Annotated in this window: 236 protein-coding genes, 5 tRNA genes and 3 rRNA genes (2 of these 244 only partly in view); 145 read left to right on the plus strand and 99 right to left on the minus strand. The window is 27.7% G+C overall.

From position 1 onward, the window contains the following. The 4 genes from D3Z07_RS00270 to D3Z07_RS00285 form a co-directional block, all read right to left on the minus strand. On the minus strand, positions 1-341 hold the 5' portion of the coding sequence (locus tag D3Z07_RS00270; RefSeq protein ID WP_122892761.1) for a hypothetical protein. Its footprint begins 166 nt before the window's first position; 341 of the gene's 507 nt are visible here — the first part of the coding sequence; its start codon is at positions 339-341; the stop codon falls past the left edge of the window. A 144-nt stretch (positions 342-485) separates the two neighbouring features. Continuing rightward, positions 486-1,766 (minus strand): TRAP transporter large permease, encoded by a 1,281-nt coding sequence (locus tag D3Z07_RS00275; protein WP_122892762.1) that lies wholly within the window; start codon positions 1,764-1,766, stop codon positions 486-488. Further along, positions 1,763-2,380, minus strand: coding sequence for a TRAP transporter small permease (locus D3Z07_RS00280; protein ID WP_122892763.1), 618 nt, complete (start codon positions 2,378-2,380; stop codon positions 1,763-1,765). Before D3Z07_RS00280 ends, D3Z07_RS00275 begins: the two co-directional genes overlap by 4 nt. 2 nt (positions 2,381-2,382) lie before the next feature. Next, complete coding sequence (locus tag D3Z07_RS00285; protein ID WP_076087597.1) at positions 2,383-3,378, minus strand: TRAP transporter substrate-binding protein; 996 nt, start codon at positions 3,376-3,378, stop codon at positions 2,383-2,385. Positions 3,379-3,739: 361 nt separating this feature from the next. Between D3Z07_RS00285 and gltB the strand changes: the two genes are divergently transcribed. From gltB to D3Z07_RS00410, 25 genes are read left to right on the plus strand one after another with little or no spacing between them, the layout of a single operon-like run. Next, positions 3,740-8,176, plus strand: coding sequence for a glutamate synthase large subunit (gene gltB / locus D3Z07_RS00290; RefSeq protein WP_122892764.1), 4,437 nt, complete (start codon positions 3,740-3,742; stop codon positions 8,174-8,176). Between the two features lie 3 nt (positions 8,177-8,179). Beyond that, on the plus strand, positions 8,180-9,556 hold the full coding sequence (locus D3Z07_RS00295) for a glutamate synthase subunit beta (RefSeq protein WP_122892765.1): 1,377 nt from the start codon (positions 8,180-8,182) through the stop codon (positions 9,554-9,556). Beyond that, positions 9,556-10,305 carry an inositol monophosphatase family protein gene (locus D3Z07_RS00300; RefSeq protein ID WP_122892766.1) on the plus strand — a complete coding sequence of 250 codons (750 nt, stop codon included), beginning with the start codon at positions 9,556-9,558 and terminating at the stop codon, positions 10,303-10,305. Before D3Z07_RS00295 ends, D3Z07_RS00300 begins: the two co-directional genes overlap by 1 nt. Positions 10,306-10,350: 45 nt before the next feature. Then, positions 10,351-10,605: a YfhL family 4Fe-4S dicluster ferredoxin gene (locus D3Z07_RS00305; RefSeq protein WP_076087589.1), complete on the plus strand. Its 255-nt coding sequence runs from the start codon at positions 10,351-10,353 to the stop codon at positions 10,603-10,605. Next, entirely contained in the window at positions 10,605-12,080 is a 1,476-nt protein-coding gene (locus D3Z07_RS00310; RefSeq protein ID WP_122892767.1) for a Ppx/GppA phosphatase family protein, read from the plus strand. The genes D3Z07_RS00305 and D3Z07_RS00310 overlap by 1 nt, the downstream gene beginning before the upstream one ends. Beyond that, positions 12,080-12,985 (plus strand): lipid A biosynthesis lauroyl acyltransferase, encoded by a 906-nt coding sequence (locus tag D3Z07_RS00315; protein ID WP_122892768.1) that lies wholly within the window; start codon positions 12,080-12,082, stop codon positions 12,983-12,985. Before D3Z07_RS00310 ends, D3Z07_RS00315 begins: the two co-directional genes overlap by 1 nt. Continuing rightward, a complete protein-coding gene (locus D3Z07_RS00320) occupies positions 12,963-13,838 on the plus strand; it encodes an ELM1/GtrOC1 family putative glycosyltransferase (protein WP_122892769.1) in 876 nt (291 codons plus the stop codon). Before D3Z07_RS00315 ends, D3Z07_RS00320 begins: the two co-directional genes overlap by 23 nt. Beyond that, positions 13,838-14,938, plus strand: coding sequence for a glycosyltransferase family 4 protein (locus tag D3Z07_RS00325; RefSeq protein ID WP_122892770.1), 1,101 nt, complete (start codon positions 13,838-13,840; stop codon positions 14,936-14,938). The genes D3Z07_RS00320 and D3Z07_RS00325 overlap by 1 nt, the downstream gene beginning before the upstream one ends. A gap of 1 nt (position 14,939) precedes the next feature. Beyond that, the gene (locus D3Z07_RS00330) at positions 14,940-15,938 is read left to right on the plus strand and encodes a glycosyltransferase family protein (protein WP_122892771.1); all 999 of its coding nucleotides are present in this window, start codon (positions 14,940-14,942) and stop codon (positions 15,936-15,938) included. Continuing rightward, positions 15,935-16,891 (plus strand): glycosyltransferase, encoded by a 957-nt coding sequence (locus tag D3Z07_RS00335; RefSeq protein WP_122892772.1) that lies wholly within the window; start codon positions 15,935-15,937, stop codon positions 16,889-16,891. Before D3Z07_RS00330 ends, D3Z07_RS00335 begins: the two co-directional genes overlap by 4 nt. A gap of 17 nt (positions 16,892-16,908) precedes the next feature. Beyond that, positions 16,909-18,105, plus strand: coding sequence for a nucleotide sugar dehydrogenase (locus tag D3Z07_RS00340; RefSeq protein ID WP_122892773.1), 1,197 nt, complete (start codon positions 16,909-16,911; stop codon positions 18,103-18,105). 42 nt (positions 18,106-18,147) lie between these two features. Further along, entirely contained in the window at positions 18,148-19,038 is an 891-nt protein-coding gene (rfbA, locus tag D3Z07_RS00345; protein ID WP_122892774.1) for a glucose-1-phosphate thymidylyltransferase RfbA, read from the plus strand. Next, a complete protein-coding gene (gene rfbC, locus D3Z07_RS00350; RefSeq protein ID WP_122892775.1) occupies positions 19,035-19,622 on the plus strand; it encodes a dTDP-4-dehydrorhamnose 3,5-epimerase in 588 nt (195 codons plus the stop codon). Before rfbA ends, rfbC begins: the two co-directional genes overlap by 4 nt. Positions 19,623-19,632: 10 nt before the next feature. Then, positions 19,633-21,102, plus strand: a complete 1,470-nt coding sequence (locus D3Z07_RS00355; RefSeq protein WP_122892776.1) for an MBOAT family O-acyltransferase — start codon at positions 19,633-19,635, stop codon at positions 21,100-21,102. Between the two features lie 7 nt (positions 21,103-21,109). After that, complete coding sequence (locus tag D3Z07_RS00360) at positions 21,110-22,198, plus strand: hypothetical protein (protein ID WP_122892777.1); 1,089 nt, start codon at positions 21,110-21,112, stop codon at positions 22,196-22,198. Further along, positions 22,199-23,062 carry a dTDP-4-dehydrorhamnose reductase gene (gene rfbD / locus D3Z07_RS00365; protein WP_122892778.1) on the plus strand — a complete coding sequence of 288 codons (864 nt, stop codon included), beginning with the start codon at positions 22,199-22,201 and terminating at the stop codon, positions 23,060-23,062. It begins immediately after the preceding gene. An 11-nt stretch (positions 23,063-23,073) separates the two neighbouring features. Beyond that, entirely contained in the window at positions 23,074-24,108 is a 1,035-nt protein-coding gene (gene rfbB / locus D3Z07_RS00370) for a dTDP-glucose 4,6-dehydratase (RefSeq protein ID WP_122894168.1), read from the plus strand. Next, positions 24,101-24,508 (plus strand): sugar 3,4-ketoisomerase, encoded by a 408-nt coding sequence (locus tag D3Z07_RS00375; protein ID WP_122892779.1) that lies wholly within the window; start codon positions 24,101-24,103, stop codon positions 24,506-24,508. The genes rfbB and D3Z07_RS00375 overlap by 8 nt, the downstream gene beginning before the upstream one ends. After that, positions 24,498-25,265, plus strand: coding sequence for an N-acetyltransferase (locus D3Z07_RS00380; RefSeq protein ID WP_206423289.1), 768 nt, complete (start codon positions 24,498-24,500; stop codon positions 25,263-25,265). Before D3Z07_RS00375 ends, D3Z07_RS00380 begins: the two co-directional genes overlap by 11 nt. After that, positions 25,249-25,662 carry a MaoC family dehydratase gene (locus D3Z07_RS00385; RefSeq protein ID WP_122892780.1) on the plus strand — a complete coding sequence of 138 codons (414 nt, stop codon included), beginning with the start codon at positions 25,249-25,251 and terminating at the stop codon, positions 25,660-25,662. Before D3Z07_RS00380 ends, D3Z07_RS00385 begins: the two co-directional genes overlap by 17 nt. A 13-nt stretch (positions 25,663-25,675) precedes the next feature. Continuing rightward, complete coding sequence (locus D3Z07_RS00390) at positions 25,676-26,776, plus strand: DegT/DnrJ/EryC1/StrS family aminotransferase (protein ID WP_122892781.1); 1,101 nt, start codon at positions 25,676-25,678, stop codon at positions 26,774-26,776. Next, a complete protein-coding gene (locus tag D3Z07_RS00395; RefSeq protein ID WP_122892782.1) occupies positions 26,769-27,602 on the plus strand; it encodes a glycosyltransferase in 834 nt (277 codons plus the stop codon). The genes D3Z07_RS00390 and D3Z07_RS00395 overlap by 8 nt, the downstream gene beginning before the upstream one ends. Beyond that, entirely contained in the window at positions 27,599-28,435 is an 837-nt protein-coding gene (locus tag D3Z07_RS00400) for a glycosyltransferase family 2 protein (RefSeq protein ID WP_122892783.1), read from the plus strand. Before D3Z07_RS00395 ends, D3Z07_RS00400 begins: the two co-directional genes overlap by 4 nt. Positions 28,436-28,464: 29 nt before the next feature. Next, positions 28,465-29,250 (plus strand): hypothetical protein, encoded by a 786-nt coding sequence (locus D3Z07_RS00405; protein WP_122892784.1) that lies wholly within the window; start codon positions 28,465-28,467, stop codon positions 29,248-29,250. Between the two features lie 30 nt (positions 29,251-29,280). Continuing rightward, on the plus strand, positions 29,281-30,180 hold the full coding sequence (locus tag D3Z07_RS00410) for a hypothetical protein (protein ID WP_122892785.1): 900 nt from the start codon (positions 29,281-29,283) through the stop codon (positions 30,178-30,180). A 12-nt stretch (positions 30,181-30,192) separates the two neighbouring features. Here D3Z07_RS00410 and gmhA read toward each other — a convergent pair whose 3' ends face one another. Genes gmhA through gmhB form a run of 4 tightly spaced genes read right to left on the minus strand, consistent with a single transcriptional unit; the run spans position 30,193 to position 33,727 of the window. Then, positions 30,193-30,759, minus strand: a complete 567-nt coding sequence (gene gmhA / locus D3Z07_RS00415) for a D-sedoheptulose 7-phosphate isomerase (protein ID WP_122892786.1) — start codon at positions 30,757-30,759, stop codon at positions 30,193-30,195. Continuing rightward, entirely contained in the window at positions 30,743-32,179 is a 1,437-nt protein-coding gene (gene rfaE1 / locus D3Z07_RS00420) for a D-glycero-beta-D-manno-heptose-7-phosphate kinase (RefSeq protein WP_122892787.1), read from the minus strand. Before rfaE1 ends, gmhA begins: the two co-directional genes overlap by 17 nt. Then, a complete protein-coding gene (gene rfaD, locus D3Z07_RS00425) occupies positions 32,179-33,186 on the minus strand; it encodes an ADP-glyceromanno-heptose 6-epimerase (protein ID WP_122892788.1) in 1,008 nt (335 codons plus the stop codon). The genes rfaE1 and rfaD overlap by 1 nt, the downstream gene beginning before the upstream one ends. 10 nt (positions 33,187-33,196) lie before the next feature. Next, the gene (gmhB, locus tag D3Z07_RS00430; protein ID WP_122892789.1) at positions 33,197-33,727 is read right to left on the minus strand and encodes a D-glycero-beta-D-manno-heptose 1,7-bisphosphate 7-phosphatase; all 531 of its coding nucleotides are present in this window, start codon (positions 33,725-33,727) and stop codon (positions 33,197-33,199) included. A 122-nt stretch (positions 33,728-33,849) separates the two neighbouring features. Here gmhB and D3Z07_RS00435 point away from each other — a divergent pair, with 122 nt between their 5' ends. The 12 genes from D3Z07_RS00435 (at position 33,850) to D3Z07_RS00490 (ending at position 43,406) form a co-directional block, all read left to right on the plus strand. Beyond that, positions 33,850-34,719: a glycosyltransferase gene (locus tag D3Z07_RS00435; protein WP_122892790.1), complete on the plus strand. Its 870-nt coding sequence runs from the start codon at positions 33,850-33,852 to the stop codon at positions 34,717-34,719. Positions 34,720-34,780: 61 nt separating this feature from the next. Further along, complete coding sequence (gene rpmB, locus D3Z07_RS00440) at positions 34,781-34,969, plus strand: 50S ribosomal protein L28 (protein WP_076087535.1); 189 nt, start codon at positions 34,781-34,783, stop codon at positions 34,967-34,969. 21 nt (positions 34,970-34,990) lie between these two features. Further along, the gene (locus tag D3Z07_RS00445; protein ID WP_076087533.1) at positions 34,991-36,112 is read left to right on the plus strand and encodes a potassium channel family protein; all 1,122 of its coding nucleotides are present in this window, start codon (positions 34,991-34,993) and stop codon (positions 36,110-36,112) included. A 1-nt stretch (position 36,113) separates the two neighbouring features. Next, positions 36,114-37,295 (plus strand): bifunctional glutamate N-acetyltransferase/amino-acid acetyltransferase ArgJ, encoded by a 1,182-nt coding sequence (gene argJ / locus D3Z07_RS00450; RefSeq protein WP_122894170.1) that lies wholly within the window; start codon positions 36,114-36,116, stop codon positions 37,293-37,295. Between the two features lie 64 nt (positions 37,296-37,359). Then, positions 37,360-37,575 (plus strand): YdcH family protein, encoded by a 216-nt coding sequence (locus D3Z07_RS00455; protein WP_076087529.1) that lies wholly within the window; start codon positions 37,360-37,362, stop codon positions 37,573-37,575. A gap of 139 nt (positions 37,576-37,714) precedes the next feature. Beyond that, on the plus strand, positions 37,715-40,330 hold the full coding sequence (gene gyrA / locus D3Z07_RS00460) for a DNA topoisomerase (ATP-hydrolyzing) subunit A (protein WP_122892791.1): 2,616 nt from the start codon (positions 37,715-37,717) through the stop codon (positions 40,328-40,330). A 4-nt stretch (positions 40,331-40,334) separates the two neighbouring features. Next, complete coding sequence (locus D3Z07_RS00465) at positions 40,335-41,372, plus strand: aspartate-semialdehyde dehydrogenase (RefSeq protein ID WP_076087524.1); 1,038 nt, start codon at positions 40,335-40,337, stop codon at positions 41,370-41,372. After that, positions 41,372-41,896: a YqhA family protein gene (locus D3Z07_RS00470; RefSeq protein ID WP_076087522.1), complete on the plus strand. Its 525-nt coding sequence runs from the start codon at positions 41,372-41,374 to the stop codon at positions 41,894-41,896. Before D3Z07_RS00465 ends, D3Z07_RS00470 begins: the two co-directional genes overlap by 1 nt. A 23-nt stretch (positions 41,897-41,919) precedes the next feature. Further along, a complete protein-coding gene (gene hemE / locus D3Z07_RS00475; RefSeq protein ID WP_076087520.1) occupies positions 41,920-42,957 on the plus strand; it encodes a uroporphyrinogen decarboxylase in 1,038 nt (345 codons plus the stop codon). A 150-nt stretch (positions 42,958-43,107) separates the two neighbouring features. After that, positions 43,108-43,182: transfer RNA gene (locus tag D3Z07_RS00480), tRNA-Asn, on the plus strand. A gap of 41 nt (positions 43,183-43,223) precedes the next feature. Beyond that, a tRNA-Asn gene (locus tag D3Z07_RS00485) sits at positions 43,224-43,298 on the plus strand. Positions 43,299-43,331: 33 nt separating this feature from the next. Continuing rightward, a tRNA-Asn gene (locus D3Z07_RS00490) sits at positions 43,332-43,406 on the plus strand. A 16-nt stretch (positions 43,407-43,422) separates the two neighbouring features. Here the strand turns inward: D3Z07_RS00490 and D3Z07_RS00495 are convergent. Then, complete coding sequence (locus D3Z07_RS00495) at positions 43,423-43,917, minus strand: hypothetical protein (protein ID WP_122892792.1); 495 nt, start codon at positions 43,915-43,917, stop codon at positions 43,423-43,425. 184 nt (positions 43,918-44,101) lie between these two features. Here D3Z07_RS00495 and D3Z07_RS00500 point away from each other — a divergent pair, with 184 nt between their 5' ends. Next, the gene (locus D3Z07_RS00500; RefSeq protein ID WP_228200595.1) at positions 44,102-44,773 is read left to right on the plus strand and encodes a glutamine amidotransferase; all 672 of its coding nucleotides are present in this window, start codon (positions 44,102-44,104) and stop codon (positions 44,771-44,773) included. A 12-nt stretch (positions 44,774-44,785) separates the two neighbouring features. Here D3Z07_RS00500 and pgm read toward each other — a convergent pair whose 3' ends face one another. From pgm to D3Z07_RS00530, 6 genes are all read right to left on the minus strand, one after another. Continuing rightward, positions 44,786-46,417: a phosphoglucomutase (alpha-D-glucose-1,6-bisphosphate-dependent) gene (gene pgm, locus D3Z07_RS00505; protein ID WP_122892794.1), complete on the minus strand. Its 1,632-nt coding sequence runs from the start codon at positions 46,415-46,417 to the stop codon at positions 44,786-44,788. A 70-nt stretch (positions 46,418-46,487) separates the two neighbouring features. Continuing rightward, positions 46,488-47,324: a UTP--glucose-1-phosphate uridylyltransferase GalU gene (gene galU, locus D3Z07_RS00510; protein WP_076087512.1), complete on the minus strand. Its 837-nt coding sequence runs from the start codon at positions 47,322-47,324 to the stop codon at positions 46,488-46,490. Between the two features lie 42 nt (positions 47,325-47,366). Continuing rightward, a complete protein-coding gene (locus tag D3Z07_RS00515; RefSeq protein WP_122892795.1) occupies positions 47,367-49,103 on the minus strand; it encodes a sugar phosphorylase in 1,737 nt (578 codons plus the stop codon). Then, positions 49,100-50,311, minus strand: a complete 1,212-nt coding sequence (locus D3Z07_RS00520) for a glycosyl transferase (RefSeq protein ID WP_122892796.1) — start codon at positions 50,309-50,311, stop codon at positions 49,100-49,102. Before D3Z07_RS00520 ends, D3Z07_RS00515 begins: the two co-directional genes overlap by 4 nt. A gap of 13 nt (positions 50,312-50,324) precedes the next feature. Beyond that, positions 50,325-51,611 carry a glycerate kinase type-2 family protein gene (locus tag D3Z07_RS00525; RefSeq protein ID WP_122892797.1) on the minus strand — a complete coding sequence of 429 codons (1,287 nt, stop codon included), beginning with the start codon at positions 51,609-51,611 and terminating at the stop codon, positions 50,325-50,327. Further along, entirely contained in the window at positions 51,602-52,384 is a 783-nt protein-coding gene (locus D3Z07_RS00530) for an HAD-IIB family hydrolase (RefSeq protein ID WP_076087504.1), read from the minus strand. Before D3Z07_RS00530 ends, D3Z07_RS00525 begins: the two co-directional genes overlap by 10 nt. Before the next feature lie 144 nt (positions 52,385-52,528). Between D3Z07_RS00530 and D3Z07_RS00535 the strand changes: the two genes are divergently transcribed. The 8 genes from D3Z07_RS00535 (at position 52,529) to D3Z07_RS00570 (ending at position 60,516) form a co-directional block, all read left to right on the plus strand. Continuing rightward, positions 52,529-53,023: a redoxin domain-containing protein gene (locus tag D3Z07_RS00535; protein ID WP_076087502.1), complete on the plus strand. Its 495-nt coding sequence runs from the start codon at positions 52,529-52,531 to the stop codon at positions 53,021-53,023. Positions 53,024-53,054: 31 nt separating this feature from the next. Further along, positions 53,055-53,396, plus strand: coding sequence for a cytochrome C (locus D3Z07_RS00540; RefSeq protein WP_172802479.1), 342 nt, complete (start codon positions 53,055-53,057; stop codon positions 53,394-53,396). A 400-nt stretch (positions 53,397-53,796) separates the two neighbouring features. Next, positions 53,797-55,313 (plus strand): 16S ribosomal RNA (locus tag D3Z07_RS00545). A 99-nt stretch (positions 55,314-55,412) separates the two neighbouring features. After that, positions 55,413-55,489: transfer RNA gene (locus D3Z07_RS00550), tRNA-Ile, on the plus strand. Positions 55,490-55,527: 38 nt separating this feature from the next. Beyond that, positions 55,528-55,603, plus strand: a tRNA-Ala gene (locus D3Z07_RS00555). A 339-nt stretch (positions 55,604-55,942) separates the two neighbouring features. Continuing rightward, a 23S ribosomal RNA gene (locus tag D3Z07_RS00560) occupies positions 55,943-58,858 on the plus strand. 158 nt (positions 58,859-59,016) lie between these two features. Then, positions 59,017-59,132 (plus strand): 5S ribosomal RNA (gene rrf / locus D3Z07_RS00565). Together the 16S, 23S and 5S rRNA genes with 2 tRNA genes alongside form the textbook arrangement of a ribosomal RNA operon. Positions 59,133-59,397: 265 nt before the next feature. Continuing rightward, positions 59,398-60,516, plus strand: coding sequence for an aminotransferase-like domain-containing protein (locus tag D3Z07_RS00570; RefSeq protein ID WP_122892798.1), 1,119 nt, complete (start codon positions 59,398-59,400; stop codon positions 60,514-60,516). A gap of 6 nt (positions 60,517-60,522) precedes the next feature. On the opposite strand, the gene D3Z07_RS00575 is transcribed toward D3Z07_RS00570, so the two are convergent. The 3 genes from D3Z07_RS00575 to D3Z07_RS00585 are packed head-to-tail and all read right to left on the minus strand — an operon-like array spanning position 60,523 to position 62,419. Beyond that, complete coding sequence (locus D3Z07_RS00575; protein WP_076087498.1) at positions 60,523-60,825, minus strand: metal-sulfur cluster assembly factor; 303 nt, start codon at positions 60,823-60,825, stop codon at positions 60,523-60,525. Then, positions 60,825-62,060, minus strand: coding sequence for a hypothetical protein (locus D3Z07_RS00580; protein WP_122892799.1), 1,236 nt, complete (start codon positions 62,058-62,060; stop codon positions 60,825-60,827). The genes D3Z07_RS00575 and D3Z07_RS00580 overlap by 1 nt, the downstream gene beginning before the upstream one ends. Before the next feature lie 14 nt (positions 62,061-62,074). Next, positions 62,075-62,419: a hypothetical protein gene (locus D3Z07_RS00585; RefSeq protein ID WP_076087494.1), complete on the minus strand. Its 345-nt coding sequence runs from the start codon at positions 62,417-62,419 to the stop codon at positions 62,075-62,077. A gap of 205 nt (positions 62,420-62,624) precedes the next feature. Between D3Z07_RS00585 and D3Z07_RS00590 the strand changes: the two genes are divergently transcribed. The 6 genes from D3Z07_RS00590 (at position 62,625) to D3Z07_RS00615 (ending at position 66,790) form a co-directional block, all read left to right on the plus strand. Beyond that, positions 62,625-63,917, plus strand: a complete 1,293-nt coding sequence (locus D3Z07_RS00590) for an NCS2 family permease (protein ID WP_076087492.1) — start codon at positions 62,625-62,627, stop codon at positions 63,915-63,917. 9 nt (positions 63,918-63,926) lie between these two features. Then, the gene (locus tag D3Z07_RS00595; RefSeq protein WP_076087490.1) at positions 63,927-64,373 is read left to right on the plus strand and encodes a phosphoribosyltransferase; all 447 of its coding nucleotides are present in this window, start codon (positions 63,927-63,929) and stop codon (positions 64,371-64,373) included. A gap of 125 nt (positions 64,374-64,498) precedes the next feature. Then, a complete protein-coding gene (locus D3Z07_RS00600; protein WP_076087488.1) occupies positions 64,499-64,780 on the plus strand; it encodes a hypothetical protein in 282 nt (93 codons plus the stop codon). Between the two features lie 57 nt (positions 64,781-64,837). Next, positions 64,838-65,224 carry a DUF423 domain-containing protein gene (locus tag D3Z07_RS00605; RefSeq protein ID WP_076087486.1) on the plus strand — a complete coding sequence of 129 codons (387 nt, stop codon included), beginning with the start codon at positions 64,838-64,840 and terminating at the stop codon, positions 65,222-65,224. A 4-nt stretch (positions 65,225-65,228) separates the two neighbouring features. Continuing rightward, positions 65,229-66,032: an ion transporter gene (locus D3Z07_RS00610; RefSeq protein WP_076087484.1), complete on the plus strand. Its 804-nt coding sequence runs from the start codon at positions 65,229-65,231 to the stop codon at positions 66,030-66,032. Continuing rightward, a complete protein-coding gene (locus D3Z07_RS00615) occupies positions 66,029-66,790 on the plus strand; it encodes a Rossmann-fold NAD(P)-binding domain-containing protein (protein ID WP_076087481.1) in 762 nt (253 codons plus the stop codon). The genes D3Z07_RS00610 and D3Z07_RS00615 overlap by 4 nt, the downstream gene beginning before the upstream one ends. Positions 66,791-66,808: 18 nt before the next feature. On the opposite strand, the gene upp is transcribed toward D3Z07_RS00615, so the two are convergent. Next, the gene (gene upp, locus D3Z07_RS00620; protein WP_076087479.1) at positions 66,809-67,429 is read right to left on the minus strand and encodes a uracil phosphoribosyltransferase; all 621 of its coding nucleotides are present in this window, start codon (positions 67,427-67,429) and stop codon (positions 66,809-66,811) included. A gap of 152 nt (positions 67,430-67,581) precedes the next feature. Here upp and D3Z07_RS00625 point away from each other — a divergent pair, with 152 nt between their 5' ends. From D3Z07_RS00625 to D3Z07_RS00655, 7 genes are all read left to right on the plus strand, one after another. After that, positions 67,582-68,820: a uracil-xanthine permease family protein gene (locus D3Z07_RS00625; protein ID WP_076087477.1), complete on the plus strand. Its 1,239-nt coding sequence runs from the start codon at positions 67,582-67,584 to the stop codon at positions 68,818-68,820. Positions 68,821-69,018: 198 nt separating this feature from the next. Further along, entirely contained in the window at positions 69,019-71,556 is a 2,538-nt protein-coding gene (locus tag D3Z07_RS00630; RefSeq protein ID WP_228200558.1) for a sensor histidine kinase, read from the plus strand. Next, on the plus strand, positions 71,549-72,052 hold the full coding sequence (locus D3Z07_RS00635) for a YajQ family cyclic di-GMP-binding protein (RefSeq protein ID WP_076087473.1): 504 nt from the start codon (positions 71,549-71,551) through the stop codon (positions 72,050-72,052). Before D3Z07_RS00630 ends, D3Z07_RS00635 begins: the two co-directional genes overlap by 8 nt. 103 nt (positions 72,053-72,155) lie before the next feature. Then, entirely contained in the window at positions 72,156-72,815 is a 660-nt protein-coding gene (locus D3Z07_RS00640) for a response regulator transcription factor (RefSeq protein ID WP_122892801.1), read from the plus strand. Further along, positions 72,808-74,010: a sensor histidine kinase gene (locus D3Z07_RS00645; protein ID WP_122892802.1), complete on the plus strand. Its 1,203-nt coding sequence runs from the start codon at positions 72,808-72,810 to the stop codon at positions 74,008-74,010. The genes D3Z07_RS00640 and D3Z07_RS00645 overlap by 8 nt, the downstream gene beginning before the upstream one ends. After that, the gene (locus D3Z07_RS00650) at positions 74,007-74,579 is read left to right on the plus strand and encodes an NUDIX domain-containing protein (protein ID WP_076087467.1); all 573 of its coding nucleotides are present in this window, start codon (positions 74,007-74,009) and stop codon (positions 74,577-74,579) included. The genes D3Z07_RS00645 and D3Z07_RS00650 overlap by 4 nt, the downstream gene beginning before the upstream one ends. Before the next feature lie 7 nt (positions 74,580-74,586). Then, positions 74,587-75,018, plus strand: a complete 432-nt coding sequence (locus tag D3Z07_RS00655; RefSeq protein ID WP_076087465.1) for a c-type cytochrome — start codon at positions 74,587-74,589, stop codon at positions 75,016-75,018. 2 nt (positions 75,019-75,020) lie between these two features. On the opposite strand, the gene D3Z07_RS00660 is transcribed toward D3Z07_RS00655, so the two are convergent. Then, on the minus strand, positions 75,021-76,037 hold the full coding sequence (locus D3Z07_RS00660) for a phospholipase A (protein WP_076087462.1): 1,017 nt from the start codon (positions 76,035-76,037) through the stop codon (positions 75,021-75,023). A gap of 114 nt (positions 76,038-76,151) precedes the next feature. On the opposite strand from D3Z07_RS00660, the gene rpe reads away from it, so the two are divergent. The 4 genes from rpe to D3Z07_RS00680 are packed head-to-tail and all read left to right on the plus strand — an operon-like array spanning position 76,152 to position 78,757. After that, positions 76,152-76,793 (plus strand): ribulose-phosphate 3-epimerase, encoded by a 642-nt coding sequence (rpe, locus tag D3Z07_RS00665; protein ID WP_122892803.1) that lies wholly within the window; start codon positions 76,152-76,154, stop codon positions 76,791-76,793. Between the two features lie 2 nt (positions 76,794-76,795). Beyond that, positions 76,796-77,386 carry a phosphoribosylanthranilate isomerase gene (locus D3Z07_RS00670; RefSeq protein WP_122892804.1) on the plus strand — a complete coding sequence of 197 codons (591 nt, stop codon included), beginning with the start codon at positions 76,796-76,798 and terminating at the stop codon, positions 77,384-77,386. Then, entirely contained in the window at positions 77,376-78,212 is an 837-nt protein-coding gene (locus tag D3Z07_RS00675) for a 3'-5' exonuclease (RefSeq protein WP_122892805.1), read from the plus strand. The genes D3Z07_RS00670 and D3Z07_RS00675 overlap by 11 nt, the downstream gene beginning before the upstream one ends. 2 nt (positions 78,213-78,214) lie before the next feature. After that, positions 78,215-78,757 (plus strand): HD domain-containing protein, encoded by a 543-nt coding sequence (locus D3Z07_RS00680; protein ID WP_122892806.1) that lies wholly within the window; start codon positions 78,215-78,217, stop codon positions 78,755-78,757. Between the two features lie 44 nt (positions 78,758-78,801). On the opposite strand, the gene D3Z07_RS00685 is transcribed toward D3Z07_RS00680, so the two are convergent. From D3Z07_RS00685 to D3Z07_RS00700, 4 genes are read right to left on the minus strand one after another with little or no spacing between them, the layout of a single operon-like run. After that, positions 78,802-79,365: a 2-oxoacid:acceptor oxidoreductase family protein gene (locus tag D3Z07_RS00685; protein WP_122892807.1), complete on the minus strand. Its 564-nt coding sequence runs from the start codon at positions 79,363-79,365 to the stop codon at positions 78,802-78,804. Between the two features lie 10 nt (positions 79,366-79,375). Continuing rightward, positions 79,376-80,209 carry a 2-oxoglutarate ferredoxin oxidoreductase subunit beta gene (locus D3Z07_RS00690; RefSeq protein WP_076087450.1) on the minus strand — a complete coding sequence of 278 codons (834 nt, stop codon included), beginning with the start codon at positions 80,207-80,209 and terminating at the stop codon, positions 79,376-79,378. 1 nt (position 80,210) lies between these two features. Then, entirely contained in the window at positions 80,211-81,341 is a 1,131-nt protein-coding gene (locus D3Z07_RS00695) for a 2-oxoglutarate synthase subunit alpha (RefSeq protein WP_076087448.1), read from the minus strand. Positions 81,342-81,350: 9 nt separating this feature from the next. Next, the gene (locus tag D3Z07_RS00700; RefSeq protein WP_076087446.1) at positions 81,351-81,668 is read right to left on the minus strand and encodes a 4Fe-4S dicluster domain-containing protein; all 318 of its coding nucleotides are present in this window, start codon (positions 81,666-81,668) and stop codon (positions 81,351-81,353) included. Between the two features lie 294 nt (positions 81,669-81,962). Here D3Z07_RS00700 and D3Z07_RS00705 point away from each other — a divergent pair, with 294 nt between their 5' ends. The 7 genes from D3Z07_RS00705 (at position 81,963) to D3Z07_RS00735 (ending at position 87,354) form a co-directional block, all read left to right on the plus strand. Then, positions 81,963-82,685, plus strand: a complete 723-nt coding sequence (locus D3Z07_RS00705; protein WP_122892808.1) for a tRNA1(Val) (adenine(37)-N6)-methyltransferase — start codon at positions 81,963-81,965, stop codon at positions 82,683-82,685. After that, entirely contained in the window at positions 82,669-83,052 is a 384-nt protein-coding gene (locus tag D3Z07_RS00710; protein WP_122894171.1) for a YkgJ family cysteine cluster protein, read from the plus strand. Before D3Z07_RS00705 ends, D3Z07_RS00710 begins: the two co-directional genes overlap by 17 nt. Further along, positions 83,028-84,347 carry a tetratricopeptide repeat protein gene (locus tag D3Z07_RS00715; protein WP_122892809.1) on the plus strand — a complete coding sequence of 440 codons (1,320 nt, stop codon included), beginning with the start codon at positions 83,028-83,030 and terminating at the stop codon, positions 84,345-84,347. Before D3Z07_RS00710 ends, D3Z07_RS00715 begins: the two co-directional genes overlap by 25 nt. After that, on the plus strand, positions 84,344-85,135 hold the full coding sequence (gene trpC / locus D3Z07_RS00720; protein WP_122892810.1) for an indole-3-glycerol phosphate synthase TrpC: 792 nt from the start codon (positions 84,344-84,346) through the stop codon (positions 85,133-85,135). The genes D3Z07_RS00715 and trpC overlap by 4 nt, the downstream gene beginning before the upstream one ends. A gap of 67 nt (positions 85,136-85,202) precedes the next feature. Continuing rightward, positions 85,203-86,444 (plus strand): DUF711 family protein, encoded by a 1,242-nt coding sequence (locus D3Z07_RS00725; protein ID WP_122892811.1) that lies wholly within the window; start codon positions 85,203-85,205, stop codon positions 86,442-86,444. Between the two features lie 72 nt (positions 86,445-86,516). Further along, positions 86,517-86,729, plus strand: coding sequence for a tautomerase family protein (locus tag D3Z07_RS00730; RefSeq protein WP_076087432.1), 213 nt, complete (start codon positions 86,517-86,519; stop codon positions 86,727-86,729). Positions 86,730-86,757: 28 nt separating this feature from the next. Continuing rightward, entirely contained in the window at positions 86,758-87,354 is a 597-nt protein-coding gene (locus tag D3Z07_RS00735) for a lactate utilization protein (protein WP_122892812.1), read from the plus strand. Positions 87,355-87,380: 26 nt separating this feature from the next. Here D3Z07_RS00735 and D3Z07_RS00740 read toward each other — a convergent pair whose 3' ends face one another. The 12 genes from D3Z07_RS00740 to D3Z07_RS00795 form a co-directional block, all read right to left on the minus strand. Then, positions 87,381-88,061 (minus strand): YggS family pyridoxal phosphate-dependent enzyme, encoded by a 681-nt coding sequence (locus D3Z07_RS00740; RefSeq protein ID WP_122892813.1) that lies wholly within the window; start codon positions 88,059-88,061, stop codon positions 87,381-87,383. Continuing rightward, the gene (locus D3Z07_RS00745) at positions 88,054-89,112 is read right to left on the minus strand and encodes a M50 family metallopeptidase (protein WP_076087426.1); all 1,059 of its coding nucleotides are present in this window, start codon (positions 89,110-89,112) and stop codon (positions 88,054-88,056) included. The genes D3Z07_RS00740 and D3Z07_RS00745 overlap by 8 nt, the downstream gene beginning before the upstream one ends. Before the next feature lie 9 nt (positions 89,113-89,121). Continuing rightward, positions 89,122-89,667 carry a CDP-diacylglycerol--glycerol-3-phosphate 3-phosphatidyltransferase gene (gene pgsA / locus D3Z07_RS00750; protein WP_122892814.1) on the minus strand — a complete coding sequence of 182 codons (546 nt, stop codon included), beginning with the start codon at positions 89,665-89,667 and terminating at the stop codon, positions 89,122-89,124. After that, on the minus strand, positions 89,667-90,446 hold the full coding sequence (locus tag D3Z07_RS00755; RefSeq protein ID WP_076087419.1) for an enoyl-ACP reductase: 780 nt from the start codon (positions 90,444-90,446) through the stop codon (positions 89,667-89,669). Before D3Z07_RS00755 ends, pgsA begins: the two co-directional genes overlap by 1 nt. Continuing rightward, the gene (dapA, locus tag D3Z07_RS00760; RefSeq protein WP_122892815.1) at positions 90,446-91,333 is read right to left on the minus strand and encodes a 4-hydroxy-tetrahydrodipicolinate synthase; all 888 of its coding nucleotides are present in this window, start codon (positions 91,331-91,333) and stop codon (positions 90,446-90,448) included. The genes D3Z07_RS00755 and dapA overlap by 1 nt, the downstream gene beginning before the upstream one ends. Before the next feature lie 60 nt (positions 91,334-91,393). Beyond that, positions 91,394-92,731: a M16 family metallopeptidase gene (locus tag D3Z07_RS00765; RefSeq protein ID WP_407641342.1), complete on the minus strand. Its 1,338-nt coding sequence runs from the start codon at positions 92,729-92,731 to the stop codon at positions 91,394-91,396. Positions 92,732-92,751: 20 nt separating this feature from the next. Further along, entirely contained in the window at positions 92,752-93,810 is a 1,059-nt protein-coding gene (locus D3Z07_RS00770; RefSeq protein WP_122892816.1) for a quinone-dependent dihydroorotate dehydrogenase, read from the minus strand. Positions 93,811-93,928: 118 nt separating this feature from the next. Next, entirely contained in the window at positions 93,929-95,638 is a 1,710-nt protein-coding gene (locus D3Z07_RS00775) for an ABC transporter ATP-binding protein (RefSeq protein ID WP_076087411.1), read from the minus strand. Positions 95,639-95,710: 72 nt separating this feature from the next. Continuing rightward, a complete protein-coding gene (murJ, locus tag D3Z07_RS00780) occupies positions 95,711-97,012 on the minus strand; it encodes a murein biosynthesis integral membrane protein MurJ (protein ID WP_076087409.1) in 1,302 nt (433 codons plus the stop codon). Further along, positions 97,012-98,598, minus strand: coding sequence for an endonuclease/exonuclease/phosphatase family protein (locus tag D3Z07_RS00785; RefSeq protein WP_122892817.1), 1,587 nt, complete (start codon positions 98,596-98,598; stop codon positions 97,012-97,014). Before D3Z07_RS00785 ends, murJ begins: the two co-directional genes overlap by 1 nt. Before the next feature lie 51 nt (positions 98,599-98,649). Continuing rightward, on the minus strand, positions 98,650-99,300 hold the full coding sequence (locus tag D3Z07_RS00790; RefSeq protein WP_076087405.1) for a ferritin family protein: 651 nt from the start codon (positions 99,298-99,300) through the stop codon (positions 98,650-98,652). A gap of 65 nt (positions 99,301-99,365) precedes the next feature. Beyond that, a complete protein-coding gene (locus D3Z07_RS00795) occupies positions 99,366-100,031 on the minus strand; it encodes a ferritin family protein (RefSeq protein WP_076087403.1) in 666 nt (221 codons plus the stop codon). 178 nt (positions 100,032-100,209) lie between these two features. On the opposite strand from D3Z07_RS00795, the gene D3Z07_RS00800 reads away from it, so the two are divergent. Then, the gene (locus tag D3Z07_RS00800; protein WP_076087400.1) at positions 100,210-100,614 is read left to right on the plus strand and encodes a Fur family transcriptional regulator; all 405 of its coding nucleotides are present in this window, start codon (positions 100,210-100,212) and stop codon (positions 100,612-100,614) included. A 23-nt stretch (positions 100,615-100,637) separates the two neighbouring features. Here the strand turns inward: D3Z07_RS00800 and D3Z07_RS00805 are convergent, their stop codons facing one another. After that, a complete protein-coding gene (locus D3Z07_RS00805; RefSeq protein WP_076087398.1) occupies positions 100,638-101,558 on the minus strand; it encodes a calcium/sodium antiporter in 921 nt (306 codons plus the stop codon). A 1-nt stretch (position 101,559) separates the two neighbouring features. Beyond that, positions 101,560-101,979, minus strand: a complete 420-nt coding sequence (ybeY, locus tag D3Z07_RS00810) for an rRNA maturation RNase YbeY (RefSeq protein ID WP_122892818.1) — start codon at positions 101,977-101,979, stop codon at positions 101,560-101,562. A 95-nt stretch (positions 101,980-102,074) separates the two neighbouring features. On the opposite strand from ybeY, the gene D3Z07_RS00815 reads away from it, so the two are divergent. Then, positions 102,075-102,479, plus strand: a complete 405-nt coding sequence (locus D3Z07_RS00815; RefSeq protein ID WP_122892819.1) for a thioesterase family protein — start codon at positions 102,075-102,077, stop codon at positions 102,477-102,479. A gap of 39 nt (positions 102,480-102,518) precedes the next feature. Here D3Z07_RS00815 and radA read toward each other — a convergent pair whose 3' ends face one another. Continuing rightward, on the minus strand, positions 102,519-103,868 hold the full coding sequence (gene radA / locus D3Z07_RS00820) for a DNA repair protein RadA (RefSeq protein WP_122892820.1): 1,350 nt from the start codon (positions 103,866-103,868) through the stop codon (positions 102,519-102,521). A 131-nt stretch (positions 103,869-103,999) separates the two neighbouring features. Between radA and D3Z07_RS00825 the strand changes: the two genes are divergently transcribed. Both D3Z07_RS00825 and D3Z07_RS00830 read left to right on the plus strand, forming a co-directional pair. Beyond that, complete coding sequence (locus tag D3Z07_RS00825) at positions 104,000-104,728, plus strand: DUF4395 domain-containing protein (RefSeq protein ID WP_122892821.1); 729 nt, start codon at positions 104,000-104,002, stop codon at positions 104,726-104,728. Next, positions 104,725-105,207 carry a ribonuclease HI gene (locus D3Z07_RS00830; RefSeq protein WP_122892822.1) on the plus strand — a complete coding sequence of 161 codons (483 nt, stop codon included), beginning with the start codon at positions 104,725-104,727 and terminating at the stop codon, positions 105,205-105,207. The genes D3Z07_RS00825 and D3Z07_RS00830 overlap by 4 nt, the downstream gene beginning before the upstream one ends. Positions 105,208-105,215: 8 nt before the next feature. Here D3Z07_RS00830 and D3Z07_RS00835 read toward each other — a convergent pair whose 3' ends face one another. Both D3Z07_RS00835 and D3Z07_RS00840 read right to left on the minus strand, forming a co-directional pair. After that, positions 105,216-105,836: a hypothetical protein gene (locus tag D3Z07_RS00835; RefSeq protein ID WP_122892823.1), complete on the minus strand. Its 621-nt coding sequence runs from the start codon at positions 105,834-105,836 to the stop codon at positions 105,216-105,218. Positions 105,837-105,911: 75 nt separating this feature from the next. Beyond that, positions 105,912-106,892 carry a lipid A deacylase LpxR family protein gene (locus tag D3Z07_RS00840; RefSeq protein WP_076087381.1) on the minus strand — a complete coding sequence of 327 codons (981 nt, stop codon included), beginning with the start codon at positions 106,890-106,892 and terminating at the stop codon, positions 105,912-105,914. 60 nt (positions 106,893-106,952) lie between these two features. On the opposite strand from D3Z07_RS00840, the gene D3Z07_RS00845 reads away from it, so the two are divergent. Next, positions 106,953-107,522, plus strand: coding sequence for a YqiA/YcfP family alpha/beta fold hydrolase (locus D3Z07_RS00845; RefSeq protein WP_122892824.1), 570 nt, complete (start codon positions 106,953-106,955; stop codon positions 107,520-107,522). A gap of 37 nt (positions 107,523-107,559) precedes the next feature. Here the strand turns inward: D3Z07_RS00845 and ftsY are convergent, their stop codons facing one another. Further along, a complete protein-coding gene (gene ftsY, locus D3Z07_RS00850; RefSeq protein WP_122892825.1) occupies positions 107,560-108,645 on the minus strand; it encodes a signal recognition particle-docking protein FtsY in 1,086 nt (361 codons plus the stop codon). 9 nt (positions 108,646-108,654) lie between these two features. Next, positions 108,655-109,215 carry a TlpA family protein disulfide reductase gene (locus D3Z07_RS00855; RefSeq protein WP_076087377.1) on the minus strand — a complete coding sequence of 187 codons (561 nt, stop codon included), beginning with the start codon at positions 109,213-109,215 and terminating at the stop codon, positions 108,655-108,657. 61 nt (positions 109,216-109,276) lie between these two features. Here D3Z07_RS00855 and D3Z07_RS00860 point away from each other — a divergent pair, with 61 nt between their 5' ends. The 5 genes from D3Z07_RS00860 to D3Z07_RS00880 are packed head-to-tail and all read left to right on the plus strand — an operon-like array spanning position 109,277 to position 113,496. Next, positions 109,277-109,816: a 5-formyltetrahydrofolate cyclo-ligase gene (locus D3Z07_RS00860; protein ID WP_076087375.1), complete on the plus strand. Its 540-nt coding sequence runs from the start codon at positions 109,277-109,279 to the stop codon at positions 109,814-109,816. Between the two features lie 10 nt (positions 109,817-109,826). Next, the gene (gene rny / locus D3Z07_RS00865) at positions 109,827-111,371 is read left to right on the plus strand and encodes a ribonuclease Y (protein ID WP_076087373.1); all 1,545 of its coding nucleotides are present in this window, start codon (positions 109,827-109,829) and stop codon (positions 111,369-111,371) included. 30 nt (positions 111,372-111,401) lie between these two features. Then, a complete protein-coding gene (rsmD, locus tag D3Z07_RS00870) occupies positions 111,402-111,992 on the plus strand; it encodes a 16S rRNA (guanine(966)-N(2))-methyltransferase RsmD (protein ID WP_076087371.1) in 591 nt (196 codons plus the stop codon). A 9-nt stretch (positions 111,993-112,001) separates the two neighbouring features. Beyond that, positions 112,002-112,802, plus strand: a complete 801-nt coding sequence (locus D3Z07_RS00875) for an ABC transporter permease (protein WP_076087369.1) — start codon at positions 112,002-112,004, stop codon at positions 112,800-112,802. A 55-nt stretch (positions 112,803-112,857) separates the two neighbouring features. Next, complete coding sequence (locus D3Z07_RS00880) at positions 112,858-113,496, plus strand: hypothetical protein (protein WP_122892826.1); 639 nt, start codon at positions 112,858-112,860, stop codon at positions 113,494-113,496. Positions 113,497-113,510: 14 nt separating this feature from the next. On the opposite strand, the gene D3Z07_RS00885 is transcribed toward D3Z07_RS00880, so the two are convergent. Continuing rightward, complete coding sequence (locus tag D3Z07_RS00885) at positions 113,511-114,332, minus strand: SDR family NAD(P)-dependent oxidoreductase (RefSeq protein WP_076087364.1); 822 nt, start codon at positions 114,330-114,332, stop codon at positions 113,511-113,513. A 58-nt stretch (positions 114,333-114,390) separates the two neighbouring features. Here D3Z07_RS00885 and D3Z07_RS00890 point away from each other — a divergent pair, with 58 nt between their 5' ends. After that, a complete protein-coding gene (locus D3Z07_RS00890; RefSeq protein ID WP_122892827.1) occupies positions 114,391-115,158 on the plus strand; it encodes a TIGR02757 family protein in 768 nt (255 codons plus the stop codon). A 9-nt stretch (positions 115,159-115,167) separates the two neighbouring features. On the opposite strand, the gene D3Z07_RS00895 is transcribed toward D3Z07_RS00890, so the two are convergent. From D3Z07_RS00895 to D3Z07_RS00905, 3 genes are read right to left on the minus strand one after another with little or no spacing between them, the layout of a single operon-like run. Further along, positions 115,168-116,295, minus strand: coding sequence for a GGDEF domain-containing protein (locus tag D3Z07_RS00895; RefSeq protein WP_122892828.1), 1,128 nt, complete (start codon positions 116,293-116,295; stop codon positions 115,168-115,170). A 15-nt stretch (positions 116,296-116,310) separates the two neighbouring features. Then, on the minus strand, positions 116,311-116,754 hold the full coding sequence (locus D3Z07_RS00900) for a GatB/YqeY domain-containing protein (protein ID WP_122892829.1): 444 nt from the start codon (positions 116,752-116,754) through the stop codon (positions 116,311-116,313). A gap of 51 nt (positions 116,755-116,805) precedes the next feature. Continuing rightward, a complete protein-coding gene (locus tag D3Z07_RS00905) occupies positions 116,806-118,761 on the minus strand; it encodes an ABC-F family ATP-binding cassette domain-containing protein (RefSeq protein WP_076087356.1) in 1,956 nt (651 codons plus the stop codon). 403 nt (positions 118,762-119,164) lie between these two features. On the opposite strand from D3Z07_RS00905, the gene D3Z07_RS00910 reads away from it, so the two are divergent. Genes D3Z07_RS00910 through D3Z07_RS00925 form a run of 4 tightly spaced genes read left to right on the plus strand, consistent with a single transcriptional unit; the run spans position 119,165 to position 126,492 of the window. Further along, entirely contained in the window at positions 119,165-121,831 is a 2,667-nt protein-coding gene (locus D3Z07_RS00910; RefSeq protein WP_122892830.1) for a class I SAM-dependent DNA methyltransferase, read from the plus strand. Continuing rightward, positions 121,821-123,392, plus strand: a complete 1,572-nt coding sequence (locus tag D3Z07_RS00915) for a hypothetical protein (RefSeq protein WP_122892831.1) — start codon at positions 121,821-121,823, stop codon at positions 123,390-123,392. Before D3Z07_RS00910 ends, D3Z07_RS00915 begins: the two co-directional genes overlap by 11 nt. Before the next feature lie 3 nt (positions 123,393-123,395). Further along, positions 123,396-125,318, plus strand: a complete 1,923-nt coding sequence (locus D3Z07_RS00920) for a DEAD/DEAH box helicase (RefSeq protein WP_122892832.1) — start codon at positions 123,396-123,398, stop codon at positions 125,316-125,318. Next, positions 125,305-126,492: a GIY-YIG nuclease family protein gene (locus D3Z07_RS00925; protein ID WP_122892833.1), complete on the plus strand. Its 1,188-nt coding sequence runs from the start codon at positions 125,305-125,307 to the stop codon at positions 126,490-126,492. Before D3Z07_RS00920 ends, D3Z07_RS00925 begins: the two co-directional genes overlap by 14 nt. Positions 126,493-126,508: 16 nt before the next feature. On the opposite strand, the gene D3Z07_RS00930 is transcribed toward D3Z07_RS00925, so the two are convergent. The 16 genes from D3Z07_RS00930 to D3Z07_RS01005 form a co-directional block, all read right to left on the minus strand. Further along, positions 126,509-126,805: a hypothetical protein gene (locus D3Z07_RS00930; protein WP_122892834.1), complete on the minus strand. Its 297-nt coding sequence runs from the start codon at positions 126,803-126,805 to the stop codon at positions 126,509-126,511. After that, complete coding sequence (locus D3Z07_RS00935; protein ID WP_122892835.1) at positions 126,805-126,984, minus strand: hypothetical protein; 180 nt, start codon at positions 126,982-126,984, stop codon at positions 126,805-126,807. Before D3Z07_RS00935 ends, D3Z07_RS00930 begins: the two co-directional genes overlap by 1 nt. Then, positions 126,981-127,421 (minus strand): hypothetical protein, encoded by a 441-nt coding sequence (locus tag D3Z07_RS00940; RefSeq protein WP_122892836.1) that lies wholly within the window; start codon positions 127,419-127,421, stop codon positions 126,981-126,983. The genes D3Z07_RS00935 and D3Z07_RS00940 overlap by 4 nt, the downstream gene beginning before the upstream one ends. A gap of 189 nt (positions 127,422-127,610) precedes the next feature. Then, on the minus strand, positions 127,611-129,080 hold the full coding sequence (locus D3Z07_RS00945) for a coiled-coil domain-containing protein (protein ID WP_122892837.1): 1,470 nt from the start codon (positions 129,078-129,080) through the stop codon (positions 127,611-127,613). A 51-nt stretch (positions 129,081-129,131) separates the two neighbouring features. Next, positions 129,132-129,752, minus strand: a complete 621-nt coding sequence (locus tag D3Z07_RS00950) for a hypothetical protein (RefSeq protein WP_122892838.1) — start codon at positions 129,750-129,752, stop codon at positions 129,132-129,134. A gap of 313 nt (positions 129,753-130,065) precedes the next feature. Then, positions 130,066-130,293 (minus strand): hypothetical protein, encoded by a 228-nt coding sequence (locus tag D3Z07_RS00955; RefSeq protein ID WP_122892839.1) that lies wholly within the window; start codon positions 130,291-130,293, stop codon positions 130,066-130,068. Further along, positions 130,286-130,570 carry a hypothetical protein gene (locus D3Z07_RS00960; protein ID WP_122892840.1) on the minus strand — a complete coding sequence of 95 codons (285 nt, stop codon included), beginning with the start codon at positions 130,568-130,570 and terminating at the stop codon, positions 130,286-130,288. Before D3Z07_RS00960 ends, D3Z07_RS00955 begins: the two co-directional genes overlap by 8 nt. Next, entirely contained in the window at positions 130,570-130,896 is a 327-nt protein-coding gene (locus D3Z07_RS00965; RefSeq protein ID WP_122892841.1) for a hypothetical protein, read from the minus strand. The genes D3Z07_RS00960 and D3Z07_RS00965 overlap by 1 nt, the downstream gene beginning before the upstream one ends. A gap of 467 nt (positions 130,897-131,363) precedes the next feature. After that, positions 131,364-133,514: a hypothetical protein gene (locus tag D3Z07_RS00970; protein WP_122892842.1), complete on the minus strand. Its 2,151-nt coding sequence runs from the start codon at positions 133,512-133,514 to the stop codon at positions 131,364-131,366. A gap of 268 nt (positions 133,515-133,782) precedes the next feature. After that, positions 133,783-136,068, minus strand: a complete 2,286-nt coding sequence (locus tag D3Z07_RS00975; protein ID WP_122892843.1) for a FecR family protein — start codon at positions 136,066-136,068, stop codon at positions 133,783-133,785. 12 nt (positions 136,069-136,080) lie between these two features. Next, positions 136,081-137,694 carry an SPOR domain-containing protein gene (locus tag D3Z07_RS00980; RefSeq protein ID WP_122892844.1) on the minus strand — a complete coding sequence of 538 codons (1,614 nt, stop codon included), beginning with the start codon at positions 137,692-137,694 and terminating at the stop codon, positions 136,081-136,083. 12 nt (positions 137,695-137,706) lie between these two features. Beyond that, complete coding sequence (locus tag D3Z07_RS00985; RefSeq protein WP_122892845.1) at positions 137,707-139,866, minus strand: CHASE2 domain-containing protein; 2,160 nt, start codon at positions 139,864-139,866, stop codon at positions 137,707-137,709. Between the two features lie 4 nt (positions 139,867-139,870). Continuing rightward, positions 139,871-142,204, minus strand: coding sequence for an HD domain-containing phosphohydrolase (locus tag D3Z07_RS00990; RefSeq protein ID WP_122892846.1), 2,334 nt, complete (start codon positions 142,202-142,204; stop codon positions 139,871-139,873). A gap of 70 nt (positions 142,205-142,274) precedes the next feature. Continuing rightward, positions 142,275-142,712 (minus strand): rhodanese-like domain-containing protein, encoded by a 438-nt coding sequence (locus D3Z07_RS00995; RefSeq protein ID WP_122892847.1) that lies wholly within the window; start codon positions 142,710-142,712, stop codon positions 142,275-142,277. 10 nt (positions 142,713-142,722) lie between these two features. Then, positions 142,723-143,607, minus strand: coding sequence for a cation diffusion facilitator family transporter (locus D3Z07_RS01000; RefSeq protein WP_206423290.1), 885 nt, complete (start codon positions 143,605-143,607; stop codon positions 142,723-142,725). 2 nt (positions 143,608-143,609) lie between these two features. Then, positions 143,610-144,779 (minus strand): pyridoxal phosphate-dependent aminotransferase, encoded by a 1,170-nt coding sequence (locus D3Z07_RS01005; protein ID WP_076087340.1) that lies wholly within the window; start codon positions 144,777-144,779, stop codon positions 143,610-143,612. Positions 144,780-144,862: 83 nt separating this feature from the next. On the opposite strand from D3Z07_RS01005, the gene D3Z07_RS01010 reads away from it, so the two are divergent. After that, a complete protein-coding gene (locus D3Z07_RS01010; RefSeq protein WP_076087338.1) occupies positions 144,863-145,453 on the plus strand; it encodes a M48 family metallopeptidase in 591 nt (196 codons plus the stop codon). Here the strand turns inward: D3Z07_RS01010 and D3Z07_RS01015 are convergent. Further along, positions 145,437-145,853: a DciA family protein gene (locus D3Z07_RS01015; protein ID WP_076087336.1), complete on the minus strand. Its 417-nt coding sequence runs from the start codon at positions 145,851-145,853 to the stop codon at positions 145,437-145,439. The two genes, D3Z07_RS01010 and D3Z07_RS01015, sit on opposite strands and share 17 nt — an antisense overlap. A 118-nt stretch (positions 145,854-145,971) precedes the next feature. On the opposite strand from D3Z07_RS01015, the gene nadB reads away from it, so the two are divergent. The 10 genes from nadB (at position 145,972) to D3Z07_RS01065 (ending at position 154,376) form a co-directional block, all read left to right on the plus strand. Next, positions 145,972-147,423: an L-aspartate oxidase gene (gene nadB / locus D3Z07_RS01020; protein WP_076087334.1), complete on the plus strand. Its 1,452-nt coding sequence runs from the start codon at positions 145,972-145,974 to the stop codon at positions 147,421-147,423. Continuing rightward, on the plus strand, positions 147,423-148,802 hold the full coding sequence (gene nhaD, locus D3Z07_RS01025; RefSeq protein WP_076087332.1) for a sodium:proton antiporter NhaD: 1,380 nt from the start codon (positions 147,423-147,425) through the stop codon (positions 148,800-148,802). The genes nadB and nhaD overlap by 1 nt, the downstream gene beginning before the upstream one ends. A 177-nt stretch (positions 148,803-148,979) precedes the next feature. Then, positions 148,980-150,515: a glutamine-hydrolyzing GMP synthase gene (gene guaA, locus D3Z07_RS01030; RefSeq protein WP_076087330.1), complete on the plus strand. Its 1,536-nt coding sequence runs from the start codon at positions 148,980-148,982 to the stop codon at positions 150,513-150,515. A 158-nt stretch (positions 150,516-150,673) separates the two neighbouring features. Then, positions 150,674-150,982: a DUF4282 domain-containing protein gene (locus tag D3Z07_RS14410; protein WP_076087328.1), complete on the plus strand. Its 309-nt coding sequence runs from the start codon at positions 150,674-150,676 to the stop codon at positions 150,980-150,982. A gap of 103 nt (positions 150,983-151,085) precedes the next feature. After that, positions 151,086-151,562, plus strand: a complete 477-nt coding sequence (locus D3Z07_RS01040) for a TlpA family protein disulfide reductase (protein WP_122892849.1) — start codon at positions 151,086-151,088, stop codon at positions 151,560-151,562. After that, positions 151,555-152,226 carry a cytochrome c biogenesis CcdA family protein gene (locus tag D3Z07_RS01045; RefSeq protein ID WP_122892850.1) on the plus strand — a complete coding sequence of 224 codons (672 nt, stop codon included), beginning with the start codon at positions 151,555-151,557 and terminating at the stop codon, positions 152,224-152,226. The genes D3Z07_RS01040 and D3Z07_RS01045 overlap by 8 nt, the downstream gene beginning before the upstream one ends. Positions 152,227-152,241: 15 nt before the next feature. Beyond that, positions 152,242-152,667 (plus strand): DoxX family membrane protein, encoded by a 426-nt coding sequence (locus tag D3Z07_RS01050; RefSeq protein ID WP_076087321.1) that lies wholly within the window; start codon positions 152,242-152,244, stop codon positions 152,665-152,667. A 101-nt stretch (positions 152,668-152,768) separates the two neighbouring features. After that, positions 152,769-153,347 (plus strand): pseudouridine synthase, encoded by a 579-nt coding sequence (locus D3Z07_RS01055; protein ID WP_122892851.1) that lies wholly within the window; start codon positions 152,769-152,771, stop codon positions 153,345-153,347. Beyond that, positions 153,347-153,514, plus strand: coding sequence for a rubredoxin (locus tag D3Z07_RS01060; RefSeq protein WP_122892852.1), 168 nt, complete (start codon positions 153,347-153,349; stop codon positions 153,512-153,514). Before D3Z07_RS01055 ends, D3Z07_RS01060 begins: the two co-directional genes overlap by 1 nt. A gap of 1 nt (position 153,515) precedes the next feature. After that, positions 153,516-154,376 carry a DMT family transporter gene (locus tag D3Z07_RS01065; RefSeq protein ID WP_228200559.1) on the plus strand — a complete coding sequence of 287 codons (861 nt, stop codon included), beginning with the start codon at positions 153,516-153,518 and terminating at the stop codon, positions 154,374-154,376. Positions 154,377-154,385: 9 nt separating this feature from the next. Here D3Z07_RS01065 and D3Z07_RS01070 read toward each other — a convergent pair whose 3' ends face one another. Beyond that, on the minus strand, positions 154,386-155,024 hold the full coding sequence (locus tag D3Z07_RS01070) for a CatB-related O-acetyltransferase (protein ID WP_122892853.1): 639 nt from the start codon (positions 155,022-155,024) through the stop codon (positions 154,386-154,388). 66 nt (positions 155,025-155,090) lie between these two features. Further along, positions 155,091-155,306, minus strand: coding sequence for a cold-shock protein (locus tag D3Z07_RS01075; protein WP_076087311.1), 216 nt, complete (start codon positions 155,304-155,306; stop codon positions 155,091-155,093). A 280-nt stretch (positions 155,307-155,586) separates the two neighbouring features. Between D3Z07_RS01075 and D3Z07_RS01080 the strand changes: the two genes are divergently transcribed. From D3Z07_RS01080 to D3Z07_RS01090, 4 genes are all read left to right on the plus strand, one after another. Then, complete coding sequence (locus tag D3Z07_RS01080) at positions 155,587-156,153, plus strand: pentapeptide repeat-containing protein (RefSeq protein ID WP_122892854.1); 567 nt, start codon at positions 155,587-155,589, stop codon at positions 156,151-156,153. 78 nt (positions 156,154-156,231) lie between these two features. Further along, positions 156,232-156,384, plus strand: a complete 153-nt coding sequence (locus tag D3Z07_RS13815) for a hypothetical protein (protein ID WP_164707179.1) — start codon at positions 156,232-156,234, stop codon at positions 156,382-156,384. A 298-nt stretch (positions 156,385-156,682) separates the two neighbouring features. Then, positions 156,683-157,741 (plus strand): PQQ-dependent sugar dehydrogenase, encoded by a 1,059-nt coding sequence (locus D3Z07_RS01085; protein ID WP_122892855.1) that lies wholly within the window; start codon positions 156,683-156,685, stop codon positions 157,739-157,741. Between the two features lie 38 nt (positions 157,742-157,779). Next, a complete protein-coding gene (locus D3Z07_RS01090; RefSeq protein ID WP_076087305.1) occupies positions 157,780-158,055 on the plus strand; it encodes a hypothetical protein in 276 nt (91 codons plus the stop codon). Here the strand turns inward: D3Z07_RS01090 and D3Z07_RS01095 are convergent. Further along, positions 158,052-158,435 (minus strand): hypothetical protein, encoded by a 384-nt coding sequence (locus tag D3Z07_RS01095; RefSeq protein ID WP_122892856.1) that lies wholly within the window; start codon positions 158,433-158,435, stop codon positions 158,052-158,054. The genes D3Z07_RS01090 and D3Z07_RS01095 overlap by 4 nt on opposite strands. A gap of 99 nt (positions 158,436-158,534) precedes the next feature. Here D3Z07_RS01095 and D3Z07_RS01100 point away from each other — a divergent pair, with 99 nt between their 5' ends. Next, positions 158,535-158,948 (plus strand): hypothetical protein, encoded by a 414-nt coding sequence (locus D3Z07_RS01100; protein ID WP_122892857.1) that lies wholly within the window; start codon positions 158,535-158,537, stop codon positions 158,946-158,948. 10 nt (positions 158,949-158,958) lie between these two features. Here the strand turns inward: D3Z07_RS01100 and D3Z07_RS01105 are convergent, their stop codons facing one another. After that, a complete protein-coding gene (locus D3Z07_RS01105) occupies positions 158,959-160,530 on the minus strand; it encodes a SagB family peptide dehydrogenase (RefSeq protein WP_122892858.1) in 1,572 nt (523 codons plus the stop codon). A gap of 65 nt (positions 160,531-160,595) precedes the next feature. Here D3Z07_RS01105 and D3Z07_RS01110 point away from each other — a divergent pair, with 65 nt between their 5' ends. From D3Z07_RS01110 to D3Z07_RS01130, 5 genes are read left to right on the plus strand one after another with little or no spacing between them, the layout of a single operon-like run. After that, positions 160,596-161,300: an alpha/beta fold hydrolase gene (locus D3Z07_RS01110; protein ID WP_122892859.1), complete on the plus strand. Its 705-nt coding sequence runs from the start codon at positions 160,596-160,598 to the stop codon at positions 161,298-161,300. Continuing rightward, positions 161,288-162,526 carry a glycosyltransferase gene (locus D3Z07_RS01115; protein ID WP_206423291.1) on the plus strand — a complete coding sequence of 413 codons (1,239 nt, stop codon included), beginning with the start codon at positions 161,288-161,290 and terminating at the stop codon, positions 162,524-162,526. The genes D3Z07_RS01110 and D3Z07_RS01115 overlap by 13 nt, the downstream gene beginning before the upstream one ends. Before the next feature lie 24 nt (positions 162,527-162,550). Continuing rightward, positions 162,551-162,745 carry a hypothetical protein gene (locus tag D3Z07_RS01120; RefSeq protein WP_076087295.1) on the plus strand — a complete coding sequence of 65 codons (195 nt, stop codon included), beginning with the start codon at positions 162,551-162,553 and terminating at the stop codon, positions 162,743-162,745. Further along, complete coding sequence (locus D3Z07_RS01125) at positions 162,732-163,076, plus strand: cupin domain-containing protein (protein WP_122892860.1); 345 nt, start codon at positions 162,732-162,734, stop codon at positions 163,074-163,076. The genes D3Z07_RS01120 and D3Z07_RS01125 overlap by 14 nt, the downstream gene beginning before the upstream one ends. 11 nt (positions 163,077-163,087) lie before the next feature. Beyond that, complete coding sequence (locus D3Z07_RS01130) at positions 163,088-163,585, plus strand: adenylyltransferase/cytidyltransferase family protein (RefSeq protein WP_083657220.1); 498 nt, start codon at positions 163,088-163,090, stop codon at positions 163,583-163,585. Here D3Z07_RS01130 and D3Z07_RS01135 read toward each other — a convergent pair. Continuing rightward, positions 163,572-163,922 carry a hypothetical protein gene (locus D3Z07_RS01135; RefSeq protein WP_228200560.1) on the minus strand — a complete coding sequence of 117 codons (351 nt, stop codon included), beginning with the start codon at positions 163,920-163,922 and terminating at the stop codon, positions 163,572-163,574. The genes D3Z07_RS01130 and D3Z07_RS01135 overlap by 14 nt on opposite strands. A gap of 194 nt (positions 163,923-164,116) precedes the next feature. Between D3Z07_RS01135 and D3Z07_RS01140 the strand changes: the two genes are divergently transcribed. Further along, positions 164,117-165,346, plus strand: a complete 1,230-nt coding sequence (locus D3Z07_RS01140; RefSeq protein WP_076087291.1) for a DEAD/DEAH box helicase — start codon at positions 164,117-164,119, stop codon at positions 165,344-165,346. A gap of 9 nt (positions 165,347-165,355) precedes the next feature. Here D3Z07_RS01140 and D3Z07_RS01145 read toward each other — a convergent pair whose 3' ends face one another. The 3 genes from D3Z07_RS01145 to hemP form a co-directional block, all read right to left on the minus strand. Then, positions 165,356-166,483 (minus strand): PepSY-associated TM helix domain-containing protein, encoded by a 1,128-nt coding sequence (locus tag D3Z07_RS01145; RefSeq protein WP_076087288.1) that lies wholly within the window; start codon positions 166,481-166,483, stop codon positions 165,356-165,358. A 20-nt stretch (positions 166,484-166,503) separates the two neighbouring features. Further along, positions 166,504-168,675 carry a TonB-dependent receptor domain-containing protein gene (locus D3Z07_RS01150; protein ID WP_122892861.1) on the minus strand — a complete coding sequence of 724 codons (2,172 nt, stop codon included), beginning with the start codon at positions 168,673-168,675 and terminating at the stop codon, positions 166,504-166,506. A gap of 92 nt (positions 168,676-168,767) precedes the next feature. Continuing rightward, complete coding sequence (gene hemP / locus D3Z07_RS01155; RefSeq protein WP_076087282.1) at positions 168,768-168,899, minus strand: hemin uptake protein HemP; 132 nt, start codon at positions 168,897-168,899, stop codon at positions 168,768-168,770. A 173-nt stretch (positions 168,900-169,072) separates the two neighbouring features. Between hemP and D3Z07_RS01160 the strand changes: the two genes are divergently transcribed. From D3Z07_RS01160 to D3Z07_RS01170, 3 genes are read left to right on the plus strand one after another with little or no spacing between them, the layout of a single operon-like run. Beyond that, on the plus strand, positions 169,073-169,831 hold the full coding sequence (locus tag D3Z07_RS01160; protein ID WP_122892862.1) for an energy transducer TonB: 759 nt from the start codon (positions 169,073-169,075) through the stop codon (positions 169,829-169,831). 5 nt (positions 169,832-169,836) lie between these two features. Beyond that, positions 169,837-170,346 carry a MotA/TolQ/ExbB proton channel family protein gene (locus D3Z07_RS01165; RefSeq protein WP_083657216.1) on the plus strand — a complete coding sequence of 170 codons (510 nt, stop codon included), beginning with the start codon at positions 169,837-169,839 and terminating at the stop codon, positions 170,344-170,346. Next, positions 170,343-170,732, plus strand: a complete 390-nt coding sequence (locus tag D3Z07_RS01170) for an ExbD/TolR family protein (protein ID WP_076087280.1) — start codon at positions 170,343-170,345, stop codon at positions 170,730-170,732. The genes D3Z07_RS01165 and D3Z07_RS01170 overlap by 4 nt, the downstream gene beginning before the upstream one ends. 8 nt (positions 170,733-170,740) lie before the next feature. On the opposite strand, the gene D3Z07_RS01175 is transcribed toward D3Z07_RS01170, so the two are convergent. Beyond that, on the minus strand, positions 170,741-171,025 hold the full coding sequence (locus D3Z07_RS01175) for a peptidylprolyl isomerase (protein ID WP_076087278.1): 285 nt from the start codon (positions 171,023-171,025) through the stop codon (positions 170,741-170,743). Positions 171,026-171,115: 90 nt separating this feature from the next. Between D3Z07_RS01175 and D3Z07_RS01180 the strand changes: the two genes are divergently transcribed. Then, entirely contained in the window at positions 171,116-171,403 is a 288-nt protein-coding gene (locus D3Z07_RS01180; RefSeq protein WP_076087276.1) for a hypothetical protein, read from the plus strand. Between the two features lie 20 nt (positions 171,404-171,423). Here the strand turns inward: D3Z07_RS01180 and D3Z07_RS01185 are convergent, their stop codons facing one another. After that, positions 171,424-172,587 (minus strand): multiheme c-type cytochrome, encoded by a 1,164-nt coding sequence (locus D3Z07_RS01185; RefSeq protein ID WP_076087274.1) that lies wholly within the window; start codon positions 172,585-172,587, stop codon positions 171,424-171,426. Between the two features lie 208 nt (positions 172,588-172,795). On the opposite strand from D3Z07_RS01185, the gene D3Z07_RS01190 reads away from it, so the two are divergent. Beyond that, complete coding sequence (locus D3Z07_RS01190; RefSeq protein ID WP_122892863.1) at positions 172,796-173,491, plus strand: DUF1826 domain-containing protein; 696 nt, start codon at positions 172,796-172,798, stop codon at positions 173,489-173,491. A 357-nt stretch (positions 173,492-173,848) separates the two neighbouring features. Here the strand turns inward: D3Z07_RS01190 and D3Z07_RS01195 are convergent, their stop codons facing one another. Beyond that, positions 173,849-174,829 (minus strand): Lcl C-terminal domain-containing protein, encoded by a 981-nt coding sequence (locus D3Z07_RS01195; protein ID WP_122892864.1) that lies wholly within the window; start codon positions 174,827-174,829, stop codon positions 173,849-173,851. Positions 174,830-175,105: 276 nt separating this feature from the next. On the opposite strand from D3Z07_RS01195, the gene D3Z07_RS01200 reads away from it, so the two are divergent. Next, positions 175,106-175,990 carry a hypothetical protein gene (locus D3Z07_RS01200; RefSeq protein WP_122892865.1) on the plus strand — a complete coding sequence of 295 codons (885 nt, stop codon included), beginning with the start codon at positions 175,106-175,108 and terminating at the stop codon, positions 175,988-175,990. A gap of 217 nt (positions 175,991-176,207) precedes the next feature. Then, on the plus strand, positions 176,208-180,476 hold the full coding sequence (locus D3Z07_RS01205; RefSeq protein WP_122892866.1) for a bacteriohemerythrin: 4,269 nt from the start codon (positions 176,208-176,210) through the stop codon (positions 180,474-180,476). A gap of 128 nt (positions 180,477-180,604) precedes the next feature. On the opposite strand, the gene D3Z07_RS01210 is transcribed toward D3Z07_RS01205, so the two are convergent. Then, positions 180,605-181,978: a dihydrolipoyl dehydrogenase family protein gene (locus tag D3Z07_RS01210; RefSeq protein ID WP_122892867.1), complete on the minus strand. Its 1,374-nt coding sequence runs from the start codon at positions 181,976-181,978 to the stop codon at positions 180,605-180,607. Positions 181,979-182,104: 126 nt separating this feature from the next. Between D3Z07_RS01210 and D3Z07_RS01215 the strand changes: the two genes are divergently transcribed. Together D3Z07_RS01215 and D3Z07_RS01220 are read left to right on the plus strand one after the other, a co-directional pair. Then, entirely contained in the window at positions 182,105-182,596 is a 492-nt protein-coding gene (locus tag D3Z07_RS01215) for a hypothetical protein (RefSeq protein WP_076087260.1), read from the plus strand. Between the two features lie 60 nt (positions 182,597-182,656). Continuing rightward, positions 182,657-184,216: an FMN-binding glutamate synthase family protein gene (locus D3Z07_RS01220; RefSeq protein WP_076087256.1), complete on the plus strand. Its 1,560-nt coding sequence runs from the start codon at positions 182,657-182,659 to the stop codon at positions 184,214-184,216. Here D3Z07_RS01220 and D3Z07_RS01225 read toward each other — a convergent pair. Beyond that, positions 184,206-185,087 carry an RluA family pseudouridine synthase gene (locus D3Z07_RS01225; protein WP_076087254.1) on the minus strand — a complete coding sequence of 294 codons (882 nt, stop codon included), beginning with the start codon at positions 185,085-185,087 and terminating at the stop codon, positions 184,206-184,208. The two genes, D3Z07_RS01220 and D3Z07_RS01225, sit on opposite strands and share 11 nt — an antisense overlap. A gap of 45 nt (positions 185,088-185,132) precedes the next feature. Here D3Z07_RS01225 and D3Z07_RS01230 point away from each other — a divergent pair, with 45 nt between their 5' ends. The 5 genes from D3Z07_RS01230 (at position 185,133) to D3Z07_RS01250 (ending at position 188,520) form a co-directional block, all read left to right on the plus strand. Continuing rightward, positions 185,133-185,621: a GreA/GreB family elongation factor gene (locus D3Z07_RS01230; RefSeq protein WP_122892868.1), complete on the plus strand. Its 489-nt coding sequence runs from the start codon at positions 185,133-185,135 to the stop codon at positions 185,619-185,621. Beyond that, positions 185,618-186,532 (plus strand): class I SAM-dependent methyltransferase, encoded by a 915-nt coding sequence (locus D3Z07_RS01235; RefSeq protein ID WP_122892869.1) that lies wholly within the window; start codon positions 185,618-185,620, stop codon positions 186,530-186,532. Before D3Z07_RS01230 ends, D3Z07_RS01235 begins: the two co-directional genes overlap by 4 nt. A gap of 2 nt (positions 186,533-186,534) precedes the next feature. Then, positions 186,535-186,762: a cysteine-rich CWC family protein gene (locus D3Z07_RS01240; RefSeq protein ID WP_076087248.1), complete on the plus strand. Its 228-nt coding sequence runs from the start codon at positions 186,535-186,537 to the stop codon at positions 186,760-186,762. A 50-nt stretch (positions 186,763-186,812) separates the two neighbouring features. Then, a complete protein-coding gene (locus D3Z07_RS01245; RefSeq protein ID WP_076087246.1) occupies positions 186,813-188,054 on the plus strand; it encodes an L-lactate MFS transporter in 1,242 nt (413 codons plus the stop codon). Between the two features lie 88 nt (positions 188,055-188,142). Further along, positions 188,143-188,520 (plus strand): group III truncated hemoglobin, encoded by a 378-nt coding sequence (locus tag D3Z07_RS01250; protein ID WP_122892870.1) that lies wholly within the window; start codon positions 188,143-188,145, stop codon positions 188,518-188,520. On the opposite strand, the gene D3Z07_RS01255 is transcribed toward D3Z07_RS01250, so the two are convergent. Both D3Z07_RS01255 and D3Z07_RS01260 read right to left on the minus strand, forming a co-directional pair. After that, entirely contained in the window at positions 188,509-189,177 is a 669-nt protein-coding gene (locus D3Z07_RS01255; RefSeq protein ID WP_076087242.1) for a VTT domain-containing protein, read from the minus strand. The two genes, D3Z07_RS01250 and D3Z07_RS01255, sit on opposite strands and share 12 nt — an antisense overlap. Then, positions 189,174-189,866 carry an SDR family NAD(P)-dependent oxidoreductase gene (locus tag D3Z07_RS01260; RefSeq protein WP_122892871.1) on the minus strand — a complete coding sequence of 231 codons (693 nt, stop codon included), beginning with the start codon at positions 189,864-189,866 and terminating at the stop codon, positions 189,174-189,176. The genes D3Z07_RS01255 and D3Z07_RS01260 overlap by 4 nt, the downstream gene beginning before the upstream one ends. 57 nt (positions 189,867-189,923) lie before the next feature. On the opposite strand from D3Z07_RS01260, the gene D3Z07_RS01265 reads away from it, so the two are divergent. Next, complete coding sequence (locus D3Z07_RS01265; protein WP_228200561.1) at positions 189,924-191,129, plus strand: hypothetical protein; 1,206 nt, start codon at positions 189,924-189,926, stop codon at positions 191,127-191,129. Between the two features lie 37 nt (positions 191,130-191,166). On the opposite strand, the gene D3Z07_RS01270 is transcribed toward D3Z07_RS01265, so the two are convergent. Continuing rightward, entirely contained in the window at positions 191,167-193,095 is a 1,929-nt protein-coding gene (locus D3Z07_RS01270; protein ID WP_122892872.1) for a L,D-transpeptidase family protein, read from the minus strand. 145 nt (positions 193,096-193,240) lie between these two features. Continuing rightward, positions 193,241-193,897, minus strand: coding sequence for a tRNA-uridine aminocarboxypropyltransferase (locus tag D3Z07_RS01275; RefSeq protein WP_076087236.1), 657 nt, complete (start codon positions 193,895-193,897; stop codon positions 193,241-193,243). 108 nt (positions 193,898-194,005) lie between these two features. On the opposite strand from D3Z07_RS01275, the gene D3Z07_RS01280 reads away from it, so the two are divergent. The 3 genes from D3Z07_RS01280 (at position 194,006) to D3Z07_RS01290 (ending at position 196,528) form a co-directional block, all read left to right on the plus strand. Next, the gene (locus tag D3Z07_RS01280; RefSeq protein WP_122892873.1) at positions 194,006-194,596 is read left to right on the plus strand and encodes a nicotinamide mononucleotide transporter; all 591 of its coding nucleotides are present in this window, start codon (positions 194,006-194,008) and stop codon (positions 194,594-194,596) included. A 135-nt stretch (positions 194,597-194,731) separates the two neighbouring features. Next, positions 194,732-195,367 carry a hydrogenase-4 component G gene (locus tag D3Z07_RS01285; RefSeq protein WP_122892874.1) on the plus strand — a complete coding sequence of 212 codons (636 nt, stop codon included), beginning with the start codon at positions 194,732-194,734 and terminating at the stop codon, positions 195,365-195,367. 54 nt (positions 195,368-195,421) lie between these two features. Beyond that, the gene (locus D3Z07_RS01290) at positions 195,422-196,528 is read left to right on the plus strand and encodes an AI-2E family transporter (protein WP_228144658.1); all 1,107 of its coding nucleotides are present in this window, start codon (positions 195,422-195,424) and stop codon (positions 196,526-196,528) included. A 6-nt stretch (positions 196,529-196,534) separates the two neighbouring features. Here D3Z07_RS01290 and D3Z07_RS01295 read toward each other — a convergent pair whose 3' ends face one another. After that, positions 196,535-196,882 (minus strand): hypothetical protein, encoded by a 348-nt coding sequence (locus D3Z07_RS01295; protein WP_076087230.1) that lies wholly within the window; start codon positions 196,880-196,882, stop codon positions 196,535-196,537. Between the two features lie 95 nt (positions 196,883-196,977). On the opposite strand from D3Z07_RS01295, the gene D3Z07_RS01300 reads away from it, so the two are divergent. Next, positions 196,978-197,457, plus strand: coding sequence for an ankyrin repeat domain-containing protein (locus D3Z07_RS01300; RefSeq protein ID WP_076087225.1), 480 nt, complete (start codon positions 196,978-196,980; stop codon positions 197,455-197,457). A 17-nt stretch (positions 197,458-197,474) separates the two neighbouring features. Here the strand turns inward: D3Z07_RS01300 and D3Z07_RS01305 are convergent, their stop codons facing one another. The 7 genes from D3Z07_RS01305 to D3Z07_RS01335 all read right to left on the minus strand — a co-directional run bounded on the left by D3Z07_RS01305 (position 197,475) and on the right by D3Z07_RS01335 (position 203,754). After that, positions 197,475-197,996, minus strand: coding sequence for a HugZ family pyridoxamine 5'-phosphate oxidase (locus D3Z07_RS01305; protein ID WP_228144657.1), 522 nt, complete (start codon positions 197,994-197,996; stop codon positions 197,475-197,477). Continuing rightward, positions 197,981-200,374, minus strand: coding sequence for a helicase HerA domain-containing protein (locus D3Z07_RS01310; protein WP_076087223.1), 2,394 nt, complete (start codon positions 200,372-200,374; stop codon positions 197,981-197,983). The genes D3Z07_RS01305 and D3Z07_RS01310 overlap by 16 nt, the downstream gene beginning before the upstream one ends. A 116-nt stretch (positions 200,375-200,490) precedes the next feature. Then, positions 200,491-200,814, minus strand: a complete 324-nt coding sequence (locus D3Z07_RS01315) for a YegP family protein (protein WP_076087221.1) — start codon at positions 200,812-200,814, stop codon at positions 200,491-200,493. 63 nt (positions 200,815-200,877) lie between these two features. Further along, positions 200,878-201,408: a DUF937 domain-containing protein gene (locus tag D3Z07_RS01320; RefSeq protein ID WP_076087219.1), complete on the minus strand. Its 531-nt coding sequence runs from the start codon at positions 201,406-201,408 to the stop codon at positions 200,878-200,880. 12 nt (positions 201,409-201,420) lie between these two features. After that, a complete protein-coding gene (locus D3Z07_RS01325) occupies positions 201,421-201,837 on the minus strand; it encodes a LysM peptidoglycan-binding domain-containing protein (protein ID WP_122892875.1) in 417 nt (138 codons plus the stop codon). 123 nt (positions 201,838-201,960) lie between these two features. Further along, complete coding sequence (locus D3Z07_RS01330) at positions 201,961-202,710, minus strand: carbonic anhydrase (protein ID WP_083657213.1); 750 nt, start codon at positions 202,708-202,710, stop codon at positions 201,961-201,963. Next, positions 202,711-203,754, minus strand: a complete 1,044-nt coding sequence (locus D3Z07_RS01335; RefSeq protein ID WP_076087215.1) for a CNNM domain-containing protein — start codon at positions 203,752-203,754, stop codon at positions 202,711-202,713. It lies immediately after the preceding gene. Positions 203,755-203,938: 184 nt separating this feature from the next. On the opposite strand from D3Z07_RS01335, the gene D3Z07_RS01340 reads away from it, so the two are divergent. Next, positions 203,939-204,283 (plus strand): hypothetical protein, encoded by a 345-nt coding sequence (locus D3Z07_RS01340; RefSeq protein WP_076087213.1) that lies wholly within the window; start codon positions 203,939-203,941, stop codon positions 204,281-204,283. A 3-nt stretch (positions 204,284-204,286) separates the two neighbouring features. On the opposite strand, the gene D3Z07_RS01345 is transcribed toward D3Z07_RS01340, so the two are convergent. The 3 genes from D3Z07_RS01345 to uvrA are packed head-to-tail and all read right to left on the minus strand — an operon-like array spanning position 204,287 to position 208,862. After that, positions 204,287-205,651, minus strand: a complete 1,365-nt coding sequence (locus tag D3Z07_RS01345) for a transporter substrate-binding domain-containing diguanylate cyclase (protein WP_076087211.1) — start codon at positions 205,649-205,651, stop codon at positions 204,287-204,289. Positions 205,652-205,704: 53 nt separating this feature from the next. Next, on the minus strand, positions 205,705-206,049 hold the full coding sequence (locus D3Z07_RS01350) for a DUF309 domain-containing protein (RefSeq protein ID WP_122892876.1): 345 nt from the start codon (positions 206,047-206,049) through the stop codon (positions 205,705-205,707). After that, positions 206,049-208,862, minus strand: coding sequence for an excinuclease ABC subunit UvrA (gene uvrA, locus D3Z07_RS01355; protein WP_076087207.1), 2,814 nt, complete (start codon positions 208,860-208,862; stop codon positions 206,049-206,051). Before uvrA ends, D3Z07_RS01350 begins: the two co-directional genes overlap by 1 nt. A gap of 176 nt (positions 208,863-209,038) precedes the next feature. Here uvrA and D3Z07_RS01360 point away from each other — a divergent pair, with 176 nt between their 5' ends. The 3 genes from D3Z07_RS01360 (at position 209,039) to D3Z07_RS01370 (ending at position 213,500) form a co-directional block, all read left to right on the plus strand. Further along, positions 209,039-210,466 carry a catalase gene (locus D3Z07_RS01360; RefSeq protein WP_122892877.1) on the plus strand — a complete coding sequence of 476 codons (1,428 nt, stop codon included), beginning with the start codon at positions 209,039-209,041 and terminating at the stop codon, positions 210,464-210,466. A gap of 11 nt (positions 210,467-210,477) precedes the next feature. Beyond that, positions 210,478-210,951 (plus strand): ankyrin repeat domain-containing protein, encoded by a 474-nt coding sequence (locus tag D3Z07_RS01365; RefSeq protein WP_076087203.1) that lies wholly within the window; start codon positions 210,478-210,480, stop codon positions 210,949-210,951. Between the two features lie 68 nt (positions 210,952-211,019). Beyond that, positions 211,020-213,500, plus strand: coding sequence for an aconitase family protein (locus D3Z07_RS01370; protein WP_122892878.1), 2,481 nt, complete (start codon positions 211,020-211,022; stop codon positions 213,498-213,500). Positions 213,501-213,620: 120 nt separating this feature from the next. On the opposite strand, the gene D3Z07_RS01375 is transcribed toward D3Z07_RS01370, so the two are convergent. From D3Z07_RS01375 to D3Z07_RS01405, 7 genes are read right to left on the minus strand one after another with little or no spacing between them, the layout of a single operon-like run. Further along, positions 213,621-214,352: a sulfite exporter TauE/SafE family protein gene (locus D3Z07_RS01375; protein WP_076087198.1), complete on the minus strand. Its 732-nt coding sequence runs from the start codon at positions 214,350-214,352 to the stop codon at positions 213,621-213,623. A 9-nt stretch (positions 214,353-214,361) separates the two neighbouring features. Continuing rightward, a complete protein-coding gene (gene cysE / locus D3Z07_RS01380; protein WP_122892879.1) occupies positions 214,362-215,138 on the minus strand; it encodes a serine O-acetyltransferase in 777 nt (258 codons plus the stop codon). After that, complete coding sequence (speA, locus tag D3Z07_RS01385; RefSeq protein WP_122892880.1) at positions 215,131-216,936, minus strand: biosynthetic arginine decarboxylase; 1,806 nt, start codon at positions 216,934-216,936, stop codon at positions 215,131-215,133. The genes cysE and speA overlap by 8 nt, the downstream gene beginning before the upstream one ends. Before the next feature lies 1 nt (position 216,937). Next, positions 216,938-218,173, minus strand: coding sequence for a histidine--tRNA ligase (gene hisS, locus D3Z07_RS01390; protein ID WP_076087195.1), 1,236 nt, complete (start codon positions 218,171-218,173; stop codon positions 216,938-216,940). Continuing rightward, entirely contained in the window at positions 218,166-218,732 is a 567-nt protein-coding gene (gene tmk, locus D3Z07_RS01395; protein ID WP_076087193.1) for a dTMP kinase, read from the minus strand. Before tmk ends, hisS begins: the two co-directional genes overlap by 8 nt. Continuing rightward, positions 218,723-219,214 (minus strand): pantetheine-phosphate adenylyltransferase, encoded by a 492-nt coding sequence (coaD, locus tag D3Z07_RS01400; protein ID WP_076087191.1) that lies wholly within the window; start codon positions 219,212-219,214, stop codon positions 218,723-218,725. Before coaD ends, tmk begins: the two co-directional genes overlap by 10 nt. A 2-nt stretch (positions 219,215-219,216) precedes the next feature. Beyond that, entirely contained in the window at positions 219,217-219,771 is a 555-nt protein-coding gene (locus D3Z07_RS01405; RefSeq protein WP_076087188.1) for a UbiX family flavin prenyltransferase, read from the minus strand. Positions 219,772-220,015: 244 nt separating this feature from the next. On the opposite strand from D3Z07_RS01405, the gene D3Z07_RS01410 reads away from it, so the two are divergent. From D3Z07_RS01410 to yihA, 15 genes are all read left to right on the plus strand, one after another. Then, positions 220,016-220,657, plus strand: coding sequence for a recombinase family protein (locus D3Z07_RS01410; protein ID WP_076087186.1), 642 nt, complete (start codon positions 220,016-220,018; stop codon positions 220,655-220,657). Positions 220,658-220,760: 103 nt separating this feature from the next. Beyond that, positions 220,761-221,426 (plus strand): response regulator transcription factor, encoded by a 666-nt coding sequence (locus D3Z07_RS01415; RefSeq protein ID WP_122892881.1) that lies wholly within the window; start codon positions 220,761-220,763, stop codon positions 221,424-221,426. After that, positions 221,423-222,622, plus strand: coding sequence for an ArsS family sensor histidine kinase (locus tag D3Z07_RS01420; RefSeq protein ID WP_122892882.1), 1,200 nt, complete (start codon positions 221,423-221,425; stop codon positions 222,620-222,622). Before D3Z07_RS01415 ends, D3Z07_RS01420 begins: the two co-directional genes overlap by 4 nt. 62 nt (positions 222,623-222,684) lie before the next feature. Continuing rightward, positions 222,685-223,131 carry a 50S ribosomal protein L9 gene (gene rplI, locus D3Z07_RS01425; RefSeq protein ID WP_122892883.1) on the plus strand — a complete coding sequence of 149 codons (447 nt, stop codon included), beginning with the start codon at positions 222,685-222,687 and terminating at the stop codon, positions 223,129-223,131. A 4-nt stretch (positions 223,132-223,135) separates the two neighbouring features. Then, entirely contained in the window at positions 223,136-223,672 is a 537-nt protein-coding gene (gene hslV / locus D3Z07_RS01430; RefSeq protein WP_076087178.1) for an ATP-dependent protease subunit HslV, read from the plus strand. Between the two features lie 6 nt (positions 223,673-223,678). Beyond that, positions 223,679-225,007, plus strand: coding sequence for an ATP-dependent protease ATPase subunit HslU (gene hslU, locus D3Z07_RS01435; RefSeq protein WP_122892884.1), 1,329 nt, complete (start codon positions 223,679-223,681; stop codon positions 225,005-225,007). Between the two features lie 60 nt (positions 225,008-225,067). After that, positions 225,068-225,373 carry a hypothetical protein gene (locus tag D3Z07_RS01440; protein ID WP_122892885.1) on the plus strand — a complete coding sequence of 102 codons (306 nt, stop codon included), beginning with the start codon at positions 225,068-225,070 and terminating at the stop codon, positions 225,371-225,373. 2 nt (positions 225,374-225,375) lie between these two features. After that, entirely contained in the window at positions 225,376-226,158 is a 783-nt protein-coding gene (locus D3Z07_RS01445) for a TatD family hydrolase (RefSeq protein WP_322898845.1), read from the plus strand. 37 nt (positions 226,159-226,195) lie between these two features. Further along, entirely contained in the window at positions 226,196-227,578 is a 1,383-nt protein-coding gene (locus tag D3Z07_RS01450; protein ID WP_122892887.1) for a lytic transglycosylase domain-containing protein, read from the plus strand. Further along, entirely contained in the window at positions 227,562-228,449 is an 888-nt protein-coding gene (locus tag D3Z07_RS01455) for a septal ring lytic transglycosylase RlpA family protein (protein WP_076087167.1), read from the plus strand. The genes D3Z07_RS01450 and D3Z07_RS01455 overlap by 17 nt, the downstream gene beginning before the upstream one ends. 8 nt (positions 228,450-228,457) lie before the next feature. After that, positions 228,458-229,030 (plus strand): imidazoleglycerol-phosphate dehydratase HisB, encoded by a 573-nt coding sequence (hisB, locus tag D3Z07_RS01460; protein WP_076087165.1) that lies wholly within the window; start codon positions 228,458-228,460, stop codon positions 229,028-229,030. After that, positions 229,027-229,524: a KdsC family phosphatase gene (locus D3Z07_RS01465; RefSeq protein ID WP_122892888.1), complete on the plus strand. Its 498-nt coding sequence runs from the start codon at positions 229,027-229,029 to the stop codon at positions 229,522-229,524. Before hisB ends, D3Z07_RS01465 begins: the two co-directional genes overlap by 4 nt. Next, positions 229,515-230,048, plus strand: coding sequence for an LPS export ABC transporter periplasmic protein LptC (locus tag D3Z07_RS01470; RefSeq protein WP_122892889.1), 534 nt, complete (start codon positions 229,515-229,517; stop codon positions 230,046-230,048). The genes D3Z07_RS01465 and D3Z07_RS01470 overlap by 10 nt, the downstream gene beginning before the upstream one ends. A 9-nt stretch (positions 230,049-230,057) precedes the next feature. Then, positions 230,058-230,543, plus strand: coding sequence for a lipopolysaccharide transport periplasmic protein LptA (gene lptA, locus D3Z07_RS01475; protein ID WP_076087159.1), 486 nt, complete (start codon positions 230,058-230,060; stop codon positions 230,541-230,543). A gap of 12 nt (positions 230,544-230,555) precedes the next feature. Then, positions 230,556-230,686 carry the start of a ribosome biogenesis GTP-binding protein YihA/YsxC gene (yihA, locus tag D3Z07_RS01480; protein ID WP_076087156.1) on the plus strand. It continues 472 nt past the right edge of the window, so 131 of the gene's 603 nt are visible here — the first part of the coding sequence; the start codon lies at positions 230,556-230,558; its stop codon lies off the right edge, out of view.

Genomic DNA, 230,686 nt, shown 5'->3' on the forward strand with positions numbered 1-230,686 from the left:
CCTACTGGTAGAGTAAATGTTTCACCTTGCATTGATGGAATTGTAAGTGATGAAGAATTAGTAGGAACTGCGTAAGATACTATTCCATGACCTCCATCTCTCATTCCTGAAAAAGTTTCATCACTAAATGTTAACATGATTTTATCTGTGTTTGCTGGAATGTTTTCTAAGTTAATACTTGGAGTACTTCCTGCTTTTGTATTAAAATTACTACAAACCTCTGTTTTTGGTACTGCAGTTTTTTTCCAAATATCATCTGCGAAAGTTGCACTTAAAGAAGCTGCATTTAAACTCATAAGTGAAAGTGTTGTCATTGTTAAAATTGTTGTAATTTTTTTCATTTTATATTCCTTTTATTTAAATATTTACATTTTAAGTTATGAAAGTAAATAAAAAGTAAACAAAATAAAATTAAAAACAAGGTAAAAAAAAAGGGTAAGAGTTAAAACTCTTACCCTTTTGATTAAAAATAATATACTTTAAAATCAACCATACATTAGATTTGGTAACCAAAGAGCAATTTCTGGTATATAAGTAACAAGTAATAATCCTGCTAAAATTGTCATCGTCCAAGGGAACGCTGCAACTATAACGTCTTTAATACTCATACCTGTTAATCCAGAAGTTACAAATAGATTAAGTCCAACAGGTGGAGATACCATTCCAAGTTCCATATTGATTGTAATTACAATACCAAAATGAATTGGATCAATTCCAAGTGCAACCGCAACTGGAAGTAATAATGGAACCATAATCATAATAATTGCAGATGGTTCCATAAATGAACCAGCTAAGATTAATAAAACGTTTACCATTAGTAAGAACATATATTTATCAACATTTGCTTCAATTAATGCTTCTGTAATTCCTTGAGGAATATTTTCAATTGTTAAGAAGTGTGCAAATAACATTGCATTTGCAATAATAAACATAATCATTGCTGTTGTTTTTGCTGAATCTAAAGCTGTATCAAAAAACTCTGACATTTTAATATCTTTGTATACAAATACAGAAATTACAAATGCCCAAACTGCTGCAACTGCTGCTGCTTCAGTTGGTGTAAAGATACCACCATAAATACCACCAATAACAATAACAATTGTCATAAGTCCCCAAGAAGCGTCTTTCATTTTTGCTAGTCTTACTTTAAATGGTGCTGGCTCAGTTCTTTTAAACCCAAGTCTTTTTGCACCAATGTAAGTAACTACCATCATCATAACACCTAGCATAATACCAGGAACAACACCTGCCATAAATAGTCTACCAATAGAAACTTCTGCTGTAACTCCATATACAATTAAAACAATTGAAGGTGGAATTAAAATACCTAAAGAACCAGCAGTTGCAATAGTTCCAACTGCATATTTCTTAGGATAACCAGCTTGAATAATTGCACCAAACATAATAGATCCAATTGCTACAACAGTTGCAGGAGATGAACCAGAAACAGCTGCAAAAATAATAGATGCAAAAATAGCAGAAATAGGAAGACCACCTGGTAAGTGACCTACAATTGACTTAGCAAATTCAATAATTCTAGTTGCTGCACTACCTTTTGAAAGTAAGTTACCAGCTAAAATAAACATAGGAATTGCCATTAATGAATAATGTTCAATTTTTTCAAACATCATTGCAGAAATCTCAATTGGCGAAATATCTGTAAATACCATCATTGTAGTAAAAGTAGCAACACCTAAACAAATTGCAATAGGTGTTCCTAAAAGAACAAGGAAGAAAAATATACCAAATAATAAACCTACACTCATAGCATTCCTCCTGTTTTCTTTTCAACATCTTTTACAATGTCATTTAAATGTTTTACATGTTCATTGTCATTATCTTTAGCACCAACACCCATTCCAGCTAATACTTGTTCAGCTTCACTTTCAGCTACAACTTCTTCATGTGGTGTTCTTAAAATTTGAACAATTTTTTCACCAACTCTGTATGCTGCAAAGAAAAATGCTACTGGAATAACAAGATATATAACCCACATAGGCATATCCCATAAATCAATCGATCTTTCGTCTATATCTGCTACTAGTAATAAATATTCATACCCATAATAAGAAACCGCAAGTAAGAAAATAATTGTAATTGTATGTGATAATAAAAGCATACCTTTAGCAATTTTAGAAGGCATTACATCTAAAAGAATTGTAACTGCAATATGTGCATCTTTTTTAAAACAATAAGCAGCACCAAAAAAAGCACTCCATAAGAATAAAAAGATTGTAAGTTCAGTTGCCCATACTAATGACGCATCAAAAGCATATCTTGCAACAACATTAGTAAAAGCAACAGCAACACCGGCTGTTATACCGAATGCTGCTATTGATTGATTTATAAAACCTATAGTTTTACTGATTAGATTAAACATGACTATTTAGTCGCTATTGTTTTCTCAATTAATTCTTTTCCGATTTTTCTGTCAGAATAGAACTCAGGGTAAATTTTACTAACTGCATTTCTCCAAGCTTCTTTTTGCTCAGCAGTTAATTCATTAATTTCTAATTTACCAGTTTTTTTAGCATATTCTTTAATTAATTCAAATTGTGAATCATTTAATTCAGCTGCATATTGTCTTTCTTTTTCAGTTGCTTCATTCATTGCTTGAGTTACATTTGCTTGTAATTCTGCTGGTAAGCTATTCCAGAATTTTTTAGACATTACTACTAAGTATCCTAAGTAACCGTGGTTAGAAACAGTTAAGTATTTTTGTACTTCATGGAATTTTTTAGTGTAAATGTTTGAAATTGGATTTTCAGCTGCATCAATTACACCTTGTTGTAAACCTGAGTATACTTCAGAGAAAGGCATCATTTGTGGGTTTGCACCAACTGCATGGAATTGTGCTTCTAATACTTTTGAAGACATAATTCTGAACTTTTGACCTTTTGCTTCTTCTGGCATAGTTAATGCATTTTTATTTGATGATAATTGTTTAAATGCATTATCCCAATAGTTTAATGCAACAATACCTTTTGCAGTTACTTTATCTTTTAAAGCTTGTCCTACTTCACCATCTTGAACATCATGTAAATGCTTTGCATCTCTAAAGATAAATGGTAAATCAAATAATGCTAATTGAGGTACAATCTTACCAAACTTAGAAAAAGATGGTGCTGCCATTTGTACAGAGTTTAATCTTAATGCTTTTAAAACTGCATTGTCTTTATATAACTGTGACGATGGGTAAACTTGAACGTCAATTTTTCCACCTGATAATTCTTCTAATCTTTTTTCAAAGAAATCTGCTGCTTTACCTTTTGGTGTGTTTGCACTTACAACGTGAGAGAATTTCAACGTGTAATCTGCTGCCATTGATGAACTTGCTACCACTGCTGCTGCGATAGTTCCTAATAGTAATTTTTTCATAATTATATCTCCTTAATTTTGATATGAAAAAATTATAGTCTAAACTTATGTATCAATTATGTATTTTTTATAAAATTCAAAAAGTTTTTTTTTGTTAAATAAATATAGTGAAAAGTACTTAATTTTTCATTTAAAGAAAAAATTAAGTTTAAATAAATCAGTATAATAATAAGTTGCATAATAATTATACATTAGTTTCACTTTTATGTTGAAAATACTGCTATAACTAAGGATACAGAAGAATTTAAAATTTCAGTGTAAAATTTCAAGTAAGGGATTTTAACCATATTTTAAACAAATTTAAAGTATATTATTGCACTTTACTATGGAATATATAAAGATTAATATATAAAGGAAAATGATGGGTTGTAATTTAGACTTACTAACTTCTTTTAAAGATAACTGTGGTTTTGGTCTTGTAGCTGATATGCAAAATAGACAAAGTCACAAAAATTTAGAAGATGCAATAACTTCACTAGAAAGAATGATGCACAGAGGTGCAGTAGCAGCGGATGGTAAAACTGGAGATGGTTCTGGTTTATTATTATCTATTCCTGACTATTTTATGAGAAAAGTAGCAACAGACGAAGGTGTTGATTTACCTGAAACTTATGGTATTGCTATGATTTTCGCAAAAGACTTATCTGATATAGATACATTTGAAGAGTTTTGTGAAAGCAATGACTTAAAAGTAGTATTAAGAAGAACAGTTCCTGTAGATACAGATGCCTTAGGAGCACAAGCACTAGCATCTTTACCAAATATAATTCAAGTATTTGTAGTACCTAATACTTTAATGTCATCAAAGAGATTTGATGCAATGCTTTACTTAACAAGAAAAGAGTGTGAGCATAAATTAATAGATAAAAAAGATTTTTATATTCCAACTTTTTCATCTAAAGTAATAGCTTATAAAGGTCTTATTATGCCAACGCATATTAAGCATTTTTATGTTGACTTAAGAGATGAAGATTTTAAAATCTCATTTTCATTATTTCACCAAAGATTTTCAACTAATACATTACCTCAATGGAAATTAGCACAACCATTTAGAGCAATTGCTCATAATGGTGAGATTAACTCTGTTGAAGCAAATAGATTTAATGTAGAAATCAAATCTGAACAATTAAAATCTGATATTTTTACAGATGCTGAAATTGCTAGAATATTACCAATTTTACAAGTAGGTTCATCTGATTCTGCATCATTAGATAATATGTTTGAATTTATGTTAGCAAATGGTGTTGACTTTTTTAAAGCAGCAAGATCACTTGTACCTGCACCTTGGCAAAATGCTCCTCATATGGATGCAGATTTAAGAGCATTTTATGAGTACACTGCAACTGCAATGGAAGCTTGGGATGGACCAGCCGCAGTCTCTTTAACTGATGGTAGACATATTGGTTGTTTAATTGACAGAAATGGATTAAGACCTTCTAAATATGTAATTACAAAAGATGATAAATTATATATTACTTCTGAGTATGGAACATTAAAATTAGATGAAGATAATATTTTAGAAAGAGGAAGACTTCAATCAGGTGAAATGATCGCACTTGACCTTAAGCATGGAAAAGTTTTAAAAGAAGATGATATTAATGATTACTTAAAATCATCTCAATACTACTCTAAATGGTTAAATGAAGATATGGATTATATTCAAGAATATATTGAAGATTCATTCTTAAATACAAGTGATTATGTATTTGAAGATTTAGAGAAAAAACAAAAGTATTTCAATATTACTTATGAAGCAATTGATCAAATGATTGAACCAATGGCTAATGATGGAAAAGAACCAGTTGGTTCTATGGGTGATGATACTCCATTAGCATGTTTCTCTGAAGTAAACAGAAACTTTACAGATTTCTTTAAACAAAAGTTTGCACAAGTTACAAATCCTCCAATTGATCCATACAGAGAAAAAGTTGTGATGTCTTTAGAGACTGGATTTGGACAAATTCATAATATCTTATCTGAGCAACCAGAATTTGCTAAAAGATTAAAAACTACAAGTCCAATTTTAATGAAAGAGAAATTCGATATTCTTTACTCATTTGGATTTAGTGAATCTCCTAGATATGATGCTTATTATAAAAATAGATCTTTCTCAACTACATTTAAAACAGATTTAAAAGCATCTTTAGTTGAATTATCTGAGAAAGTTGTAAAAGCTGTAAAAGAAGATAATGTTACTGTTATTATTCTTGATGATAGAGCAGTTGGAGAAAAAGCAAAATTAATTCCAATGGCAATGGCTGTTGGGTATATTAATCACCAATTATTAAAAGCTGAAGCTAGACATTCTGTGTCAATTGTTCCAGTAACTGGTGAAGTTTATGATCCACATATGGCTGCTGTTCTAATTGGATTTGGAGCAACTGCAATTTATCCATATATGATGTATGCTACAACTGTTGCATTATACAAAAGTAAAAAATTATCTAAGTATGAATTACAAAGATTATTAAAAAATACTCAAAAAGCAGTTAATGCTGGATTATTAAAAATCATGTCTAAAATGGGTATTTGTACTATTGCTTCATATAGAAACTCAGGTTTATTTGATGTTATTGGATTATCTGATGAAATCACTGAAGACTGTTTTGAAGGTGCATATACAGATTTAGCAGGACTTACATATGAAGATATTGAAAAAAGAATTGAAAAATCTCATATAAATGCTTACGTTGAAGAAAATGATATGTTCCCACTTGATTTAGGTGGTTTCTATAAATATTCTAATGGTGGTGAATACCATGATTATGGTCCAGCTACAACAAAAGCAATGCATAATAAAAATGCAAGTAAAAAAGAAGATATCTCTGATTTTGATAGTTTAAAAGAATTAGTTGAAACAAGAGATAAAAAATTTATTAGAGATTTCTTTGAGTTTAATTCAGATAAAGAAGCTATTGATGTAAGTGAAGTTGAATCGGAAGATGAAATCTTCAAAAGATTTGCATCTGCTGCTATGTCATGTGGTTCAATTTCTCCAGAAGCTCACGAAGCTGTTGCTCAAGCTATGAACACAATTGGTGGTTCTTCAAACTCAGGTGAGGGTGGAGAAGATCCAAAAAGATTTAATACTTTAAAGAATTCAAAAATTAAGCAAATTGCGTCAGGAAGATTTGGGGTAACACCTGGATATTTAAGATCAGCAGAAGAGTTACAAATTAAAGTTGCACAAGGTGCAAAACCTGGTGAAGGTGGACAATTACCTGGACATAAAGTTACTCCACTTATTGCAACATTAAGACATACAGTTGCTGGTGTTACTTTAATTTCACCACCACCACATCATGATATTTATTCTATTGAAGATTTAGCTCAATTAATTTTTGATTTAAAGCAAATCAATCCATTGGCTAAAATTACAGTTAAATTAGTATCTTCTATTGGTGTTGGAACAATTGCTGCTGGTGTTGCAAAAGCATATGCAGATAAAATTATTATCTCAGGTGGAGATGGTGGAACTGGTGCTGCACCATTAACATCACTTAAACATGCTGGTAATGCTTGGGAAATGGGACTTTCAGAAGCTCATAATGCATTAAAAGCAAACCACTTAAGAGAGTTTGTTCATGTTCAAACTGATGGTGGATTAAAAACAGGACTTGATGTTGTTAAAGCTGCAATGCTTGGTGCTGAGTCTTATGCCTTTGGTACAGCTGCACTTACACTTCTTGGTTGTAAAATTTTAAGAATCTGTCATACAAATAAATGTTCAGTTGGAGTTGCAACTCAAGATGAAACTTTAAGAGAACATTTTGAAGGTACAGTTGAAAGATTGATTTCTTACTTTACATTTATTGCTCAAGATGTTAGAAATATTTTAGCAACTTTAGGTTATTCAACAATTGAAGAAATTGTTGGACGTTCTGATTTATTAAAAGTAATTGATGATGATTTTGCTAAAAAGTTTGATTTCCAAAATATTTTAAGAAGAATTGATGGTATTGATACTTGTCAAAAAGAGACAAATGCTCCTTTTGATGATAATAAATATGAAAAAGAATTACTTAAAAAAGTTCATAGAACAATTGAAAACCCAAATTCACCTATTAAAGTTAATACAGAAATTACTAACTTAAATAGATCATTCGGTGCTTTAATTTCTGGTGAAATCGCAAGATATTATGGAGATACTGGTTTACCAGAAAATTCTATTAATATTAATCTAAAAGGAATTGCTGGTCAATCTTTTGGTGCATTTATTTCAAAAGGTATGACTTTACATCTTGATGGTGCTGCAAATGATTATGTTGGAAAAGGTATGAATGGTGGTAAAATCATTGTAAATCCTAAGCATCAAGGTCAAAACTTTGCAGGTGGTGGTAATACTTGTTTATATGGAGCTACTGGTGGTAAATTATACATTAGAGCTGCTGTAGGTGAAAGATTTGCTGTAAGAAACTCAGGATGTATTTCTGTTGTAGAAGGAACAGGTGATAATGCTTGTGAATATATGACAGGTGGTATTGTAGTTATTTTAGGAAATACTGGAATTAACTTTGGTGCTGGTATGACAGGTGGTATTTCATTTGTTTATGACCCTGAAAAAGCATTTGTTGATAAAATGAATCAAGAGTTAATTGAAGCAGTAAGAATTGATACGGATGATACTGAAAGAGAAAGACTTTATTTAAAAAGACTATTATTAGATTATTTACATGAGACTGAAAGTATTGAAGCTGATAGAATATTACAAAACTTTAGATCAGAAATTAGAAACTTCTGGATGGTTAAACCTAAAAATATGACAGTGTTACCACTGGATCCAGATGAGGGAGATTAGAATATGTTAAATTTTACAAAATTCGAAAGAATTAATCCTGAAAAAAGAGATGTTCTTCAAAGACTAAAAGATTACAATGAAGTATATCAAGTATTTGGAAAACAAAGAGCAAAAGAACAATCTGATAGATGTATGCAGTGTGGTGATCCATACTGTCATACAGGTTGTCCACTTGGAAACTATATTCCAGCATGGTTAAAACAAACTGCTACAAAAAATCCAGATTTAGCATTTGCTTTATCAAATGAAACATCTCCTTTTCCAGAGATTTTAGGAAGAATTTGTCCTCAAGATGTTCTTTGTGAAGGTGCTTGTTCTTTAAATACAGGTCATGGAGCTATTTCTATTGGTGCTGTTGAAACACACATTTCTGAAACAGCATTTGCTAAGGGTATGAAACCTAAATTCTCTTCAAAGAAAAAAGAACAAAAAGTTGCAGTAATTGGTTCTGGACCTGCTGGAATTTCTGCTGCTACTTTTCTTTTAAGAAAAGGTTACCATGTTGAAATGTTCGAACGAGCTGATAGAGCCGGTGGACTTATGATGTATGGAATTCCCGGATTTAAACTTGATAAAACTACTGTTGATAGAAGAGTAGGTTGGTTAGTTGAAGCTGGAATGAAATTACACTTAAACTGTGAAATTGGAAAAGATAAAACAGCAAAAGAATTAGAAGATGAATTCGATGCTATTTTCTTAGGACTTGGAGCAACAGCTGGAAGAAATGCCGGAATTGATGGTGAAAATTCTTCAAATGTTCATCCTGCAATGAACTTTTTAACTGGCGTTCAAAAAAGAAACCTTGGAAAGAAAAATGTTGATTATATCGATGTTAAAGATAAAAAAGTTGTAGTTATTGGTGGTGGAGATACTGCAATGGATTGTGTTAGAACATCAGTTAGAGAAGGTGCTTCTAGTGTTAAGTGTCTTTATCGTAGAGATGAAGCGAATATGCCTGGATCTAAAAAAGAAGTTGTTAATGCAAAAGAAGAGGGTGTTGAATTTGTATTTAATGTAAGCCCTAAATCTTTTAAAACTGATGGCAAATCAGCAATTGGTGTTGAATTACTTACAACTTCAATGAGTGAACCTGATGAATCAGGAAGACAAAAAGTTGTTATCAATGATGGAAGTGAGTATTTAGAAGAAGCTGATGTTATTATTATGGCATTAGGTTTCTCTCCTGAAGCTCCTGCATTCTTAAATGACTTAAATGTAGAAACTAATTCATGGGGAGGAGTTGTAACTAATAATAAATTTACAACTTCAAACTCAAAAGTATATGCAGGTGGAGATTGTCAAAGAGGTGCTCATTTAGCTGTAACAGCAGCTGCTGATGGTAGAGATGCCGCAAGAGTAATAATTCAAACTTTCGCATAATGAAAACTCAAATTACAGACCTTTATAAAAGTACTTTTATAAAGGCTGTGATATTAGCTAATAAAGAGCTACTAACATATATAAACAATGAACTCAAACTAGAAGACTTAAACTACTCAAAACAAATTGGATATGGTGGCGATAAAACGCTAAATATAGATTTAATTGCTGAAGAGATATTTATTAGATATCTTGAAGTATTTGGAAATATTTATTCAGAAGAGTGTGGATGTTTATCTGATGATAAAAACTTTGATATTATAATTGATCCTCTTGATGGAAGTGATAACTTTTCTTCTAATTTACCTTATTACGGAACTTCTATTGCTTTAGTTTCAAATGATAAAACTATAGCAGGATTTGTTTGTAATTTAGTAAATGGAATTTTAACTTATAAAGCATTTGATGAAGAAGTAAAATTCGAGTATTTATTAGATAATAGAGATAATTTATTAATTACTTCAAATAAAAAAATAGGTATTTTTGAAAGAGCATATGCTTATCCCAATATTTGTACAAAATTAAGACAAGAAAATATAAAATTTAGATCTCCAGGTGCCGTTGCTTTATCTTTGTGTGATGCAAAAAACTATGACTTTGTATTGTTTGTTGGTAATATTAGAGAGTTTGATATTTTAGCTTCATTATACATTTGTAATGATCTATTTTTATACAAAACTGATAAATTTGTACTTATCGCACAAAATATACAAAAATTCAATCAAATTAAAGAAATACTTAAAGAATAATTGGTTATAACTCCAAGATATATAATTTATTTAGGAAAGTGTTAAATGTCTTTAATTATTACAGATGAATGTATCGCATGTGATGCATGTAGAGAAGAGTGCCCAAACTATGCAATTGAAGAGGGTGATCCAATATACTTAATTGATTCTGACAGATGTACAGAGTGTGTAGGTCATTATGAAGAGCCTTCTTGTATAGAAGTATGTCCAGTTGATTGTATTATCATCGATCCAGATAACCAAGAAACAATGGAAGAATTAAAATTCAAATTTAAGCAACTACAAGAAGAAGAAGTTTAATGTCTAAAGTTACAACTATTATTGATATTGGGTCTAACTCAATGCGTATGGTTGTTCTACAAAAAAGTAGTAGATTTGCATTTAATCTAATAAATGAAACGAAAAGTAGGGTGAAAATTTCTGAAGGCTGTTATGAAAATAATGGAAATCTTCAAGAAATTCCTATGCAACGTGCTTACGAATCTATGAAATCTTTTTTAAATATATCCAAATCCCTTAAATCACGAAAAGTTATCTGTGTTGCTACATCAGCGCTAAGAGATGCACCAAATTCAAAAGTTTTTTTATCACGAATTAAAAAAGATTTTGGCTTAAGCATTAAAGTAATTGATGGAGAAAAAGAAGCATACTTTGGTGGAGTTGCTGCAATGAATCTTTTACATGATGATAGTTTTGTAACTGTTGATATAGGTGGAGGTTCTACTGAGTTTTGTTTTGTAAAAGATAAAAATATTGTAAAATCAATTTCATTAAATATAGGAACAGTTCGTATGAAAGAATTGTTTTTTAATAAAAATGACATTGATGGTGCAAGAGAATACATAATAGATAATTTAAAAAAGATTTTTGAACTTAATGTTGAAGTCCCTGATGTAATTGTTGGTATTGGAGGTAGTATTAGGTCTGTTTCTAAAATAATCATGCAAAGAAATGAATATCCTTTAGATATTTTACATGGCTATAAATATAAAGTTTCAAAAGAAGAAGATTTTTTAAATGAAATTATAAATGCAAAAGATACTGATGAATTAAAATCCTTAGGTGTTAAAAAAGATAGGTTTGATACGATAAAAGAAGGTACTTTTATTTTCAAAACTATTTTAGATGAATTAAATATCTCAAAAGTTATAACTTCAGGTGCTGGTGTACGTGAAGGTGTTTACTTAAACGATTTACTTAGAACTTCTAATTGTAAGTTTCCTTCAAATTTTAATGTTAGTGTTAGATCACTTCTTGATAGATTTCAAATAGATCCAAAACAAAGCGCATATATGGGAAATAATGCTTCAAAAATATTTTATGCACTAAAGCCAATGCATGAATTAGATGATAAATATAAAACATTTTTAGTAATTGCTTCAAAGCTTCACTCAATTGGTTCAACACTAAACTTTTATAAATCAAATGACAATGCTTTTGATTTTATTTTAAATGGACTTTCTTACGATTTTTTACATACAACAAGAGTTATAATTGCACATATGATTAAATTTTCTAAAAAGTCATTACCTTCAAAAAAAGATATAAGCGAATACCAAGAGTTATTACCTGATATTGAAGTTATGAGATGGTTGTCTTTTATGATTTCATTAAATATTGTATCAAATTTAGATATGTCTCGACCAAAGATAGATTATATTTTAAATGAAGAGACAAATACATTAAGTTTAAAACTTGATAATAAAACTTTTTTAATTAATTCAAATATTGAAAAATTAGAGTTACCAAAAGAGTTTAATCTAGAGGTATTATAATGAATAAACTTATTTATAATATATTCTTAGTTTTTGTATTTATTTTAAGAAAATTACCAAAGTTTATGAGACGAGGCTTTTTTAAATTACTTGCAAGTTTTGCTTACTTAGTTGCTTCTAAAACTAATAAGATTATCGAAGCAAATTTAAAACTTGTGTTCGATGATAAAATTTCAAAAAAAGAAATACAAGAAATACAAAAATATTCATATTTAAATATGCTATTATGGGTTCAATCTCTTATTGAAAACTTAGATGTTACTAATGATGAACTAAAAAATAGTGTTAGTATTGAAAATAAAAAAATAATAGATGAAGCTTTATTAAAAGGAAAACCTATTATTTTTATTTCTGCACATTTTGGAAATATGGAAATGTTAAGTACTTATATTAATAAAAACATTCTAACTATCCACCAAGTTGCAAGGCAATCAAATTTTGAAGAAATAGATGAATTTATTGTAAAAGCAAGAGAAAAATCTGGTTCTAAAATAATATTTAGAGATGGAGCAGTTAAAAAACTTGTAAAAGCATTAATAAAAAAAGAAGCGATATCATTAATAATTGATCAAAGTATAAATTCAAGAGAGGGTACCGAGGTTGAATTTTTAGGGGAAAAAGCATATCAAACTTCTACATCATCTATTCTTGCTAGAAAGTTTGAAGCAACAATTATACCTATTGCTATATTTAATCAAGATGATTATAAATATAAAATTAAAGTTTATGACCCTATATTACCTATTAGAACTAATAATGAAGAAAATGACATAAAAGTCTTATCTCAACTTCAAGCTAATGCAATATCTGATATAATACTTGAAGATAAAAAACAATGGTTTTGGCCTCATAAAAGGTTTAAAAGTCATTATAGAGAGATATATGAAAAGAATACTAATAATTAGTGACGGGAAACCAGGTCACTTAAATCAATCAATCGCCTTTTGTAAAATTAAAAATATAAGTTATGATATTTTAGAAGTTCATTTTAAATTAAAAGCATTTAAATTATTAACATATGCCTTAGATAAATTTGAGAGATATTCAGATGAGTTATTTAAAGAATATAAAAAATATAATTTTGACTTTTATGATGCAGTTGTAAGTACAGGTTCTGGAACTTATTACTTTAATAAATTTATTTCTAAAAAATATAATATTAAATCAATCGCACTTATGCTTCCAAAATCTTATAATTATAAAGATTTTGATTATATTATTGCGCAAGAACATGATGATGCTCCTAAACTTGAAAATATAATATCAATACCTTTTAACCTGTCTTTTGTAAAGTCAAAAAATATAATAAAACAATCAAGTGATGATAAATCAATTGGTATTATTATAGGTGGAGATAATAGTGTTTTTAAAATGGATGTTGAGAATATTAAAAATGTGTTAGATTTAATATTTAAAAACTATGATGGTTATTTAAAATATATAACTACATCAAGAAGAACGTCAAAAAATATAGAAGATTTATTAAATCAATATGAATTTGATTATAAATTAGTATATTCAGATACTCCAACAATAAACCCAATACCAGATTTTATTGAGAAATGTGAAGAATTATTTATAACAATTGATTCAACTTCAATGATTAGTGAAGCAAGAGCAAATTCTCATGCAGATATTTCAATTATAGAATTAAGATCTTCACATAAAGATACAAAGTTTCATAAATTAGCACAAATAGCTAATAATATTGATACTAAAATTGATTTTAATAAGTTATTAGAGAAAGTTGAAATTTAATGAGAGTAATACAACTTATTCCTAATCTTAATGAAGGTGGAGTTGAAAGAGGTGTTGTTGATTTAAATAAAGAATTTATAAAACAGGGTATAGATAATATTGTTATTAGTAATGGTGGTAGGTTAGTTAACAATATCTTATCTGATGGTGGTAAGCACATAAGTTTTGATATTGCTAGTAAAAATATATTTACAATTATTCCTCGTGTAATAAAATTTAAAAAAATATTAAAAGAGTTGAATCCTGATATTCTACATGTACGAAGTAGAGTTCCAGGATGGCTTGTTTTTTTTGCGAATAAAAGTTTAAATATTAAAGTTGTAAGTACAGTTCATGGTTTTAATTCTATTAGTTCTTATAGTAAAATAATGGTTAAAGCAGATAGAATTATTTGTGGTAGTCAATTTATGATTGAGCATATAAAAAAATATTACAATGCTAATGAAAATAAAATCACACTAATTTCTAGAGGTATGGATGAAGAATACTTTAATAGCTTAAACCTAGATAAAGTTTTTATTAATGAATTAATAAAAAAATATAATTTAGAAGACTCTATTATCTTATCTCAAATAGCAAGAATAACACATTGGAAAGATCAAGAAACTACAATAAAAGCAATAAGTTTACTTAAAGAGAAATATCCAAATATAAAACTATTATTAGTAGGAAGTTACAGTCAAGATAGAGAAAGTTACTACAATAGCTTAGTAAATATAATTAAAGAGCATCATTTAGAAAATAATATTGTTTTTCTAGGGTTTTGTGAAAAAATAAAAGAAATATTATCAATTACTAATATTAATATATCTTCCTCTAACAAACCAGAAACATTTGGAAGAGCAAATGTAGAAGGAATGTTTTTAGGTGTTCCTTTAGTTGCTACTAATATTGGTGCAACATCAGATTACATCATAGAAGAAAAAACTGGTTTCTTTTTTAACCCTAATGATGAAAAAGATCTAGCAAGTAAAATTAAAAAAACAATAAATTATACTTTTGATAAAGATTCTATTATAAACTTTGCAAAAGAAAACTTCACTTTAACTACGATGGTCAAAAAAAATCTTGAAGTTTATAAAAAAGTATTAGGAGATTGATTTGAGAATTATTCATTGTGCTCCTTTTAATATACTTACAAAAACAGGTGGTTCTTTATATTCCAATCCTATTAAGATATCTCAAGGTTTAACACAAAATAATCATTTTGTTCATAATTTTGATTACAGAGATACTTCTAGGTACCTATCTGTATTTAGAAATAAAAAAAATGGTCAAAAAAAGATGAATAACTTTTTTAAATCTTTAATAGATGATTTAAAACCAGATTTAATTATATTTGGTCATGCTGAACTAATTTTAAAAGATACTTTTGATTATATTAAAAATAAAAAAATCAATATGATTTATTGGTACAATGATGTTCCAATACAAAAATATTTTAAAGAAGTCGCACATTATTTTGATTTTATTTTAACTACTGCAGGTGGTGATTTTATTAAGGATTTAAAAGTCTATAATAAAAATACGTTTTTCCTTCCAAATTTAGTGGATAATAATATTGAAAAACATAATGCATTTAAAAAAGAAAACTTTTCCTATGATTTGTTATTCTCTGGTAGATTAGATAATGAACGGAAAACTTTAGTAGACTTCTTGAATTCAAATCTTAATAAGAATATTAAAACAAAGTTTATTGGTCAGAACAAAGAATCTGTTGTTATTGGAGAAGAATACTTTTCTTTAATAGCTGATTCTAAAATATGCATCAATCATAATAGAGACTTTACTTTAGGTTATGAATGGTACACATCTGATAGATTAATGCATATTTTAGGAAATGGTTCTTTCCCCTTAAGTACAGAAATCATTGGTGCAGAGAAGTTTTTTGAAGATAAATTAGAATGTTATACTTCTTATGATGAATTATCTTCTAAAATTGATTACTTTTTAGAAAATGAAAAAGAGAGAATAGATAAATCTATATGGCTTTCAAATAGAGTACATAATCTATTTAATTCTAAAAGAGTAGCTGAATATATTCTTGATTTGTTCAATCAAGATAATAAAAAATTAGTTAATTATGAGTGGTACAAATGATAAAATATCTCTTTCGACAAAATAAAGATTATTCAAGATTTAATATAATTAAAAAATTTACTAATAATTTAGATATAAAAAAGGATATTTATATATTATTACCTTTTTCAAAAAATCAATTTTTTAAGAATTTTTTAAAAAGAGATAAAATAATTAATGATTTTTTTATTTCAAATTACGATACATATGTTTATGATAGAAAAAAAATTACTAATAAAAATCCACGTGCATGGTGGAAGTATTTTCAAGATTGGTTTAACTTTAGATTTTCTAAATATTTGATGAGTGATACGATGTCTCACTTTAAATATTGGGAAATGTTATTTGGAAAATTTAAAGGTGAGCATCTAGTACTACCTGTACTTGCTGATACAGATATATACTTTCCTTCTGAAGAGAAGAAAGATAATGAAAAAACTAAAATACTTTTTTATGGTTCTTTTATCCCTTTACATGGAATTGATATAATTCTAAATGCCTTTAGTTTAATGGAAAAACAAAACGTTAACTTTGAAGCTGAGATTATTGGTAAAGGCCAAATATTTGATTCAATGCATGAATTATTTAAAAGATTAAATTTAAAAAATGTACGAATGGATGGAACATTTATTGAAGAAAAAGAATTAGCAAATATAATACGAAAAAATGATATAGTTTTAGGAATTTTTGGAGAAAGTAAGAAAGCAAAAAGTGTGATACCTAATAAGGTTTATCAATCAACTGCATGTAAAAAATGTACAGTAACAATGAATAGTGATGTGTTATTTGAATTTTATAATAAAAATGATTTAGTAGTATGTGATAACACTGCAGAATCATTATCTGAAACTTTAATTGATTTAATTGCTGAAAAAAATAAAATTATGGAAGTGTCAACAAATGGTTATGATAGATTTCAAAAGATATATACAAAAGCTGAAAAAGATTTAGAAGAATTTTTAAAAAAAGTATAATTTACCAAGGAAAAGTATTGAAAATAGCAATAGCAGGAACAGGATATGTAGGACTATCAAACGGTATCTTACTATCGCAACATAATGAAGTAGTAGCATTAGATATCATACCTTCTAAAGTAGAACTTCTAAATAAAAAAATATCTCCAATAGAAGATAAAGAAATATCAGAATATCTTCTAAAAGATGATTTAAACTTTAGAGCTACTTTAGATAAAAAAGAGGCATATGAAGATGCTGATTTTGTAATCATCTCTACACCTACAGATTATGATCCTGAAACAAACTATTTTAATACTAAATCTATAGAATATGTTATTACTGATGTTCTTGAAATAAATCCTAATACTACAATGGTAATAAAATCAACAGTACCTGTAGGATATACAAAATCTATAAATGAAAAGTTTAATACTACTAATATAATATTTTCACCAGAGTTTTTAAGAGAAGGAAAAGCACTACAAGATAATCTATATCCTTCAAGAATTATTGTAGGTGAACAATCACAAAGAGCTGAAACTTTTGCAAAGCTTTTAGCACAAGGAGCTAAAAAAGAAAATATAGATATTCTTTTTACAAACTCAACTGAAGCTGAAGCTGTAAAGCTTTTCTCAAATACATACCTTGCTATGAGAGTATCTTACTTTAATGAATTAGACTCTTATGCACAATCACATAATCTAGATGCTAGACAAATAATAGAAGGTGTAGGATTAGATCCAAGAATTGGAAGCCATTATAATAATCCTAGTTTTGGATATGGTGGATACTGTTTACCTAAAGATACAAAACAATTACTAGCAAACTATAAAGATGTACCATCAAATATGATAGAAGCTATTGTAAACTCTAATACAACTAGAAAAGACTTTATTGCAAAATCAATCATAGAAAAATTAAACCTTACTATGACAAAAGCAGAAACTACAAAAAAAGTAGGAATCTATAGATTAGTAATGAAATCAGGTTCTGATAACTTTAGATCTTCAGCTATTCAAGGTATCATGAAAAGAATCAAATCAAAAGGAATTGAAGTAATCATCTATGAACCAAACTTAGAAGATGATACTTTCTTTAACTCTAAAGTGATTAAAGATTTAGAAGAATTTAAATCAATGGCAGATGTAATAGTAGCAAATAGACTTAATGAAGACTTACTTGATGTTCAAGATAATGTTTATACTAGAGATTTATTTAATAGTGATAGTTAAAAGTTTAATTATGAAAAAAATAAAATTAAAAAAGGAGCGTAAATGAAAGGAATAATACTAGCTGGAGGAAGTGGAACAAGACTATACCCAATCACAAAAGGTGTAAGTAAACAGTTAGTTCCAATCTATGATAAACCAATGGTATATTATCCCCTTTCAATTTTAATGCTTGCAGGTATTCAAGAAGTATTAATTATTTCAACTCCACATGATCTGCCAAGATTTGAAGAACTTCTAGGTGATGGGTCTGATATTGGTATGAAATTTGAATATATAGTTCAACCAAGCCCAGATGGCTTAGCACAAGCTTTTACACTAGGTGAAAAATTCTTAGCTGGTGATGATGCTTGTTTAGTTTTAGGTGATAATATCTTCTATGGAGATGGAATGACTAACCTTTTAGCTAACTCTATTAAAAATGCAAAAGAAGAAAATAAAGCAACAGTATTTGGATATAGAGTAAATGACCCTGAGAGATATGGTGTTGCTGGATTTGATGATGAAGGTAATGTAACTTCTATCGAAGAAAAACCACTTGAACCAAAATCAAACTACGCAGTTGTAGGACTTTACTTCTATCCTTCTGATGTAGTAAAAAAAGCAAAACAAGTAAAACCTTCTGATCGTGGTGAATTAGAAATAACAACTTTAAATCAAGATTACCTAAAAGAAGAAAGATTAAAAGTTGAACTAATGGGAAGAGGATACGCTTGGCTTGATACTGGAACTCATGAATCTATGCTAGAAGCTTCTAACTTTATTCAAACTATTGAACATAGACAAGGTCTTAAAGTTGCTTGTTTAGAAGAAATAGCTTATGAAATGGGTTATATAACTAAAGAGAAACTTTTAGAATTAGCACAACCACTAAAAAAGAATAACTATGGTCAATACCTAATCAAAAGAGCAAAAGAAGGAAAAGTAGCTAGATGAATTTCATAAGAACAACAATACCTGATGTAGTTATTGTAGAACCAACTGTTCATGGAGATCATAGAGGTTACTTCGTAGAGACATTTCGTGCAGATAAATTAGAAGAGTTCTTGGGATTCCAAATAAACTTCTGCCAAGATAATGAATCAAAATCAAGTAAAGGGGTCTTGCGAGGACTTCACTATCAACTACCACCTCATGCACAAACAAAACTTGTAAGAGTTATCCAAGGATCTGTTCTAGATGTTGCAGTTGATATCAGACGTAACTCTCCTACATTTGGACAACACGTGAGCGTTGAATTATCAGCAGATAATAAAAAACAACTTCTAGTTCCAAGAGGCTTTGCTCATGGCTTTGTAGTACTTGAAGATGATACAGTATTTGCATATAAAGTAGATAATTATTATAGCCCACAATGTGATAGAGGAATAGCCTTTGATGATAAGGATTTAAATATCAACTGGCAATTAGAACATGGTGAGTTAAAACTATCAGAAAAAGATACAAAACAACCAAAGCTATTTTCTATTGAAGATGATAAAGAAATATTTGAATTTGGTATTAATTACTATGAAAGATAAAGTTTAATAAATGCTTTTTAATTCTTACGAATTTATATTCATATTCTTACCCATCACATTTTTTATATATTTTTATCTAAATAGTAAAAGATTAACAACAGCAAGTAAAGCATTTCTAGTGTTTTCTTCTTTGTTCTTTTACTCTTATTGGAATATAGCCTATTTACCTCTAATACTAGGAAGTATGCTATTTAATTATGCAATAGGAAATACATTAGCTAAAACTAAGAAAGAGAAAACTAGTAAAAAAACATTTTCAAATAAATCAATTCTAATATTTGGTATTGTTTGTAATGTATCATTACTTGGATATTTTAAATACGCAGATTTTTTTATTGAAAACTTTAATTTTGCACTTGGAACAAATGTTGATTTATTGAATCTATTATTGCCATTAGCAATATCTTTTTTTACCTTCCAACAAATAGCATATTTAGTAGATAGTTATAGAGGTGAGACAAAAGAGTATGATTTTTTAAATTATGCACTATTTGTAACTTTCTTTCCTCAACTAATAGCAGGACCAATCGTACATCATAAAGAGATGATGCCTCAATTTGCTAATAATAGAAATATGGTAAAGAATTATAAGAATATAGCTTTAGGTATATTTATATTCTCAATGGGTTTATTTAAAAAAGTAGTAATAGCAGATACTTTTGCAGTTTGGGCAAATGCAGGATTTGATACAGCAACAACATTGAATTTGTTTGAAGCTTGGGCTACTTCATTATCTTATACTTTTCAATTGTATTTTGATTTCTCAGGTTATACAGATATGGCAATAGGTATTGCATTATTATTTAATATAAAACTACCTATTAACTTTAACTCTCCATATAAAGCTTTATCTATACAAGACTTTTGGAGAAGATGGCATATTACATTATCAAGGTTTTTAAGAGATTATGTTTATATTCCTCTAGGTGGAAATAAAAGAGGAAGTTTTAGAACATATTCAAACTTAATGGCTACTTTTATAATAGGTGGATTTTGGCATGGAGCTGGTTGGACGTTTTTATTTTGGGGATTTCTTCATGGTTTAGCTTTATCTATTCATAGACTATGGCAAACACTCGGATTTAAAATGTGGTCATGGTTAGCTTGGTTAATTACTTTTAACTTTATTAATATCACTTGGGTATTTTTCAGAGCTAAAGAATGGGATGATGCTATTAAAGTTTTATCTGGAATGTTTGGTCTTTCAGGGATTGTTTTTTCAGAAAGGTTTGCAAATAAGCTACCTTTCTTAGCTAACTGTGGAGTAACATTTGATAAATGGTTATTTAATATCAATGGGAGTAATAGTTTTACTTGGATAACAATGAGTTTAGTATTTGTTCTTGTTCTAAAAAACACTATTGAATTACGAACTCATTTTAAAGCAAATATAAAATATTTCTTATTTATAATAATTATTCTTTTTTACACGTTATCAAACTTTAATAAATTCTCAGAATTTATATATTTTAATTTTTAGGATAAGAATGAATAAAAATAAAAAATTTACTTATTGGCTGATTATTTTATTATCTTGTTTTGTTTGTGTTCATTTGATATTGTGGCAATTTACTAAAAAAGTATATCCTAATAACCATGTTGTTGGTGATTTAGCTAGAATGTCATATAAGTTTGATTTAATAAATTTAAGAAATAATATTGATACACTTGAAAAAAAACATATCAATTTTAAAGAATATGAAAATGAAGAAGTTGATGTTATAACTATTGGAGATTCTTTTTCTAATGGAGCAGGAGGGGGAGAAAATAGATATTATCAAGATTATATTTCTAGTAAATTTGATTTTAAAGTTCTTAATATTCCTGATATATCAGATAAAAATAATTATATTGATAGTATATTATTATTGTTAAATAGTGACTTTTTTGATAAAGTAAAACCAAAATATATTATTCTTGAATGTGTTCAACGAAATGTTCATTTAAATATAGGTTTAGAAAAACTTAATTCTAACTATAGCTATGTTGGAAATATTTTTGGAAAAATAAAAAAAACTAAAGATATCTTTAATTCACATAATAAATATAAAGATAATATTAGTTTTATAAATAATTTAAATTATAATTTAGTAAAATATAATTTAAAGTTTTATTTGAATGGCTATGGTAGGTACAAAAATTATTACATTGAAAAACTTAATAAAAACATGTTTTCTTCTGAGGTTCAAGATGAACTAATGTTTTTTAGAGATGATATTGATTTTATTAAATATCAGAGTAAAAATGATATTATTAAATTAAATAGTCGTATGAATGAATTAGCACGTTTATTAAAAGAAAAAGGAATAGTATTATATTTCATGCCTGCTGTTGATAAATATAATTTATATAGAGATAATTTAGTTAATAAAGACAACTATCCTAAAAGTTTATTTTTTGAATATTTAAGAAATTTAGATAAGGATTATATTTTTATTGATACAAAAAAAATATTACTTGAAGAATTAAATAAATCTAATGTTCTTGATCTTTATCATTCTGATGATACACATTGGAATACAAAAGCTAGAAAACTTATTGTAGATAATTTAGATTTTAATAATGAAGGAAATTAATTGAATATACTAGTAACAGGCTCAAATGGCCAACTAGGATCTGAAATAAGAGAATTAGAGAAAGAGTACTCTTATAACTTCTTTTTTACAACAAGAGAAAACCTAGATATCACTTGTAAAGATAGTATTAAAAACTTCTGTGAATCAAACAGTATTAATTCAATAATAAACTGTGCAGCATATACAGCAGTTGATAAGGCTGAAACAGATGTTGAAAATGCAGACCTAACAAATAGAAAAGCAGTAAAAAAACTAGCTCTTGTTTCAAAAGAGTTAAATATAAAACTAATTCATATCTCAACTGATTATGTATTTGATGGTAAAAACTTCAAACCATACTGTGAAGAGTTTCAAACAAACCCAAATTCAGTTTATGGTAAAACAAAACTTGATGGTGAAAATGAAATGATTAATATTAATCCATTAAACTCTATTATCATTAGAACATCATGGGTTTATTCAACATTTGGAAATAACTTTGTTAAAACAATGCTAAGACTTGGGAAGCAAAAAGATGAATTAGGTGTAATATTTGATCAAGTAGGAACTCCTACAAATGCAGCTGATTTAGCAAAAGCTATTTTAGATATCTTGCCAAATATAAAAAATGATAAAGTAAGTATATATAACTACTCAAATGAAGGAGTACTATCTTGGTATGACTTCGCAAAAGAGATTATGAAAATGGCAAAGATTACTTGTCAAATTAATCCAATTGAAACATACCAATACCCAACACCAGCGAAGCGACCACATTTTTCGCTTTTAAATAAAAGTAAAATAAAAAATGAATTTAATATAACTATTCCATTTTGGAAAGATAGTTTAGATAAATGTTTGAGAACACTAGGAGAAAGATCATAATGACAAATAATATGAATAAAAATAAAAAAAGTATTTTATTAACAGGAACAGCAGGCTTTATAGGCTCAAACTTTGTGCCATACTTCCTAGATAAATACCCTGAATATAATCTAATAAACCTAGACCTTCTAACATACGCAGGTAACTTAGAAAACCTTAAAGAGTGTGAAGAAAATCCTAGATATAAATTTATAAAAGGTGATATTTGTAATAGAGACTTAGTTGAGTTTATATTTAATGAATATGATATACAAGGAGTAATTCACTTTGCAGCAGAATCACATGTAGATAACTCTATTAAAAATCCAGGTGTGTTTGTAAATACAAATGTAAATGGAACTTTTACTTTAATAGATGTAGCATATAAATACTGGATGGATAAACCATTTACTTATAAAGCAGATTACAAGAAAAGTAGATTTCATCATATTTCAACAGATGAAGTATATGGAACACTTTCCTGTGATCCAAAAGACTTGTTTACTGAAACTACTCCATATGCACCAAACTCTCCATACTCAGCTTCAAAAGCATCAAGTGATATGATAATAAGAGCATATAATGAAACATATGGAATGAATACAGTAATTACAAACTGTTCAAATAACTATGGACCAAAACAACATGATGAAAAACTAATACCTACAATTATTAGAAAAGCACTATCTAACCAAAAAATTCCAATTTATGGAGATGGTAAAAATATTAGAGATTGGTTGTATGTATTAGATCATTGTAAAGGTATAGATATAGTTTATCATACAGGAAAAACAGCAAATACCTATAATATTGGTGGAAGAAATGAAAGAACAAATCTTCAAATAGTAGATGCAATTTGTACTATTCTTGATACAAAAGTTCCATCAAAAACTCTAACTTCTTATAAAGAACTAATTACATTTGTAGAAGATAGAGCTGGACATGATAGAAGATATGCTATTGATGCTACAAAACTAGAAGATGAGCTTGGTTGGAAAGCTGATGAGAACTTTGATACTGGGATTGTGTTGACTGTTGATTGGTATTTAGGGAAGTATAATGGGTAAATATGAATTGAATGATTTACAAACATTAGGTGATGACAGAGGTTCTTTAATAGCTATTGAGGAAGGATATAATACGTCATTTGATATAAAAAGAGTTTACTATATCTTTGATACTAAAAAAGGTGTAGAAAGAGGCTTTCATGCTCATATAAATCTTAAGCAAATAGCAGTTGCAGTAAAGGGAAGTTGTACTTTTGTTCTAGATAATGGTGAGAAAACAGAAAAAATAGAACTTAATAATCCAAATCAAGGGTTATATATAGAAGGACTTATTTGGAGAGAAATGAAAAACTTCAGTGAAGATTGTGTTTTAATGGTATTAGCAAGCGAACATTATGATGAGTCTGATTATATTAGAAGTTATGATAAGTTTTTAGAGGAGCTTCAAAGTGCTAAATGAATACTTAATTCATCCAACAGCAATTATATCGGATAAAGCGAAAATTGGTAAAAATGTCAAAATAGGACAGTTTACTACTATTCATGAAAACGTCGAAATTGAAGAAAATACAGTTATAGAAGGTTATTGTGAAATAGGAGTTGAAAATCATTTATCTAAAGGGGAAAAACTTTATATTGGTAAAAATTCACATATACGTTCAAAAAGTATTTTTTATGAAGGTTCAAAATTTGGTGAAAAGTTAATAACTGGTCATCGAGTAACAGTAAGAGAAAAAACAATTGCTGGGAAAAATTTACAAATAGGTACTTTAACTGATATTCAAGGACATTGTAATATTGGAGATTATGTAAGAATACATAGTAATGTTCATATTGGACAACATTCAGAAATTGGCAATTATATTTGGATTTTCCCATATGTTGTTTTAACAAATGATCCTCATCCTCCAAGTGAAGTTATGCAAGGTGTTAAAGTAGAAGATTTTGCAGTAATATCTACTATGAGTGTTATTCTTCCTGGGATTAAAGTATCGACAGGATGTCTGATTGGGGCAAATTCAATGTTAAGTATAAAAACTGAACCTAATATGCTTTATAGCGGAAACCCTGCAAAAAAAGTTTGTTTAGCATCAAAAATTAGATTGAAAGATGGAACAAGACGACCAGCCTATCCATGGATAAGACATTTTCATAGAGGATATCCTCAAGAAGTTATTACTGAATGGGAGGCATTATCAGATGAAGGAATCTTATAGTGTAGAAGAGATTGAAATAGGTATGATTGCATCATACTCTCAGGTAATCACGGATGCAGATGTAAAAACTTTTGCAAAATTGTCTGGAGACCATAATCCTGTTCATATAGATGAAGTTTATGCCGAAAATTCAAGATATAAAAAAAGAATTGCTCATGGATTAATCAGTGCTAGTTTTTTTTCTGCATTATTTGGGACTAAACTTCCTGGTAAAGGGTGTGTATATGTGTCTCAGAATTTAAACTTTAAGAGACCTGTTTATCTTGGTGATACTGTAACCGCAATAGTAACAGTTACAAATGTTGATATTATAAAAAAAAGAGTTTTTTTTGATACAAAATGTTTAGTCAAAAATAAGGCTGTAATAACTGGGACAGCTGAACTCTATGTACCATAAAGGAAAAGAATAAATGATTCCATTCTTAGATTTAAAAAATATAAATGCTCAATACAGAGAAGAACTTATTGAAGCGTGTACTAAAGTTATAGATAGTGGTTGGTATGTTCAAGGAAATGAATGTAATGAATTTGAAAAAGAGTTTGCACAATATTGTGGTACAAAATATGCAATTGGTGTAGCAAATGGACTTGATGCATTAACTTTAATACTTAGAGCATATAAAAATTTAGAGCATATAAAAGATGGAGATGAAGTAATAGTACCTTCAAATACATATATAGCATCTATTCTTGCAATTTCACAAAATAATTTAATTCCCATACTAGTTGAACCAGATATTGATACATATTTAATCAACCCAGCTAAAATAAAAGAAAAAATTACTTCTAAGACAAAAGCAATTATGCCAGTTCATCTTTATGGACAAACTTGTGAAATGGATAAAATTAATGAAATTGCAAGAAAACATAATCTGAAAGTTATTGAAGACTCAGCTCAATCACATGGCGCATTCTATAAAAATAAAAGAGCAGGTAATTTAGGTCATGCTAGTGGATTTAGTTTTTATCCTGGCAAAAACCTTGGTGCATTAGGTGATGGTGGTGCTGTAACAACAAATGATGAAAGATTGGCTAATACTATAAGAGCACTAGGAAACTATGGAAGTCTTAGAAAATATGAAAATATTTATAAAGGTACTAATAGTAGATTAGATGAAATTCAAGCTGCTATGTTAAGAGTAAAGCTTAAATATCTAGATAAAGAGATTGAAAATAGAAGAGAAATAGCTAATTACTATTTAAAAAATATTAATAACAAAAATATAATTCTACCAACTGTTAGAAATGAAGATAACCAAGTATGGCATTTATTTGTAATTAGAACTAACAGAAGAGATAAATTACAAAAATATTTTTTAGATAATGATATACAAACTCTTATTCATTACCCTATAGCTCCACATAAACAAAATGCTTATAAAGAGTGGGAACTTGAGAGTTATGTAATTAGTGAAAAAATACATGATGAAGTTTTAAGTTTACCAATAAGTGGAAATCAAACATTAGAAAATACAAAAAAAATTGTAGAGGTATTAAATAGTTATGAGTAATTTACCATTAGTTAGTATCCTTATCCCACTTTATAATCATGAACAGTTTATTGAAAAATTATTAGATTCAATCATTGAAGATTCTTATGATAATAAGGAGATAATATTAATTAATGATGGATCAAAAGACAACAGTAATGAAGTTGTAAAAAAATGGATAGATAGAAATAAAAATATTAACATAAACTATCTTTCAAGAGAAAATAAAGGCTTACATAATACTCTTAATGAACTAATATCATTAAGTACTGGTAAATATATACTTAACATGGCGAGTGATGATTATTTGATTAATAACACTATTTCAAAAAGAGTAGAAGTTTTAGAAAGAAATCCAAACAAATTAATGTTAATTTCAGATTGTATCGCAATAGATGATACTAATACTACTATCAACAATAGTACAATTGAAGAGCTACATTATGGAAATAAAAGCAATTATTTTACTGATGAAAAATTAAAAAATGAAATTTTATATAAGTGGGCTATTGTAGGACCTTCTTATATGTTAAATAAAAAAATTTATGATTTATTAGGATATTATGATCCCGAAGTTATTTTAGAAGACTGGGATTACGCTGTACGAGCTGTATCAGAAAATTTAATTTTATTTTTTGATGAAAAAGTGGCTGCATATAGATTACATGACAACAATACTATAAAAAATGAGAATGCTGCAATGAAATTTTCAGAATCATGTATTAAAACAATTGATAAATATGGACATAAGTTTTCTTTAAAAGACAGATTAAGATTATGGAATAAATCAAGAAAGTTAAAAAGAAAAGTTAAAAAATTAAAACTAAAAATGGATAACAATAGATGAACTTAGTAACAGTAGGTGTAGCTTTATATAATCATGAAAACTACATAATAAAGTGTTTAGAATCAATTGTAAAACAAACTTATAAGAATATTGAACTAATAGTAATAGATGATGGTTCTCCAGATAATTCATTTGAAGTAGCCAAAGATTATTTAGAATCTCAAGATTATAATAAAAATTATAAAATATATACTCGACCTAATAAAGGTATGTGTAACACCTTAAATGAGATTGCGAAAGAATCTAAAGGTAAATATATTTCCTTTGTTGGATCTGATGATTATTGGATGTTAAATAAAATAGAAGAACAAGTTAAATATTTAGAAGAAAATCCTAAATATATGTTAGTTCATTCTAATTCTCAAGTTATTGATAATGATGATAATAAAAAGAATATCTTAGATTATTCAAAGAAAAAAAATACAGGATTTTTATTTGATTCAATTATTGAGGGGAAGGGTGGTATAAATACTCCTTCTCATTTATATAGAACAGAAGTTTATGAAAAGATTGGTTTTTATGATGCAAGTTTAAAGTTTGAAGATACTGACTTTTGGCTAAGGCTTACAAAGAACTTTGAAGTTGGTTACATAAATAAAATTCATACCTTTTACAGATGGCATGAAGATAATTTAAGTGGAAGTAAGAATGTACTTAAGTTTTATTATGAAGAAATAGTAAAGATTTATAATAAAAATATTGATGATGAATCAAAAAGAAAAAAAGCAGTTGCAAAAATATATAGAAAGTCTTTTCAAAGAGCATTAAGAAGTGGTCAATTTAAATACTTCTTTAAATATTCATACAAATATTTAAAAGAAAAGTTTAGCTAAAATACTAAATCAAATTTAAAAGGTAAAGAATGAGTGAATCAAAAAATATAGTTTGTATTAAGTGGGGTACTGTTTATAGTTCTGAAGATGTAAATAAATTATATAATATGGTTACTAAAAATACTAAATATAAAATTAATTTTTATTGTTTTACTGAAGATTCACGTGATTTAAATGAAAACATTATTGTAAAACCAGTGCCTGTGTTAAATACTATTGAAGATTATGGAATACGATATGGATATCGTAAAGAAGCTGGATTGTGTGATGATAACTTAGGTGACCTTAATGGACAAAGGGTACTATTCTTTGATTTAGATGTTCTTATTGTCGGTAATATAGATGGTTTCTTTGAATATCCAGAAAATGAAAAGTTCTATATTATTAATGATACTAATAGTAAGGGTAATAATGTAGGTCAAGCTACATGTTATTCTTGGGTTGTGGGAACATTAGGATTTATTAAAGAGTATTATGAACAAAACCCAAAAGAAGTATGTGATAAGTTTCATACAGCATGTCAAGAATATTTATCTGAAAAGGTTATTGAAAAATATGGAAAATTAAATTTCTGGCCTGATGATTGGTTCTGTTCATTTAGATTTGATTGTATTCCTAAATTTATTCCTTTTAGATACTTTATTACCCCAAGTCTTCCAAAAAATATGCCGAATCTAAGTGTTGTTAATTTCCATGGTTATCCAAAACCAGATGAAGCGATAAAAGGTATTTGGCGAGTTAAAAAAGGTCAAAGTTGGAAGAAGCTTTATAAAGTTTGTAAACCAACTCCTTGGATTGAAAAGTATTGGTATTAAAATAATGAGTTTTAATTAATGGAGAATATTATGAAGACATCATCTCAGAAGAGAATAACAATTGGTGTAGGTATTCTTAGTTGGAAATCACATAGAACTTTAGAAAAAAGTTTAGAAAGTTATGAAGAAATAGGTTTTAAAGAGTATTTTGATGAAGTGAAAATTATATTCCAAGAAATAACTCCTGAAGATAAAGAACTAGCACATAAGTATGGATATGATTATGTAGGAACAGATACTAACCTGGGTATTCAGCATGGACATAAATTAATCCATGACAATTTATCTACAGATTATGTATTAGTCTTAGAAAATGATAATCCAATTATTGTTGATAATGATACCTTTACGAAAAGATTATCTCAATCTATTGAGCATTTAGAAAATGGAAATATAGATGTTATGAGATTAAGACATCGATGGAATTTTGGAGAAGCTTTTAGTTTAGAAAAGTATATTAACTATTATGACGTTCAAAAAATACATGAAAAATATTCCTCAAATAAAATAAATTCTTCAATGTTTATTAGTTTAAAAAAATCTATAAAGCGTTTCTTTAGACCTGAAAAAGCACTTAGAATTGCAGGATATTCCATGTATTTTGAGAAAGAACCACAAAAAGTATTTCCTAAATATATAAAAAAAATTGATGATGAGATTTTTTCTGTAGATTCATATATTTTAACATGGACAAATCAAAGTGCATTACTTAAACGTAAATTTTATGGAGAATTACTTGATTATGCATATTCTCATCCTTCATCAAGAACAGCAAATAATTTCCAAGATCTAGAAAAACCATTAAATTGTAAATGGTGGAGAGAACAAAATTATAAAATAGGTGTTTGTGAAGGTATTTTTACACATAACAGATTTGATGATAGTTGGCGTAAAACACATCATGCATATAATAAAGGTATTACAAAATAGAAAAATTGATTTCTAGTCAATTTCTCCATCAACCGCTTCACAAATAATATGCCCAAATAGAATATGAAGCTCTTGTATTCTAGGTGTATTATTTGATGGTACAATCAAGTTTATATCACAATATTTATCAATTTCTCCACCATCATTTCCACTAAACCCAAGAGTTTTACATCCAACCTCTTTTGCGTATTTTAATGCATTAACTATATTTTCACTATTACCACTTGTGCTAATGCCAATTACTAAATCATTTTTATTTGCAAGAGCTTCAATTTGTCTTTTAAATACCATTTCATAACCAAAGTCATTTGATACAGCAGTTATAATACTTGTATCAGTCGTAAGTGCAATAGCAGGATAGCCTTTTCTAACAGTTTTATATTTACAAACTATTTCAGTTGCAATATGCTGTGCATCTGCAGCACTTCCACCATTTCCACAAATTAATACTTTATTCCCATTTTTTAATGTTTCAATTACTAAAGAAGAAGCCTCTTCTAATTTATCTTTTAGTTTATCAAATGTTAATTTAGCAATATCTATATGTGATAAGAACTCTTTTTCAATCATTTTCTGCATTATTCAAAATCCTTTGAATTATTTTGGTTGTACTTTTATTTTCTACAAATTCAACAAGTTTTACTTCTTTTGCTATATCTTCACCTACAACAGTTTTACCAATATAATCACCACCTTTTACTAATAAATCAGGCTGTATTAGTTTTATCAACTCATATGGTGTTTCTTCATTAAAAATAACTACAAAATCAACTGCATCTAGTGCGGCTAATAAATAGGCTCTATCTTCTTGATTATTTATAGGTCTATTTGAACCTTTTAATCTTCTAACAGAATCATCTGAATTTAGTCCTAAAATCAAAATATCACCATAACTTTTCGCCTCTTCTAAATACTTCACATGACCTGCATGTAATATATCAAAACAACCATTTGTAAAGACTATTTTTTTCTTTTGATTAATTAGTCTTTTAGATATAGCTTTTATTTCATCGATATTTTTTATATTTGAAATAGAATTTGATTTATGCAAACTTGATTCATATTCATAAATTTCATCCATGCTAGCAGTTGCACTTCCAATTTTACTTACAACTACACCTGCTGCTAAATTAGCAAACTCTACTGCTTTATCAATATCTAAACCATTCGCAATTGCAAAAGCAATTGATGCGATTACAGTATCTCCTGCACCTGTTACATCATATACTTCTTTTGCAACAGTTGGTTTAATTCTTAATTTATCATCATAAATTGCAATACCATTTTCACTAAGAGTTATTAATGCTAAGTCTAATTGATAATTTGTTTTTAATTCTTTTATTGCTTTTTCAAGAGTTGAATCATCTTTTATATCAATATTTGTAGCTTCAATAGCTTCTTTTTTATTTGGTGTTATTGCATAAGCATTTTTGTATTTATCATAATCATTTCCTTTTGGATCAACAAATACTTTTACTTTATTTTCATTTGAAATAGAAATTATCTCTTGAGTTAATTTTTTAGTTAAAACACCTTTTCCATAATCAGATAAAACAAGAACATCATACTTTGATATATTTTTTGTTAAAAACTCTAATATTTTTGATGCACTTTCATCAGATATATTTTGTGTACTTTCTTTGTCATATCTTAATACTTGTTGTTGTGAAGCTATTAATCTACTTTTTTTTGTAGTTTTTCTATTTTCTTCTTCTATTAGCATATTTGTTTGAATATCAATATTTTCAAGCATTTCTTTTAATTCACTTGCAATACTATCATTTCCAAGTACACTAATCACAGATACTTTTGCACCAAATGTTTTTAAATTATTTAAAACATTTCCTGCTCCACCTAAGGCTTGGTTTTCTTTTTGAATATTTATAACAGGCACTGGTGCTTCAGGAGATATTCGTTCACAACTTCCCCATAAATAATGGTCAATCATCAAATCACCAATTACTAAAATATTAGGCTTTTTATTTTTTAAATTAATCATTATTTTACTTCTTCTTTAAATAGTCTTTTTATTTCCGGAATATACTCTTTAATGCCTTCTTCCATTTCATATCTTGGTTTATAATCTAAGTATTTTTGTGTATCTTCAATATTAGCTTGTGTAAAAAATTGATAAGAACCAATAAATGGATTTTTAATATATTCTTTTCCATTATCAATATTTAGTTCACTTTGCAAAATATCTACAATATCTTCAAAACTTCTAGCTTTTCCTGTTCCCACATTATAAACCCCAGATCTCTTAGGACTACAAGCTTTTATATTTGATTGTATTACATCTTCAATATAAATGAAATCTCGTAATATTTTATTACTTCCCTCAAAAAGTTTAGGAGTAAGTCCTTTTAATATTTGATGTCCAAATTGAACTACCATTGAAGAAGTTTTGTTTTTAAAAAACTCTCTTGGACCATATACATTAAAATATTTTAATCCAACAATTGAAATATTTAAATCTTTTTTTAGATATTCATTTGTGATATTATCCATCATTACTTTTGAAAAACCATAGGCATTATTTGGTGACTCATATCCAACTTCAAAGCGATTACTATCACCATAAGTTGCAGCTGAACTTGCATAAACAACATTTGCATTATGCTTAATTGCAATTTTTAATAAATCTTCATAAGCATTTACATTTGTTTGTATCATTAAATCTTGCTCATTCACTGTTGTATCAGAAATAGCAGCTTGATGAAAAATATAATCAAAAGAATAATTTTCTTCTAAATCTTCTAATAGTTTTTTATCATTAATATCACCACTAATAACATGACCTTTAAATCCTAAAAGATTTTTAAAGTGACCAAAACTTTTTAGGTTACCATTTGAAAATATCTCATTATTCCTAAAAGAGTCTAAGATTATAATTTTTGCATCAGGGTAATAATTTTGAAAGTAAAAAGCAAGATTTGAACCAATAAATCCTGCTCCTCCAGTTATTAAAATTGTTTTGTTATTAAAGTTTATATCAGTGTATTTCACTAAGTGTATCCTAAGCTTTTATTATATTTTTTGTTTCAATTATATCTTCAATAATATTTTTTGTTTTGAGATCATCTATATTGTATGAATATTGGCTAGAAATTAAAATTGAGTTTTTAATTCCTGCATTAAAAGCCATATCAATATCTGATATTTTATCTCCAATCATCCATGAAGTATTTAAATCAATATCATACTTTTGACAAGCTTGAGTAATCATTCCATGTTTTGGTTTTCTGCAAAAACAATTATCATTTGGTGTATGAGGGCAGAAAAAAACATCAAGTATCTCAATTTTATTATTTTTAAACTCTTTTATCATCCATTCTGACAATTTATCAAAATCACTTTGACTGAAATATTTTCTTCCTATGCCAGATTGATTTGTAACAATTATAATTTTATATCCAAGTTTTTGGAAATAAATACAAGTATCAAATATATTATTTATAAACTCAAAATCTTCAATTTTATAAACGTAATGTTTATCAATATTTATTACACCATCTCTGTCAAGAAAAACTATTTTTTGTCTTGTCAATTTTATAATCCTCAGTTATTATAAATAAATATTATTATAACACAATGTATTCTTAATTTAATTAAGAGACTAGTAAGTGAAAATTATATATTGTTTAAAAAAGATTAGTATAAAGAGAAAATGTGACTAAAACTTCAATATATTATAAAAATAAAACAAACCTAATAAAAGAATTAGAAAAAGATGAAAGAATCTTTGTCTTAAAAAAACAAACATTATTAAAAAAACTTTCTTTTGCAAAAAAAGAATATGCAGATATCTATTTTCATTCAGGAACTTTAGATGAAGAAGCAATTTTGAATATTAAAAACTCAAAAAAAACTATTGTAAATTCAAAGCTACTTAAAAAAGAAATCCTTGAAAAAACAGATATCTCAAAAGAGAATATAAAAGTTATCTATCCCAGTATAAATATGAGCTATAAAAAGCCAAAACAAATCAAAGAAGAATTATGTAAAAAATATGATATAGATTCAACGCCAAAGATTATATACTTTACAGCAAATAATTTGAAAACTTCTGGTGTAAAAGAATTCTTTGATATCATTGTCACTTTACGTTCTATGAATAAACAAATTATAGTTTCTTCAGATAAAAATCAAATAAATGCACTAAAGTTTTTAATATCAAAGTACAATTTTGGTGATGAAGTTTTATTGTTAGAAGATTATGAAAAACCAAATAATTTATTTTTAGTAGCTGATATTTTTATTCTTCCAACATATAATAAAAGTTTTGCAACAAATATTTTAAAAGCAATGTATTGTAAATGTGCTGTTTTAAGTACTACAACAAACTATGCAAGTGAGTTGATTGATATTTTTGCAACGATGGAAAACCCTAGTGATCCAAATACTAGTTTTAAAGTTGATGCTCTATTATCAAGAGAAGAAGATTTAAAGCTAATTCAAAAAGAAAACAGAAAAATTGCAAAGAAATATGAATTATCAAAGAATTTAAATAAATTAAACACTATCATAGAGAGTATTTAAATAAATATTAAGATAAATTAGGTAGAATACGCCAATATTTTTCACTATAGAAGGAAGACAAATGTCAAGAAGATGCGCAATATCAGGAAAAGGACCTATGGTTGGTAACAACGTAAGTCACGCAAAAAACAGAACTAAAAAAAGATTTTTACCAAACTTAAGAACTGTAAGAGTTACTTTAGAAGATGGTACTACTCAGAAAATTAGAATTTCTGCTAAAGAGTTAAGAACTCTTAAAAAACACTCATAGAAGGCTAATGAAAGTGCTTTCATGAGCATCTTTAGAAGAGTCAGAAAAGCGCTTGGTTGGGAATTCAAAACAGCCAAGCCTGAGTATGATCTAAACCCTTTAATATACTCTCAACTAAAACCATTTAGACTACCACTCGTACTAGTTCAAGTTATCATGATGATAGGAACACTTGGATATATAATTATTGATGATTTCCCAATTTTAGATGCTATTTATCAAACAGGTATTACATTTACTACTGTTGGATTTGGTGAAGTTGCTGAAATATCACAAGCAGGTAGATTTTTTACAGTCACACTAATAATCTTTGGATTTGCTACTTTTACACTTTCAACTGCTGTACTAATTGATGCTGTAATAAAAGGCCGATTATTTGATTTGTATAAGGAAAGAAATATGCTTTACAAAATTGCAAGATTAAGAAGACACTTCGTGATTTTTTATCACAATGAATATACATTACAATTAGCTAAACAATTCAGGGACAATCAAGTTCCTTTTGTGGTTGTAGATCCTAGCGAAGATATTGAAAAAATTGCAAAAGAAAACGGTTATCCATATTGGGTAAAAGAAGAACCATATAAAGAATTAGCTTTTTTGAAATCACATTTATCTTCGGCAAAAGGTGCAATATCATTATCAAAAAATATTTCAGACAATATTACTTTAATTGCTTCTGTTAGATTATATGAAAAAGAATTAGGACGAAGTCCTTTTTTAATCATTTCAAATGCAGAAACACAAAATGAAAAAATCAGACTTCAAAAATTGGGTGCAGACAAAGTTGTAGCAACTCCGTCTTTAATGGCAAAAAGAGTTTCAGCCATGGCAATTAGACCAGATATGGAAAATGTACTTGATGAGTTTTTATATAAAAGAGATACTCCAATTGATATGGAAGAAGCTTTCGTAAACGAAGACTCTTGGGTAGTTAATAAAGAAATGAAAGATTTACGATTAAGAGATAAACTTAAAGTATCTGTAATTGGAATTACAGAAGCAAAAGGTAGGTTTATTCAAATGCCAAGTGGTTCAGTTGTGATAAGTGCTAATTCAAAATTATTATTAGTAGGTTCACAAAAAGGAATTGCTAGAGCAAAAAGAATTATAAGTTTAAATAGAAAACCAGGAGATGAATAAAATGTTTACAATCTTACCTATAAAAGGTTTTATCGACCAAATTGATGGTTTTTATTGTGATGGTATTAGTGCAGGATTAAAACCAAGTGGAGATAATGACTTAGGTTTTATTTATGTAAGCGAACCTTGTGACGTTCAAGCTGTTTTTACTGAAAATAAATTTCAAGCAGCTCCTTTAAAACATTTCTTACAATATGAAGAAAACTTTAAAACAAACTTTGTTTTAATTAATTCAAAAAATGCAAATGCAATGACTGGAAAAAAAGGTATTGATGATATTGATACTATCTTTTCTCAATTAGATTTTGATTTAATAAACCCAATTATGAGTTCAACTGGAGTTATTGGAAATCCTTTACCTATTGAAAAAATAGTAAATGGTGCAAAATCTTTTGATTTATCATCAAAAAGTGGTGAAAACTTATCAAAAGCTATTATGACTACTGATGCTTATTCAAAAACTTGTATGTATGAAGTAAAACTTGAAGATGGAAGCTCATTTAAAATAGGTGCAGTTGCAAAAGGTGCAGGAATGATTAATCCAAATCTTGCAACTATGTTATGTTTTATTTGTACGGATGCAAATATTCCTGTAAGTGATATGAAAGAAGCATTAAAAGTTAATAGTGAAACAACTTTTAATGCAATTTCAGTTGATGGTGATACTTCAACAAATGATACAGTAATTTTACTAGCAAATAAGAAATCAAACTCATATGAAAAGCAAGCTTTCTTTGAAGCTTTACGATTAGTGATGCATGATATGGCAATGTTAATGGTAGCAGATGGTGAGGGCGCTAAAAAAGCTGTTGCCTTTGAAGTAATAAATGCACTTACTAAAGAAGATGCACAAATTGCTGCAAAAGCATTATCAAATTCACTACTTGTTAAAACTGCACTTTTTGGAGAAGATCCAAATTTTGGACGAATAGCTTCTACAATTGGTGCTAGTAAAATTACATGTGATGAAGAAACTTTAGTTATATCATATAATAATATTATTGTATATAATAAAGGTGAACTTTGCTTTGATGCAATTACAGAAGCAAAAGCTTCAGAAGTATTAAAAGATGATAAATTTAAAGTTATTTGTGATATTGGTTTAGGTGATAAATCATTTACAGCTTATGGATGTGACTTAGGTTATAAGTATGTAGAAATCAATGCTGATTATCGTACATAGTAAAATATTTTTAAGAAAACTAAGAGTATAATTAAATAACAAAAATTCAAAACTAGGATGAAAAATGTTTCACGAACACAGAGAATTAATTACAGAATTAAAACAAAAAGATGCTCATTTTCATAGATTATTTGATAAGCATAATGATTTAGATGAAGAGATTACAAAATTAATTGAAGCTCATGCTGATGATGTTACAATTGAAACAAAAAAGAAAGAAAAATTAAAACTTAAAGATGAAGTTTATAATATAATTATTACATATAAAAATTCTAAATAACTCTACTAATTAAAAGGGCTTAAAGTTTTGCTTTAAGCCCTTTTTTTATGCATTTTTTTCCTCTTCTTTATTCTTACAACTTATGCTAAGCCCTTTTTAGATAAAATAACTTAATTTTATAAAACAAAGGCCTATGTACATGGAAAACCTTTTCGAAAATCAAGATATTATTGATATAAATATTGAAGACTCTGTTAAAGCTTCGTATTTAGATTACTCTATGAGTGTTATTATTGGTCGTGCATTACCAGATGCAAGAGATGGATTAAAACCAGTTCACAGAAGAATTTTATATGCTATGCATGATTTAAATATTACATCAAAATCAGCTTATAAAAAATCTGCTAGAATTGTTGGAGATGTTATTGGTAAATACCATCCACATGGTGATAATTCAGTTTATGATGCATTAGTAAGACTTGCACAAGATTTCTCAATGAGAGCACCACTAATTGATGGTCAAGGAAACTTCGGTTCTGTTGATGGTGATAATGCAGCTGCTATGAGATATACAGAAGCTCGTATGACAAAAGTTGCTGAAGAAGTTATGAGAGACTTAGACAAAGATACAGTTAACTTTACAGCAAACTACGATGATACTATGAAAGAACCTTCAGTTCTTCCAACAAGACTTCCAACCTTATTATTAAATGGTAGTGAAGGTATTGCTGTTGGTATGGCTACAAAAATTCCACCACATAATTCAAATGAATTATTAGCAGCTGTTTTACATATGGTTGATAATCCAGAAGCTACGGCAGATGAATTAATGCAATTTATTAAAGGTCCAGATTTCCCAACAGGTGGAACTATTTTTGGTCGTCGTGGAATTATCGATGCTTATAATACAGGTCGAGGACGTGTAAGAATTAGAGCAAAGCATCATATTGAAACAAAAGGTAAGAAAGAGATTATTATTCTTGATGAATTACCTTACCAAGTAAATAAATCTAGACTAATTGAGCAAATTGCAAACTTAGCAAAAGATAAACAAATTGAAGGTATTTCAGAAGTTAGAGATGAATCTGATAGAGATGGAATTAGAGTTGTAATTGAACTTAAAAAAGATGCAATGAGTGAAATTGTATTAAACAACCTTTATAAATCAACTCCAATGGAAAATACATTTGGAATTATTTTACTTGCAGTTCACAATAAAGAACCAAAAGTATTTACATTGCCAGAATTATTAACTGTATTTTTATCACATAGAAAAACAGTAATTATTAGAAGAACTATTTTCGAACTTGAAAAAGCAAAAGCAAGAGCACATATTTTAGAAGGTCTAAAAATTGCACTTGATAATATTGATGAAGTTGTAAAAATTATTAAAGCTTCTGCTAATGATGCAGATGCAAGAGAAAAGCTTCAGGAAAGATTTTCATTATCTCATATTCAATCTCAAGCTATTTTAGATATGAGATTAGGAAGACTTACTGGTCTTCAAAGAGATAAATTAGAAGCTGAATATCAAGAATTATTAGCTTTAATCGAATACTTAGAATTAATTTTAAAATCTGAAGATAGATTAAATGAAATTATTAGAGAAGAATTAGAAGAAGTAAAAGAAAGATTTGCATCTGATAGAAGAACTGATATTGAAGATTCTTATGATGAAATTGATATTGAAGATTTAATTCCAAATGAGCCAATGGTAGTTACTATTACTCATAACGGTTATGTAAAAAGAGTACCAATTAAATCTTATGAAAAACAAAGACGTGGTGGAAAAGGTAAAACAGCTGTAACTACACACGATGATGATTTCATTGAGAAATTCTTTGTATCTAATACTCATGATACTTTAATGTTTGTTACAAATATGGGACAATTATACTGGTTAAAAGTATATAAAATTCCAGAAGGTTCTAGAACTGCAAAAGGTAAGGCAGTTGTTAACTTAATCAACTTAAGAGATGATGAAAAAATTATGGCAATTATTCCAACGTCTGATTTTGATGAGTCTAAATCTTTAGCGTTCTTTACAAGAAATGGTGTTGTTAAAAGAACATCATTATCTGAATTCTCAAATATTAGATCAAATGGTGTAAGAGCTATTGTTCTTGATGACGCTGATGAAATTGTAACTGCTAAAATTACAGATCCAAGCTCTCAATTCTTAATGATATTTACAAGTTTAGGTCAATGTATTAGATTTGATATTGAAAAAACAAGGGAACAAGGTAGATCTACAAGAGGAGTTAGAGGTATTAAGTTCAAACATGACTCTGATTTTGTAGTTGATGCTGATGTTATTACAGATGAATCACAAGAATTATTACCAATTTCTGAAAAAGGTATTGGAAAAAGAACAACAGTTTCAGAATATAGATTAACAAATAGAGCAGGTTCTGGAGTTATATCAATGAAATTATCAAATAAAACTGGTAATGTTGTTGGAGAAGTTTTAGTTGATGAAACTCAAGACTTAATGGCACTTACATCTATTGGTAAAATGATTAGAGTTGATATGCAAACAATTAGAAAAGCAGGAAGAAATACTTCTGGTGTAATTATTGTAAATGTTGATAAAGGTGATAAAGTTGTATCAATAGCAAAATGTCCAAAAGAAGCTGAAGAAATTGAAGTTGATGAAAATGGAAATGTGATTAGATATACAGAAGATGGTGAGGTTGTTGTAGTTGAACCAGTTGAAGGTTTAAACTCAGTAGATTTAAATACAGAATCAAATGTTCAAGAAACACCATCATTATTAGATGATGAAGAAAATGAAGAAAATAACGAGGAAAAATAAGTAGATGAGAAAATTTAATGTAGCAGTAGTTGGTGCAACTGGTGCTGTTGGAGAAGAACTTTTTAGAGTAATGGAAGCATATGACTTCCCTGTTGCAAATATCGTGCCATTAGCAAGTGCAAACAGTGCAGGTAGTAAAATTGAATATAAAGAAAAAGAATATACAGTATTAGAATTAACTGATACTGTATTTGAAGAAAATGAAGTTGATATTGCATTTTTTTCAGCAGGTGGTTCAATTTCTGAGAAATTTGCAAAATATGCTGTTGAAGCAGGAGCTGTTGTAATTGATAATACAAGTCATTTTAGAATGGATCCAAATGTTCCTTTAGTAGTTCCTGAAGTTAATCCTGAAGATATTACTTTATGGAGAGAAACTGGAATTATTGCAAATCCTAATTGTTCAACAATTCAGATGGTATTATCTTTAAAACCATTAGATGAATTATATGGAATTAAAAGAGTTGATGTATCAACTTATCAAGCAGTTTCTGGTGCTGGAAAAGCTGGTATGGAAGAACTTGTAAAACAAATGCAAGCGTTCTTTGCATTTAATTTAGGTGAAGCAAAAAAAGAAGCTTTTGCTCATCAAATTGCTTTAAATGTTATTCCTCAAATTGATGTTGCACAAGAGAATGGATTTACTAAAGAAGAAATGAAAATGGTAAATGAAACTCAAAAGATTCTAAAAAAACAGATTCAAGTAGCAGCAACTTGTGTTAGAGTTCCTGTTTTAAGATCTCACTCAGAGTCTATTACTGTTACATTTGAAGATAATGTAGAAGTAAATGTAGCTGAAGTAAGAGATTGCTTAGAAAACTTTGAAAATGTTGAAGTTATTGATGATTTAGAAAACAATGCATATCCAATGCCTATTGTTTCAACTGATACAGATATTACTTATGTAGGTAGAATTAGAAAAGATGTTTATGCACCAAATATTGTTCACTATTTTAATGTTGCAGATCAAGTAAGAGTTGGAGCTGCTACTAATTCTGTAAGAATTGCATTAAAATGGATTGAAATGGAGAATGATATTTAATGTTAGAAAGACTTTTTGAAAGTGCAATGTGGAAGACTAGATTATTTATTCTTCTAGCAGTTGTATTTGGTCTTATTGGTGCAATAGTTCTTTTTATTGTTGCATCAGTTGATATTTATGAAGTCTTAATGTACACATTTAATGTTTATGCAAATGGATTACATCCAAAAGATTTTCATGAAGTAATAGTAAGTAAAATAATTGGAGCAGTAGATTTATACCTAATCGCAATTGTAATGCTGATTTTTGCATTTGGTATTTATGAACTTTTTATATCAAAAATAGAAGCTGCTGAAAATAAAGAAACAGGCAATAATATTCTTGCTATTTCTTCACTTGACCAATTAAAAGATAAAATAGCAAAAGTAATTATTATGGTACTTGTAGTTGGGTTTTTCCAAAGAGTATTGCATATGAAATATACTTCTGCTTTAGAAATGTTGTATTTTGCAGTATCAATTATGGTTCTTGCAATTGGACTTTACTTTTTAGGTAAAGTTGGACAAAAAGAGTATAAAAAATAATAGATTAATATTAAGGGTATAAAATGTCAAAGATTTTTGTAGATGCATGTTTAAGAAAAGAAACTCCTTACACTCCGGTATGGATGATGAGACAAGCTGGTAGATATTTACCAGAATATATGAAAGTTAGAGCAGAAGCTGGAAACTTTTTAAACCTTTGTCATAATCCAGAAAAAGCTGCTGAAGTAACTATTCAACCTTTAGATATTGTAGGTGTTGATGCTGCTATTTTATTCTCAGATATATTAGTAATTCCAAATGAAATGGGAATGCATTTAGAGTTTATAAAAGGTGAAGGTCCAATCTTCAAAGATCCAATTAAAAATGAAGCTGATATTGATGCTCTTTTAGGTGGTGAAGAAGCTGCTGATAAATTAACTTATGTTTATGAAACAATCAAACTATTAAAACAACAACTTCCTGAAGATAAAGCGCTTATAGGATTTACTGGAGCACCTTGGACACTTGCTACTTATATGATTGAAGGACAAGGAACTAAAACATACAATCTTTGTAAAAAAATGATGTATTCTAATCCTGAACTATTACACAAGATTTTAAGAAAAGTAACTGAAGTTGTTAAGTTTTATATGATTAAACAAATTGAAGCAGGTGCTGATGTAGTTCAAATTTTTGATTCATGGGCTGCTGCTATTGAACCAGGTAAATATGATGAATTCTCATGGAAATATATGGTAGAAATTGCTGATTATATTAAAGCTAAATATCCTAATATTCCAATTATTATGTTCCCTAAAGGTGTATCTGCATTTATTAATATGGGTGGAGTATATGGAAACTTTGATGTATTTGGAGTTGATTGGGGAACACCAATGGCAATGGCAAAAGCAAAACTAGGTGAGAAGTATGTACTTCAAGGAAATATGGAACCATGTAGACTTTACTCAAAAGAAGAGACTACAAAATGTGTTGAAGTAATACAAGAAACTATGCAAGGTGAGGGACATATATTTAACTTAGGACATGGTATCTTACCAGATGTTCCTGTTGAAAATGCGATACATTTTGTATCTGAATGTAAAAGAGTTTCAAAAAAATAACTCGAATAGAATAGGATAGATATTCCTATTCTACTAGTAAAAAATAGTAATTTTTCTTTCTTCTATTAAATTTAACAAAAAAATCAAAAATCTCTTGACAAACTATAACTTTTTTACTATAATTCCACCCCATTAAAGAGGAATATATATTCCGGCATAGCTCAGTGGTAGAGTAGATGACTGTTAATCATTTGGTCCCTGGTTCGAATCCAGGTGCCGGAGCCATTAACCTTTTTGATGAAACATACAAATTAAATTTATTAGATTCCGGCATAGCTCAGTGGTAGAGTAGATGACTGTTAATCATTTGGTCCCTGGTTCGAATCCAGGTGCCGGAGCCATCTTTTTAAATTTAGACTAAAACTTATACAAATTCCGGCATAGCTCAGTGGTAGAGTAGATGACTGTTAATCATTTGGTCCCTGGTTCGAATCCAGGTGCCGGAGCCATTACTTTTTTATAATCCTACAAAATAACATATTTACAATTATAGTAATCATCACTTAATATTTTTATAGCAGTTTTATTTAGTACATCACTATATGGTATTACATATCTAAACTCAACATCACTTTTTTCTATATTATTTTCTTTGCTATATTTTTTTGCATTATTACAAAAAGTTTTTATATTTTCATCTATAATTGATTTTAATTCAAAAGAATTTTTACATTGAACAATAATTGATTTTTTATTTTTTATACATAATAAATCTAGACCTAGTTTTTTATCTTCATCTTTTAATATTGTAACTTCATAGCCTAAATCTTTATATTTTTTTATTGCTCTACTTTGTAAAGTGAAACCTTTTTTTTCATATTCTTCATTTTTAAGTATTATGTTTTTTCTATTTCTCATATTCATATATTTTTTGAATAATACAATAGCAATAATAATAGGTACAATATGCCAAATATTTGATAATGAAGCCATTATCATGTAACTTATATCTTTATCCATTATAGTTTCTCATTTCGTGCCTTTGGGTGCTTTATTTTAATGTGGATTTGATTATATCATTATCTATGAAATTGTATATTAAAGATATTTGATTAAAAAGCATACAAGATATTTTGTATAAAAATATTATGTTTATATATAATTATATTATTAAGTTTAGGAGTTTATTATCAAATATTTATATATTTTAAAAGTAGGAGAAACCTTTCTTTTAACAAAAGAAAAATTAAAAGATTTTGATACGTGGATATTAAAGTTTTTAAAGAAAACAAAAACTAGAATTAAGATTATTGATATTTTATCTAAAGATAAATTGCCAAATATAAATAGTGCAAAAGGTTTTATAATAAGTGGTTCACATGAAATGGTTACAGATGAACTTACTTGGAGTCTTTTATTAGAAAAGTATATTAAGAAAATCTCTAAAACAAATATTCCTCTTTTAGGAATTTGTTATGGACATCAATTAATTGCAAAAGCATTAGGCGGAAAGAGTGATTTTAATAAAAATGGAAAAGAAATAGGTATTGTAAAAATAAAAAATCTTTCTTTTAAGAATAAAGACCCTTTACTAAAAAACTTTCCTAAAAAGTTTGATGCTTTTGAAACACATTATCAAACAGTTATAAAATTACCTGCAAAGGCAAAAATATTAGCTAAAAACTCAAAAGATAATACACAAGCCGCAAGATTTGAGAGTAATATTTGGGGAGTACAATTTCATCCTGAATTTGATAAGGAAATTATGAAAGAGTATATTTTAAATCAAAAAGAAACAATTAAAGATTTAAGATCTTGTGATATTAGTAATACAGTATTAAAAAACTTTAGTGATATTGTTGAAAAAAAAGTATAAAGAGTTTTACTCTTATATACTTTTTATAACTAAATCTTGTGCTTCTTTGATTAGCAGCTCTAGGTGATCTTCACTTTTAAAACTTTCAGCATATATTTTATAAATATCTTCAGTTCCAGATGGTCGTGCTGCAAACCAACCACTTGCAGTTGTAACTTTTAATCCACCAATGCTTGCATTATTTCCACTTGCATTTGTATAGATATTTTCAATTTCTTCATTTGCTAAAGTTTTTGATGTAATATCTTTAACACTTAAGCTTTTTAATTTTGCTTTTTGCTCAAAACTTGCAGGAGCATCTACTCTTTTATAATAAGCTTTTCCAAACTGTTTTTCAAACTCTTGATAAATAACACCTGGGTCTTTTTCTAATTTTGCAGTAATTTCAGTAGCTAAAAGATTTAAAATTATTCCATCTTTATCAGTAGACCAAACGCTTCCATCAATTCTAAGAAAAGATGCTCCAGCACTTTCTTCTCCACCAAAGGCTAAACTTCCATCAAAAAGTCCTTCTACAAACCATTTAAAACCAACAGGTACTTCGTAAAGCTTTTTATCAATAGAGTTTACAACCTTATCAATCATAGAACTAGAAACTAAAGTTTTTCCAACTCCTAAGTCATTTTTCCATTCTTTTCTATTTGAAAATAAATACCAAATTGCAACAGTTAAATAGTGATTAGGATTCATAAGTCCAACACTTTTAGTTACAATTCCATGTCTATCAAAATCAGGATCATTTGCAAAAGCAATATCATATGTATCTGCTAATTTTATAAGAGATGCCATAGCATAAGGAGAAGAACAATCCATTCTAATTTTTCCATCATGGTCACATGTCATAAACGAAAAAGTAGGGTCAATTTTTTCATTTACAATATCAAGGTTTAATCCATAAACTTCATTTATCTTTTTATAGACATCAAGTCCTGAACCACCAAGAGGATCAACACCGATTTTAAGATTAGCATTTTTAATAGCAGTCATATCAATAATACTATCTAAGGATTCAACATAAGGAGTAATAAAATCATCAATATCTAAAAAATCTGACTTACTAATTTTATCTTGTGCTAATGCTTTTACTTCATTTAGACCATTTTTTAGTATTTCATTTGCTCTTTTTTCAATAATAGAAGTAACATCACTATCAGCAGGTCCGCCATTTGGAGTATTATATTTAAATCCACCATCACTTGGAGGATTATGAGATGGAGTTATTACAACACCATCATTTAAAACATCAGAGTTTTTATTTGCTTCAATAATTGTAAAAGACATTACAGGTGTTGGAGTAAAGGCATCTTCATTTGCAATCTTACATTTTACTTCATTTCCTAAGAAAACTTGTAAAGCAGATATTTGAGCAGGTCTAGATAAAGCATGTGTATCAATTCCAATATGCATAACACCATTAATTCCTACACTTTTTCTGTATTCACATAAAGCTTGTGTAATTGCAAATATATGATTTTCATTAAAACTAGTTTTTAGTGAAGTACCTCTATGACCTGATGTTCCAAAAGAAACTTTTTGATTTTGAATATTCACATCTGGTTTATGTTCATAGTAACATTCAATTAATTCTTCAATGTCTTCAAGTATTTCTTTTGGTGCTTCTTTCCCTGCAAGATTGCTTATCAAATTTTGTCCTTATTTTCATTTAATTGTTTATATATTTATTATTTTATCTAAAGCTTGCTTTTAAAAAATCTTATTTTTTATTTTCTAATTCATAAAAATAATTAGTAGCTTCTACAAAACCATCGATTGAACCACAATCAAATCTTTTTCCTTCAAATTTATAAGCTAATACCATTTGGTTTTTTGCTTGAGTACAAAGTGCATCAGTGATTTGTAATTCTCCATTTTTTCCAGGTTTTGTGTTTTTGATAATTTCAAAAATTTCTGGAGTTAAAATATATCTTCCAATTACTGCAAGATTTGATGGAGCTTTATCATTATCTGGTTTTTCTATCATATTTGAAATAATATGAACACCATTTTCCATAGGTTTTCCTTCAATCACACCATATTTATGAACTTCTTCTTTTGGTACTTCCATACAAGCTACGATACAACATTTATATTTTTCATAAAGTTTAACCATTTGTTTAAGAACTCCATCGCCTTTTGGATTTACACATAAATCATCAGCTAAAATAACTGCAAAAGGATTAGAATCTCCTACTAAAACTTTACCTTTATATATAGCATCACCTAAACCTTTCATTTCATTTTGTCTTGTATATGTAAAAGTACACTTTTCAATAATACTTCTAATATCACTAAGCATTTTTTCTTTTGAACTTCCTTGTATTTGATGTTCTAGCTCATAAGAAATATCAAAATGGTCTGTAATAGCTCTTTTCCCTCGACCTGTGATTATTGACATTACATCACATCCTGCATCCATTGCTTCTTCAACTCCATATTGTATTAATGGTTTAGTAAGTACTGGTAACATCTCTTTTGGCATTGCCTTTGTTGCTGGTAAAAATCTTGTACCATAACCTGCTGCTGGAAATAAACACTTTGTAATTTGACTCATTTTATATATTCTCCTTAATTTTTTTAATTTGCATTTAATATGCTATATTTTTCCCTTAAGCCACATAACTTGATATGGTTCAAGAGTAATTGTTGATTCTTTTTTCATACTATTATCATCACAATAGTTTGAACTTAAAATATCACATAATGGTAATTTTATATCTTTAGGTAATGTAATAGTAACTTCTTCATTAGAGTAATTATTTAAAGAGAGTATTCTTTCTTTTTTATCTACACTAAATTTATCAATTACAAAAACTCTTTCATCTAATTCTAAAAAGTTAAATTGAGTAAATGGATTAAAAGCATCTTCATTTATTCTAATTGAAATCATTCTTTTATACGCATCAAAAATAGTTTTTCCTAAACTTCCCATTGTTGAAAGTTCATTTTCAAGCCAATCAACATTATACTTTTCTCTATTTATAGTTCTATTTATTCCAGAGTGCTTAACACCATCTTTATAATTTTGAGAACCAACTAATGAATGAAAATAAATCCCAGGAACCCCAGGCATTGCTAAAACAGTTGCTTGAGTTACCAGCATTCTTTTTATTCTTAATATTTGCTCATCTTCTGGATTACTTAAAGCATCAATATAACTACAATTCAATTCATAAGGAGTTTTACTTCCATCTTCTTCAGATCTATATGAAACTAAACCACCATGGTCTTTAACTCTTTTTTCAATATTAGCTACTTCTTCATCACTCAAAATCCCTTTTACAGGACGAAGACCAATACCATCATGACTAGCAGTAAAGTTAAAGAAACATACCTTATCACTAGGTAGTTCTAATGTTTTAGCCCAAGTCGTTAATTTTTTAGTGTTTGAGCAAACCATTGAATTTAGTAATAGTGGAGGAAGTGCAAAGTTATAAACCATTTGAGCCTCATCCTCTCCACTTCCAAAATAAGAAATGTTTTCATGATGAGGTACATTTGTTTCTGTAATTATAATTACTTCAGGAGCAACTTCGTGTATTACTTCTCTCATAAGTTGAATTAATTCATGTGTTTGAGGTAAATGAACACAACCCGTTCCTAACTCTTTCCAAATAAATGCAATCGCATCAAGTCGAATTAGTGTTGCACCTTTTTCAACATAGTAAAACATTGCATCAAGAACAGCTCTTAAAACCTTATAACTTTTATAATTTAAGTCAACTTGGTCTTTACTAAAAGTTGTCCATATATTATGAATTTTTCCATCGTCTGCAATATATTCATGCAAAAGAGGTGTTGCTCTTGGACGTACAACTTTACTTAAATCAATTGTAGGATCAAGTTCAATAAAGAAATCTTCAAAATATTTATCACCTGCTAAAAAGGATTTAAACCAATTTGAAAACTGAGAAATATGATTAATAACACCATCAACCATTATTCTATATTCCTTTGACAATGATTCAACTTCTCTCCATGAACCCATATGAGGATCAACAGCAGTATAGTTTACAACTGAAAATCCATCATCTGATGAATAAGGATAGAAAGGTAAAATATGAACTGAATTAATAACTCCTTTTAAATGATTATCCATAAACTGTTTTAAAGTGTCAAGTGCAGGTTCACTATTTCTTGAAACTTGATCTCCATAAGTAATTAAAATGATATCTTTTTGACTTAAATGATACTCTTTTGAATTAATTCTTTGTTTATACTTATAAATTAAATCAATTATTCCATCTATTGCTTTTTGAGCTGTTTCTTCAGGGTATAATTTATGTAGTCTTTTGTTTATATTATGCTTTGGGTCTGAGATATGGTTTTTCATTGATTATCCTTTTGAACATATTCATGAAATTTATCAGAAAAATCAGGTAAAACTGATCTTACTGTAATCCATGGAGATAAAGCAGGAACACCCATTGGGTCTTCATAATATTCACTTGAAGCTTCTTTAATTGCTTCTTGAAAAGCTTCAACTGCTTTAATTTCTTTTTCTCTTATATAATCTAATCCATTAACTTTGCTAAGTGCATTATATTTTGATATTTCAAATCTTGATTCTTGAAAATAGGTTGCAAGTAAAGTTTTAAAAGTAGAAGGAGAAAAGATAACACCTTCTTGTGCCATTACTCTAAAAAGTGTTTTAGCAATATCATTTGCCATTTTATAAATTCCACCATTACTCTCTTGTGAACCTAACTCTTGATGTTTATGTTCATAAGTATCCATGATTTGTGTTTGACAAATTCGTCTGTTTGATGTGTTTTTATAAACTTCACTTAATGTTGAAACTTCAAGTCCCCAAGTTGGAGAAATAGCAATACCCCTTCCCATTGACCTTATAAATGAAAACTCTCCAGAAAGTGCATATCTAAAACTTTCCATATATTCTAAATATCTGCTATGTCCATGAACTTTTTTCAATGAATTAATCAAAGGTGTATAAAGCAATCTTGTAGCTCTTCCATGAAGTTTATTTGTAACTCTTGAATAATAACCTTTATTAAATTCAAAATCTAAACCTGGATGAATAATAGGATAAAACAATCTTGCAGGAATTTCTCTTGAGTAATTAACAATATCACAATCATGAAGTGCAAAAGCATAAGCATCTTTATCTGTTAATCCATAACCTAACATTGTCCATACATTTCTTCCTTTACCTGGAGTATCAAGTCCTGGAAAACCTTCATTTGTAAGTTCAGAATAAAGTTCTTTAATTCTTGGACCATCATTCCATAAAACATCAACTTTACAATGTAGTTGACTCATAAGCTCTTTTACTTCTTCAAATTGCTCTTTAGTCGCTTGATCAAGTCCTAATATAATTTTATATAAATACTTAACATCTTTAAGCTCTTCTATAATTGTATGCATAGCAGGAGTTTGAAACTCTGAATATAAAGCAGGTAATAAAAGAACCATTCTTCTTCTTCTACTAAACTTTATAAGTTCATTTTCCATATCTTCTAAGCTTCTAGCACCTAAGTTTTGAAGTGTTGTTACAACACCATTTTGAAAAAAATCTGACATTTATATTCCCTTTTTATTTTTCTATATGAAGTATTAATACATCTAACATATTATTATGACTAGGCCCTGTGTTCACTAAGTCACCTGTTTTCTTAAAAAACTCATTTGAATTAAAATCTTCTAAATATTTTTTTATATCTAAATTTAAATTTTTATAGTTTTTTATACTAAAATTATCTACAACTGCACCAGCACTATTTGAATTGCCATCAACTCCATCACTTGCTGCACTTAAAAGAGTAATTTTCTTGTTATCAGGGAATTTATTTAAAAATGATAATACTAGATGTTGATTTCTTCCACCTTTCCCATCACCTTTTACTTTAACTAGTGCTTCTCCACCAAAAATAAAACAACCTTGCTGTTTTTGTTTAATAAAATCTAGTAAATCATCAATAACAATATCAACATCTTCTTCTATTTTTTTATTCATAATTACAGATGAAATATGTTTAGAAGAAAGTTCTTTTTGTATATCTTCTAAAAGTATTTCATTTGAAGCTATTAAAAAATGCTTAATACCAATATTTTCAGTTTTTGGAGTATCTTCTATTTCTTTATTAAGACCTTTAAGTAAATATTCTTTTACATTTGAAGGAATTTTTTCAAATAATTCATACTCTTTTAAATATGTAATTGCATCTTCAAAACTAGAACTATCAAAATATAGTGGAGCTGAACCAATTGCTTCGATATCATTTGATAAAACATCACTTAATACTAAAACAATACCTTTAGCTTTGCAATTTGTTACTAGTCTTCCACCTTTTACTTGTGATAAATGTTTTCTAATACAATTCATAGCAACAATTGGCATTGAACCTTTTAACATTAAATCAGTTGTTTCTTGAAAATCTTCAAGTGTAATATCTTCAATTGGTAATTCAACTAAAGCAGAATTACCACCTGAAAGTAAATATATGAAGAAATCATCTTCATCAAGATTTTCTATTTCTTCTTTTAAACTTTTACCAGCTTTTACACTTTTAAAAGTAGGAATAGGGTGAGAACTTTGTAAATATGTTAGATTTTCTTTATTCAAGCTATTTTCATAAGGTCCAACAAGTAAAGCTTTTTCAATTTTTTCATCAAGCTTATTGTAAATAGTTTTAGCCATACTTAAAACTGCTTTTCCAGAACCAAAAAGATGTATTCTTTTGTTTTGAGGTAAAGTAATAACTTCATTATTTATAATTATTTCATTTTGTTTAAATTCACATTTATTATCAATTAATTTACTAGGTTCTATATTTTTTAGAACTTCAAAAAATGAATCTTTTAATATTTCTTTTACTTGCATAAAGTTCCTTTTAATGCTTCATTCCAACCTTTTGGACCAATTCCTTCTGTTTTTATTAAATCTTTTTTTTCAAAATTAATAAATGTATTATCAAATTTTTTAATTAAAACAGAAATATCAGCGCACTGAAGCATTGTAATATCATTTGCTCCATCACCTAGTGCAATTGTTTTATATTTTGTATTATTTTCTTTTTCGTAAATTTTACGAAGTTCTAAAAGTGCTTTTGCTTTATCTTGTCCTTTACTAATTAAGTGATAAAATCTTCCACCTTTTACAATATCAAAACCTTTTTTTAAAGCTAAATCTTTTAGTTCTGTAATTCTTGATTCATCTTTTATAATAAAAGGTTCACAAAAATCTCTTTTTTTTGCAAGTTTTGCATCACTTAAACTAAGATCAGTTAATAATGCTACTTCTTGAATACTCATATCAAAAAAGCCTTTTAGTTCATACTCTTTTTTATAAATATTAAAAAAGTCTAAAACTTCAAGATATGTCTTTCCTAAGTTAATCTGTTTAAAATCATTTTCAAAGGGAATGAAAATACCTGCACCATTTTCAACAATAAATGGCTGTTTTAATTCAAGCTTTTCTCGTAGTTTTAATATTTCATGTTTTGTTTTACTTGTAATTATAATTAATGGAATATCATTTAATTTAAGATAGCTTAGCATTTCTTTAGCATCATCGAAGCTATATGTTTCGTGATCAAGTAATGTACCATCTAAGTCTGTAAATATAAGATAGTTTTCTTTTTGTTTTTTTAACATAATTCAGTATATCGAATATAAAAGTATATAGAAAGTATATACATGTATAAAAAGTATACAATCTAATGTATATAAAATATTGCAGTTTTCTTAACAATCATTAAATACTATTTTGTAATAATACAAGCATACTTAAGGAGAAAAATGAAAGATAAATTAAAAAAATATATAAAAGAAATTATCATATTTACAATTACACTAGCAATAGCTATGAATGTAGTTAGTTTTTACAGAGCACAAGACTTAAACAAAAACGACTTAGATATTAAAAGCTTCAAATTATTAGATGGGAGTGAATACAATATAAAAACAGATAAACCTTTAGTAATTCATTTTTGGGCGACATGGTGTCCAACATGTAAACTTGAGGCATCAAATATAGAAAAACTATCAAAAGATTATGAAGTAATAACAATAGCAGTTCAATCAGGAAGCGAAGAAGAAATAAAAGAATATTTAAAAAGTAATGATTTAACATTTAATGTAGTAAATGATGAAAATGCTTTTTATTCATCAAAATTTAATATTAAAGTTTTCCCAACTACACTTATATATAATAAAGAAAAGAATTTAGAATTTTCTGAAGTAGGGTATACAACAACAGTAGGTTTATACACAAGAATGTCCGTAGTTAAATAATATAAAGGTATATAGGAGTATACTTTTATTTATGAAACTATTAATATTCTTAAGTATACTTTTTATTACAAATATAAATGCCTCATATAAAGCACTTCTTTTTAATGGCAATTGTATTACTTGTCATAAAACAGATAACTTAAATAAATCAGCTCCAAGAATACAAGAAATACAAAATAATTACAAGAATGCATTTCCTAACAAAAAAGATTTTATTGATTACATGAGTACATGGGTTTTAAATCCAAATGAAGAAACATCATTAATGAGTACAGATATAAAAAAATATGGACTAATGCCACAATTAGGATATGATAAAACTACACTAGAAGAAATTTCAGAGTATATATATGATACTAATTTCGATAATTAGAGAAATCTATAAAAACCCAAGCAAAAGTAAGTGAAAGCCAATCAAAAAACCGAAAAAAGAACAAATCTAAAAATTTAAACAGATTTTAAGTTATACCTCTTGACAAAGCATAAAAAATTCTCTATAATTCCCGTCCAATTTAAGTAGAGCGCAAGCGACACATAAACGGATGATCTTTAACAATGTAATGAAGTTTGTAAAGTAATCTTTATAAACTGAATATAATACTCTAATATATAATCTAAAAGAAATAGATTTAAAAAAAATAAAAAAATTATAACAAGAATTAATTCTTGTCTATAAATTTGAGTGATAATTTTGTATAACAATACAAATTTGTCAGTATCAAACTAGACGCGTTTATAAAACTTGACATTAAGTCAACTTTGTATCGCACTTCTTTATGGAGAGTTTGATCCTGGCTCAGAGTGAACGCTGGCGGCGTGCTTAACACATGCAAGTCGAACGAGAACGGATTAAAGCTTGCTTTAATTGTCAGCTAAGTGGCGCACGGGTGAGTAATATATAGGTAACGTGCCTTCAAGAAGGGGATAACAATTGGAAACGATTGCTAATACCCTATATGCCTTTAAGTCTTAAGACTGCAAGGGAAATATTTATAGCTTGAAGATCGGCCTGTACAGTATCAGTTAGTTGGTGAGGTAATGGCTCACCAAGACAATGACGCTTAACTGGTTTGAGAGGATGATCAGTCACACTGGAACTGAGACACGGTCCAGACTCCTACGGGAGGCAGCAGTGGGGAATATTGCACAATGGACGAAAGTCTGATGCAGCAACGCCGCGTGGAGGATGACACATTTCGGTGCGTAAACTCCTTTTATATAGGAAGATAATGACGGTACTATATGAATAAGCACCGGCTAACTCCGTGCCAGCAGCCGCGGTAATACGGAGGGTGCAAGCGTTACTCGGAATCACTGGGCGTAAAGAGAATGTAGGCGGATAGAAAAGTCAGAAGTGAAATCCAATAGCTCAACTATTGAACTGCTTTTGAAACTTTCTATCTAGAATATGGGAGAGGTAGATGGAATTTCTGGTGTAGGGGTAAAATCCGTAGAGATCAGAAGGAATACCGATTGCGAAGGCGATCTACTGGAACATTATTGACGCTGAGATTCGAAAGCGTGGGGAGCAAACAGGATTAGATACCCTGGTAGTCCACGCCCTAAACGATGTACACTAGTTGTTGTGAGGCTAGACCTTGCAGTAATGCAGTTAACACATTAAGTGTACCGCCTGGGGAGTACGGTCGCAAGATTAAAACTCAAAGGAATAGACGGGGACCCGCACAAGCGGTGGAGCATGTGGTTTAATTCGACGATACGCGAAGAACCTTACCTGGACTTGACATAGATAGAATATAACAGAGATGTATTAGTGCTAGCTTGCTAGAACTATCATACAGGTGCTGCACGGCTGTCGTCAGCTCGTGTCGTGAGATGTTGGGTTAAGTCCCGCAACGAGCGCAACCCTCGTCATTAGTTGCTAGCAGTTCGGCTGAGAACTCTAATGAGACTGCCTGGGTAACCAGGAGGAAGGTGAGGACGACGTCAAGTCATCATGGCCCTTACGTCCAGGGCTACACACGTGCTACAATGGGGTATACAAAGAGCAGCAATACCGTGAGGTGGAGCAAATCTCAAAAATATCTCCCAGTTCGGATAGCAGTCTGCAACTCGACTGCTTGAAGTTGGAATCGCTAGTAATCGTAGATCAGCAATGCTACGGTGAATACGTTCCCGGGTCTTGTACTCACCGCCCGTCACACCATGGGAATTGAACTCATTCGAAGCGGGAATGCTAAAGTAGCTACCCTCCACAGTGGATTCAGTAACTGGGGTGAAGTCGTAACAAGGTAACCGTAGGAGAACCTGCGGTTGGATCACCTCCTTTCAGAGATATGAACTTAGATTCGTTTCTAAGTCTCATCAAGAAAAACAATAAAGAGTATTATGTTCGGTTTATAAAGATTATTTATTTAATAGGTAATAGGGGCCTATAGCTCAGCTGGCTAGAGCGCTCGACTGATAATCGTGAGGTCCCAGGTTCAAGTCCTGGTAGGCCCACCATTTTAAATAATCTATAACTTAATAATATATACTACGATGGGGAATTAGCTCAGCTGGGAGAGCGCCTGCCTTGCACGTAGGAGGTCAGCGGTTCGATCCCGCTATTCTCCACCATCATATAAACCAAATTACACTGATAAAAGTTTAGTTGCTAAACTAAATATAAGTACTTAAAAGAAGTATTTATATTTGGTTTAATTACCAAAACGCGTTACCTTGAAAAAACTTGTTTTTTTAAGCTAGCAAGATATTTAAAAATATAATGTTAAAGTCTTTTAATTTTTTCATTAATTAATACTAATTTATTAGTAAAGATTAATAAACAATTTTAAAAACTATCTAAGAGATTAGATAGAACACAATTTATTATTTTATAAAATATGCATTAAAGTATGTTTAATAAGATAGTAGCCAAAGAATAATTATCAAATGCGACAGATTAAATTCTGTTTATTATAAGCTATTAAGGGCTAATGGTGGATGCCTAGACTGTAAGAGGCGATGAAGGACGTACTAGACTGCGAAAAGCTACGGGGAACTGTCAAGAAGTTTTGATCCGTAGATATCCGAATGGGACAACCCAGCTAATAGAGATATTAGTTACACGAAAGTGGGCAAACCTGGTGAAGTGAAACATCTCAGTAACCAGAGGAAGAGAAATCAAAAGAGATTCCCAAAGTAGCGGCGAGCGAAATGGGATTAGGACAAACCCTATGCTTGCATAGGGGGTTGTAGGACCAAGATGTGAGACTAGAGAATATAGATGAATAACCTGGAAAGGTTAAGCGTAGAAGGTGATACTCCTGTAATCGAAATGTTCAATAGCTCTATTGGTATCCTGAGTAGGACGGAACACGTGATATTTTGTCTGAATCTAGGGGGACCACCCTCTAATCCTAAATACTACTTACAGATCGATAGTGAACAAGTACCGTGAGGGAAAGGTGAAAAGTACTCCAGCGAGGAGAGTGAAATAGAACCTGAAACCATTAGCTTACAATCATTCGGAGCCCTATGATTTATCAGGGTGACGGACTGCCTTTTGCATAATGAGCCTGCGAGTTGTGGTGTCTGGCAAGGTTAAGCCAAGTGCGAAGCCGTAGCGAAAGCGAGTCTTAATAGGGCGACTTAGTCAGATGCTGCAGACCCGAAACGAAGTGATCTATCCATGAGCAGGTTGAAGCTGGTGTAAGAGCCAGTGGAGGACCGAACCGGTGTGCGTTGAAAAGTGCTCGGATGACTTGTGGATAGGGGTGAAAGGCCAATCAAACTTCGTGATAGCTGGTTCTCTCCGAAATATATTTAGGTATAGCCTTGCGTAGTAGCATATAGGGGTAGAGCACTGAATGGGCTAGGGCTGCTTACCGCGGTACCAAACCCTATCAAACTATGAATACTATATGTGTAATCGCAGGAGTCAGGCGTAGGGTGATAAAATCCTATGTCGAGAGGGGAACAACCCAGACTAACAGCTAAGGTCCCAAAGTCATATCTAAGTGGAAAACGATGTGGAGTTACTGTGACAACCAGGAGGTTGGCTTAGAAGCAGCCATCCTTTAAAGAAAGCGTAACAGCTCACTGGTCTAGTGATTCTGCGCGGAAAATATAACGGGGCTAAGATATGCACCGAAGCTTTAGATTCAATATTTTATATTGAGTGGTAGGAGAGCGTTCTATTCAGCGTTGAAGATGTACCGGTAAGGAGCGTTGGAGCGGATAGAAGTGAGCATGCAGGCATGAGTAGCGATAATTGAGGTGAGAATCCTCAACGCCGAAAACCCAAGGTTTCCTACGCGATGCTCGTCATCGTAGGGTTAGTCGGGTCCTAAGTCGAGTCCGAAAGGGGTAGACGATGGCAAATTGATTAATATTTCAATACCAACAAACAAGCGTGATGTGGGGACGCATAGAGTTAATCGAGCTCACTGATGGAATAGTGGGTCGAAGGACGTAGGTCGTAATTTAGGCAAATCCGGATTACATGAGACCGAGATCTTACAGGCTGCTGCCGTTCTTCGGAACTAACGCAGAATCGATGATACTGTCGTGCCAAGAAAAGCCACTAAGCATATTGTTTGTTGCCCGTACCGTAAACCGACACAGGTGGGTGGGATGAGTATTCTAAGGCGCGTGGAAGAACCCTGGTTAAGGAACTCTGCAAACTAGCACCGTATCTTCGGTATAAGGTGTGCCTACTTTGGTATAGGAATTTACTTCCGAAAGCTAGAGAGGTTGCAACAAAGAGTCCCTCCCGACTGTTTACCAAAAACACAGCACTTTGCTAACTCGTAAGAGGATGTATAAGGTGTGACGCCTGCCCGGTGCTCGAAGGTTAACTGATGATGTTAGATTTATCGAAGCATTTGATTGAAGCCCGAGTAAACGGCGGCCGTAACTATAACGGTCCTAAGGTAGCGAAATTCCTTGTCGGTTAAATACCGACCTGCATGAATGGCGTAACGAGATGGGAGCTGTCTCAACCAGGGATCCAGTGAAATTGTAGTGGAGGTGAAAATTCCTCCTACCCGCGGAAAGACGGAAAGACCCCGTGCACCTTTACTACAGCTTGACACTGTAGCTTGGATATTCATGTGCAGGATAGGTGGGAGGCTATGAAACTAGGATGCCAATTCTAGTGGAGCCATCCTTGAGATACCACCCTTGAATATTTGAGTTACTAACTGGGAAGAGTTATCCTCTTTCAGGACAATGTCTGGTGGGTAGTTTGACTGGGGCGGTCGCCTCCTAAAAAGTAACGGAGGCTTACAAAGGTTAGTTCATGGCGGATGGAAATCGCCAGTTGAGTATAATGGCATAAACTAGCTTGACTGTGAGACATACAAGTCGAACAGAGACGAAAGTCGGTCATAGTGATCCGGTGGTTCTGTGTGGAAGGGCCATCGCTCAAAGGATAAAAGGTACGCCGGGGATAACAGGCTGATCTCCCCCAAGAGCTCACATCGACGGGGAGGTTTGGCACCTCGATGTCGGCTCATCGCATCCTGGGGCTGAAGCAGGTCCCAAGGGTATGGCTGTTCGCCATTTAAAGCGGTACGCGAGCTGGGTTCAGAACGTCGTGAGACAGTTCGGTCCCTATCTTCCGTGGGCGTAGGAAAGTTGAGGAGATTTGTCCCTAGTACGAGAGGACCGGGATGAACGTACCACTAGTGTACCAATTGTTCTGCCAAGAGCATCGTTGGGTAGCTACGTACGGATGAGATAAGCGCTGAAAGCATCTAAGCACGAAGCCAACTCCAAGATTAACTTTCCCTGAAGATCCCTCTAAGACTAAGAGGTTGATAGGCTAGATGTGTAAGCGTTGTAAGACGTTTAGCTGACTAGTACTAATAGATCGTTTGGCTTATTTATAATTCAAATTTAGTATTCTTTGGTTTACTATCTTATTAAGTGTACGCAATGTATGAATAAAAAATAAAATGTGTTGACTTTAACATTATTAATATCTTTACTCACAGATTAAGTTGAGTAATGAGTATACTTCTATAGTATATTGATTACTCAGTTTTGCTGGTGGTTATAGAGAAGAGGAAATACCCAGCTCCATTTCGAACCTGGAAGTCAAGCTCTTCATCGCTGATAATACTGCAGGGTCCCCTTGTGGAAACGTAGGCCGCTGCCAGCTCTTGAGTATTTACTAAGCTTTTAGCTATTTGAACTTTGTTCTTTTAGCTGAAAGCTTTTTTTTTAGCCTCTTTTTTGGCTTTCTTTTTACTTTTCTTATAAATCTTCTTTCTAATCTTTTTCTTAATTTTTATTCTTTTAAATTAATCCATAGTATCTATTCTATTTTTAAGATATAAATAGCAATATAAGATAACTATTTTGAAATTATAGATAAAGAATACTTTTCTGATTTTATATATAATACAACAAAAAAGGAATAGTAAGTGAGTAATAAAATTAAAAGGTCATATATTAGAGAAATATTAGATGCTACTGATGTTAATACTATCTCCTTTGCAGGAGGGCTTCCTGATAAAGAATTGTTTCCTTTAAAACAATTATCAAAAGCTAGTAAAAAGGTATTTAAGAATAGTGATTGTTTACAATATTCTAAATCTCAAGGATTGGTGAGTTTAAGAGAAAAGATTGCTTCTATATATACTAAGAACTTAGGATTTTTTACATCAAAAGATGAAATATTAATTACAACTGGCAGTCAACAAGCTTTTGATATTATTTTAAAGAGTTTAGATTTAAAGCAAATCATAGTTGAAAGTCCATCATATATTGGTGCTTTAGGAGCATTCAAAATATTAGATAAAGAAATTATTGATTTTAAAAATATTAATGACTTAGAAAGTTTGTTAAATAAATCAAATATTTTATATGCTATTAGTGATTATCAAAATCCTTCTACAAATGTATATAGCAACAAAAAAAGAAAGAATATTTCTAATATACTAAATAAAAGAAAATCAATTTTAATTGAAGATGCTGCTTATTGTTTTTTAAATTTTAAAAATAAAGTTAAAACTCCAATTTCAAAGTTTTATGAAGAGTCTTATCATTTAGGTTCTTTTTCTAAAATAGTTGCTCCTGGTTTAAGATTAGGGTGGATTCGAGCCAAAAAAGAGAATATAGAAATGTTATTAGCTGCAAAAGAATCTTTAGACTTACACTCATCAACTTTTAACCAAATGTTAATTGATGAGTATTTAAATGATAATGATTTATTCTCGCATATTTCTTTAATAAATAAAGAGTATAAAAATAAAATGGAGTTTATGGCTAAGTGTTTTAAAAGATATATTCCTTCTTTTAAATTTAAAAAACCCAAAGGTGGTATGTTTATTTATGGTTCTTTTAAAATTGATTCTATGCTTTTAGCAAAAGAGGCTTTAAAAGAAAATATTGCTTTTGTTCCTGCTGAAGTATTTTATTTAAATGAAAAGTCTAATGAGGCAAGATTTAATTTTACAAATGCTAGTTATAAAGAGATAAAAAAAGGAATTAAAAAACTATCATATATTGTTGATAGTTTTGAAGATAAGATAAACTCTTAAAAGAGTTTATCCTCCTAGGGCTTTTTTTACATTATCATTTGCCATAGTTACATTCCAAGCTGGCTCCCAAACTACAATAGCTTCTGCTTTTTCTACTTTTGGTAGTTCTCTTAGAACTGCTTCTTCTACCCAATTTACAATCATTTGATGTAAAGGACAAGCTTTTGTTGAAAGAGTCATAGTTACTGTAACTTCATTTTGTTCATTGCATGAAGCATCGTATATTAGTCCCATTTCTACTAGATTAAATCCTACTTCTGGATCAAGTACTGTTGATACTGCTTTGAATATTTCTTCTTTTGTATACATTATTTAAACCTTATCATAAATAATAAATTTTTTAATAAAAATACTGAACCAATACATATAAATGATGCTCCAGCTTTAAAAATTTCATCTGACATAAATAGTAAACCAAGTGATGATATTACTACACCTACACTTGCAAATATAAATTGATAATTTGCATCTTTAACTGGAACCATATCTGCTAACATTGGAACTTTTTGTTTTCCAACTAGAGGTGAAAATTTTTCAAACCATACTAAGAAAGGAACAATTTTATATAAATGACCAATAATTACAAAGGCTATAAAACCACTGAACATTAACCATGAAGCAGTGAATAATAAAGGTTCATAATCTATGAATATATACAAAAATCCTAATATTATTGATATTAAAAATGTTGCAAAGGAAAAGAATAATGAAATAACATAAATATCATTTTCTTTTCTTGCTCTTGTTTTATAAATTAGAAAAATCTGATAAAAATAAATACTTAATGCTAATACTGCTAGTAAATACCCAATTTTGTCTATTATTGTTAAAGAGAATATTGCTGATATGATTATAAAACTCACTGCTGTTGTCATAATAATTACTGCATTATTAAGTGGTTTTTGTGAAAAGTTATGTGATAAGCCAAACATTGGTACTAAAACTAATGATAAGGCCATTATACTAATAATTATATAACCTAAAACAACGGAAAAAACATGAGCTTTTAACAGTTCATTAATATCTGCATCAAATTGTCCTGCATAAGTTAATGCCATGATTATTCCAAAAATAATTCCTATAAAAAGAAAAATATTTGATACTAAAATACTTTTTATCACGTTTGAAAAGTTTGTAACTTTTTTCATCGTTAGTAATATTTCGCTTAAAAAAATAAACATTGATAGTAATACTAAGACACCGCCATAAGGTAAAAAACTACTATTACTTGAAAATCCAAAAGCCATTAAAAGTGTACCTATTAATAGTAAAGGATAAATTATATAATAAAACTCAACACTAAAATGTCCAACTTCAAGTGTAACTGGAATTAATTGAGCCATTGCACCAAATATTATCATCATAACAAACCCTAATAAAAATAGATGTGTCCATGATAGTAAATCTGGATTATGAATATTTAGTTCATTAATATTTAAAGTTAAAGAAAATATTGACGAGAATAAATAAAAAATCACACCTATTATAAAATAAGGTGCAATTAATTTAAATGGCGGTGCAAAGTCTTGTGTTATATTCATCATTTGAAACTCTTTTCTTATCCTGCACAAGAAGTTTGAGAGAAATCAGTTTCTTTGTTTTCTCCGTCTTTAGATGTAAAAGTAACGCTGTGCATTCCATTTTCAATTTCATCTATTTCATAATTAAAGTTTTGTTGGATTTTTGGGAATAATCCCATTGGTGGTTTATGATTGATCATAATTAGTTTAGAGTTTTTATCTAATAATTGTAAGCCTGCCATTGCATTAACCATTGGTTCTGGTGGTCCACATTCAGAAGTGTCAAAATAATAGTATGAGATACCATCTTTAATATATTTATAAAAATCTACTGTTGAACCTTCTATTTCAATTTTTTTCGCATCTTTGGGTAATAATTGCATTTTAATCTCCTAAAAGTTATTGTTGTAATTTTAATATTTTTTATTTTTAATAACATTGATGGCTATCAATAAAAATAAATATCTTTCTTATAATTCAGATTAATTTCAAAATATTACAATATTGTTATTGTTTATACATCTTTTATATTAATTTTTATTTAAGTTTGAGTATACTTTGCGCTTATTTAAAAAATAAGGATAAATTGTGAACTTCTTTAAATTAAAAGAGCATAACACAACAGTTAAAACTGAGCTTTCAGCTGGGTTTACTACTTTTTTAACAATGATGTATATTGTTCCAGTTAATGGTTTTATACTTGCAGATGCAGGTTTACCTATGGATGCAGTTGTAACTGCAACTGCTATTATTACTATTTTAGCAACACTTTTCTCAGGACTTTGGTCAAACACTCCAATTGCAATGAGTGTTGGTATGGGACTTAATGCATACTTTTCTTATGGCTTAGTTTTAGGTATGAAAATTCCTTGGGAAACAGCACTTGGTATTGTATTTTTATCTGGTATATTATTTGTAATTTTATCTTTAACAAATTTTAGAGTTTGGATTATGACATCAATTCCTATGAGTTTAAGACGAGCAATTTCTGCGGGTATTGGTTCTTTTATTGCTTTTATTGGTTTAAAGCAAATGGGAATGATTAGTGCAAGTGAAGCTACATTAGTTACCTTAGGTGATTTTTCAAATTCAAATGTACTACTTGGAGTTTTAGGTTTAATTCTTGCATTTTCTTTTTATGCTTATAGAATTAAAGGTGCATTTATTCTTTCAATTGCTATTACATCAATTGTAGCTTGGATTCTAGGTCTTGGTGCATTACCTCAAAGTGTCATCTCTACGCCTGCTTCAATTTCACCTATTTTTATGGAACTTGATATTTTAAGTGCTTTTACTTTATCTTTATTACCTGTGATTATTACATTCTTAATTACTGATATGTTTGATACTTTAGGTACTTTAACAGGAGTAGGGACTAGAGCTAAGTTATTTCAAGAAAATAACAAAAATGATAAGTCATTACAAAAAACGCTTGAAGCAGATGCAATTGCAACAACTGCAGGTGCATTAGTTGGAGTTTCAACTACAACAGCATTTATTGAAAGTGCATCAGGAGTTGAAGAGGGTGGACGTACTGGTTTAACTGCTGTATTTACAGCAATGTTTTTTGTAACTACTTTATTTATGCTTCCTTTATTTAAAGCAATTCCTGCAAATGCAATTTATCCTGTTTTAGTTGTTGTTGGTGTTTTAATGTTTACAGAACTTGGAAAAATAAATTTTGAAGATTCTGATTTAGCAACAAGTGCAGGAGCATTTTTAATTGTAATTTTAATGCCATTAACTTTCTCTATTACAAATGGTATAGCAGCAGGTTTTTTAGTTTATACAATTATAAAATTAGCTAAAAAAGAGTTTAGTGATTTGAATATTGGTATTTTAGTAATAACATTTATTAGTGCATTAGCATTTATTTTATAAGGAAAAATTTTGGAAAAACTTTATTATAGTTATGATTTATTTAAAGAAGATACACAAAAATTAGTAAACTCTTGTAGAGATTATGAGCCAGATGTATTACTTGCAGTTGCAAGAGGTGGTTTGACATTAGCTCATTTAATGGCACAAGCAATGGATATGAGAAATTTATATAGCTTAAATTCTGTTCATTATGAAGGTGATTTAAAGCTTGATACATTCAATATTTTTAATATTCCTGATGTATCACATGCAAAAAGGGTTTTAATTATTGATGATATTGTTGATTCAGGTGAAACAATGGAACAAATTTTAAAAATATTAAAAGAAAAGTTTCCAAATGTAGAATTCAAATTAGCAACGCTATTTTATAAAAAAACTGCAGTTTTACAACCTGACTATACGGTAAGAGAAGCGACTCAATGGATTGATTTCTTCTGGGAAGTTGATGTAAAATAAAAATTGAATCCTAATTTATTAGGATTCAGAACTACATAAAATATTACTTTTATATATAAATCTTGAACTTTTACCTAACTTTTACATTCTACTTTGTATAATTTAAAAAAACTACTGGAAAACAAATGACTTTTATAGATTTTAAAAAATTACTTTTGGACGCAGAACTTACAATTCCTAAATTTACAGCATTAATTAAAGTTAGTGAAAAAAATATTCAAGCTTATAAAAAGAAGAAAGAAGTTCCTAATGCAATTGCATCTATCGCTGCTTGTTTTGCCTATATGAACAAAGAAGGAATTGACTATAAAACATTAATTAATGATTTAGAATTAGTCAAAAAAGAAAAAAAAGGCGCAGGATTCTCAAAAGATAAGTCCTTAGAAAAAATATCTAAAAGTAAATAAAATATTTTATTAACTTTTTTTTGATATACTTCGCAAAAATTAACTTTTGGAAGTATTATGACACTTAATAATAACAGTAAAAAATTTCTAGCAATTGCCTCTTTTATGATGGCTCTTTCAATTGCTCTTGGTGCTTTTGGTGCACATGGACTTAAATCAATAGTAACAGACTCAATGTTAAAAATATACAATACTGGAATACAGTATCAATTTTATAATACTCTTGGTCTTTTTATAGTGGCTTTTTTAATTAATTTTAAACCTGATTCAAAAAAATTAAGACTAAGTGCATGGCTTATAATTATTGGAATGATAATATTTTCTTTTTCATTATACGCTTTGGTTGTTTTAAATTTACCAATACTTGGAGCTATCACTCCAATTGGTGGAACTTTATTAATTATTGCTTGGTTAGTAGTAACTTATAGCTTATTAAAGGAATAATTAAATGACTACAATGCAAAAAATTGAAGAAGTTAGAGATTCAAAGTGGTTTTCTAATTTAACAACTTTCATTATTATTGCTTACGCTTGTATTTTAGGTTTTAAGACTTTAGACGAAGTTGAGACTAATTATAATTTATTTTTAAAAGTTGCTGATTATTTTGTAACTATATATTTTGTTTTTGAATTAGCAATTAAAATGGTTGCTGAGAAAAAGTTTGCAAACTTTTTTAAATCAGGTTGGAATATTTTTGATTTTGTTATTGTTGTAATTACTCTTTTACCTTTAGAGTCATCAAGTTTCGCTGCAATTGCAAGACTTATGAGAGTATTTAGAATCTTAAGATTATTCACTGCACGTCCAGAATTAAAAGCAATTATTGATATGCTTATTAAAGCAATTCCTTCTATTATTGATATTGTAATTTTATTATTTATAATCTTCTATATTTATGCAATTATTGGAAGTTTTTTCTTTGTAGACTTGCCTTCAGGACTTTGGAAAGATTTCTTAATTTCAATGCTTACATTATTTAGAGTTCTAACTTTTGAAGATTGGACAGATGTAATGTATGAGGCTATGGAAGTTTATCCATGGGCTTGGGTTTATTTTGTTTCTTTTGTAATTATTGCAGCTTTTGTATTTTTCAATTTATTTGTTGCTGTTATTATTGGTGAAATGCAAAAACTTCAAGAAGAAGAGATGAAAAAAGAGATTCATGAAGATAGTTTAAAATTAGATATACTGCTTGAAGAAATAAAATCTTTAAGAACAGAAGTTCAAGAATTAAAAGAGAAAGATAAATGAAAACATTTACAATATTAGGAGCAGGGTGGTTAGGTCTTCCACTTGCTTGTGAATTAAAAAAAAACTACAATGTAAAAGTATCAATTAAAGATGAAAAAAATAGACAAAAGTTTCAAGAGCTAGGTTTAGATGTTTTTTTATTAAATGAGCAAAATTTGAGTTTTTTAGATAAATTATTACAAACTGATTATCTATTTATAAATTTTCCACCTTCAAAGTTTGAAGATTATTCATCATTCTTAGAAAAAATTTATTCTCATAATAAAATAAAAGATATAAAAAAGATTATATTTGTAAGCTCTACATCTATTTATGCAAGTGAAGATGGAATTTATAAAGAAGATTCAAAATTATCAAATGAAAAGTCCCCTAAAGTTTATGAATCTGAACTTTTAATAAAAGATAAAACTGATGTCATTTTTAGATGCTCTGGACTTATGGGTTATAACAGAGTTGCAGGTAAGCGTTCTTCTTCAAAAATAGTAAATGATAAGGATATAAAAATAAATTACATACATAGAGATGATGTAATTAGTGCAACTTATTTTGTAATCAATAATAATATAAATGGAATTTTTAATTTGTGTTCAAAAGAACATCCAACAAAAGAAGAAATATACTTACATAATGCACAGAAACATGGATTTAAAGAATCGATTTTCAAGAATGAAAAAGGTATTAAAAATAGAATTATAGATGGAAGTAAAATTTCAAGTTTAGGATTTGAATATAAATATCCAAACCCCTTTGAGTATTAACACTAATAATTTAAAATTTTAGTTTGTATTAAAAGCTCGGTCACCTGCATCTCCAAGACCTGGTCTTATATAGTTGTTTTCATCTAATCTTTCATCAATTTGAGCTATGAAAATATCTACATCAGGGTGTGCTTCTTGTACTTTCTGAACTCCAAAAGGTGAACCTAAAACATTTAGACAAATAATTCTTTTAGGATTTTTAGTTTTTAAATAATCAATTCCATCAATTAAAGAACCTCCGGTTGCAATCATAGGGTCTAGTAGTAAAACAGTTCTTCCTTCTAAACTAGGAATATTTTCATAAAAAAGTTTACTTAAAGATGTTTCTTCATCTCTTTTCATTGCTAAAAAACCACTTTTTGCATAAGGAAGAGTTTTTAAAATACCTGTAAGCATTGGTTCACCTGCTCTTAAAATAGGAACAAGTACTAATTTTTGTACTTCAATCATTTCTACATCTAAAGAACCTTGCCATGTATTAATATTTTGGCTTACTGTTTCAAAGTCATTTAGTGCCTCGCAGGCTACTACTCTTGATATTTCTTCAATAGTTAGTCTAAACTCATTTGATGTTGTTCTTACATCTCTTAATCTATTTACAAGATGTTTTACAACAACATTTGTACTTTCTTTATACATTTTAATTCCTATTATTGGTTTATAAGTTTAAAAATTACTTTAATTTTAAAGCTTATATATTACTAAAAAATTACTTATAAATTATACATTAATTTAATTTTAATTAACTGATATTTCGATATGATACAAAATATCAAAACACAAGAGGTAATATGAAACCCACAGATTACAATTTTAGAGCAAAAGACTCTATTTTAGGTTTACAATTTTTATTTGTAGCTTTTGGTGCACTTGTTTTAGTGCCAATTTTAACAGGACTTGATCCAAGTGTTGCACTTTTTACAGCAGGAATTGGAACTTTAGTTTTCCAATTTGTAAATAGAGGTGCGGTACCTCCAATATTTTTAGCTTCTTCATTTGCTTTTATAGCTCCAATTTCTTATGGTGTTCAAACATGGGGAATTGCAGCAACTATGTCTGGGCTTGTAGCTGCTGGGTTATTGTATGTAGTTTTAAGTATGCTTATTAGATTAAAAGGAGATAATTTTATTCACAAATTATTACCAGCAGTTGTAGTTGGACCTGTTATTATGTCAATTGGTTTAATTCTTTCACCTGTTGCAGTTAATTTGGCAATGGGAAAAACAGGTGATGGGTCAATTGTGTTAGTACCGTTTGAAACTGCAATTGTTATCTCAATGATAGCCTTACTTGTAACTGTGTTTTTCTCTTTATTAGGTAAGGGAATGTTTAAGTTAATTCCTATATTAGCTGGTATTATAATTGGATATATTCTTGCTTTAATTTATGGAATAGTTGACTTTACATCAGTTGGTCAAGCTGCTTGGTTCAGTATTCCTAATTTTACTACACCTGAATTTAACTGGCAAGCAATAATTTTTATTTTGCCAATTGCAATTGCCCCTGCAATTGAACATATTGGTGATATGTTAGCAATTTCAAATGTTACTAAAGAAGATTATTTAAAAAAGCCAGGTTTAAAAAATACATTATTAGGTGATGGTCTTGCTACTTCAGTAGCTGCTTTATTTGGTGGTCCTCCTAATACTACTTATTCTGAAGTAACAGGTGCTGTTACTATTACAAAAGCATATAATCCTGCAATTATGACTTGGGCTGCAATTTTTGCAATTGCCTTAGCTTTTGTAGGAAAAATTGGTGCTTTATTATCAACAATTCCAACTCCTGTAATGGGTGGAATTATGTTATTGTTATTTGGTATTATCGCAACTTTAGGTATAGCAACACTTATCAAAGCAAATACTGATTTTACTTGTCCTAGAAATATGATTATTGTTTCTATGATTTTAGTATTTTCAATTGGTGGAATGACATTTAACTTTGGTGGAGTACCTTTTTCTGGAATTGGACTTGGTGCAATTGTTGGAATTTTATTAAATCTAATACTACCACAAGCTGTAAAAGAATAAAACTTCAATTATTAACTAGCTAAAATTCTTATTTTAGCTAGCTTCATTTTGTTATTTAAAATTTATCTGTTATAATTTTTAATGAGTAAATTAACAATTAAAATAAAACTAATTTTATTATTTATAATAATTAAAATACTTCCTTTATTAGTGATGACTTACATTTCTTATATAAGTATTAAAAATTTAAATGAATATATGAATAAGAGCACTACTTATTTATCTAATAAAAGTAAAGAGATTATCCTTAATACTGCAAATGAATCTATTAACGATAGTATTACTAATTTAAATAAAAAATCTCAAGAATCACTTGAAAGACTTACTTTAGAAATTGCAAATAGAGTATCAGAATTTTTAAAACAAAGAGATTCTGATATTTTATTTTTATCAAAACTTGATATTACAGATAAGACATTAAAAGAATTTTATAATAGCAAAGAAAAAGAAATAGTAGTTCATGATAAGTATAATTATAATGATAAAAAACAAAAATGGTATATAGATAATAAAATACCTAATAATAATTTTACTCCTAAAATATTAAGTGATAATAAAACAGATTTTAACTACAACCCGGAATCTTTAGTAAAAACAAAATTAATACCTATTTATAAAGAAATATCTTTTTTCAATTTAGAAGGAATTGAAATTAATAAAGTTTCATCATTAAATCAAAAAAAATTAGATGTCTCATTAAAAGAAAATACTTATATAAATTCAGAAAATTACTTTAAAAAAATACAATATTTAGAAGAAGGTGAGATATTTGTTTCTGATGTTATTGGTGAATATATAGGTTCAAAAATAATAGGTACATTTACAAAAGAAAAAGCTAAAAAAGCCAATATAGAATTTGATGCAAAAAGTAGTGCATATTCAGGATTAGAGAATCCAAATGGAAAAAGATTTGAAGGTATAGTACGATTTATTACACCTGTATTTAAAAACGAGATTAAAATTGGTTATTTGTCAATGGCTTTAAATCATAGGCATATAATGGAATATACTGATAATTTAAATCCTATTGGTATTTATTCAAAATCGCAAATTATAAATGCAGGAGAAGGTAATTATGCTTTTATGTGGGATTATTTAGGCCGTAATATCTCTCATCCAAGGGATTATTTTATATCTGGGTTTAATAAGAAAACTGGAAAACGTATTGCCCCTTGGATTAGTAAGGATTTAAAAGATGATTTTTTAAAATCAGGTAAAAAAGATTTAAATGATTTTTTATTAACTTATCCTGTTTTCAAAGAGCAATCCTTATCAAAAAAACCAAATATTAAACAGCTTTTAGAAAAAGGTGAAGTTTCATTAGATTGTAGATATTTAAATTTTGCACCACAATGTAATGGTTGGATGGAACTTACAAAAGATGGAGGACATGGTTCTTTCATAATTTTTTGGAGTGGAGTATGGAAGTTAGTAACTGCTGCTCCAATTTCATATAAAACAGGTAAGTTTAAAGATTCTAAAAGAGGTTTTGGTTTTGTAACAATTGGTGCTAATGTTGATGAATTCCATTTTGCTGCAAATAAGACTAGAGAAAATATAAAAAAGATTTTGAAAACTCAAAATAATATTGTAAAAGAAATAGTCGATGATAATAAATATGAAATTAGTAGTTATATTAAAAATATAATTAAAGAATTAACTTTTATTAGTTTAATAATGATTGCAATAGTTATTGTAATTGCTATATTGATGTCAGATTATATTTCTTCAAAGATTGAAAACCTTCTTATTGGAACAAAAAAGTTTGCAAACAACGAGTTTGATTATCGAATCAATAATGAAAGTAATGATGAAATTGGTAATTTGGAAAAATCATTTAATGAAATGGCTTCTAAAATTAGTAAACTAATAAGTGAACAAACTCAATTAAATGAACATTTAGAAGAAAGTGTTAAAGAGAAGACAAAAGAATTAATAGAGATTAATGAAGATTTAGAAATTAGAATATCAAAAGTTGTTGCAAAAAATAGACAAAAAGATGCACAGTTAGTTCAAAATAATAAAATGGCAGCAATTGGAGAAATGATTTCTATGATTATTCATCAATGGAAACAACCTTTAAATGCTATAAGTATGATTAACTCTTCAGCTGAGTTAAGATTATTAATTGGTGAGAACACAGAAGAAGAATTAAAAAAAGATAATATTGCTATTAAAAAACAAATCGAATTAATGTCTACTACAATGGAAGATTTTAGAAACTTTTTTAAGAACAATGTTAAAAATGAATATAAAGTTTCATCAATGATAAAAAAATCAATTAATTTAATTGAAAAGATTTATAATTATCAAGGAATATTTATAAAACTAGAAATGCAAGATAGTTTTAAAGAAGAACTTACATTAGGTTATGAAAATGAAATTATGCAGGTAATTATCAATGTAATAAATAATTCAAGAGATGCAATACTTATGAATGATTGTGATATAAAAAGAATTGAGATAAGTTGTAAAGAAGAAAATGATGAACTAATTATTAGTATTCTTGACTTTGCAGGTGGAATAAGCGATGAAATTAAAGATAAAATTTTTGAAGCTTATTTTACAACAAAAGAGAAAGAAGATGGTACAGGCTTAGGATTATATATGGCTAAAACTATTCTTGAAAAAGTTAATGGTACAATTACACTTAATAACAAAGATACATTAATAGATGATATTTCATATAGAGGTGTAAACTTTATAATAAAATTAAAAAAGGAAACAAATGGCTAAATCAAAAGAACATCAGTTTGATATCTCGGCAAAATTAGATATGCAAGAGATGAAAAATGCAGTAATACAAGCACAAAAAGAAGTAGATAACAGATATGATTTCAAGGGTATTACAAAAGAAATAGATTTAAATCAAGGTGCTAAGACTTTAACTTTAACAAGTGCAAGTGATAATAAAATTGATGCAATGAAAGATATTTTAATTTCAAAGATGAATAAAAGAGATATTTCTATTAATTCACTAGAAGAGTTAAAAACAGAAGATTCAAGTGGTGGAAATAGAAAATTCACTTATAAAATTATTGACAGTATTGAAAAAGATGAAGCAAAAACAATTCAAACAGAAATCAAATCTTTAAAATTAAAAGTAACAGCTGTAAATCAAGGTGATGAGATTAGAGTTAGTGGTAAAAATATTGATGATTTACAAAATGTAATGAAGCATTTAAAATCACTAGAACTAAAAGCTCCATTAGTATTTGATAACTTTAGATAATACTTTTTTAAATATACTTCATTAACTTGAAGTATATTTATTCTATACACACTTCATAAACAAAATTACTATATAATCATATCATTAAAAATTAGGAATGATTATGAGAGTTTTATTATTAGAAGATGACAATTTATTAAGTGATTTACTTAATGACCATTTAATTGATAAAGGTTATGACGTAACTTTATGTCTAAATGGACAAGATGCTTTAGAATATTTAATTGATGAAAAGTTCGATTTTGCACTTTTAGATATTAATACTCCTATTATGTCTGGACTTGAAGTTCTTAAAACAATTAGAGAAGAGTATAAAATTAAAATACCTGTAATAATTTTAACAGCTTATCAAGATACAAAACATTTAAAAGACTCTTTTGAAAATGGTGTTGATGATTATATAAAAAAGCCTTTTGATTTAGAAGAATTAGATCAAAGAATTTTAAGATTATGTAGACAGTTCTCAATTGAACAAAATGACAATATTGTAATAACTCCAACAATCTCTTTTGACCCTGATTCTTGTAGAATTACTTTAGAAGATAAGAGTGTAAGTATTGCTCAAAAAGAAAGAGATATTTTAAAATACTTTTGTACTCATAAAAAAAGAGTAATCTCAAGTGATGAGTTATTGCAAAATATTTGGGCTTATGAAGAGATGCCAACAGATGCAACTATAAGAGTATATATCAAAAACTTAAGAGAAATTATTGGAAAAGAGAAGATTACTACAATTAGAGGAATAGGATATAAATTTGAATAAGAATGAAAAAAAAGCTCTAGTTAGTTTTCTATCTATTTATGTAGGTTCTACGGTTTTACTTCTATCTGTATTACTTTATATATATTATAATGATGAGTTAAAATCAGTTTCAGATTCATGTAGTATGGAAATGAGTAGTGCTTCTATGCAAATTGAAGCAGATATCTTAAACTCTTATATGAAACATAAAGAGTATGTACCTAAAAAATTAGAAAATAAAGATATAAATTACGCTTTATATGATAAAGACCAAAAAGTAATATTCTCATACTTAAAAGACCCTGACGCTGTTGATTTTTCAAGAAACATGTATGAAAGTTCTGCTTTTGAATTTTACATAACAAAATTAAATGAAGAAACAATTCCTATTAAATATATTGCTATTGAAACTTGTATTGGAATTGATAATCGAAATAGTTTAAAAATTTATGTTGTTGTAAAATTAATTTTAAGTGGTATTTTTATTGGTTTAATTGGGTTTTTACTTGCAAAGATTTTATTAAAACCAGTAAGAGAAAAAATTGAACATATGGATAAGTTTATTAAAGATTCAGCGCATGAATTAAATACACCTGTTACTGTATTAATGACATCAACATCAATGCTTAAAAAAGGTAAAAATTCTGAAAAAATGATGAGGTATATTTTAAGTAGCTCAAAGCAAATATCTCAGATTTATAATGATATTCATTTTTCAGCTTTTAATGAAATAAATGAAGATGTTTTTGAAGAGTTTAATTTAAAAGTTCTAGTTAAAGATAGTGTAGAATATTTTAATGATATTTCAATTACTAAAAAAATAGTAATAAATGATGATTTAGATGATTGTATTATTTTAATGGATAAAACAAAAACTCAAAAAATTGTGAATAATTTAATATCAAATGCTATAAAATATAGCCATAATAATTCAATTGTTAATGTATGCATTAAAAACAATACTCTAAGTGTAGAAGATTTTGGCATTGGAATTAGTGAAGTAGAACAAAAAGAAATATTTAAAAGATATAAAAGAGGTACAAATATTGAAGGTGGTTTTGGAATAGGCCTAGATATTGTAAAAAGAATAAGTGATGAATATGATTTAAAATTAGATTTAAAATCAGAACTTAAAGTTGGTTCAACTTTTTATGTAGATTTTTCATCAATTATTAATGGTTCAAAATGTGATTTAGAAAGTAAAAATAAGATATGAAAAATATTATAAAAGATTTTAAAACAAATAATTTAAAAGATACAAGGTTTGTACATCCTGTTAAGATTACATATAGTCTAAATGGAAAACAAAAAGCATGGGAAGCAGTTAAAAGTTTTGATTCTGTTGCCGTTTTACTTTATCATGAAGAAAAAGATGCTTTTTTACTTGTAAAACAGTTTAGAGCTCCTGTATATTTAAATGATGAAAGTCATTTATGTACTTATGAACTTTGTGCTGGAATAATAGATAAAGATGTTTCACTAGAACAAATAGCAAAAGAAGAAATTGATGAAGAGTGTGGATATGATGTTCCTTTAGAAGCTATTGAGAAAGTGACTTCATTTTATACAAATGTAGGTGTTAGTGGATCTTGTCAAAATCTTTTTTATGCAAAGATTAATGAATCTATGAAAGTTCATGATGGTGGTGGTATAAATGATGAACAAATTGATTTAATGTTTTTACCAATTGAAGAAATTGATGAATTTATTTTTGATGAAAGTAAAGCTAAAACACCTGGTTTAATGTTTTCTTTTTATTGGTTTATGAAAAATAGGAGAATATAAGTATAAAATGAAGAGCTTAATATTTTTAATTTCTCTTTGCTATTTAAATTTAATTGCAGATGAAACAAAGTTGATAAAAGTTAATAATTCTTTTATTACTAAATTTGAGTATGGAGAAATGCTTTATAATAATCCAAGAGGAATAGGTTGTAATACTTGTCATGGTGATAATGCAAAAGGAAAAGAAATTGTATCTTTTAAACATGTTTATGATAAGAAAAAATATGATTGTGTTTTAACAGTTCCTAGTATTAAGGATGTAGAATATGATATGTTTTATAAAAAAGTTAATGCCAAAAAGAATCCAAAGAAAAAATTTTCAAAGGAAGAAGTTTGTGAAAAGTTAGTATATAAAGCAAATATTATGCCAACATATTTTCTAGTTGATGAAGAAATTGATGCTATATATTACTATGTTAAAAACTTAAAAAAGAAATAGCTTTATCTAGAAAAAGCTATTCCTAAACCTATCTTATGACTTTCTCTATCATAGTCAATTAAACTATTTCCATATCCTGAAAATATTTGTAAAAACCCATATGAATTTGGTGTTGATAAAAATTCAGGTAGAGGAAAAGTCCAGTTTAACTCTGCAGCTCCCTTATTTTGAGAATTTAATCTCATGTTATTTCTCAGCATTAACTCAAAATTATGTTTTTTATATGCATAAAGTAAATTTAAATCTCCATATCCATAATACTTATCAATATCTGGATTATCGTCATCTTCACTTTTTTCAGGAATTCTATACCAAATTCTAGGAATTACAAAAAGTTCAGATAGTTGTAAATAGCTCTCTAAGTATATTCTATTCCATGACCTTGAGTCTTCATCATTTCTTCCATTTGATTCATGCATTAATGCAATTTTTAAACCTTTTAATGTGCTACTTTTTTCATAGGGAAACTGAACAAATACTTCTGGTTTATAATTTGACTCTCTAAAAGGAGAAGAATTAGAACTTGTTTGCCAAAATGATTTTTGAGTATATGCTGCTGATATTGATTCGCTCAAATTAAAAAAGTCATATAAAATTGGTTTTTCTATACTAATTTGGAAGCTAGTTTCAAAAGCATCTCTATCTGAAGTTTTATTTAAATCATAAGTAGTAGGAAGTAAATAGTTTTTCTTATAAGGATATAGCCCAAAATCACCTGTTATCATTTGTTTTAAATTTGAGTTTGTTTCTTTATCATTTGTTTTGTCGATGTAGTTTTTATAAAAATCACTTTTCATTTTTGTAAAAGTCTGAACTTTATGTTCTTCATTATTAGACAAATCGATAATATATTTATCTTCTTTTGATATTTTAGCATCAGCAGCTTTTTTATATAAAAGCATAGCTTCTTTATAATTACCTTCTTTTTCATAACTTTGTGCTTTTGTGTAAATATTAGTAAAGTCATCAGCCGCATTTAATAAGATCAAATTAAATAAAAAAATCAAAATATATTTCATTAGTACTACCCTTAAAATTAAAAGCTTATTTTATACAATTTTTGTTTTAATATACTTTGTATAAAAGATATTTCATGGTATAATCGCCTAAAATTAATAAATAAAGGTTATAAAATGCAAGTTGCTCCTTCTATACTATCAGCAGACTTTGGAAAATTAAATGAAGAAATTAAAGCTATTTGTGACGGCGGTTGCGATTTAGTTCATGTTGATGTAATGGATGGTCATTTTGTTCCAAATATGACTTTAGGTCCAGTAGTTGTAAATCCTGTAGTAAAAGCTTCTACAAAACCCTTAGATGTACATTTAATGGTTGAAAATAATACATTCTTTGTTGAGCTTTTTGCACCTTTGAAACCTAAATATATTTCATTTCATATTGAAAGTGAAAAACATCCTCATAGACTTATTCAAAAAATCAGATCTTTAGGAATTAAACCTGCAATAGTTTTAAATCCTCATTCTACACCCGAGTCAATTGAATACCTTTTAGAAGATTTAGATATGGTTTTATTAATGTCAGTAAACCCAGGTTTTGGTGGACAAAAATTTATTACTAGTGTTGTTGAAAAAGCAAAAAAACTTAAAGAATTAATTAAAAAAAGAAACCCGAACTGTTTAATTGAAGTTGACGGTGGAGTAAATGATAAAAATATCCATGAATTAAAAGAAGCAGGAGTTGATGTAGTTGTAGCTGGTTCTTATGTATTCGGTAATGATGATTATTCAAAAGCTATTAAGAGTTTACAGGTTTAATTATGAAAGTTAAAATTTGTGGAATAACAAATCTTGAAGATGCACTTAATGCTATAAATGCAGGTGCTGATGCTTTAGGTTTTGTTTTTTATGATAAATCTCCTAGATATATTGAACCATTTCAAGCAAGAGCAATTGTTGAAAAACTTCCTCCTTTTGTACAAACAATAGGATTATTTGTAAATGAACCAAATATTTTTATAAATCAAGTGTGTATAAATGCAAAGATGCAATCAGCACAAGTCATTGATGATGATGCGTACACTGATTTTAATACTTTAGACACTAGATATATAAAAGTATTAAGAGCAAAATCTAAAGAAGATATCTTAAATACAAAAGATGAGTATGTATTAGTTGATGCTTTTGTTGATGGTTTTGGTGGTGAAGGGAAAAGACTTGCTTTAGAATGGTTTAAAGATATTGATTGTTCTAAAATGATTTTAGCTGGTGGTCTTAACGAAAATAACTTAAATGAATTAAAAGGTTATGGTTTTTATGGGGTTGATGTAAGCTCTGGTGTTGAGGCTTCAAAGGGAAAAAAAGATAAGCAAAAAATGATAAATTTTATAAAAGCAGTAAATGAAATCTAAAAAAAGAATAATTGTAAAACCTACTTTTAAAATATCCAATATTATTGAAAGATTACTAAAAGAGTCTATTGAATATGAAGAGTTTCTAACTCTTTTAGAAAAAGCAAGTGATACTTTTTTTGATACTCCTGAATTAGAATTTGAACTTTTATTATCAAATGGCTTGCCTTTAGAATTTGATAAAAATAAAATTTATTTAAAAACTAATAAGACTTCTATTAATGAACAATGTTTTTGTATTGTAGATATTGAAACAAATGGTTCATCTATAAAAAAAGGTAGCCAAATAATTGAAATTGGTGCTGTAAAATACAAAAATGGTGAAATAATTGATAATTTTCAATCCTTAGTTTATGCAAAAGATATTCCTTCTTATATCCAAGAAGTGACAAATATAACACCTTTAATGCTAGAAGATGCTCCAGTTTTAGAAGCAGTACTTAAAGAGTTTAAGCTTTTTTTAGAAGATGATGTTTTTGTTGCACATGATATTAAATTTGATTATAATTATATTTCAGACTCACTAGAAAAATATGATTTAGGAAAACTTCAAAATAGAAAACTTTGTAGTATTGATTTAGCAAAAAGAACTATTGATTCTCCTAGATATGGTCTAGGTTTTTTGAAAGAAGAATTAGATATCGAGCTTGAAAATCATCATAGAGCTTATGATGATGCACTAGCAACTACTCAAGTATTTGAAAAGTCATTAAAAAATATTTGTAAGGATAAAATTACAAATGTAGAAAAATTAATAAGCTTTTCTAAAAACTCAAAAACAATTGCATCAATTAAAGAAAAAATACAAAAGCAAAAGGAAGATTAATAATGTTTTCACAAGATGTATATATTAAAGCTTTAGAATATGCAGCACATGCTCATGCTGAACAAAAAACTCCCAAAAACCTACCTTATCTTGCACATGTAGTATCAGTAACAATGGAAGTAATACATGCTTGTGAAAAATCAAAAATGGATGAAGATAAAGCTAATTTAGCAATTTCGTGTGCTTTATTACATGATACTATAGAAGATACAAAAATTACTTATGATGATTTATATGTTGACTTTAGTGAAGCAATTGCAAATGGTGTTGAAGCACTTAGTAAAGATAAAAGTTTGCAATCAAAGCAAGAACAGATGAAAAAAAGTATTGAAATGCTTTTAGAACAACCTTATGAAGTTCAAATGGTAAAACTAGCAGACAGAATTACAAACCTATCAACTCCTCCAAAACATTGGGATAATGATAAAAAGAAAGCTTATTTAAAAGAAGCTAGTTTTATTCTTTCTTGTTTAAAAAACTCGAATATATATTTATCGGTACGATTAGAAGAAAAAATAGAAAACTACAAACAATATTGTAATTAGAAGATAAGATTTAAAGGAGGTAGTCTTTTGACTACTTCCTTTTTTTATGAAGCTTTAGAAGCTTCAGCTGCGTATTTAAGACCTAAATCAAAGGCTTTATTATTAATATCATGTACTTTTGCAGGTACTTTTGAAAGCATAGTTTTTCTTAACGTTTCGTTATCAACTGTTTCACCTGTAAAGTAGTTAGCCATTGCAAGTGCTAAAACAGATTGAGTAATTACATTACCAATCTCTTCTTTTGCAATAGTAATAATTGGAATTTCAACTATATTCCATCTTTTTTTATCTTCTTCTGTTGGTGTAACTAAATTTGGCTCAACAACAATAGTTGCTCCATCTCTTACACCATTTTTAAATTGGTCATAAGATATTTGAGCAACAGATAACATAAAGTCAATTTCACCATCATTTGCATAAGGGTATAAAATTTCATCATCTTGTAAAGTAATATCAACAACTGTTGGACCACCTCTTACTTGAGATGTATATGTTGCAGTTTTTAAACCATAACCACCATCGTTAATTTTTGCAGCTGCAAAAATAGAACCTGCTAGAAGTACACCTTGTCCACCAACACCTGTAAATCTCATTAATGTTTTAGCCATAATGTTCTCCTTAGAATTGAATCATAGTATTTGTTTTGTTAGCCTCTTTTACTTTTTCGTAAGACTCACAATATTCATCAGCAGTTTCATCATGTTTTAAAATTCCTAATGGGAATTTTCCAACTTGCTCTTCTGGTTCTAATTTCTCAAACTTAGCTTTTCCAACTGAAATAGATTTAATCCAATCTAAGTTAGCCATAGCAGTAGCCATTTTATTTTTTCTTCCTAAGTTAACGTGACAGTTAGAGAATACTTCAATAAATGAGAATCCTGTATGTTGGAAACCTTTAACTAAAATTCTTTCTAGTTTTTTAGGATCTAACATAGTTTCTCTAGCAACAAAAGATGCTCCTGCTGCTTCAACTAATTTACAAGCATCAAAAGTAGGGTCAATATTACCTTTACTCATAGTAACTGTCCACATTCCTTGAGGAGTTGTTGGAGAAGTTTGTGAGTTAGTTAATCCATAAATGAAGTTATTGATAATAATATAATTTAAATCAATATTTCTTCTTGATGCATGGATAGTATGGTTTCCACCAATTGCAAGACCATCACCATCACCACCAACAACAATAACTTTCTTTTCTGGATTAGCTAATTTAATTCCAGTAGCATAAGCTAGTGTTCTACCGTGAGTTGTGTGAACAGTGTTACAGTTGATGTATGAAGAAGTTCTTCCTGAACATCCAATACCAGAAACAACACAAACATCATCCATGTTCCAACCAGTTTTTTCAATAGCTCTAATGATAGATTTTAAAATAACTCCATCACCACATCCCCAACACCATAGTGTTGGCATCTTATCAGTTCTTAAATATTCGTCATAATTAAAAGCCATATTACATTCCCTTCACTTTTTCAATAATTTCTAGTGGAGATAGTGGTCTTCCGTTAACTTTGAATAATGTATCAAAATCAGATCTACCACTTGCTCTTTGTACTTCATCAGCAAATTGTCCCATATTTAACTCAGCAACTAATACTTTGTCAAATTTGTCACATAATTCTTTGATTCTTTTTTCTGGACTTGGCCAGATTGTTTTAGGTCTGAACATACCAACTTTGATACCTTCAGCTCTCATTCTGTTAATTGCTTCTGTTACACCTAATGAAACAGAACCATATGCAATAATCATAATGTCTGCATCATCTAACATATATTCTTCATTAGATTCTAATTCATCCATATGTGCATCAACTTTATTGAATAATCTTTTCATTAAAGCATCACAAACTTCAGCATCTTCAGTAGGATGTCCAGTTGGTCCATGATGTAATCCAGTAAAGTGGTATCTATAACCTTCAAACATTGGATTTAATACAGCTGGTTCATCAGCTTCAACACCATAAGGTTTATAATCTTTTTTATCACCAGTAAATTTCTTTCTTGGTATCTTTTCTTCTTGAATTGTTTCTAAATCAGGAATACTTGCTTTTCCACTCATGTGACCAATTGTTTCATCTAATAAAACGAATACTGGTTGCATAAATCTATCTGCTAAGTTAAATGCACGTGCAACTTCTGTATAACACTCATTTAAGTTACCTGGTACTAAAGTGATTGATTTAACATCACCATGAGTAGGGTTTTTAGCTTGTAATAAATCACCTTGTGCAACTCTTGTTGGTAAACCAGTTGATGGACCACCTCTCATTACATTGATAACAACTAAAGGTACTTCTGAAATATACCCTACACCTAAGTTTTCTGCTTTTAAAGAAATACCTGGTCCACTTGTTGCTGTTAACGATCTTTTTCCAGACATTGCTGCACCTAATGCCGCACAAATTCCTGAAATTTCATCTTCCATTTGGATACATGCATCCCCTCTAGCTGGTAATGCAGTTGATAATATATGCATTACTTCACTTGAAGGAGTAATAGGATATCCCGCAAAAAATTGAACGTCAGAATCTAACGCAGCCTTTGCTGCTAATTCATTACCTGTTGATATTAATTCTCTTGCCATTAATTCTCCTTAAGCCTCTAATTCTCTATAATTATTTTTAACAATTGCTTCTTTTCTTGTTTTTGCTTCTTCTGATAGTTTAGCAAATTTAAATTCTTTTTTATCTGCAACATAAATTGCAAAATCTGGACATGCTAATTCACAGTCTGTACAACCAATACATGAATCAGGATTTGCTACTTTTATTATTGAACCTAATGTTGAATGAACTTCTTGTCTCATAACTAGTACACCGGCTGGACAAACAGATACACATTTATCACATGCTTTACATCTAGCTTCATTAACCCAAACAGGTGTGTTTGCAGGAGCTTCCATATTAGACATAATTTCCCCTTAAAATTTTTATTAATCAATATTTGAATAAACTCAATTATTATGATTGAATAATAACCTATAATACATCTAAAGGATTAGTAAAACTTTCATTTTAGAAAGCTAATTTAGCTCTTGTTACATTTTGCTACACTAGTGCTATGTGTATATTTTTGATTGCTACGAAACTAAGATTAAGCTTAAGTGAAATATTGCTATTAATTATAAAGAAAATGATTGAAATTTATTTAAATCATATGTTGGTTAATCTTAGATATAATACCTAAAATGTAAAAAGGAATAAGTTTGGTTTTATATCAACCAATGAATGGTTATTGTTATAATAGTGATACACATTTTTTATATAATTTTGTCGTTAATAATATGAAAAAATTTAAAAATGTTAAAGGTGAAGTATTAGATATAGGTAGTGGTAGTGGGATACTAGGATTACTTGTTTCTAGAGAATACCAAAGTTTAAATTTGAATCAATGTGAAGTTCAAAAAACATTCCAATTCCTTTCATTAAAAAATGTACAAACAAATAAACAAAAAAGTAAACTATATGAAGGTTCTTTTTTGGACATACGATTTGATAAAAAGTTTGACATGTGTATTTCAAATCCACCTTTTTACCACTGTAATGTAATTAAGAGTGAAAATGAAAATATTAAAATTGCAAGGTATAATGATTCAATGCCTTTGGAAAGTTTTATACAAAAAAGTTCTTCTATTTTAAAGGATTCTGGAAAGCTTTTTTTCTGTTACGATGTGAAACAAATTAATGAGATAATCATTTTTTTAAACAAATATAAACTAAATTTAGAGGCTTTACAATTTGTTCATCCAAAGCAATCTAAAGATGCAACATTGATTTTAGTTTATGCAAGAAAGAATTCAAAATCTTTAACAAAAATATTAAGTCCACTTTTTGTATTTAAAGATAGTGAATTTACACAAGAGGTGAAAGATATTTATGATAAGTCCTCAACACATAGTATAAAGGTAGATAGTGAACAATTTAATTAAAAAAGATGGCTTTCCTTATGCTTTTGAGCCAAGTGCTTGCGACACTTGTGCTGGTAATTGCTGTATTGGAGAGAGTGGATATATTTGGATTAATGCACAAGAGATAAATACCTTGGCAACTCATCTTAATATATCACTTGAAGAGTTACGAAGTAAGTATTTAGAAAAAAAAGGTTATAAATACAGTATAAAAGAGGTAAAATTAGCAGAAGATAATTATGCATGTACTTTTTTTGATTTAGAAAAAAGACAATGTTCAATATATGAAGCTAGACCAATACAATGTCGTACTTTCCCATTTTGGGATTATTTTAAAGAAAATACACAAGAGGTTTATGAAGAGTGCCCAGCTATAAGAACTATTTAATTTTTACTACTTTTTTATTATGTATTAGTGGATGTGTTAATACTGCAAATACTGAAATTATAAAAAACAGTGAAATAAAAAAAACAGTTATACAAAATAAAACTAAGTCTTTTAATTTAGAAGACCCATATATAATGTATGCTTTAGAATATGAAAATCAAAAAGATTATATCTCTGCACGAGAAATATATTCAAAACTTTTTAAAAATACAAATAATTATGAGTATTTAGTTAAATATTTAAATTTATCGTTTGTACTTAAAGATTATAAAAATGTAAAAGAATATGCTTCTTTAAACTTAGTTGAAGATATAAAACAAGAAGAAATGATTTTAAAATTATATACATTATCATTATTAAAACTTAATGAGAAAGAACAGTGTATAAAATATGCAAAAAAGCTTACTAAAAAGTTTTATCATAAAAGCAATCATACTTTTTTAGCTAGTATATATCTAGATTTAAAAGAGTATGAAAAATCTGAAGAAGAGTTTAAAAAAGCTTATAAAATTGATAAGTCAGTGCATACTTTACAAACTATTACAAATATACAATATTACTTTACAAATCAAAAAGAAAAATCAAAAAATACTATGGAAAAGTATATAACTTCAAATTCATATCCTTTTTCTTTATCTTTACAATTATTATCTTTTTATGAAAAAGATAAAGAGAATGAGAAAATAATACCTTTATTAGAAAAAATGTATTCATATTACAAAAAAGAAAATAAAGAACCATCATTATCTAATACACAAAATTTATTATCAAGATATTTACTTCAAAAAGATAGTAAAAAAGCGATAAAATTTTTAGAAGAAAATGATAAAGAAAATCCAGCATTATTATCTTTATATAGAGATGCTAATGAAATAGAAAAAGCAAATAGATTATTAGACTTATTATATAAAAAAACTAATAATTTAGAATTTTTAGGACAAAAAGCTATTTTAGAATTTGAGATGGCAGAAAATAAAAAAGATGTTTTAAATTCCGTGATTTCTAAATTTGATAAAGTATTAGAGAAGATTTCAAATCCTGTTTATGAAAACTATTTAGCATATATCTTAATTGATTATGATTTAGATATAAGTAGAGGATTGATTTTAGTTAAAAAAGCATTAAGTAAAGATCCAAATAATCTAGCTTATATTGATACCCTTGCATGGGGTGAATATAAAATTAAAGATTGTGAAAATGCATATAAAAATATGAAAAATGTTATTGAAAATGCTAAATTTGAAGATGACGAAATAACTTTACATTGGGAAAAAATTAAGGAGTGTACTAAGTGATATTAGATGAAATTGTAGAAAGAACAAAACAAGATTTAGAGATTAGAAAAAAAGAGATAAGTTTAGATTTATTAGGAAGAACATTAGCTTCAAATCCTTTTGCACCAAGAGATGTAAAACCTTTTTTAACATCGACTTCAGAAGAACCTATTAGAATAATTGCTGAAGTTAAAAAAGCTAGTCCTTCAAAAGGTATTATAAAAGAAGATTTTAATCCTATGGAAATTGCACAAGCATATAGCAATAGTGGGGCAAATGCAATTTCAGTTTTAACTGAACCACATTATTTTCATGGTAATTTAGAATATTTAACTCAAATAAGAAGATATGTACCAACTCCTCTTTTAAGAAAAGATTTTATTGTTGATAAATATCAAATTGTTGAAGCTTTAGTTTATGGAGCTGATTTTATTTTACTTATTGCAAAATCTTTAGCTACAAAAGAGTTAAAAGAATTATATGAATATGCACTTCATCTTGGACTTGAAGTATTAGTTGAAATTCATGATAAAGAAGACTTAACAAAAGCTATTAAATGTGGAGCTAGTATTATTGGTATTAATCATAGAAACCTTGATACTATGCAAATGGATATGACTATGTGTGACCAATTAATTCCAATGATTCCAAATGGGAAAATTATTGTTGCTGAATCTGGTCTTTCTAATGTTGAAACAATTCAAAGATTATCAAAAATTGGTGCTGATGCATTTTTAATTGGCGAGCATTTTATGAGACAATCATCTATTGAAGATGAAGTAACAAAGTTCAAAAACGCACTTAACTAGCAATATATGGATTGTCCTTAGGTATTTTTTTAGTTATAGTAGAACTAATAAATAAAAAGGACTTTTCATGACTTTCAAAAATAAACAATTATGTAAAATTAGAACTATAACTACTTTTTTAAGTCTAAACAAAAATAAAAACTCATGGGAAGATGAACTTCTTAAAGCTTGTGATTTTTGTGAAGATTTAAGTGAAAAATTCATAAAAGAAGACTACGAAGTACAATCAATAAGAATTGTAACTAATGCTTTTGGAGAGTATTTAGATACATCATCTATAAAAAGTGCTAAAAAAGATTTAGAATTTATTTCAAATATCTTAGATAAAAGTACTACAAGTTTACGTATTAGATTTGCAATTGGTGAAGCTAAAACAAATCAAGAAATATCTTTACTTCCTGAATTAATATTAGCTTTTGGTGATTTAGCAAATGCTTGTGTAAATGTATCTTTAGATGAAAATGAAGTGCTAGATAATGAACTTATAACTCAATCTGTAAAAGCAGTAAAAAAAATATCAGAAATCACACCAAGAGGAGAGGGGAACTTTAACTTTACAGTTAATTTTAACTGTAAACCTTTTATCCCTTATTTTCCTGCTTCTTATCATGAAAGCCAGCTAGAAAATGCATATGTATTAGGTTTAGAAACTCCTGATTTATTAGTTGAAGTCTTAAAAGAATTTAATGATAAAAATCCTAAGTTATCACATAATGTTGCAATGGCTTCATATTTTAAAATATTAAAAGAAGCTCTTTCTTATCATTGTAGTAATATTAAAGATATATTAGATAAGTTTGAAGAAAAAATCGGAAATCAATCCTCTTTTATCTTTAAAGGAATTGATTCCTCAGCAGCTCCTTCTAAAAATTGCTCATCAATGGTAGAAGTGTATAAACAAATGGGATTAGATTGCTTTGGAAGAAGTGGTACTATTGAAATATCTTCATTATTAACAAAAATATTTAAAAGTGTTAAAGAATTACCTCTAGTTGGTTTTTCAGGTCTTATGTTAGCAGTTGTTGAAGATAAAGGTTTAGCACAAGGAACTATTGATAAAGATTTTGACATAAGAACACTTTTAACAAATAGTGCAATTTGTGGAATTGGTTTAGATACTGTCCCAATTGAAGGAAATACTCCTAATAAAAAAATTGAGCAAATAATGAGGGATACGGGGACAATGGCATTTAGATTAAACAAGCCATTAACTGTCCGATTATTTCCTGTTCCTAATTTAAAAAAAGATGATATCACTTCTTTTGAAAGTGACGATTTATGTAATAGTGCAGTTCTATCTTTACCATAAAGTAAATGTCTATTAAACTCAAAGTACATAAATAATATACTATCTTAAATAAATCATAATAGGAGAATTAAGATGCCATTGATAAATGTAAAAATGACACATGAAGATGGAGGTGCTAGTAAAGAGCAAAAAGAAGCTTTAAGTAAAGGCATTACAGAACTGTTTGCTTCTATTTTTAATGGTCGTGGAGCTTCTAGTGCTGTTGTTATAATTGAAGAAATAAATACTGATAATTATGCAATAGGTGGGAAAACAGTTAGTAATATTAGAGAAGAATCAAAGTAATTTACTTTTTATAAATAAGGACGTATAAATGAAAGAATTGTTAGCAGTATTAAAAGATTGTGGCTACGATGCACATTTTGTTGAGAATAAAGAAGAAGCTCTTTCTTTGAGTAAAACTTTTATAAAAGAGGGTATGAGTGTAGGATTAGGTGGTTCAACTACAGTTGATGAAATTGGATTATTGGATTTTTTAGTTAAAAAAGATGATATCACACTATTTAATCAATATCAAAAAGGTATTACTATGGATGAGAATATTCATAGAAGAAGAGCTGGGATACTAACTGATATTTATGTAACAGGAACAAATGCTTTAACACGTGATGGTAAACTTGTAAATGCTGATGGAAGCGGAAATAGAGTGGCAGCCTTAATATTTGGTCCTAAAAAAGTTTTAGTAGTAATTGGAATAAACAAAATAGTTGATAATGTAGAAGATGGTTTTAAAAGATTAATGGAAGTTAGTGCTATTAAAAATATTGATAGAATGAATTCAAAAGCTATTGAAATGGGAAAAGTACCAAGACATAACTTAGATAATATTGCTAATAAATTTACATATATAAAAGCTGATGAAAAAGATAGAATTGTTTTGATTATAGTAAATGAGGAACTTGGATATTAACAGATATAAATATATCTGTTAAATAATTAGTCTTTAAATAAAGTAGATCCTACTCTAATCATATTTGAGCCACATGCAATTGCAAGCTCATAATCTGAACTCATACCCATTGAACAATAAACTGCTCCTAAAGGGCTTAATTCATCATATATCTTCTTAGTAGTTTTAAAAGATTCTTTTATAATTTTTTCATCTTCTACGTGTGCACCAATACTCATAACACCTTTTAGTCTTAAATTTGGACAAGTAGCAAGTATTTGTTTATAAACTTCAATTGCATCTTCTGGCATTACACCTGATTTTGTATCTTCACGTGCAGAGTTAATTTGTAAAAGAATACTCATTTTTTTATTTTTAGCTTCAAGCTTTTTATTTAGTTCTTGTGCTAACTCTATTGAATCTATTGATTGAACTAAAGTAGGTCTTAAATCAATTAAATTATTGATTTTATTTTTTTGTAATGTTCCTACAAAGTGCCATTCAATTGGTAGTTCTTCTAAAGCTTCGCTTTTACTTTTTAAATCTTGAACTTTATTTTCACCAAAGGCTCTTTGACCTACATTATATAAAGTTTCAACATCTTTTGTTTCTGAATATTTACTAATACCAATAATTTTTACAATATGATGCTCAGATATTTTAAGTCTAGCACCTTCTACTCTTGTAATAATATCGTCTAAATTTTGTGTTGCAGTAATTTTAGTCATTTAAAAAAATCCTATTTATATCATTATAAATCCCAAGTAGCATTAAACTACCTAGTATCACCCATCCTGTAATTGTAAGTATCATAAATACTTTATCACTTGGTTTTCTTTTTGTTAGTAATTCATATAAGTTAAACATAATATGTCCACCATCAAGTGCTGGAATTGGAAGAAGGTTTAATACACCAAGATTTACAGAAATTAATGCTGTAATTGTAAGTAATGCAATAATACTTGACTCACTTGCATCAGAGATTACTTTTCCAATTGTAATAACTCCACCAACTTCACTACTTGGAATAATTCCTTGAATTAATTTTTGAACACCTTGAAAAATCATAGTTGAGGCAAATATAGTTTTTTCATATGCAAAAACTAGTGATTCCCCAAATGATAAATCAAGTTGAACTATTTTTCCAGAAGGTGAAATACCTATCATTCTTTTTTTGATATCTTCTTTGAACATATTTTGCGCATCTGAAATATGAGGACTAATTGTTTTTGCAATTAGTTTTCCATCTCTTTTTATGTAAAATTTTAAGGCACCTTGCGTATTTACAATTATTTCACCTATTTCATTCCATGTTGTAATTTCAGTATTATTAATTCTGATAATTTCATCATTTTTTAAAATCCCTGCTTTAAAAGCTGGAGAATTTTCTTGAACTGTTCCAATTGATGGAGCTAAAGCAGAAGCACCAATTATTGCAATAGAAAAGTATAAAATTGCAGCTAAAAGAAAGTTTGCAAAAGGTCCTGCAAAAAGTATAGCAATTCTTTGAAGCGGTGATTTTGTATTGTATGAATCATCTCCTTCTTCTTTTAAAGCTGGATTTGAATCATCTTGACCTTTCATTTTTACATATCCACCTAGTGGAATTAATGAAAACTGCCAAACAGTACCTTTCCATTCTTTTGCAAAAAGTTGCTTTCCAAAACCAATTGAGAAGACATGAACTTTTACTCCAAAGTAACGTGCTGCTAAAAAATGTCCTAATTCATGAAAGAAAACTAAAAATGAAAGAACTAGTAAAAATGTTATAGTACCCAAGAAAAACCTCTATATTTTAAAATAATCTCTAATATATTCATATCCTGAATACATTGTTAAAACAACAGCTAACCATAAAAGTTCTGTTGCAAATGGCCAATTCATAATTAAAAAACCTATTGCAATCATCTGAATTACGGTTTTTATTTTTCCAGCCATTGTTGAAGCTACATTTTTGCCTTCACTTACAGCTACTACTCTAAGTCCAGTGATAAAAAACTCACGTGAGAGTATTAAAAATACTGCCCATGCACTTGCTCTATCAATCACCATAAGTCCTAAGAAACCAGCAAGAACTAGCATTTTATCAGCAAGTGGATCTAAAATACCACCTAGCTTTGTCATTTGATTCCAAGACCTTGCAATATAGCCATCAAAAAAATCAGTAACAGATGCAATAACAAATATTAAACCAGTGAAGTAATCAAACCAAGAAGGATGCCATGAAGCGAAAATAGTATTATCTCTATCTATAAAAAACCATAGCATTAGCGGAGCTAATGCTATTCTAAATAAAGCTAGAGCATTTGGAAGGTTAAGAGCTTTTTCTTTCATTATCTGAAAGTTGTTCCACCATCAACAACTAAAGTTTGAGATGTAATCCAAGAAGCTTCTTCTGTACATAAGAAGTAACACGATTGCGCTAAATCTTTTGGTTGACCAATTCTTTTTAAAGCTGATAAATCAATTGTTTTTTGTTTAACTTCTTCATAGTTTGTAAAGGCTTTTAGTGCATCAGTGTCAATTGGACCACCAGATACTGCATTTACTCTAATATTCATTTCACCTAACTCTGTAGCTGCATATCTTACCATTGCTTCTACTGCTGCTTTATTTGTTCCATGTCCTGAATAGTTTGGAATATATACTAAGTTACCAGTTGAAGATAAAGAAACAATTGCTCCACCGCCTACTTTTTCCATTCTTTTTGCAGCTTGTTGTGAACCACATACAAATGCATTAACCGTAGCAGTATAAATATTATTTAAACCTCTTGGTTTTAATTTCATAAACTTACCATAACCACCAACAACAGCACGTCCATAAATCATTGCATTTGAGATAAAGAAATCAACTCTATCAAAATCTTTGTCAATTTCTAAAAATAATTCTTTATATTTTTCTGGCTCTAAAATATTAAAAGGATATGCTTTACATTTTACACCATATTTTTCTTCTACATCTTTACAAATGTCTTCAGCAAATTGTTGGTTTGAATTATATGTAAATGCTACATTAACACCATTTTGTGCAAATTTATAAACACACTCTTTACCGATACCTTTTGTACCACCAGAAATTACTAAAGTTTTATTTTTCATAGATTCGCTCATTATTTTATTACCTCATATTGTTTTAATGTTGTTTCAAGTAGTTTCATTGTTTCTGCACTTGGAGCAGTTAAAGGAAGTCTGTATTCTAAAGTATCAAGTAAACCAGCTAAATACATTGCTGCTTTAATTGGTATTGGGTTACTTTCACAAAATAATACTGAGTTTAGAGCATATAAATCTTCATTTATTTGTCTTGCTTCTTCTAAATTTCCTTCTTGTACTGCATGTACTAATCTAGATTTTAGATTTGGAAGTAAATTAGCTGTAACAGAAATAATACCTTTACAACCATTAACTAACATAGGAAAATCAATTGCATCATCCCCTGAAACAATTACTAAGTCACTTCTTTGTGATAATAATTCTATTGTTCTATCTAGTGATCCTGTTGCTTCTTTAGTTGCATAAATATTAGGAATATCGTCAAATAGTCTAATAGTTGTATCAGCTGTTAAGTCAACACCAGTTCTTCCTGGTACATTATAAAGCATAAATGGAATTTCTACAGAACTTGCAATTGCTTTGTAGTGTTGATATAAACCTTCTTGCATTGGTTTATTATAATATGGTGTTACAGATAATAATCCATCTGCTCCAACAGCTTGTGCATGTTTTGCAATTTCTACTGCTTCATGAGTTGCATTTGAACCCGCTCCTGCTATTACTTTTACATGTGTATTTTTACAAGTAGCAACTGCAACTTCAATACATGCTTTATGCTCTGCATGTGAAAGTGTAGCACTCTCACCAGTAGTTCCAACTGGAACAACAGCATCAATACCTTGTGCAATCTGTCTTTTGATTAAAGACTCATATTTTTCTAAATCAACTTTTCCATCTTTAAATGGGGTAATTAGTGCGGTCATCGCACCTGTAATAATTTCCATATCTATCCTTTTTTTACTACTAAATCTTCTAGTTCTAATTTTATATTTCTGTTTTTTCTATTATTTTTTCTTTTTAGGCTTTAAAATAACAGTAGTTGAATTATCTTTTGTAAAGTATTTATTTGCAATTTTAATTAAATCTTTTTTAGTTAATTTTGCAATTTTTTCTTCATAATTTAAAAGAGGTTTAATATTACCTCTTACAAAATATGAACCATAAAGTGATGAAACTGATGATGAACTTTCAAGTGAGAATATAAAATCAGCTTTTGTATTGATTTTTATTTTCTCAATATCTTTTTTAGATATTTCACCTTTTTTAACTTCATCAATTATGCTTAAGATTTCTTTTTCAATATCTTTAGCTTTAACACCTTCATTTGCTACTGCCATAAACATAAATAAACCAGGATCTTTAAGCTCTAAGTTATATGCATAAACAGAGTTTACTAATCTTTTTTCATCTATTAATCTTTTTTGTAAGATTGAGCTTTTCCCTGAAGAGAAAAATTCACTAAGTGCAGAAAGGGCAGCTTGATCTTTGTGCTCAAAATTAGGAATATGATAAGTAATAGCTAACATTTCAACTGCTGAGTCTTTTAAAATAGAAACTCTTTTAGCCCCATCTTGTTTTGGTTCAACTGTATGAAGTTTTGATGGTATTTCTTTTTTATTTTTAATATCTTTAAAATATTTCTTTGATGATGCAAATACTTCTTCTTTATCTATATCACCTGCAACTACAATAATTGCATTTTTTGGTTGATAATAAGTACTATGAAAATCTCTAATATCATCAATACTCCAATTTCTAATATCACTCATAAAACCAATTGGTGTCCAATGGTATGGATGGTAAATGTAAGCATTGTTAAATAATCTAAATTGTAAATATCCCATAGGGTTATTATCTGTTCTCCAACGTCTCTCTTCTGCTACTACATCACGCTCTGGCTGAAACTCTTCATCTTTTAATGTAAGGTTTTCCATTAAATCTGCGAATAAATCTAATGATTTATCCATATTTTTAGATGCAGATTTGATGTAATAATGAGTAAAATCAAAACCTGTTGAAGCATTATTAACTCCTCCAAATCCTTTTACAATTTCATCAAATTCCCCTGATTTAAGATTCTTAGTTGATTTAAAGTTTAAGTGTTCAAGCATATGTGCAATTCCACTTTTTCCCATTTTTTCATCTCTACTACCAACTTTATAATATATATCAGTTGATACTACATTTGAGCCATTTTTCATTGGAATGGCAACTATTTGTAAGCCATTTTCTAATGTCTTAGTATAATATTTTGGTAAGCTATTAGCCATTAATTCTCCTGTTATAATGAATAATGAAACAAGAAAAAATAAAAGTGTTTTTTTAGTTTTTGTTGATTTAATTAAATTCATTTTGATATTTCCTATTTTAAATCAGCCCCAATAGCTTCTTGAATATTTGCATATCCATCTTTAGCTATTAGTTCTAATAATTCTTCATTTATTTTTCGTACCATTGAAGGCCCTTCAAAAATTAAACCTGAGTATGATTGAACAAGAGAAGCTCCTGCTTTAATTCTTGCGTATGCTTGTTCTCCTGTTGCTATTCCACCAACTGAGATTAATACTGTTTTTCCATATAACTCTTTAGCAATTTCTTTAAATATTGCATAAGATTTATCCGTTAAACAAGCTCCACTTAATCCTCCAAAGTCTTTACAGCCTGGAACTAAATCATAGTCAATCGTAGTGTTTGTAGCGATTATTCCAGCAGCACCAGCATTTATAGCACTTTTACAAAGTTCTATTGCTTGAGCAGCTTCCATATCTGGAGCAATTTTTAGTAAAATTGGTTTTTTTGTATACTCTTTTGCCATTTCAAATAATTCAGTAATAAACTTTTCATTTTGTAAATCTCTTAAATTTGGAGTATTTGGGCTAGAAATATTAATTACTAAATAATCACTTGTTTCCTCGAATTTTTTAATAAGCATTTTATAATCGCTTAATGCAAACTCTTCAGGCGTTAATTTATTTTTCCCAATATTTACACCAACTGGAATAGATGCTGGATAAACTTCTTTTAAATTCTTAAGTACCTTATGTGCACCTTCATTGTTAAATCCCATCGCATTTTGAACACTTTTTGCTTCTGGATATCTAAACATTCTTGGCTTTGGGTTTCCATCTTGTGGCTTTGGAGTCATCGTACCAATTTCAGTAAATCCAAATCCTAAAGAAGGCATAGCTTTTACCATAGTTGCATTTTTATCAAAACCTGCTGCTAAGCCAACTGGGTTTGTAAATGTAACTCCAAAAATCTCTTGTGAAAGTTTTGAATTATTTATAAAGTTCTTTTTCTTCATAGGATTTTTGATAAGTTTACATTTACCAACTATTCTTAATCCACATTCAGCGATGTTATGAGCTGTTTCTGGTTCGAATTTAAATAAAACTTTTTTAATTGTGTTATAGCTAAACAAGTATGTACCTTTTTTAAATTTTAGATATTTTATCTAAAAATCGTTAAATATAAGTTTTAATGAAAGTTTTAAGTTTGATTAGATGAAAAATAAGCCCAAAATAGGCTTATTTAAAGGCTTACATATTTGCTAAATTATATAATCTTTTATATTCTTCGCAAGTTTTTAATAAATTATCTTCAGTATCCATACAAACAATTTCACCATCTTTAAATACAGCAATTTTTGTAGCATTTTTAATTGTACTTAATCTATGTGCAATGATAAAAGTAATTTTATCAACACTTACTTCATCAATTACTTGAGAAATTATTGATTCACTTTCATTATCAAGTGCTGATGTTGCTTCATCAAGTATAAGAATTTGAGGGTTTTTATATAAAGCTCTTGCAATTGCAATTCTTTGTCTTTGACCTCCAGATAAATTTGTACCAAATTCATCTAGTGTTGTATTTATACCTTGTGGCATTTTTTGTATAAAATCATAAGCATGAGCTTGTTTTAATACTTCAATAACTCTTTTCTCATCAATATCATAACCATAAGCTATATTTGCAGAAATTGTGTCATTGAAGATATAAACTCTTTGTGTTACGATTGAAATATTTTCTCTTAAAGATTTTATATCAAGGTCATTTAATAATTCATCATTAAGTTTTACTTCACCTTTTGAGGTATCGTAAAATCTAATTATTAGATTTATAAGAGAAGATTTTCCACCACCACTATCTCCAACAAGTGCAATTGTTTCACCTTTTTTTGCTTCAAGGTTTATATTTGAAAGAGCTGTAAAATCATCATATTTTAAAAATACATCTTTAAAAGAAATTGATTTTATTTCTTCTGGAAATTGTGTATTTCCTGAAAGAATTGTTGGACTTTGATTTAGCATTTCATTTATTCTATGATTTGCTGCTAAGGCATCTTGCATTTTATTGTAAAGTGATGATAATCTTTTAATTGGAGAATAAAGCATAAAAAGTGCTGCTATAAAAGAACTAAAAACACCAGTTGTAAGCTCACCACTTATAACTTTTGAACCACCTACTAAAATAACTGCTGCAAAAGCAAGTGAGCCAATCATTTCCATTAAAGGAGAAGTTAACTCATTTGTTTTAACTGCTTTCATATTATATTTGAAGAAGTTTTTATTATGAATTGAAAATTTATTACTTTCAATTTTTTCAGTTGAATTTGCTTTTATGATTTCAATATTGTTAAATGATTCACTTAATGATGTTGTAATATCTGCATTTGTTTCTTGTGATTTAAATGAAAGTTTTTTCATTCTTTTTGCTAATTTTGATAAAGGGTAAATTGCTAGTGGAAGAACAATTAATCCATAAAATGCAAGTTCTGGTGAATGATAAATTACAAGACCAACAAGTCCAAAGATAGTTAAAACTTCTCTTATGAATTCAGCTATGTAGTTTGATACCGCACTTTGAATTCTATTTATATCATTTATGATTCTACTTACAAGTTCTCCTCCATGTTTTTTTTGGAAGAAGTTCATATCTAAAGTTAAAACATGAGCAAATAGTCTATCTCTTACAATTCTAGTAATATCTTGACCTATAAAAGAAATATAATAAGCTTGTATATATCTTCCAAAACCTTTTGCTGTATATAATAAAATTACAAAAATAGGCATCATATATAACATATCTTCATCTTTATTTATAAAAATATCATCTAGTAAAGGTTGTATCGCATAAGCAGTTCCAGATGTAGCACCTGCAACTAAAATAATTCCTATAAAAGCGTAGAAAAATTGTAATTTATAGTTTTTATAAAAGGGGGTATATTGTTTGAAAAATTCTTTCATCTAAATCCTAGTAATATTTATTAAAGAAGCGATTATAGCTAAATTGTAATTAATTACTAAGATTAGAGTTATTTATCTTTTAAACATAAGTATAAACTTTTGGAATCCAAAAGCTTTAATTGTAAGAAAAAATAATATAAATCCGCTAAGTGTACTTGCAAAGGCAAGTCCTGCTGCACCGTAAGGTTGTATTAAAATTAGTGAAAATACAATATTCCATCCAAGAGAATAAACAGATATCTTAGCAGCTAAAAATTGTTGTTCTTTTGCATATAACCAAAGCGAGAAAATCTTTCCTATTCCAAAAGGAATAAGTCCTATTAAATACATAGCTAAAATAAGTGCAGTATTTGTTGTGTCATTTGCAGTAAAAGCTCCTCTTTCAAAAAGAAGGGAGATAATAAATTCATTAAAGAAAATTCCAATAAATGTAGAAATAGATAAAAGAGCAAATAAAATAAGTGAAGATTTTTTCATTAAACTCAAGGCTTTATCTTCATCTTTATTTTTTATACTTCGTGCAATCATTGGAAATAGTGCAATTGAAGTAGCAATTGCAAAAAGTGCAAGAGGCAGTTGAAAAACTCTATTTCCATAATAAAGGTATGAAATAGAACCTGTCATTAAAAATGATGCTAACCAAGTATCTAAAAAAGCTGATATATGAGTTGTTGAAGAACCAACTGTTGCAGACATAAAGTTTTTATAAAACTTGTTTTCCTCTTTTTTCTTATGCTTTTTAAAGTGAAATATTTTACATAAGTTAAGTCTTTTTATCGCGTATAAATGAACTAGTATTTGTAAAATTCCACCTGCTAATACCCCATAAGATAAATAAAATGTAATCTCATACTTTTCCATATTTTGAGAAATTAAAAGACCTGAAATCATTGTAAGATTAAGTAGGGCAGTTGAGTATGCAGTTGTTGCAAAATGATGTTTATATTGTAAAAGTGCAGCCATAAAAGTTACAACGAAAATCATAGGTAAATAGTAAAAGTTTATTGCAAATAGGGGAGCTGCTAATTGTATAGTTTCTTCATCAAAACCAATTGCAATTGCTTTTGCTACAAGTGAAGAGAACATTGTAACTAACAATGAAAGTATAATTAAAAATCCAAATAGCTGTAAAAATACAACAGAAGAAAATCTAATTTTGTGATTTGATTTTGCATAAGCTGGTATAAAAGCTTGCGTAAAAGCACCTTCTGCGAATATTCTTCTAAAAAGATTTGGTAACTTAAAAGCTACAAAGAAAATATCTGAATAAATATTTGCTCCTAATATTGAAGCTGTTAATAAATCTCTTATAAATCCTAAAATTCTAGAAGTTAATATTCCTGTACTATTTGTAAAAATTGATTTTAAAAGCATTAATTGCTAACTTTATAATCAGATTTACTGTGTATTAAAATTTGAGGATTACCTCTGTATGTTCCTATATGTGCATTTTTAAAACTTATAAATGAACCATTCTTAGGTAAATCTTTTTTGTTTTTTGCATATAATTTTATAGTTTTTCCTTTTGAATTTTTAATATATAGTTTTCTGTTTTTTACTTTTCCACTTAAGTTAAATGCCACTTCATTTTGATATTTAGTTTTTAAAATATCTTTTTTACTAGCATCTAAAAGTAAATCTTTATATCTAGAATATTTTCCTTTTTCATCTAAAATTGAAAAAGACTCTACTTCTTTTAATCCATTATAATCAATAATCTCGTTTATTTGTAAAGTATAAGAATGGCCAAGTTTTAAATCTCTTGCATGATTATAAATATAAATTGCTCGTTTATTTCTTTGTTTGATTATTGCGCCATTTTTTGTTTTGTAAATTACAATTGCTCTTTTAATCATTGCTGGTTCTGATAATTCCATTCTTTCATATAAATCTGAAATATCATTTAATTCTTTTTTTCTACTTTTTTTAATCTCTTTTATTGGATTAGTTTTCTCTTTAGATGTAGAAAATTTTGCATAAATTGGTAGATGATCTGAATATCCAGCTCCTACATGAACTTTATTATATTTTGAACCTTTCATTTGCCATCTTAAAACTTTGTGATTTCTATATAGATAATCTGGTTTAAAAACTTTAAATGAATTATGAATATATGAAATATTTTTTGTATCAAGTAGAGCAGGTGATACAATAATGTTATCTGGAGTATTACTTCTTGTTCTATATTTATTTGAAAACCTTTGATTTGATGGTAAATCTAACCAAAGATTAAAATGTACATCTCTTTTTATTTTTAAAACATCATCATACGTTACATATCTATTTTTGATAGTTGTATTTAAAACCTGATTAATTCCTGTAATACCTTGTGTATTATTTAGTTTACTATTATGTTTAAAAGATCTCATTTCATCATAGTTTGAATTAAAATCTCCTAGAAGAATATAGTCATAATCTCTTGGAAGTTTATATAATCTATCTTTTAATTTTTTTGCAAATTTAACTCTATAGCTTTCAGCAACTCTTTTTGAAGGCCAGTGATTGTTAAAAACTTTAAATTCATTATTATCTAAAACAAAAGTTGTCTCTAAAATAGGTCTAAATATTTTATTTGTAAACTTTACATCTATACGTCTGTTATCTTTAATTTGTATTTTGGATAAAAATCCAATACCAACTGAAGATCTTGGGTATTTTGCAAATGATGAGTATTTGTATTGTGGTAGTCTTTTTAATAAAAGTTGAATAATACTTCTATTCTCAATTTCTTGAAGTCCAATTATATCCGCATCTATTTCTTTTATTACTTTTACAGCATTATTGATTTTTATATTGAAGTTTCTTTGATTCCAATTTGAAGAAGTATTTGGAATAAACTCTTTGTATTCACTATTTTGTTTTTTTAAGTCAAATAAGTTTTCGGCATTATATGAAGCTATCGTAAAATCTTTTGCATAAATACATAGTGCAAAAATTGATAGTAGAAGTATTTTAATCAAGGATATCTCCGGTAATTTTTTCTTATATTACCAAAGATATCCTTTTTTTAATTACTTTTTAGAATTTAATCTTGATTGATACTCTTGAGGATGCTTACATACAGGACACATTTTTAGTGCTTTTTTACCTCTATGAACATGTCCACATACTTCACAAATCCACTCTTCTTCCTCTTCACTTTCATGCTCTGCACCAGTTTCAAGTCTTTTAAGTAGCATTCTATACATATTTTCATGCTCAATTTCAATTTTACCAATTCCTGCAAGAATTCTTGCAACTTCTTTATGTCCTTCTTCTTTTGCAATAGCTGCAAAATCAGGGTACATTGTTACATTTTCATAAGATTCACCCTCAATTGCATATTTAAGGTTTTCAACAGTATCTCCAAACTCTTTGCCTATTGTCATTTCATTGTACATTTTAAGCTCAAGTTTTGCATGCATTTTTTCATTATTAGCAGCTCTTTGGAAATGTTCAGCAATATCTCTGTAACCTTCTTTTTGTGCAATTTTTGCAAAATATTCATACTTGTTTCTAGCCATTGATTCACCAGCAAATGCTTTCATTAAATTAACCGCAGTTAAATTTTCTGTAATCATTTCCATTTCATCGCCACAGCATGTAAGTTTCCCTCCACCAACGTTTTGAACTTCTACTTCATTACCACATTTGTTACATCTATATGTTTCGTACTGTTTCATTATTACTTCCTCTTATGTTTTTGATAAAGTAATTTTAGTCCTATTCGTATAAAATTACTCTTAAATTATCCTACTGTTACATCTTTATTTCTCTTTTTGAAATATTCTTTTTCAACTGCACATAAAGGACAAGCTTTAGGTGGTTTTTTCCCTCTGTGAACGTGACCACATACTTCACAAACCCATTCTTCATCTTTATCATCAGATTCTAAGAAACCTTCTTTTATTAATTCTTCTTTTAATTCTAAATATTCTCTTTCATGCTCAACTTCAACTTTTCCAATACCTTTAAACATTCTAGCAATTTCTTTTAAACCTTCTTCTTTTGCAATTGCTTCAAAGTTTGGATACATTTCTTCATGCTCGTATTTTTCACCGTCTGCTGCATATTGAATATTATTTGCAGTTGAATCTAATTCAACATTATTAACTAGTTTATTATAAGCTTTTAATTCTGCAATAGCATGGTACTTTTCATTCTCAGCTGCTTCTTTAAAGAATCTAGCAATTCTATGTAAACCTTCTTCAAATGCAATTTCGCCAAAGAACTCATATTTATTTCTAGCTTGAGATTCACCTGCAAAGGCTTTCATTAAATTAACTGCAGTTAAGTTTTCTGTAATCATTTCCATTTCAGTTCCACAGCAAGATAATTTTGCTTGTTCATTTGCTTCTTGCACTTCTACTTCACATCCACATGTGTTACATTTATATGTTTGATATTGTTTCATTTTAAATTCCTTGATAAATTTTATTTATGGAAAATTTTTTTCCGTTGAAGAAAGTATAATATAATTAAACTTAAAGGAAAATTATTTTCCTTTAATAAAATATATGTTATAATTCTTCAAATTTAAAAAAATATGTGAATGAATATAAATATTATAAAATTTCACGAAAGGATAAGATATGACAAACTATACAGTTTTATTAAAAGAATATAATCTAAAAGTTACACCTCAAAGAGTTGCTATTGTAGAAGAGCTTTATATGAATGGACATATGAATATTGATGAACTTTACCAAAAATTACTTGCAAAGTTCCCTTCAATTTCTCTTGCTACTATATACAAGAATGTTAATGCAATGATTGAAAAGGTTTTTCTTTCAGAAGTAAAACTTCCAAATACTAAGTCAGTTTTTGAATTAGTTAAAAATGAACATGCTCATTTAGTATGTTCATTATGCGGAAATATTGAAGATATTACATTAAATGTACAAAGTGTACTAGATGAAGTAGCTACAATTAGCAAGTTCGAGATTGACTCTACAAATTTAGTTTTAAGTGGACTTTGTCCTAACTGTAAACACTAATTATACAACAAAATAGTCTAGTTTTAAGCTAGACTATTTTGTACTACAAGAGCTAAAATCACCATTAATGCAATTCCTGCAGATTTATTATAAAGTTTATTAGCAGTTATAAATACTAACATAAGTGATGCTATAAATGCAGCTGCAATATCAAAGAAATTAGCACTTAGATCTACGTTAAGTGGATTTATTAAAGATGATACTCCTAAAACCATTGTAAAGTTTGCAACGTTTGATCCAATAATATTACCAATTGCTAAATCAGTGTTATTATTCATTGCTGATTTAATAGAAATTGTAAGTTCAGGTAAAGATGTTCCAAAAGCAATTAAGAATAATCCAATAACCCACTCAGAAATACCAAAATCTCTTGCAATATTAGAAGCTGAATCAATTGCAAAATCAGCACCAACTACTACAAATATAAATCCAATTACTAATAATCCTGCAGTTTTTCCCCAAGCAAATTTTTCTTTTGCTAATTCTTCATCAATTTCTTCCATTGAATTGCTTGAAATTAAGAACATTAAATATCCAGCCATTAAAGCTAAAAATAAAATACCATCAACAAAGTTTATTTTTCCATCTATACCCATTAAAATAAATGCTAAAATTGGGAAAAGAGACCATGCTGAATCTTTTGCAAATAAATCTCTTTTAGGACTAACTTTTTTTGCAATTAAAAATACAACTCCTAAAACTAGTGAAATATTAAAAATTGTACTTCCAATTACATTTGCAACTGCAATATCTCCACTTCCTTTTACTGTAGCCGACATTGAAACTGCCATTTCAGGTAATGAAGTCCCAAGAGCTACCAGTGTTGCACCTATAACAAAACTTGAGATATTATAATGAAGTGCTATTTTTTCACTTTGTTCAATGATGTAATCAGCACCATAAATAAGTGCTGCCATTGAAACTATAAATATTAAAATGTCCATTTTATGAATTCCTTACTATTAAACTATTTGGTAAATTAAATTGATTGATTAACTCTTCTTCTTTTAATCTATGCTCACCATTATCAACTTCATGATCAAACCCTAGAAGATGTAAAAGACCATGAATAAATAAAAGTATAAACTCTTCTTCTTGTGAGTGCTTGTACTCTTTTGCTTTTTCTTCAACATAATCAAGTGATATAACAATTGAACCCAAAGGCATATTTGGCATATCAAACTCTAGAGGAAATGATAAAACATCTGTTGCTTTATCTATATTTCTATGTTCATTATTTAGCTCTTGAATCTCATCATTATGTACAATTATAAGCTCAATATCTTTATTTGTAAGTGTTTTAGTAATATCTTCAAGTTTTGATATAGGAGCTATAAATGAAGTGTTATTTTCAATATCAATCATTTTTTCCCTTTAATTTCGCGATTATATCAAAGTTTTATATATTACAAGGTTAATTCTATGTTAGAATAAATCAAAATTAATTTTAAGGACTTAATATGGGTTTAGAAATTGGAACAGAAGATAAAATAGAATTTAAAGTAAAACAATCAGATTTAGCAAGTAATTTAAAGATATCAGAACATGATGGTTTTCCAGATGTATTTGCAACTGCAAGAATGGTAGCACTTATGGAATGTTCAGCTGCAAAGATTTTAATTCCTTTTTTACAAGAAGGTGAATTGTCAGTTGGTGTTGGTGTAAATATTACTCATTTAGCACCAACACTTGAAGGTGATACTGCTGTCTCAACTGCAAAGTTTGATGGTATGGAAGGAAAGCTTTATAAGTTTACAATTGAAGTTGTTGATTCTGCTGGAAAAATTGGAACAGGAACACACACTCGTGCAATTGTTTCAACACAAAGATTGATGGATGGCGCTAAAAAAAGAGTGGCTAAGTAAAATTTAAAAAATATAAAGAATTTAAATGATAGAACTATTTTAAAATAGTTCTATCATTTTAGATACTTCATCTACAGGGAACTCTTTTAGACTTAGTTTTAATTTAGTTTTTTGAGCAATTACAGCTTTTTTAATACCTTGTGCTTGTGCTTCTTTTAATCTCATATCAATTGAATAAACATCTTTAATTTCACCTGTTAGTGAAACTTCTCCAATAAATACAGACTCTTTAGAAATAGGTCTATCTCTAAATGATGAAATAATAGCAGCAACCACTGCTAAATCTGCAGAACTTTCTTTAATTTTTATTCCACCTGAAATATTTATAAATACATCATAGTTATTAAGTGGTAAATCAATTTTCTTTTCAAGTAGTGCTAAAAGCATATTTAATCTATTTGCATCAAAACCAGTTGCGCTTCTTTTTGGATTTGGATAAGTACTTTCTGTTACAAGAGCTTGAACTTCAAGTATTAAAGCACGACTTCCTTCCATTGAAATAGTTAATGCTGAACCACTTTGTGCTTTTGATTTATCAAAGAATTTTGAAGCAATGTCTTTAGCAGATATTAAACCCTCAGCTGTCATTTCAAAAATTCCAATTTCTGATGTTGAACCAAATCTATTTTTGAAACCTCGAAGCATTCTTAATTCTTTACTTGATTCACCTTCAAAATATAAAACAGTATCAACCATATGCTCTAAAACTCTTGGACCTGCTATACTTCCATCTTTTGTGATATGTCCTATTATAAACATTGCAATATTTGATTCTTTTGCTTTTCTCATAAGCTCAAAAGTAATCTCTCTAACTTGAGAAACACTTCCTGGTGCACTTGTAAGATTTGAAGAGTAAATTGTTTGAATAGAATCAATAATCACAACTTCATAATCAACTCTTAATAGTTCATCTTGAATTTCTTCTAATTTTATTTCACTTAATAAATATACATCATCATGGTTTGCATCAAGTCTATTTGCACGAAGTTTAATTTGTCCAGCACTTTCTTCCCCTGAAACATATAATACTTTTTTACCACTACTTGCAATTGAGCCTGCAACTTTTAAAAGCAAAGTTGATTTTCCAACACCTGGGCTTCCTCCAATTAAAGTAAGACTTCCAGGAACTATTCCTCCACCTAGTACTAGGTCAAACTCATCATTATTTGATGAGAATCTTATTACATCATCTTGTTTGATTTGTGTTATAGGTGTTGCTTTTGTTTGCGTGTTTATTACTTTTGAAGTTTGTTTAAGTACTTCTTGTTGGTCATGGTTTAACTCAATAAATGAATCCCAAGAACCACAACTTGGACATTTTCCAAGCCATTTTGTAGACTGTTCTCCGCATGATTGACATTCAAATAGTGATGTTTTTTTCTTAGCCATTAATTAACCTTTTATTCTTTTATATTTGAATTATAGTATAAAAATAATTACTACATTTAAAATATTACAAATTGAAATAAATTTCTTTATTTTTAATTATGCTAAAATACAAAGAATAAAGGAATTATTTAATGGGTAAATACATTAGTTTTGGTGAAACTGTTGATGAATATGACTTTAAAGTTATAAATGAAAATGATGCACGAGCGAGTGCTGGAATTATGTTCTTATTAGGAATTCTTAGTCTTTTTTCAGTTTTTTTAATTAATAATTTATTTTGGGTGGAACTTTTCTCAATTACATTTATTATTGAGTTTGTTATTAGAGTATTTATAAATCCAAAATACGCTCCTTATATGATATTAGCTTCTTTAATTGTTTCAAATCAAAAAGAAAACTGGGTTGAAGCTAAACCTAAAAAATTTGCATGGATTCTTGGAGTACTTCTTGGTTTTATAATGGCTTTTTTTATTGTTTTTGATTTTATGTCTCCTATTAGATTACTTATATGTGTTCTTTGTTTAGTACTACTTTTTTTAGAGTCTGCTTTTGGAATATGTCTTGGGTGCTTGCTTTATAAAAAAATAAATATAAATGTAAACAAATGTGCAGGAGATGTTTGTGAAATTGATGACAGAAAAAAGAAAAAAGATTATAAAAGCAAAATCATTCTTTTATTTTGTTTTACAATCTTATTTTCATCAATTTATTTTTACTTAAATAATTATAAATATAAAGTATCAAAAGAGACTATGTTAGATATTAAAGCTTCAAAACCAATCAAAGATGATTGTCAAGCTCCACAATGGGCAATAGATATGGGACATGAACAAATGTGGAAAAGTCATAATTGTAAATGAAAAATATTAAGCTATTTGTAGATGGAAGTTGTAATCCACAAGAAAAGATAGGATTTGGTGCCTATGTTTTAATAGATGATGAAAACTATGATTTAGAGTATTTAAAATCAAAAGTAATTCTTCAAAGATTTGAAAATACATCATCAACAAAATTAGAAATTCAAACTTTTCTTTGGGCTTTAGAAGATATTGATATAAAAGAAGGTGTTATTAAAATATTTACTGATTGCCAAAATATTATAGGACTTCCTAAAAGGAAAGAGAAGCTGAAAGGTTTAAATTATCATTCTAGTTCAGGAAAAATTTTAAATAATAGCCAGCTTTATAAAAAGTTTTTTGAACTTACCCAAAAATATAATTGTGAGTTTATAAAAGTAGAAGGTCACAAAAAAAATAGTTTAAAAAATGATATTGATAATATTTTTAATATTGTTGATAAAGCTTCACGTTCTGCTTTAAGAGGAGATAAAACTATATAGTTTTATCTCTAGTGTTGTACTTTCATTCTAAAATATCTTGGAAACTTATCTTTTATAGACGGATTTATGTCTAATGGAAATATCTCTAATACTGATGATTTTATTGAATTAAAATGATTCCTATCACCTTTTATAAAAGTAAGCTGCTCATATTTGCCATTTTTTAAAATAGTTACTCTAATCTCTAGAGGATTAAATCTATTTATCGTCTCTTTTTTAATATTATTTGAAATATTTGCATAAATCTTTTGTTCAATAGCTTTATAAAAAGATTCTACTGTATCTAAACTAGTAATGTTTGTTGCTTCTTTTTTTATTATAGGTTCATTAAAAGTTTTTAGAATGTTTTTTGTTTCTTCACTTTTATCTTCTTTACTTTCTTGAATATTCTCTTTTATATTTTCTTTAGACTTTTCGTCTTTTTTTATTTCTTTTTCAATAATCTTTTCTGTAGTATTATCTACATTATTTTCTTTTACTGTACTTTTTTCTATTAGTACTGTTTCACTTTTAGGTTTTGCTGTATTTGTTTCTGATGAAAAAAAGAAAGAATATAAACCATATAAAATTCCAATAACTACTAGTATAATTAATGTATCTTCAAAAAATGATTTGCCTCTATGGTTCATAATTATCCTTTTAAATAATATAAAATATTTTTATTTGTTAGAAGTTTAGCATCTTTTCTATAAGGTAAAATAAAATTAGAAAATATAACTTAAACTTACTCCTCCCCAGTTTTCTCTTGTACTATTTTCATTTGTAAAAATAAATTTTGAAGTTTTAAAATTAAAAGATAAGATAAATGCATCAAAAAATGTGTCTACAGAAATCAATTGAGTAAAAGTATCTTTTATTTTTTCTAATTCATAAGATTTATCATAGTCATTTATATAGAAATAATCAGTGTAGGTATATCCTAATCCATAAGATATAGACCAAGCAAAATTATCATTTCTTTTCTCATCTATATTTAAAAGTTTATCACTATTTGAACCTATTAATCTACCTAAAGTATTAAAGTTATTTGGATAATTATCTCCATATCTTATCATTGAACTAATCATTACAGCACGATTATAGTTACCTATATCTATTCTTGCATTACTTGTTAAATCCATTTTTCCATAATCAAACTTATTTTCAAAATTTTTATACCCAAATGAGTATGCAAAGTTATATAAAAAATTATCCTTTAACTGATTGTCCCAGCCTTTTGGTTTTGTATTTCCTGTAATGTTATGATAGGCTTTTTGAAACTGAGCGGTTTTTGTACTAGGACCTACCATTCCTAGTGTTAACATATAATTATGAAATAGTTTTTCATTCCATTTAAAAAGAGAAAAATCTAAAGTAATAACACCTGCATAAGGAACATCTTTAACTATTTTATCTCTTCTTTCTAAGTCATCTGGTGTAAAAGCTAGTTGTGAGTAAGTAAGACCAAGAGATTGATGCTTTGTATTATTTGTTAAAGTTGGTATTAAAGTGAGGTATTCAAAAAGTTTATTATCATATTTATCTAAATCATTTGTATCTTTGTTACTTAAATACATAAAAGAAGTACCATTTGTATAGTGCTTATCTTTTCCATCAACTACGTCATTTTCTAAATTTATTGAGAAAACTTCAGCTGATAAATTTATTGTAAATAAGAAAGAAAAGAGTAAAAGAAATAATTTCATATTTATCCTTTTTGTAGTAATATTCTAAATTATATAATAAAAGAATTAGGAAAATATTAAATGATTATTTATATACACGGTTTTGGAAGTGCAGGTTTTGGATCTAAAGCTCAAAAGTTTTTAGAATATTTTGAAGATGAAATTATCACACCATCTTTACCAACTATCCCAAATTTAGCCATTTCAACTTTAGAACAGATTATTGAAGCTTTTTTGCACAGAGATGAAAAGGTATCTTTAATAGGCTCTTCTTTAGGCGGTTTTTATGCTTTATATTTAGCAAATAAATATAATTTAAAAGCAGTATTAATAAATCCTAGTGTTTATCCTTGGATTACTTTAGAAAGCTATAGACAAGATGAAAATGAATTGGCTACGAATTATTATGATAATTCAAAATTTGAGTTTAATTATTCTCATTCTCAATCTCTATTAAATTTTGAAGTAAAAGAAATAAAAAAGCCTAAAAACTTTTTAACACTTCTACAAATGGAAGATGAAGTTCTAGATTATACGCAAGCTGAAGAAAAGTTGTTTGAAACTAATTTAGAAATAGAAGAGGGCGGAAATCATTCTTTTGATGGAATTGAAAGATATTTTAGAAAAGTAGATAGCTTTTTAAATTTATAATATTAATAAAAACAAAAGGTTTTAATCTCTTGTTTTATTAGTTTTTTTCTTCTGTATAAATCTCGTCAAGTAAAGAATCAACAAATTCATCTGGACTAAACTTTATTAAATCATCTTGTTTTTCACCAACTCCTACGAAAAATATTGGTAATTCCAATTGATTTGAAATAGAAAACAATGCTCCACCTTTAGCAGTTCCATCAAGTTTCGTAACTATAATTCCATCAATACCAACCATTTCATTAAAGGCTCGTGCTTGAGCAATTGCAGTGTTTCCTTGAGTTCCATCTAAAATCATTAGTTTTTGATGTGGTGCATTTTCTTGTGCCTTTGAACAAACTTTTACAATTTTAATAAGTTCATTATTAAGGTTTTTTTGTGTTTGTAATCTTCCTGCTGTATCAATTATAACATTATCAATATCTTTTGCAATTGCTGATGAAATTGTATCATATGCAACTGCAGAAGAGTCATGACCTTGTTTTGTTTTGATAATTGGCACATCAAGTTTAGAAGCCCAAGTTGAAAGTTGCTCAATCGCTGCAGCTCTGAATGTATCACCAGCTCCTAAAATTACACTCTGACCTTCTTTTTTAGCTTTATTTGCTAGTTTTGCTATAGTTGTAGTTTTGCCAGCTCCATTTACACCAATGATAAGTCTTACAAAAGGTTTTGGTAAGTTATTTAAATCAACATCAGGTGCATGTTCAAATAGCATTACAAGTCTATGTCTTAATTGTTTTCTTGTAATTTCATCAGGTAATCCATCCATTGCTTTTTCGATGATTTCATATTCCATATCAGCTTCAATTAGCATTTCTTCAATATCATCAAAATCGATTTTTTCTTTTTTAGTTGGAACTACGGTTTTGATACTTGCAAAAGTTTTTTCTAAGGCTCTTGAAAAGAAGCCTTTATTTTCGTTAGTTTCTTCTTTTGAATCTAAGGCTTTTTCAATTTCTTCAACTTTTTCAATTTCTTCAACTTTTTCAATTTCTTGAACCTCTTGAATTTCCTCTTTTATTTCAGAAACTTTTTCTAAGCTTTCTTCTTTAGGGAATTCTTCTTTTATCTCAAGTTCAACTTTTGGTTCTTCTTTTTTCTTTTTAAAAAAACTAAACATTAAATACCTTTATTTCTCAAGAACTTTTTTGATATCAATTTCCATCATTTCTACAGGTACTATTCCTACATATTTTTGGAAGATAGTTGATTTCTTATCTATCATATACATAGTTGGAATTGATTTGATTTCACCCAAAGCTGTTGATAAAGCAAAATTTTCTTCACTATTTGTAACTTGGTAATTAATATTGTATTTACTAATAAATTCTTTTATATCTTCATTTGTTTTACCTTGTTCTAGTAAAATTGATACAACTTTAAAATCATTTGCATATTTATTTTGTAAATCAATTAAATTTGGAATTTCAGCTTTACAAGGTGGACACCATGTCGCAAAAAAGTTTAGAAGAATGATTTTTTCAGGATAATCTTTGAAAATAATCTTATCTTTATCTATTTCAACATTTAAATCTAAATTATCTGTTGTTTTTAATACAAAGTTGGTTCTTTTTACTTCTTCCTTTTCTATTGTCGTCTTATTAACTTCGTCGCTATCAGTTTTTGAATTACATCCAGTAAAAATAAAAATTGATAATATTGACAAAAATGCTAATGTTTTAAACTGCATTTTAATTCCTTTAGGTAAAATTATTTGTTGGGTAGGAATTTTACCCAAGTGAGGCTTAAAAATGGAATTAAATCACAAAAGTGATTTTAGAAAATCGTGTATAAAAAGATTAAAGTTTACAAGTGTCACTTCAAAGTATTATAAAGACAAAATAATCTTAAAGAAATTAGAAAATTTTATAAATAAAAACAAAGCACAAAATATTTTATTGTATATACCATTAGGTATTGAGGTTGATGTTCAAGCATTAATTAACAAATTAAGAAAAATAAAAAATAAAAATGTTTATGTTCCATATATGGAAGGTGACAGTTTTAAGATAGTTAAATATAGATTACCTTTACAAAAAAAGAAGTTTGGAATAAAAGAACCAAATAACTCTTTTTTTAAAGCAGATAAGATTGATTTAGCCATAGTACCTATTGTGGGAGTAGATGCTATTGGTAAAAGAATTGGCTTTGGTAAAGGAATGTATGACAGATTTTTTGATAGATTATCTTATAAACCAACACTTGTTTTTACGCAATTAATACTTTGTAAAAGTGATAAAATTTTATCTGAAAGCTACGATATTCAAGCAGATTATATAATAACTAATTAAGGTTTTGAATATGGAATATATTATTGGATGTATAGCAGTTGCAATTATTAGTGCATTGCTAAGTATTATTGTTGTTAGGAAAATAGATAAAGCTAAATTTCAAGTATTTATTGAACAAGCTAAGGCAAAAGCAAAAGTAATTGAGCATGAAGCTGAAGTTTCTTTAAAAGATTCTCAATTAAAAGCAAAAATTGAGTGTGATAAAGAGTTCAAAAATGCAAGAAGAGATTATGACACAATGCTTGCAAAAATTGAAAAGAAAGAGCGAGAACTAAACGAACATCTTGAATCAGAATTAAAAATAATTAAATCTGAAAAAGAAGAAATTGTTGAAAAAAATAAAAAAATAACAACAATTAAAGAGGGTTTAGAAGCTCAAAAAAGAACTTATGAAACTAAAACTTTAGAAGCAATTAAAATTTTAGAAAACGCATGTGGTTTAACAGTTGATGAAGCAAAAGAGTTAATGCTTGAAAAAGTAAAAGAAGACTCTAGAGCACAAATTGCTTCAATTTTTAGAAAAAAATATAAACTTGCAGAGGCAAACACAAAAAATGAAATAAATAATATGCTTTCTCATGCAGTTACTAGATATGCAGGCGAGTTTGCAGCTGAAAGATTAATTAATAATTTACCAATTAGTGATGATGAAACAAAGGGTAAGATTATTGGTAAAGAAGGGCGAAATATTAAAGCTCTTGAAATGTTATTAGGTGTTGATATTATTATTGATGATACTCCTAATACTATTACTATTTCTTCATTTAACCTTTATAGAAGGGCAATTGCTACAAAAACTATAAAAGATTTATTAGAAGATGGAAGAATTCAACCTGCTAGAATTGAAGAGATTTATAATAAAGTTAAAATTGAGTTTGATAAAAATATATTAAAAGAGGGTGAAGATGTAATTCATGAGCTTGGTATAAAAACAATGCATCCTGAACTTGTTAAATTAGTTGGTCGTCTAAGATATAGAGCCTCTTATGGACAAAATGCGCTTGCTCATACTTTAGAAGTATCTCATTTAGCTGGATTATTAGCTGCACAAATGGGTGGAGATGCAATTTTAGCAAGACGTGCTGGATTATTACATGATATTGGTAAAGCATTAACGCATGATATGCCAGGTTCACATGTAGATTTAGGAGCTGAGATTTGTAGAAGATATGATGAGCCTGATACTGTAATAAATGGTATTTATGCACATCATGGACATGAAGAGCCTATAAATGTAGAAAGTGCTGCTGTTTGTGCTGCTGATGCATTAAGTGCTGCAAGACCAGGTGCAAGAAGAGAAGTTCTAGAAAGTTTCTTAAAAAGAGTAGAAGAGGTTGAAAATATTTCAACTTCAAAAACAGGAGTATTAAATGCTTATGCAATTAATGCAGGTCGAGAAGTTAGAGTTATAGTAAAAGCTGATTTAGTAAATGATGATGAAGCTGTTATTTTAGCTACTGAAATTGCCAAAGAAATTGAAGAAAAAGTTCAATATCCAGGTGAAATAAAAGTAAATGTAATTAGAGAATTAAGAGCTCAATCTTACGCAAGATAAGCTTTAAAAAAGAAAGAATATAAAAGATAAATGAAAATAAATACACCAACAACAAAAATTATTGCAGGAAAATATAAAGGTAAAACAATTGCTTTACCTTCATTAGAAGTTACAAGATCATCAAAATCAAGACTTAAAGAATCACTTTTTAATGTTTTACAATTTGATATAATTGATAAAGTGTTTGTAGAATCTTTCGCAGGTTCTGGTTCAATTGGTCTTGAAGCAGTTTCAAGAGATGCTAAAAGAGCATATTTTGTAGAATTAGATAGAAATTCTTACAATATTTTAGTTAAAAATTGTAAAGCAATTGAAATGAATAAATGTGAAACTATGCTAGGTGATACATTTGTTCAAACTCCAGCAATTTTAGAGTCTTTAAAAAATTCTAATGATGAAATTATATTATATGTTGATCCACCTTTTGATTATAGAGAAGGAATGGATGAGATATATACAAAATCATTTAAAATGATTGAAGAAATTGAAAATGAAAATATTTTCATGATTATTATAGAGCATGTTTCAACTTTAGAAATTCCAAATACTCTTGGTAAATTTTCTTTGAAGAAAACTAAAAAATTTGGAAAAAGTTCACTTTCATATTATTTTTATTCATAGGTAGAAAAAATGTATAAATTTGCAGTATATTTATTAGTTTCATTAATTGTATTGGTTTTTGTATTGCCATTTTTTTACACTGTATCTCCTTATGAATTAAATCCTTTAAAAATATTAACAAGTCCATCTTTTGAACATTTATTTGGAACAGATAGACTTGGTCGAGATAATTTAGCAAGAATTTTAGAAGGTGGACAAACTTCACTTATTATTGGGTTTTTAGCTGCTAGTATCTCTTCTTTGATTGGTTTATTTATTGGAATAAATGCTGGATATTTTAAAGGTAATATTGATAAAACAATTACAATTATGATTGATTTATTTTTAACTTTTCCTACTTTCTTTTTACTTTTAGCCTTGGTTTCATATATTCAAGCTTCATCTGTAATTTTAATTATTGTAATCTCAATTACTGGTTGGATGGGAATGGCAAGACTAATCAGAAGTGAAAGCTTTGCAATAGGAAATAAACCATATATAAAAATATTAAAACTATCAAATGTTTCAACTATGAAAATAATTTTTAAATATTTTGCACCTTTATTAGCTCCAATTTTTTTAATATCTTTTACTTTTGGAGTAGGTGGTTCAATCTTAGCTGAATCTGGACTTTCTTTTTTAGGTTTAGGAATAAATCCACCTCAAATGTCTTGGGGTTCTCTTTTAAGTGATGGAAAAAGTGTTATTGATATTGCGTGGTGGGTTAGTTTCTTTCCTGGTTTGATGATATTTCTGGTTACTTTTTGTCTTATTCAAATTTCTGATTTCTTACAAGGTAAATTTAATACAAAAGAGATACAAAGTACTTAGTATTAATTTCTTTTTATTATGTTATTATAAATAAAAAATAACAAGGAATTTTATCATGTCATATCTTTTTAAAACACTTCTTATATCATTGTCTTTACTCTTTTTTACTGCTTGTTCTTCAAAAAATGAAGTTAAAATAAATGAACAAATGAAATCTTTTTCTTTATATAAAAATGTTGTAGTTTTATCTGCTCCTAAAACTGTACCTAGTCCTTTTTCTCTCAATTTAGGTTTAGGTGGAAGTTTATCTAGACATGTAGGTGTTAATGTAGGAACTGTTTTAAGACCTGATATTTTAAATGATGAAGCCTTAAATTTAGAAAAAAGTATTGCAATTAATAATATATCTTTAGAGAATATTGTAAAAGAAGAATTTTCAAAACAAATGAAAAATGACAGCTATTATAAAAATAAATATGTAGCTTTTGGTGCTGATTATACTGTTCATTTATTTATTCCAAAACTTGTGATTGATTCTTCACTTTTTAGTTCTAATGCAACAATAAAGATTTTTATAGATTTAGAAATATTAAATAAAAATTCTGATGTGATTTATTCAAATTCTGTAGTAAATGATTCTTTTTCATATAATGAAAGTACTTTGCTAAATAATAAAACGATTTTACAAAAAGCTCTTTTTGATTCAGTTGAGAAATCAATTGCTCAACTTATTATTGATATGAAAAGAAGTTAAAACTTCTTTTCATATTACATTTTATTTAAGATTTTATCCATTATTGAAGTTGAGAATATTCTTTTACAAAACCCTAAAATATATGTCGCTTTAGTAACATAATACCTAGGCTTTGGTTTTTTGCTATTCATAATATCAAATACTATATTTGCAACTGAAGATGAAGGAAGAGTAAAAGGTGTATTATCTTCTTTTGATTCTAATCTTTTTTTCAATTCTTTTTTATATTTTTGTGAAAAATGACTATTTTCTATATCAATATTTTTATTAAACATTTTTAATGCATTTGCTCTAAATTCAGATGTTACGGGTCCAGTATTTATTACACTAACATAAATATTTGAATTTAATACTTCTTGTCTTAGTGTATCTGTTAATCCTTCTATTGCATATTTACTTGCATTATAGGCTCCTCTAAATTTTAGTGATATAATTCCTAAAACAGAACTATGTTGTATTATTTTTCCAAACCCCTGTTTTCTAAATATTTTCATAGTTTGAAGAGTCAATTCATGTAAACCAAAAACATTAGTTTCAAATTGCTCTTTAAGTACTTCAACACTTATATCTTCAACAGCACCTGGCTGTCCATACCCAGCATTGTTAAATACAGCATCAAGTTTTTTGTCATTTTCTAATATTGTATTTAAAGCATTTGATATATCTTCTTTTTTTGTAACATCAATTTTAAATGTGTCAAATCCAAGGTTTGTAAGCTTTGTCACATCATCTTGCTCTCTAGCACTTGCATATACTTTAAAACCATTTTGTTTTAAAACTAAAGCAGTTTCTAAACCAATACCTGTGGAACATCCTGTTATTAATATATTATTCATTTAACACTCTTTTTCTTTAATTATTGGTATTATACCCAATCAAAAATTTGGATAGATAATGAATAAAATAAAAGAACGTTTAGACAATGAATTTCAATCAAGAAATAAGCATAATGAACTTTCATATGATAAACCAGATCCCTTATTGGTTGCTAGTAGATATGATGATGAATATGTGATTTTACTTTGTGCACTTTTTGCATATGGAAAAGCAAGCTTAATTGTTAAATTTCTTGATAGTTTAGATTTTTCTTTATTAGATGCAAGTGATAAAAAAATTGATAAAGAACTAGATTCTTTTTATTATAGATTTCAAAATAGTGAAGATATTAAAACTATATTTAAAACTTTTAAGAAATTAAAAAAAACTTCTTCTTTAAATGAAATATTCAATCTTGGATATAAAAAAAACAATTCTATTCTTGAAGGCTTAGATTTTTTAATAAAAAAAATACACGAAGTTGCAGATTATAAATCTCAGGGGTTTACATTTTTAGTTTCAAGTCCTTTAAAAAGAGATAAAAACGGTCAAATCAAAGAAGTAGGAAATGCTCCATATAAAAGATGGAATATGTTTTTGAGATGGATGGTAAGAGAGGATGAACTTGATTTAGGATTATGGAAAGGTATTGATAAAAAAGATTTGATTTTACCTTTAGATACTCATACTTTTAATGTATCAAAAAAATTAGGATTATTAGATAGAAAGACTTATGATTTGAAATCTGCTTTGTTAATCACTGAAAAACTAAGGCTGTTTGATGAAAAAGATCCTATAAAATACGATTTTTCTTTATATCGCATTGGTCAGGAGAAAATATATTAAATAGAAAAACTAAATAGTTTTTCCATTTTCAAGTCTGATTTGATTTCTACCATTCTCTTTTGCTTCATATAAAAGAATATCAGATTTTTGTATAGTACTCTCATAAGACTGATGATCAGGTCTTAGGGCAACTCCTGCTGAGAAAGTTACTTTTATTTCATGATCTTTGTATTTGAAGTTATTTGATGTAACTATTATTTTAATTCTTTTTAAATATTGTAATAATTCTCTATCTAGATTAAAATGAACAATTGCTACAAATTCTTCACCTCCATATCTTCCAACAATATCATGATCTCTAGTGTTCTTTTCTAAAATTTTTCCAAAAGTAGAAAGAATAACATCTCCACAATCATGACCGTAAGTATCATTTACTTGTTTGAAATAGTCTAAATCAAAGAAAACAACTGCATATTGTGTGTTATGTCTTTTATAAGAACTTTCGATTTTCTTTATTTCGTCATTATATGCTCTTCTTGTAAGAAGACCTGTTAAATGATCTTTCATGCTTTCATTTTTAGTTTTTGTAAGCTCTTTTTCTAAAATAGTTACTTTTTCTTCTAATTCTTCTACTTTTGATTTACCAGTTTGTAACTTATCACTTACGGTATTCATTTCTTCTTCTATTAATGAGGCAGCATCTACTAATTCATTTTGTAAGCTTTCTAAGCCTTTTACCCCATCTTTAGATAAATCTATAGATTGAATTTTTTCTTTTATATCTAATACGTGTTTAGAACCTGATCCACTACTTGAAATAGCATCATTTAGATATTGACCCATTAGTGAAACAAATTTAGAAATATCAGAAGTTCTTTGAATAACTACTTGCTTATCTCTTTCAAATCTTTTTTCAATGAATTCTTGTATTTTCTTTTGAATTTCAAGATTAAATAATAGATTTGTATCTTTGTCTATTTGTTCAAATAATTTTTCAATTTCATCATCTGTTTCCGAACAAATAGAATGTAGTGCAGATTGCTTAAGTAATGATACTAACTCTTTTACATTTTCTTTTGAAACCCTTTTCAGAAGAATAGGAATTATTTCAATTGGTGTTTGTATTTTATTTTTTGTTACTTCATTTTTTTCTAATGACGTTAATTGTGTTACAATTTCTTCAAATTCTATACTCATATTTAATCCTAAAGTTTAAGTTAAAAGTTTTTTTACCATTTCATTTATTCTTTTTCCATCAGCAATACCAGCAAATTTTTTACTAGCAGCCCCCATTACTTTTCCCATGTCTTTCATAGATTTTGCATCTACTTGAGCAATAATTTCTTTCATACCAATTTCAAGTTCTTCATCTGAAGCCTGAACGGGTAAATATAGTTTAAAAACATCAACTTGTTCTTGTTCTTTTTCAACTAAATCTTCACGTGATGCGTCTTTGTATTGAGAAATAGCTTCTTCTCTTTGTTTTATACCTTTTTGAATAAGTTTAACAATAGCTTCATCATTTAATTCAATTCTTTCATCAACTTCAATTTGTTTAATCATAGTATTTATACTTCTAATTGAATCTCTTTTTACTATGTTTTTTTCTCTCATAGCTGTTTTTACATCATCTTTTAGTCGTTGTTTTAAACTCATTTTAGTCCTTATGTATTTAATTATTATTTTATTATATAATATTATATCTTTTTATGAGTTAAAGCTTTCAATTAACTCTTCTAATTGTAAAAATCTTTCTACTTTTTCTTCATAGATTTTTTCTATTTCTTCTAGTTCTTTTGATACAGCAACGATGCCTTTTTGCTCGTAACATTTTGAGTCCATTAAACATTCATTTATTTCTTCAATTTTTTCTTCTAACTCATCAATTTCTTTTGGTAAATTATCGTAGTCTCTTTGTTCATTAAATGAAAGTTTTACTTGTTTCTTTTTTATTATTTCTTTAGACTTTTCTTGATCTTCTTTTTTTAAACTATTTTCTAGTGAGTTTAAATCTTTTAATTCTTTTTCAATTTCTAAATATTCACTATAAGGTTGGAAACTCTCTTCAACTTCTCCATTCTTACCTTTAAAAACAAATAGTTTTTTTGCAATTTTATCCACAAAATATCTATCATGAGATACTAAAATAATAGCACCTTGGAAGTTTTCTAAATACTCTTCTAAAATATTAATTGTTGGTAAGTCTAAATCGTTTGTAGGCTCATCCAAGACTAAACAATCTATACTTCTTGTAAATAATAGTGCTAAAGCAACTCTATTTTTCTCACCACCACTTAAAACTCCAATTTTTTTCTCTAAATACTCTTTTGGAAATAAGAAATTTTTCAAGTACCCATATACATGCATAGTTCTACCATCATTTAACTCAACTAAATCTCCACCATTAGGACAAAAGGTGTGCATAATACTTTGATTGTCATTTAGCATTTCTCTATGTTGATCGAAGTATCCTACTTTAAAGTCACCTTTTTTAAATCTACCTGTGTCAACTTTTAGTTTTTCCATGAATATTTTTAACATTGTAGATTTTCCAGTTCCATTTGGTCCTACAATTGCAATTGTATCTTTTTGTAAAATTCTAGTTGTAAAATCTTTTATTAAAAGTTTATCTCCAAGTGTGATACCTATATCATCAAGTTCAAATAGCATTTTCTTTTTATTTAAAGTTCTTGTTTCTTCACTATTAAAAGATTTTTGCTCACGTTGAAGTTCAACACTCATTTTTCTAATAGCTGCTGGATTTGATTTTACTTTTTGTTTTAAGTCTAGGTATTCTGCTTTTCTTCTTACATTTCTCTTTCTTCTAGCTGTTACACCTCTTTGCATCCAGTGTGCTTCTCTTTTAAAAAGTCTAATCATATTATGATGGTCTTTTTGCATGTTTTCTAAGATTTGTTGTTTTTGCTCTAAATATGAAGAATATCCACCTTGGAATTTACGTAAGTTTCCACCTTCAACTTCAATTACAGAAGTAGCAATATTATCAATAAAATATCTATCATGTGAGATAAATATTAATGTAAAATTGTTTTTCATTAAAAGTTGTTCTAAAAACTCAACCATATAAACATCAAGGTGGTTTGTAGGCTCATCAAGAAGTAATACATCAGGCTTTTTTAAAAGTAATCCTGCAAGTGAAACTCTTCTTTGCTCACCTCCACTTAAAAGATTTACATCTTTAAATTCATACTCTTTTAGTTGGAATTCTTTTAAAACTCGCTCTATCATATTGTCTAAATCCCAAGCATTATGAAACTCAAGATATGTTGCTAATTGGCTTTGTCTATTTATTAATTCATTATTTTCATAATCATCTACAATTTTTAAAGATATTTCTTCATATTCAGTTCGTGCATCTTTTAACTCTTTTAATTGATTTTCAATAGCATCTCGAACAAGTAAATTATCATCAAACTTTGGATGTTGTGCAAGCATTTCTATTTTAATAGACTTATCAATAGCTTTTATACCATCATCAGGTTCTACTTCCTCTGTAATTATTTTAAGAAGTGTTGATTTTCCCTGACCGTTTTGACCAATTACTGCAATTCTTTGGCCTTGATTTAAGGTGAAATTTGCATTTTTTAAAATAACTTTCGTATCGTATTGTTTAGAAATGTTTTGTAAGTCTATTAGTGCCATTTATTTTAATGAATCCCTTGAAATAGTGTTTTATAAATAGTTTGTTATAGACTTTTAATATATAGTATTTTATTTTTTGTATCATGGATAATAATTTTATGATACAAATATCATACTTTCTTTTTCGTATCATACTTTGTAAGTCTATACAATAATAAATTGTTTTCATTTATTTTAATAAGTAGATACTATATCTAAAATATTGTTAGATATTAATTGTGTGGATTAGAAAAACTATAATTAAAATCACATAATTTAAGGTAAGAGATTTTTTTTCTATTTGTGAGAATAATCTATTGTAAAATAAGTAATTTTATAATTTTTTTATAATTTTTTTGAATATATATAATATTAAAAGTGGAAAAAAGATAAAATATATTTTTAATAATTAAGGTAAATAAATATGACTATATCAGAAATAGAGAATAATCTAGAAAAAATAATACTAAACTTCAATAAAGAAACATTTGTGTTTGACTTATTAATGTCTTATGATATTAAAAAGTCAACAGTTAAAAGATTGCAAGATAGTGAACATAATAAACTTAATATAAATGGAGAACTTATTCTTCGAAAAAAATTATTCTTTAAAGTTCCAACTATAGATATTCATGTTGAAATTGATAACCTAATAAAAGATCCATATACTTTAAAGCATAACCCAAGGTTTATTGTTGTTACAGATTATGAAACAATATTAGCTTATGATACAAAAACGGATGATTATTTAGACATATTGTTAGTTGATCTACCTAATCATAATACATTTTTTTTACCATGGGCAGGAATGGAAAAAAACCAAGTTGAAGATGAAAACCCAGCAGATATTAAAGCTGCAGAAAAAATGGGGAAACTTTATGATGAAATACTGGAAAATAATCATTTTGAAACAGATGAAGAATTACATTCATTAAATGTTTTTCTAACAAGACTTTTATTTTGTTACTTTGCTGAAGATACAGGGATTTATAAAGATAATTTATTTACAAATTCAATATCCTCATATACTACTAAGGATGGTAGTGATTTAAATGAGTTTCTAGAAAAAGTGTTTGATATATTTAATTTAAAATCTAGGCCGGATAATACTCCTCAGTATTTAAAAGATTTTCCTTATGTTAATGGTGGATTATTTAGAGATAGATTGCCAATACCAGAATTTACAGCTAAATCAAGAAAAGTAATGATAGAAATTGGAGAATTAGGGTGGTCAGAAATTAACCCTGATATTTTTGGTTCTATGATTCAAGCAGTTGTAAAAACAGAGCATCGTGGAACAATGGGGATGCATTATACATCAGTTCCTAATATTATGAAAATAATTGAACCATTATTCTTAGATGAACTTTATGAAGAATTTGAACGAGGTTTTGATAGTAAAATTATTTTACAAAATATTTTAAAAAGAATATCAAATATAAAGCTTTTTGATCCCGCCTGTGGTAGTGGAAATTTTTTAATTATTGCATATAAAAAACTGCGGGAATTAGAAATCACGATATTGAAAAGAATAGATATACTAAATAAACAAACATCTAAACCAATACAAGCAACCTTTGCTTTTTCAGAAATAAAATTAACAAGTTTTTTTGGAATTGAATTTGATGATTTTGCACATGAAGTTGCTATTCTTTCTCTTTGGTTAGCAGAACATCAAATGAATATAAAGTTTTATGAAGAATTTGGAAGAACTCTTCCTTCTCTTCCTCTCCAAAATGGTGGAAATATTACTTACGGAAATGCAAATAGGTTAAATTGGGAAGAAGTTTGTCCTAAAAATGAAGGTGATGAAATATATATATTAGGAAATCCTCCTTATTTAGGTTCAAGTATGCAAGAAAAGTTTCAAAAAGAAGATATGGATATTGTATTTTCATCTGAATTAAAAAGTTACAGAAATTTAGATTATATTTCATGTTGGTTCTTTAAAGCAGCTAATTATGCTAGAGATTTTAATTGTGAATTTGCTTTTGTATCTACAAATTCCATTACACAAGGAGAACAAGTAGGTTTATTATGGCCTTATATATTAAATAGTTTAGAAATTTCTTTTGGCATACAGTCTTTCCCTTGGTCAAATAATGCTAAAGCAAAGGCAGCAGTTATTGTAGTCATCATTGGTATTAGGAATATTTCAAAAAAACAAAAAATGTTAATTAAAGATGGATATACTAAATATGTTGATAATATTAATCCTTATTTAACTGCAAATAATTCATCTTATATTTTAAGAAGAAGCTCTCCTATTAGTAGTTTTTTACCTATGATGAAAGGTAACTATGCAACTGATGATGGAAATTTAATACTTGATGAAGATGAGAAAAATTACTTATTAGAAAATTATCCTGAATCAAAACTTTTTATCAAGAAATATATTGGTTCTCAAGAGTTTATTAAAGGAATTGATAGGTGGTGTTTATGGATAAGAGATGAAAATTTGGGAATTGCAAACTCTATACCTGAAGTAAAAGAAAGAATAGAAAAAGTATCTATGTTTAGGAGTAAAAGTAAAGCTCCTTCAACACGAGAAAAAGAAAAAATTGGGCATAAGTTTATACAGATACAATCAGAACCTAGAGATGCACTTATAGTTCCATCTGTATCATCAATTAGAAGAGAATATATACCTGTTGGATTTGTTGATGATATTACTGTAGTAAATGCACAATGCCTTGTTATTTATAATCCTGATAACTACTTGTTTGGAATAATTACATCGCGAATGCATATGGTATGGGTTAGGGCCGTTGCAGGTAGATTAAAATCTGATTACAGATATTCTTCAGCATTATGTTATTATGGATTTCCTTTCCCTGAGATTACAAAAAGTAAAAAAGAAGAAATAGAAGAGTTAGTTTTTGAAATTTTAGATGAAAGAGAAAACTATCCAGAAAAAACAATGTCCCAGCTATATGATCCAGATACAATGCCGAAAACTTTGAAAGACTTACATAATAATTTAGATTTATTAATTGAAAAATGTTATAGAAATAAACCTTTTATAAATGATGAGAACAGATTAGAGTATTTGTTTAAATTATATGAGGAAATGACTACAAATGAAAGATAAAAGATTATGTTCTAATGTTTCTTATCAGGGATGTGATTTAAATAGATACAATAATTTTGATGAGTGTATTTTACATTGTTCAAAGGAAAGCACTTTAAGTGATTATCACGGAACTTTTGAAATGAGAAGTGAGTTTAAATACGAATTAATTAATTACATAGTTAAAAGTATTTATAAAAATAAAGACAATATTAATGGTATTGATGAAGCAATTTTTAAAGAGTATTTGGAAATTAGTGAGTTTAATACTAATGAAAATCTCAAGCAACTTTTAAAAGAATCAATCGTTGTATTTAATTGTATTTCTTTTCCAACAATCAAAAATAGGGATGAAGAAAATTATGAAGACATTTTAAGTTTGTTGGGTAGTATTCATTTCAATTATTGTAATTTTTATATATCAGGATTAGACTTACAAAATGTAAAATGTTTTTTTCAAGATTGTGAATTTCATGATAGTTGGAATATTAAAAATTATGACATTTTACCTAATCAAAGTAATGTAATATATCAAATGTGTAAATTTCATGAAGGTATCAGTGCTTCAGGTAGAAATATAGAAGAAGAAAGATTACAAGTAACAAATAGTCAATTTTGTAATTGTGACTTTGGGAGGGAATTAGTTTTTGAATTTACAGATATAAAATCTGCTCTTTTTATTAATGATAAGTCATATAAAGGAACTTACGACCTTTTAAAATTACAGAATTGTAATATTGAGGGAAGGTTTATTCTTAATAATTATTATATTAAGACGGTTGTTATAGAAAGTTCAATTTTTAAAGATAAGTTTGAATTTAAAAAGAATAAAATAGACATTTTTCAAATTGATAATACTAACTTCAAACACATTGCAGATTTTTACGACACTGATTTTGTTCAATTTTCTATTAAGAAAAGTATATTTGATAATTTTACAAGTTTTGAAGAATGTAAATTTGGCGATGAAAAACATTTAGATGATACGGAATTGATTTCAAAATTTAAGTATGCAACTTTTTTAAATAAAATTAATTTCAGAACGACTACTTTTAAAAATGGTTTAGATATAAAGCATGCTAATTTTAGTGAGGAACCAAATTTTTTAAATTCTGAAATAGAATCTTTACATACATCAAGAGAAACTTTTAGAAGTATTAAACATTCTTTTGATACTACTGGTAATTACTTAGATGCAAATAAATATTTTTCCTTGGAAATGAAAAAGTATAGAGAAGAACTTAAAGATAAAGAAGGTAATAAGTCTGAAAAGTTAATATTTTGGTTGAATGAAAAAATATCTAATTTTGGCCAAAATTATATTAGACCAATAATTATTTTAATTTTTAGTGTCTTTTTTTATTGTTTTATTATTTACATAACGAGTATTGATTTTGGAGATAAAATTCCTTCTTATATAATTTCATTAAATAATTTGTTAAATAGTTTTGCAAAATCAATAATTCATTTCAAATCATTACTGACTCCAGGTAGAGAGTTTTTAAGCTTAGCTTTTTCTCTATGGTATTCAATTCTAATTTGGCAAATAATTGTTTCTGTAAAAAGACATACGAGGAGATAAAAGATGACAAATATTATTAATGTTGATTATCATCAGACAGGACAGAGTAAATCAACTAATCACTATGGTATGAGAGAAATGCAGGAAAAAGCATTTGAGGCGAGAAATAAACAATATTTATTATTAAAAGCCCCTCCTGCTTCAGGGAAGTCAAGAGCATTAATGTTTATTGCACTTGATAAGCTTTTTAATCAAGGTATAAAAAAAGTAATAGTTGCTGTTCCTGAAAGATCTATAGGAGGTTCATTCTCCTCAACTCCTTTATCAAAGTTTGGTTTTTTTGCAGATTGGGAACCTAATCCTATATATAATCTTTGTACTCCTGGTGGTGATAAAAGTAAAGTGGAATCATTTAAGAGATTTATGGATACTTCAGAGCCAATATTAATTTGTACACATGCAACTTTGAGATTTGCTTTTGATAAAATTGATGATTCTAAATTTAACAATACCTTACTTGCTATTGATGAATTCCATCATGTCTCATCTGATGAGAGTAATATTTTAGGTGAATTAATCAGATCTATTATGAAAAATTCATCAGCACATTTAATTGCTATGACAGGTTCTTATTTTAGGGGAGATAGTGTACCCGTTTTAATGCCTGAAGATGAGATTAAATTCTCAAAAATAACTTATAATTACTATGAACAGTTAAATGGATATGAGCATTTGAAATCATTAGGAATAGGATACCATTTTTATCAGGGAAAATACACAAATGCAATAATGGATATTTTAGATACTAATAAAAAAACTATCCTTCATATTCCTAATGTAAACTCTGGGGAATCAACTAAGGATAAACATAATGAAGTTGATACTATCTTAGATTTAATTGGAGAAGTTGAAAGTGTAACATCTGATGGTATTATTATAATGAAACGACATAATGATGGGAAAAGAATAAAAGTAGCAGATTTGGTAAATGATGAACCAAGAGTAAGAGAAAAAGTAGTTAATTATTTAAGAGATATTAATTCTGTGGATGATATGGATTTAATCATTGCATTAGGAATGGCAAAAGAAGGTTTTGATTGGCCATTCTGTGAGCATGCACTTACTGTAGGTTATAGAAGTTCATTAACTGAGATCATTCAGATTATTGGAAGAGCTACAAGAGATAGTGATAATAAAACACATGCACAATTTACAAACTTAATTGCAGAACCTGATGCTGAAGATGATTTAGTTAAACTTTCAGTTAATAATATGTTAAAAGCAATTACTGCATCCCTTTTAATGGAACAAGTGTTAGCACCTAACTTTAAGTTCAAATCTAAACTGGATGAGTTTGATAAGCCTGCTCCTGGTGAATTGAAAATAAAAGGATTTAAAGAAGCAAGTTTAAAAGTACAAAACATAGTAGAATCAGATTTAAATGATTTAAAAGCAACTATATTACAAGATAATCAAATGTTAAGAGCAATGCCTGGGAATGTTGAACCTGAGGTTATTAACAAAGTTTTAATTCCAAAAATTATAAAGGTTAAATATCCTGATTTAAATGATAATGAGATTGAAGAATTAAGGCAATATGTTGTAGTTGATAGTGTAATTAAAAATGGTGAAGTAAAAGAGGTTGGAGACAAAAAATTCATTAGAATGGCAGCTAAATTTGTTAATATAGATGACTTAAATATTGATTTAATTGATCAAGTAAACCCATTTCAGAAAGCATTTGAGATATTATCAAAATCGGTAACTTCTCAGGTTTTAAAAGTTATTCAAGAGACAATAGAAATGACAAGAATTGAGATGACAAAAGAAGAAGCAATTTTACTTTGGGATAAAATAAATTTATTTATAGAGAAGAACTCTAGAGAACCTAATATTACTTCAACTGATCCAATTGAAAAAAGAATGGCAGAGGCTGTAATATTTTTAAGAGATTTAAAAAGGAAAAGGGATAATGGAGAAAAATAACGAAGAAAAGTTATTAGAAATATTCAACAATGATCCTTTTGGTCTTTTAGAAGTTAAAACTAGATCAAAAACAAGAACAGAAGATGAAAGATTGATATCTTCTTTTGAAGAAATAAATGATTTCTATGAGAAAAATCAGAAAGAACCGGAAAACCCAAGGGATATAAAAGAAAGAAAATTGTTAAAAAGACTCGAAGGTTTTAGAAATAATTATGAAAAGGCAATTTCTTTAAAAGACTTTGATAAATTCAATTTATTAGGAGAAGTTGAGGAGTCAGTTAAAGAAGTAAAAGAAATAACTTCTATTGAAGATATTTTCACCAACGATTCTCTAGGTATTTTAGAAAATGAAAATAATGATATTTTTTCATTTAATCATACACCAAAAAAAATAGAAAATGCACCTGAGTATGTAGCTAAAAGAAAACCATGTAAAGACTTTTCAAGTTTTGAAAAGTTGTTTATTCAAACACATATAGAAATAAATGAAGATAGAAGGAAACTTCATCCCTTTAGAAGTGAAAGAGATATAGAAGTTGGTTTCTTTTTCGTAATGAGTGGGGTTATGGGTTATGTTGCAAGTGTAGGTGATGAATTTACTGTAAATAAAAGTAGAAATAAAAACACTAGATTACGAGTAGTTTTTGAGAATGGAACAGAATCAGATTTATTACTTCGTTCATTATCAGCGGCATTATATAAAGATGGAAGAATGATCACTGAACTGGATGAAAAAATTTTAGATAGACTATCTTCTATTACTGATGATGATAAGGAAACAGGTTACATTTATATTTTAAAATCTTTAAGTGAGAACTCTGAAATTAAATCAAAAAAGAATCTTTATAAAATTGGTTTTTCGAGACTTGAGGTTGAGGAAAGAATTAAAAATGCTATAAAAGAACCTACTTATTTAATGGCAGAAGTATCAATTGTAGCAGTATATAAATGTTTTAATATGAATCCTAATAAACTAGAAGGATTAGTTCACAGGTTTTTTGGAAATAATTGCTTAGATATAAAAATATATGATGAAAAAGGTATTAGCCATAAACCAAAAGAGTGGTTTATTGCTCCTTTAGAAATTATTGAACAGTCAATAGGTCTGATAATAAGTGGAGATATTATTCATTATAAATATGATGAATTTAAAAATGAAATAGTTTCAGGATAATAAGTTTTATTATATTCTAAATGTTTAAAAAGCTTAATGATGATGGATTGTATCCTGTTAGTTTAATATCATCAACAACAGGAAGTATTAGAGTAGGAAATTGAATATTGTCAATATTTATTTCTGATACAGGTTTTATCCTGAACTTTTGAGTTTCTTTTAATTCTTTTTGAACCATCAATAACATATTTTGATCTTTCTTAATCTCAGAATACAAAGAATCAAACTTATTTTGTATTTCTCTGTATTCATTACTATTAACAAGTCTTAAGAACTCAAAACTCTCCTGAACTAATCTTTTAGTAGGTGTCATTATCTTCCAAATTCATCATTTCTCTTTTGTTCATCAAACTTTTTAAATAATGCTCTAATATATGCAACATAGATTTCTTGCTCTTTATCTATTTCATCTAAAATGCACATGATTAGATCTTTTTTTATATCTTCATCAATATCAAAGTCTTTTATTACATTTAGTATCAATAACATCATTTTAAAGCCTTTGTAGACACTTTATACATATTTTTAAGGATATTATTTAAAGCACCATTAAAAGCTATATTTATAAGAGTATGAATGACATTTATTCTATTTTTAGCATAAATTTTAATCTCGCAATCTTTTTCATTTGATTTATATGCATTTAGATTTCTAACAACTAAATTTATTTTAAATTGTGTGTGTTCATCTACATGTTTTTTTATATCTTTTGCAAGATTAATTAATGCAACTATTTTCTGCTTTTCATAATAATTCTCATATTTGAAGATTTTATTAGCTAAATGTTTTAATACAGTTTCTATGTGATTCTCTTTTAGAGTATTCTCTAACCAATCTTTATTAACTTTTAATAAAGTCATATTCTTAGAAGAAGAACTAAATTCTTTCTCATCAATTTCAGTAATTTCTATTACTTTCTTTTCACTCATATTTTTCCTTTTAATATATACTCGAAGATTCATTGTCTTCTATAGTATATATTTTAGGTTGCTATTTTAAAAAAACAACTACATATCAAAGTTTTATAAATATCGTTATTGCTTTTAGGATTTTTAAGGAGTTTACTCCTTAAACTCACTTGCACTACTAGTGCTTTCGTGAGCCTTAGCAATAGATATTTACCTATTAAAATCTTTTTCAGTTGTTTTATCAATTGAGTTTAAAAAACTATTGTACTCTTCTTCCAGTTCCTGTTCATCAATGAATTTTTTAAGAGTATAGTTCTCATCTTCAAGACTGTTTTTATATTCAATTAGTTCATTGATTTTTTCTTGAAATATTTCTATCTGTTCAAGTTTTATATTCAGATTAGTATTAGAAGTTTCAAGTTTTTCAATTTTATCTCTTAATATTGCATTTGCACTTTTAATGACTTCTAACTCTTGCAGTTTTAAATCCATATTTGAGGCGAAATTAAAAGTTTCGACTAAACTATGGTAAAACTCATTAATGTCCCTAATTTCATACTTATTAGCCTTATTTTTGTATGTACTATCTTTTAAAAAATGTTTCATATCTTTTTTTAAATCAACTAAATATTCATTTGAGTTTTCTACATTAAGTTCTACTTTTTGAAGTTCATCTTTTTTTGATTTCAAAGATTTACTTAAATTTTTGTGTTCTTGTCTAAATTGCTTTTCTCTTTGAGTAAGATTTTTAATATTTGTAGATAAGACCTTATATAAATTGCTATCTCTATGAATCTCTTTTCTAAGTTCCTTTAGAGAATTTTTCTCTTCATTTAAAGTTGTATATACTTGTTTTAATTCATTTTTATAAGCTGATAACTCTTCTAAAGTTTCATTAAGTTCAATCTCTTGTTGTTGTAATATATAATCGTTTCTTTTCAAGTGCTGCTTATGAGTAATTTTTTTACTAATACCTCTTCTAAAATCTAAAGCTACACTTTGAAAAGCTTCTTGAGCTAAGTCTTGAATATTCTCCCAGTCTTTTTTTTTCATAGTTCTAAGTATGCTTTTTTGTTTAGAAAATGAAAAGTTATGCAGTACTAAATGACCGTGAATATTATAATGAGCTTTGTCTTTTATATATTTTCCTTCATCTTTATGTAGATTAATGGCTAAGGGTTCATAAGAATACTTCTCATGTGACCTTAAAAGCTGTGCGAACTTATCGAAACCTTTCATTAAGTCAATATTATTGTCTAGATAGTATAAAGCCATCTCTTCACTCAATCCAATTGACATCTCAACAAGTTCAATGTCTTTTTTACTTGGTCTATAATTTGGATTTTTTGCTTTTAATATTTGATGTTTTCTCTTCAGTGATTTATTAAAAGCCTGAGTTAAAGTTTTATTACTATGTTTATGTTTTTTCATAGTTAGATAATTTAGATAGTTTTCCATATATGAACCGCATGAACAGGGAATGGAATCACTATCCTCTGGAACAGTAGCTGGATTATCATAAACAATTTCTTGATTTTCATATTTTCTATCTTTTTCATCTAGTAAATAATCTACATCACTGATTCTTGAATTATGGTTATTTATAGTATTTATATAATTATTATTCTCAGATCTGTTTGTTTTATAATAGAGTGTATTAACACTTACGAAGTTTCTCATATAGCACCTTTTAATAGATACTATATGATTTTAACTAGTTAAAATAAGAGATTAAACTTTATTCTCTTCTCTTAGCTCTTTTATATAAACTCCAATTCTAGCTTTACTCAAAGATTTCTCTTCTGTAGACATATTTATATGTATATTTTCAATAGTTACTTTTATGTTTCTAGATTTTAGATTATTTACAGCTTCTAGAACTTTACCTTTACTCTTTTTTCTTATAGCAGCTTTCATTTTTTTATTAGCTTCAGCTCTAGTCATTCTAAAAGGTTTTCTGTATTTTTCATCATACTCTTTAGCATATTTACTATTTGCTTTTCTAACTAAATCTGGTGTACTATAGTTATCCTTACACCAATTTATTATATCGTCAATCATTTTATCAATTTCATCTTCCAACCAGAAGTATTCATCTTCCATAAAATTCCAAGCTTCAAATTTAGACTTAATCTTTTTTATAAACTTTGGAGTTAAGTCTCTATTTAATGATTCACTCCTATGTTTAATATAACTTGCAATCAACTTCCAATTTAAACTTTTAGATTCATCATTTTTAAACTGATTTTTTATATTTATTTTTGCACTTTTAGATAGTTCTTTATACATTATATAATCATATTCGCTTGCTATTTTATTAAAAACCCTCATAAAGTCAGTATTAGTACTCATGTTTTTTCCTTTTATTTACTAGTTATTTCTTGTTTCAAATTATCGCTATATAAAATAATTTATTATTAATATATTTTAATTAAATTAAATAGTTATATATAACTATTATAAGTAATAAGAAAATAAAAGAATATATATGTAAACATTGATGTATCTTATTATTACACTAATTTGAATTATTGTGAAACAATTATTTAAATTTTTGTGCACAATTTCTTGTGCTTATTAATAGCTTGTATTTGAAACGAGAAATTTATATTAAAATAAAGAGAGGAAAGTTAATTTTCCTCTCTTCAAATATATAGTCTTAGTTCTAGTTATTTATATCTACACCATTACATACTTCACACATTTGTGATAGCATCTCTTTTTTTGTACCATAAAGCTTATATCCACCAAGATAATTTTCTAAATCTTTTTTAGTTAGATTTGCCAAGTATTTTTTATATTTCCAATTACTATCTAGCTTTTCAAAATTTCCATTGTATATTGCATTTAATAGCTCTTCTATCATTACTACTTTAATATTTACTCTACACATAACAGTCTCCTTTATATATATCATATTTTTTTATGAAATCTTTTGCTTTCCAAGCTGACCCAAAAGTAGACAAAGTTATCTTATTATCAATAATTGCATATCTTGAACTTATTACATATAGTTCATTGCATTTATCACAACATCTTTCTTTTAGTCCAATGTTTGAAATTGGAAAAGGATTATGTCCATAGTTATAATGCTTTGTATTACAAATACAACATTTATACTTTCTTTCTTTTGCCATACCTATATAAGGTCTATTCATAAGCATATTCATTATGATACCTTATAAGTATCAATTACATATTGCATGTGTGAGATAAACTTTTTTCTTTTTTCTAATGTAGCTCCAATAGATTCTTGAAAGCCATTATTACTAAGGTTAATAATAGAAACCATAACTCTATCTCTTAATGGTTCTTTTCTATAGCCTTGATAATCAATATTTGTAGCTTTTTCAAAAGCTTTAAAACCTTTATCCATTAACTTAAGTTCTTCTCTAGATAAGTTGTAAAAGTTTTTTTCTTCATTAACAAACTTAGCTAACATATTTAATGCTTTGTTTGTTGTTTGGTCACATTTAATTTTTTCGTAAGCACCCATTTAAAATCCTTATTTGAAAAGTTGATTTTATTCAACTTGTAAAGATTCCACATAGTTTTATGTGTATCAAAAGCTTATATTAAATTAATTTTAGAACTAGTGAGTACATACATACATATATATTATAGTAGTATCATATACTCAAATTAAATTTTAATATCGTAAATAAACTTTTTATCTACGGTGTAATATTTTCAGTTGCTTGTGATTTGTTTGTGTAAGATTTTTTTTGAAAGTTTTCATTTTAATATTTCCTCTATTATGCTTTTAGTTCTAACCTACTTAAAGGTTCTCAATTTTAATTTTTAGTTCCATAAATATTTTAACGACAATGAAATTATAATGTAATATTCCTTTGAAAATGCTTAAGGTTGTTTTAATATTGTTTATGCTAGTTCCTGCACATATAAATATTTATATTTATATGTGCAAAGTTTTTGAGATTTTTAGTAAATATTTTATTGTGATCAAGAATCACTTTTCTTTATATTTAATTGAATTTTCTTAATTCGATATTTTGTTTCTTCTTTCCAGTCTTCTTTGGAATCTTCTAACCATTTGATATCATATAATATCTCTTCATTTATATTTTGATAGTATTCATTAACTGTATCTTTTAAATCATGGAAGTTTAATTCGCTCCAGTTAATACTATTAATAATAAAGCTTGCAATTGAGGGGTCTATTCTTCCTACATATCCTTGAGTTGATGTTCCTTCTTCATGTCCTATTAATCTTTTTTTGTTTAATAATGTATCATATTCTCCATAAACATTTGAAAAAAGTTTTTCTGAAAAGTTTTTTCTTAATGATCTAAATTGAACAATATTATTAGTTTTTCTTTTTGGAATACATTCTTTTATTTTTCTACTAAAATACATAATTGTAGAACCACTTGCTTTTGACTGTTCATTATACTTGTAATTAAAAATGGTTTCTCTTTCTAATTTAAATCGTTTATTAATATAATTGAGAAAACCTAATTCAATTAGAATATCTGGAATAATTATATTCCTATGTGCATTTCTATTTTTTAATGATAATTGGGGATGCTTCTCATTTAGAAAAAAGTATAGATACCTCTTATCTTCTTTTTCATAAGCTCTTAAATTCTCTTTAAATCTAAGTGACATCATTTCATCCATTCGACACCCACATAAAAGACCTATAATAAATATATAGAAGTTTTGTGGACTATCACGAAGTATTACTTTTAATCTATCATTTGAGTAGTTATCTTTAATAAAAATATTTAATTCATCACTTGTAAAAGAAGCTAAGTCTTTATCTTCTTCTCCATCTCGTTCCTTTAAGAATAATAAAGTTTCTTTTGCATTAAAAAAATCTATTGTATAGGGTTTTATATTACCAATAAGTTTGTGTTTTGAAATATAATCCCAATAACTTTTAAACTCTCTAACTGCAGCATCAATTGATGAAACTCTTCGTCTGTTTATTGATTTTTCAATACGAATTTCATTTAATTTATATAAATTGTATAACTCGATATCTTTTCCATATTTTTTATTTCCGATCGGTAAGTTACAATATAAGTTTCTAAAGTTTTCCATATCATCATTTGAAAAAGTAGAAATATTAGAATAAGTAAAATTGTTCTTGATAAGAAAATCTTTAAAAAACCTCATTAAATAATTCAAGTCTTTTCTATTTTTCGAATTGTACTTATTTTTACTTTTAAAAAATTTTTCAAGAGATATTTCGATAAGTTCAAATAGGTTTTCATTATATTTTGTGTTCGATTGAGTTGAATTTTTTGTATTTTCTGATTGTTCTACTAGTACTTGGGTTATGGTTTCCATATTTTGGACTATATCATTTGTATTAATATGAATATCTTGGGATTGATTTTTTATAAGAGCAATGTAGTCTTTTTCATTTGGGTATTCTTGTATTAAGTTAAGTACTTTATATGTGATTTGTTCAACTTTTTGTTCTTGAGACAAATTATAGTTATTATCCTCTAACAGATTGTGAAATTCATGTAAATTACTCGAAATATAGATTCTTAAATCATTTTCTAAAACTTGTTTTTCACTTTTAATTAAAATAATATAAAAGTTTTTTATTTGATCTGGAGGAATTTCAAGAAGCTGCTCTTTCGTAATATTAGACCTTCCTATTATTTGTTTTGCTTTTTCTATAAGGACATTTTCATTTGACAGAGTTTTAGTTATTTGGTTAACAGCATGCCATTCTCTAGCAATAGCATTAATTGTATGCCCTCCTATAATCTTATTTCCTTCAATAATCTCTAAAGATTCATTTCGTAAATCTTCTAATCGTGAGTATTCAATAATTGCTTGTTCTACATATTCGTTGCATAATTGTTGTATATACAATGTAATTTCCTCAATTGTAATTAAACCTTTTATTTTTATGTAAATGGTTAATTGTTCATTTAAATATTTTGTAAGTTTTATAATTATATCAACATTGTTTTTAATTGAATCATAGTCTTTACAAACCTTGGCAAGTGATTTTCTAAAAAGTGTATTTTTAGTTGAGTTTTTTAGAATATCTTGTGGCAATCTTTTTCTAAAATAATAATGACCTTTAAACTCATAACAATAAGTATTTTTTGAGAGTAGGGTTTTCATAACTTTCCTTTGTTATGAAAACAATTAGTATCATATATGACTCAGTTCAATATAATAATAAACTTTAAGTATTTTTTTAAAACTATTAAAAATACTATTTATTGGGGAGTATAGCTCTAAAGTATAGACTTGTTTTGTAAGTCTATTAGTGCCATAGTAGTTTTAGCTCGTCCTATATTTTAGGGAAGTGTATCTAAAATATGATTAGTAATTGATAAATATTACTTTAGTTAATAATTGTATAAAGGCGTAAAGAATAAGAGCTTACTTATTCTTTATCTGCCTCAAAATTTCCTTTTATTGAAGTTCCAAATTGACTATACTTATCTTGCATATCTACTTGACCTTTAATTACATCAGCTTCATTTCCATAAAAGTTACCAGAACCTGTTCCTTCTGTATCGCCAGATCCAGTTAAAGTAAAACTTTTATCATCATTAATTGAACCATCAAAAGTAAAATCTGTTGTAAAAGGATTATCTTGTGTTATTAACCCATTTGATATTTGATTAGAGTCTGCTCCAAAATCAATTCCCATACTTATTGTTGTTTCTTCAGGTATTTCATATTTAACACCTAAAACTTCTTTATATTGTTCTGAAGCGTCATATTCTGAAGAATTAAAATCCCCTTTGTATGTTGCATAAGATGAATTGTCTATAAAATAATCTAGGTTTGTTAATTCTTCTAAATCATTACTTTGTGTTAAATCAATAAAGTCACTTTTATTTGCTTCAAAATCACCTTCAAGTTTTAAATCATCATTTTTTAATTTTATATCACCTTTAAGAATCTCACCATTACTTCCATAAAGATAAGCATCACCTCCACCTCCTGTAGTATTATTAGCAGCTTTAAGTTGAATGCTGTTGTCACTTTTAATTTTACCATCAAATTCTAAATCATCTTGACCTTCTACTGATATCTTTCCATTTGATACTTGGTCCTTAGATTTTCCAAAATCTATGTCCATTGATATCGTTGTTTCTTCTGGAATTGCATATTCAGTTTTATCATCATCATATTCTATATATTGTCTTTTATCATCAAAAGGACTAGCATTAAAATTTCCTATATATGTTGCTTTTGAATTATTGTTTTCAAAGTAAGATGATGGTGTTAATTCTTTTAAACTTTCTGCTAGTTCTGCCGCAGCAAGTTCATCTGCTAATCTTTGAGCCTCAGCAGCAGCTAACTCGTCAGCTAATCTTTGCTCTTCAGCAGCAGCTAATTCATCAGCAATTCTTTTAGCTTCAGCAGCAGCGGCAGCTTCTTGTGCTAATCTTTGCTCTTCAGCAGCAGCTAACTCGTCAGCTAATCTTTGCTCTTCAGCAGCAGCTAATTCATCAGCAATTCTTTTAGTTTCAGCAGCAGCGGCAGCTTCTTGTGCTAGTCTTTCTTCTTCAGCAGCAGCTAATTCATCAGCAATTCTTTGAGCTTCAGCAGCAGCTAATTCATCAGCAATTCTTTTAGCTTCAGCAGCAGCGGCAGCTTCTTGTGCTAATCTTTGCTCTTCAGCAGCAGCTAATTCATCCGCAATTCTTTGAGCTTCAGCAGCAGCTAATTCATCCGCAATTCTTTTAGCTTCAGCAGCAGCGGCAGCCTCTTGTGCTAATCTTTCTTCTTCATCAGCAGCTAATTTAGCAGCTAATTCGTCCGCAATTCTTTGAGCTTCGGCAGCAGCTAATTCAGCAGCAATTCTTTTAGCTTCAGCAGCAGCGGCAGCTTCTTGTGCTAATCTTTCTTCTTCAGCAGCAGCTAATTCGCCAGCAATTCTTTGAGCTTCAGCTTCTGCCTCTTCTTGTTCAGAAAGTTGTTCTGATACTTTTTCACTTTTTTCTACTTCATTTACTTCTTCTACAACATCAGGTGTAGAATTAATATTTGAAGTAGTCTCTTCTATTTCAGGAGAAGAAACTTCTTCTATTATGCTTACTGTATCAACAGCTTTATTTTCACTAATAGAAACATTTTTATTTACTTCTTTTAAATCTTTTGTTTTTGTTTTATTTTTCAGTAATTCAGCACCATTATTTTCATGCATTGCAATAAATTCACCTTGATTAACAATGATTTTAAGATTTGTAAGATTTTGTGTTACTTCAATTTGTCCTTCGGTACAAAAAATTCTTTCTTTTCCATCAGTAATATCAGTAATAATTTGAGTACCTCTAATACCAATTGATGCACTTTTAGTTTTTAGTTTGAAGTTTTGTGGTGCTATTTTTCCAATTCTTCCTGTAATAGTTCTAAATACACCTTTTATCATTGAGAACTCTGCTTTAACATTGTCTTTATTCTCAAATAAATAGTCATTGATTTTAAATGTAGAGTTTTTACCAATAGAGATGATTGTTTCATCTTTAAATAGAATTTGTACTTTAGAGTTGTTTTTTGTAATAAGAATATCTTTTTCTTTTAATAGAGTATCTCTTTTAACTTGAAAAGTTCTATTCTCTCTTGTTATATTAGCTTCACCTTTTAGTGCAACTATTTTTCCAACGTTTGCAAATAGTAAATTTGCAAATATTATTAGTATAAATAAAGATTTCATTTTATTCCTTTTTTACCAATGGATCTTTTTAATATAATTTATAGTTACTTCAGTTTGATCATATTCAGAAGAATCTTGATTAGAACTATTATTAGTATAAGATGCTAATAAGTTAATTCTATCATTGTCATTTATTGAATACAGGTAATTAAACATTATATTATGGCTTGTATCTTTTCTTTTGTTATTAAATGGAAATCCACTTAAGTATTTAAAATTATTTTTTTCAAATTTGTATCCTAAGTATATCATATTTTTTTGAAAAAAATCATAATTATAATATACAGATAAGCTTTTAGTGATTTTATCTATATCTAGTCTTTCTTTTCTTAGTCTAGTTATTTTTGAAACATTTGTAGAAATATTTAAGTTATTTGATAGTTTGTATTTAAAGTAAAATGAGAATTTTTCAAAGTTATTGTCTTTATTATTATCTCCATCATCATTATATTCATATGCGTAAAGAAGTTTTTGATACTCTATTGAAGTTTTAAATTTATTATTAGTAATAGAAGGTGAAATGGAGAATACATTTATATCTTTGTTTTCTTTTTTGATTACTCTTGTTGCATTTAAATCTAAACTGTAAAGATTTTGATTATGTATATATGATATATTTGGTTTATATGCAATAACTGAAGTATTCTCATTCTTTTCATTAAAAAAACTTTTATTATAAGCAAGAAAGTTGTTTGTAATTTTTACAGCTTTATTTTCTTCTAAAATCTTATTAAAACTTAGTGATAGTATTTCATTGTGAAAATTATCCTTAATAGGATCCTCTCCTAAATCTAAACCATCAATTTTATAATCTTCAACTAAGATACTATTTTTTATATTTGTATTATGACCCATTCCTACAATAATAGTTGCAGAATTTGAAGTGTATTTTTTCTTTTTATTTAAAAATCTTAAATATTTTTCTACATCTTTTTTTGTTTTATCTGTAATATTTTCTTTTAGAAGTATATTAAACTCTTTTTTTGCTTCTTCGTTTAGTTTTAGTTTTGTTAATAATCTTGCATAATCATATCGAGCTTTATTAAATTTTGGATTTTCTATTAGAACTCTTTCTAATGCAATTGATGCTTTATCAAACTTACCAATTTTAATGGCACTTTGAGCTAAAAAGTAATTTATATTTACATTGTAGTTGTGCTTATAAAATAAGTTATTAAATAGCTCATATGATCTTTTATAATTTCCAATATTATACATAGTTGATGCGGTAATATATTCATTTGACGATTCTACATCTAGTAGAAAATCTTTTTCATCTTCTTTAATTACAACACCGCTATTTTTTGTCATTTTTGTATAGTAAATTATTTGATACTTTAAATCTGCTGTGTCTTTTTTTATATAAGTATCTTTATATAATGTATTTTTTAATTTCTCTTGTAGTTTAATTGCTTCATTTCTATCTTTTATTTGATTTACTATTAAAGAATAATGTTTGTTTTTATGTATTCCTACTACTAAGTGTTCTATTTTTAATAAATCGTTAACTTCTTCTATATATGATTTTGCAACGTCTTTATATTTAGTTGATGCTATATGCAAAGTGTAAGTATTTGCCCAAATGGTTGTAATTGGCAATAATAATATTATTAAGAATAATTTCATATTACATTCCTATTATTTATTTTCATGTTTATAAACCTTTTTAAAGTTTTTATTATTTAAAAAATCTGTACATCTTTGGATATAAAGATTATTTATATTTGACGAATTGATTTCATTTAGTTGTGTAAATAGTTTTTTTGCTTCTTCTAATTTTTCTTTTTTATATAGTATTATTGCTTGATTATAAAGTTCTAATTCTTTTTCTAGGTCTTTACTTAAGTGCCCTTTATGTATTACTTCCCATAACTCAATAGCTTCTTCTTTCCCTTTTAATTGAACATAATCTAGGTATTTAAATAGATAATTCTCTTTTAGACTATCTTTTGTAAAGTTTGTAATGATTAATTTTACACCATAAAATTTACATAATGATTCTACTCTTGACCCAATATTAATAGTATCTCCAATAACAGTATAATCACTTCGTCCAATACTACCAATTTCACCAACGGTTGCAATACCTGTTGTTATTCCGATTCCTATATCAATCAAAGGTTGATTTTGTTGTTTTAGCTGAACATTTAGTTCCTTTAATTTCTCTAATTGTTCAAGTGCACTTTGTACAGCTTTATCTTCATGGTCTTCAATATCAAAAGGAGCATTCCAATATGCCATAATTGCATCTCCAATATACTTATCAATAGTTCCTTTGTTTTTTGTGATAATTTCACTCATTGGGGTCATATATTGATTGATATATTTTACCAATAAATCAGGTTGTTTTATATCTTCAGAAATTTTTGTAAAACCTCTTATATCACTAAAGAAAACTGTAATTTCTTTATTTTGTGCCTGTAGTTGGTTATTATCTACATTTTTTAATAATTGTTCCATTACATCTTTTGAAACTTTTGATGCAAATTTATTTTTTATTTCATCTTTCTTTTTTATTTCATAAAAATATTGCAACATTATTGTAATGATTGTTGCAAGAATAATAGAGATAAGTGGGAAAAAGATATTTAATACTAATCCATAATTAAAAAGTATAAAGTAAATTGAATAACTAGTTAAAAATAATAAACTAGTTGTTAATAAAGGAATAAAAATTAAATGTATTTTTTTTGTTAAAAAAACAACAAGTAAAACTAGAATAAATATTATAAAAATATTTGCACCATCAATCCATGATGATTCATATAAGAAATCTTTTGCAATAATATTATCAATTGCATTTGCATGAACTTCCACTCCTGGAAAGATTGATTCAAAAGGAGTGGCTCTTAAATCCATTAGTGCAGCAGCTGAAGTACCGATTAATGCAATCTTATTTTCTATATCTTCTTTTTTGAAGTCATTGTTATATATGTCTAAAGCAGAGATATATTTAAAAGTTTTCTCTTTTCCTCTAAAATTAATAAGTAATCTACCATGCCTATCTGTTGGAATTATATAGTCATCTAATTGTAAATCTTTTACTCCATTTTCATCATAATTAATATAGATTTTGTTAATACCTAATGCAATCCTAAGAGTTTCCAATGCAAGTGAAGGATATATTTCTTCATTATAAGAAATAATTAAAGGTACACTTCTAATAACTCCAGCATTATCAGGTATATTATTAAAAAATCCACTTGAATATGAACTATCTTGAATTATTGGTATATTTAATATAGTTCCTTTTGCTTGAAGTAAATAATTATTACCTAACTTTTTATTTTTTTCTATAAATATAGTTTGAATTGAAGGTGCTTCTTTATTTATATGTTTTTTGTCCTCAAATTCAAACTGATATCCCAAAATAGTAGGTGTTGATGCAATTGTTTGAGCAAATTCAAAATCATAATTTACTATATCTTCTTCTTTTATATTTAATTTTTTAAAAATATTATGTGGAGAGGTTCTATCTTCTTCTGCAAAAACTATATCAAGTCCTATAATTGCAATATTATTTTGTGTTAAATTCTTAAGAATTCTTGATAATATATCTCTTGACCAAGGCCATTGTCCTAATTTTTGTAAAGATTTCTCATCTATATCAATAATAACAATGCTATCAGTTTTAGGAGCTATTTCTCCTCTGATATTAAACATATAATCTTTTAATCTATTATCAATTGATGTAGGTAGAGTTGGAGAAAATATGTAAATAGAGCTAATAACAAAAGATAGAATTATCGATATTAAAATATATATTAGGTTCTTTTTTAATCTGTTTTTAGCAATCATCTATTTACTTATTTATATCAATCTGTTCTGATGATAAGGATTCATTTGCATATTCATGCAGTATTTTATGATTAAAAAAGAATTCTGTAAGATTTTTATCTATTTCGCCATTGTTCCCAAGTTTATTTAAAATATCGTAAACTTGAGTTAATTTCATAGCATCTTTATATGGCCGTCCTGATGCAGTTAAGGCTTCAAAAACATCTGCAAAAATCATAATTCTATCTTCTAGTTTAATTTGACTAGCTTCTAATCCTCTTGGATAACCTTTACCATTTAATTTTTCATGATGGTTACAAGCTATATTTAATACATCTTTATATTTTTTAGGGAAGGGTAAAGTTGAAATCATTTCAAGTGATAAGTGTGCATGATTTCTAATAATATCAATTTCTTCTTTTGTTAGAGTACCTTTTTTAATTGATAAATTATAATATTCATCTTCTTCTATTAATGGAGTATTTTCTCCATCTTTTAAATAAGTTAACTTTGCAATTTCATTTAGCTTATGAATATTTTCATCATCCATAAACTCTCCACCCTTATTAGTCTGTTTTAGAAAATGCATATATTCATTTAATAGATTTACTTCTTTTTCAAATTCAAGTTTTGATATCTTATTTTTTAGATAATCAATTTCTTTATCTCTTTTTATTACTTCAAATCTTGATTCTATTAATTCTATTCTATCAAATATCTTTTCCAATTTTGTTGCTTTATCTATAATATGATCAGGCATAGAAATTTTTCCAATATCATGCATCCAAGCAGCTAAACCTATTTGTTTATAATCATTTTGAGTATATTTAACATCTTTATATATAGTTTTATCATCATTTATTGCATTTGCAAGCAGTAAAGCAATTTTTTCTACTTTTCCAATATGATCTGTTGTATAAGGAGATTTTGCATCAATAGCTTTTGCAATTGTTGAAACAAAAGCATTTAAAAACTCTTCTAAACTAAGAATTAGTTGACTATTTGTAAGAGACATTGCAGCTTGTGAGGCAAGTGATTTTATTACTTTTTCATCAGATTTATCAAAATCAATAATTTCATTAGTATTAACTTTGTTAATAAGTTGTAAAACACCCATTACTTCATTTTCATGATTAATTAGAGGAATAACAAGCATAGACTTTGATCTATAGCCAGTTGATTTATCAAACTCTTTTGTTCCTTCAAAAATATATTTTGTTGTTTTATATACATCTTTAATGTTAATTATTCTTTTTTCTTTTGCACAAACAATTGCAACCATCTCATTGTTTAAAGAACCATCTTCTTTGATAAATGGTAGAGAATCCCAATTCAAATTATTTTTAGCTCCACCTATATTAATATTTAATTTATCATTTTGAACAACTTTAAAGTCAAGAGTTGAACCATCTTTTGATTTTAAATATAAGGTTCCAGCTTCAGATGATGTTAATTTTCTAAGAAGTGTTAGTATTTTTTCTAAAAGTACATCTTTATTAGTTTCAGAAGATAAAGCAAGATTAATTTTCATAATTTCATGAAACATATCCTCACTAATTAAATCATGTTCAATAGTTCCTTTGTCAATATGAATTACATCACCTTCAACTAATATCTTACCTCCATATTTTAATATTTTATGTTTATTAATATCTCTTTTTATTTCTTTTATATATAGTGGTTTCAAATGATATAAAAAAATTGTAATATCATCTCTTTTTAGATTTTTTAGGTCTTCTTTTATTAATTCAGGAGATAAGTGTGAAGTTCTTTCTGCAAATTCAGTTAATTTATCAGGAAATGAGCACTCTAAAATTAATGATTTTATTTCTTGATTATTATTGATTTCATTCCATATTATAGGGTTTTTATAGGTATCTCCACTTATAATAAATGCTTGATGATTCTTTGTAATTACAAATCCACATGCACCTGGTATATGCACAGCCTCAATAGTTTTTATTTTATAATCATTTATTTCTATTTCTTCATTTACTTTTAATTCTTTAAATACTAAAGAAGGAGTTTGGGTATTAACTAAATTAATTTTTGTAAAATCAGGCCAAACTAAATCATTAAAAGAATGATTTCTTAAAACATCTATTGTTTCTTTTAAGGCATAAATTGTAAGAGGAGTTTTTCTTTTTCCAAAATAACTTTCAATAATAAAAGGTAAGTCACTTATGTGGTCTGCATGTGAATGTGTTAGAAAAATATGATTAATATGATTAGCTTCTTCTCCTAATGTATTAATGACATTTCCAGCATCTACAATAATATCTTTGAAAATTTGGAAAGAAGTTGTTCCTATTCCTTTAGCTTTACTTCCACTAGCTCCAAGTATTTTTATAAAATTCATTAAAATCCTTTTGTATTAAGGATAATTATATCTAAAGAGTGTTTGTTTTTTTATTATTTAAAATTATATATTATTTTTGTGTCGGGAGTTTTGCTTTTAACCAATCAAATTTAAATCCATATTTAACATTATAAATATCGTTAAAACCTTGTTCTGCAAGTAGATTACTAGCAAGTTTTGTTCTAGAACCACTTCTACAAATTAAGATTATTTTTTTTGACAAATTCTTATTTGATGCTTGATAAATTTCTCTTAAAAAAGATTTATTAAATGCTCTTTTTCCATTTTTTGCATAAAAAATAGGAATATTGATAGAATTTACTGCTCTTAATTCTTTGAATTCTGCTTTTGTTCTAACGTCAATAAGTAATGCCCCATCTTCTTGCATTTTATAGGCTTGTTTAGCTGAAATATCATCTTTATAAAGTTTTGCAGTATTGTAGTTTATTTGAGCATTTAAAAAAGTGCTTAAAGCTAAAATAAGATAGATTAAAAAAGTTTTTTTCATAGTTTACCTTCTATTTCATATCATTAATTGTAAAATCATCATATGGATCCATATGAATATTTATTATCCAATCTCTATTTTTGTCTAATTCTTCAATTTCATGTTCTATTTTATCACTAACTCTATGTGCATCCATTAAAGTAATGATACAATCAAAAACTAAATGAACTTCTACAAAAGTTTGATGACCAGCTTCTCTTGTTTTTAAAAGATGATGAGTATTTACTTTTTCTTTACTTTTTATAATATCTTCTATTTTCTCTACAATATCATGCTCAACTGCACGATCAAGTAGTACTAATACACCATCATGAATTAATTCATAAGAAGAGTAAATAATATATAATGCAATTCCACTTCCAACTAGAACATCAATTATTTCATAGCCTGTTAAGTGAACTAAAACCAATGATGTTAATACAGCAACATTTGAGTATACATCAGTTTTATAATGTAAAGCATCTGCTTTTATAACCATAGAGTTTGTTTTTTTAGCAACTTTGTTTAAGTAAATTACTAAAGAAATAGTTATTATTAAAGATATAATCATAACTGTAATAGATGTTCCCATATATTGTGAGATTTCACCATTAATTGCTTTTTTGATTGCTTGATAAAGTAAAAATAAACCAGAAATTGTAATTATAGTACCTTCAATAACTGAAGCCAAGGCTTCAATTTTTCCACGTCCATAATTAAACTCTTTGTCTGCTGGTTTTTCTGAATTCGATATTGCAAAATAGTTAAAAAGTGAAACAAACATGTCAAGAACTGAATCAATTGCTGAAGCTAAAACAGCAACTGATCCACTAGCTATTCCTATAACAAGTTTCATAATAGTAAGAAGTGCCGCAACTGAACTTGATACGACTGTAGCTTTTTTTTGAAGAGTCATAATTATTTACTTTCTACAAACTCTTTGATTCTTTTAATACCTTCTTCAATTGTTGCTAGATCTGTAGCAAAAGAAAATCTAATATATCCTTCTGTTCCAAATGCTAAACCAGGTACTAAAGCAACACCTTTTTTGTCCAATAAATCTGCACAAAATTGAACTGAATCAGAAGTTACACCTTGAATATTTACAAATAAGTAAAATGCACCATCAGGATTAATACAAGTAAGACCATCAATGTTATTAAATGATTTTACAGCAATATTTCTTCTTTTTTCAAATTCCGTTCTCATTACTTCTATCATATCATCCGCTTCACCTTCAAGTGCAGAAATAGCTGCATATTGAGTGATTGAATTTACATTTGAAGTTACTTGACCTTGAAGTTTTGTCATGGCTTTTACAAGTTCTGTTTTAGGTGTTGCTAAATAACCAAATCTCCATCCTGTCATTGCAACTGATTTACTAATACCATTAATTGTAACAGTTCTCATATACATATCGTCAGATACTTCAGCCGCAGCTGTAAACTTCTTCCCATCGTACATGATCTTTTCATACATTTCATCTGAAAATACTAAAATATCTGTACCTTCAAGTACTTTTCCAATAGCTGTTAACTCTTCTTTTGTATAAACAGCACCAGTTGGATTAGAAGGAGTGTTTAATAAAAGAATTTTTGTTTTAGAAGTAATTGCTTTTTGTACTTGTTGTGCAGTTACTTTAAAACCTGTTGTATCATCTGTTTCAATAATAACAGGAACTCCATCAGAGAACTTTACTTGTTCTGGATAAGTTACCCAATATGGAGCTGGAATAATAACTTCATCACCTTTTTCAATTAATACTTGAAAAAGATTAAATAATGAGTGCTTAGCTCCATTACTAATGATAATGTTTTCTAATTTATATTCTATATTGTGATCTCTTTTTAACTTATTAATGATTGATTGCTTAGTTTCGGTAATACCTTCTACGGCTGTATATTTTGTATGTCCATCAATAATAGCTTGAATAGCAGCTTGTTTAATTACTTCTGGAGTATTAAAGTCAGGTTCTCCTGCACTAAAACTTAATATGTCTTTACCTTGAGCTTTCAGCTCTCTTGCTTGGGCAGTAATTGCCATAGTAACCGATGTAGATAGGTTTTCCATTCTGTTTGCAATTTTCATTAAGATGTTTCCTCTTATATAATCTGTGTTATATTTCTATGATATAATACGTGATTATAACAAAAATAATCTTAAGGAAAAGTTTGGAATTTAACTATAATCTTGATTCTTTGGCACTTACTGTTAAGTTAGAAAACAAAAAACATATAAAACATTGTTATTTGAGAGTAGTTGATAGTAAAGTTCACATAAAAGCTAATATTTATTTCTCAAAACAAGATGCATATGAATTAATAGAGAAAAAAAAGAATTGGATACTTGAAATTTTAGAGCAATCAAAGAAAAATAGTTTTGAGGATGATGAATTTTTATATTTTGGTGAAGTAAAAAAACTAAAAGATTTTAAAATAAAAAATCTAGATAATTTTTATAAAGAAGAGATAAAAATTATAATTCCACCTTTAGTAGAAAAGTATTCAAAGCTAATGAAACTTTATCCAAACTCGATAAATTATAGAAAAAACAAAAGAACATGGGGCTCGTGTAATTATAAAAATGATTTAAAGTTTAATACTCAACTTTGTAAGTTTCCTATGTTTATAGCTGAATATGTAGTAATTCATGAATTAGCTCATATAAAACATAAAAATCATTCAAAAGAGTTTTGGGCTTTAGTTAGAGAATTTTGTTCTGATTATAAGCAAAGAGAAAAAATTTTTAAGACTCTTTTATAATATTTCTAATATTTTCAAACTTTTGATGAATTTTTTCATCATTTGCCTTATTAAAAAAGACACCTTTTGCTCTTTCTTTATATAAAGGTTCTACTTTAATAATCTTTTCTTTTTTTTCTATTTTGTTTGAAATGAAAAAAGCTATATCTGTAACATTTTCAAAGTTTGCTATTTTTAATAATGATTTTATATCGGCTTTGTTATACTCAAATTCCATTTTATAAACAGGATGAGTTAATACAAAATATAAAGTTTCGCCTTTTATATAGGCAAATTTAACTCCTTTTTTTAATTTTAAAGGGAGTACTTCTATAAATTTTTCAATTGTAGAAGAGGTATTGATTTTTCTGAATTCAGGATTTTTTTTAAGATGACTAAGTATTTCATTCAATTTTTTCATACGCTTATTATAGCAGGTTTTATATTATCTTTTAATGGTTGTGGATACAAAGGTGATCCCGTTTATATACAAGACAAACCTACACAAAGTAAAGTAAATAAAGAAGCTAATAAATAATATGGTGTACGATTATATAATAATAGGTACTGGAATTGCAGGTTTAAATGCTGCAAGACTAATCCCTAAAGATAAAAAAGTTTTAGTATTATGCAAAAAATCTCCATGGGATTGTAATACTTTTTGGGCACAAGGTGGAATTGCAACTGCTGTTGATGAAGCAGACGTTCCTGTACATATCCAAGATACACTTACTGCTGGTGTAAACTATAATGACAAAAAAGCAGTTGAACTGTTAAGTCAGAAATCATTTAAAGCTGTTAGAAACTTAATTGATTCTGGTTTAAAGTTTGATTTAAATGCTAAAGGTGAATTAGCATTTACAAAAGAAGCAGCACATAGTAGAAATAGAATTCTTCATGCCGATGGAGATGCTACTGGACGAATGATTCATCTTTTTTTATTGCAAGAATGTAAACACGAGATTGTAACAAATGCTGTAGTAAATGATTTACTTATTGAAGACAATATTTGTTATGGTGTCCAGTTTTTTACAAGTGAAACAGAACAAAGAGTTGTTTACGCACACAACACTATAATTGCAAGTGGAGGAATTGGATCTCTTTATAGATATCATACAAATTCAACTGCAATTGCGGGTGAAATGCAAGGACTTATTTCTCATAAAGGATTAAGTTTAAAAGATATGGAAATGATGCAATTCCATCCAACAGTTGTAAAAGGTACTCACTTTGCTAGAAAGCCTTTGCTTTCAGAAGCTTTAAGAGGTGAGGGTGCTCATATTGTTGATGAAAATGGCTACAGATTTTTAAAAGAGTATCATGAAGACGAAGAATTAGCTCCACGTGATGTCGTATCTCGTTCTATTTTTGATTATCATAAAAAAACTGGTTTAGGTGTTTTTTTATCTTTTGAAATGTTTGAAAAAGAACATTTTCAAAAAAGATTTCCAAATATTTATGCTAATTTGAAAGACATCGGCTATGATTTACCATCTCAAAGAGTTCCTATTTCTCCTGCTTTTCATTATGCAATGGGTGGAATTGAAACTACACTTGATGCAAAAGTTAAAGGTATGAAAAACTTATATGCAGTAGGGGAAGTTGCTTGTACAGGAGTTCATGGTGCTAATAGGCTAGCTTCAAATTCTTTACTAGAAGGTTTAGTATTTTCTCAGATAGCAGTTGAAGATTCATTAGAAAATATTTTTAAAATATCACAAGAAAATTATACAAAAAGTATAAAATCATATATCAGAAATCAAAAGATTGATAAAGATATTAAAAACAATCTTAGAAAGATTATGTGGAAGACAGTAGCAATTGTAAGAGAACCAAAAGAATTAGAAAAATCTTTACATCAAATTAATGATTATTTGAAGCAAGATGTAGGAAGATTATTATTTTTAAGGCTACTTACGGCAAAATCTATTTTGGAAACAGCGTTAAAGCGTAGGGAATCACTTGGCGCACATTATATCAAGGAGAATTAATGATAAAATTATTAATGGCATTACTGGTATCATCAGTTTCGTTATTTGCAAGTTCTGCAAGTACTGGAACAATACCAGATATTACTATGACATGGGTTGGGTTCGCATGTTTATTTATTTTTGTAATAGGGTATTACTTTGTTGCAGCAGAAGAAAAATATGAGATAGATAAAGCAAAACCAGCTTTATTTATAGGTACTTTTATGTTTATGTTAGTAGCTATTTACTACTCACTAAATCACATGGATATGGGCCTTGTTCACACACAAGCACAACATTTAATTTTAGAGATTGCTGAAATATTCTTCTTCTTATTTGTTGCTATGACATATATTGAATCATTAATTCACATGAGTGTTTTTGATGCATTAAAATATAAACTAATCTCAAAAGGTATGACATATAGAAAACTATTCTGGGTTACTGGTTTCTTAGCATTCTTTATCTCTCCAATTGCAGATAACTTAACAACAGCTCTTATTTTATCAACAGTATTAATTACTATTGAAAAGAAAAGATTAGATTTCTTAGTACCAGGTGCTATTAATATTGTTGTTTCAGCTAATGCTGGTGGTGCATGGTCTCCATTTGGTGATATTACTACACTTATGGCATGGACAGCAGGAAAAGGTGCATTTACTGATTTCTTATTCTTATTCCCAGCTTCAATTCTTGGTTACTTAGCAACAGCTATTATTCTTTCTAGATTCGTTCCTAATGAAGTACCAGAATTTGATGTGACTACAGAAGTTAAACCTGTAATGGCTGAAGGTGCAAAAGTTGTAATGTTCTTAGGTGTATTTACAATTTTCTGTGCAGTTATGTCTCATCAAGTATTACATCTTCCAGCAATGTGGGGTATGATGTTTGGTTTATCATTACTAAAAATTTATTCATATGGTTTAAAAAGAAAATATGGTGTGGATCACTTTAATATTTTCCATTCAATGGCAAAAATTGAAAATAATACATTAATGTTCTTCTTTGGTATTCTTGCAGCTGTAGGTGCATTATACTTTATTGGTTGGTTAGCATTAGCAGCAGTTGTTTACGACCCTTCAGTATTAGGACCAACTTGGTCAAATATAGGTGTTGGTTTCCTTTCAGCGATTGTAGATAATGTTCCTGTTATGTCTGCAGTTTTAAAAGCTAGTCCAGAAATGGGACTTGATCAATGGATGCTTGTAACTCTTACAGCTGGTGTTGGTGGATCTATGATTTCATTTGGATCTGCAGCTGGTGTTGGTGTTATGGGTAAATTACATGGTATTTATACATTTGGTGCACATATGAAATATGCTTGGACTATTGTAATTGGATACTTTGTATCTATTGCAGTTTGGTATTTACAATATCAAGTTTTAGGAATTGGACACTAGATAATAGTTTCTTTTCTAAAGAGTTTAAAAGGCTTTCAAGGTTTTCCTTGGAAGCCTTTTTTTATGTAAAAAATAAGCAGAAAAGGTATTAATTGTTTTAAACATAATTAAACAAATTTTTAGATATAATCGCAATAATTAAACGATTTAGATAAATCAAAAAGAGGATATTAAAATATGAAACATGTACCAATTATAGTATTAGATTTCGGTAGTCAATATACACAAATCATTGCTAGAAAACTTAGAGAATCAGGTGTTTATTCTGAAATAGTACCTTATTCTGAAAGTATTGAAGATATTATGGCTAGAACACCTAAAGGAATTATCCTTTCAGGTGGTCCAGCTTCTGTGTATGCTGAAGATTCATATCATCCAGATACTACAATTTTTGAATTAGGACTTCCAATTTTAGGAATTTGTTATGGAATGCAATTAATTTCACAACATTTTGGTGGTTCTGTTATTCCAGCTGATCATCATGAATATGGTAAAGCTAAGTTAAACTTTGAAAAAGAAACTCCAATTTTTAAAGATACAACTGATGGTCAAATTGTTTGGATGTCTCATGGTGATAGAGTTGAAAATATTCCAGCTGGATTTGAAAAAATTGCAACAAGTGAAAATTCTCCTTATGCTGCTATTGCAGATACTCATAGAAATATCTATGCTTTCCAATTTCATCCAGAAGTTTATCATTCAGATGAAGGGGCAAAACTTCTTAAAAACTTTGCAAAACATATTTGTGATTGCGAATCAACTTGGAATATGGGTTCTTTTGCAAAAGAACAAATTGCTAAAATAAAAGAACAAGTTGGAGACAAAAAAGTATTATGTGGTGTTTCAGGTGGTGTTGATTCATCAGTTGTTGCAACACTTTTAGCTGAAGCTATAGGTGATCAGTTAGTACCTGTATTTGTTGATAACGGACTTTTAAGAGCAAATGAAAGACCACAAGTTGAAGCTATGTTTAAAGCACGAGGAGTGCCTTTAATTACAGTTGATGCAAGTGAAGAATTCTTATCTAAATTAGCAGGTGTTACAGACCCTGAAAGAAAAAGAAAAATTATTGGTGAAACATTTATCGAAGTATTTGATAAAGAAGCTAAAAAACACGATGGTATTGAGTTTTTAGCACAAGGTACACTTTACACAGATGTTATTGAATCAGTATCTGTAAAAGGACCTTCAAAAACTATTAAATCACACCATAATGTTGGTGGTCTTCCTGATTGGATGACATTTGAATTAATTGAGCCATTAAGAGAAATATTCAAAGATGAAGTAAGACTTTTAGGACTTGAGCTTGGCCTTCCAAGTGATATGATTGGACGTCATCCTTTCCCTGGTCCTGGACTTGCTATTAGAATTATGGGTGATGTTAATTCTCCTGATTTAGAAATTTTAAGAAAAGCTGATACTATCATGTTAGACGTTCTTCATGCAACTGGGTACTATGATAAAACATGGCAAGCATTTACAGTTTTATTAAACGTAAAATCAGTAGGTGTAATGGGTGATAATAGAACTTATGACAACACTGTTTGTGTAAGAATCGTTAATGCAACAGATGGAATGACAGCAACATTTGCATATATTCCTCATGATATTTTAGAAACAATTTCAAGAAGAATTATTAATGAAGTTGATGGTATCAATAGAGTTGTTTATGATATTTCATCTAAACCACCAGCAACAATTGAGTGGGAATAATTTTCACTCATTTTTTTTAAATCTTGACTTGATGTACTTCTAGTACATCTTTGTCAATCATTGATGAAATCTACGTAAAACTTGTTTAAATATATTTATCAAGTTTGCTTTTTTGATTAACTATAAGCTTTAAGTTAGAAAGTATAGGTATTTATAAAATGGATTTTCTTACATTTAAAACTTTTATTAGCACTGAAATTTTAATAATATTTTATTATTTAGGTGCAATTTTCTTACCCTTTATTACATGGATCTTACTTAAATGGGCTATTAAACGATATAAATTAATAAATACTTCCTATGAGAATATTAAAGAATCATTGTGGAAGACACTAAGCAAAAAACAACAATTAAAATTTCTTTCTTTTTTTATTATTCTATTTATTTTTATGGAAATATTTTGGAGAATGTTATTTGAGTTTTTGATTGCTTATATGCAAATACGAGATGCTCTACTTCAAATTTAAAATAAAAATCTAATATAAGTTAATGTTATATTATCTATTTGGCTAAACAATAACTACACACAAATTTACTACTATTCTTTTATCAAAAAATAAAAGGATAATTATGAAAAAGATTTTATTAGGTTTAACACTATTTATTGGAACTATGTTTGCAGCTCCAGCAATGGCTCCACAATTTGAGGCAACAACAATCACAGGTGAAAAAGTAAGTTTAGATGGTTTTTTAAAGACTAAAAAACCAACATTAGTTTATTTTACAGCATCATGGTGCCCAACTTGTGCTAAAAACTGGCCGTCAATTAACAGTGTTTATAAAACATATAAAGATAGAGTAAATTTTGTATCAATTAGTATTGACCCAACAGACACAGATGAAGTACTTACAAAATTAGCAAATAAACATGGTTTAGTTTATCCATCAGTTGCTGGTAATCCAAAAATTATGGTTGATTTTGGTGTAACTGGACAAGCTACTACAATTATGCTTAATTCAAAAGGTGAAGTTACTTTTAAAGATAGAGGTCATCTAACATTAGAGCAATATACTAAGCTTATAGATGATACATTGAGCAATGAATAGTTTTATTTACTTTTCATTTCTTCAAGGGGTACTTGCATTCTTTGTCCCTTGTGCAGTAGCACTTCTTCCAGCTTATATCGTATCTTTTATCTCTAGAAATAATGTATCAGAACAAAGTAAATTACATCTTTTGTTAAGAGGTTTAAAATTAGCATTTTTCTCAATTTTAGGTATTTTAGTGATATATGCAATTGCAAGTGGTTTAATTATTGTAGCAGCAGAGTTAATTAAAAGTTATATGAAATATGTTGCAATTTCTTTAGGAGCAATTCTTATTATTGTTGGAGTTTTAATGCTTTTAGGAAAAGATTTTAGTGTAAATATTCATATGAATCAAAAGAAGCATGAAAATGAAGTTAAAGAAGCATTTTTCTTTGGAATCGCTTATGCAATTGGAGCTTTAGGGTGTTTATTTCCTTTATTCTTGGTTGTAGCAACACAAGCGTTTAGTGAACCAAATTCTGCTTTAGGTGTTAGTTATATTGTAGCTTATTTTGTAGGTATTAGTTTATTAATGCTAATTACAATTATGAGTTCAATTTTTGCAAAAGATTTTATAAGTAGAAAAATTAATTCTATTTTACCTCATATGCAAAAAATAAGTGCTGTTTTCCTTCTTGTAGCTGGAGCATACATCATTTATTATCAATCATCATTATTTTAAAAAAAGGGAAAATTTATGAATGATACAAAGCAAAAAACTTTAGAATTAGCTTATTTAATATTACGACTTACTATGGGTGTAAATATGCTTACACATGGAATTGCTAGAATGTTAAATCTTGAAGGTTTTAATACATGGATGATTGGGCAATTTAGTAAAACTATTTTACCTGAGTTTATGGTGAGCATATCATCTTATTTAATTCCTTTTGTTGAATTAATTATAGGTATTTTATTAATATTAGGATTATTTACATCTAGGACTTTACTAGTTGGTGCTTTATTAATTGTAGCATTAGTATTTGGTTCAGGTTTACAAGAAAATTGGAATATTATGTCTTCTCAAATGATATATGCAATATTCTTTTTTATACTTTCATATTTTATTGAATTAAATCGATATTCAATAGATGCAATTAGAGAAAAAGTAGAACTTTTATAATATAAAAGTTCTACATCTTACCCCTTCTTTATAAAATTTATATACAATGGCATTAATATTATAAATTAATGTTTAGTAAAAATATATAAGGAAACTATCAAATGTCTAACTCTTTTGAGAATTCAAAAAAACTCTTAGCAGTAAATAAGCCTAAAGGATATTTAGTTACAAGATCTGATGACTTAGGTCGTAAGACTGTTTATGATTTTTTACCACAATGGATTTTTGATGAGCAATGGATGCCAATAGGGCGTTTAGATTTAGACTCAAAAGGACTTTTATTATTTACTAAAGATGGGCAAATAAATAACTTACTTACAAAACCAGGCAGTTGCAATAAGATATATGAAATTTGGGTAAGAGGTCATGTTACAGCTGAACATATTTCTCAAGCTTTAAAAGGTGTTGATAGTAAATATGGTTTACTAAAAGCTTTAATGGTTGAAAAAATTGGAATGGGTGGAGCTAAAACAAAACTAAGAATTCAAATAAATGAAGGTAAAAACCGACATATACGTCGTTTATTTGGAGTATTAAAAGACCCAAAATTTGGAACTCCTTTAAAAGTTTTGAATCTTACTCGAATCAGCATAGGAAGTTTTCCTCTTGATATAAAAAGTGGCCAATGGCGATTTTTATCTCTTGATGAAGAAAAATTGTTACTTAAAAAGGAAGCATGATGAATGATTATCTTTGTACAGTAAGAGGTTATATATATCAACCAAAACTTGGAGATCCTGATGTTGGTATTAAACCAGGAACTGCTTTTGAAGAACTACCTGAAGATTGGGAATGTCCTGATTGTGGTTCTTGTAAAGAAGATTTTGAAGAATTACTTGAAGAATAATATGCTAATAAACTTAAAACTTATGGATAAGGGAATGCTATTTATGCTTTTTAGTGCTTTTTTTGGAGCACTTAACGGTGCAGTTGCAAAAGTATTATCACAAAGTATGGATCCTATTGAGATTGTATTTTACAGAAATCTTTTAGGTGTTTTAATTATTCTTTATACTTTGAAAAAACTTCCTGTTTCTCTAAATATTTCAAAACTTCATTTACTTTTTTTACGAGGATTATTTGGAACAATTGCTATGTTGTTTTTCTTTTATACAATTGCAACAATTCCACTTGGTGAAGCTATTATATTAAATAAAACATCACCATTTTTTGTAACAATTTTAGCTTTTTATTTAATGAAAGAATCTATAAATTTTAATACATTCATTGCCTTAATAATTGGGTTTATTGGACTTGTTTTAATTATTAAACCTTTTGGAATGGTTTTATCAATTGAACATATTTATGGAGTTTTAGGTGGTTTCTTTGCAGCTGCTGCTTATGCAACAATAAAAAAAATAAAAGATATTTATGATGCAAGAGTTATCATGCTTTCTTTTATGTTAATTGGTGTGATAATTCCTTTTTTACTTTTTTTGTTTACGCCTTATGTAAAGTTTTCTATTCATACAGATTTAATTGTTTGGCTTTTAATAGTTTTAATGGCTGTTTTATCAACAGCTTCTCAATGGCTTTTAACAAGAGCTTATAGCTTAAGTCCTGCTAGTATTATTGGAGTTGTAAGTTATACAAGTATTCCTTTTGCAGTAGGTTTTGGAGTAATGTTAGGTGATTTATTTCCTGATATTTTAACGCTTATTGGTATTTCTTTAATTGTATTAGGGGGGATTTTAGTTAGTAAGAAGTAAGTTAAAAATTTAATTTAGAGTATTTTTATTTAAAGTCCAATAATCAAATAGTTTTGAAATTTCGCTGCTACAAATAAGAGGCATACACTCTTTTATTTTATCTTCGCTCCAATTCCACCAGTTCATTTTAAGTAATTGTTCTATTTCTTCTTTTTCAAATCTTGACTTAATAAGTGTTGCTGGATTTCCTCCTACAACTGTATATGGGGCTACATCTTTTACTACAACTGCTCTTGCAGCTATAATTGCTCCATTTCCAATTTTAACTCCTGGCATGATCATTGCTTCACTGCCTATCCAAACGTCATTTTCTATTACTGTATTACCTGCTTTTTCAAAACCGTTTTTTGCATCTTTAAAAATATTTGCTTGAAAGAAAAAAGGATAAGTACTAAGCCATTGTGTATTATGTCCTTGGTTTCCTGCCATCATGAAAACAGCACCAGAACCAATTGAGCAATATGAGCCAATAATTAGCTTATCAACATCGTTTCTTTTATCGTGTAAATATCTAGCACACTCTACAAAATCGTGTTGGTGATGATATCCTGAGTAATAAGAGAATACTCCTATTTCAATATTAGGATGATTAACAGTTTCATTTAATAGTTGTGAAGAAAATTGATTTTTAAAATTGAATAATTTCATTAAAAAGTAGTTTGTTTTTTAAAAAAGTTTATAAGCGGATGAAACCGCTTATAAATGAAGAAGTTACTATTGAGGAGTAACGTTTTCTGCTTGAAGACCTTTTTCACCTTCAGTTACTTCGAAAGTAACTTTTTGACCGTCTTCTAAAGATACTCTTCCGTATCCTGAATTATTAATGTTTCTGAAGTGTACGAATACATCTTTTCCACCATCTTCTTGCTCAATAAATCCAAAACCTTTTTCACTATTGAACCATTTTACTGTTCCGTTAACTAATGCCATATTATTTCCTTTTGTTTGTTGTCTAAAATCTAACTTATGAATCTATCTTGTGGTGTGATTTTACTGCAACTGTAGGTTATCAATATAAAGCATGCCATAAATGAAGTTCTAAATCATCTTTCAATTACCGTTATTCTAACTAAATTTCATTAAATATACAAGAATAATGAACTAATTTAATCAATTTTATTGAAAATATACCAAAAATAGGACTTTTTTACTTAAAATTTTAGATTTTTTTTTATTTTAAATATGATAAAATTAGCAAAAAAAGAGTTTCATGTTTAAAACAAATGATTATTGGGAAGAAGAATTTACAGAATATAAAGATAAATATCTAGATGCAATTTACTTTGACAATTGTACATTTATCAAGTGCGATTTTTCAAAAACTGTTTTTGATAATTGTAAGTTTACTGAATGTACTTTTATAAATTGTGATTTATCTCTTGCTAAATTAAAAAGCTGTACTTTTAATGATGTGAATTTTGAAAATTCAAAACTTTTAGGAATTTCTTGGAGTTCATGTGTTGAACCTTTTGATGTAAAATTTGATACTTGTAATATTTCTCAAAACTCTTTTCATCTTTTAGATTTACGAAAAATGAAATTTATTGATTCTTTAATAAGTGATACAGGTTTTGAAGAGTGTAATCTAGAAAGTGCAGTTTTTCATAATTGTAGTTTGGAGCAAAGTGTCTTTATAAGTAATAATATGAAAAAAGCAAATTTTGAAACATCTAGAAATTATCTGATTGATCCAAAAAGTAATGATTTACAAAAAGCACAGTTTTCTTTACCTGAAGCTTTGAGCTTTTTATCATTACTTCCTATAAAGTTAAAATAAGTTTTTTATATAAATGTTTATATATTTAAGTACAAATGTCTAGGTGCTTTGTTATACTGAGAAAAAACAGGATTGATAATGGCTAAAGTTAATTATAATTATGAAAAACGCGCACGTGAATTAGAAAAGCAAAAGAAAAAAGAAGAAAAACGAAAGAAAAAAGAAGCTTTAAAAAATGCTGATACAAAAGATGAAACTGAAGAAGAATCTTCAAGCTCTGATTCCGAATAAATAAGTTTTGATGTCAGAATAACTAACCTTATTTTCTGACACCTTTAAAAAAATAGTTAAATTTTATTATTTAGAATTTTTCTTAGCTTTTTTCTCAGCTCTTTTTTCTTTTAATGATTTTGTAGAAGCTGTTTTTGTAGCTTTTTGAACGTCTTTACCTTTTGCCATAATATTTCCTTTCTTCAAATTTATATATCAGTATATCCTAAAATATGTTCATCCATATGTTGTTCTAAAATTAAATTGTATATTAATTTTTTATAGTGTTATAATATACTAAATATTTTTAGGAGAGATTATGCGAGCACTATTTTTTATATTATTAACTATTGTCCCTATATTTGCACAAATGCAAGTTACAAATATAGCCTCAAACCTTGGAGTTGTATGGGGAATGACTTTTTTAGATGAGAATAAATTACTTATTTCACAAAAAAATGGAAAGATAATTTTAATAAATTTAAAAACAAATGAAAAATTAAATATTAAAAATGTTCCAAAGGTTTTATATTCAGGACAGGGTGGATTACTTGATATTCAAAATAAAGATGGCTGGATTTATTTTACTTATTCAAAAAATGTAGATGGTTTTGGGGCAACTGCATTGGCAAGAGCAAAACTAAAAGCTGATAGTTTAGTTGATATAAAAGATTTATTAGTAACAAAATCAAGCTCAAGTGCTTCTCATCATTTTGGAAGTAGAATAACTTTTGATGATAAAGGGCACTTGTTTTTCTCAATTGGAGATAGAGGAAATAGAGATAATGGTCAGGATTTAAAAACTCATGCAGGTTCTATTTTAAGACTTAATCTTGATGGTTCAATTCCAAAAGATAATCCTTTTGTAAATAATGCTAATGCCTTAGATGAAATATATTCTTATGGGCATAGAAATCCACAAGGGCTCTTTTTTGATATGAATAGTAAAAAACTATATTCAAATGAACATGGACCAAGAGGTGGTGATGAGATTAATGTTATAAAAAAAGGTGCTAACTATGGTTGGCCAATTGTTTCAAAAGGAAAAGAGTACTGGAATCCAATGTATGTAGGAGAATATCGTAGTAATAAAAATTATGTAGACAGTATTAAAGCTTTTATTCCTTCAATTGCACCTAGTTCTTTAATTTCATATAGTGGAAAAAAATATAAAAATTTAAAAGGAAATTTATTTTCTGGAGCTTTAAAACTCCAACATCTAAATCAAATAGTTTTAGATAAAAACGATAAAGTAATAAAAGAAAATAGACTTTTTAATAATTTAAATGAAAGAATTAGAAATGTAGTTGAATCTCCAAATGCAGATATATATATTTCAACTGATAGTGGAAATATATATTTAGTGAATTTAAATTAAATTTGTTATAATGCAAAAATAAAAATCAAAGGTATCTAATGAGCGTAATTTTCGAAGCAAAAATAAAATGTAATGGACAAAACCCACATGATTGGTTTATTGATTTAACTGACACAGTAATAGATAAAACACAAAGATGTAATGACTTAGAGGAGTTTTCTAAAACAATCGAAGAGTTTGGTTTATCTTATGGTGGTCGAATAGACGAAGTAAAATGGTCACAAGATGAAGATGTTACAGCAGAACAATACTCAGAAATAAACGCAGGTATGAGAAAATATCAAGAAGAATTTGATAAAAAAGCTAGTGTCTAAATAGACCTAGCTTTGTAATTCTTATAATAATTAATAGTTTCCATTAACAAGTAGGCTATTAAACCCATTACCCAATATAAAAACCATAAGCTAATCATTCCAATAAAACCATCTTCACTAATATAATCAATTACTTGAAATATCAAAAAAAACATAATAGTACTTTTCAAAGATATTGCATTATTTTTATTAAAATCAATTAACTCTTTTCCTTTGAGTTTAATCTTAAAATATAATAGTAATAAAGTAATAGGGATCAAAGCTAAGACAAATAAATACTCATTCTTTATTAATTCTATTGTTTTATCTTGTCCAAATATAAAAAGATAAGTTGCTATGATGATAAGGAGTGTAAATATAAATAGATTTCGTGAATTCATTAATAATTTCCTGATTTTTTTGTGATTCTAGCTAATTATAGATTAATAATTAAAGAATATTCTTCTATAATTTATTAAATAAGTAAAAGAAGGAAACAAATGAAAAATATTATAATTGCAGCTTCTGCTATCATAACTTTAACAGGATGTACAAGTTCAAAAACTAATTATATATCGACTAAAAATGTTAATTTAGTAACAAAGAATATTCAAGGAACTTGGATTGGAAAAGCAAAGCAATTCAATAATAATGTAACATGGTCAGTAAAAGTAAATATCGAAAACAATAATTATACAGTTTCTTATCCCTCTTTAAATTGTGGTGGTATTTTAACTCTTCTGGACTCTTCAAAAACACAAGTAAAATTTAGAGAAAATATAACTTATGGTAAAAGTAAATGTATAGATAATGGTATTTTAACTCTTTCAACAACTAGTAATAATAATGCAGAGTATAAATGGTATTATGAAAATGGTAAGTTTGGAGCGTTAGGATTAATGACAAAAAAATAAGAGAAAACTCTTATCTTTTTGTATATGGATCTTTTGTAGTTAATCTACTATCAATTAAACCTCGACCAATTGTAAAATGATAAAGCGATTGGAAGTGATTTGTCTTAAGTCCAATTGTTCCATGTAAAATATCATCTAAGAAACACCCAATTCCTGTTGCTGATAATTGTAATGATGTTGTTTCTAAATATAACTGTTGTCCAATAGCTCCACATTCCCAATATAATTGTTTATATTTTGAAGGTCCATGTTTTTCAAGTGGATTCATAAACTCACATAACATTCCTAAAGAAAATGCTCCGTGACTTGCAATATCTTGGTCACAAGAAATTGCTTTTGCTAAAAATTTAAAATTTCCCTCTTCTAATTTATATAATTCTCCTGCATTTGTATCAACTGTTTCCCAAAGAAATTCTTCTTTTAATAAACTTTGTAATTGTTCTTTATGTTCTTTATTTCGTACTAATATATAAAGACCAGCATCTAATTCTTCAACACTATGTATAAACATAACTAAATGAACAGATGAATCATGAGATTTAATAGATCCAATAATAGTTTCAAACTCTTTTTTAGTAATAGTGCAATCATCTTTATTCATAACTTGAGCAGAACGTCTTTTTAAAACGACATCTTTTGCAGTAAATGATGGCTGTCTATATGGGTTTTCTTCATATTTTGTATTTGTAAAAGCTTTAATTTCTAAATCATCACTAAGTGTTGAGTTTTCAATCTTTTCTAAAATATCCCATTTGTGCCAAGAAAGACTAAGTTGATTTGCTTTTCCTTCATATTCTTCTTGAAGTTTACTTTGTATTTCATCAAGGTTAATATCTTTTGTATCAATATTTGAATCATCAAAAGATACAAGTATTAACATATCAGCTAATTCTCGCTCTTCTTTTATATATCTATGCTTTTGATCTAAACCTAAAAACTTTTCAAGTTGTGAATCTTTTACATTTAATACTTCTATTTTCCATCCTAAAATTGATGCAGAAACTTCTAAAGCTTTTAAAGCATGCCCACAATCTAGTTGTGTATATCTCCAAGACCGCTCACCATATTTCCAAGCTTCTCTCCAAACAATAGAAGAAAGAGAAACTAAAAAAGTGTTTTTAGGTATTGGAAGTTCTTTTGCACTGGATAGTTGTTCTAATTCGTGATTTTTAGGAGAGTAGTGATGTAAACCATCAACAAGGCCTTGAATGTCATTTGAAAGTATGTATGCTTCACTTGGTTGTAAGTTACCACTTGAGGCATTACATCTTAAAGCCCAAGATTGTGTTTCATATTCTTTAATAGCTGCAAGTCCTAGTGAGAACTGAAAAAATTGTGATATAGCTTCTATACATAAAGGAGCACATAATGACTTATCTTTTGGCTTTTGAAAAATTTGTGAGTATTCTAAAGTATTATTGTCAAAAGATAATGGTAGTTTTGTAGTTTTTGTATCTAAATATATTCGATAAGGATCTGGTTGCGTTGCCCAATCCATATAACCTAAAGACCTTGCGTATCTTTGTTGCGAGTGTTTTGTTTCATTGTGATAGGTATAAACCATTTGTAAATTATTATTCATTTGATATGTTAGCTAATCATAATTAATAAACCATTAAATTAAAAAACTTTAGATATTATACGCGTATGAAAGAAAAAATATATTTAATTCCCGGACTTATGACTGATGTTAGACTATGGAGTAGAATCATACCTTTTTTAGATGAGTATGAATTAGTACATGTTCCAATTCCTCATAGTAGTGACTTTGATGAAGTACTTGATATGTTAGAAGCTAGCTTTAAAGAAGAGAAAATAAACTTATTAGGTTTCTCTCTTGGAGGTTATATTGCATCATATTTTGCTGTTACATACCCAAACAGAGTAAATAAGCTATTTATGGTAGCAGCAACTCCTGGAGCTTCTGAAGAAGCTGAGATTGAAAGAAGAAGAGAAAAGTTTGCTGTAATAGAAAAAGAGGGCTTTAAAGGCTTAGCTTATGAAAAAGCTATAAGTTTAGTAGAAAAACAAAATCAAAATGATGTTGAGTTAATAACTACTATTCAAGATATGTTTATGGATTTAGGAAAAGAGACTTTTATTTCTCAACTAACTTCTACGTTTAATAGAGTTGATTTACTTGAAGACCTAGTTAGACTAAGTGTTGGTCTGAATTTACCTATATGGTTTTATTATAGTGATAAGGACAGATTATTAAATCACAAATCAATAGCAAAATTAAAAACATTAAAGCATAATATAAAGCTAATAAGTAGAGAAGGAACTAGTCATAATGTTCCACTTGAAGTACCAAAAGATTTAAGTATAGAAATAAAAAAATGGATGAAATGAAAAAACTTTTAGTAATAGGTTATGTATGGCCTGAACCAAAATCTTCAGCAGCTGGAAGTCATATTATGTCTATTATGAGGCTATTTAAAGAAGATGGCTATAAAGTTGAGTTTTGTACTCCTTGTGCTCATTCAATTCATATGATTGATTTAGAAAAAGAGGGGATAAGTTCCTCTTCTATTGAATTAAATGATGATAGCTTTGATGAGTATGTAAAACAGTTTAATCCAAGTCATGTACTTTTTGATAGATTTATGATGGAAGAGCAGTTTGCTTGGAGAGTTGAAAAAAATTGTCCGAAGGCTTTAAAGATATTAGATACTGAAGACTTACAATGTTTACGAAATGCAAGACACCAAGCTTTAAAAGAAAATAGAGATATGACTAATGCTGATTTATTATCATCTGATTTAGCAAAAAGAGAAATCTCTGCAATTTTAAGATGTGATATTTCTTTGATTATTTCTTCTTTTGAAATGCAATTATTAAAAGATACTTTTAAAATTGATGAAAGTTTACTTCATCATTTACCTTTTATGGTAGATTTAGAAGAACTTCCTAAAGTTGCAAAATCATACGTACAACGTGAACACTTTATGACTATTGGAAACTTTAGACATGCTCCAAATTGGGATGTAGTTTTATATTTACAAAAAATATGGCCAATGATAAGAAAAGAACTTCCAAAAGCACAACTTCATATTTATGGTTCATACCCACCACAAAAAGCAACAGCTTTAAATAATCCTAAAACAGGATTTTTAGTAAAAGGTTGGGCCAATGATGCTTATGAAGTTATAGAAAACTCACGTGTATGTTTAGCCCCTATTAGATTTGGTGCAGGAATAAAAGGAAAACTTTTAGATGCAATGATTACTCAAACTCCAAGTGCTACAACAAGTGTCGGAAGTGAAGGCATGTATGAAAATGAAAAATGGCCTGGATTTATAAGTGATGATATAGAAGAGTTTGTAAACAAAGCTGTTGAATTATATAATGATGAAAATAAATGGAATGAAGCAAAACAAAACTCACATATTTTATTAAAAGCAAAATATGATAAAAAAGTATTAGGAAAAGCTTTATTAAAAAAAGTTGATGAGGTATATTCTAATATTAATGAGCATAGGATAAATAACTTCACAGGCTCAATGCTTCGTCATCATAGTATGGCAAGTACAAAATATATGTCTCAGTGGATTGCCCAAAAGAATAAAACAAAATAGCTAAAATAAATATAGGAAGAAAAAATGAATAGAGTATATATGACAAAAGAAAGATTTGAAGAAGAGTTAAAAAAAGGACAAATGTCACATAAAACTTATGAAGAGTATAAAGCTTCAGTTGATAAAGTTTATGATGAATTAGAAAATGTAAATGATGAAGCTATTTATGATGAAGATGTAGATAAATCTTCTAGTAAAGAGATTAATGCAAGTAAGTAAACCTGTAAAAATCAAGCAAAAAAGTTGGGGACGTGAAATCTGGCTTCATAATTCTAATAAGTATTGCGGAAAAATATTAGTAATAAAAGCAAATAAATCTTCATCGTTACATTATCATAAATTAAAAGATGAAACTTTTTATATTCAAGAAGGAAGAATTTTAGTGAAAATTGTTTCAAAAGATGAACAAATAGAAGAATTAGAAATGAGCAAAGGAGATGTTTTAGATATTCCAAAAGGAACAAAACATCAAATTATTGGAATTGCAGAAGAATCAGAAATATTTGAAGTATCAACACAGCACTTTGATGATGATTCTATTTATGTTTAAGTGAAATTATTATGGAAGAATTAGCGAAAATTTTAAGCTTTGATGAGTTTGATAAAATCAAAGCTAACTTAGGTTCAATTATTTGTACCTCAGGTGGTTTTGACCCAATTCATTTTGGTCATATTTCATGTTTTCAAGAATCAAAAAAATACGGCGATACTTTAGTTGTAATTGTAAATGGCGATAGCTTTTTAGAAGAGAAAAAAGGCAAAGCTTTTATGAGTCTAGAACAAAGGTGTTTGATTGTTTCATCTATTAAAAATGTTGATTATGTAATTCCTTTTGAAATTAAAAATGATTCTACTGTAATAGAAGCACTAGAGAGAATAAAACCTAGCTTTTTTACTAAAGGTGGTGATAGATATGATGAAAAAACTATTGCCGAATGGGATATTTGTAAAAAATTAAATATAAAAATTATTACAAATGTAGGAAATGAGAAAAAAGAAACAAGCAGTTCAAATTACTTGAACGCTTGGAGTTGTGTAAATACAATTACAAATACATAACTTGTGAAATAAATATAATTAAGACTACACATAAAAATGGAAACACATGTGATGTAAATACAAAGGGTTGTATTTTAAAAAACTTTTGATTGAAGCCTCTAATTCCTAACCATAATCCAAAAAATGCTTTTATACTTAACATTATTTGAAAACTATTTAAGCCATCTTCACTAATTGGTCCAAAAACTTGAATAATTAAATATATACCAGTTCCTACTGCAACGAATAATGACCACGGTACAACTTTACGTACATGCATCATAAATGCTTCTCTTGCTTTTGCATTTTCTTCTTCGTTTAATGTTTGTGACATTTTAGATAAAAATAAATTATCCATAAATAAAAAACCACCATAAATAAATACTGCGAAAAAATGTATTAAATGTATAATTGAAAAAGTGATAATAAATCCTTTTGTTTTTGTGAAATATACAAAAAAATATAATAGATTGCATTGATTAAAATCAAAGAAACCTTTACCAAAGGCAAAAAATCTTAAAATGCGTTTATAAAATAAAAGGATAATAATATATGATATTTCAAGAGTTTAATTTAAATGAAAAAATAGAAGAAGCACTAAAAGAAAACTCATATATAAACGCAACGCCAATACAAGAAAAAGTAATACCTCTAGTTTTACAAGCAGATGATATTATTGCACGGGCACAAACTGGAAGTGGAAAAACAGCTGCTTTTGTTTTACCTATTTTAAATCACTATTTATTAAATGAAAAAGAGGGTAAAGCAAAAATAAGAACACTAGTTTTAGCTCCTACAAGAGAACTTACTTTACAAATAGCAGATATTTTTAAAACTTTTAGTTCAAAATTTGATAAAACTTTAAAAATTGTAAGTGTAATTGGAGGACAAAGTATTGGTGAACAACTTTTAGATATACAAAAAGGTTGTGATATTGTTGTTGCAACTGCTGGAAGATTACTTGATATTGTTGATAAAAAACAAATTAATTTAGAAAATTTAGAATTTTTTGTTTTAGATGAAGCTGATAAAATGCTTGATTTAGGTTTTGCAGAAGAATTAGAATTAATTTTAAAACAATTACCAAATAAAAGACAAAATTTACTATTCTCAGCTACTTATCCACAAAAAATGAAACAAATAGCTTCAATGATTACAAGAAATGCTATTGAAGTTTCAATTCAAAATGAGCAGCCAACGGTTGAACTAATTGAACAAAGAGCTATTGAAGTAAATATGGAAAATAGAAATGCTTTATTAAGACAATTGATTTCTTCTAACTCTTGGGAACAAGTATTGGTTTTTATGGCTAATAATAGAGCAGCAAATAACATAGCAGCAAAATTTAGAAAATACAACTTCGATGCTGAGTCTTTTCATGGAGATTTATCTCAAGAAGATAGAGAATATACATTAAAAGAATTCAAAGAGAAAAAAATCAAAATTCTTTTTTCTTCAGATATTGCAGCAAGAGGTTTAGATATTGATAATATCTCTTGTGTTATTAATTTTGATTTACCTCGTTCCCCTGCTGATTATATTCACAGAATTGGAAGAAGTGGAAGAGCAGGGCGAGAGGGTTTAGCAATTTCATTTATTACTTTAGAAAATAGTGAACATTTTAAACTAATAGAAAAACGTGCAAAAATTAAACTTGAAAGAGAACAAATAAAAGGGTTTGAATTAGTAGGAACTGTTATTGAAAAAGAAAAAGGAAAAGCTCCTATAAAAGGAAAAAGAAAAAGTAAGAAAGATAAATTAAGAGAACAAACTAAAGAGTAAAATTACTCTTTAGTTTGATTTTTTCTTTCTTCTTTGGAAATACATCATAAATCCAGTAATTGTAAATAGTGCCATAGTTGATGAGGCTAATAACATCAATATTTGACCAATTCTTCCAAAATACTCACCTGTATGAACCTGTATCATACTTTTAAGAAGTTTTTCTTCTAAAGGTTGTTTAGAAAACTCTTCATGTTTTACAATTGTATTATTTTTTAAATCTAAAGAAATCTCATTTCTTGCTCTATAGTGTTGTGGTTCTTTTTTAAGATAATTTAATGTAAAAACATCTTTTTTAGCTTCAAACTTTAAACTAGCACTTGAATAATTTGTTATATTTTCTTTAAATAAATCAAATACATTTTGTATTTTTTGTGATGATAAGTCTTCTTTTTGTCTATTTTGTACCATATTAAGTACAGCATTTTTCATTGAATGCTTTTTATGAGATTTTTTTTCAACTCCTGCACTATTGTAAAGAATATCACTAAACCAATGATAAGACAAAGATAATCCTGTTATTGTAGATACTAGATAAAATGGAAGTACCCACATTCCAAGGGCGCTATGCATAGTAGATAAAAAACTTCTACCTTTATGTTTAAATTTAAAAGTAAAGCTTTTGAAAAATGCTTTTTTCAATCTTGGGAAATAAACTACAACACCACTTAACATTAAAACTAATAGTAATAAAGTACTTGCACCTACAATTTGTTTTCCAACATCACCTACAATTAGTCCTCTATGAATTTTTTCAATAAATTTAAATGTTTTTGCACCTTCTACATTTGGTAAAATCTCAGAATTATAAGGATTAATATAATAATTAATACCTCTTCTTCCTGCTTTTCCTTTTGCATTTGATGCGATATTTATTACAACAGAAGAACTTGGATCACTATTTATTGTTAAAGCTTTGATTTTAGCTTTAGGAAATTTTGAGTTAAAGTTATCAATAATTTGTTTTTCACTTAATCTCTCTCCTATAACTTCAACTACATAACTATCTTTATTAAATAACCATATAATCTCTTTTTGAAAAGATAATAAAGTTCCTGTAATTCCTATAATCATAAGAATAATTCCCACTGTTAAACCTAGGTATAAATGTATTTTAAACCATATTTTTTTATGCATGTATTAAAATTCCTTAATTTTTAGAATGTTACATTCATACTTAACCAAAATTCTCTTCTTTTTTGAGCTAAGTTATAATCATCAATAACATCATCTTCATATGACGAATAAGTAGTGCCCGTAAAATCTTTATCAAATAAATTATTGATTGCACCGTTAAATGTTACATTTTTAGATAGTTTATAAGATCCACCTAAATTAAACATTTGGAAGTCATCATAGTATTTTATAGCTTCACCTTCGTCAGAATCTCTCCATCTACCTTTTTCACCAGACATTTTAAGGAATGTATCAAGTTTAGAATTAACCTGCCAAGCTACTATCACACTATATAAATGTTCTGCGTTTGAACCTAAAGGGTTTCCTGTATCATCTCTTTTTGAATCTGTATATGTATAGTTAGCTTTTAAAGCTAAATTATTTGTAATATTGTATTTTCCAGCGATTTCAATACCTTTTATAACTGCATCACCAATATTTTGTTTTTGACCAGCAATTACACCAAACCCAGTCCATTCATCAGGTACGTCTACACTAATATCAGTTCTTTCGATTTTATCCTTAAAATCATTTTGGAATAATGTCACATTAAAATTATGGCCATTTTCATGAGAATAATATGCAGCAATTTCTTTATTCAAACTTTTTTCTGGTTTTAAATCAGGATTTCCAAACCAAGGTCTAGTTCCTTGTCCTCCAAAACCAGTAACTCCATCATAAAGATCTGTTGTAGCAGGTGTTTTATAACCAGTTGAAACACCACCTTTAAATGTCCAGTTATCATTTAAATCATAAATTGCATAAGCTCTTGGACTTACATTACTACCAAAAGCATCATGATTATCATATCTAAGACCTGTTGTAAATGTAAAGTTATCTGTAATCATCCATGTATCTTCTGTAAATAATGCCCATTGATTATAATCACTTACAATTCCAGCTTCTGTTACAGCATTTTCTGACATTCCAAATACACCATCTTCAACTTCACCTTGAACATATTGAGCACCTACAACTACAAAATGATTTGCTAAAGGCATTTCAAACTTTGCATCATAAGTAGTGTTTTGAGATTTTAATGTTCTTGGTCCTCTTGGCAATAATGCTGCAAACTCTGCATTAGCTAGTGCTTCATCAACACTTTGCCAATCTTCTCCATTACCATCTGTATTATCTGCAACAAATTTTCTTTGTGAAGCGTTTAAAGGTAAACTTCTTCCAAAGTTATTTGATTCAATATGATGGGCACCTATTGTACTTTTTCCTAAATCCCAATCTGCTTGATATGAAATAGAGTATTGTTCTCTTTCCATTCTTTGAGTTTCGGCATATCCAACTCTTTGTGTATCAAAAATAGTTTCATATGAGTCAATTGTTCCAACCTGTCCTTCACTGTTATCATATTTCTGTTTTGAAATATCATAATCAACCCTGATTGTATGCTTATCATTAGGAGTAAATGTTAAACCAGTACCGAATGACCAATTTTGATTGTCCATAGTTTGCCCGGCACCACCAAAACCACTATCATCATTTACAGGTTTAGATTCTTCTTTATCATAATAGCTTCCTCTTAAGCTTAAACCTAGTTTATCTTTTACAAGTGGACCCATTAAAGAAATATCAGAAGTAGTATCATTTCCAAACTCACTTTGACTTTGGAAAGTTTTACCATGAGTAAAAGATCCTGTCCATTCATTAGAGATTTTTTTAGTGATAATATTTACAATACCACCCATAGCATCTGCACCATAAAGTGTAGACATTGGACCTCTAATTATTTCAATTCTCTCTATCATTTCAAGTGGTGGTAAATTTGCACTTTGGAATCCACCAAAATTATTTGGATAGATATCACCATTGTTGTTTTGTTTCTTACCATCAACCATAATAAGTGTATAATCAGAACCCATCCCTCTAATACTAATGCTTCCTTGTCCTGATTTATCTCTAGTTTCACCAATATCAACACCTTCGATATCTTTTACGGCATCAAGTAAGTTTGTATATGGTTTTTTTTGTAAATCTTCTTTTGATACAACAGAAATACTAGCAGGCGCGTCTGCTAATTTTTGTTCATATCCAGCAGCAGAACTAACTGTAATATCATCTAGTAAACTGTTTTCATTTGCACTTAATGAAATATTAGCCACTAATAATGCTGCAACACTTTTTGCAATTGTTATTTTCATTTTTTTCCTTAGTTAATAATTATTTTAAATTGAAATTGTGGCTGGCTATTTGTCTTGGAGAATTGTAAGATTATTGCTTGCTATATATTTTTTTATTTTGTTAAAATTAATTTGTTCGCTTTTGTTACTCTTAATTGATACTCTTGTCCATCATGAACAATAGTAATAATTTTTGACCGATTAAATATTTCTTTGCTATGAATTTTTTTTTCATTTACTTTCATTAGACTTCCATTGTTTTTTTTATTAATTGTTAACAAAATGTTAATCGGATATTAACAAAGCTATTCTTAAATTTAAATAAAAATGATAATTGTTATCATTAGTCTTTGGGAAATTTTTTAAATTTAATTATCAATTAAGATAATTGTTATCAATATTGTAATAAGATTCGCAAATGGAAAATAAAAAAAGCTTTTTAATCATTTTAATTCTTGTAGTTTCAACACACATTTATCTTTTTGCGCAGTTAAAAGTAAAAGAAGAAAAAATTGTAATAGCACCTAAACCTACTAATAATAACGTACAAATAAAATTAAATAAAGTTGTTATTAAAAAACAAGAAGTAAAACCTGAACCAGTAGTAGAAGAAAAACAAAAAGTTATTAAAAAAGAAATTATAAAGAAAAAACTTACTAAAACTAAAAGCAAGAATATGATTAAGAAAGAAAAAAAACGTTATAAGAAAAAGAAAAAAGTTGTCAAAAAAAAGATAATTAAGAAAAAAGTTGTTAAAAAAACTATAAAAGATATTCCAAAAGAAAAACCAAAAGAAGTTTATAAAGAAGTTGTTAAACCTCAAACTATTAGTCCAAAAGTAAAGAAAAAAGAAAAAGAGATAAACAAAAAAGTACTTAATTCTATAACAAATGAGTATCTATTAAAAGTAAAAAGATTAATAGAAAAAAATAAGAAATATCCTAAATCTGCAAAAAGATTAAAACAAATGGGAAAAGTTTATCTTAGTTTTACAATAGGGAGAAATGGAGAAATCAGAAATGTAAAAATTTCTAAAAGTAGTAAATACAAAAGATTGAATAAAGCTACTTTAAAAATATTATCAAATATAAAAAAATTCGACCCAATCCCAAAAGAATTAAAAAAATCAACTTGGGATATAACAGTTCCTGTAGTTTATAAAATAGTAAGGAGTTAAAATAAATGGAAATAGATTTATTAAGTTATATAAATAGAGGTGGGATTATTGTATATGTCCTTATTTTTTTGAATGTAATTGGTTTTACAATAATGTTTTGGAAGATTATACAACTTTCATTTTCAAAGTTTAGAAAAGAAAAAACTATCAATGAAATTATAGATTTTGTAAAAGAATCAAACAAAGATTTACAAAAAGAATCCATTGATAATATTATTAATAGAAAAATAAAAAAAATGGAATTTGGATTAAATACTGTTAAAATTATTGCTTCAATTGCACCTTTACTAGGTTTATTAGGAACAGTTGTTGGTGTATTAAACTCTTTTGATTCTATTACAAAAAGTGGGCTAGGGGATCCTAGTATTTTTTCAAATGGAATATCAATTGCACTTATTACAACAGTTGCAGGTCTTATTGTTGCTATTCCTCATTATATAGGTTATAACTATATTTATGGAATATTAGATTCAATTGAACTTAAACTTCAAAAAGAGGTTTTAAAAAGATTATGAAAAAAAGAGAAATATTAGTACCTGATATCACTCCATTAATAGATGTTGTTTTTATTTTATTGATATTTTTTATTGTTTCATCAGTATTCAAAAAAGATGAATTAGCATTAGTTTTAAATCTTCCTACATCAAGTGCAAAAGAGATTGAATTAAAGAAAAAAGAAATAATTATTGAAATAAGTGAAAAGAAATTAGCTGTTTACGGTAAAGAAATTTCTTTAGATGAGTTACATGAAAAAATGTTTGAAATAGAAGACAAAACAAGAAATATAATATTTAGAATTGATAAAGATGTAAGATATGAAAAAGTTGTAGCAGTACTTGATTTATTACAAAAAAATCAGCTATTCAATATATCCTTACTCACAGAAGATATTAAAAAATAGATAATTTTTTAATATCTTGAAGTAATTTCTATTAAATGAAAACCAAACTGTGTTTTAACAGGTCCATGAACTCTTAGTAATTCTTTTGAAAAAACTACATCATCAAACTCTTTAACCATATCACCTTTTGAAAATGTCCCTAAATGACCACCTCTTTTTCCTGAAGAGCATTTAGAAAACTTTTTAGCAGCTTTTTCAAATGTAATATCATTTTGTATTATCTCTTTTTTTAATTTCTTTGCTAGTTTTTCAGTATTTACTAAAATATGTCTTGCAGTTGCACTTTTAGCCATTAAAATCCTTTTTATTGTGTCTTTGTGCAGATTTTATCATGTTTTTATAAATTTAACATATAATACATTAGAAAAAATTAGGGATAAAAAATGAAAAATGAAGAAGTAAAAAAAGAGTTTGCCAAAGTTATATTAAATGCAAAAATAGTTGCATTTTTGTTTTTTATACTTTTAACACCAAATATTGTGATGAAAGTAAAAGGTTTAACAGAAATATTTGGACAAAGTGAACAAACATGGTTTAATGCTGCTATTGCAGGTTTTGTATTGTATTTAGGGTTTACTATTTTTCTATGGAAATGCCCAAAATGTGGAAAATTTCCTGGTCGAGGATGGTTTAGAAAAGAGTGTGCATCATGTGGAGTTGAATTATCATAATTCAACTCTTTTTCTTTTAATTATTGTGCTTTATAAAATTCACTTTTTAAAACATTAAAAGTTGTACTTTCTTTATGGTTTTCAAGTTTTAGTTTTTTTAGTACTTTTGGATTTACTTTGTAATATCCAAAAACAACTTCTACTGTATTTGAGCTATCTAATTTGTAATCAAAAGTTAAAACTCTTTTTTCTTTAGCTTTAATCATTGTATTTTTTACTTCACTATTCGCAAGCCAAGGCATAGTTGCTTTTCCATCTTTTCCAATTATTCTTACAAAACTTCTTTCTTCTTTTTTTATAACTTTACTATCTTTAAGTATTGATATTTTCAACATAGCAACTCTAAGAGGTTGTAAAAATAAGTTATGTGTAGCTTCATTTTTAATTGATACTTCAAAATTACTAAGATTTTGTTTAAAATCAATTTTTATATACTTTGCTAATAAATCTTGATTATTTGTAGAACTTGAAAATCCATGAAATCTGTGAGTCTTTGTAATTTTTATAGAAGTTGCACTTCCTTCGACTTTAGGCATATGACATGAGATACAATTTTTTTCTTCCTTTATATCAACAGCTTTCATATCAACTTCACATAGATTGAAACTATTATTATTTTGAAGTTTATTATGACATCCCATACACATTTTACCTGTGTAGTAGTCTTTATTTGAATAATCAATATGATGAAAAGGAGAACCGGATTTTTTCTTCATCATTCCAAACATTGATGATTCATTTTTAAACTTTTTATCTTTTAATTTTTTATTTTCTTCATTAGCTGAATAATAAACTTTGTTTTTGTCTGTTAATTTATTGTCATTAACTTTTGAATGTTCCTCAATATTTTTAATACTATGACAATATACACATGAAATAGCTTCTTGTGTTTGTACTTCATTTTTAATAGGAAGGGCTTTTTTATCATTTTTTAGATTATTTAAAAGCTCTAGGTCTGTTGGTGTATGACACTTTGCACAAGTATATTTTTCATCTTTTTTATTTGGATGTAAATTCCATACAGCTTTGTGAATAGGGTCTTCATGTATTGATGATTTTCTATGTGATGAGTTATAGAACTCTGAATAAATAGTAGGATGACAAGCTTTACAAGTATTGCTTTTTATATAATCATTTGCATTTAATTCTAAAATAAGAAAAATGACTAATAGAAATATTTTCAATTTTTATCCTTTTGTTTTTTAAAGTATAATTAAAATAAAAAGATAAAAAAATGATATTCATCAATTATAAGTTAGTCTTATAACTTTATATCTCTTTTAGGAACATATTATTTTATTGATTTAAAGTACTGCAACTAAGTTGCATTTAAATAATTTATATTATAATTCTAAAATTAAATGCGACAAAGTTGCATAAAAGGGAAGAATAATGCTGAATGAAAAGAATTTCAATTTTGCTGGTCAATCTATTAGCTCCAAACCTTTTGAAACAATGCCTGTAGCCTATGGATATAGGGCGCAGGATAATAATCCAACGGTTTTTGGTGATATCTATCAATCAGATATCAATATAGCTATTTGGCAGCGTAAGTTATCTACGGCTTTGCAAAATTCAGTGAAAACGTTTTTGGAATTAAATCCTACATTTGAAAAAAAAATGATCTTAACTCCACAAGACGCACTCTCACGTGTTAGCGAATCTTTTAATAACAATATGACCGAAGTGAGCGAAGATATTGCCAATCTTGTGGATATGTTTTGTTATTTATTTGAACTTAAACAAGCTGCCATGTGCTTGAATGTTTTAGATCAAGCGATGTGCCCTAAGTTTCATGTTGATAGAGTGCCTTGCCGCCTTGTGACAACTTATCAAAGTATAGCCTCAGAATGGCTACCACACGAGGTGATTGATCACACAAAACTAGGGTGGGGTAGTAATGGCTTGCCTGATAGTGAATCGGGTCTTTACCAAAGTGAAAGTGATATCCAGCAACTAAGTTGTGGCGATGTTGCATTACTCAAAGGTACACTTTGGGAAGGCAATGAAAATACAGGCTTAGTCCACCGTTCACCTGTAGTTCCAGACAATGAAAAGCGTTTGATATTAACGCTGGATTTTAATTGATAAGTGCCTAATTATCGTAGTTTATTTAAGGAAGCTAACAATCACATAGAGTTGAACTTGTTTTTAGAAATATTTACTTTTCATCACTTTGTGGTTCATCACGAACCAGTCTAACCCAATTTTTAATTGAAATATAATCACTTGCCATATCTGAAGCTAATTCATAATCAGCAGGTTTACCTATTTTGGGGTCACTTCTTTGCGCTCCAGCACCATGCCAATCAAAGTATTCTGTTGCTTTTGAATTCTTTTTACTCCAAGCTTGTGCAAATGATATATAAGCTCCTGTATATTTAAAATCCCCTTGAGTTGTGCTTGTCCAGAAATAATAAGCATCTTTTGGTGATTCAAATGATTTTAATGTAGTATTAAAAAACTCAGTATTAATAGCTGGAAAATCTTTTTTTCATAATCTACTAAACTTTGTAATTCTTTAGAATTTGGTAAACGCCAATCATTATATCCTGCAAGCTTAGATTTATTTGCATATTCAAGAGCCTCAATCCAGTTCATTTTCATACCACTATCATTTTTAGACCACATTAGAGAAGTTGATTTATCAGTTACTGTATTATCTTTATTGTCAATATATTCCATATCATATAGTGTAGTATTTCCTCTTACTGCTCGAACAAAACAACCAGGAACAAACATCCCATCACTATCTTTAATAGTAGTTCCATCAAAGAATTTACCAGTTTCATATGATTTTATGTGTCCATCAGAAAAGTTAAAACCAAATACACCTTGAAGTCCACCATTTTTAGTGAAATTTTGAACATCATTTTTTACATAAACTGTACTTGAATAAAATTGACCTGCAAATATCAACCTTTTATCATATTGATATTCAAAATAGTTAGTGTCAATATAAGGTGTGCTCTCTTTTCCACTCTCTGGTTTCATTAATTCACCATCAAAGTTTGCTAAAGAATAAAGCTCTTTTATTGATGGAATACGCCAATCATCATATCCTCCTAAAGTCATACCTTCTACATGTTTTTTTGATTCTTCAAGGTTACGTCGTGTAAAGTCGTGAGCTTTTTGCCATATAAGTCCTGTATTTAAATCAGTAATAGTTCCATCACCATTATCATGATAACTTAATTTTACACCTTTAATAGAAGCATCTTGTCCAGTGTAAAAACTAGATTTTGATGCATTTAGTACTTCACCTTTTGTATCGTATTGCTTTGATTGACCAGTATCTGGTAAATGAACATTTTTTACACTAGTGATTTTTTCAACTTGAACACTTGATTGTGTTGTTGTACAACCAGTAAATAATGCTAAAGAAATGACTGTTGCTAATGAAAATAGTTTTTTAGATTTATTCATGATATTTTCCTTTTTATCATCTGTTTATTTATCATTTTATTCTAGTTTTTTTAGTTTCCTTGAATGCTATATGAAATTTAACATCATTAGTCTTAAAATATACTTTCCTTGGAAGCCTTATTAATAAAAATCTAAAGATTACTTGCTACAATTAATTTATGAAAAAGAAAATACTAGACTCATTTTATGCTTTTGAAGAAGCAAAACTAGAAAATAATAGTTAAAATATTTGTTAATTATAGTTTAATTACAATAAAAAAATTTAAGGAAATTACAATGAAAATAAGACACATATCATTGATATCAATATTATGTTTAACATCTTTACTTGCTTTTGCAAATGATTCAAGTACAGCATATATAATAAAAGGAAAAGCACAAGTGCAAACAGAAAATTTATTTACTTGTGAAAATGGTCGTTCAAGAACATCACCAATAGGTATTCATACTCTTAATGAAAAAGAGTTTACAGTACCAGGAAAAGTGCAATATGATAAAAAATACTTTGCTAGTGACTTATATAATGAATGTTCTAATGTAAAGCCAAAATCTTTAGCCCAAGTTGACTTATCATCTGTTCCTGTAGCTCAAATTGATGAAGATGGGGAAGTTGTTACAGCTTATATATTTGCAGATAATTATTTTGAATTATTTATCAATGATAAATTAGTAGGTGTTGATTCTGTTCCTTTTACACCTTTTAACTCTAGTATTGTAAAATTTAAAGTTAAAAGACCATACGAAATTGCAATTAAAGTTGTTGATTGGGAAGAAAACTCTGGTTTAGGTAGTGAAAGTAATAGAGGTAAAGCTTTTCATCCTGGTGATGGTGGATTAATTGCTAGTTTTTCTGATGGAACTATTACAAATTCAAATTGGAAAGCTCAAACATTTTATACCTCTCCTATTTATGACTTAAGTTGTGTAAAAGAAGATGGAAATAAAAGAATAACAAAAAATTGTAATACAAAAGGATCGGATGAGTATGAAGAAACTTATTCGTTACATTGGGATATTCCTTTAAATTGGAAATCAAATGAAAAATATTTATCTTGGCCAAAAGCTGTAGAATATACAGAAGATGAAATTGGTGTTGATAATAAAAGATCATATATGAACTTCCAAGAACAATTTTCAGGCTCAGGTGCTTCATTTATCTGATCTAGTAATCTTATTTTAGATAATCTTATACTGTTTAGATATCAAGTTAAGTAGTTTTACTAAGAAAAAGCTTGTTCCAAAAAGACTTAAAATTTGGAGCATCTTTCAAAGGTACAGATTATGAAACTTCTACTAATATTTATTTCATTATTTTAATGCACATTTAAATAAAATATTGATATTCTAGTAATAATTTTAATATGTGAAGAGTTGATTAATGCAAAATATAGATATTTTTCCATGGGATAATCATTTTAATACTGGTATTGAAATTATTGATAATCAACACCGTAAACTTGTAATAATTTTGAATCGTCTTGCAACTATGCTTGCTTACCAATCAACAAATGATAAACTCAATGATATCTTAGATGAACTTATTGAATATACTGTATATCACTTTGAAACAGAAGAATCTATTTGGCATAAACATATGGATGATGATTCTACTAAAGTAGAGCATGAGGCTATTCATCAAAAGTTTATTGATACAATTTTAGAGTTAAAACAACAACAAAATATTAAACCTTTACATGAACTTGCTGATAGTACCTTAAAATTTTTAGCCAAATGGCTCGCATCACATATACTTGAAAGTGATCGTTATATGTCTCATGTAGTATTTGGCTTAGAAGAGGGCTTAAATATTGATGATGCAAAGAAGTATGCAAAAGATAAAATGAGTGGCTCAAGTAAAATTCTTATTGAGATTATTTTATCTATATATTCTACTTTATCTGAAAATACATTACACCTAATGCGTGAAATTAAAAATCATGCTATTTATGAAAACAAAATTTCATCTCAAGATAAATACCAAGAACTACTTATTGAACTTTCAACATCTTTTATTAACCTACCAATAGAACAAATTGATGATGCAATTGAAGACGCGTTAGGAAAAATGTCAAGCTTTGTAGGTGTTGATCGTGCTTATATATTTGACTATGATTTTGTAAATAAAACTTCTTCAAATATCTATGAATGGTGTGAAAAAGATATTCAACCACAAATTCAAGAGTTAAAAAATATTCCTATAGCTTTTATGAAAAATTGGCTTGAAATACACTCTAAAGGAGAACATATACTCATCCAAGATGTTCTTGCTCTTCCTGAAGGCCCAATAAGAGATATCTTAGTACCTCAAGATATTAAAAGTCTTGTTACTTTTCCACTTATGGAAAAAAATGTTTGTAAAGGATTTGTTGGTTTTGATGCAGTAAAGAAGCAGCATATTTTTACTGAAATTGAAATTTCTCTTTTACATTTGTTTAGTGAACTTTTAGTAAATGTTTCTCAAAGAAAAAAAACACAAGAATCACTTAGTCATGAACGAGGCTTCTTAAAAACACTTATCCAAGCAATTCCCGATTTGGTGTGGTTAAAAGACACTGATGGAATCTACATGGCCTGCAACAATCGCTTTGAGGATTTTTTTGGTGCAAAAGAATCAGAGATCGTAGGAAAAAGTGATTATGATTTTATTGAAAAATCTTTAGCTGACCTTTTTCGCAAGAATGATAAAAAAGTTATAGAAAGTGGAAAAGCAAGTGTAAATGAAGAGCAAGTTCCCTTTGCAATAGATGGACATAAAGAGATATTACATACTACAAAAGTACCTATATATGATGCCAATAGGAATATTATTGGTGTTTTAGGAGTAGGTCGTGATATTACAGATCTTAAACATACTCAAAAAGAGTTAGAAACAAAAGAGCATTATCAACGTGCATTATTAGATAATTTTCCTTTTCTTGTCTGGCTTAAAGATGATAAAGGAAGGTTTTTAGCTGTAAATAAACCTTTTTCGAATGCTTGTAACATTTCTTCATCAGATTACATTATAGGAAAAACTGATTATGATATTTGGCCAAAAGAGCTAGCTGAGTTGTATTCTAAAGATGATAAAAAAGTTCTTAACTCTAAAAAACCAATGAATGTTGAAGAACAAGTACAATCTAAGGAAGATATCTTATGGATGGAAACTTATAAATCTCCTGTTACTTTAGATGGTAATATTATAGGAAGTGTTGGCTTCTCTAGGGATATAACTGAAAAAAAAGAATTAGAAAAAAATCTCATTATGGAACGTGATCGTTTTGAAAGGTACTTACAAACAGTTGAAGCTATTATTATTTCCATGGATAAATCAGGGAAAATTATTCTTATTAATCGTAAAGGATGTGATCTTCTTGAGTATTCAGAAGAAGAATTGATAGGGAAGCAATGGTTTGATGTTTGTTTGCCTCAACCTATAGGAATGGAAGAAGTGTATCCAGTATTTTTGGATATTATGGCTGGAAATATGAAAGGGGCTGAGTACTTTGAAAATATAGTTAAATCAAAATCTGGAAAAGAATATCTTATTGCATGGCACAATACTTATCTCAGAGATGATAAAGGTCTTATTATTGGGACACTTAGTGCTGGAGAAAATATTACAATACGCAGAAAAGATGAAGATAAGTTACGTTTAGCTGCAAGTGTATTTTCAAATAGCCGTGAGGGAATTATAATTACATCAAGGGATAATAAAATTCTAAGAGTCAACAATGCCGTAGAAGGTATTACTGGATACTCTAAAGAAGAGTTAATAGGTAAAAATCCAAAAGTATTAAGCTCTGGCAAATATTCAAAAACATTCTATTCTGTTATGTGGGAAGCAATAAACACTCAAGGTTATTGGAGTGGTGAAGTAAGCAATAGAAATAAAAATGGAACAGTTTATATTGAGTTTTTGACAATTAGTGCTGTTAAAGATAGTGAGAATAATATTTCAAATTATGTTGCACTTTTCTCAGACATAACATCAACAAAAGAACAACAAAAAAGATTAGAATATATTGCTCATTATGATGCTCTTACTGGATTACCAAACCGTGTATTATTCTCAGATAGATTGAATCAAGCAATGGCGCAAACACGAAGAAATAAGTCTATGCTTGCGGTTGTATATATTGATTTAGATGGATTTAAAGAGATAAACGATCTATATGGACATGATCATGGTGATATTCTTTTGAGTACAATTTCATCGAGAATGAATGAAGTAACTCGTGATGGTGATACTATTTCACGAATTGGTGGAGATGAATTTGTATCTGTATTAATAGGTTTACAAAAACAAGAAGAATGTATACCAATGCTTAAACGTCTTTTGAGAACATCTTCTGAAGCAGTTCATCATAATGGTTTAACTATGAATGTGAGTGCTAGTATTGGAGTCTCTTTCTTTAGTTATAAAGATAATATAGATGCTGATCAACTTATACGTTATTCTGACCAAGCAATGTATCAAGCAAAGATTTTAGGTAAAAATAGATTTCATATATTTGATTCTATTGAGGATGCTAATATCAGAACTCATCATGAGAAGATTGAAAATATAAAAAATGCACTTTATAATAATGAGTTTGTACTTTATTATCAACCAAAAGTTAATATGAAAACTGGTGAAACAGTAGGTATGGAAGCACTTATAAGATGGGAAGATCCCCTTTATGGGATTAAAACACCAGAAGAATTTTTACCAATAGTGGATGGACATACTTTAAGTATAGAAATAGGAGAATGGGTACTTGAAGAGGCTATTAAGCATATCGAAGAATGGAAAAATCTAGGATTTAATTTTATTGTTAGTATCAACATAGGTGCGATGCATTTACTTCAAGGTAATGTGCTTGAGTATATTAAAACACTTCTTTTAAAATACCCTAAAGTTAATCCTAGTGATTTTAAACTAGAAATTCTTGAAACAAGTGCGTTAGAAGATATTACTCATGTTATTCAAGTGATGAAAGATTGTAACCAACTAGGTATATTATTTTCACTAGATGACTTTGGTACAGGTTATTCTTCTTTAACTTATCTAAAACGTCTTCCTGCTTCTGAGCTTAAAATAGATAGAAGTTTTGTACGTGATATGCTTCATGATACAGATGACTTAATTATTCTTAACGGTATAATTAATCTTGCAAATACATTTCAACGTGACGTTATAGCTGAAGGAGTTGAAAGTATTGAGCAAGGGTTTCTACTCTTACGTATGGGATGTGAAATTGCACAGGGTTATGTTATTGCCAAGCCTATGCCAATGAATGAGATAATAAATTGGATTAAAGAGTTTAAAGTAAATGAAAAATGGCTCAATTGTCAAGTTATGAATCGTGATGATACTTCTGTTTTATATGCTTTAGTAGAACATAATGAATGGATGAATAAATTTAATCTTTTTATTCAAGAAAAAACTTCAAATATTCCAGAACAAGATCATATTAAATGTAAACTAAACCAATGGCTTTTGGCTATGGATAAAAGCTCTATAATAGAAAGTCACAAGTTAAATACATTAAAAATACTTCATAAAGAACTGTATGAAAAAGCCAATATAATTATTGAAAGTAATAATCTAAATCATCTTAATAATGACATTGAAGAAGTAAGAAAAATACATAAAAAAATGCTAAATATTTTAGAAGAGATTTAAGTATCTTAGAGTTTTGGCTAAAAATTTATAGCAAACTATTTTTTGTGGAACAAGAAGCACTTATATTAGTTTTCCTTGTTCCACAAAGTCTTAATAGTTTTATCAAAAAATTATAATTAAGTAGATACTTATTTATCTTTTTTGTAAGCTTCAACCACTTTTACAGTATTAACAGCAGCTGGTAGTATTGCTTCATTTAATGCTGGATGAATATATAACATCTCTTTTAAATGTCTAATATCATTATCTAAATGCATAACTACTAATATTTGGTGCATCATAGTTGAACTTTCAGGACCTATTAAATGACATCCTAAAATCTCATAAGTATCAGGATTTATTATAAATTTTGTTCTAGGATATTTAAGTCTTGTAGACATTGCTTTTGCACTTGCTAGCCAATTTGTCGTTGATGTAACATATTTGATATTTAGCTCTTTTGCTTTTTGCTCAGTAATACCAACACTTGCAATTTCAGGTTCTGTAAATACAGCATGAGGCATGTATTTGAATTTTAAAGCTTTGCTCTCATTTTCAAATAAGAGTTTTCCTAAGTGATTTACTTCTTGTGCGGCTGCATGTTGTAACATGTGTTCTCCACTTGCATCACCTACTACATAAACACCTTTTGCATTTGTTTCAAAGAATTCATCTCTTTTTATATATCCTCTATCATTTACTTGTATATCTGTGTTTTGTAAATCTAGGCTATCTGTATTTGATTGTCTTCCTGTTGCATAAAGTAAAGCTTGTGATGAATGTTTTGATTTTTGATTTTCTTTGTTTATTAGTATTAAATTAAATTGCTTATCTTTATAATCAATTTCATCAATACTTGTATCAAATAAGATGTCAACATTTTTACTAAACTCTTCTTTAAAAATAGCAGAAATATCACTATCTTCATTACTTAATATTCTTTGACTCCTTACAAGTAGCTTTGTTTCTATTCCAACAGCTGAAAAGAAGTTTGCTAATTCACAAGCTATAAAACCAGAACCTACAATTGTAATAGATTTTGGAATTTCACCTTTTAAAGGAAAAATATCATCACTTGTCCAAGCTTTTTCATGTGGAGCTTTTATAGGTTTTGTTCCTGTAGCTATTACGATTTTAGGTGCAGTTAATTCTTCACCATTAACACTTACAATATTATTTGATACAAATTTTCCAGTTCCATAGATTACTTCAACATTTTCGTTAAATCTTTTTTTATAAGCAGGATCTATTTTAGAAATATAATTATTTGTTTCTTCAAATATCTTTTCTACATCAATTTTATTTATTGTTGAATCTATAAAGTGCCTATTTGATTCTTTAATAGCACGTGCAACATGTGCGTAGCCAATTAAAAGTTTTGAAGGAACACAACCTCTATTTGGACAAGTTCCACCAAATTTTGATTTCTCAATTATTGCAACTTTTTTCCCCATTTTAGAAGCACTTACAGCTAAGTTACTAGCACGTCCAGCTCCAATTATTATCAAATCAAATTTTTTCATATTGTTCCTTTATTATTAGTTCTATTATTATAATTAAAATATATTTACTATTTGTGTATTCATCATCTAACTTATAATTTCTTGAAAATATTGTATAATAATTAATAAAATTATAAAAGGTAGCTTATGAAATTTTTATTAATATTATTTTTTATATTATTTTCTACATTATCTAGTAAGTCAATAGATAATAATAGCCTAAAGTTAAAAGAAAGTAAGAAAGTCTGGCTAAAATATAAAAAAGAATCTAATAATACTTACACATATTATGTAAATTTTGTATCATGGAGTGGTTTTGGCTATGAGACGCAAATAGAAGTTGAAAAAGGTATCTTTGTAAAAAGAAAGTTTTCTTTATGGAATAAAACTAAAGAAAAAACTTGGATAGAAGAAAAAGAAGAATTAGGAACTCATAAAGAAGGTGCTGCATTAAAATTAATTGATGATTTATATAATGAATGTAGTGATATTTTAGTAAATACCAATAAAAATACAAATAATATTTATTTAAAACTTGATGAAAATGGTTTATTAAAAAAATGTTTATTTGCTCCAAAAAACTGTTCTGATGATTGTAGTAACGGTGTTGAAATTAAAGAGATTAATTTCTCAAAATAGTTATGCTTTTAATCACATTCTCAATATAATAATTAAAATAAATCAAAACAAAGACAAAATATGAAAAAAAATACAAAAAAAGCTTTGATAATCTTAGCTGTAATACTTGGAGTTTGGCTAATTATTGAGGTTTCATTCTTATGGTTAATTATGATTATTTCAGGATTAATTGCTCTAGCAGTTTATGATATGAATCAAACAAAACACTCTTTATGGCGTAACTTTCCGATTGTAGGACGTTTAAGATGGGTTTTTGAAGAGTTAAGACCTCCAATTAGACAATATTTTATGGAATCTGATATTGATGGAGTTCCTTTTAATAGACAAGAAAGAAGTCTAGTTTATAGACGTTCTAAAAAGCTTGTTAGTACTATTCCTTTTGGTACAAAAGTAGATGTATATAAAGCTGGTTATGAATGGATAGGTCACTCTTTAAGTGCTGTAAAAGCAAAAGACTTAGACCATGATCCAAGAATTGTTATTGGTGATACTTTATGTTCGAAACCTTACAGTGCAAGTATTTTTAATGTATCTGCAATGAGTTTTGGAGCGCTTAGTTCAGCAGCTGTAAAATCACTTGGATATGGAGCTAAAATAGGTGGTTTTGCTTTAAACACAGGTGAGGGTGGAATTTCTAAGTATCATCTTGAATCAAATTGTGATTTAATTTGGCAAGTAGGAACTGGATATTTTGGTTGTAGAAATGAAGATGGTACTTTTAATCCTGAATTATTTAAAGAAAAATCAAATTATGAAAATGTAAAAATGGTTGAAATAAAACTATCACAAGGTGCAAAACCAGGTCATGGTGGAATTTTACCAGCAAATAAAAATACTCCTGAAATCGCAGAAGGAAGAGGTGTTAAACCACATACTCAAGTTGATTCACCACCAATACACTCTGCATTTACAAGTGCAGAAGAAATGATGAAATTTATTACTAAACTAAGAGACTTATCAGGTGGTAAACCAATAGGAATTAAGCTTTGTATTGGTAGGAAAGAAGAGTTTATCAATCTTTGTAAGGTAATGCATTTAACAGGTTTAAAACCTGATTTTATTACTATTGATGGTGGTGAAGGTGGAACTGGTGCTGCTCCTTTAGAGTATACTAACTCTGTTGGAATGCCTTTACGTGAAGCTTTAGTTTTTGTAGTTGATGCTTTAATTGGTTTTGATTTGAAAAAAGATATAAAAGTTATTGCTTCTGGTAAGGTTTTAAATGGAATGGATATTCTAAAGAAACTATCATTGGGTGCAGATTTATGTGCAAGTGCTAGAGGTATGATGTTTTCATTAGGTTGTATTCAAGCTTTAGATTGTCATAAAAACACATGTCCAACTGGTGTTGCTACTCAGAATAAAAGGTTAGGAAGTGCCTTAATTGTAGAGGATAAAAAACAAAGAGTCGCAAATTATCATAAAGGTACTATTGAAAGTTTTATTGAATTACTAGCATCTTCTGGACTTGATGATTTTGATAAATTAACAAGAAAACATGTATTTTATAGATTAGATGAAACAAAATATAAAAGATATGATGAATTATATAAACCTTTAACTCCAGGAGACCTTTTAAAAGCTCCTTATCCAAAAGATTTCAAAAGATTTATGAACTAAATTTTTGTTTTGAAACAAACTTATATTTAATATTTAAATATTCAAACTCTAAAGAATAGGCATGAAGAAGAAGTCTTTTATCTCCTGATAAAAGACTTCTCTCTTCTTGTGTAACTTCCTTTTTCAAAATTTTATCTGCAAAACTTTCATCAAGTCCATAAATAGGATCACCTATTATTCTATGTTTAATTGAGTTTAAATGTACTCTTATTTGATGTTGCCTTCCTGTTTTTGGATAAGCGTATACTAGTGTTTGATTTTTCTTTTTATTAAAAGAAATTGGCTCTATAATTGTACTTGAAGGTTTTCCTTTTTCATCAACTTTCATTTTTAATTTTATAATTCCTGTATCATTTGTAATAGGTGAATTTATTTCAATACTATTTTTTAACTCATTTTCTACTAATGCTTTATACGTTTTTTTATATTTTTTCTCTTCAAACATCTCTTTTAAAATCATTTCACTGTATTTATTTTTGGCAATTAATACAAGCCCTGATGTTTCTTTATCAATTCTATGAACTAGCGATGCATTATCATCAAAATGGTATTTGATTTCATCTAATAAAGTATATTCATTATTGATTGAACTAGGATGTACTAAAAGTCCTGATGGCTTATCAAAAATTGCAAAGTGTTCTGTTTGAAAAAGTGGATTTAAACCTTTTGTTATGGCTTCAAATACATTTACAAAAATAAATCCTGCTTTAACTATTTGTTTTTTTTGTAGTCTTTTATTATCTTGATTTAAAACTTTGCCTTTTGATAAAAGACTTTGGGATAGTTTTAAACAAAGGCCTGCGTCTTGTATTAAAAAATCATCAATTAATTTTTTTTCTTTTACTTCAAATTTTTTTAATACGTATGGCAAACTTAATCCTAATAATTGATTTTAAATATTATACTATAATATCAAATGGCAAAAGAATTAATTACAAGTTTTGGATATGACAAAATTTTAAAAGAGTTTAAACAATTATTAGAAGTAGAAAAACCTTATTGGGTAAAGGAAAAGCAAATAGCTGCACAACATGGAGATAGAAGTGAAAATGCAGAATATATTGCAGCTAAAGAGCAAATAAGAAACTTAGATAAAAGGCTTAGGTTTTTAAATAAAATTATAAATAATAGTGAAGTAGTTGATATTTCTAAAATCCCTCATATAAAAGTAAACTTTGGTTCAAAAGTTACAGTTTTTGATTTTATCTTAGATACTAAAAAAACTTATAAAATAGTTGGAACACATGAAACAAATCCTAATGAAAATAAAATATCAAATAAATCTCCATTAGGAAAAGTTTTAATAGCAAAAGAATTAAATGAAGAGTTTGAGTTTAGAATCAATGATAATATTTATGAATATGAAATATTAAAAATACAAGAATGTAAAGCAGAAGATTTATGAAGATAGAAGATTTAGAAAAAATAGTAGTAAAAAACTTAAAAAATACAAATGAAGAGTTTAAAAGAGTTTTTCATGGACGTGGAAATTTGTATGATGATTTTTCTTATCTTACAATTGATTCAATAGATAAAATTTTATTTGTTGTTTTATTTGAAGAAATTGATGGGGCAAAAGAAAAAGAATTACTTTTAAGTATTGAAAATATATTTGATACTTTAGCTCATGATACTTTAGTTTTACAAAGAAGATATTTAGATAAATCTCCTTGTGAAGTATTAAAAGGTGAGCTTAAAAAAGAAAACTTTGCAATATCAAATGCTATAAAACATAAGATAAATTTTTCTAATAAAAATATTGGATTTTTTCCTGATATGAAAGTAGGTCATGAGTATATTTTACAAAATTCTAAAGATAAAAATGTATTAAATCTTTTTTCATACACTTGCGCTTTTTCTTTATGTGCAAGTAAAGCAGGTGCTAAAAATATTGTAAATGTAGATATGCAAAAAAGTGTTTTAACAATAGGACGAGAAAACCATCATATAAATAATTTTAATACTTTAAATGTGCATTTTATGCCTTATAATATTTTAAAATCTTGGAATAGAATTAAAAAGCAAGGGCCTTATGACATTATTATAATCGACCCGCCTTCTTTTCAAAAAGGAAGTTTTGCAGCTAGTAGAGATTATGTAAAGATAATTAAAAAATTAGATACTTTAGCAAATGATAATTGTGTTGTTTTATCTGCACTTAATGCTCCAGAACTTGATACTAATTTTATAAAAAATATATTTGAAGAGTTTGCACCTAGTTTTAAATTTGAAAAAAGATTGGATAATTTGGAAACTTTTCCTTGTATCGATGATGAAAAAACTTTAAAAAATTTAATTTTTAAAAAAGAAATATAAAAATGAATTTCAAAGCAAAACTTTGTCCTTTTTGTAAAAAAGATAATAAATGTGGTGTTTTAAATGCTAGTTCTTGTTGGTGTATGAGTACAAAAATACCAGAAGAATTAAAAGAACTAATACCAAAAGAATCTAAAATGAAATCATGTATTTGTAAATCATGTGTTGAAGAGTTTATAAAAGATTCCACATCATTTAAAACTAAATATCATTTTTTAATAAAATCTTAAAACTTTTCGATACAATTCCTCTAATATTAAGAAAATAGGGGAGAATTATTTTGATTGAAAAAAATAGATGGCTAATGGCTTTATCTGCTGTTGGAGTTCATATTTGTATTGGTTCTGTGTATGCATGGAGTGTATATGTAAAACCAATTCAAGAACAAATGGATTGGACTTTAACTGATGTAACAATTGCATTTAGTATTGCAATATTCTTTTTAGGATTATCAGCTGCACTTATGGGAAAGTTTGTTGAGAAAAATGGTCCTAGAGTGTCTGCAATTATTGCAGCTTCATTATTTGGTTTAGGAACTATTGGTTCAGGACTTGCAATAATGATGGAATCTAAAATGCTTTTATACTTTTTTTATGGAGTATTAGGTGGCTGTGGATTAGGAATTGGTTATATTTCACCTGTTTCAACATTAGTTAAATGGTTTCCTGATAAAAGAGGAATGGCAACTGGACTTGCTATCATGGGATTTGGTTTCGCATCAGCAATTTGGGGTCCAACTATAAAAGTTCTAATAGGTTCAGTTGGAATTGCATGGACATTTATTATTTTAGGGTCTATTTATTTTGTAATAATGTTTGCTTCTGCTTTATATTTAGAAAAGCCAGAAGAGGGTTATTTACCAGAAAAATTCCAGAAAAAAATTAAAGAAGGTAAGAAAAAGTTAAAAGAAGATTTAGCCTTACTTGGTTTAAATGAAGCTGTTAAAACACCAAGATTCTATGGACTTTGGTTAATGTTATTTATAAATGTAACTTGTGGTATTGCAATTATTGGAGTAGCATCTCCTTTACTTCAAGAAGTTATAGGTATCTCAGCAATTGCTGCAGCTGCTGCAGTTGGTTTAATGGGAATATTCAATGGAGCTGGAAGAATTTTTTGGGCTTCATTATCTGATTATTTAACAAGACCTGTTGTTTATATTATCTTTTTTGCGACACAAGCAATTGCATTTTATATGTTGCCAACAGTTACTGAAATTGTAATATTCCAGTTTTTACTGTTTTTTATTATGTCTTGTTATGGTGGTGGTTTTGCTTCAATTCCAGCATATATTGGAGATATCTTTGGAACAAAAGAGTTAGGTGCAATTCATGGTTATATATTAACTGCATGGGCTGCTGCAGGACTTGTTGGTCCACTTATTATATCTATGGTAAAAGATTCAACTGGTTCATATTCTCAAACTTTATATGTATTTGCAGGCTTCTTTGTTGTTGCTTTAGTAATTTCAATTTTAATGCTTATAAATATAAAACAAATTCAAAAGAAAAAATCTAAATAAGATAAAAATAGTCTTGATTTAAGTCAATTAATTTCAAGACTATTTACTATATATTCCTAATTAAAATAAATACTATCAAGGGTTATTATTGTTAGATAATGAAATCACAAAAGAAAATTTAAATAAATTAGTAGTGACTTTTTATACAAGAGTTTTAAAAGATGAGAAGTTAGCTCCATATTTTATAGAAAAATTAGGAGATAATATGAAGTCAGATATTTGGCAAAAACATATTACTCTGCTTACAAATTTTTGGTATACAATTTCTCATGGAAGAGGTGAATATAATGGTTCACCTTTTGCTCCTCATATGCAAATATCAGGATTAGACAAAGAAGCTTTTGAAGCTTGGCTTAGACTATTTTTTTCATCTGTAGATAAAATTTTTGTAGAAGATATTGCAAATAAATTTAAAGAAAGAAGCTCAATTATAGCTTCAAACTTTATGAGAAACTTAGCTATCTAAGTTTCTTTGTCTCTTTTTATTAAACTTCATAAAAACCATCCAAGCAATCCAAAATAATAATGTAATTCCTAAAGCAGCATAAAGTGCTGGCATAGGATTGTCTAAATTACTAATAGAACCTGCATAAGTCATAACACATACATAAGGTATTGTTCCTATAAGCCAAGCTAATAGAAATCTTTTAAATGACATTTTACAAGTTCCTGCAAGACATGATGATATTTCAGGAAGCAAAGGAACTGCTCTTGATAAAACTATTACTAAAACTCCATGTTTATTAAATAAACCTGTCATCTCTTCTTTTTGTTCTTCATTTGAAGATAATTTATCTAAAACTTTTAAACCATATTTTTTAGATAAAAAATATCCTGTTAAAGATGCACTTAATAAGCCTAAGCTTGTGTAAAACACAGCTAATTCAAAACCTATAAAATATCCTGCAAGTATTATAATAGTCATAGTGGGAACTGCTATAAATAAATCAATAAATAGTAAAAGTATTATCAAAGAACCTAAAATATATGAAGGTTGTGATTTTAAATTTGCAAATATCTCTTTGATATCTTCAATACTTAAAACTCCAGTAAATTTTATAATAAGTAGCATTGAAGTAAAAATAGTAAATAAAATTAAAATTGTTTTTATTAGAAGTTTCATAGTACCTGCCTGATATCTATATAACTTCCTGATTCAAACTGATCAATTTTACTTATAAATTTATCAATCTTAATAGCAGTTTGCTCTGGAGTTTGTACTACTCCTTCATTTAATTTTTTTGCAGATGTAAATACCTCTTGATCTATTTCAAATCTTATATGATCAGACATTGGTGTTTTTATAACTCCAGGAGCTAAAGCTATAATTTTACTATTTTCATTTTCATGTGAGTATAGGTTTGCAAGCATATTAACTCCTGCTTTTGATAAGCTATATGAAGCCCAACCTTTATACCCCATTTTAGATGCACCTGATGAAATAAGAATTGAATTTTTTACATTTATTGTTTTTAAGATATCAAGTAGCTCTTTATTAGCATAAACATTTAAAGAGTAAACCTCATTTATTTCACTTATTGTTAATTCTTCTAGTATTTTTATATTACCTAACATTCCAGCATTTAAAAAAGCTGTTTCAATATTTTTTATATCTTTTATTGTGTTTTCTAAAGAGTTTTTAATTTCTGATATATTTGATAAATCAAAAGGAATATGAGTGAAGTTATTATTTAAAACTTCTGGTTTATTTCTACTAATTCCGTATACTTTATAATTTTTATCTAAATAGAAATTACTAAGAGCTAAACCTAATCCTGAACTACAACCTGTAATTAGAATGTTTTTTGACATTTATAGTTTCCTTATATTGTTAAATTATTATTTGTTGTATTGTATAGTAGATTAAACTTGATTAATATTTATTTAGCTATAATCATTTCACTTATAAATAAAGGAAAAAAGTATTTATTTACTTTAATAATTTTGCAACAATTTAATATTACAGAAAAAATAAAAAATTTAGATATAAACGATATTGAAGAGAATCTCTTTCATTACGGATATGATAGTAAAAGTTTAAAAGCATTATTTAGAAACAATATCTCAAAAGATGATCCTTCTTATATTTCAGCTTACAGTAGTTTTAGAGGTGAAGTGTATGAAAATGTTGTTTATGAACTATTGTTACAGTACGCATTTAGTGAAGAATTAATCACAAGATTTGTATTAAAAGGTCCATATCAAGATAAAGAGAACACTTTTATAAAAAGTGGTCTTTTGATTGATAGAAGTGCTCAAATTGTTTATAAATCAGCATATAAAGATATTAGTGAATTTGATGCACTATTTTTTACAAAAGATTCAGTATATTTTGTAGAAATGAGTACTTCAAAAAAAACTGCTAGTTTGAATAAAAGATTAGTGAAAAAATACGCACTTTTAAAAATGATTTTTCCAACTCTAACTATTAGAGCTTTGATAATTGTTACTAAAGGTTCAGTAGGACTTCGAAATTTCCCTGATTATGCAACTATTTGGGTGACAAAAGATTTAGATGATGATGAATTAATCAAAAGAATCATCTTTGCTAAGAAAACAAAGAAAAACAACACAACTTTAAGAGCACAAAAACATAAAAAATATATAGAAACATATAGAGTTAAATATAAAAAGTTTCAGTATTTTCCTACTTTAGAATGGATTTTAAATCAATGTCGCTCACATCCAAAATTTGTTGTTGATTTAAGATTTTTTTCATCTGCAAAACTAGGACTATTTTTTGATATTTATACAAAACTTTATATTGGTTATATTTCAACAGATGATTTTTTAGTTTTATATCCAGAGTTTAAATTAAAAGTTAGAACTAAAAGAGTTATTGTAACTATTGAAAAAGTTAATCAAACTGAACTTGATATTGTTTATTATGCAAAAGAAGAGAACGGAAAATTAAAAAGAATTAGACTACAAGATGAAATTTCTATTAAAGATAAAGAATTAGATGGTTTTACAAATGCTGAAGTTAGATTTTTTATGAAAGTTTTAAATGAAAAGCATGTTTTAGATGTTTCTAATATTGAACATATAAAGAATAATTTAACTCTTATAAAATAAATAAAAAGAGTTTAACTCTTTTTATTTACTTATGTTTTTACATATATTGATTTTTTTTGTATAAAAGCTTCTTTTGCATTCTATCATATCTATAAACATCATCTCTAAATTGTACGATATTGTTTTCATCAACCCAAGATGTTAAATACACCATGTGTACAGGTATTTTTTTCTTTAATCCAATTTGTTTTTTTTCAATATCTTCTAAAATACCACTTGCTTTAGTATAATCTAAATTGTCATCTTCTGATGCAATTACTTTTAATAGTTCTTTTGGCTCAGCTAATCTAATACATCCATGAGATAAAGCTCTTTTTGTGTAATTGAAATATCTTTTTGCTGGAGTATCATGTAAATAAACTGCATATTTATTAGGAAACATAAACTTCATTCTTCCTAATGGATTTTTATTACTTGGCATTTGAATAAATCTCATTGTAGGACCTTTTTCTGGTTCTACAGTCTCTTCAATTTGAACTTCTTCTCCATCTATAATTGAAGTAGTTAAATTTGTTGTAGCTACTCTATTCTCATCATATAAACTCCAATCAATTGAATTTAAGTCAAATTGAGTAGAGTTGTGGTCCCAATTTTCATAAAGGTTAATTCCTTTACCATTTAAGTATCCAGGGTTCTTTAATAATTTTGGAATAATCTCTCTTTTTACAATTCTTGGAGGAATTCTCCAGTAAGGATTTAAAACAACAAAAGACATTTTATTTGAGAAAATTGGCGTAGGGTTTTTTCTTGTTCCTACTACAACTTTCATTGCAAGTTTTACTTCATCATTTTCATACATTTTTAATTTATAATCAGGAATATTTACTAAAAGAAACTTTTCTCCAAGTGATCTTGGAAGCCATCTCATTCTCTCAAGGTTAAGTCTCATTTTAACAATTTTGCTTTCAACAGAAATATTTAAATACTTTCTAGTACTTGGTCCTACTATTCCATCTGCAGTTAAACCATGATTCTTTTGGAATGAAATAACAGCATCTTTTACATTTTTATCAAAAGATTCATAACAATTATTTTCAATTACAAGAGTATCTACTTGTGTAGTTGGAATTTCTTCTCTTTTGATTTGTGAAATATTTTCAGGTGTTATATCTTTTTGTAAATCACAATTATCAGTTTTAAGATCATTACTTTGTAATAATCTTTCTCTTAGTATACTCACAAGAGGAGATTTATCACCTTCTTCTAATCTTTTAAATTTTGGTAGTTTTACATATCCACCTGCTTGTGCGATTTTTTCAAATTCTTGTATTGTTTTTGATAACTCTTTTGCTTTTGGATAAGTGTAGTTAACTTCATTGAAAGCTAAATTTAAATCATTTTCCATAATGGCAGTTTTTAATAAACTTTTTGAGTTCTTATTTGCATTATGCTTTTCCCAATCAGCAAGAATTTCTTCTTTTCTATCAAGTTTTCTAAGCTCTCTTTTAAAACCTTTCCAGTTTATATAACCTTTTGATAAATAGTTCATATACTTATCATAAATACTTGTAAGCATGAAATCTATTTTTGCCATACTTTCAATATATTTGTCATTTTCTTTTTCTATTTTTGTTAATTCATTTAGGACTTTTCCTAAATTAAATGCTTTTTTCACATTAGGTTTTAACACTGGGTCATTTTTAATTGTTTCTAATAATGATAATGAAATATCTTTTATACCATTTTTATCACTCCAAATTAATTGATTCTCAAAATTCTTATAGTAAGCTCTAATTGATGAATTTGATAAGAACGAATTGGGTATTTTTCTTAAAGATAGTAGTTGTTTCACAGTTCTTTTACTATCTTGTATAAAGATTTCTTCTTCACTAGGCTTAATATTTTCTACTTCTTCAATTTTTTCAACTATTTTATTTTCTTCAATATTTGATGGTTTAATATCAGTTAAAGCAAACAATGAATTAGTTAAAAATAAAGCAGTAAATACAAACTTTAAATTGTACATATTTTATATCTCCAAACAAATTATAATTTTTGGCTTATTATAGTGAAAAATTGCAAAAATATCTTTAATAATTATAAAAAAGTTGTTAATTTACAACTTTTGTGTATAAATACGTAAAGAAACCATATTTTTAATAGTTTAATAACTATAAAATGTTCTTCTTTTTGAATCTTATAAACTTACCATCTACACTTGCACATGAAACTTGATATTCAACCATTTTTATAAAGGGTTGAAGAAAATTATCAAGTGAAGATTTATTAATGCATTCAATATTTTGATTATTAAGTTGTTCTAAAACACAAAGTGTTGATTCAATCGTTGATAAGCAATGTGGATTAGGTTGCGTTTTTATCATAAATTGCGAAGATTTATTGTGTACAAAACTTACTTTCTTTAAGGTACTTAAATTCTTACTTAATCTTAGTATTTTTTTTGAGCATGGCCATGTTGAATCAATAATAAAAATTAAGCTATTTTTTTTCTTACTTAATTTTTCTTCATTTAGTTTAATAGCATTTTCATCTGGATATAAAACAAAAGCTTCATAGTTTGTATCATTTATAAGTTCATTAATTCTGGTATTATTAGTAAAATCTATTCCTATATGTAACTCACAGTTTTCTATAGAATTATTTGTTAAATGGCCTGTTCCATTTTTAGTTTTTTTAAACTCTTTTGGGTGCATTAATATCACAAATTTAGTATTAGTTTTTAATGGTTTTATTGTATGCTCGCACATGCATGAGGTTTTTGGTCTGTAACATTTGTAGCATTTTTCTCTTGTATTAAATTCTTGCAAAGATGTCTTTCAAATTAATTTTTGAAATTATAGTGAAATACTTATTATATTCATTAAATTTTTTGATTAAATGATTATAATTGCATAAATTTATAAAAGTGAGAAATAATGATAATTTTAGAAGCTATTGGAGCAATCTTTTCTATAGTGGGTGCATATCTAATGTCTTTAAGTTCTAAAGATAATACAAGACCTTTATATTTTGGATTTATTAGTTTCTTTATTTCAAATCTTGCCTTACTTACTTTTTTTACTTTAAATGGAAAAATTCCTGTAATTATTCAAATGATTTTATTTTTTATTACAGCAATTATTGGAATATATAAATTAACAAAAAATAGAAAAAGAGATGTTAGTCTTATTTCTTTGATTTTATCTATTTATATTTCAATCCTAATATTTACTATAATTCCAAATATAGAAGATATCGATTTTAATGTATTAATAATTGACTTTATCGCAGCATCAATTGCAATTGTAGGAAGTTACTTATTATCTAGCCCTAATCATATAATGAGATCTTATGCATTTATTTGTTTCTTTGTTGCTGATGTAATTTTTGTATATATCGGATATGTTAATGCCTACTACTTTTTTATGATTCAATCTGCTTTTTATTTATTTACTAGTACTAAAGGCTATCATAATACTATGAAAAATGAAATTGATATATTCCTAAAAAGATATAGAAAAGATTAAAAAGTTGTAAAATATACTGATTAATTATAATTCATCTGTATCTTAACATCATTAAATTATTATTGATTAAACTTAATTTTTTTTAAGCTAATTTTAAGAATTGTAGTACTAAAATACAATAATGAAGGATAGTCTATGAATACTATAAATACAAATCAAACAAACCCATATTTAACTGCATTTAACGAGAATATAAATAAAGCTTATGACATTATTGATAATTCAGAAATTACTATTGAATCAAGTAGTGAAACTGAGAGTAAATTACATAATGCTGCTGTAAATGTTGCTATTTCAACACATAGTATTATGAACTACTTAAAAGTTAAAAGTACGGAAGCTTCACAGGGAAATACAAGTGCTCAGCAAATATTAACTAATTTAGTTAGTGGAAATGATGAGTATATGAGTTTCTTCGAAGGCGATACAACGCAAAGTGGTATGTCTTTAGAATCAATTGGTTATGAAGGAAAAGCATTTACTGAATTAACACAAGGCGAAGCTAAAGATTTAGTTTCAGATGGTGGATTTTTCGGTGTGGATGAAACATCACAAAGAGTTACATCTTTTGTAATTAATATGACAGGAGATAATATTGAAGCTCTTCAAGAAAGTAGAGTAGGTCTTGTTCAAGGTTTTGAAGAAGCTCAAAAACTATTTGGTGGAGAGTTGCCTGATATTTCTGTTCAAACGCAAGATAAAACTTTAGAAATAATTGATGCAAAAATTGCTGAGTTATTAAAAACTGATGCACAAAAAGAAGCAGAATAAGAAGTTTAAATAAACTATTTGTTATTATATTAAATAAATTAAAAAAGGTTAATCTTGGACCATTTAAATAAAAATATAGTAACAAAGAATTCTTCAACTGCAAAAATATATAATACTAATTTTGCAGCAGCTTTTTATTTCTTTGCCTTTTTATCTCTTGTTGTTTTTGCATTTTCAAGTTTAAGTAGCATTTTAACACCTATTGCAATTGCAATACTTATTTGGTTTCTAATAAATGCACTTGCTAATCAAATAAAAAGATTACCTTTTATGAACTCTAATTTTGGAGAATTTATTTCAATTCCTTTATCACTAATTATTATTGTAGTTTCAATGCTTCAAATTGGTAGTTTTATTGCTTCTAGTATGGTTGAGTTAAGTTCTACTATTGCACAACTTGACGATAAATTCTATAGTTTAATAGATAAGCTATCTGTTATGACAGGATATGACTTCTCAGATAAGTTTGAAAAGTTGTTTGAGCAGTTTAGTATTGCTTCTTTAATAAACAAAGTAATAGCAGCTTTTAGTTCAATCGTTAGCAATATTATGCAGATTTTATTATATGTACTATTTCTTTTATTAGATCAAAGATTTTTTAATGCAAAAATAAATGCACTTTTCCCTAATTATGAAAATAGAGCAAAGGCAAAAGATGTATTACACAGTGTTTCAAAAAGTATTAGAATGTATATTTCAATAACAACAATTATTAGTTTATGTACAGGTTTTTTAACATATTTAGTTTGTGATTCTTTATCTTTACAAGGTGCAGTTCTTTGGGGATTTTTAGCTTTTATCTTAAACTTTATTCCAACTATTGGAAGTATTATTGCTGTAATTATTCCAACAGCTTTTGCTTTAGTACAGTTTCCAGAACTTTCAGATGCTTTAATTGTTTTAATTTTATTAGCTTTAATTCAATTTATAATAGGAAATATAATTTATCCAAGATTAATGGGTAATAAATTAAATATTTCTCAATTTGTTGTAATTTTATCTTTAGTTATTTGGGGTGCTATGTGGGGAACTGTTGGAATGTTTTTATCTGTTCCACTTATGATGATATTACTTATTATTCTTTCACAATTTGAAAATACTAAAGGTATGGCTATATTAATTTCAGGAGATGGTAAAATCTATTCTAATAATAAAGATTAAGTCTCTTTATTCGCCATTTAAAACAGATAGAACAGTTGTTCTGCTTGTTTTAAGTTCCTTACATATCTTTGTAATATTTAGCTCACCATTCTCATTATAATACTCTTCATTATCAAGCATACTTAAAATTGTATCTTTTTTATCTAATAATTCTTGTGAGGTCTGTCTTGTTTCAAAAGTCAAATCTTCTTTTGTCATAGTTTTAAGAGCTTCTAAATCTCTTTTTATAGTAGGAATGGTTACTTTTAATTCTCTAGCTAATTCTTTTGGATCATCAATGCCATTTTGTAAGAATTGGTTTATTGCAATTCTTCTAGTTTTTATTTTGCGTCTTCTGTGGTAAGAAATTTTCATAGTATATTATATCAAGTTTAAAATAATAATTTATAAGATATTAAGTTTATATTATATATGATAACAATTATCAATATTATATAAAAGGAAAAAAGATGTCTGACAATTTTTTAATAAGAAATGGGATTTATCAAAATGATAATTTATTAAATAAGTTATCTGAAAACAGTGATATAAATAAAAGAGATAAAAAAGGTCGAAATGCACTTTTCTGGGCAATGCATAATAAGGATTATAAATTAATTAGCTTTTTAATAAAAAAAGGAATTGATACAAAAGTTATAGATGGTTTATCTGCAATGCATTACGCTATTTATAAAGATGATGTGAAGTTAATCAGATATTTAAAAACTGCTGGCTTAGACATTAATGAACTTGATATTATGGAATCAACACCATTGATTTATGCAGTACTTTATAACAAATTAAGAAGTATTAATTATTTAGTAAATAATGGAGCTGAAGTTCTTTATGAAGATAGTTTAGGAAATAGTGCTTTTTCTTTAGCAAAAGAGTTAAAAATACAATATTTAGTTGAAATGTTTGAAAATATTGCTTTAAATTCTAATAAATAGGCAGTATAAAATACTGTCTATTTACTTCCATGTCCATGACCACTTGAATTATTAGTACTTGGTCTATTTACAAACTGGCTAAAATCATCTCCACCTAAATTGTATGCTTTTCCAAAGCCAAAAACTGCTTCACCATAAAAAGGTGTAAATTCAAAAACATGAAAGTCTTGCATTCCTTTTAGCATATCAATCATTTTATCACCAAACTTTACTTTAAAAGCAGATAGTTTACTTTCTTCATTTTGAGAATCTTGTTCTATTTTTTTTACATTACATTGAACCATAGCTCTTTTTCTTGCAAAAATATTTGAACAAGTACTTTCATCTTCTGCAAAGAACAAGCTACAAATATCTTTTCTTTTTAAATTACTTGTATGCTTTGCCATATCAGAGATATATACATAGTATTTATCTTCTATTTTAATAAAAGGAGCATAAGATGAAAAAGGGTTTCCTTTCTCATCTAATGTACTTATATTCACACTTTTAAAATCTTTTAAAAACTCGTTTAAATCTTTTGTCATTATATTTCTTCCCATAAAATTTCTATTTTTGTATTGTATATATCTTTTCTTCGTAAATTTATATTAAACTCTTCAATCTCATAATTAGAGATTGAATATTCATTATTTATTTCTTCAATATTTAAGGCTAATGTTTCTTCTAATTCTTGAACTTCTGCACTTAAGTTTTGAATATCTTCTTCTACAAATTTCACATCAGAACGTTCTTTTAAAATAGCACTAGCACCTTTTGCACCTCGTGCAACTTTTCCTATATTTGTTTTACTTAATACTGATTTTCCAAAAAAAGCTCCAAGTATTGAACTTCCAATCGATATTAGAGTATTTGTAGTTTTTGCTGCAGCTTGGTCTTTTTCTTTTTCAAGTTTCACATAAAGTTTATCAAGTTTTTTTTCTAAAGAATCTTCCGTTTTTTCAAATCTCTTTTGTAGTTTTTCTACTTCTTCATCAATTTTTTCGTTTAATCTATCTTGAATTCTTATTTTAAAATCATTTAAAGATTCATCTTGTTTTGAAGTGATTTTTAGAGAACTGTTTTTAAATAATTTTAGCTTTTCATTTCTATAAATATAGTTATTAAATTGCTTTTGAATTGCTTTTATTTCTCTTTCATTTTGTAAAAAACTAGGAAGTTCATAAAAAATTGAGTTTGTTCTATTCTTTTCTTCAAAAGAGTCATTTTGAACTTCTTCTTTTTCATTAAAATCAATTTCATTTATATTTTTATCTAAATATATTTTACACTGTATTTCTTCTTTTTTATCAATTGCTTTTGATGTATTAACAAAGTTTATACTACTTGTACATAATAAATAAGGCTGTAATGAATATTCATCGCTTTGAGAAAAATAAGAGTATTTTTGCTCTATTGTATTTGGAAGGATTGGTTTTATATAATCAGCTGAATTACTTTTCACTTGAGCTTTTTGCTCAACCTTTTTTTCTTGCTTTGATGGAAGTACTTTTTCTTGTAACTTGTTTTTTAACTTTGATATTTTTTCACTCATTAGTTTTTTAATATCATCTTTTGAAATAGGACCTTTTAAATAAGATAGTACCCATCTTGTTTTAAATATTTTAATACCATTATCATTTATATTTTTCATAATAAATGTTCTTTTTTCTAAATTAGAAATAGTATCAAGTAACTCTTTTTTATCAACTTTTCCTTCACTTGCTGAACTTAAACCATCAATTACCTTATCTTTGTCTTGTTTTGTTTGAAGTCGTCCTATAAACCAAGTTCCAATATTTGATAGCCCTTTATAATCAATATCAACAGGGTTTTGTGTTGAAAGTATTACCCCAACACCAAATGACCTTGCTTGTTTTAAAAGTGTAAGCATTGGTTGTTTTGATGGAGGATTTTTAGAAGGTGGAAAATATCCAAAAATCTCATCCATATAAAGTAGGGCTTTAAGTGATGAAGTTCCTTCTTGTCTTCTCATCCATGAAACCATTTGATTTAGTAATAGTGATACAAAAAACATTCTTTGTGCATCATCTAAGTGAGATATTGAAAAAATAGATACCTTTGCTTTTCCATTTTCATCATATAATAAATTTGAAATATCTAAAGGCTCTCCTTCAATCCAGTTTTTAAATGAAGGATTTGCAATAATCGTATTTAATTTAAGTGCTAATTTTAATCTATCATCTTGGCCAAAAAATGTTTCTAAATCAAATATTCCAACTTTAGAAAAAGGTGGAGTTACTATTAATGTAATTAATTCTTCTAAAGTTAAATCTTTACTTTTTGTATAAGCATTCATAAAAATAGAGCTAAGTAAAATATTCTCTTTCGAAGAAGAATCATTTTTTATATCTACAAGTGATAAAAGTGATGATACAGTTGAATTTACAAGAGAAGTAAGCAAATCATGATCTTCAAGTATTTCTTTTCCTGGAGCTTTAAAAGAAGATAAAATTGATATTGGAATTCCAGCAGTGCTTCCTGGAGTATATATTGAAAAATCAGCTGAGTTTTTTAGTTTTGCAATTCGCTCTTTACTTTGAAAATCACCTGTAATTCCTTTTTCCCACATAGAAGCAGTATTTTGAGCTTGTTGGTCGATACTAACGCCATTATTAATAGCATCTTGCTCTTCAATCCAAGGTTTAAAATCTTCACCTTTTAAATTGGGAAATGTTAATAGTAAATTCCCCATATCTCCTTTTGGATCTATTATAATTGAAGGTATATTATCAATAGCAGCTTCTTCAAGTAAAGATATTCCTAGTCCTGTTTTTCCACTTCCTGTCATTCCAATAATTGCAGCATGAGTTCTTAAGTCTTTATTTTTATATACAAGAGGAACTGTAGTTTCATCATCTATTTTTTCTTTACCAATATAAAAAAGTTTTAATTTTTCATAATCTATTGTGCTACTCATAATAGGCCTTTATAATATTTCTAAGTGTATTTTGCAGATATTATAGCAAAAAAAAAGTGAATGCCTAAAGGAGACATTCACTTGATCTTTGAATAATTAATTTCTTTTTTTAATTGTTATTCAGTAACTTCTGCATTAGCTGAATCTGCTTTTAGTTCTGTAATTGCAGCTGATCTTTCATCTTCACTTGCAAATAAAGCACTTGTTCCAACAACTTGACCATTTGTAGATTTAATATTAAAGAAAAACTTACCATTTGTAGATTCTTTAAATTCGTATCTTGCATCTTCTTGACAGTTTTTCTTAACTGATTCAATACCATTTTTAGCACTTGCTTTTTGAGCATAGTTTTCACTTTTTACAATTGTTTTACCTTCAGCATTTACAAAAATAAATGAGAAAGGTTCTTTTGCTTCACTTTTTCTTAAGTTAATAGTCATATTGTTTTCCTTAAAATTTTAATTAGATACATTCTAGTTAAAAATAATTTAAAAATTTCTTATTTAAAAGAACTTTTTAGCCATTCCCATTAAATCATCTACTACAGAACCATCATTGTCTTGGTCAATAAAGTTTGTAAGCATTGATGTAATATCGTTTGTGTTAGATGTATCAGTAGAGCTTAAATTAGTTTTTTGGTTTAAAGCTCCCATTACAAGTGGCGCTAACATTGGTAAAAGTGAAGCAATTGATGAAGAATCAACTCCACTTTTTGCACTTAACTCATTTGCAACATCACCTTCATTTGTATTAAGTGAAGAGAATAGTTCTCCTAACATATTACTATTATCAGAACTATCAATAGCTTCTGGATTATTTTTTAATGAATCTAAATCAGTATTAGAAATCATATCAATTAAATTTGAAGAATCATTTGTACTTGCTAAGTTTTGTTTTGCACCATCAACTAACTGTGGTGCTACTTGAGAAACGATATCTTGAATTGAATTTGTATCAATTCCTGTTTTTGCAGAAATTGCACCTAATATATTTTCATCTAAACCATTTTTTAATATTGTGTCTAAAATATTCATTTTAAGCCTTTATTATATTTTTGGGATTCTAATCATTTGACCAGGGTAGATCAAGTTCATATTTTTAATAACTTCTTTATTTGCTTCAAAAATTGCATTATAATGGTTTGAACTTCCATAGAATTGTTTTGATATTTTTGATAAGTTATCACCTGACTTAATTTCATAATATTGGTCTTCAGGATTAGCACCTTCAAAAGTTACTTCTTTAATTCCTTTGATATTTCCAGCAATTAAAGCAGCTTTTGCTTTTGAATTGGCATCTGCATCTCCTGATAATACAATTGTATCACCATCTATTTTAACAGCAAGTCCATCAATTGGCATTGTTGAACTGTTTTCTTCAATTTCTTTTTTGATATTTTCTTCATCATTTCCTAATCCAAGTAATTTTTTACCTGCATCAATTGCGAAAGATAGTAAACTCATATATTCTCCTGTTTTAATTTATAATTAAAAAGATTATAACATAAAAATAGTAAGATAATTGTGTATTAAGTTCTTTTTTGAAGGAATATATACAGATTAAATCTGTATATATTTTTGTTTTTGTTAGTCTAAGATTAATCTAGAATTAATATCTTGAATAGGTCTATTATTTGTAGGCATAACAGCATCAAAGTCAGCTAATTGACTTTTTGAAATAGAAACTGTATCTTTTAATATAAACCATTTAACACCTTCTGTACAAGGAGGAGTTGTTAATGAACCACTAAATCTATAGTAATCTTTAATTTCTGGTAATAAGTCATATCCTAATATTTCTGATTTAAGAGTATTTTTATCATCTTTATTCTCAGGTAAATTTCTTAATAATTTATTTATAACCATATTATCAGCACCAACTTCAAACATAACACCTACAACTGCAAGATTTCCAGCGCTATTTGAATGAACTAAATGTCCTTCCATTGGAAATGATTTTCCATTGATTTGATTTTCACTTGGTGTATGAAAATGTATTTGTTTTAAATAGTATTTTTCATTATCAATATTTAATGAACTTGAACCTGAAAAACTAACTTTAACCGAATGACCATTATTTTCAAATGTACTAGCTTTTGCATTACCTTCAAATGTTAAAGGATTTAATACAGCATCAATAGTATTTGTAATATTGATTGGAGATTGATTTAATCCATCTTCACACATTCTATATTTATCATCAAGATTTGCCCACTCTTTTGGTCCTAAGTCTTCATTATATCCCCAAGGAGCACCTTTTGTTTCTTCTTCTCCACTTAACATAAGTGCAACTACAAATACAATAAAAATACTAATAATCGTGTTTTTTAAACTCATTTAAATTCCTCTTTCTTTTTCTTTTCTTTTTGCTTTCATTTTATTTAAAGCAAGTCTTCTCATATCTGCTGTTGTATCTGATTCATCCATGATTTCTAAACCAAGTAATGTTTCAATACAATCTTCAAGTGTAACAATACCTTCTGTTTGATCATAAGAATCATAAACTATAAACATATGTTCTTTTTTCTGAATAAACATATTAAGAGCTTTTGATACAGGTATATTCTCATTTAAGGGAATTACATCTTTCATAATAGAACCAACAGAAACACTTTGATCTATTAGCGCTTGCTTAAATAACTGCTTTGTTAAAACAATCCCAATTATATTATCAATTGTTCCTTCAAAAACTGGAACTCTAGAAAACTTGAAAGTTCTCTTATCTTCAATAACATCCTTAATAGGTGTATTTTTATCAATTGCATACATTACAGATCTTGGAGTTAATATCTCTCTTACTTTCATATTATTTAAAGTAAGTGTATTTTCGATAATATCAGATTCTAAATCTCCAATAACACCTTCTTCTTCACTTAATAAAGTAGAGTGAATTAATTCTTCTCTCGAAATTGTGTCACTATTATCTGATCCAATTTTTCTTGTTACAAATTGCGTAATTATAATAATTGGATATGTAATAAATATAAATATATTAATGATTCTTGCTGCAAGTGGTGCTAATTGTTTCCAGTAAACTGCTCCAATTGTTTTTGGAATAATTTCTGCAAAAAATAAAATCATAAATGTCAAGATAATTGAAACCACCATTACTAGTGTTTTATCACCTTCAAACACATTTTGCGCTTGAACTCCAATAGCAGTAGCACCTAAAGTGTTTGCGATTGTATTTAATATTAAAATTGAAGCAATTGATACATCAATATCAGTTTTTAATTTTTTTAGTAATTGTCCTGCGCCTTGATCATTCTTTTCAAGTACAGATATATAAGATAGATTTGTAGAAAGTAAAATTGATTCTAGAACAGAACATAAAAAAGATACTCCAATAACTGCAACAAATAGTAAGATTAAAATTTCCATTTATTCTCACTTTTAATTAATATACACCTCGGGGAATTATATTCCAATAAGGACTCCTTCATTTTTTGAAAATTGATGGCTAATAATATCAAAAAAAACTTAATAATATAATTTTTTTGACAAAATATTTAAAAATAATGTATAATATGCTATATAAATGATTAATTAGAAAAAGGAGCTTAGTATGGAATACGGTTTAGTAGCAAATATCGATCAGTTTAGTGATAACAAACTTCTACAAGCACAACAAGTACAAGCAATTAATACTAGTTCACAATTAAATCAAGATGCAAAATTAAAAGAAATTCAAAAAGAAGAATTTATAGCTAGCGATTCAGTTGCAAATGTTGAAAAAACAACAAGTGAATCAATAAAACAAAATTATGAAGTAGTAATTACAAATACAAATTTTGGATTTAATGACTCTTCAAAAGACTTTTTTGTTAAAGCTACAAGAGGAAGTGCTGAGAATCAATATCCTACTGAAGATATGATGAAATTAAAAACTTATTTAATGAGTTTAAATTAATTACTATAAGCTTGAAGCAGTCACTACTTGGTTTCTTCCTTGCTGTTTAGCTTTATAAAGAGCATCATCTGCTTTTGCTAAAATATTTTTAATATCTAAATTTTTACTAGCTTCACTAACCCCAAAAGATGCAGTAATTTTTCTAATTTTGAAATCATGATCTTCGATTGCTTTTTTTAGTCTACTTGCAATTATATAAGCTTCTTTTTCACTTGTATTTTTACAGATTATTAAAAATTCTTCTCCACCCCATCTTCCAATTTCATCATTTTGATTTAAACTATTTTTTAAAAGGTTTGAGATTTCAACTAAAACTTTGTCTCCTTCTAAATGTCCATGAATATCATTTATTTCTTTAAAATGGTCAATATCTAAAAGTATTAATGAAAACTTTTTATTTTTAACTTCATTTAAAAGTTCATCAATCTTTCTTCTATTATAAAGTTGTGTTAATCTGTCTGTAATAGAAAGTTTTTTCAATTCTTCATTATATTTCTTTAAATCTTTTTGTTTAAAGGCATAGAATAAACCTATTAGAACAATTAAAACAAGTATTTGGAATAAATATTCATAACCTACAAAGGTTTTATCAAATTTTACTGTTAACCACTGTCTTATAATATTTTTTTTGTCTTCTGGTGTTATTAGTGCAATATGTTTATTTATTATTGATTGTAATTCTTTGTAATCTTTTCTAATCATAAAAGATACATGAACATCATATTCACTTGTTCCTGATATTTTAAGATTGTAATATCCATTAACAGAAATTAAATGTGCAATTGTTGGAAGAATATCAACTGCAGCTTCTACTTTTCCTGCACTTAATAATTCAAGGGCTTCTTGAGTATTTTTAACTAATACAAAATCAATTTTAGGATAATGTTCTTTTAATATATTATGAGCACTGTAATTTTCTCCTACTGCTACTTTCTTACCTTCTAAAAATGAAGCATTAGGAATAAATCTTTTATCAAATAATGTAGCAAAAGCAATTGGAAAAGAAATATATGAGTTAGTGAAATTTGCATATTTTAGTTTGTTTCTGTCAAAAGAGGTTCCAATTGTAATATCAGCCTCTTTATTTTTAATAGATTCTAAAACATGATTCCAATTCTTAGCTGTTACTGTTTCAGATTTAATACCTGCTCTTTGTTTTATGATATTCCAAAAATCAATAGCAATTCCTGCTAATTGATTTTCATCATTATACATATTTATAGGTGCCCAAGTATTAGAGGTGATTACTTTTATTTCAGTATTACGTAAGAAAGCTTCTTCTTTAGGTGTTAATTTTATGTAGTCAAAGGCTTCATTTGCTATTGAAACATTTATTAAAAGTAGAAAAAATAATATTAATTTATTCATTTAAATTTTGCCTTTTTTATATTCAAATATATTATAGCACATTTCATATTATTTTAATTATTAACAAGTTTATTTTTTTCAATTAATAATTCTTTTGCAAAATAAAATCTATCTTTATTATCTAAATCTACTTCATCAAGTAAGGGCACGTACTTATAAAATACAGGCCAAACTTTTTCATATCCAGCAGGTCTTTTTTTCTCAAAATATAAGGCTAAAGCAGTAGCTCCGTTAATAAGACCTTTTAAAACTAAAGCCTTTTTCTTTTCACCTTGCTTCTTATATAAATTCCAGTCATCTTCTAATAACTCATGTGCTTCCACGAAAAAATTATTTTCTACTGCAAAAATAAATCTATCAATTGCTAAATTTTGTGTAAATTTTGTTTTATCATACATTATTGATTTATCTCTTTATTTAAATAATAACCAGTATGTGAACCTGATTTTTTATGATTTGCTGCTAATTGTTCAGGTGTTCCCTCATCAACTAATAAACCACCTTTATTTCCACCCTCAGGACCCATATCAATAACCCAATCAGAGTTTTTAACAACATCTAAATTATGCTCAATTACAAGTACAGAGTTTCCTAAATCAACTAAATGATGTAAAACTTTTGTAAGTCTATCAACATCTGCAAAATGAAGTCCAGTTGTAGGTTCATCTAAAATATATAAAGTATTTCCTGTATCTTTTTTACTTAACTCTTTACTTAGTTTAATTCTTTGTGCTTCCCCACCTGAAAGTGTAATAGCATTTTGACCAAGAGTAATATATCCAAGTCCTACATCACTTAATGTTTGAAGTTTTGCATGTATCTTTGGAATTTTAACAAAGAATTCTACTGCTTCATCAACGCTCATATTTAATACATCAGAAATACTTTTTCCTTTGTATAAAATCTCTAATGTTTGTGCATTATATCTTTGCCCCTGACAATCATCACATTTAACCATAATATCTGGTAAGAAGTGCATTTCAATTTTGATTTCACCTTCACCTTGACATTTTTCACAACGTCCGCCTTTTACATTAAAAGAGAAACGTCCTATTTTATAACCTCTTATTTCTGCTTCTTTTGTTTTAGAAAATAAAAGTCTTAATTCATCCATTAATCCTGTATATGTTGCTGGATTTGATCGAGGAGTTCTTCCTATTGGACTTTGATCTAGATAGATTACTTTATCAAGTTTTTCTAAACCTGCAATTTCTACACCATCAACTTTTTTAACTTTTCTGGCATGATTTAAAAGTTCTTTTGCAACTGGTAAAAGAGTTTGTAATATAAGTGAAGATTTTCCACTTCCTGAAACACCCGTAATTGCACAAAGGTTCTTTAATGGAATTCGTACATCTAAGTCTTTGATATTATTAATACTTACATTTTTTATTTCAATAAACTCTTCTTGAGGACGATTGTGAACATAATCGATTTTCTTTTCACCTGTTAAATATTTTGCAGTTAATGTTTTTGCTTTGTACATTTTATCAAGCGTTCCATCAAAAACAATTTCTCCTCCATATTTTCCAGCTTTTGGACCAATATCAACAATATAATCTGCTGCTTCAATTGTTTCCTTATCATGCTCAACTACAATTACAGTATTACCTTTTTCCTGCAGTGCTCGTAAAGTTTTAATAAGTTTACTTGTATCTCTTTCATGTAAACCAATTGAAGGTTCATCAAGAACATACATAACACCTGTAAGTCCAGAACCTATTTGAGAAGCAACTCTAATTCTTTGTGCTTCTCCTCCTGAAATAGTTCTAGCATCACGTCCTAATGTAATATATCCTAGTCCTACATCATATAAAAAATAAACTCTCTCTTTTACTTCTTTTAAAATTGGTTTTGCAATTAATTGCCCTTGTTCTGAAAGATATTTGAAGTTTTTTTCATCTTGGAAAAAAGAGTGTGCATCTTCAATTGGAACATTTAAAATATCACCAATAGTTTTATTTGCTACAAATACACTTTGAGAAGAGGGTTTTAATCTATTTCCATTACAATCAGAGCAGGCTTTTTCAGTCATATACTCAGCCATCTCTTTTTCATCTTTTATCATGTCATAGGCAATTTTTACAACACCTTCCCATTTTCTTTTTAGTGAATGTTTTTTCCATACAAATTTAGCTTCTTCAATTCCACCATGAAGTATTGCTTTTCTTTGATGTTCTGGTAATTCTTTAAAGGGGATTGTAGTATCAATATCTGCTGCTTGACAAAAAGCAGTAAGCATTTTAAAGTAAAAACCTTTGTTAAAGCCGTATATTACTCTTACAGCTCCTTCTTCAATTGGCAATTCTTCATTAATTACTTTTTTCATATCAAGAGCATATCTAATACCTAAACCATCACATGATGAACATGCACCTTTTGGTGAATTAAATGAAAATGATAATGGCTCTAGTGGTTCAAAAGAGATTTTACAATCAAAACAAGCCATATGCTCAGAGTAATGAATATGTTTTTCAACTCCAACATCTTCATGATTTAAAATTTCAATTTCTAATTCTCCAAAACTTTCTTTTAAACCTTTTTCAACATCTTGTGCAATTCTTTCTTTGTTTTCTTCTTTTACAACAACTCTGTCAATTACTACTTTGATTGTATGCATTTTTGATTTACCAAGTTCTATTTCTTCATCAAGTCTAACCATAACTCCATCAATCATAGCTCTCACATAACCTTTACCTCTCAAAGATTCAAGTAAATCAACAAAAGTACCTTTTTTTCTATTAATTAATGGTGCTAATATTACAATTTTTGAGTTTTCAGGAAGTGTTAAAACTTGAGAAATTACATCAGAAGCACTCATTTGCGAAATTGGTTCCCCACATTTATGACAATGTTGTTTTCCAATTCTTGCATATAATAATCTTAGGTAATCATAAACTTCTGTAATTGTTCCAACAGTTGAACGCGGGTTTTTAGATGTTGTTTTTTGATCAATTGCAATAGCAGGTGTTAAACCTTCAATTCTTTCAACATCAGGTTTTCCAACCTTGTCTAAGAACTGTCTTGCATAAGCAGATAGTGATTCTATGTATCTTCTTTGACCTTCTGCGTATAAAGTATCAAAAGCAAGAGTTGATTTACCAGATCCTGATAATCCTGTAAATACAATAAGTTTATTTTTTGGTATTTCTAAATTAATATTTTTTAAGTTATTTTCTTTTGCATTAAATATTTTAATAGTATCTGTCATAATTATATAGCCTTTAAATTTTTGAAGCTCATATTATAATATAGTGTTTGCTAATTGTTTATTAAAAATATTAAAAATATCAAAGGATAATTAATTTCCTTTATAAATTAAGTTCTATTTAAGTAAAATACTAATAAACTTTCTCAACAGAAAAAAATTATCCACAAGGAGAAAGAATGAAAAAAATTATGACTACAACAGCAGGTAATCCAATTAGTGATAACCAAAACTCAATTACAGCAGGACAAAGAGGTCCTGTATTAATGCAAGATTATCAATTAATTGAAAAACTTGCACATCAAAATAGAGAAAGAATTCCAGAAAGAGTTGTTCATGCTAATGGTAGTGCTGCTTTTGGAGAATTAGAGATAACAAATGATATATCAGAATTTACAAAAGCAAAAGTATTGCAAAAAGGTGAAAAAACAAAACTATTATTAAGATTTTCAACTGTTGCAGGTGAAGCAGGAGCGGCAGATGCAGAAAGAGATGTAAGAGGTTTTGCATTAAAATTTTATACTAAAGAAGGAAATTGGGATTTAGTTGGTAATAATACTCCTGTTTTCTTTATTAGAGATCCTCAAAAGTTTCCTGATTTTATTCACACTCAAAAAAGACATCCAGCAAGTAATTTACGTTCAAACACTGCAGCTTGGGATTTTTGGTCATTAAGCCCTGAATCATTACATCAAGTGACAATTTTAATGTCAGATCGTGGAATTCCTAAAAGTTATAGACATGTAAATGGGTATGGCTCACATACATATAGTTTAGTAAATGATAAAAATGAAAGATATTGGGTTAAGTTTCATTTTAAAACAAAACAAGGAATACAAACTTTAACAAATGAAGAAGCAGCAGCGATTGTTGCAAATGATAGAGAAAGTAATCAAAGAGATTTATATGAAAATATTGAAGAATCTAATTTTCCACAATGGGATGTAAAAATCCAGATTATGACAGAAGAACAAGCTTTAAATTTCAAATTTAATCCTTTCGATTTAACAAAAGTTTGGCCTCATAGTGATTATCCATTAATTGATGTAGGAGTTATGACTTTAAATGAAAACCCAAAGAATTACTTTAATGAAGTTGAACAAGCATCATTCTCTCCTTCTAATGTAGTTCCTGGAATTGGTTTCTCACCTGATAAAATGCTACAAGCTAGAATTTTTTCATACCCAGATGCGCATAGATATAGAGTAGGGACTCATTATGAAAATTTACCTGTAAATAGACCTATTAATGAAGTAAATACTTATCACACAGCTGGTTCTATGAATTATGAGAAAAAAGAAGTTACAAATGCTTATTATGAACCTAATAGTTTTGGTGGAGCAGTTGAAGACTCAAGTTATGCAGAACCTGATTTAAAAATTTATGGTGATGCTAACAGATATGATCATAACATTGACAATGACAATTACTCACAAGTTAAAGATTTATTTAATTTAATGAATGAATCGCAAAAAGAACAACTATTTTCAAATATAGCAGCTTCAATGGATGGAGTACCTATGGAGATTATAAATAGACAATTGGCACACTTTGAAAAAGTAACACCTGCTTACGCAAGTGGTGTAAAAAAAGCTTTAGGAATATAAGGACAAAAAATATGATTTCAATTACTCAAGATGAAGAACAAAGATATTTACAACTACAAGAAATGGCATTAGATTTTGCAAGACATGGAAATGTTTTTGAATTATCAAAAATGATTGATGCAGGATTAAATATTGATTTGTGTGATACAAAAGGTAATACTTTATTAATGTTAGCTTCTTATAATAATCAAGAAGAGGTAGTAACTTACTTAATACAAAATAATGCTTCAATTGATAAGAGAAATGATAGAGGACAAACACCACTTGCTGGTGTTTGTTTTAAAGGGTATTTAAATATTGTAAAAATACTTGTAGAAAATGGTGCAAATAAATATGCCAATAATGGAATGGGAACAACACCAATTACTTTTGCTTCTTTATTTGGACATAAAGATATTTATGAGTATTTAACAAATAATAAGAGAAATAAATTTTATACATGGCTTAATACATCTATGTTTTATATAAAAAGTCTATTTAAATAATTAATAATTAAAGTTTATTTAGATACTTTTTAATTAATAGAAAATTAAAACAGTAGAAAGAATTAATTTTGAATAAATTTGTAAATAGTTTTGAGTTTAATAGTAATAGCTACAATTATTGTGATTTAAAAAAAATATTTGAAGCTTCTCCAAAATTACGAAACTTACCTTATACTTTAAAAATATTACTAGAACAAAATATTAGAAATACAGATGAAAATAAAATAGATGATGTTCTTAATATTTTCGCAAATAGAAGCTCTTTAAGTCAAATAAAATTTATTTGTAATCGAATAGTTTTAAATGAATTGAACTCTGTTCCTTTACTTGTAGACTTTGATAGCATAAATGATTACTTTAATATTAAAAATTTATCTAGCAAATTAATACAGCCAAAAGTCATGATTGATGTTATTGTAGATAACCTTGATGAAGATATAGACAAAAATGAAAAAAAGAATAAAGAAAGATATACTTTCTTAAAGTATGTAGCCAATAAATATAAAAATATATCCATAATTCCTCCCAATATAAACAATACTCAAATAAATTTAGAATATTTATCGACAATGATAAGCTTAAGTAGTATCAATAACAAAGTTTTTCTTTTTCCTGAAGTTTTATGTGGAACAGATGAACATAGTACTGTTATTAATTCTTTAGGTGTTTTGGGACTTAATGTTGGAAGATTACAATTGCAAAGTACAATTTTTGACTCTTATGTTACTTTTGATTTTCCTAATGTTATAGGTATTGAAATTAAAGGTTCACTCTCACAAGGTCTTAGTTTTAAAGATGTAATACAAAATTTAAAAACCATTTTAATAAACAAAAACATTAATGGAAAAATTGTTGAGTTTTACGGAGATGGTTTAAAAAACATATCTATTGAAGATAGAGTGTTGTTTTCTAATTTAGTAATTGAGTGTAAAGGATTATGTGGTTATTTCCCTATTGATAATAATACAATTTCTTATATAGAAAAAACAAGAGGTGTCGATGCTTCATTAATCAAAATGTATTATGAGAAACAAGATTTATACCAAGGCTTTTCAAATATAAAATATGATGAAAGTATTAAGCTTGATTTATCGACACTTAAACCTATTACAATTCTTTTAAAAACAATTGAAGAAGAAATTTTTATAAAAGATTTATCTGCAAAATTAAAAACCTTTAAAAAAGGTAAGTTTGTACAAGACAATCAAATTGTTTTATCACTTATAGATATGTCTACTGAAAAGAGTATCTCTTTATTAATACAAGCTTGTCTTATTGCAAAGAAAGCCAGTGATTTTGGAATATTTATAAACAAAGATATTAGTAAGTTTATTGTTTTTGATTCTTTAGTGCAAAAACAATATTTAGAAAAACTTGATTTACTAAAATATCTAGAAAAGCTTAATTTTAAAATTATTGATAAAGATGAAATTACTATAAGTGAGAGTATTGCTTTAGATATTGAAAAATTTAATTTGAATGTAGTTTGTGTAAGTAATAGTAAAAGAATTAAAGATAATAAGCTTAGTAACTTAATTAAATTAAATTGGATGATGTCACCTGCTTTAGTAATAGCTTACTCTCTAAAAGGAAATACAAATTTTGAAATAACAAAAGAAAGTTTGGTTCAAGATATATACTTAAGTGATATTTGGCCTAGTATGCATGAAGTTAATGAATATATAGAGAAATTAGATTTTTCTATATATAAAGAGTTATATACAGATGTATTAACTGGTGATGAAAAATGGAAGGATATTAAAACAAGTGAGTCTTTAAATTATGATTATGAAAAAAATGCTACTTATGTTAATAAAATAGATAGTTTTAATATTAAAAATAAAGAGAGTATAAATATTTCAAATGCAAAGATATTAGCTTTACTAGATGATAATATAAACACAGAAGATTTATCTCCTCTTGGAAATATTAGTTCTTACTCTCCTTGTGCTTTATATCTTAAATCACTTGGTCTTAGACCTGATGAGTTTAATACTTATGAAAATAGACATGCAAATGCTTATGTAATGATAAGATCAATTCTTTCTAATTTAAAATTGAAAAATAGAATAGTCTATCCAAAAGTAGGTGGATACACAAAAGATTTTATAAGTGGTGAAATTATGACTATGTATGATTTTAGTCTTAAAATGAAAGAGAATCAAACTCCTTTAGTAGTAATTGCTGGAAATAGATTTGGACTTGGAAAAATTAATGATTGGTCAGTAAAAGGTTTAAAGCTTTTAGGTGTAAAAATTGTTATTGCAAAATCTTTTTCTAATAGATACAAGAATAATTTAGTAAAAGTTGGTATTCTACCTTTAGAATTTATTGAAGATGATATTGACTCTTTAAAATTAGAAGGTAATGAACTTCTAAGTATTGATATAAATAGAATAAAAGCAAATGATAAAATTGATATAAAAATTGTAAAAAATGATGAGGTAAGAGTTATTACTTTTCAATCAAAATTAGAAAATAGTTTAGAAGTTGAATATTATAAAAAGGGTGGGGCAGTTGAATATCTTTTAAAAGATAATTTAAAATAAAGACAAGTTTCAAATACAATTGCAGTTGTATTTGAAAGAAGATAAAAGATTGTTCGCGTAATCTTTTTTTATTATGTCTATGCGTAATTATAAATTACATCAATTACAAAATGATTACAATTAAAAAGTTTTGTAAAGCATAGTTATTAAAATTAGAGTATTTAGAAGTAAAATATATTTTTTATATGAGTTTGAATGAACTTTATTTTTTAGCATAATTCCAAAATAAACACCTATTAATGAACAAACACCTACAATAGCACCTTGTGTAAAAAGCATGTGTCCACTTAATGAAAGTGAAGTAAACCCAGCAATTGAAGAAAAAATTACAAAGAATAATCCAAGTGCTGTTGCTGCTTTTAAATCATATTTTAAAAAACCTACTAAAATAGGTGTTAATATCACAGAACCACCTACACCAATACTCATAGCAACTAGTCCTGTAAAGAAACCAATAATAAATAAAGTCACTTTACTTTTTGATTTTTGATCGCAGTCATGTTCAGCTGGAGTTATAAATATTTTTATAATAGAATAAACAAGTATTACAATAAATACATATTGAAGTATTTCATTAGAGACGTTTGTTACAATATATCCACTTTGTAAACCTCCAACAAAACCACCAATTCCAATGATTATTCCATCTTTTAGAACTCCTGTTGCTTTTTTAGAGTTTAGAAATGAACCATATATTGATGAAAATACCATCTGCATAATAGAAATAGCAACAGCTTCTTTCATTATAAATCCAGATACTAAAAGCATTGGCACTAAAATCAAACCTCCACCAACACCAAAGAATCCTGATATAAAACCAGTTATAATTCCAAAAGCAGCTAAATCATACATTTTAAAATTTTATTTTCTTATTGAATTCATTGCATTAATGAATTTATTATAATCTTCTTCAAGTTTTTTATCTTTTTGGCTTACATCAATTCCATCTTCTTCTTTTAATGCAGTTTCTAAAACATGAATTCTTTCAATTAAATATTTAAACATCTCTTTATTAATATCAGGTAAATCTGCATGTGCCAATTTACAATTTTTATTATCTCTTTTAAGAATTTTTGCTGGAACTCCAACTGCTGTTGAGTTCTTAGGAACATCACAAACTACTACAGAGTTTGCTCCAATTTTTGAGTTTTTTCCAATAGTAATATTTCCTAAAACTTTTGCACCACTTCCTATTACCGAGTTTGATTTAATAGTAGGATGTCGTTTTCCTTTATCTAAGCTAACACCACCTAGTGTTACACCTTGATATATAAGTACATCATCTTCAATTATTGTAGTTGCTCCAATAACTACACCAATAGCATGGTCAATAAATACACGTCGTCCTATAGTTGCTGCTGGATGTATATCTGTTTTTGTAAATAGTGAAGTAATTCCACCTAAAACTCTAGCTGTTCTTTTCCAGCCTTTTAAATATAGTTTATTTGTAACTCTATGACTCATTATAGCCCAAACACCTGGGTAGTTAAAGAAAAGCTCTAGGTTTGATTCTAATGCAGGGTCATTTAATTTCGGTACATTAAAGTCTTCTTTTATTTGTTTAAAAAATGATATTTTATTTTTATTAATTTCTTTATTACTGTCTATTTCTTTTTCAGAACTGTTTTCTTTAGTCATTATAACTCCAAATTGTTTTTAAGTAAGAATTATCATTTAAATATTTCTCTAGTATTTTGTATGTGTTTATATCTAAATTTTCTTTAAGTCTTTTTTTAATATCACTTGGATCATAATCAATATCTTCTAAAATATCCATAATTGTTTGAGATTCATTAATTTCATCAAACATTACAACTCCATCTTTAAACACTACATTTACTTCAGTTGGATGAGAAAACAAATTATGTTTCATCCCTAAAGTATCTTGATATGCGCCAACATTAAAAAAACCTAGAAAATAATCTTCTTTATTAAGATCAACATCATGTAAATACAAAGGTTTTTTTGAATCAAACGGAAGCTCTCCATCACTATCACATGTGATATCCCATAAAGATGCAGATCTTGTTGGTTTTTTATCAAGATGTGTTAATGGCATTATTGGAAACTCTTGATCTATTCCCCAGTAATCAGGAAGTGATTGGAAGATAGAAAAATTTATTAGATATTTTTCTTGAATATTTTCATCAAGTTTCTTTAATTCTTCATAATCTTCAACTTCAAGTTGAGATATAGCTTTTTTTATAATCTGGTGAACTAGAACTTCTGCATTTGATCTATCTTGTAAATCAATATAACCTAAATCAAATAGAGTTAATAAGGATTCCATATGATCAATTGCATCATGCATATATTCATAAGATGTTTTCTTAGTCATATGTTTAAATAGTGCATTTAATTCTGTAATTAAGGGAGGATTATCTTTTTTTAGATTTAAATCTTTTATATTATGTTCAGATGAAAATAATTCTAAAACTGGAGCAATTAAAACTGTTGAAGCTGCAGATATAAATCTTCCTGATTCAGTGAAAATATTTGGTTCATCAACACCTTTTTGTTTTGCAATATCTTTCAATGTAAAGATTACATCACTTGCAAATTCTCTTAATGAATAAAATCTACTTCTTTCATAAGCAGAATATTCAACAGCTAAACCTCCACCAATATTAATATTGTTTAAACTACTAGCACCTAAGTTTTTAAGTTCAGCATAAATATGTCCAGCTTCTCTTAATGCTTTCTTCAAAGGTTTAATAGAATTCATAGCAGAACCAATATGAAAATGAATCATTGTAAGATATTCACTCATATTGTTTTTTGCTATTAATCTATAGGCTTGAAGTATCTCTGTTGAAGTTAATCCAAACTTAGAATTAATACCACCACTTTTTGCCCAAATTCCACTACCTCCACTGTGAAGTCTAACTCTTAATCCAATATTAGGACAAGACAAAGAAGTTTCTTTTTGAACCTCTATTATTGTTTCCAATTCATTAAGACCTTCAATAATAAGTGTTATATTATGGCCTTTTTCTTTAGCAATAAATCCTAAGTGAATCATTTCTTTATCTTTAAAACCGTTAACTGTTATAGGGGAATTAAGGTTATTATATGACATTGCAATGATAAGTTCAGCTTTGCTTCCAGCTTCTAAGCCATAATTAAATTCTTTACCATTTTGTATAAGAGGTTTAACAAACATTGGCAGTTGATTTACCTTTAAAGGGAAAACTGCATTAAAACTTCCATTATATTTATACTCTTTTATACAGTCATTAAAAGTTGAATATAAGGTATTTATTTGCTTATTTGTTATATGTGGAAATCGTAAAAGTAAAGGACCTTTAAAGTCTTGTTCTCTTACTTCTTTTACTATTGATATTAAAGATGGTTTTGAAGCATAATTTATTTTTGCTTCTCCATTTTCAATTATGAAGTTGTCATCACTCCAAATATTAATTCCATAATTATTCAATCTAGAATTCCTCTATTTTAATAGTTTTTTCTTCTCTTGTTTCTATATTTTTAACATATATCGTCTGCTCAAGAAGCTCTTTTTCTCCAATTAATGCAACTATGTTTGCACCTGATTTTTCTGCAAGCTTAAAATGCTTACCAAAACCTCTTGGAGTATATTCTATAATTGTTTTTGTAGTTTTTCTTTTAGAATTAGCAGTTTTTAATACAGTGTTCAATGAAGCTTCATCTAAAGCACCAATATAAACAATATCTTCTTTTGATTCTTGCATTTTTACAAGTTCTAATAATCTTTCAATTCCAATAGCAAAACCAATTCCAGGTGTAGGACGACCTCCAAGGAATTCTACAAGTCTATCGTATCTACCTCCACCAGCAATAGCACTTTGCGCACCAATTTCATTTGATACAAATTCAAAAGCAGTTTTAGAATAGTAGTCTAAACCTCGTACTAAGTTAGTATCAACTTCAAATTCAACGCCATTAAATTCTAAAATTTCTTTTAACTTTTCAAAATCAGTATTACAAGACTCACATAAGTTATGAGTAATTTTAGGAGCATTTACTAATTTTGCTTGGCATGATTCATTTTTACAATCAAGCACTCTAATTGGATTTGTAGTTATTCTTTTTTGACAATCCTCACATAGTTCATCTTTAAAGCCAGTTAAATGTTGTACAAGATTTTCTTTGTATTGAGGCATGCAATTAAGGTCTCCTAGGGAGTTTAACTGTAATTTAAAGCCAATTTTAAAGAAGTCAAGAATATCTTTTATCATCATTATAATATTTGCATCTTCATAAACTGAATCTATACCAAATACTTCACAACCAAACTGATGAAATTCTCTTAATCTTCCTTTTTGAGGTCTTTCATATCTAAACATTGGACCATAATAATACCATCTTTGAGTTCCCCCAGCACGGTCAAGTTTTTTTTCAACAAAATGTCTTACAACACCTGCTGTTCCCTCTGGTCTTAGGCAAACTTCGTGTTCACCTTTATCTGTAAAATTATACATTTCTTTGTTAACAATATCAGAACTCTCACCTACTGATCTTTTAAATAAAGCTGTTTCTTCTAAAATTGGTGTTTCCATATAAGAAAATCCATATTTTTTTGCAATAGCAGAGGCATTATCAACAAAATATGTAAATAATGTACTTTCTTCATTTACAATATCTTTCATTCCTCTAAGACTTTGAATAGTGCCCTTGTTTTCTTGTTTACTCATTTAAAAAATCCTCTATTTGTTTTTCTATTTCTTCAATTTTTAAAGAAGCATCAATAAAAATATGATTAATGCCTAATTTTGTTATTGTTTGTTTCATTCTATTTTGTATATTGATCAAATAATCAATACCTCTAAGCTCAATAGCATCATTTTCTTTTTGCGATAGTCTATATTTAAGCTCTTGTGGACTTAACTCTAATAAAATTACATGTGTAGGTAAAATATTATTTGTAGCTAATAAATTTAGTTCAATCATTTTTTCTAAAGGAAACAATGATGCATATGCAATACCTGAAATCATAGATCTATCTGAAATAACAGTTTTTTCTTTATTTGTTACTATTACTTCTTCAATATGTTCAGCTCGATCTGCTAAGAATAAGAACATTTCAGCAATTTTTGATTTTGCTTCCCCATTTAAAGCCATTTGCCTAAGTTTTATTCCAATATTTGTACCACCTGGTTCTTTTGTAAAAATTGCATTTTGATGTTTCTTTTGTAAAAGTTCTAATTGTGTTGATTTTCCTGCTGTATCAATACCTTCGACAACTACATACATTTTAAAACTTCTTTAGGTACTAGATGCTGAAATTTACCATCAAATCTTATAATTTCTCTTACAATTGTAGATGAAACAAAAGCATTTTCAAGTGTAGGCATTAGGTATACTGTTTCGATTTTATCGTTTATTGAAGCATTTGCATAACCCATTTGCAGTTCGAACTCAAAATCAGAAACTGCTCGTAAACCTCTAATGATAGTGTTCACATTTAACTGGGTTGCAAGGTCTACAAGCAATGTATCAAAACCTTCAACTCGAACATTTGGAAGATGATGCGTTGCTGCATTTACAAATTCTACTCTTTTTTCATGAGAGAACATAGGCCCTTTTAATTCACTTTGTGCAACTGCTATAATTACTTCATCAAATATATTTGCAGCTCTTGAAATAATATCTAAGTGTCCATTCGTAATTGGGTCAAAAGTCCCACTATATATCGCTTTTTGATGAGATTGTCTTTCTGTAATATTTCTAGGCATTTTTATTTCCATCTTTTATATAAATTATTGTCAATTTTTAATAAATCAAACCATTTTCCTATTAAAAAATTTTCCATTTCTTCTAAGGTTTGTTGGCTTGAATAGTATCCAAGAATAGGAGGAGCTATCGTTACTCCAAGTTTAGATAATTTTAACATATTTTCTAATGCAATTGAATTAAAAGGCATTTCTCTAGGAGCTAAAACAATATCTCTGTTTTCTTTTAGCATTACTGTAAAGGCTCTTGTAATTAGTGAATCAGAAATTCCAACAGAACATTTTGCAAGTGTATTCATTGAACAAGGAATCACTATCATCTTATCTACCTCAAAAGAACCAGATGCAATGGGTGCTGCTATATTGGAGTCTTGAAATATTGTTACATTTTTATAATCTTCAAAAGTTTTTTTTACAGAAATTCCATTTTCTAATTTTAATGCAATTTTTGCACTCTTTGAAAGCACTACAAAAACTTCAATATTTGAAGGAATTTTTTTAACAAAATTAAGTCCTAAACTAGCACCACTAGCTCCTGATATTGCTACAGTAATTTTCATAAGATACCTTTTTTATTTTCTATATGAAAAAAGATATTATCCAAAAATGGCTTTTAATTCAAATTGTATAAGTATATGTGTAAATACATACTATTTAAAAGTAAGATATATCATTAATTTGATTAATTTTTAAGCTTATTTTAATTTGTATCTTGATAACATTATGTATAATATTTAAATATATATAAATAAACACTATGTTTTCTTATATATTAAAAATATACTTTATGTTAAGGAATAAATCATGTCAAATGTTTTTACATATCTTAGATTAAACAAAAATAATGAGAAGTATACACAGGAACAAAAAGATATATTAGATAATTATGTTAATAAACATAAAATTGATATATACAAAAATATTGAAATAGATATTAGTATGCCAAGTGATGAAAAAAACATCCTAGAATTACTTAGAAATTGTGAAAAAAACTCTACAATTATTGTTTCTGATTTGAACGTATTTGGAAGAACAATTGAAACAATTTTAGAGATTGTAAAATTTCTTTTATCTAATAAAATAAAAATATTAGTAGTTAATCAAAACTTAGAATTAGTAGACGATAAAGATATGTTAACTCAAATGATTTTAGGCATGATTTCTATGACTATTAATTTAGAAAAAGACCTTATGAGTTTAAGAACAAAAGAAGCTCTTACTGCTAAAAAACTTTCAGGTGTTAGTTTAGGTAAACCAGTTGGAACAATACAAAAATCTAAGTTTGATAAACAAAGAGATAAAATCGAAGAATTGCTTTCTGTTGGTCTTTCTGTTAGAAAAATTGCAAAACTATTAGGATATAACAATCATATAGGTTTAAATAATTACGTTAAAAAAAGGAACATTAGACAAAATTTGCCTAATACCCTTGATATAGCAAGTTAATTACTATATCAAGGTATATCTGTATTTACTTTCATTTACTTTATATTTAACTAATATTAATTATAGTGATATATACTATTTATAAATAAAATGAGGATATTTAATGACTAATATTTTAATGATTAAAGATGATCCTGAGTTTTCAGTTTTTTTAGGTGAATATTTAGAAAAATATAATATAAAAATTACAAATTATGAAGATCCTTATTTAGGACTTAGTGCTGGGATTTCTTCTTATGATTTATTAATTTTAGACTTAACTCTTCCTGGTATGGATGGTCTTGACGTTTGTAAGGAAATATCATCAAAATATGATATTCCTATTATTATTTCAAGTGCTAGAGCTGATATTACTGATAAGATTATGGGACTGCAAACTGGTGCTGATTATTATTTACCTAAACCTTATGATCCAAAAGAGATGTATGCAGTTATACAAAGCTTACTAAGACGAATTAATAAGAATAATAAACCAGAAGAAGAAAAAAGTAATTTCATTTTAAATAAAATAAAACAAGAAATCACTTTTAAAAATGACGAACTTATTTTAACGCAAGCTGAATATGAGGTTTTAAGTTCATTAATTGAAAATAAAAATGCAATTGTCTCAAGAGAACAAATCGTAAATCAATGTTCAAGTTTAAGTGATAGTTATAGTAAGAGTTTAGATGTAATTATAGGAAGATTACGTAGTAAATTAAATGATAATTCTAAAAATCCTAAATACTTATTTTCGATTCGTAATTTAGGCTATAAGTTAGTACAATGAATTTAAACTCAATAACTAGTAAAATATCTCTTGTTTTTCTTATTTCTATATCTATTTTAATTGCTTTGTTCTTTTTTTATATTGATTATGAAAAGAAACGAAAATATGTTGTTGTCGAAAGATATTATGAAAATATTACAAAATATTTAAAAGAACATAGAATGGATAAATATGATTTAATAAATCATATGAAAAGTTTGCCTTTTGAAATTGTAGAAAAGCCAAAAGAAGTATTGGAAAATAGTAATTCAATTATAATGAAAAGAGAATATGATTTATTAGAATATAAAGATATTTTGTACTTTCATATTAAAACACCTTTCACTCAAGTATTGTTTAAAGATTTAAATATGTACTCATTTTCAAATTATTCTTATATTATTTTTGTTTTTTTATTACTACTTTTGATTTCTTTATATATTTGGTTAATTAGAAGCTTACAACCTTTAAAAGATTTAAAAACAAATATTACAAGTTTCTCTCAAGGTAATTTATCAATAAACTGTAAAAGTGATAAAAAAGATGAAATTGCTGATGTATCAAATGAATTTGATAAAGCAGTGAGAAAAATTGAATTATTACTTAACTCTAGACAATTGTTTTTACGAACAATAATGCATGAACTTAAAACTCCTATTGCAAAAGGACGAATTGTTAGTGAATTAATTGATGATGAGAAACAAAAAGGAAGAATGGTAAATATTTTTAAAAGACTTGATTTTTTAATCAATGATTTTTCAAAAGTAGAACAAGTTGTTTCTCAAAATTATAAAATCACTAAGCAAATCATTTCATTATCATTGATTTTTGATGATGCTTTTAAATCATTATTATTAGAAAATAGTAATGACAAAATATCTTTAAATTTAGAAGAAGAAAAAAAGGTAAAAGCTGATTTATCTTTGATGTCAATGGTATTTAAAAATCTTATTGATAATGCTTTAAGATATTCAAGTGATGGAAAAGTGAAAATTAAACAAAATGAGAATGAAATTATCTTTATTTCAAAGGGAGTTAAACTACAAAAAGACATCAATGAATATTTTAAGCCCTTTCATAATGATGTTGAGTCTAAAAACCATGGAATGGGTCTAGGACTTTATATTGTTAAATCTATCTTGAATATGCATAATTATGAGTTTGAATATGAGTATATTGATGATAATAATATATTTAAAATTATAATTAATCATTAAGTTAAACTGCTGATAATTCAAATTATAGTAATATACAAAATATTTATATACATGGAGAAAATATGAAAGTTTTATTAATTAAAGACGTACAAGGTACAGGAAAAGCTGGAGAAGTTAAAGAAGTTAAAGACGGATATGGAAAAAACTTTCTAATTGGAAAAGGTTTAGCATTACATGCAACAAATGAAGTATTAGCAAAATATAAAGCTGAGCAAAAAAGAAAAGAAGCAAAAGAAGCTGAAGAAATTGCAAGCGCAAATGAATTAGCAGAAAAATTAAACTCAACTAAACTTACTATCAAACACAAAATTGGTGCAAATGGACATTTAATTGGTTCAGTTACTAATAAAGAAATTGCAGAAGAATTAAAGAATCAATTTAGTATTGAACTTGATAAAAAGAATCTTTCTTTAGATAAAAAAATTAAAGCAGAAGGTACATTTGAAGTTGATTGTAAATTAGGTCATGCAATTCATGCTAAACTTGAAGTTATTATTATTGGAGAATAGTTAGATGTTTGACGCTACTACTATACTTGCATATAAGGGTAAAGATAAAGCTGTAATTGGAGGTGATGGACAAGTTACTTTTGGTAATACAGTTTTAAAAGGTAATGCTACAAAAATTAGAAAACTTTATAAAGATCAAATTCTTTCAGGTTTTGCTGGAAGTACTGCTGATGCCTTTAATCTTTATGATATGTTTGAAACTCATTTAGAATCAACAAAAGGTGATTTATTAAAAGCTGTTATTGCATTTTCTAAAGAGTGGAGAAAAGATAAGGTTCTAAGACGTTTAGAAGCTATGATGATTGTACTTAATAAAGATCATATTTTTATTTTAAGTGGAAATGGTGATGTAGTTGAACCTGAAGATGGATGTATTGCTTCAATTGGTTCAGGTGGGAATTTTGCAATTTCTGCTGCTAGGGCACTTGCAAAGCATTCAGATTTAGATGAAGAAGCTGTAGTAAAAGAATCACTAATGATTGCCGGTGAACTTTGTATTTATACAAATCAAAATATTAAATTATTAAAATTAGAGGATTAAAAAAGTATGGATTTAACACCAAAGCAAATTGTTGCATACTTAGATGATTATATTATTGGGCAAAATAATGCTAAAAAAACAATTGCATTAGCTTTAAGAAATAGATATAGAAGAATGAAAGTAGAACCAGTTTTACAAGAAGAGATAATGCCTAAAAACATTCTAATGATTGGTAGTACTGGTATTGGTAAGACTGAAATTGCAAGACGACTTGCAAAAATGATGTCTTTACCTTTTGTAAAAGTTGAAGCTAGTAAATACACAGAAGTAGGATTCGTAGGTCGTGATGTTGAATCTATGATTAGAGATTTAGTATATGAATCAATTAATATAGTAACACGTGAATATGAAGATAAAATTAAAGATAAAATTCAAGATGAAGTCCATAAGAAAATTATTGAAATTTTAGTTCCACCACTTCCTGAAACTGCAAGTGAAAATGCAAAAGAATCTTTTATTAAAACTTATAATGTTATGGAAAAGAAACTTTTAGATGGCTCACTAGATGATAAGAAAATTGAAATAGAAGTTCCTAAAAAAGCTCATGTAGAGATTTTAGATTCAAATATGCCAATGGATATGAGCTCAATGCAAGAAAGCCTAAATAAAATGTTAGGTGGTCTTAATAAAGATAAAATCAAAAAAGAGGTAAGTATCAAAGATGCGAAAGTTTTATTAAGAGATGAAGCTAGTTCTTCACTTTTAGATGAAGAAGCTATTAAAATTGAAGCTGTTAAAAGAGCCCAAAATGGTGGAATTATATTCTTAGATGAAATTGATAAAATTGCATCAGGTAAAACAAATCAGAATCAAGACCCAAGTAAAGAGGGCGTTCAAAGAGATTTACTTCCAATTGTTGAAGGTAGTAGCGTTCAAACTAAATTTGGTCAAGTTAAAACTGATCATATCTTATTTATAGCAGCTGGTGCATTTCATGTATCCAAACCAAGTGATTTATTGCCAGAACTTCAAGGAAGGTTTCCTTTAAGAGTTGAATTAGAATCATTAGATGAAGAAGCTTTATATAAAATTTTAACAAATACTAAAAATTCATTATTGAAGCAATATGAAGCATTATTAGCTGTTGAAGAAGTAGACTTAGAATTTGATGATAGCGCAATAAGAGCTTTTGCTAAATATTCAGTTACAGCAAATGAAATGACTGAAGATATTGGTGCTAGACGTCTTCATACTGTTATTGAAAAAGTTATTGAAGATATTTCTTTTGATGCAGATGAGAAAAAGGGTGAAAAGATAATTGTATCTAAAGATTTAGTTGAAGAAAAACTGGATGAGATTGTAGATAACGAAGATACTGCCCGTTATATTCTATAATTTTGTATTTAATAATTTTTTAGATAGAATACACTATTAAACAAATTTAGGAGATTTTATATGAATATAATTACATTCTGTGAACTAGATGATAACTTATTCGATGATGAACATAAGGTAGAATATTTTCATAGTGGAGTATCACAAGAAGCTGATATTTTTATTATAAATATAGATTCTATTTTTGAATTTGAAGAAAATAAAAGTGAGCATGGAAAAGAAAAGTTTGTTTCAATTGCAATAATTGAAGATGAAACAGATTATGATGCTTTTAAAAATTTTGGAATTGACGCTTGGATTATAGCTTCTGATCTTTCTGAAATAAATGGTTTATTAAACTTAGTTGAAAAAAGGTTTTTAGTATAATTATCGACACTCATTGTCACTTAGACAACAAACAATATTATGATGATATTGAAGAAGTAATACAAAATGCATTATCACATGGAGTTAAAGGTTTTTTAATTCCTGGTGCAGATTTTAATGATTTACCACAAGCAATAAAGCTTGCCGAAAAATATGATGAAGTTTTTTTCGCAGTTGGAATTCATCCTTATGATATAGATATGTATGATGAAGCTGTTTTAGAAAAATATATAAATCATCCAAAATGTATTGCAGTAGGTGAGTGTGGTTTAGATTATTTTAGGCTTCCTGAAGATGAAGAAGAAAAAATTGCGAATGTTAAAAAACAAAAAGAAGTTTTTATTGCACAAATAGAGTTTGCAAAAAAAGTTAAAAAACCTTTAATTGTTCATGTTAGAGAAGCTTCAAATGACTCTAGACAAATTCTGATGGATTACAATGCAAAAGAAGTTGGTGGAGTTTTACACTGCTTTAATGCAAGTGAGCATTTACTTCCTTTAAGTGAACATAACTTTTATTTTGGAATTGGTGGAGTTGTAACTTTTAAAAATGCAAAGAAACTAGTTGAAATCCTTCCTAAAATTCCTCAAGATAAATTGATTATAGAAACAGATGGTCCTTATCTTACTCCACATCCTTTTAGAGGTAAAAGAAATGAACCATATTATACAGTTTTTGTAGCTGATAAGATGGCTGAAATTCTTGAAATATCAAGAGAAGAAATAGAAACAATTACAACAAAAAATGCAATTAAATTATTTAAAGAGTTTTCTAGTCTATCTTAGATAAAATATCTATAATATACTAAAGATTGGAATTTACTTGAATAAAATATTACTAATTGTATTTTTATGTTTAACTTCTATTTTTACTAGCTTGAATGCTTTGAATTTTAATAAAAAAGATTACGAAGTTTTAAAAGACTTAAACTTAGAAAAATCTTTTACTCATGATGAGCATCTTCAAGACTTATATAATAAATTATCAGATAGAAATCATTTTCATATTTATAAAAGAAATTTAAAAAATGCCTCAATTTACATTGCAAAAATAAAAGAAGTTCTAAATCAAGAAGGTTTACCTTCTAGTTTTTTATATCTTTCAATGGCAGAGTCAAATTTTAAATTAGATGTAAGGTCTTCTACTGGAGCATTGGGTTTATGGCAATTTATGCCAAGTACAGCAAAAATTTATAATTTACGAAATGATGAATATGTTGATGAAAGATTAGACTTTGTCAAATCAACACATGCTGCTTCAAAGTACTTAAAATATCATCATAAAAGATTTGATAAATGGTATTTAGCAATACTTGCTTATAATTGTGGTGAAGGTAGAGTAATTGAAGCAATTACACGAGCAAGTATTGACAAATATATTAGAATTTATCCAAATAAAGAAAATAGCAAAAAAATAAAAGAATATAGAAAAACAATTAAAGAATATTTAAGAACAAAAAAAGATTTTTATAAAATTAATAAAATTTATAAAAAAATTAAAAAATTAAATATTCCTCTAACAGCAAGAGATCTTTTAACAATTCAAAGTAATTTAGATAGACAATATCTTCCAAGAGAAAGTAGAGCATATTTAAGAAAAATTGTTGTTCTTTCAATGATTGCAAATAGAAACTTCTTAAAAAAAGGATATATCTTTGATAGAGATATAAACGCTACTTTGACAACTGTAAAAGCAAAAGGTGGTTTACATTTAAGAAGTATTGCAAGTGTTTTAAATATGAAGTTTTCAACATTAGCAAAAATGAATTTACATATCAAACAATATATAATTCCTAGTGATGTAAAGAAATATGATATTAATATTCCTTATTTAAAATTAGAAAGATATAATAAAAACAAAAATAAGATTAGAAGTGATTCTTATGTAATATATCGTGTTAAAAAAGGTGATACTTTATCTAGTATTGGTAATAAGTTTAAAGTAAAATATTCTTTTATTAAGAAGTTTAATGAATTGAAAACAAATAAACTATCACTAAAACAAAAATTAGTAATACCTATTTATAAGAATAAAGTAAGAAAAGTTACTAAGAAATATAAAAGACAAATATATAAAGTAAAAAATGGAGACTCTCTAAGTGGAATTTCTTATAGATTCAAAGTAAGTATAAAAAAGTTAAAAAAAGATAATAAGTTAAAATCAAATAAAATAAAAGTTGGAGATAAAATTGCAATATATAAATAAGTTTTTTAAATATGGTTTGACAACAGGTTTATTAGCTGGAGCACTTTTAATAACAGGATGTTCATCTAAGAAGCATGTAGTAAATAGATCAGATATTAATAAAATATATAAAGATACATCAAATAGTAATATTAGAAATTCAAAAGCAATGCATAGAGCAACATTACGTCCATATACTGTATTTGGTGAAAAATATTATCCTTTTATTCCAAATATTGATGATGAATTTAGAGGAATTGCCTCTTGGTATGGACCAAATTTTCATGCTAAAAAAACATCAAATGGTGAAACTTATAATATGTATGATTTAACAGCTGCTCATAAAACATTACCTATGAATACTGTTGTAAGAGTTGATAATCTTGAGAATGGGAAAAGTGTAATTGTAAGAGTAAATGATAGAGGACCTTTTGTTGATGGAAGAATCATAGATTTATCAAATACAGCTGCTCATGAAATTGATATGGTTAGAAAAGGAACTGCAAGAGTAAAAGTTACAGTTTTAGGATATAATGGGGAAATACAAAATTATAATGCACCTGTTAAACAAGCATATAAAAAAGTAGCAAAACCTAGAAAAGTTGTTCAAAAAATAAAACCTATTGCTCCTATTCAAATAAAAGAAGAAACTTTAGTTAATGATAATTTTAATATACAAGTGGGAGCTTTTTCTAAACTTGATGGTGCAATAACAACAAAAAGAAAATATGAAAGTATTTTAAATAATCAATATAAAGTAGATATTGTAAAAGTAGTTTCAAATGATAGGTTTTTACATAAAGTATTGATTAGAGGGTTTAACTCTCGTAATCAAGCACAAATGTTTAAAGATTTAAATGGCTTAAATAATGCAGTTATAATTAGAAGATAGGGTTAAAAATGGTAGAACAAAATAGAAAAACAAAAGAAACAGATATCAAATGTAAGTTAGATATAAATGGAACTGGTAAATCTAATATTAATACAGGAGTTGGCTTCTTTGATCATATGTTAGAAGCTCTTTCTAAGCATAGTGGAATGGATTTAGAATTATCTTGTAAAGGTGATTTACATATTGATGCACACCACACAGTAGAAGATTGTGGAATTGTAATGGGGAAAGCTTTAAAACAAGAAATCTTTCCAATACAAGCAGTTGAAAGATATGGTAATGCAACTGTTGTAATGGATGAAGCAGCAACTACATGTGCATTAGATTTATCAAATAGACCATATTTAGTTTATGATGTAAATGTAAGTGGTAAGGTTGGAGATTTTGATGTTGAATTAGCTGAGGAATTTTTTCATGCATTAAGTGGAAATGCTGGATTAACTGTTCATATTATTCAAGATAGAGGAAGAAATAAACATCATATTTTAGAAGCATCATTTAAAGCTTTTGCAGTTGCTTTAAGACGTGCACTAGTTAAAAATGAAAGATTAGGAATCCCTAGTACTAAGGGTGTTTTATGATTGAATTAATTGTACTTGATGTTGATGGAACTTTGACAAATGGTCAGATTACTTATACAAATAATGGTGATGAATTAAAATCTTTTGATGTTGCAGATGGTTTAGCTATTGCTACTTGGACAAAAAAACTTGGCAAGAAAGCTGCGATTATTACAGGAAGAAACTCTTTAATAGTTGAAAGACGAGCTGGGGATTTAAAAATTGAACACTTACACCAAGGAATTCATAATAAAGATGAAGTACTTCAAAGTATTTTAGATAAAGAAGGACTTTCATGGAATCAAGTTGCAGCAATTGGTGATGATTTAAATGATTATAAAATGCTTAAAAAAGCTGGTTTATCATTTACTCCTGCAAATGGAACGCAATACTTAAAAGAGTTTGTAAATGTAGTTTGTACAGCCCCTGGTGGAAGTGGAGCTGTTAGAGAAATGATTGAATACATTTGTAAAGAAGATGGTATAGAAGAGGATTTTTTAAACGCATGGATATAAAACTTTTCAATTATTCATTACTTATCTTGGCTGCAGGTGCATATTTTATACCTGTAGATAATGTAATAAAAGATGATGATAGTAAAGACATCCCTTTAGTAATATTTGAAAAACCAATTATGCATACTTTAAATGAGCAAAATGTTTCAAGAACAGTAAATGCAAGTCATGTCATTAGATATAAAACACGAGATGAAATGTTTGATGCAGATGTTTTTTTACGTAATAACTTAAAAGAAAAAAATTTTAAAATAGAAACTTTAAAAGCACAAGTTATTATTAAAAAAGGTGATGATTTAACTTTAAGAAGAGATGTTAAATATAAAAGAGATGATTTTATAACTTTAAATACTAATGAATTAAATTATAATTTAAAAACACGATTAGCTCAAAATAGTGTAGCTTATGATGGTAATTATTATAATAACTATGTAAAGGGTACAAATTTATATTTAGATGCTTTTAATAGTAATATGAAGTCAGATAATGTACATTTTGAAATTGAAGTAAAAAATAAAAAATAAAGGTAAAAAATGAAACTTGTATTAAGTTTATTAATGTTTTCGACATTTTTATTAGCACAAACGCAACAGCTTATTATTGATGCAAAAAACTTTGAGGCAAATGATAAAAAAGGTATTTCTGTATTTACAGGAAATGTAAAAATCCAAATGGGAAAAGATAAATTAAACGCACAAAAAGTTGAAATGTTTTTTGTAAATAGAAAAGGAAGTACAAACAAAGTTCCTTCAAAATATATAGCAACAGGAAAAGTAGATTTTGAAATAGTTACAGATACAAAACATTACGTGGGAAATGGTGATAAAATTATATATTCTCCATTAAAACAAGAATATACTGTAATGGGAAATGGATTTTTACAAGAGAAAAATGATGATAGAAAAATTTATGGTGATAAAATTTATGTAAATCAATTATCAGGTGAAGCTAAAGTTAATGGAAGTGATAAAAAACCTGTTAGATTTATCATAAATGTTGAGCGTGGCTCAGAAAAATAAGGATAATATTAAATGAGAATAGTTGAAGCAAACTTTATGGAGTCAGCTCAAAGTATACAAGACTCTCCAAGCCCAGACAAAGCTGAAGTAGCTTTTTTAGGTAGATCAAACGTAGGTAAATCTTCTTTACTAAATACATTAAC

Origin of the sequence: Arcobacter peruensis (genome assembly GCF_003711085.1) — a bacterium.
Classification (GTDB): Bacteria; Campylobacterota; Campylobacteria; order Campylobacterales; family Arcobacteraceae; genus Poseidonibacter; species Poseidonibacter parvus.

Bases quoted from the DNA above. Each gene is read 5' to 3' on its own strand.
- D3Z07_RS00275 (WP_122892762.1), bottom strand. From the start codon at position 1,766: ATGAGTGTAGGTTTATTATTTGGTATATTTTTCTTCCTTGTTCTTTTA.
- D3Z07_RS00280 (WP_122892763.1), bottom strand. From the start codon at position 2,380: ATGTTTAATCTAATCAGTAAAACTATAGGTTTTATAAATCAATCAATA.
- D3Z07_RS00285 (WP_076087597.1), bottom strand. From the start codon at position 3,378: ATGAAAAAATTACTATTAGGAACTATCGCAGCAGCAGTGGTAGCAAGT.
- gltB (WP_122892764.1), top strand. From the start codon at position 3,740: ATGGGTTGTAATTTAGACTTACTAACTTCTTTTAAAGATAACTGTGGT.
- D3Z07_RS00295 (WP_122892765.1), top strand. From the start codon at position 8,180: ATGTTAAATTTTACAAAATTCGAAAGAATTAATCCTGAAAAAAGAGAT.
- D3Z07_RS00300 (WP_122892766.1), top strand. From the start codon at position 9,556: ATGAAAACTCAAATTACAGACCTTTATAAAAGTACTTTTATAAAGGCT.
- D3Z07_RS00305 (WP_076087589.1), top strand. From the start codon at position 10,351: ATGTCTTTAATTATTACAGATGAATGTATCGCATGTGATGCATGTAGA.
- D3Z07_RS00310 (WP_122892767.1), top strand. From the start codon at position 10,605: ATGTCTAAAGTTACAACTATTATTGATATTGGGTCTAACTCAATGCGT.
- D3Z07_RS00315 (WP_122892768.1), top strand. From the start codon at position 12,080: ATGAATAAACTTATTTATAATATATTCTTAGTTTTTGTATTTATTTTA.
- D3Z07_RS00320 (WP_122892769.1), top strand. From the start codon at position 12,963: ATGAAAAGAATACTAATAATTAGTGACGGGAAACCAGGTCACTTAAAT.
- D3Z07_RS00325 (WP_122892770.1), top strand. From the start codon at position 13,838: ATGAGAGTAATACAACTTATTCCTAATCTTAATGAAGGTGGAGTTGAA.
- D3Z07_RS00335 (WP_122892772.1), top strand. From the start codon at position 15,935: ATGATAAAATATCTCTTTCGACAAAATAAAGATTATTCAAGATTTAAT.
- rfbA (WP_122892774.1), top strand. From the start codon at position 18,148: ATGAAAGGAATAATACTAGCTGGAGGAAGTGGAACAAGACTATACCCA.
- rfbC (WP_122892775.1), top strand. From the start codon at position 19,035: ATGAATTTCATAAGAACAACAATACCTGATGTAGTTATTGTAGAACCA.
- D3Z07_RS00355 (WP_122892776.1), top strand. From the start codon at position 19,633: ATGCTTTTTAATTCTTACGAATTTATATTCATATTCTTACCCATCACA.
- D3Z07_RS00360 (WP_122892777.1), top strand. From the start codon at position 21,110: ATGAATAAAAATAAAAAATTTACTTATTGGCTGATTATTTTATTATCT.
- rfbB (WP_122894168.1), top strand. From the start codon at position 23,074: ATGAATAAAAATAAAAAAAGTATTTTATTAACAGGAACAGCAGGCTTT.
- D3Z07_RS00375 (WP_122892779.1), top strand. From the start codon at position 24,101: ATGGGTAAATATGAATTGAATGATTTACAAACATTAGGTGATGACAGA.
- D3Z07_RS00385 (WP_122892780.1), top strand. From the start codon at position 25,249: ATGAAGGAATCTTATAGTGTAGAAGAGATTGAAATAGGTATGATTGCA.
- D3Z07_RS00390 (WP_122892781.1), top strand. From the start codon at position 25,676: ATGATTCCATTCTTAGATTTAAAAAATATAAATGCTCAATACAGAGAA.
- D3Z07_RS00395 (WP_122892782.1), top strand. From the start codon at position 26,769: ATGAGTAATTTACCATTAGTTAGTATCCTTATCCCACTTTATAATCAT.
- D3Z07_RS00400 (WP_122892783.1), top strand. From the start codon at position 27,599: ATGAACTTAGTAACAGTAGGTGTAGCTTTATATAATCATGAAAACTAC.
- D3Z07_RS00405 (WP_122892784.1), top strand. From the start codon at position 28,465: ATGAGTGAATCAAAAAATATAGTTTGTATTAAGTGGGGTACTGTTTAT.
- D3Z07_RS00410 (WP_122892785.1), top strand. From the start codon at position 29,281: ATGAAGACATCATCTCAGAAGAGAATAACAATTGGTGTAGGTATTCTT.
- gmhA (WP_122892786.1), bottom strand. From the start codon at position 30,759: ATGCAGAAAATGATTGAAAAAGAGTTCTTATCACATATAGATATTGCT.
- rfaE1 (WP_122892787.1), bottom strand. From the start codon at position 32,179: ATGATTAATTTAAAAAATAAAAAGCCTAATATTTTAGTAATTGGTGAT.
- rpmB (WP_076087535.1), top strand. From the start codon at position 34,781: ATGTCAAGAAGATGCGCAATATCAGGAAAAGGACCTATGGTTGGTAAC.
- D3Z07_RS00445 (WP_076087533.1), top strand. From the start codon at position 34,991: ATGAGCATCTTTAGAAGAGTCAGAAAAGCGCTTGGTTGGGAATTCAAA.
- argJ (WP_122894170.1), top strand. From the start codon at position 36,114: ATGTTTACAATCTTACCTATAAAAGGTTTTATCGACCAAATTGATGGT.
- D3Z07_RS00455 (WP_076087529.1), top strand. From the start codon at position 37,360: ATGTTTCACGAACACAGAGAATTAATTACAGAATTAAAACAAAAAGAT.
- gyrA (WP_122892791.1), top strand. From the start codon at position 37,715: ATGGAAAACCTTTTCGAAAATCAAGATATTATTGATATAAATATTGAA.
- D3Z07_RS00465 (WP_076087524.1), top strand. From the start codon at position 40,335: ATGAGAAAATTTAATGTAGCAGTAGTTGGTGCAACTGGTGCTGTTGGA.
- D3Z07_RS00470 (WP_076087522.1), top strand. From the start codon at position 41,372: ATGTTAGAAAGACTTTTTGAAAGTGCAATGTGGAAGACTAGATTATTT.
- hemE (WP_076087520.1), top strand. From the start codon at position 41,920: ATGTCAAAGATTTTTGTAGATGCATGTTTAAGAAAAGAAACTCCTTAC.
- D3Z07_RS00495 (WP_122892792.1), bottom strand. From the start codon at position 43,917: ATGGATAAAGATATAAGTTACATGATAATGGCTTCATTATCAAATATT.
- galU (WP_076087512.1), bottom strand. From the start codon at position 47,324: ATGAGTCAAATTACAAAGTGTTTATTTCCAGCAGCAGGTTATGGTACA.
- D3Z07_RS00515 (WP_122892795.1), bottom strand. From the start codon at position 49,103: ATGAAAAACCATATCTCAGACCCAAAGCATAATATAAACAAAAGACTA.
- D3Z07_RS00520 (WP_122892796.1), bottom strand. From the start codon at position 50,311: ATGTCAGATTTTTTTCAAAATGGTGTTGTAACAACACTTCAAAACTTA.
- D3Z07_RS00525 (WP_122892797.1), bottom strand. From the start codon at position 51,611: ATGCAAGTAAAAGAAATATTAAAAGATTCATTTTTTGAAGTTCTAAAA.
- D3Z07_RS00530 (WP_076087504.1), bottom strand. From the start codon at position 52,384: ATGTTAAAAAAACAAAAAGAAAACTATCTTATATTTACAGACTTAGAT.
- D3Z07_RS00535 (WP_076087502.1), top strand. From the start codon at position 52,529: ATGAAAGATAAATTAAAAAAATATATAAAAGAAATTATCATATTTACA.
- D3Z07_RS00540 (WP_172802479.1), top strand. From the start codon at position 53,055: ATGAAACTATTAATATTCTTAAGTATACTTTTTATTACAAATATAAAT.
- D3Z07_RS00575 (WP_076087498.1), bottom strand. From the start codon at position 60,825: ATGTATACAAAAGAAGAAATATTCAAAGCAGTATCAACAGTACTTGAT.
- D3Z07_RS00580 (WP_122892799.1), bottom strand. From the start codon at position 62,060: ATGATGAATATAACACAAGACTTTGCACCGCCATTTAAATTAATTGCA.
- D3Z07_RS00585 (WP_076087494.1), bottom strand. From the start codon at position 62,419: ATGCAATTATTACCCAAAGATGCGAAAAAAATTGAAATAGAAGGTTCA.
- D3Z07_RS00600 (WP_076087488.1), top strand. From the start codon at position 64,499: ATGACTTTTATAGATTTTAAAAAATTACTTTTGGACGCAGAACTTACA.
- D3Z07_RS00605 (WP_076087486.1), top strand. From the start codon at position 64,838: ATGACACTTAATAATAACAGTAAAAAATTTCTAGCAATTGCCTCTTTT.
- D3Z07_RS00610 (WP_076087484.1), top strand. From the start codon at position 65,229: ATGACTACAATGCAAAAAATTGAAGAAGTTAGAGATTCAAAGTGGTTT.
- D3Z07_RS00615 (WP_076087481.1), top strand. From the start codon at position 66,029: ATGAAAACATTTACAATATTAGGAGCAGGGTGGTTAGGTCTTCCACTT.
- upp (WP_076087479.1), bottom strand. From the start codon at position 67,429: ATGTATAAAGAAAGTACAAATGTTGTTGTAAAACATCTTGTAAATAGA.
- D3Z07_RS00625 (WP_076087477.1), top strand. From the start codon at position 67,582: ATGAAACCCACAGATTACAATTTTAGAGCAAAAGACTCTATTTTAGGT.
- D3Z07_RS00630 (WP_228200558.1), top strand. From the start codon at position 69,019: ATGAATAAGAGCACTACTTATTTATCTAATAAAAGTAAAGAGATTATC.
- D3Z07_RS00635 (WP_076087473.1), top strand. From the start codon at position 71,549: ATGGCTAAATCAAAAGAACATCAGTTTGATATCTCGGCAAAATTAGAT.
- D3Z07_RS00640 (WP_122892801.1), top strand. From the start codon at position 72,156: ATGAGAGTTTTATTATTAGAAGATGACAATTTATTAAGTGATTTACTT.
- D3Z07_RS00650 (WP_076087467.1), top strand. From the start codon at position 74,007: ATGAAAAATATTATAAAAGATTTTAAAACAAATAATTTAAAAGATACA.
- D3Z07_RS00655 (WP_076087465.1), top strand. From the start codon at position 74,587: ATGAAGAGCTTAATATTTTTAATTTCTCTTTGCTATTTAAATTTAATT.
- D3Z07_RS00660 (WP_076087462.1), bottom strand. From the start codon at position 76,037: ATGAAATATATTTTGATTTTTTTATTTAATTTGATCTTATTAAATGCG.
- rpe (WP_122892803.1), top strand. From the start codon at position 76,152: ATGCAAGTTGCTCCTTCTATACTATCAGCAGACTTTGGAAAATTAAAT.
- D3Z07_RS00670 (WP_122892804.1), top strand. From the start codon at position 76,796: ATGAAAGTTAAAATTTGTGGAATAACAAATCTTGAAGATGCACTTAAT.
- D3Z07_RS00675 (WP_122892805.1), top strand. From the start codon at position 77,376: ATGAAATCTAAAAAAAGAATAATTGTAAAACCTACTTTTAAAATATCC.
- D3Z07_RS00680 (WP_122892806.1), top strand. From the start codon at position 78,215: ATGTTTTCACAAGATGTATATATTAAAGCTTTAGAATATGCAGCACAT.
- D3Z07_RS00685 (WP_122892807.1), bottom strand. From the start codon at position 79,365: ATGGCTAAAACATTAATGAGATTTACAGGTGTTGGTGGACAAGGTGTA.
- D3Z07_RS00690 (WP_076087450.1), bottom strand. From the start codon at position 80,209: ATGGCTTTTAATTATGACGAATATTTAAGAACTGATAAGATGCCAACA.
- D3Z07_RS00695 (WP_076087448.1), bottom strand. From the start codon at position 81,341: ATGGCAAGAGAATTAATATCAACAGGTAATGAATTAGCAGCAAAGGCT.
- D3Z07_RS00700 (WP_076087446.1), bottom strand. From the start codon at position 81,668: ATGTCTAATATGGAAGCTCCTGCAAACACACCTGTTTGGGTTAATGAA.
- D3Z07_RS00725 (WP_122892811.1), top strand. From the start codon at position 85,203: ATGACTTTCAAAAATAAACAATTATGTAAAATTAGAACTATAACTACT.
- D3Z07_RS00730 (WP_076087432.1), top strand. From the start codon at position 86,517: ATGCCATTGATAAATGTAAAAATGACACATGAAGATGGAGGTGCTAGT.
- D3Z07_RS00735 (WP_122892812.1), top strand. From the start codon at position 86,758: ATGAAAGAATTGTTAGCAGTATTAAAAGATTGTGGCTACGATGCACAT.
- D3Z07_RS00740 (WP_122892813.1), bottom strand. From the start codon at position 88,061: ATGACTAAAATTACTGCAACACAAAATTTAGACGATATTATTACAAGA.
- pgsA (WP_122892814.1), bottom strand. From the start codon at position 89,667: ATGAAAGAAAAAGCTCTTAACCTTCCAAATGCTCTAGCTTTATTTAGA.
- D3Z07_RS00755 (WP_076087419.1), bottom strand. From the start codon at position 90,446: ATGAGCGAATCTATGAAAAATAAAACTTTAGTAATTTCTGGTGGTACA.
- dapA (WP_122892815.1), bottom strand. From the start codon at position 91,333: ATGGAAATTATTACAGGTGCGATGACCGCACTAATTACCCCATTTAAA.
- D3Z07_RS00775 (WP_076087411.1), bottom strand. From the start codon at position 95,638: ATGAAAGAATTTTTCAAACAATATACCCCCTTTTATAAAAACTATAAA.
- murJ (WP_076087409.1), bottom strand. From the start codon at position 97,012: ATGCTTTTAAAATCAATTTTTACAAATAGTACAGGAATATTAACTTCT.
- D3Z07_RS00790 (WP_076087405.1), bottom strand. From the start codon at position 99,300: ATGAAACAGTACGAAACATATAGATGTAACAAATGTGGTAATGAAGTA.
- D3Z07_RS00795 (WP_076087403.1), bottom strand. From the start codon at position 100,031: ATGAAACAATATCAAACATATAAATGTAACACATGTGGATGTGAAGTA.
- D3Z07_RS00800 (WP_076087400.1), top strand. From the start codon at position 100,210: ATGACAAACTATACAGTTTTATTAAAAGAATATAATCTAAAAGTTACA.
- D3Z07_RS00805 (WP_076087398.1), bottom strand. From the start codon at position 101,558: ATGGACATTTTAATATTTATAGTTTCAATGGCAGCACTTATTTATGGT.
- ybeY (WP_122892818.1), bottom strand. From the start codon at position 101,979: ATGATTGATATTGAAAATAACACTTCATTTATAGCTCCTATATCAAAA.
- D3Z07_RS00815 (WP_122892819.1), top strand. From the start codon at position 102,075: ATGGGTTTAGAAATTGGAACAGAAGATAAAATAGAATTTAAAGTAAAA.
- radA (WP_122892820.1), bottom strand. From the start codon at position 103,868: ATGGCTAAGAAAAAAACATCACTATTTGAATGTCAATCATGCGGAGAA.
- D3Z07_RS00825 (WP_122892821.1), top strand. From the start codon at position 104,000: ATGGGTAAATACATTAGTTTTGGTGAAACTGTTGATGAATATGACTTT.
- D3Z07_RS00830 (WP_122892822.1), top strand. From the start codon at position 104,725: ATGAAAAATATTAAGCTATTTGTAGATGGAAGTTGTAATCCACAAGAA.
- D3Z07_RS00835 (WP_122892823.1), bottom strand. From the start codon at position 105,836: ATGAACCATAGAGGCAAATCATTTTTTGAAGATACATTAATTATACTA.
- D3Z07_RS00840 (WP_076087381.1), bottom strand. From the start codon at position 106,892: ATGAAATTATTTCTTTTACTCTTTTCTTTCTTATTTACAATAAATTTA.
- D3Z07_RS00845 (WP_122892824.1), top strand. From the start codon at position 106,953: ATGATTATTTATATACACGGTTTTGGAAGTGCAGGTTTTGGATCTAAA.
- ftsY (WP_122892825.1), bottom strand. From the start codon at position 108,645: ATGTTTAGTTTTTTTAAAAAGAAAAAAGAAGAACCAAAAGTTGAACTT.
- D3Z07_RS00855 (WP_076087377.1), bottom strand. From the start codon at position 109,215: ATGCAGTTTAAAACATTAGCATTTTTGTCAATATTATCAATTTTTATT.
- D3Z07_RS00860 (WP_076087375.1), top strand. From the start codon at position 109,277: ATGGAATTAAATCACAAAAGTGATTTTAGAAAATCGTGTATAAAAAGA.
- rny (WP_076087373.1), top strand. From the start codon at position 109,827: ATGGAATATATTATTGGATGTATAGCAGTTGCAATTATTAGTGCATTG.
- rsmD (WP_076087371.1), top strand. From the start codon at position 111,402: ATGAAAATAAATACACCAACAACAAAAATTATTGCAGGAAAATATAAA.
- D3Z07_RS00875 (WP_076087369.1), top strand. From the start codon at position 112,002: ATGTATAAATTTGCAGTATATTTATTAGTTTCATTAATTGTATTGGTT.
- D3Z07_RS00880 (WP_122892826.1), top strand. From the start codon at position 112,858: ATGTCATATCTTTTTAAAACACTTCTTATATCATTGTCTTTACTCTTT.
- D3Z07_RS00885 (WP_076087364.1), bottom strand. From the start codon at position 114,332: ATGAATAATATATTAATAACAGGATGTTCCACAGGTATTGGTTTAGAA.
- D3Z07_RS00890 (WP_122892827.1), top strand. From the start codon at position 114,391: ATGAATAAAATAAAAGAACGTTTAGACAATGAATTTCAATCAAGAAAT.
- D3Z07_RS00895 (WP_122892828.1), bottom strand. From the start codon at position 116,295: ATGAGTATAGAATTTGAAGAAATTGTAACACAATTAACGTCATTAGAA.
- D3Z07_RS00900 (WP_122892829.1), bottom strand. From the start codon at position 116,754: ATGAGTTTAAAACAACGACTAAAAGATGATGTAAAAACAGCTATGAGA.
- D3Z07_RS00905 (WP_076087356.1), bottom strand. From the start codon at position 118,761: ATGGCACTAATAGACTTACAAAACATTTCTAAACAATACGATACGAAA.
- D3Z07_RS00910 (WP_122892830.1), top strand. From the start codon at position 119,165: ATGACTATATCAGAAATAGAGAATAATCTAGAAAAAATAATACTAAAC.
- D3Z07_RS00915 (WP_122892831.1), top strand. From the start codon at position 121,821: ATGAAAGATAAAAGATTATGTTCTAATGTTTCTTATCAGGGATGTGAT.
- D3Z07_RS00920 (WP_122892832.1), top strand. From the start codon at position 123,396: ATGACAAATATTATTAATGTTGATTATCATCAGACAGGACAGAGTAAA.
- D3Z07_RS00925 (WP_122892833.1), top strand. From the start codon at position 125,305: ATGGAGAAAAATAACGAAGAAAAGTTATTAGAAATATTCAACAATGAT.
- D3Z07_RS00930 (WP_122892834.1), bottom strand. From the start codon at position 126,805: ATGACACCTACTAAAAGATTAGTTCAGGAGAGTTTTGAGTTCTTAAGA.
- D3Z07_RS00935 (WP_122892835.1), bottom strand. From the start codon at position 126,984: ATGATGTTATTGATACTAAATGTAATAAAAGACTTTGATATTGATGAA.
- D3Z07_RS00940 (WP_122892836.1), bottom strand. From the start codon at position 127,421: ATGAGTGAAAAGAAAGTAATAGAAATTACTGAAATTGATGAGAAAGAA.
- D3Z07_RS00945 (WP_122892837.1), bottom strand. From the start codon at position 129,080: ATGAGAAACTTCGTAAGTGTTAATACACTCTATTATAAAACAAACAGA.
- D3Z07_RS00950 (WP_122892838.1), bottom strand. From the start codon at position 129,752: ATGAGTACTAATACTGACTTTATGAGGGTTTTTAATAAAATAGCAAGC.
- D3Z07_RS00955 (WP_122892839.1), bottom strand. From the start codon at position 130,293: ATGTGTAGAGTAAATATTAAAGTAGTAATGATAGAAGAGCTATTAAAT.
- D3Z07_RS00960 (WP_122892840.1), bottom strand. From the start codon at position 130,570: ATGAATATGCTTATGAATAGACCTTATATAGGTATGGCAAAAGAAAGA.
- D3Z07_RS00965 (WP_122892841.1), bottom strand. From the start codon at position 130,896: ATGGGTGCTTACGAAAAAATTAAATGTGACCAAACAACAAACAAAGCA.
- D3Z07_RS00970 (WP_122892842.1), bottom strand. From the start codon at position 133,514: ATGAAAACCCTACTCTCAAAAAATACTTATTGTTATGAGTTTAAAGGT.
- D3Z07_RS00975 (WP_122892843.1), bottom strand. From the start codon at position 136,068: ATGAAATCTTTATTTATACTAATAATATTTGCAAATTTACTATTTGCA.
- D3Z07_RS00980 (WP_122892844.1), bottom strand. From the start codon at position 137,694: ATGAAATTATTCTTAATAATATTATTATTGCCAATTACAACCATTTGG.
- D3Z07_RS00985 (WP_122892845.1), bottom strand. From the start codon at position 139,866: ATGATTGCTAAAAACAGATTAAAAAAGAACCTAATATATATTTTAATA.
- D3Z07_RS00990 (WP_122892846.1), bottom strand. From the start codon at position 142,204: ATGAATTTTATAAAAATACTTGGAGCTAGTGGAAGTAAAGCTAAAGGA.
- D3Z07_RS00995 (WP_122892847.1), bottom strand. From the start codon at position 142,712: ATGAAAAAAACTTTTTTAATCTATCTTATTTTAGCTTTAAGCACTTTT.
- D3Z07_RS01000 (WP_206423290.1), bottom strand. From the start codon at position 143,607: ATGACTCTTCAAAAAAAAGCTACAGTCGTATCAAGTTCAGTTGCGGCA.
- D3Z07_RS01005 (WP_076087340.1), bottom strand. From the start codon at position 144,779: ATGAAAATTGCAAACAGAATGGAAAACCTATCTACATCGGTTACTATG.
- D3Z07_RS01015 (WP_076087336.1), bottom strand. From the start codon at position 145,853: ATGAAAAAATTGAATGAAATACTTAGTCATCTTAAAAAAAATCCTGAA.
- nadB (WP_076087334.1), top strand. From the start codon at position 145,972: ATGGTGTACGATTATATAATAATAGGTACTGGAATTGCAGGTTTAAAT.
- nhaD (WP_076087332.1), top strand. From the start codon at position 147,423: ATGATAAAATTATTAATGGCATTACTGGTATCATCAGTTTCGTTATTT.
- guaA (WP_076087330.1), top strand. From the start codon at position 148,980: ATGAAACATGTACCAATTATAGTATTAGATTTCGGTAGTCAATATACA.
- D3Z07_RS14410 (WP_076087328.1), top strand. From the start codon at position 150,674: ATGGATTTTCTTACATTTAAAACTTTTATTAGCACTGAAATTTTAATA.
- D3Z07_RS01040 (WP_122892849.1), top strand. From the start codon at position 151,086: ATGAAAAAGATTTTATTAGGTTTAACACTATTTATTGGAACTATGTTT.
- D3Z07_RS01045 (WP_122892850.1), top strand. From the start codon at position 151,555: ATGAATAGTTTTATTTACTTTTCATTTCTTCAAGGGGTACTTGCATTC.
- D3Z07_RS01050 (WP_076087321.1), top strand. From the start codon at position 152,242: ATGAATGATACAAAGCAAAAAACTTTAGAATTAGCTTATTTAATATTA.
- D3Z07_RS01055 (WP_122892851.1), top strand. From the start codon at position 152,769: ATGTCTAACTCTTTTGAGAATTCAAAAAAACTCTTAGCAGTAAATAAG.
- D3Z07_RS01060 (WP_122892852.1), top strand. From the start codon at position 153,347: ATGAATGATTATCTTTGTACAGTAAGAGGTTATATATATCAACCAAAA.
- D3Z07_RS01065 (WP_228200559.1), top strand. From the start codon at position 153,516: ATGCTAATAAACTTAAAACTTATGGATAAGGGAATGCTATTTATGCTT.
- D3Z07_RS01070 (WP_122892853.1), bottom strand. From the start codon at position 155,024: ATGAAATTATTCAATTTTAAAAATCAATTTTCTTCACAACTATTAAAT.
- D3Z07_RS01075 (WP_076087311.1), bottom strand. From the start codon at position 155,306: ATGGCATTAGTTAACGGAACAGTAAAATGGTTCAATAGTGAAAAAGGT.
- D3Z07_RS01080 (WP_122892854.1), top strand. From the start codon at position 155,587: ATGTTTAAAACAAATGATTATTGGGAAGAAGAATTTACAGAATATAAA.
- D3Z07_RS13815 (WP_164707179.1), top strand. From the start codon at position 156,232: ATGGCTAAAGTTAATTATAATTATGAAAAACGCGCACGTGAATTAGAA.
- D3Z07_RS01085 (WP_122892855.1), top strand. From the start codon at position 156,683: ATGCGAGCACTATTTTTTATATTATTAACTATTGTCCCTATATTTGCA.
- D3Z07_RS01090 (WP_076087305.1), top strand. From the start codon at position 157,780: ATGAGCGTAATTTTCGAAGCAAAAATAAAATGTAATGGACAAAACCCA.
- D3Z07_RS01095 (WP_122892856.1), bottom strand. From the start codon at position 158,435: ATGAATTCACGAAATCTATTTATATTTACACTCCTTATCATCATAGCA.
- D3Z07_RS01100 (WP_122892857.1), top strand. From the start codon at position 158,535: ATGAAAAATATTATAATTGCAGCTTCTGCTATCATAACTTTAACAGGA.
- D3Z07_RS01105 (WP_122892858.1), bottom strand. From the start codon at position 160,530: ATGAATAATAATTTACAAATGGTTTATACCTATCACAATGAAACAAAA.
- D3Z07_RS01110 (WP_122892859.1), top strand. From the start codon at position 160,596: ATGAAAGAAAAAATATATTTAATTCCCGGACTTATGACTGATGTTAGA.
- D3Z07_RS01115 (WP_206423291.1), top strand. From the start codon at position 161,288: ATGGATGAAATGAAAAAACTTTTAGTAATAGGTTATGTATGGCCTGAA.
- D3Z07_RS01120 (WP_076087295.1), top strand. From the start codon at position 162,551: ATGAATAGAGTATATATGACAAAAGAAAGATTTGAAGAAGAGTTAAAA.
- D3Z07_RS01125 (WP_122892860.1), top strand. From the start codon at position 162,732: ATGCAAGTAAGTAAACCTGTAAAAATCAAGCAAAAAAGTTGGGGACGT.
- D3Z07_RS01130 (WP_083657220.1), top strand. From the start codon at position 163,088: ATGGAAGAATTAGCGAAAATTTTAAGCTTTGATGAGTTTGATAAAATC.
- D3Z07_RS01135 (WP_228200560.1), bottom strand. From the start codon at position 163,922: ATGGATAATTTATTTTTATCTAAAATGTCACAAACATTAAACGAAGAA.
- D3Z07_RS01140 (WP_076087291.1), top strand. From the start codon at position 164,117: ATGATATTTCAAGAGTTTAATTTAAATGAAAAAATAGAAGAAGCACTA.
- D3Z07_RS01145 (WP_076087288.1), bottom strand. From the start codon at position 166,483: ATGCATAAAAAAATATGGTTTAAAATACATTTATACCTAGGTTTAACA.
- D3Z07_RS01150 (WP_122892861.1), bottom strand. From the start codon at position 168,675: ATGAAAATAACAATTGCAAAAAGTGTTGCAGCATTATTAGTGGCTAAT.
- hemP (WP_076087282.1), bottom strand. From the start codon at position 168,899: ATGAAAGTAAATGAAAAAAAAATTCATAGCAAAGAAATATTTAATCGG.
- D3Z07_RS01160 (WP_122892862.1), top strand. From the start codon at position 169,073: ATGGAAAATAAAAAAAGCTTTTTAATCATTTTAATTCTTGTAGTTTCA.
- D3Z07_RS01165 (WP_083657216.1), top strand. From the start codon at position 169,837: ATGGAAATAGATTTATTAAGTTATATAAATAGAGGTGGGATTATTGTA.
- D3Z07_RS01170 (WP_076087280.1), top strand. From the start codon at position 170,343: ATGAAAAAAAGAGAAATATTAGTACCTGATATCACTCCATTAATAGAT.
- D3Z07_RS01175 (WP_076087278.1), bottom strand. From the start codon at position 171,025: ATGGCTAAAAGTGCAACTGCAAGACATATTTTAGTAAATACTGAAAAA.
- D3Z07_RS01180 (WP_076087276.1), top strand. From the start codon at position 171,116: ATGAAAAATGAAGAAGTAAAAAAAGAGTTTGCCAAAGTTATATTAAAT.
- D3Z07_RS01190 (WP_122892863.1), top strand. From the start codon at position 172,796: ATGCTGAATGAAAAGAATTTCAATTTTGCTGGTCAATCTATTAGCTCC.
- D3Z07_RS01195 (WP_122892864.1), bottom strand. From the start codon at position 174,829: ATGAATAAATCTAAAAAACTATTTTCATTAGCAACAGTCATTTCTTTA.
- D3Z07_RS01200 (WP_122892865.1), top strand. From the start codon at position 175,106: ATGAAAATAAGACACATATCATTGATATCAATATTATGTTTAACATCT.
- D3Z07_RS01205 (WP_122892866.1), top strand. From the start codon at position 176,208: ATGCAAAATATAGATATTTTTCCATGGGATAATCATTTTAATACTGGT.
- D3Z07_RS01210 (WP_122892867.1), bottom strand. From the start codon at position 181,978: ATGAAAAAATTTGATTTGATAATAATTGGAGCTGGACGTGCTAGTAAC.
- D3Z07_RS01215 (WP_076087260.1), top strand. From the start codon at position 182,105: ATGAAATTTTTATTAATATTATTTTTTATATTATTTTCTACATTATCT.
- D3Z07_RS01220 (WP_076087256.1), top strand. From the start codon at position 182,657: ATGAAAAAAAATACAAAAAAAGCTTTGATAATCTTAGCTGTAATACTT.
- D3Z07_RS01230 (WP_122892868.1), top strand. From the start codon at position 185,133: ATGGCAAAAGAATTAATTACAAGTTTTGGATATGACAAAATTTTAAAA.
- D3Z07_RS01235 (WP_122892869.1), top strand. From the start codon at position 185,618: ATGAAGATAGAAGATTTAGAAAAAATAGTAGTAAAAAACTTAAAAAAT.
- D3Z07_RS01240 (WP_076087248.1), top strand. From the start codon at position 186,535: ATGAATTTCAAAGCAAAACTTTGTCCTTTTTGTAAAAAAGATAATAAA.
- D3Z07_RS01255 (WP_076087242.1), bottom strand. From the start codon at position 189,177: ATGAAACTTCTAATAAAAACAATTTTAATTTTATTTACTATTTTTACT.
- D3Z07_RS01260 (WP_122892871.1), bottom strand. From the start codon at position 189,866: ATGTCAAAAAACATTCTAATTACAGGTTGTAGTTCAGGATTAGGTTTA.
- D3Z07_RS01270 (WP_122892872.1), bottom strand. From the start codon at position 193,095: ATGTACAATTTAAAGTTTGTATTTACTGCTTTATTTTTAACTAATTCA.
- D3Z07_RS01280 (WP_122892873.1), top strand. From the start codon at position 194,006: ATGATAATTTTAGAAGCTATTGGAGCAATCTTTTCTATAGTGGGTGCA.
- D3Z07_RS01285 (WP_122892874.1), top strand. From the start codon at position 194,732: ATGAATACTATAAATACAAATCAAACAAACCCATATTTAACTGCATTT.
- D3Z07_RS01295 (WP_076087230.1), bottom strand. From the start codon at position 196,882: ATGAAAATTTCTTACCACAGAAGACGCAAAATAAAAACTAGAAGAATT.
- D3Z07_RS01300 (WP_076087225.1), top strand. From the start codon at position 196,978: ATGTCTGACAATTTTTTAATAAGAAATGGGATTTATCAAAATGATAAT.
- D3Z07_RS01305 (WP_228144657.1), bottom strand. From the start codon at position 197,996: ATGGGAAGAAATATAATGACAAAAGATTTAAACGAGTTTTTAAAAGAT.
- D3Z07_RS01310 (WP_076087223.1), bottom strand. From the start codon at position 200,374: ATGAGTAGCACAATAGATTATGAAAAATTAAAACTTTTTTATATTGGT.
- D3Z07_RS01315 (WP_076087221.1), bottom strand. From the start codon at position 200,814: ATGACTATTAACTTAAGAAAAAGTGAAGCAAAAGAACCTTTCTCATTT.
- D3Z07_RS01320 (WP_076087219.1), bottom strand. From the start codon at position 201,408: ATGAATATTTTAGACACAATATTAAAAAATGGTTTAGATGAAAATATA.
- D3Z07_RS01325 (WP_122892875.1), bottom strand. From the start codon at position 201,837: ATGAGTTTACTATCTTTCGCAATTGATGCAGGTAAAAAATTACTTGGA.
- D3Z07_RS01330 (WP_083657213.1), bottom strand. From the start codon at position 202,710: ATGAGTTTAAAAAACACGATTATTAGTATTTTTATTGTATTTGTAGTT.
- D3Z07_RS01335 (WP_076087215.1), bottom strand. From the start codon at position 203,754: ATGGAAATTTTAATCTTACTATTTGTTGCAGTTATTGGAGTATCTTTT.
- D3Z07_RS01340 (WP_076087213.1), top strand. From the start codon at position 203,939: ATGGAATACGGTTTAGTAGCAAATATCGATCAGTTTAGTGATAACAAA.
- D3Z07_RS01345 (WP_076087211.1), bottom strand. From the start codon at position 205,651: ATGAATAAATTAATATTATTTTTTCTACTTTTAATAAATGTTTCAATA.
- D3Z07_RS01350 (WP_122892876.1), bottom strand. From the start codon at position 206,049: ATGTATGATAAAACAAAATTTACACAAAATTTAGCAATTGATAGATTT.
- uvrA (WP_076087207.1), bottom strand. From the start codon at position 208,862: ATGACAGATACTATTAAAATATTTAATGCAAAAGAAAATAACTTAAAA.
- D3Z07_RS01360 (WP_122892877.1), top strand. From the start codon at position 209,039: ATGAAAAAAATTATGACTACAACAGCAGGTAATCCAATTAGTGATAAC.
- D3Z07_RS01365 (WP_076087203.1), top strand. From the start codon at position 210,478: ATGATTTCAATTACTCAAGATGAAGAACAAAGATATTTACAACTACAA.
- D3Z07_RS01375 (WP_076087198.1), bottom strand. From the start codon at position 214,352: ATGTATGATTTAGCTGCTTTTGGAATTATAACTGGTTTTATATCAGGA.
- cysE (WP_122892879.1), bottom strand. From the start codon at position 215,138: ATGACTAAAGAAAACAGTTCTGAAAAAGAAATAGACAGTAATAAAGAA.
- hisS (WP_076087195.1), bottom strand. From the start codon at position 218,173: ATGAGTAAACAAGAAAACAAGGGCACTATTCAAAGTCTTAGAGGAATG.
- tmk (WP_076087193.1), bottom strand. From the start codon at position 218,732: ATGTATGTAGTTGTCGAAGGTATTGATACAGCAGGAAAATCAACACAA.
- coaD (WP_076087191.1), bottom strand. From the start codon at position 219,214: ATGCCTAGAAATATTACAGAAAGACAATCTCATCAAAAAGCGATATAT.
- D3Z07_RS01405 (WP_076087188.1), bottom strand. From the start codon at position 219,771: ATGAAAATTACTGTAGCAATATCAGGAGCTAGTGGTGCTAGTTTAGGA.
- D3Z07_RS01410 (WP_076087186.1), top strand. From the start codon at position 220,016: ATGTCAAATGTTTTTACATATCTTAGATTAAACAAAAATAATGAGAAG.
- D3Z07_RS01415 (WP_122892881.1), top strand. From the start codon at position 220,761: ATGACTAATATTTTAATGATTAAAGATGATCCTGAGTTTTCAGTTTTT.
- D3Z07_RS01420 (WP_122892882.1), top strand. From the start codon at position 221,423: ATGAATTTAAACTCAATAACTAGTAAAATATCTCTTGTTTTTCTTATT.
- rplI (WP_122892883.1), top strand. From the start codon at position 222,685: ATGAAAGTTTTATTAATTAAAGACGTACAAGGTACAGGAAAAGCTGGA.
- hslV (WP_076087178.1), top strand. From the start codon at position 223,136: ATGTTTGACGCTACTACTATACTTGCATATAAGGGTAAAGATAAAGCT.
- hslU (WP_122892884.1), top strand. From the start codon at position 223,679: ATGGATTTAACACCAAAGCAAATTGTTGCATACTTAGATGATTATATT.
- D3Z07_RS01440 (WP_122892885.1), top strand. From the start codon at position 225,068: ATGAATATAATTACATTCTGTGAACTAGATGATAACTTATTCGATGAT.
- hisB (WP_076087165.1), top strand. From the start codon at position 228,458: ATGGTAGAACAAAATAGAAAAACAAAAGAAACAGATATCAAATGTAAG.
- D3Z07_RS01465 (WP_122892888.1), top strand. From the start codon at position 229,027: ATGATTGAATTAATTGTACTTGATGTTGATGGAACTTTGACAAATGGT.
- D3Z07_RS01470 (WP_122892889.1), top strand. From the start codon at position 229,515: ATGGATATAAAACTTTTCAATTATTCATTACTTATCTTGGCTGCAGGT.
- lptA (WP_076087159.1), top strand. From the start codon at position 230,058: ATGAAACTTGTATTAAGTTTATTAATGTTTTCGACATTTTTATTAGCA.